This window comes from Streptosporangium nanhuense (genome assembly GCF_059358815.1).
In genome coordinates, this window is record NZ_JCADBG010000012.1 from 57,672 (window position 1) to 288,357 (window position 230,686).

A 230,686-nucleotide genomic window follows, 5' to 3' on the forward strand; every position below is an offset into this window, starting at 1 on the left:
TCGTCTCGCCCGAGGCCAGCTCGCGCATGCTCTTGAGCTCGTCGATGCGGCGGCTGATCTGGGTGAGCTCGGTCTGGCCCCGGGCGCCGAGGGCCTCCAGGAGGCCGCTGTCGGCCCTGGCGCCGTCGACGAGGGGGTTCACCCGCGCCACCGCCTGGTCGACGGACTCGTACTGCTTGCGCAGGTTCGCCTTGCTGCTGGCCTGCCGGCCCGCCGCCACGTACCGGGCCGACAGGTCTCGTTCGAGCTGCAGCTCGTTGACCAGGTCGCTGAGGCCCGCGGTGAGCTCGGCGGTGGTGCGCACGCGCTCGTACTCGGCGGCGCTGCTGATCGAGCCGGTGACCCGCAGACCTCCCAGCACGATCGCGGCGACGGTGGGGATGACGATGAGCGCGATCAGTCGCGATCTCACTCGCCAGTTCTTGAGCGCGAGCCTGGCGCCGTTCCTCGCGGACTTCTCGGAGTCGCGACCGTCGAGATCCTGACCCGGGCCGCTCTGCGGCTGTCCCCCCTGGCTGTCGAATCCCAGGGCAGGTGCCAGCCCGGATTCGCGTTCGCTGGGGATTGACGCTGTCCTCACTGGCCTCCGCTGCCTCTCCTCGGATCGTCTGCTTGGAGGGGATCGCGTCACGCAATGATGTGCGAGTGACGCCGACGCATCCATGGGGTAGGGGTTATTGGAGCACAGCCGGATGAGTTCGGCCAACAGCACATAACTCGCATTCTTCACTTAACAGGCACACAGCATCCGCAATCGGGCGATGACTCTCCGTCCTGTAACCGCAAACTTCCACAAAGTTGCGAAACAGATTTATTGACTTCTTTGACAACGCCCGCTACGCCCGCACATCTCGCCATTGATACGGGTGAGGCAACTGGGAGTCTCGTGACCGTTTTGTGGCTTAGGGGCGAAAGAGGCAATATTTGTAATTTGACTGATCTCCTCCGCTACTCTGATCCGCGGTCGGCATACCCCCCTTGACCAACATGCCTCCCGGGACCCCCTCCATGTCGCCCGAGTCACGCGAGTTCCGGCAGGGGCGGTCAAACGCAGCTAAGGAGACCCATGAGGTTCAAACTTGCGAGCCGGGCCGTCATCGCCGGAGTGGCGGCCGTCCTCGCCCTGAGCGCCTGCGGAAGCTCTGAGAAGCCCGGTGAGACCGCCGCCGCGAACGCGGGCGGCCTGGAGAAGGCCAGCCTCAAGATGGGAGCGCTGCCGATCCCCGACTCGGCGGCGCTCTACATCGCCAACAAGCGGGGCTTCTTCAAGGAGGAAGGGCTCACCGTCACGATCGAGCCGGTGGCCGGAGGCGCCCAGGCCCAGCAGGGTCTCGTCGGCGGCACCTTCGACGCCACGCAGACGAACTACGTCTCGACCTTCCTCGCCGTCTCCAAGGGCCAGAAGCTGAAGATCATCTCTGACCTCTACCAGGCCGCCCCGAACTCGTTCAACCTCATGGTGCCGAAGGACTCCGGGATCAAGACGCCCGCCGACCTCAAGGGCAAGAAGATCGCGGTCAACAGCAAGCAGAACATCGGCACCCTGGCGGTGACGACGGTGCTCAAGACGCACGGCCTCACCGAGAAGGACGTGGAGTTCGTCGAGTTCCCCTTCCCCCTGATGGGGGAGCAGCTGAAGAACAAGGTCGTCGACGCCGCCTGGATGACGGAGCCGGCCCTGACCGCGGCGCAGAAGCTGCTCGGCGCCCAGAAGCTCGCCGACACGATGGTCGACTCCACCGCGGACTTCCCCATCGCGGGCGTAGCCGTCACCGAGAAGTTCGCCGCCGAGAACCCCAAGACGGTCGCCGCCTTCCAGCGGGCGATCGCCAAGGCCCAGCAGATCGCCGCGACCGACCGCAAGGCCGTCGAGGAGATCCTGCCGGACTACACCAAGATCGACGCGGCGACCGCGGCCGTCATCACGCTCGGGTCCTTCCCCACCAGCCTTGACGAGACCCGCCTGCAGCGGGTCGCCGACCTCATGCTGGAGCAGGGTTACCTCACGAGCCCGATCCAGGCCAAGACCATCCTCCCCGGAAACCTCGGGTGACAAGGCGCAACCCGCTCGACAGCAGACTGCTCTGCGGCGCCCTCGGCGTCGCGGGGCTGTTCTGCGTCACGGAGGCCGCGGGCCGGACCGGGCTGATCGACCCGCTCTCGTTCCCGCTGGCCTCCACGGTGCTCGTCCGGGCGGCCGCTCTCGTGGCGGACGCGGCGTTCCTCTCCGACGTCGCCGCGACCCTCGGCGCGTGGGCGACCGGGCTGCTGATCACGGTGGCGATCGCGGTTCCCCTGGGCTTCCTGCTCGGCACCCTGCCCCGCGTGGAGAGCGCGCTGCGGCCGATCGTGGAGTTCCTGCGCCCGATCCCGTCGATCGCGCTGATCCCGCTCGCCCTCGCCGTGTTCTCCGACAGGTTCGACATGAAGGTCACCCTGGTCGTCTACGCGGCGACCTGGCCCATCCTGATCAACACGATGTACGGGCTCAAGGACGTCGACCCGCTCGCCAAGGAGACGCTCCGCAGCTTCGGGTTCGGCAAACCGGCCGTGCTGTGGCGGGTCTCCCTGCCCAGCACCGCGCCCTTCATCGCCACCGGCGTCCGGCTGGCGTCGGCGATCGCGCTCATCGTGGCGATCAGCACGGAGCTGATCGGCGGCGGCGCCGACGGCATCGGCAGCTACGTCCTGGAGAGCGCGGGCGGCGTGGACGCGACGGAGTACGTCATCGCCGCCGCCATCTGGGCCGGTGTCATAGGCATGGTCACCAACGGCCTGTTCGTGCTCGCGGAGCGGCGGCTCTTCCGCTGGCACACCGCCCGTACGGAGGTGGTGTGATGAGCGGCCCGATGCGCGTCGTCAACCGGCTGTGGCCGGTCGTGGCCGTCGTGGCGCTGTGGGAGCTGGTCACCCGCTACCTGGAGATACTGAGCTTCCCGCCCCCGTCGCAGATCGCGGTCAGCGCGTACACGATGTGGCTGACCGGCCCCGCGGAGCGGCTCTGGCTCACCGAGGCGGCGCTGGAGAACATCCCCTTGAGCATCGGCCGGCTGCTCGCCGGGTGGGTGCTGGCCGGGGTCGTCGGCATCGCCCTCGGGGTCGCGCTGGGACGCTCCCCCCTGCTCTTCCGCCTCGTCGACCCGCTGGTGCAGTTCGCCCGCGCCATTCCCCCGCCCATGTTGCTGGCGCTGTTCCTGGCGCTGTTCGCCATCGGCTCGCGGATGCAGATCAACTTCATCGCGTTCGGCATCGTCTGGCCGGTCCTGATCAACGCCTGCGAGGGGGCCAGGCACGTCGACCGCCAGCACCTGGACACCGCGAGCGTCTTCGGGCTGACGGGCCGCGAGCGGCTGTTCCGGATCATCCTGCCCTCCGCAATGCCGAAGATCTTCGCCGGGCTCCGGGTCAGCCTGTCGCTGGCGCTGATCCTCATGGTGCTCTCCGAGCTGATCGGCAGCACCGACGGGATCGGCTACCAGCTTCTGGAGGCCCAGAGGTCGTACGACTTCCCCGGCGTGTGGGCGACCATCGTGGTGCTCGGCGTCCTGGGGTACACGTTCAACTCGGCGTTCCTGGCGGCCGAGCGACGTGTCCTGTCCTGGCACCGATCCGCCAAGCAGACGACCTGAGGACCTGCTGTGCTCGAAATCACGAACCTGTCCCATACCTACGGCAGCGGGCCGACCGCGCACACCGCGCTGGGCGGCATCAACCTGAGGGTCGCCCAAGGCGAGCTGGTCTGCGTCGTCGGCCCCTCCGGGTGCGGCAAGTCCACCCTGCTGCGCTCCATCGCGGGGCTGATCCGGCCCAGCGGCGGCCAGGTCACGCTCAACGGCGCCCGCGTCGAGCAGACGCCCGACAACCTGGCCGTGGTGTTCCAGGACTACAGCCGTTCCCTGTTCCCCTGGATGTCGGTGGCCGACAACGTCTCGCTCCCGCTGCGCCGCAAGGGCCTGGACAAGCAGCGGCGCAGGCAGGTGGCGCTGGAGGCGCTGGAGGAGGTCGGGCTGCAGGGAGCCGCGGCCAAGTACCCGTGGCAGCTGTCCGGCGGCATGCAGCAGCGGGTGTCCATCGCCCGCGCGCTGGCCTACCGCCCGGCCCTGCTGCTGATGGACGAGCCGTTCGGCTCCGTCGACGCCCAGACCCGCGAGGACCTGGAGGACCTGACCCTGCGGGTCCGCGGCCTGCACAACATGACCATCGTGCTGATCACCCACGACATCGACGAGAGCGTCTACGTCGGTGACCGTGTCGTGGTCCTGTCCAAGGCCCCCGCCGGGATCGTGGGCGACCTGCGCGTGGACCTGCCCGGACCGCGCGACCAGATCACCACCCGCGAGCACCCCGACTTCGTGCACCTGCGCGCCGAGGTCGGCCGCCTGGTGCGCGGCATGCGGAGCCCGTCGGCCTCGGCCCCCTGAGCCCGGCCCTTCCCGGTTCCGGACCCACCGCCGGCCCCGCCACGGCCCCGCCACGGTCCCGGACCGCGGTGGACCCGGCGGCGGGCCACCGACGGGCCCGGCTCCCGGTGCCGTGAAGAACACCCGCCGGAGCCGGCGCGCCCCCGCCGGGCGCGCCGACGTTCCGGCGTGGACGCCCGACCCGGGCGTGCCGGTCCCCCTCACGGACCCGCACGCCGCACAGAGAGGATCTCCATGAGCAACTCACAGGCACCGGTCTGGGACGCGATCGGCGGCGTCTCCCGCTTCGCCGCCCTCGCGACGATGGCCGAGCTCGGCTGCGCCGACCACCTGAGCGACGGGCCCCTGGACGTCGACGAGCTCGCGCGGCGCTGCGACGCCGACGCGCCCGCGCTCGGCAGGGTGCTGCGCGAACTCGCCTCCATGGGCATCGTCGCGACGGTACGGCCCGGCGTGTACGAGCTGACCGAGGCCGGGGCCACCCTCCGCGACGACGTGCCGGGCTCGCTCCGCCCCGCGGTACGGATGATCTCCGAGGAGGGCTTCTGGTACGGCATGGGCAAGGTCCCGCAGACCGCCCGCACCGGCAGGTCGGGGTTCGCCGAGCGGCACGGCCCGCTGTACGGCTACCTCAAGGCCAACCCCGCGGCCGGGGCGCTGTTCAACGACTACATGGTGGTCCGGGCCAAGCCCTTCGCAGAGGCGGTGGCCGAGCGCTACGACTTCTCCGGCGTGCGCACGCTGGTGGACGTGGCCGGCGGCAAGGGCCACATCCTGGCCTCCGTTTTGAACAGGTATTCAAATGTCGCGGGCATTCTTTTCGACCAGGAGCAGGTGGTGGACGACGCCAAACGATTCTTCGCGGAGGCCGCTCTTGAAGACCGATGCAAATTCGTCTCCGGCGACTTCTTCGCCTCGGTGCCCGAGGGCGGAGACACCTATCTGTTGAGCAGCGTCATCCATAACTGGTCCGACGAGGACTCGGTGCAGATTCTGCGCAATGTCCGCAAGGCCATTTCCGATGACGGCCGGGTGCTACTGGTGGAGGCCGTCGTGCCCGAAGACGACCGGCCGCACATCAGCAAGGACATCGACATGCGCATGCTCGCCCTTTTCGGTGACGGCCAGGAGCGCAGCACCTCCGAATACGCCGCGCTGCTGGAGGCCTCCGACTTCCGGCTGAGCCGGCAGGTGGAACTGCCCCAGGGCGCCTCCATCGTGGAGGCCCTGCCTGTGTGACGGGCCTGTGTGACGGGCCTGTGTGACGACCGGCGGCCGGTGACGTGAACCCCACGTCACCGGCCGCCGCCGTTTCGCCCGCCTCGCGAACCGCGCCCTCGCCTCCGGGCCGGGAGCGCGTCCCGCTCCCGGCCGGTCCGGCGGCCATCCGTCACCGGACCCTCCTACGTGCCGGGATAGCGAACACTCCACGAGGAACGGGCGTTGAGGGCGCTCACGTCCATGTCGGTGATCCCCTGCTGGGCGGCGGCCATGTCCGTCAGTTCCCTCGCCGTGAGCACGTCGGCGATGTCGTCGAACCCGCCGGGTGCCCGCTCGGCGACCAGCGCGATGGTCTTCTCCATGGGCAGCTCGCGATGGGCGAGCACGAGCCCCGTGGTGACGGTCCTGCGCTCCTTCTCGTACGCGGCCAGTCCAGCGGCCGGATCGGACGCACCGGCCAGCTCCCTGGCCAGGACCCGGGCGTCGAGCACGGCCTGCGAGCCCCCGTTGGCGCCCACCGGGTACATCGGGTGCGCGGCGTCTCCCAGCAGGGTGACCCGGCCCGACCCCCACCAGGGGAGCGGGTCCCTGTCCACCATGGGGTACTCCAGGATCCGTTCCGAACCGGAGATGAGGGCGGGCACGTCCAGGTAGGGCAGTCTCCAGCCGTCGAAATGCGGGAGCACGTCCTCCAGGCGGCCGGGCCTGGACCAGTCGGCGGCCGGGACGGGGCCGGGTTCGGCCGTCACCACCTCGGCGACCCAGTTGATCAGCGCTCGTCCCCGGGCCCGCGCCCGCGAGATGGGGTAGACCACGAACTTGGCCGACAGGTTGGAACCCGCGACGATCATCGTGGTGCCGTCGAGGAAAGGCTCTCCCTCGGCCGTTCCCCGCCACATCCGGATCCCGTTCCACATCAGCGGCCCGTCGCCGGGATGCAGCCGGGCACGCACCGCGGAGTGGATGCCGTCCGCGCCCACGAGGACGTCGGCCGTCTCCCTCAGCCGCTCACCGGTCCGCACGTCGCGCAGCGACGCCGTGACGGGGGTGGCTCCGGCGGGTCCGGTCTCGTCCTGCTCGAAGTCCTCCAGCCGCAGCCCGGTCCTGACGGCACCGGCGCCGAGCCGTTCACGCACCGCGGAGAGAAGCAGCATCTGCAGCTCACCGCGGTGAACGGAGTACTGGGGCCAGTTGTATCCCGCGAACCTCCCGCGCGGCAGCGACAGGATCGTCCCGCCGAACCTGTCCGTGAAGTTCATGGAACTCGTCGGGACGCCGGTCCTCGCGAGCTCGTCCCCCAGGCCGAGCTCGGTCAGCTCCCGGACCGCGTGGGGTTGCAGGTTGATCCCCACCCCCAGCGGGCGCAACCGCACGGCCGACTCGGCGATCACGCAGTCGATACCCGCGGCGTGAAGGCTCAGCGCGGTGGTGAGCCCCCCGACGCCACCTCCGATGATCAGTACCCGCATGGCGTCCTCGCTGTCCGTCGGGGGTTCATGTCACGCTCCGCGCGTTCAGGTGCCACCTGAGCGCCCGCCTCTCCACCGCCACGAAGACGGCGTTGAGCAGGTATCCCAGCACGCCCAGGATCACGATCCCCGCCCACATCTGGGGCAGTTCGAAGCTGCGCTGGGCGCCGATGAGAAGCGAGCCGATGCCCACGGTGCTCCCGATGAGCTCGGACAGGACCATCAGGATCAGGGCGAGGCCCAGGCTGATCCGGAGCCCGGCCACGATCTTGGGAGCCGCGGCGGGGATGATGATCCACAGCAGCCTCCGCATCCCCCGCACCCCGAAGACCTCGGCACTGTCCAGGTGGAGCCGCTCCACCGTACGGACACCGTCGATGGTGTTGAGCAGCACCGGCCAGACGACTCCGGAGACGATGGTCGCCACCTGCATGGACGTCCCGAGCTGGAACGCCACCACGTAGAAGGAGATCAGGGTGGGCGGCGGAACCGCCCGTCCGAAGTGGACCATGGGCTCCACGTAGTCGGCCAGCGTGCGGGACAGGCCCAGCGCGAGGCCGGCGGCCACCCCGGCGAGACAGGCGAGCGCCCATCCTCCGAAGAGGTTGAACAGGCTGTGCCCGAAGTCCTCCAGCGCGTCCTCGGTGAGGAACAGCCGGCTCGCCGGGCCGGAGAACCACAGCTCGTACATCGTCGCGACGATCTCCGACGGCGGCGGGAAGTAGCTCTCCCCGATGATCCGGGTGGCCACCTCCCAGACCGCGACCAGCGCGGCCGCGAGCCAGAACCGGGACACCGCCCCGACGATGACGCCGCGCGCCGCCGTGACGGCCCGGCTCATCGTGTCGCCCCCTCGGTGCGCGCGAAGTGCCAGCGAAAGACCCTGCGCTCCATCCGGGCCAGCAGCGTGTTGACGGCGAGGCCGAGCGCTCCCGCCCAGACCGCGCCGGCCAGTATCACGTCGGTGTTGCCTCCGGAGCTGCCCGCGGTGATGAGGAAGACGCCGAGACCGCTCGCGCCGCCGCTCAGCAGTTCGGCGCTCACGACCACGACCAGCGCGATGCCCGCGGAGACACGCACCCCGGTCGCCACGAACGGCGCCGCGCTGGGGAGCGAGACCCGCCAGAGCACGGCCAGGGGGCCGAAACCGAAACTGCGCAGCGCGTCCTTCGCCACGGGGTCCACGTCCCGGAGCGCGTAGAGCATGTTGAGCAGGATGGGCCAGGAGGCCGCGTAGAGGATCAGCGAGACCTTCATCTCGGTCTCCGCCCCGAACAGCAGGATCGCCAGCGGGATCAACGCCACCGAGGGGATCGGGCGGAGGAACTCCACCACGACCCGGCTCGGCGTGCTCAGCCACGGGACCGATCCGAGCACCACACCCGCGGTGACCGCCACGACGACGGCCAGGGCCAGACCGGCCAGCCAGGCCAGGACCGTGTCCGCCACACCGGCGAGGAAGAGGGGGTCCCCCGCCAGCGTGACGGCTCTGAGCAGCACGACGGAGATCGGCGGGACGACCTCCGGGTCGGCGATCCCCAGCCGGACGACCGTCTCGGCCACGACCATCGCCGCGCAGGCCCCGATCACCCCCCGGATGACACGGGTCCCGTTCATGTGCCGGCGGCGATGAGGTCCCGCACGTCGAGCTTCTCGTCGAGGAGGCCGGACTCGCGCATGGTGTCGGTGACCCGCTGGAGCCTGGTGGCGTCCAGCGTGGTGGGGAAGCCTCCGATGGCGAGGTCGGCCGCCGCGTCCGCGGTGATCTTGGTGTACTTCGGCAGGATCGCGACCACGTTCGCCCGGTCGGCCGCGAGCGCCTTGGCCTCCGCCATCGCCTGCTGGAACGCCGCCACGGTCCTGGGGTTCGCCTTGGCGAACTCCGAGGTCACCGCGTAGCCGGCGATCGGGAAGTCGGCGGTCGGGCCCTGGGAGAGGTCCCAGAGGAGCCGGGCGCCGATGGACCGGCTTATGAAGGTGCCGAACGGCTCCACGACCACGACGGCGTCGGCCGTGCCGGCCCTCAGCACGCCCTCCATCTCCGGGAAGGGGAACTCCACGAAGCTCTTGTCCTCGTCGAACTCGATGTCGTGCGCCTTGGCGGCCACCTGGGCCAGCATCGTCGCGATGTTGCGCTTGGTGTTGACCGCGATGGTCCTGCCCTTGAGGTCGGCCACGCTCCGGATCGGGCTGTCCTTGGCGACCATGATCGTGTGCGTCCCGGGAGCGCTCTGGAAGCCGTCAGAGACGACCTTGAGGTCGATGGCACCCTTGGCGTGGGCGCCGAAGAAGGAGACGTAGTTGCCGAAGCTGACGTCCAGGCTGCCGCCCTTGAGCTTGGGAATGGCCTCCGCGCCGCCCGCGAGGGTGCTCAGCGTGACATCGAGCCCCTGCTTCTTGAACAGCCCCTTCTCCACCGCGATCTGCAGCGGGGCCGTGTCGAGGACCGGGATCGTGCCGACGTTGATCCTGACCTTCTCCGGGCCGGAGCCGCCGGCGTCCCCGCCGGGCTCCCCGGTGCCGCATCCGGTGACCGCGACAAGTGCCAGCGCCAGAATTCCGACAATGGACGAGCGTAATCTCATGGATCCCCCAGGGCCGCAGGCACGAAGAAACGATCTCCGGCAGGAGGATAACAGGATTCTAACGCACATACATATCTATAATATGAATTATACTATTCTGTCGCCATATTTCTGGTTTTGAATATATTTCACGACGAACGGCGGGGTGGTACAAACCGGACATGGCGTCACCGGGCGCCGCGGGCCGCGCCGAAGCCGCCGCCCCCGTGGCCGGTGACCGCCACCCGGGCGCCCGGAGCAGGGCTCCAGGCGCGGGACAAGGTGTCCGCGAGGACGCACGTCAAGCGCGACCTGCCCGAACACGGCGGCGCCAACGGTGCGATCGAGGCCGGCGCGAAGCCTTCACGGTCGCGTACAGGCATGGGCCGGACGCGGGCACAAATAATATATTCGCGCCCCATATTCAGATATAAGTGATGCGCCTATGCTCCTGGCCGTCCATCCGCCAGGCTGACGCACCGTCACGCCGCGCCGTTCCCGCGCGTCGGATCCCAGCGACGGGCAGGGCGCGATTCCCCCGATTAAGGAAACCTTATAGGGGGCGGATATTCTGTCCGCAATTCCCTCGCCGGCCTTGTCGCGTTCCAGCGCTCGCCTCACGCGGCGATTCCGGTAACCGAAACGAAGGCCGGGCCGGAGGGTCTCCGCCTTCCCCGGGAGTGAGGGTCTCCCCCAAAAAAAGGTGTGGGCCCCGTCCCTGCCGGGACGGGGCCCACACCGTGACGTCAGACCCTGAGCGTCAGGACGTGCTCGACCAAAGTGATCAAGGTCGACTTCACGGCGTCGCGGGACCGGGCGTCGGTCCGGACGACGGGGATGTGCGGGGAGATCGTCAGAGCCTCCCGCACCTCCTCCTCACCGTGGACGTGCGATCCGCCGAACCCGTTGAGGGCCACGACGAACGGCAGGCCGGCCTCTTCGAAGTAGTCGATCGCCGGGAAGCTGTCGGCCAGCCGCCGGGTGTCGACGAGCACGATCGCACCGATCGCGCCCTTCACGAGGTCGTCCCACATGAACCAGAACCGGTGCTGACCCGGCGTACCGAACAGGTACAGGATCAGGTCGCGGTCCAGCGAGACACGGCCGAAGTCCATGGCGACCGTGGTGGTCCGCTTTGTCGGAATGTGCGAGAGGTCGTCGACGTCCGCACTCGCCTCCGTCATCACCGCTTCCGTGGTCAGCGGCATGATCTCGGAGACCGCACCGACGAAGGTCGTCTTGCCGACACCGAACCCGCCGGCAACGACGATCTTCGTCGACGTCATTCCGGCGTCAGAGCCTGCGAAGCCCACTGAGCACCCTTTCAAGCAAATTGAGATCCGGCTTACCCGCATCCAGCGACGGCTGGTGGATCTGCACCAAGCCCTCGGCCGCCATGTCCGCGATCAACACCCGGGTCACGCCGAGAGGCATGCGCAACAGGGCGGAGAGCTCGGCAACCGAGCGCACCTGCCGGGACAGCGAGATGATCGCCTGATATTCCGTGGAGAGCGTGGATGGATCCACGCTCGCGAACGTCGCCGAGGAGACCAGCGCCTCAAGAGCGAGCTGCATCCGGGGAGCGGTCCTGCCCCCGGTCACAGCGTACGGACGGATCAAACGATCTCGCCCGCTCTTGGCCTGGGACGTGCCCAGAGATTCCTCCGGGCCACGCCAACCTGGTGCGTCCATATCACCCCCCTATCGCTGAACCGACTGCAGTTCGGCCCGGAGCGCAGGCGTAAGGGCCTGGCCGGCACGCTCTGCGAGCAACGTCATCTGGTAGGCCACGAGGCCCATGTCACAGTCCGGCGAGGCCAGTACGGCCAGCGCGGAACCGTCGCTGATCGACATGGTCAGCAGGAGGCCCCGCTGCATCTCGATCACCGTCTGCGCGACCGGACCGCCCTCGAAGACCCGCGAGGCGCCCTGGGTGAGGCTGATCAGACCGGCCGTGATCGCGGCGAGCTGGTCCGCCCTGTCCTTGGGGAAGCCCTGGGAGTAGGCCAGCGGGAGCCCGTCCGCGGAGACGATCACCGCGTGCGCCACTCCGGGCATCTCCTTGACGAACTCGGTGATCAGCCAGTTGAAGCCGCGAGCGGCCTGGCTGAGTTGGTTGTTCACTGCTGGTTCTCTCCCTCGACGGCGTTGGCGCGCTCGCTCATCTCAGCACGTCCCTGCCGTACGCCTTGCTGGAAACTGGACAGACGGCTGCGCACCCGTTCCGCCGATATCGGCGGCATCGGGGGGGCCGGGGCCGCCGGAGCCGCCGAGGCGGCACCGGGAACGAGGTTCGCCTTGGGCACCCGCTTGGGAAGGCCCGCGCCGGTAACGCCGCCCTCCACGGGCTTCTTGGCGACCTCGGCGGCCGCCCAGCCCTGGTCGGAGGGAGTGCTCCACGGCTGCCTCTCGGCCGCCGCGGGCTCGGCCGGCCTGGGCTGCTGCGTCGGCTGGGGCGTCCGCTGCGGCAACGGCTGCGCCTGCTGCTGGGGGCCCCGCTGCGGAAGCGGCTGGGGCGGCTGCTGCTGGGGCGGCGGCGAGGAATGTGTGATCTGCGGGATGTTCTGGGTCTCCAGCCCCTGCGGTCCCCTCCTGACCCGCTGCTCCAGCGGCCGCGGCCTGACCTCGGCCACGGGCTCGGGAACGACCTCGGGCTCGGGAGCGGCGGCCGCGCCGCTGCGGAACCAGTCGGACCCCACCGCCGCGAAGATCGGCAGGAACTCCTCGGGCTCCGGTTCCGTCGGCGCCACCTCGACCACGGGAAGGGCCTGGGTGTTCTCCATCGGTTCCAGCCGCTGGGGCGGCTGCGGCTTCCAGGGGTCGATCGCGGGCGGATCGGGCCAGGCCGAGGGGAACGACGGCGGCGCGGTCGACGCCATCGGGGACGACCACAGGTCCTCCACCGCGGAGGCGGGCACCACCGGACCGGACCACAGGTCCGCCGAGGTCGGCGCGGGCACCTGGGGAGGCGCCTGGGCGGGCGGCGCCCCGGGACCGGCCTGCGGACGGGTGCCGCGCCCGGCCCCCACCCCTGCGGTCCCGAACGGGTCGGGGTTCGGGGCGGAGCCGAACGGGTCGGGGTTCACCGAGCCGAACGGATCCTGGCCGGTCATGCTGGACATGCTGGACATCGAGCCGAACGAGCTCGACGGGCCCCCGAAGGAGCCGGACGGCATGCCCTGCGCCGACAGCGCCATCTCGGGCATCATCGTGGACTGGGCCACCACCTGCACCGGCAGGAGCACCACGGCGCTGAGGCCGCCGGTGTCCGGGCGCCTGAGCTGGACCCTGATGCCGTGGCGCATGGCCAGGCGGCCGACCACGAACAGGCCCATCCGGCGGGAGACCGACAGGTCCACCGCGGGAGGCTCGGCCAGGCGGCGGTTCGCCTCGGCCAGTTCCTCGTCGCTCATCCCGATGCCGGAGTCGGTGACCGCCAGGATGACGGCGCCCATCTCGTTGCCGTTGCTGGTCACCGTGATCTTGGTGTCCTGCGGCGAGAAGAAGATCGCGTTCTCGACGAGCTCGGCGACCAGGTGGACGATGTCGTTGACGGCCTGGCCGATGATCGAGATGCCCGACTCGACCCGGAGGTTGACCCTCTCGTAGTTCTCGACCTCCGACAGCGAGGCGCGGACGACGTCGCTGAGCGGGACCGGCTCGCTCCACCGGCGGCTCTGCTCCTGGCCCGCGAGGACCAGGAGGTTCTCGGAGTTGCGGCGCATGCGGGTGGCCAGGTGGTCCAGCTTGAAGAGGCTTCCCAGCCGGCCCTCGTCCTGCTCGCCCTGCTCCAGGTCGTCGATGAGGTCGATCTGGCGTTCCACCAGCGACTGGGTGCGGCGGGAGAGGTTGACGAACATCGCGTTGATGTTGCTTCGCAGGCGGGCCTCGTCACCGGCCAGCCGGATGGCCTCGCGGTGGACCTCGTCGAAGGCCCGGGCCACTTCCCCGATCTCGTCGCGGGAGGCCACTCCGATGGAGGGCACCTCGACGTTCGGGGCGTGGTCGCCGGACTCCCGCAGCACCCGGACGGTCTCGGGCAGCCGGGTGTCGGCCACTTCGAGCGCCTCGCTGCGCAGCCTGCGCAGCGGCCGGACGAGCGTGCCGGCCACCCAGGCGGTGATGAGCAGGATCAGGACCAGCAGGACCAGGATCGAGGCACCGGAGATCACCGCGCTGCGCTGCTCGGCGCTCTCCATCTCCTGGCTGCGGGCGACGACCGCGGACGCCAGGCGGCGCTCGACGGTCCGCATGCCCTCCACGGTCGAGGTGGAGGCGCTGTACCAGGTGTTGGCGCTCGCGGGCCAGGTGAGGCCGGCCATCCGCTCCAGCGGCTTGTTCTCGCGCATGAGGGACATGACGAGGGCGCGCACGGAGTCGGCCTGGTCGACCTTGGGGCCGGTGACCGCGTCACGGAAGCCCTTGATGTCGGCGGCGGAGGCGGTGGCCCGGAAGGCGTTCTCCTCGCTCTGCTGGCTCCGGTACGCGCCGAGGAGGTCGGCGGGGTCGTCGAAGTCGAACTTGCGGTCCAGGAAGCTGACCAGGAGGGTGCCCCGCTGCCTGGCGACCTGCTCCTTGGCACGGGTCAGCGCGCCCAGCGCGAGCGCGTCTCCGATGAGGCGCTCGTCGCCGCCGCTGCGGCCCAGGTCGTCGTGGAGGGTGATGAAGTCGGTGATCATACGCGTGTACATGCCGAGGGCCGCTCGGGGAAGCACGCTTCCGTCGGTCATCAGCCTGCGCAGGCCGGGAAGCCCGTTGAGCCAGCGGCGGACCTGGGCGGCCTCGGTGCGGACGCGGGCGGCCTGCGACGCGTCGAGGGCGTCGATGGCGGCCAGCGCCTGGTCGCTGCTCCGGTCGACCACCGCGCGCTGTTCCCTGACCTTGTTCAGGTTGGTGCGGGTACGGGCGGCGATGGACCAGGCGGTGAGGTCGCGCTCCTCGGCCATCTCCTGGGAGAGGGTGCCGAGCGACTCGACCAGCGAGGCGACCTCGCTCATCCGGCGGTACTCGTCGGCCGTGGACAGGGCCGTGGTGAGCTGGAGGCCGGTGAGGAGCACGGCCGCGGCGGTCGGGAGCAGGATCAGCGCGACCAGACGGGGACGCACGCGCCAGTTCGCCGGCAGGAGTCGACTGCCCACCCCTGACGCGCGGTGGCTCCGGCGGTCTTGTGTCATCACTGGCCTACGTAACCCCTCGCCGGATTTGGAAGCGGCGGAAGCAATTTGAGCACATCCTTTATGTCACTTCGAATGGAGTAAGTGCCGACATATCCCCTCAAAAGGGACATATGGCGTCAAAGTTTTCAGGCTGGCCGGAAGGAATCCCTCACCTCCGGAGCCTGGTGCTTGATCATCAGATGGCGGGTCACAGAGTATTCCTGAACCGCCTCCTGACTCATGTCCTTGCCGAAGCCGCTTCCCTTGACCCCGCCGTGAGGTGCCTCGGACGCGATGGGCAGATGGTCGTTCACCCAGGTCACGCCCACATCGAGCCGGTGCGAGACGCGCAGTGCCCGCGCCACGTCCCTGGACCAGACCGAGGAGGCCAGTCCGTAGGGGGTGTCGTTGGCCAGCCGTACCGCCTCGTCCTCGCCGTCGAAGGGCAGCGCGACGAGGACCGGGCCGAAAAGTTCACCCTGAACGATCTCACTGTCCTGCGCGGCGCCGGAAACCAGGGTGGGCGGATAGTAAAATCCGGGCCCCTCGAGCGGGACGCCGCCGTGGAGCACGGAGGCGCCCTCGGCGACGGAGCGCTCCACGAAGCCGTGCACGCGGTCGCGGTGCCCGGCGGAGATCAGCGGGCCGATGTCGGTGGCCGGGTCCCAGGGGTCGCCCACCGTGATCTGGGCCAGCGTCGCGTGCAGCGCCTCGACGGCCTCGTCGTACACGTCGCGGGAGATGTAGACGCGGGTCGCGGCCGTGCAGTCCTGGCCGGTGTTGTAGGTGGCGCCCATCGCGACGCCCCTCGCCATCTCGGACAGGTCCGCGTCGCCGAAGACCAGCGCCGGGGCCTTGCCGCCGAGCTCCAGGTGGACCCGCTTCAGGGAGCCGGTGGCGCCGCGCATGACGGCGCGGCCGGTCGCGGTGGAGCCCGTGACGCTCACCATGTCGACGCCCGGGTCGGCGACGAGCGCCTCCCCCACCTCGGCGTCGCCCAGGACGACCTGGAGCAGCCCGTCGGGCGCGCCGGCGCGGGCGAACAGCTGCGCCATCCGCAGCGTGGTTCCCGGCGTCTGCGGGGCGGGCTTGATGACCACCGCGTTCCCCGCGGCCAGCGCGGGGCCGATCTTCCACACCGCCATGACCAGGGGGAAGTTCCACGGGGCGATCGATCCCACGACCCCGACCGGACGGCGCACGAGCACCGAGGTGTAGCCGGAGCTGAGCACCCCCGCGCCGGTGCCGTCCAGCGAGCGGGCCGCGCCGGCGAAGAAGCGGAGGTTGTCGGCCGCGAACGGCAGCTCGCCGTCGCGGAAGACCGCCGCGGGCTTGCCGGTCTCGATGACCTCCAGCCGGGTGAGCTCCTCGGCGTCGGCCTCGACGAGGTCGGCGAAGCGCAGCAGCACCCTGGACCGCTCGGCCGGGGTCGCCGTGCTCCACTCCTCGAACGCGGCGCGGGCCCGCCGCACGGCGGCCGCCACCTCCTCGATCGGGGTGTCGGCCACCTCCCGCAGCAGGTCTCCGGTCGCCGGATTGATCAACTTGCCCATGGAACTTCCCTCGTCGTGGTGATGCGGAGCCGTCAGGCGCCCGCCCGCTCGATCAGGTCGGCCGCCCTGCGCAGGCCGTCCCGGCCGCGGATCTCCTCGCCCGCGGCGGCGAGGCGCTCGCGGAGCGCGGTGTCGCCCAGGAGCCGCTCCAGCGCGCCGGTCAGCTCCTCGTCGGAGAAGGTGTAGGTGGCCAGGCGCACGCCGTAGCCGAGCTCGTGGACGCGCTGCGCGTTGTCGTACTGGTCCCAGAACAGGGGCAGCAGGATCATCGGCTTGCCGAAGTGCAGCGCCTCGGTGGTGGTGTTGTTGCCGCCGTGCGTGATGACCAGGTCGACCAACGGAATGATCTTGGTCTGCGGGACGAACTCGGCGCCCCACATGTTGTCGGCCAGCTTGATCTCCTCGTGCAGCGGGCCCATGGAGACGACGAAGCGGTACGGGGTCGTGCCCAGCACGTCGATGACCCGCTGCATGAGGGCGACGTCCGCCGAGCCGAGCGAGCCCAGCGAGAAGTAGACCAGCGGCCCCTCCTGCGCGGCCAGCGACGCGGGAAGCTCGAAGCCGCCCTCCGTCTCGCGCACCGAGGAGTCCAGGCGGTGCCAGGAGTCGCCCAGCGGCCGGGCGTCGGTGTAGTCGGCGATCTCCGGGAAGACGTACAGGTTGAGGTCGCCCTCGTGGATGAAGTCCAGGTCCGGCAGCGGGCGGGCGCCCTGCTCGACGACCCACTCGTTGAAGGCGGTCCAGATCTCGCGGTGGGTGCGGTCGTACTCGGCCTCGAAGGCGCCCCACTCGGAGCGGTCGTCGGCGGGCAGCCCGGAGAAGACGGGGGCCACGCCCTCGCCGCGCACCTCCAGCGGGTTGCAGGAGACGATCCGCACGAACGGCTTGCCCGCCGTCAGCAGCGCCGGAAAGGTGATGACGTTGTCCTCGACGATGACGTCCGGCTGTACACGCTCGATAATCGCCTTCAGCTGAGGCTCGCAGTACTTGGCGCCGTCGATAAGCGCGTCCCAGATCGGCTTGGTGACCGTCTCCAGCTGCTCCAGGGTCGACTTGCGGTATTCGGGGGCGGTGTCCCTGATGAAGTCCTTCCAGAACTGCCCGGCGTCCTGCTCCTCCTCGGACGGCGGCGCGAGATCGACCAGGTCCTCCTCGAATCCGAGGGCCGTCAATTTCCCCTTCCAGGAGGCCTCAGCTGCGAAAACGACTCGATGTCCGCGCTTACGAAGAATGTCGCCGATACCGATGCAGTTGTTCGTCGGCCCGTAGGCACTCTCCGGCATGAACAGGATCGTGAGGGACATCACGCCTCCTTGCGTCTAGGGGGTTACGGCTTTTGAAGAATGGTTCAATTGATGGGTGGTAAAAACGCCGGGAAACGGCCACTATGGACCCCGGCACAGAGCGTGGTTTTCAACGAGCGGGGGAATATGACGCGCAAGGGTCGGGCGGACCGGCGCCTGGATCTCATCGCGGCCGCACACCGGGCGATCATCCGGCACGGCACCGAGGGGGTGCACCTCAACCACGTCGCCGAGGAGGCCGGTCTCACCTCCGGAGCGGTCCTGTACCACTACCCGCGCCTCAGCGAGCTGCTGGTCGACGCCCACCACGCCGGGATGGAGCGCTTCTACGAGCAGAGGCTCAAGCGGATCAGCGGCATGCGCGACCCCGCGGAGAAGCTCGTGGTGACCATCCGCTCGGGGCTGCCGCACGGCCCGGACGACCCGGACGTCCGGCTGCTCAACGAGCTCGGCGGCGCCGCGCCCCGCAACAGGATGTACGCCCTGCTGCTGACCACGCTCTACGACCGCCAGGTCTCGCTCTACCAGAGCATCCTCGACACCGGGGCCGCCCTGGAGACCTTCAGGCTGTCGGGCGACTCGCTGCCCATCGCCCGCAACCTGGTCGCGCTGGAGGACGCCTACGGCTACCGCATAACGGCCCGCCACCCGGTGATCGGCGCGCAGGAGGCGGCGGAGCTCATCCTCGACTACGCCAGGACCGCGACGAACAACCCGCTCAAGTCTTCTCATTGAGGGATCAGCACTCCGTCGGCGTCCGCCCAGCCGAGCGCGACGGGGGAACCCGCCCGCACCTGCGTGGCCCCGGGGGTGGCCACCAGCAGGGGCGTGGGACGGCCGCTCACCTGGACCGACACGTGCGAGACGCCGCCGAAGAAGCTCACGTCGACGACCTCGCCGCGCAGCACCCCATCGGTCCCGATCCTGAGCCGCTCGGGCCGCACGGCGAGCAGCGCGGGCGTGCCGTCGGGCAGGTTCGAGATCCCGGGAAGCACGCCGAGCCCGTCACTGGCCAGGCCGACCGAGCAGGCCCTGCCGGGGAAGATGTTGTTGGCCCCCACGAAGTCGGCGACGAACGGGGTGCGCGGGCGCTCGTACAGCTCCACCGGGGCGTCGACCTGCTCGACCGAGCCCGCGTTGAAGACGGCGATCCGGTCGGCGAGCGACATGGCCTCCTCCTGGTCGTGGGTGACCACGACGAAGGTGATGCCGACCTCGTTCTGCAGCCGCTTGAGCTCCAGCTGCATCTCCGCGCGCACCTTCTTGTCCAGCGCCGACAGCGGCTCGTCGAGCAGCAGCAGGCGCGGCCGCTTCACGATCGCGCGGGCCAGCGCGACCCGCTGCCGCTGGCCGCCGGACAGCTGCTGCGGCCTGCGCCCGGCCATGCTGTCCAGCCCGACCTTCTCCAGCACCTCGCCGACCCGGCGGCGCACCTCCGCCCTGCCCAGCCTCTCCCGCTCCAGGCCGTACGCGACGTTCTTGGCGACGGTCATGTGCGGGAACAGCGCGTACGACTGGAACATCAGGTTGACCGGGCGGCGGTGGGCCGCCTGGCCGAGCAGGTCGGCGCCGTCGAGCGTGACGGAGCCCTCGTCGGGTGACTCGAAGCCCGCCAGGATCCGCAGGAGCGTCGTCTTGCCGCAGCCGCTGGGGCCGAGCAGCGCGAAGAACTCGCCCTGCCGGATCTCCAGGGAGACGTCCGACAGCGCCGTGACGTCGCCGAACCGGCGGCTGACACCTGTGATCTTCAGCATTAGGACAGCGACTCCGTCAGTCGGGTCATCCGCTGGGTCACGATCACCGCGGTGAAGCTCACCAGCAGCAGCAGCGTGGCCAGCGCGTTGATCTCGGGGGTGACCCCGAAGCGGACCATTGAGTAGATGACGATGGGCAGGGTCGGCGTGGTGGGCGCGGCCGTGAAGTACGCGATGACGAACTCGTCGATCGACAGGGTGAACGCCAGCAGCGCGCCCGCCAGGATTCCCGGCGCCAGCTGCGGCAGCGTGACGCGCAGGAAGGTGGTGAACGGCGTCGCCCCCAGGTCCCTGGAGGCCTCCTCCAGGGAGGTGTCGGTGCCGGTGAGCCGGGTGCGGACCACCGCGGTCACGAACGCCATGCCGAACACGGTGTGGGCCAGCAGCACCGAGTGCAGGCCGAGGGTCGACTTGATCGTGGCGTAGAACACCAGCAGCCCGATGGCGAGCACCAGGTCGGGCAGGACCGCGGGCAGCACGCCCAGCGCGTCGAGCGCCCGCGACCTGGTGTGCCGGGCCAGGCCCACCGCGAGCAGGGTGCCGAGCACCGTGGCCAGCGCGGTGGAGCCCGCCGCCACGATCAGGGTGTTGACCAGTCCCTCGCGGATCTTGGCGTTCTGGGCGAGGACGCCGTACCAGTCGAGGCTGAAGCCCTCGTAGACGTAGGGGGACTCCCCGGCGTTGAACGACATCACGACGAGCACGACGATCGGCGTGTAGAGGAAGGCGTAGGCCACCCAGAAGGGGACGTACAGCAGGCGTGGTCTACGCACGTCGGGCACTCCAGGCCTGCAGGAGCAGCAGGACGATCAGCACGGCGATCAGCGCCAGCGCGAGGGTGGACCCGAACGGCCAGTCGCGCGCCTTGAGGAACTGGTCCCTGATCAGGTTGCCGACCATGATGGAACGGCCGCCGCCGAGCAGTTCGGGGATGATGAAGTTGCCGAAGCTCGGCACGAAGACGAACAGGCAGCCGGTGAACACGCCCGGCAGGGTGAGCGGCAGCGTCACCGACGCGAACGTGCGGGCCGGCGAGGCGCCCAGGTTGGCCGAGGCCTCGCGCAGCTGCGGGTCGAGCTTCTCGATCGCCGCGTACAGCGGCAGGACCATCAGCGGCAGGTACGAGTAGACCAGGCCGGTGACGATGGTGCCCTGGTTGTAGAGCAGTTCGAGCGGCTTGTCGATCAGCCCCAGGTCCATCAGGGTGGTGTTGACCAGGCCGGGGCCGCTCAGCAGGATGATCCAGGCGTAGATGCGGACCAGGAAGTTGGTCCAGAACGGCAGCACGATCGCCACCAGGGCGATCGTCTTCCACTTCCGCGGGAGCTGGGCGATCAGGTACGCCGTCGGGTAGCCGACCAGCAGGGCGATCAGCGTGGCGATCGTGGCCAGCTTCAGCGAGCCGAGCAGGACGTCCAGATAGAGCGGGTCGAGCAACCGGGCGAAGTTCTTGCCGGTGACCTCGTAGACCACCCCGCCGAACCGGCCCCTGCGGAAGATCGTGAAGCTGAGGAGCAGGGCGAGCGGTACCAGCAGGAGGACGAGCAGGTAGGTCAGACCGGGCCCGAGGAAGACGAGTCTTCCCAGGGCACGCGACCGGCGCGCCCGCGATCTCGCGGACGCGCCGGAAACGGTGGTGGAACGTGTCACTGCTTCGCCGAGACCTCGGTCGCGAGCTGGGTGAACTTGGCCGAGTCCTCGCCAAGGTCGATGATCGACTCACCCTTGAGCAGGTCGGACGGCGTCATCTGCAGCGGGGCGTTGGCAGCCTTGAGCTTGGCGTCCATCGCGTCCATCGCGGCCTTGTTCGGGACCTTGTAGAGGATGTTCTCCGCGGCCCAGCCGTGGACCTTCGGGTCCAGGATGTAGTTGATGAAGGCGTGGCCCGCCTCCTTGTTCTTGGAGGACTTCAGCACGACCATGGTGTCAACCCACAGGTCGCTGCCCTCCTTGGGGATCACGAACTTGATGTTCTTCTCCGTGGTCGGGCACCAGCCGTCCCACGCCTCGACCATCACGGCCTCGCCGGTCTTGAGCTTCTCGCCGAAGGTGGTGTCGTCGTAGCCGAGCAGCTTCGGCTTGGCCTCCAGGAGCTTCTCCTTGACCTTGGCGATCTCCTCGTCGCTCTTGGTGTTGACCGAGAAGCCGAGCGCCTTGATGGCGGGAAGCGCCAGCCAGCGCTCGGTGGTCATCATGGTGACCTTCTTGAGCGCCTCGGCCGGCGGGTTGAGAATATCGTTCCAACTCGTCGGCTCGGTCTTCACCAGGTCGGTCCGGTAGCAGATGCCCGTGGTCCCCCAGGTGTAGGGGACCGAGAAGACGTTGCCCTTGTCGTAGGACAGCTCCTTGGCCTCGGGGTAGAGGTTCGCGAGGTTGGGGATCAGCTCCGGGTGGAGCGGCTCCAGCAGCCCGGCCTCGTTGAGGGCCTGGGCGTACTGGCCGGAGACGAAGGCCACGTCGAGACCGGTGTCGGCGCCGCTGGTGAGCTTCGCCATGATGTCCTCGTTGGTGGCGTGCTCCGTCACCTTGAGGGTGGTCTTGAGGTTGTCCTTGACCCGCTGGGGCAGGTCGGTGGGCGTGTAGCCCGCCCAGACGGAGATGGTGACGCTCTGCTTGGAGAGGTCGGCGTTGGGGTTCAGCTGCGCCGCCGAGGCGCTGGCGGCGGGCGCGGCCGCGGTGTCCGCGGCCTCACCGCCACAGGCCGAGACTGCGAGCGCGAGACCGGCGACCAGGACGGCGGCCGGAAGACGACGGGTGTACCGAGTGCGGGACACGGCCGCTACTCCTTCAGAATTCAGTGTAATTGGGGTAGACCGGCCGTTGGGAGACACGGCAGACCAAAGCAGGAGTGTTGCAGTCAACATTAACTTGAGCAAGACTTCCCCCGACATCACCCCTGGAAAGTTTGGTCCGTTTGTTAAATCCTGCTTCAATCTGGGACCGGCTCGACACCGTGCCCCGGGCCGGCGACGGGCGGACCAGCGAGCTCGTCGAGGCTCTGACCTGCGATGTGCCACCTCCATTCGAGGTGCGCCGATTCCATCCGCTCCCCGCACCGATCACCACTCTTTTCTCAATCGACACTCAATTGTCATCGACCGGCCAGGACGTCCGGGGTGCCGAGCGAGGGATCGAGGTCGACCAGACCAACCACTCGGTGATCGTCGGTGAGCGGATCGTCGTGAAATGGCTCACCCCTCCCGCGCCGCTCCCCCAGCCCGCCCCCGACGTGTTCGCGCACCTGACGTCGGTCGGCTTCACCGCGACCGCCACGCCGTACGCGTCCGTCTCCCGGCGCGCCGCCGACGGCTCCGAGCTGCTGATCGCCCTCGTCACCGCGTACCTGCCAGGGGCCGTGGACGGCTGGGAGTGGTGCGTGGACGAGGCCGTCTCCGGCGGCACCTCCTTCGCCGCCGGCCTGGGCGTCCTCGCCGCCGACCTGCACACGGCGATGGCGACCCCGTCCGCGACCTTCCCCGATCCCGTGAGACAGGCGGATGCCGTACGGGCGGGCGAGGGCCCGTGGTCGCTCCGGGCGGGCGAGGCGCTCGCGGAGGCGCTGGCGCTCACCGGCGGCGAGGACGGCGAATGGCTCGCGGAACGCGCCGGTGAGCTCCGCGCCGAGCTGGCCCCCCTGGCCTCCGCCGGAGCCACCCCGCTGATCCGCATCCACGGGGACCTGCACGTCGGCCAGGTCCTCCGCTGGCGGGACGGCTACGCGGTGATCGACTTCGACGGCAACCCGACCGTCGCGGGCGCCGACCCCTTCCAGCCCGCGGCCCGCGACCTCGCCCAGCTCACCACGAGCCTCGAACACGTCGGCCAGGTCGCGATCAGGCGACGCGACGCCGACCCCGAGGTGATCGCCGGATGGTCCGCCACGGCCCGCGCCGCCCTGGAGTCGGCCTACCGTGACCGGCTGGACGAGCGGGGCCACGCCGCGCTCCTGGACCGTTCCCTGCTGCGCCCGTTCGAGATCGAGCAGGAGTGCCGCGAGCTCGTCTACGCGGCCAGGCACCTGCCCCGCTGGCGCTACGCCCCGATGGGCGTGCTGCGGTCCCGCTACCCCTGAACCCGACACTCCCCATCGAAGGAGAGAACGTGATTCCCGAGCTGTACCTCGCCGATCTGGAGGCCAAGCCCGCCGCGCTGGCCGCCCTGGCCGACGCCCTGGAGGCGGGCGACCCCTTCGCGGGGATCCCCTCGGGGATCCGGCGGGTGCTCCTGCTCGGCATGGGCAGCTCCCGCTACGCCGCCCGGGTGGCCGCGCTGCGCCTGCGGGCCGCGGGGGTGGACGCGGTGGCCGAGTACGCCTCCGCGGCCCTGTCCTACCCGCCGTCCCCGGACACCCTGGTGGTCGCCATCTCCGCCACCGGCGGCAGCCGGGAGACCCTGGACGCGGTCGCCCGCCACCGGGGCCGGTCCTTCGTCCTCGCGCTGACCAACAACCCGGACTCGGCCGTCACCGAGGGCGCCGACCTGGTGGTCCCGATGGTGGCGGGCGAGGAGCGCGGCGGCGTCTCCTGCAGGACCTTCCAGCACACCCTCGCCCTGCTTTTGGCACTCGGCGGCCATCTCACCGTCCCCGGCTGGGGCGGGCGTGTCCCCGCCGGGGACGAGCCCGGTGGTTTCGGCCGGGACGTGCCCGAGCTGCTCCGCCGTACGGCCGAGGCCACCGCCGACCTGCTCGACCGGCGCGGCGAGTGGCTGCGGGAGGCGGCGGCGCTGCTCGACGGCCCGCACGGCGTCTACACGATCGCCCCCGCCGAGCACCTGTCGTCGGCCGAGCAGTCGGCGCTGATGTTCCGGGAGGGCCCCCGCAGGGCGGCCGACGCGTGCGAGACCGGCGACTGGGCCCACGTGGACGTCTATCTCACCAAGACCCTCGACTACCGGGCCATACTCTTCCCCGGCTCCCGCTACGACGAGCAGGCCATGGACTGGATCGGGCAGCGCGGCTCCACGGTGCTGGCCGTCGGCGGCGACCTTCCCGGCGCCAGGGCGAGCGTCCGCTACCGCCACGACGACGACCCGGACGTGGCGCTCCTGACCGAGACCCTGGTGGCCGAGCTCGTCGCCGCCCACTGGTGGCTCGCGGGGAACTGACGGGTGCCCTGCGAGCCTCTCGTGCGAAACCGGCGCGTGGGGTGCCGCCACGAAGCGGTCGGTCGACCGCATCGCCCTCCGCTTCGGACGTTCCGACGATTCCCGACGCACCGGTACGTTCCGCGTGACGGACCCGGAGCATCAGTCGTGTGACCTGTCCACCAGGACGTCGCGCAGTTGCGCGCGTGAGGTGATGCCGAGCTTGGGGAAGGCTCGGTACAGGTGGGTGCTGACGGTGCGGTGCGATAGATAGAGCTGCTGGGCGATCTCGCGGTTGGAGAGACCGCCGGCGGCCAGCCGGGCGATGTGCAACTCCTGCGAGGTGAGGAGCTCGGCGGTCGGCGGGACGCGCAGGTCACTGGCCTCTCCCGCGGCCCGCAGCTCCTGGCGGGCCTTCTCCCCCCAGGCGAGCAACCCGAGCACGTCGAAGGCGTCGCGGGCGGCCCGCAGCGGCGCGCGTGCTTCCTGGATCCGCCGACGTCGGCGCAGCCACATGCCGTGGGCGAGCAGCAGGCGCGCCCGCGCGGTGGGCCAGCGCGACACATCGGCGCTCAGCGCGTCATGATAGAGCGCCTCGGCGTCGGCGTCGTCGGCCAGCAACGCACGCGCGTGCCGGAGCCCCAGGTGCAGAAGCGGAGACGGGGTCCGGGCGGCCACCTGCTCCAGCTCCACCACCGCCCGTCTGGCCGTCTCCCGCCGGCCGGTCGCCACCGCGGCCTCGGCCAGCTCGCCGATCACCCACTGCCGCCAGATCTGGTGATGGGCGGCGTCGCCCGGTTCGAACAGCCGCCACAGGTGTCCGAACGCGTCGTCGTACCGCCCGGCGCACAACGCGATCACGCCCCTGGCGTGCTGGAGCACCGCCGCGGTCGAGCTGATCGCGACGGTGCCGAGCACGCGCTCGCCCTCGGCGGCCAGTGCCAGGCCGCGTTCCTCCTCGCCGCGTAGCCCGGCAAGCAACGCCAGCATCCCCAGGGACGAGGCCTGACGGCGCACCTGCCCGGTCTCGCGGGCCAGGCGCTGGGCCTCCTCCGCGACCAGGAGCGCCCCGGCCCAGTCGCCGCAGAAGACGTGGCGCCACACCTGCGTGCTGAGCGCCCGCGTGAGCAGGCCCAGCCTGCCCTGGACCCGCAGATCGGCGATCGAGGCGTCCATGAAGTCACCGACCAGGTCGAAGGCGCCGACCGTGCTCGCCGCGATGCCCAGGAGCCGGGTCGCGGCCCCGTCCAGCCGGGCGTCGCGCAGCTTGGTCAGGCGCTCGATGACGTCCGCCCCGCGTTCCACCGCCCCCGCCGTGGCCAGGGTCACCAGCAGTTCCGGATCCTCGTCGCCGGCCGCCAGCCGCTCGGCCAGGGCGATGACGCGCCGGCGCTGCTCCCAGCCGGGATCGCTCCACCAGCAGCGGATGGCCGCCGCCCGGACGAAGCCGAGTGCGAGCTCGCGGTCACCCACCGCCTCCACCTCTTCGGCGGTCGTGACGAGCCGCCGGATCCGCGCGGGGCCCTCGTCGCGTCCTTCTCCCAGCATCTCGGTCAGCCAGACGACCCTGGCGCGTGGCAGCTCGTCCAGGGCCGACGGTTCGGCCAGCGCGAGCAGTTCGGCGACCTGCCGGCCGCGGCCGAGCTCGAAGGCCAGTTCGGCCGCGGCCAGCAGGCGACGGGCACCCACCGTGGGCTCCTCGCTGACCTCCGCCGCACGGCGCAGGGCGGTCACCGCCACCGGGATCGCGCCGCGCTGCCGTGCCCGCGTGGCCACCTCCTCCAGCTCGGCGGCGACGGACTCGTCCCGGTGGGCGATCGCCGCGGCGCGGTGCCAGGCCCTGCGGTCCGGGTCACGGCCGTGCACCCTGGCCAGCGCTGCGTGGGCGGCCAGGCGATCGACGCGGCCGGCCTTCTGGTAGATGGTCGAGCGCACCAGGGGATGCCGGAAGCGCAGGGCCCGCCCGTGGAGCTCCACCAGCCCCGCGTCCATGGCCGGGGCGAGCGCCTCGGCGGTCATCTCGGTGCCCGTCATCATTCCGCCGCCCGCGAGGATGCCGGCCAGATCGTGGCCGTCGTCGGCGGCGGCCACCAGCAGCAGTCCTCTGGTGTGGGGCGGGAGTTCGGCCAGCCGTACGGCGAAGGCCCGCTCCAGACGTGCCGTGAGCGGCAGCACCCCCGCATCGGCCGTGATCGTCCCGCTGTCCAGTGCGAGTGGCAGCTCGACCAGGGCGAGCGGGTTGCCGTCCGCCTCGCTCAGCACGCGCCGGCGCATACCGACGCTGAGCTCGGCGGCCTGGGCGTTCAGGAGTGCCTCCGCCGCGGCCGGATCCAGGCCGGCCAGCCTCAGCTCGGGCACGTCGCTGTCGTCCAGGCTGGTCGGGTAGCCGTCGCGAAGGGCCATCAGCAGCACGATCGGATCCGAGCGCACACGCCTGGCCACGAACCCCAACACCTCGATGGTGGGCCGGTCCAGCCACTGGAGGTCGTCCACGACGATCAGCAGCGGCCGAGCGGCCGCCACCTCCCCCAGCAGGTTGAGTACGGCCAGCGCCACCATGAAGGGCTCGGGGTCACCGACCTCGGCCATCCCGAAGGCGCCGAGCAGGGCCTCCCGCTGGCGGCCGGACAGCCGATCGGCGGTACCGAGCATCGGCCGCAGCAACTGGTGGAGCCCGGCGAACGGCAGATGCGTCTCGCTCTGCACCCCGGAGACGCCGGACACCATCACATCGCGTGCCTCGGCACGTGCGGTGGCGACCGCCAGCAGGGCGGACTTACCGATACCCGGCGCGCCGGATATGACCAGGGCGCCGCCGCCTTCGTGAACGAGATCTACGAGGCCCTCGATCTGGGCCATCTCGCGGTCGCGCCCGAAGAGCATGATCACGCGATACCTTCCCCGGAACCCGATGATCAAATTGTCGCACAAGTACGTCATGTGACGAATGGCTGCTGCCTTGACGTGGAGGCGCCGCAGTGGGTGCGGAAGGCCTCCCCCGCCGGCTCGTGCCGTCCGAGCGCCATCCGTCACGAACGCCGGTTTCCTCAACCTCGCGGACCTTGAGAGCACCGGCCTTCCGCGTAGGCTTTGTGTGATCTCCACCGGATCGCGGAGAAGGAGCGCTCGATCACCACTTCAGCCAGCTTCGCGGAGGTGCTGCGTCGCCATCGGCACGCGGCCCGCCTGACGCTGGAGCAGCTCGCCGAGGCCTCGGGAGTCAGCGCCCGGACGCTGTCGGACATGGAACGCGGACGCAGCAAGGGCCCCCAGCACCGTACCGTCACCGCGCTGGCCGACGCCCTTCGCCTGGCCGACGCCGACCGCGAACAGCTCGTCGAGCTGGCGCGCGAGGGCCGCCTGCGCGACCACTGGGCCCGCCCGACCGGACTGTGCGAGCTGCCGCGCTCCGTCGACGACTTCACCGGCCGAGCCGCGGAACTGGCCTGGACCGGCGAGCTGACGCACGCCGGGGACGCGCCGGGCGCCGCGGGCGTGCGGCTCATCACCGGCTCTGCCGGGCTGGGCAAGACCACGTTGACCGTCCGCGCCGCCCATGCCCTGCGGCCGGACTTTCCCGGCGGGGTGTTCTTCCTCGACCTGTTCGGTATGTCTCCGCAGCCGCTGCCCGTCGACGAGGCTCTGGGCACGCTGCTTCGCGCACTCGGCGTCGCGGATCAGCAGATCCCGGGCGACGTCGCCGGGCGTGCGTCCCTGTACCGCTCCCTGCTGCGTGAACGGCGCGCGCTGATCGTGCTCGACAACGCCGCCTCCGAGGAGCAGGTCCGGCCGCTGCTGCCCGGCGGGGGCGCGGGCAAGGCCCTGGTGACCAGTCGCCGCCTGCTGGCCGGCCTGGAGGGGGTGCGCAGACTCGGACTCGGGCCCCTGCCCGTGCTGGAGGCCACCGAGCTGCTGACCGGAATCCTGAAAGACCGCGGCGCCTCGGACGAGGGATCGGCCGTCTGGCGGCTCGCGCAGCTGTGCGGCGGTCTGCCCCTCGCGCTCCGGATCGCCGGGAATCGGCTGGTCAGCCGGCCCGGCTGGAACGCCGCCGACCTCGCCGCCCGGCTGACGAACGAGGAGCGCCGCCTGGACCAGCTCAGTGCCGGTGATCTCAAGATCGCCACCGCGTTCGGGCTGTCCTACGAGCAGCTGGGCCACGCGACGCGACGGCTCTTCCGCCGGCTCGCCCTGGTGCCGGGTCGCGGCTTCGACGCCGCTCTCGCCGCCGTGGTGGGCGGCACGTCGATCGAGGGGGCGTGGGACGCCCTCGACGAACTCGTCGATCTCGGCCTGCTGCAGGACAGCGTGTCGGGACGTTACCGCTTCCACGACCTGGTCCGGCTGTTCGCCCGCGACCGGCTTGGGGAGGAGGAACCCGCCGACGAGCGCGACACGCTCACCGTGACGATCACATCGTGGCTGCTGCGGACGGCCACCACCGCCGGACGGTGGTTCGAGCCCGTGTACGGCCCTTCCGACCGGCCTGCTCCCGGCCTCGCCGCCCTGTCCTCCCCGGAGGAGGCCGACCACTGGCTGCGCGTGAACGTGGACAACTGGCTGGGCGCGTTACGCCACATGGCGAGCACCGGCCGGTTCGCCGCCGTCCTCGACTGCGCCGAGTCGATGCACTGGTTCTCCGACCGGTGGATGCACGCGTCTCACTGGCACGAGGTCTTCACCCTCGGAGCCGAGGCCGCCGCCGCCCTGGGCGATCCGGCCCGGCAGGCCGAGCAGCTGAATCTGCTGGCCTGGGTCCATCTGGTGCCGCGAGAGGATCTGGAGACCACACTGCGCTACACGGCCCAGGCGATGGACCTGGCCACGCGCAGTGGCGCCACGGCGCAGATCGCCTTGGCCCACCACCAGGAGGGGGGCGCGCTTCGGCGGCTCGGACGGCTCGATGAGGCCATCGTGTCGGAAACCCGGGCGGCGAGGATCTTCAAGGCCAACGGCGACATCGATCGGTACTCCCAGTGCCTCGGCGCCCTCGGCACCTGCCTTCGCGACGCCGGACACCACACCGAGGCGCTGGAGCACTATCTCGACCTGTGGGCCCTGCTGGACGACGACCGGTCGGGGATGACGCCGGGCGTCGCGGCGTTCACCCGGCCGATCGTGCTTGCCCGGATCGGCGAATGTCTGGGACTGCTCGGCAACCGGGCCGAAGCGATCACCAAGCTCACCGAGGCGATCGGCCTGATGGAGCAGGCTCGGTTGCCCGTCCCGCAGGCACGCTCCCTGGAGACACTGGCGGCCTTGCTGTCCGACGAGGAACGAACCGGCGAGAGCCGCCATGCCTATGCGCGGGCGGCGGAGGTGTACGAGGCCATCGGCGACGCCGAGGCGAGCAGCCGCTGCCGCGACCTGGCGGACGCCGCTCCCTGACGGTTTCCGCGCTACTTCTGCGTCCTGTTCTGCGTGGCCGGGCCGTGTGCGCGCGCCTTGTATGGAGTGCACCGGGAAAGACGCCGGGCCTGTCAATCCAGCTGTGGGAGCGACCATGACCACCATCGGGAACGTCGTGCTCGTACACGGTGGCTTCGTGGGCGGATCCGGCTGGCAGGGCGTCTACGACGAGCTGACCAGGGACGGACTTCGCGTCCGCGTCGCGCAGAACCCGGCGCTGTCGCTGGAGGGTGACGCCGCGATGACCCGTCGGATCCTGGACGGCCTTGACGGCCCGGCCGTCCTGGTCGGCCACTCCTACGGCGGGGCCGTCATCAGCGAGGCCGGTACCCACCCCAATGTCGCGTCATTGGCATACATCGCCGCGTTCGTCCCCGACGAGCGCGAATCGGTCGACACCCTCATCGCCGCGTTCGCCCCCGACGAGCGCGAACCGGTCGGCACCCTCATCGCCGCGTTCGCCCCCGACGAGCGCGAACCGGCCGACACCCTCGTCGCCGCCCCGCCGCCCGGCGCGCCGGTGCCGCCCGTCCTCCCTCCCGTGGAGGGCTTCCTCTTTCTCGACCGCGACAGGTTCGCCGCCTCGTTCGCCGCCGACCTGCCCGCCCAGGTGGCCGCGTTCATGGCGGACTCCCAGGTCCCGTGGGGCGTGGACGCCCTCGCCGGAGCGGTCACCGAACCGGCCTGGCGGCACAGACCCAGCTGGTACCTCGTCGCGATCGAGGACCGGATGATCCCGCCGTCGGCCCAGCGCATGATGGCCGGGCGCGCCGGAGCGAAGGTCGTCGAGGTCGTCGGCAGCCACGCCGTCCACATATCCCAGCCCGCCGCGGTCGCCGACCTCATCCGCGAGGCCGCCGCCTGACGACGTCGGCCCTCACGGGGCCGGACAGTTCCATGAAGCGATAAGGCGCCGCTCACAAGGGTTCGGAGAGAGGACGAGAGTCCCCCCGCGACGGCGGGGAACCGGCCGCTCTTTCGCCGGCCCTGGTCATCGCCGTCGCGGGGGGACGCGCCGCGCGACGGGGACGGCGAGGGGCGGCGGGGACGACGGGGACAAGGTCTGCGCCGCCAGAACCGTGGCGGGCGTGCCCGTGACCGCGGTGCGCCACCCGGACGTCGTCCGCGAATCTCTCACGCTCAACGCCCCGTGCGGCACCCATGCCGCCCAGGCGGCGATCGATCGGGCCCGACGCTTTCCGGCGCGGGTGCTCGGCCCTGACAACAGGAGGCAGACATGACAGGTAGACCGGTGACCAAGGCCGCTGTCATCGGCACCGCGCTCGAGTTCTACGACCACGCCCTCTTCGGTCTCGGAGCGGCGATCGTCTTCGACGAACAGTTCTTCCCGGCCGACATGCCCCTCGCGGGCACCCTCGGCTCCTTCGCCGCGTTCGCGGTCGGGTTCCTGGCCCGCCCGATCGGTGGTGTCGTGTTCGCCCACTTCGGCGACCGCGTCGGGCGTAAGCCCATGCTGGTCGTGACGCTGCTGCTCATGGGACTGTCCACGGTCGGCATCGGGCTGCTGCCCACCTACGAGCAAGTAGGCCTGGCGGCGCCCGTTCTGCTCGTGCTGCTCCGGCTGGCGCAGGGTTTCGGCGCGGGAGCCGAGTACGCGGGCGCCCTGGTCCTGGTGGCCGAGACCAGTGCCCCCCGCCGGCGGGGTCTGTGGGCCTCGCTCCCCGGGGCGGGCATCCAGATCGGAATCCTGACCGCCACCCTGGTCTTCACCGCGGTCACGGCGCTGCCGTCGTTCGAGACGTGGGGGTGGCGGTTACCGTTCCTGCTCAGCCTGGTGGGCGTGGGCGTGGGGCTGTCCCTCAGGTTCCGGGTGCCGGAGTCGGAGCTCTTCGAGCGCGAGCGGGCGCGAGGCATGAGCCGTTTCCCGGCGCTGGAGGTCGTCAGAAGGCAGCCGCGGATCCTGCTGATCGCCTTCGCGGCCAACGCCCCCTTCGGTGCGATCGCCTACATCTTCAGTGTTTTCGTGTTGTCATACGTGACCAGGACGCTCGGTCTGCCGGCCACGGTGGGCCTGGTCGCCAAACTGCTCTCCGCCGCGGTGGCGATCGCGGTCACGCCGCTGTTCGGACTGCTCGCCGACCGCGTCGGCCGCCGTCCCGTCTTCCTCGGTACGGCGCTCCTGCTCGCCGTGTTCGCCTTCCCGATGTTCTGGTTGATCGACACCGGCCGCCCCGAGCTGGTGATCCTCGCGGTCGTGCTGGGGTACGGCGTCTGCGTCGCCGGGATGTTCGCCGTACTGGCCTCGCTGCTGACCGAGCTGTTCGACACCCGCCATCGCTACAGCGGCGTCGCGATCGCCCGCGAGTGGACGGCCGCGCTGACCAGCGGCCCCGCCCCGCTCGTGGCGGCGGGCCTGGTCGCGGGCGCCGGCGGCGTGTCCTGGCCCATCGCCCTGCTGGTGGTGGCCTGCTCGGTGCTCGCCTTCACCGCTGTCCTGTTCGCCCCGGAAACCCGCCATCGGAGCCTGACCGAAGCCATGGGCGAACCGGCGATCCGTACAAGTGCAGTCATCTGACGGATTGCCGCCGAGGGCCGCGGATCTAGCGTCGAGCCCGCCGACATCGATCAGAAAGGCCGCGAGATGCCCTACGTGAGCACCACCGACGGCACACAGATCTTCTACAAGGACTGGGGCGACGGTCAGCCCGTCGTCTTCAGTCACGGCTGGCCGCTGAACGCCGACGCCTGGGACAACCAGCTCCACCTGGCCGCCTCCCACGGCTTCCGCGCCATAGCGCACGACCGCCGCGGCCACGGCCGCTCCGGCCAGCCCTGGAACGGCAACGACATGGACACCTACGCCGACGACCTGTCCACCCTCATGGACACGCTCGACCTGCGCGACGCGATCCTGGTCGGTCACTCCACCGGGGGCGGGGAGGTGACCCGCTACATCGGCCGCCACGGCACCTCCCGGGTGAGCAAGGCCGTGTTGCTGGGTGCGGTTCCGCCTCTGATGCTCAAGACCGAGGCCAACCTCGCCGGGTTGCCGATCGAGGTGTTCGACACCATCCGGGGTGGCGTCGAGGCCGACCGCTCCCAGTTCTACAAGGAACTGGCGGTGCCCTTCTACGGCTACGACCGGCCCGGCGTCCAGGTGTCGCAGGGCGTCATCGACGCGTTCTGGCGGTGGAGCATGCAGGTCGGCCTCAAGGGTGCGCTCGACTGCATCAGAGCCTTCTCCGAGACCGACTTCACCGGGGACCTCAGGCGCTTCGACGTCCCCACCCTGATCGCTCACGGCGACGACGATCAGATCGTGCCCGTCGTCGCCTCGGCGCTGGAGAGCTCCAGGCTGGTCAAAGGCTCCGCACTGAAGATCTACGAGGGCGCCCCGCACGGCCTGGCCGGTGCCTTCGAGCGCGAATTCAACGCCGATCTGCTCACCTTTCTGAACGCCTGAAGGAGCACTCCCCATGACCTCTCCGCGCCGTCTGCTGGGCGTCCTCCTCGCGAGCTGTCTTCTCGCCCTCGGCCTGACCCCCGCGCCCGCCACCGCGACCAGCACCGCGACCAGCACCGTGAAGCCGACCGTGGTACTCGTTCACGGCGCGTTCGCCGACGCCTCCGGCTTCAACGACATGATCACCCTGCTGCAGCGGGCCGGATTCCCGGTGATCGCACCGGCCAACCCGCTGCGCGACAGCGCGGGCGACGCCGCCTACATCTCCAGCATCCTGGACACCGTCACCGGTCCGGTGATCCTCGTCGGACACTCCTACGGCGGCGCCGTCATCACCAACGCCGCCCGTGGCCACACCAACATCAAAGCGCTGGTCTATCTGGGAGCCTTCGCGCCCGACGAGGGCGAGAGCGCCCTGCAACTCGCCACCAGCGTGCCCGGCAGTCTGCTCGGCGAAGCGCTCATCCCCCGCGAGTGGACCCTGCCCGACGGATCGCACGGCACCGACGGCTACATCGACCCGGCCAAGTTCCGGCAGGTGTTCGCCGCCGACCTGCCCGAGCACAAGACCCGTCTGATGGCCGCCACCCAGCGTCCGGGCAGCGTCGCCGGACTCTCCGGGCCCAGCGGCGTCCCCGCGTGGAAGACCATCCCGTCCTGGTACCTGATCCCCACCCAGGACAAGGTCATCCCTCCGGCCGTCCAGCGCACCATGGCCAAGCGCGCCGGCAGCCACACCCGGGAGATCCGCTCCTCGCACGTCGTGATGACGTCCCACCCCGCCGCCGCCACCGCGGTGGTCCTGTCCGCCTACGCCGCCACCCGATAGCAGGGGGAACCGACATGAAACCCGACACGATCGTTTTGATCCACGGCTTCTGGGTCACCCCGCGTAGCTGGGAGCACTGGGTCGCCCGTTACGAGGCTCAGGGATTTCGAGTGCTGGCCCCGGCCTATCCGGGTTTCGAGGTGGAGGTGGAGGCGCTCAACGCCGACCCCACCCCGATCGAGAAGGTGACCGTCCCGCAGATCATCGAGAGCCTGGAAACCCTGGTCGGAGGCCTGGAGACGCCGCCCATCCTGATGGGCCACTCCGCGGGCGGCGTGTTCACCCAGATCCTGCTCGACCACGGCTACGGCGCCGCCGGGGTGGCGATCAACTCCGCGCCCACCGAGGGGGTGCAGGTGATCCCGCTTTCGCAGATCCGCGCCACCTTCCCGGTGTTGAAGAACCCCGCCAACCGGCACCGGGCGGTCGGGTTCACCTACGAGCAGTGGAGGTACGCCTTCACCAACACCTTCCCCGAGGACCAGGCGCGGGCGACCTACGAGCGTTACCACATACCCGCCTCCGGCCAGATCTTCTGGGGCAGCGCGCTGGCCAACATCCACCCCGGCAAGGACGACAACCACGTCGACTACCACAACGACGACCGCAGGCCGCTGCTGTTCGTCGCGGGCGAGAACGACCACCTGATGCCGCCCAAGGTCCAGCGCTCCAACGCCAGGCACTACAAGTCCGCCACCGTCACCGAGGTGGTCGAGTATCCCGGCCGCTCCCACCTGATGCCCGCCCAGGACGGCTGGGAGGAGATCGCCGACCACGCCCTCAACTGGGCCCTCGACCACTCCTGACGTCGCCCCCCGGGGGGGACTACCATCCGGCCGTCCCCCCTGGACACTCCGAAGGATCAGCGCATGACGGAAGTCAGGTTCACCCACATCGGCGGCCCCACCGTCCTCATCGAGTTCGAAGGCTGGCGACTGCTGACGGACCCGACCTTCGACCCCCCCGGCCGGACCTACGCGTTCGGCTGGGGAACCTCCTCTCGCAAACTCACCGGCCCCACCCTCCCGCCGGACGCGCTGCCGCCGCCGGACGCCGTCCTGCTCACCCACGACCACCACGGCGACAACCTCGACAACGCCGGGCGCGTTCTGCTGACCACCACCGGGACCACGATCACCACCTCCTCGGGCGCCCGCCGCCTGGGCGGGACCGCCCGCGGGCTCAAGCCCGGGCAGAGCACCCGGCTGGAGGCACCCGGCCGGCCGCCGATCGAGATCACCGCCACCCCCTGCCGGCACGGGCCGCCGCTCAGCCGTCCCGTCGTCGGCGACGTCATCGGCTTCGCCCTGACCTGGCCCGGCCAGACCCACGGCTCGCTCTGGATCACCGGCGACACGGTCTACCATCGTGCGCTCCGCCAGGCCGCCGCCCGGATACGGCCGGGTACGGTCCTGCTGCACCTGGGCGGCGTCGGCTTCCCCCTCACCGGCCCGCTGCGCTACACCATGACCGCGCGCCAGGCCGTACGGCTGTGCGAAGCCATCACCCCGCACACGATCCTGCCGGTCCACTACGAGGGATGGCAGCACTTCCGCCAGGGCCGCGACGGCATCGAACGTGACCTGCTGCGAGCGCCGGAGCGGGTCGGCAGCCGGTTCCACTGGCTGCCCATCGGATCGACGGAACACGTGCGTCTCTAGACACCGGCCTTGCCACCGGGGAAGGCGGCCTTTCCGGCTCCGGCGGCCCGTTGACCTCACCTCCGGGCTCGGGGAGCCGCGCCGCCTGCCAGGAGACCGGCCCCGGCCTGTTCCCCGCCCAGCCGGAGGTGCCGTCAACAAGCGCCCCCGGGTCGGCCGAGCCTAACCCCTGAGGTGGTTGAGGACGCGTTCGAGCAGGTCGGGCCCGGGGCCCGCCGCGGTGACCCGGGGGCGATGGATCCGCACCAGGCCCTCGGACTCCATGTCGGAGACCAGGACGCGGGTGACGCCGAGGGGGACGCTCAGGAGGGCGGATATCTCCGCGATCGAGCGGATGCTGCGGCACAGGTCGCTGATGAAGCGGTACTCCCGGATGTAGGACAGGCCGAGCGGCGTCGTGGTCGTGGTCGCGACCAGCGCCTCCATGGCGAGCTTCGAGCTCGGGACGACCCGCCCCCCGGTCACGGCGTACATCCGGATCAGCGAGCTCTCCTCCTCGGCCGGCTCGTCGTGCTCCGGCTCGTACCCCAGGCGCCCGTCCCGCCGGGCCGCGAGCCCGGGCGGCTCCTCCGGAGCGCCGTAGCCCGGCCGGCCGGCGCCGCGCGCGGGCAGAACCGGGGGTGGCACCGGGCGCCAGCCGTGTCCCGCGGTCCCGGCCGGGAGGCCGTAGCGGGGCGTGTCGTCCCCCTGTTCCTCCCCGGGGGAGGCGTGACCGTGGCCCCGGTTGCCTGCCCGCATCACCGCTCCCTGCCCGGAAGCTCGTTGCGCGCCTTGCGCACGCCCTCCTGGAAGCTCGCCATGCGGCTGCGCATCCGCTCGGGCGAGAGGGCGGGCCTGCCCGGCGCCGGGGACCGGGACGGCCCGGACGACTCAGACGGCCCGGACGACTCAGAAGACTCTGACGGCTCGGGCCGCGTGGGCGGGGTGACCGAGCCGGGGACCAGGTTGGCCCGGGGGGTGCGCCTGGGCAGGCCCGCCTCGGTCGTGCCGCCGAGCACGGGGGCGTTCGCCGCCTGCGCGGCCCGCCAGCCGAGGTCACCGGGCGAGGTCCAGGATTCGGGCTCGGCCCGGGACTCCTCGGGAGCGGAGTCGCCGGAGGCGGAGCTTTCGGAAACGGGACCCGCGTCCGCCTCGGGGCGGGCCGTGCGCGCACCGGGGTCGCGGGAGAGGGCGGCGGCCCGGAACCAGGCGGACTCGACCGCGGCGAAGATCGGCAGGAAGTCGTCCTCCCGCTCCCCCGGACTCCCCGCACCGGTCTCGTCCACCAGGGGGAGGCCGTCGAGGAAACCGGGCGAGCCGTCGAGCGGGCCCCAAGAGGGCTCGGGGGAGCCGGAAGGGGCGTCGAGCGGGCCGGCAAGGCGGTCGAACAGGCCGGGAGGCGGGCGGAGCCGCTCCGCGGGCGGGCTCCACACGCTCCGCTCGGTCGCGTCCGGCCTGACCCGCGAGGGCAGCGGCGCCCGCTCGGCCGTGGGCGCCGCGAGCAGGGGCGTCCTCGACGGGGCCGCGGCATCGGCTACCTGGGGGAACGCGACGTCCGGATCGTCCTCGCCGTCGTCGGGGGTGTGCGGGAACGGTGGGACGGGCGGACCGTCCGCGTCACCGGGGAGCGGGAAGGCGGCCACCCCCGCCGGCAGGCCCACCACGCCCGCGGGAAGGCCGGCCGCGGCCGCCGGCGTCCCGGAGAAGGCGGCCGCGGGCTGCGGGTAGCCGGCCGGCCGGCCCACGATGGGCGGCAGGACGAGAAGCGACTCGGGAATCATGACCATCGCGGTCAGGCCGGAGTCCTGGGGCCGGAGCTGGACGCGGATGCCGTGCTTGAGGGCGAGGCGGCCGATGACGAACAGGCCCATGTGGCGGGCGATCGAGGCGTCGGCGTCCTGCGGGCCGGCCAGGCGCCGGTTGACCTGGGAGAGCTCCTCGGCCGTCATGCCGATGCCCCTGTCGGTCACCGAGACCATCACGCCCCCGTCGTCGATCCGGCTGCTGGACACCGTGACCCTGGTGTCCGGCTTCGAGAACGAGACGGCGTTCTCGACCAGCTCGGCGAGCAGGTGGACCACGTCGCTCACCGCGGGGCCCGCGACGGCGACCTCCGACTGGACCCGGTTCGTCACCCGCTCGTAGTTCTCCACCTCCGACAGCGCGGCCCTGACCACGTCCATCAGCTCGACCGGCTGCCTCCAGCGCCGCGCCACCTCCTGCCCGGCGAGGACGAGCAGGTTCTCGCTGTTGCGGCGCATGCGGGTGGCGAGGTGGTCGAGCTTGAACAGGTCGGCCAGCCGCTGGTCGTCGCGCTCGCCGCGCTCCAGCCGCTCGACCAGGGTGAGCTGGCGTTCCACCAGGCTCTGGCTCCGCCGTGAGAGGTTGACGAACATCGCGTTCACGCTGGTGCGCAGCCTGGCCTCGTCGCCCGCCAGCCGCACGGCCTCCCGGTGGACCTCGTCGAACGCCCTGGCGACCTCGCCGATCTCGTCGCGCGACAGCACCCCGATCGTTGGCACGTCGGCGGCGATCTCTCCCCCGTGCGACTCGCGGACCCGCTGGACGTACGCGGGCAGCCGCTCCCCGGCGACCTCCAGCGCCTCCCTGCGCAGCCGTCTCAGCGGCCTGACCAGCGAGCGGACCACCCCGATGGTGATCACCAGCACGAACGCCAGCAGGGCGGCGACGGCCATGGCGACCATCAGGGCGTGGCCGTGCTCGACGTCGCCGAGCCGCTGGCTGCGCGTCACGATCTCCTGGGCGTGCCGCTCCTCGACCGCGCGCATGTGGCCGATGGTGACGGTGGCCGCGTCGTACCACTCCTTGGCGTCGTCCTCGCGCCTCAGGTCCAGGCCCCTCAGCGGGATGCCGGAGGAGGCGCGGAGCAGGACCAGCTCGCGGATGAGCTCGGCGCGTTCGGCGGCGGGACCGTTGACGGTCTCGTCGAAGAGGCGGCGCTCCCGGCCGCCGACCTCGGCGGCGAAGGTCCTGCGCTCGCCGCGCTCGGTGGAGAGCGCGCCGAGGAACCGCTCCATCTGTCCCTGCTCGAAGCGGCCCGCCACGAGCACCACCGTCAGCAGCGCCCGCTGGAAGGAGAGCGCCTCCTTGGCGCGGGCGAGCGCGTCCAGGGTGACCGCCTGGCCGAACAGGACGTCGTCGGCGCTGCCCTTGCCGAGCTCGTCGTACAGGGAGAGCAGGTCGGCGATGACCAGGGAGTAGGCGGCGATGGCCGCGTCGGGCAGCAGCGCCGAGCGCAGCGCCTGCTCGCGCAGCGGGTACAGGTCCTCCAGGCGGGTGATCGCGGTCTCGACCTCTTCCCTGGTGCGGCCGCTCACCTCCTCGCCGAGCAGCGAGCCGCTCTCGCGGACGCGCGCCGCGGAGCTGTCGACCAGGTCCATCTGGGCCCGCACGTCCTGCACGCCGTCCTTGGGCCGGCCGAGGGCGATGAACCAGGCGGTGTGGTCGCGCTCCTCGGCCAGCTCGTGGGTGAGCGTGCCGATGTGGGCGGAGAGCCGCGCGAGGTCGTTGACCCGCTGGTAGTCTCCCGCCGCGCGTATCGAGGCGAACACCTGGACACCGCCGAGCAGCACCGCGGCGATCGTGGGCACCAGAACGAGCGCGACGAGCCGCCGGCGTACCCGCCAGTTCCGCGGGCGCAGGCCGCTGCCCGCGTCGTGGATCTCGTGTGGACTCACCGGACGCTGCCCTCTCGCGGATGAACCTCTGGCCGAATTTCCCGTGGTTCCCGGCAATTCGAGCACATATCAACCTATGGGGCCAAGCGAACACAGCTCGATAAATGCGTATTCCTGGTGATACGGGGACTGGACCGGAAGCTCTGGATGCGCCCGGAACCCCACTTCCGGCTCTCTGAATACCCTTATTAGGCATTTATCAACCTGTATGACCGTTTGCACCGTTCCATCTCCGAGGGCCGCGAGCCCGCGACGGAAGTGTGGCGGCCCCCGGAGGATGACGACTTTGTGGTTCACGATATTTACGCCATATCTTGACTCCCTACGTCCGTAGCCCGCACCGCACCCCCGGCGTCCCCGGCCCGCCGAATCCGGGTGGCGATCCCTGGAGGAGACCGTGGCCACACCCGGCGACGCCGCGAGCCCGGTTCGCGGCTCCCGCCCGCCCGCCCGCGCCACCTCCCGGCTCCTGGCGTTCGGCGCGGCCGTCGCGCTGCTCCTGCCCCTGCCCGCGTGCACCCGCCAGGAGGAGGCCGCACCGGCTCCCCCGTCCCCCGGGACCGTGAGGATCGCCGTCAACGACTGGGTGGGCTACGAGGCGGGCGCCGCCGTCATCGGCCGCCTGCTGACCCAGGAGCTCGGCTACCGGGTGCAGACGGTGAGGCTCACCCCGCCGCAGTCCTGGGAGGGCCTCGAAAAGGGCACGGTGGACGTGATCGTGGAGAACTGGGGGCGGGAGTCGCTGAAGCGGACCTACATCGAGGAGAAGAAGGTCGCGGTCTCCGCGGGCCGGAGCGGCGCCAGGGGGGTCATCGGCTGGTACGTCCCCCAGTGGATGGCGGACAAGTATCCCGGGATCACCGACTGGCGGCGGCTCAACAGGTACGCCCACCTCTTCAGAACGAATAAGTCCGGCAATTCAGGCCAGCTTCTCGACGGGGACCCCTCCTACGTCACCAACGACGAGGCCCTCGTCCGCAATCTCGGCCTCGACTACCGGGTCGTCTACGCGGGCAGCGAGAAGGCGCTGATCGACGCCGCCAGGCGGGCGACCCGCGACCGGACCCCGCTGTTGATGTACTTCTACGAGCCGCAGTGGCTCTTCACCCAGATCAAGCTGGCGAAGGTCAACCTCCCGCCGTACGCGATCGGCTGCGACGCCGACCCCGCAGCGGTCAGGTGCGACTACCCGCCCTACCTGCTCGACAAGATCGTGAGCAGGCGGTTCGCCGACACCGGCGGCAGGGCCTACGAGCTGGTACGGAACTTCTCCTGGACGAACGAGCAGCAGAACGCGGTGGCGAGCGACATCGCCGGCAACGGCCTCGACCCCGGCCGGGCGGCCCAGAAGTGGATCGACGCCAACAGGATCACCTGGAAGGAGTGGATACCGCACTGACGCGCACCGACCCGCACCGAAACGCCACGCCCGCCGAGCGGTGCCCGCACCGCTTCCGGGGACGGGCCCGCGGAGCGCGGAGCCGTCCCCGGACGGAGGGCGAGGCTACACCGACGTGCCGTAGGCCGTGCGGACCCGCAGCACGTGCTCGACGAGGGTGATCAGCGTGCTCTTGACCGAGTCGCGGGAGCGGGCGTCGGTGCGCACCACGGGGATGTGCGGGGCCAGCGTCAGGGCCTCGCGCACCTCCTCCTCGTGGTGCGGGAACTCGCCGTTCCACCCGTTGACGCCGACCACGAAGGGGAGCTTGGCCTCCTCGAAGTAGTCGATCGCCGGGAAGCCGTCGGCCAGCCGCCGGGTGTCGATCAGGACCACCGCGCCGATCGCGCCGCGGACCAGGTCGTCCCACATGAACCAGAACCGGTGCTGACCCGGCGTACCGAACAGGTACAGGATCAGGTCGCGGTCCAGCGAGAGACGGCCGAAGTCCATCGCGACCGTGGTGGTGCTCTTGTGGGGGGTCAGCCCCAGGTCGTCGATCCCGGCGCTGGCGTCGGTCATCACCGCCTCCGTGGTCAGCGGCACGATCTCCGACACGGCCCCCACGAACGTGGTCTTGCCGACGCCGAACCCACCCGCGACAACGATCTTCGTTGACGTCAGGCCACCCTGGCTAGAGCCTGCGAAGTCCACTGAGAACCCTTTCGAGCATGTTGAGGTCCGGTTGTCCCTCGTTGAGATGCGGCTGATGGATGCGGACGAAGCCCTCGTCGACCATATCCGCCACCAGCACGCGGGCCACGCCGAGCGGCACCCTCAGCAGAGCCGAGATCTCGGCGACCGACCGGTACGAACGGCAGAGCCTGATGATCGCGTCCTGCTCGGGGGTGAGCAGGGCGAGATCCTCCTCCATGATGAAGGAGGAGGAGACCAGCGCCTCCATCGCCATGTGGAAACGGGGCTCCGACCTGCCGCCGGTGACGGCGTACGGACGGAACAGGGGCTCGTCGTCCCCGGTTCCGTCAACCCCGAGCACGAGCCTCTCCCGTGAGGACACCGGGCGTGAGCGCGGTCATCACCGGCCCCGGGAGGACTGCAGCTCGGCGCGGAGCGCCGGGGTGAGCACCTGCCCGGCCCTGTCGACGAGCATGGTCATCTGGTACGCCACCAGCCCCATGTCACAGTCGGGAGAGGCCAGCACGGCGAGCACGGAGCCGTCGCTGATCGCCATGACCAGCAGCAGGCCGCGCTCCATCTCGACCACCGTCTGGGTGACGGCGCCGCCCTCGAACACGCGGGAGGCGCCCACCGTCAGGCTGAGCAGGCCCGCCGAGACGGCGGCGAGCTGGTCGGCCCTGTCGGGGGGGAACCCCTCGGAACTGGCGATCCTCAGCCCGTCGGCCGAGACGCACACCGCGTGCGCGACACCCGGTGTGCCGCGGACGAACTCGGTGATCAACCAGTCGAACCTGCGTGCCTCATGACTCAGGGTCGTCATGAGCCCTCCTCCTCGTCAACCAGGCTTCTGGTGGTGGTATCGACTACTTCGGCACGGCCCCGCCGTACGCCTTGCTGGAAGCTCGACAGACGGTTTCGCACCCTGTCCGGCGACAGTGGGGGCATGGGGGTGGACGGCACGGCGGCGGCCGTGCCGGGTACGAGGTTCGCCTTGGGAGTGCGCTTGGGCAGGCCCGCGGCGGTCACCCCGCCGAGCGCGGGCTCGCTCGCCGCCTGGGCGGCCCGCCACCCGGCGTCGGCGGGGGTGTTCCAGCTGTCCGGCTCGGCCGCCGCCGGCTCTCTCGCCGGCGGCGGGTCGAGGGGCGTCTCGCGGGCCGGCATCCCGGTCGGGGGCGTCGGCTCCTCCCCCCAGGCCGGCTCGTAGGGCTCGTTCCCCGTTTCGGGAGAGGTGCTCCACCCCGGGGCCCCGCCCGCGGTCCCGCCCGCGGCCGGGCTCTCGCCCGGCTCCTCCGCCCGGCGGAACCAGGCGGACTCGATCGAGGCGAAGATCGGCAGGTACTCCTCCTGCTCGGTGTCGAGCGGGGAGACACCCACCGCGGGCATCGCCCCCACCGCCGTGTCCTCGTACGACGACTGGCCCCAGGCGGAGAACTCGGAGGCGGGAGGGCCGCCGTTGCCGTTGACCTGCCGCTTGGGCAGCGGCGGGCCGCTCGCGGCCGGGGCGCCCGAGGGACCCCCCACGACCGGAGGGGCGCCGAACGGCGGGGTGGAGCCGAAGGAGGGCGCGTCCACGGACGCCTGCCCGAACGTCTCCTGCCCGAACACCTCCTGGCCGAACGAGCTCTGCCCGTACGACGCCTGCCCGAAGGGGTTCGACCCGAACGGCGACTGTCCCTGCTCGAACGAGGGGTGGGTGTGCCCCAGCCCGGTCCGGGGCTGCCCGTACGCGGGCTGCTGGACGGGCGGGCCCGCGGCCGCCGGGGCGAAGTGGTTCTGCGAGGGAGGCTGCTCGGCCCCCCAGGAGGGCGTCTGCACCGGCTGGACCGCCTGGACGACGAGCTCCGGCGGGAACAGGACCATCGCGACGAGACCGCCGCCCTCCTGCGGGCGCAGCTGCACCCGGATGCCGTGGCGCAGCGCCAGGCGGCCGACCACGAACAGGCCCATGCGCCGCGACACCGAGACGTCGACGACGGGCGGGTCCGCCAGCCGGCGGTTCGTCTCGACGAGTTCCTCGTGGGTCATGCCGATGCCCGGGTCGCTGACCGCGAGCAGCGCGCCGCCGCCCTCGATCACGCTGCTGGAGACCACGACCTGGCTGGCCCTGGGCGAGAACTGGATGGCGTTCTCCACCAGCTCGGCGACCAGGTGGACGATGTCGTTGGCGGCGCTGCCCGCGACCGAGATGGTGCGGTGCACCTTGACCTGGACCCGCTCGTAGTCCTCGACCTCCGACAGGGAGGCGCGGACGACGTCGACGAGCTTGGCCGGCTGGCTTCGCCTGCGGGTCGGCTCGTGACCGGCGAGGACCAGGAGGTTCTCGGAGTTGCGGCGCATGCGGGTGGCCAGGTGGTCGAGCCTGAACAGGTCGGCCAGGCGGCCGCCGTCCTCCTCGCCCTTCTCCAGGCCGTCGATCAGCGAGATCTGCCGCTCGACCAGGGTCTGCGTGCGCCGCGACAGGTTGACGAACATCGCGCTGATGTTGGAGCGGAGCTCCGACTCCTCCGAGGCCAGGCGCACGGCCTGCCGGTGGACCTCGTCGAAGGCCTTGGCGACCTCACCGATCTCGTCGCTGGTGTCGACCGAGATGGGCTCGACGTCCGGTGCGCGGCTGTCGCCGGAGACCCGGAGGCGCCGCACGATCTCGGGGAGCCGGAAGCTCGCCACCTCCAGCGCCTCGACGCGCAGGCGGCGCAGCGGCGTCACCATCGAGCGGGCGATGAGGACCGTGAGGCCGAGCACCAGCAGGAGCAGGAGCAGGATCAGCCCGGCGGTGATGATCGCGTTGCGCTGCTCGGCGTCCTCCAGGTCCCTGGCCCGGGTGACCACGTCACCGGCGACCTGGGTCTCGACCTTCCGCATCCGGTCGAGGACCACGGTGTTGTCCGAGAACCACTGCTTGACGTCGTTGAAGCTGGACAGCAGCCGCCCGGTGCGCGCCGGGTCGCTGGCGAGCACGATCACCCTGGACTTGATCAGCTCGGCCCGGTGGACCCGCTCGTCGATCAGGGCGGTGACGAGGAGCTGGGCGTTGTCCGGGCTCGCCTCGACGCCGAAGTCCGCCTCGTACTCGTCCATGCGGGAGCGGGAGGCGATGAACTTCTCGACCTCCTGCGGGTTGATCAGCGAGGGCGCGTAGTAGCCGGCCAGCAGCCGGGCGCGCTGCTTGGAGACCTCCTCCTTGGCGTACGCCAGGGCGCTGAGCGCGCGGGTGTTGCCGATGATCTCCGGGTCGTCGCTCACCAGCGTGAGCTCCTCGTGGAGCGTCAGCAGCGGAGCGATCATGGAACTGTACCGTTCCACACGGGCGATGCCCGCCAGGCGGCGCAGCTCGGAAAGGCCGTCCAGCTGGTAGGAAACGTTCCTGGCCGCCTCGACGACCCGGGCTCCGTAGGAGTCGTCGATCGCCTGGACTTCCAGCAGCACCTTCTTGACCAGCGCGTCCACGGTCTTGCGCTGCGCGTCGGAACTCTCCTTCAAACCCTTGTTCGAAGGCTGGAACGACGACCACGCGCCCCGGTCACGTTCCAGGCCGAGTGCCTGGGCCAGGTCGCGGAGACCGCCCGAGTACTCCGCGGCGGCGGCGGTCCGCTGGTATCCGGCCACGCTGTCCACGGAGGCCACCACGCGCGTGCCGGCGAGCACGACGCCCACCGCCGTCGGCACCAGGATCAGGGCTGTCAGGCGCGAACGGACACGCCAGTTTTTCAAGCCGAACCGGGCGGCAGGCCGCTTGCCGCGGTCGGGTGCCGGAGCACCTCCGCTCTCGGATGTCGCCGTAGTCACCGCTCTCGATACCCCTCAATCGCGACACAAGTGGACAACATCAGACCACAAGGTCATGGGAAAGAATCGGCAAAACCGACATAGCGACTTTAATCGTTACGAAGGAGACGAGAGACCGCTACTGTTACCGGAGGGCAGCAAGTACTTGGTCGCGCACCTGCGCCCGCTGGACCTCGTCGGTCAACGGGCGGCCGGCTCTGTCGACCACGTAGAAGACGTCCACCGCCTCTGCGCCGAGAGTCTCCACACGCGCGGCTCGTACGTCAAGACCGCATTCACCAAATGCTCTACCAATCCGCCACAAAAGCCCCGGACGGTCATGGGCACGCACCTCGATGACGGTGGCGGTGTTGGACGCGTCGTCCACCAGGTTCACCCTCGGCGGCGCCACCGGCACCCGGGCCGGACGCATCGACCTGGTCCTCCTGGCCAGGCGTTGCTCGATGTCGAGGCGGCCGGCCAGGACCAGGCGCAGGTCGGCCTCCAGCGTCGCGGGGTCGGGCGGCGAGCCGTACTCGGGCACGACCGAGAACTCGATGACCGCGGTCGTGCCCGCCGAGGCGGCCGACGCGGCGCGGACCACCATCCGGTGCGCGGCCAGCACCCCGGCCGCGCGCCAGAGCAGCCCGGCGCGGTCGGGCGCGACCACGGTGACCGCTCCCCCGTTGACGCGCACGGCACCGCCGCCGTGGCGGGCCAGGGAGGCCTGCTCCACCGAGAGCGAGGGCGCCGGGCGCAGCGGGGTCCCCGAGAGCGCCGAACGGACCCGGCGTACCAGGTCGGCGACGAGCGAGGCCTTCCACGAGTTCCAGGCGGCGGGCCCGGTGGCGTGGCCGTCGGCCACGGCGAGGGCCGCCAGCAGTTCGAGGACCTCGCGCGAGCCGACGGCCTCGGCCACCCGGGAGATCGTCACCGGGTCGTCCAGGTCGCGGCGGGTGGCCGTCTCGGGCAGCAGCAGGTGGTGGCGGACCACGGTCTCCAGGATGTCGACGTCGGCCGGGGGCAGGCCCATCCGTGCCCCGATGTCGCGGGCGACGACGGCTCCGGTGGTGGAGTGGTCGCCGGGGTATCCCTTGCCGATGTCGTGCAGGAGCGCCGAGATGAGCAGCAGGTCGGGCCGGGAGACCTCGCGGGTGAACGAGGCGGCCCCGGCCGCGGCCTCGATCAGGTGCCGGTCGACGGTGTAGCGGTGCACCGGGTTGCGCTGCGGGCGGTGCCGCACCCGCTCCCAGTCGGGCAGCAGGCGGACCAGCACCCCCGCCTGGTCGAGCTCCTCCCAGACCGGCACGGCCGCGCGGCCGGCGCCCAGCAGCGCCACCAGGGCGTCACGCGCCTCGTCGGGCCAGGGCACGGGCAGCGGCGGCGACTGGGAGGCCAGCGCGGTGACCGTGGCGGGCGCCAACGGCAGGCCCGCCTCGGCCGCGGCGGCGGCGGCGCGCAGCACCAGCACCGGGTCCTTGCGCGGGTTGACCCCGCGGGCGAGCACGACCTCCCCGCCGTGCTCGACGACGCCGTCGGCGAGCGGGCGGCGGCCACGCGGGGTGGGACCGGTCAGCAACCGGTCGACGGTGCGCCAGGTGGCGTCGAAGGAGTGCCCGATCGTCCTGGCGGCCTCGGCGAGCCTGCGCATCAGCGCCTCGGCGTCGAGCAGGCCGAGCATCCCGGCGACGGCGTCCTGCTCCTGGAGCACCAGCCTGTCGGCGCCGCGGGCGGTCACCAGGTGCAGGCCGTGCCGGATGTCGAGCAGCAGCTCGTAGGCCTCACGCACCCGCGGGCCCGGCGCCGAGGCGACCCAGGCGGCCGCCACGGCCTGCATCGCCTGCACGTCGCGGATGCCGCCGCGGGAGTCCTTCAGGTCGGGTTCGAGCAGGAACGCCAGCTCCCCGCTGGCCTCCGCCCGCTTGTCGGCGGCGTCGCGCAACTCACCCAGGCGGCGCCGGGAGTCGGCGCGCCACTCGGCGAGCACGATCTCGCGCGCCGAGCGGGTCAGCTCCGGATCCCCCGCCACGTGCCGCGCCTGGATCAGGCCGAGGACCGCCTTGAGGTCCTCCCTGGCGACCTTGGCCGCCTCGTCCACCGTCCGCACCGAGTGGTCGAGCCCGACCCCGGAGTCCCAGATCGGGTACCAGATGCGGTCGGCGACGCGCGCCACGTCGTCCCGCCCGTCGTGGAGCAGGACCAGGTCGAGGTCGCTGCCCGGTGCGAGCTCGGAGCGTCCAAGGCTCCCGACCGCGACGAGCGCGACTCCGCTGAGGGCGCCGCGCTCGTCGTTTCTCGTCGTTCCCCCGTTGGGCCCGTACGGCGTGCCGACGGCGGTGCGGACCAGGTCCGTCAGCCAGCGGTCGATGTCCGCGGCCCGTTCCTTACGGGCCGCGGCGTACGAGCGAGTGTCGCCTCTCACCGGTTAGAGCGCCTCAGGTCCGCGTTCTCCGGTACGGACGCGAACGACCGTGTCCACCGGAACGGACCAGACCTTGCCGTCACCGATCTTGCCGGTCTGCGAGGCCTTGACGATGACGTCGATGACGTCGTCGGCGTCCTCCTCCTCGGCGAGCACTTCGAGGCGGACCTTGGGCACCAGGTCGACCTGGTACTCGGCGCCGCGGTAGACCTCGGTGTGACCGCGCTGGCGGCCGTAGCCGCTGGCCTCGCTGACCGTCATGCCCTTGACCCCGAACTGCTCCAGGGCCGCTTTCACGTCATCGAGCTTGAACGGCTTGATGATCGCGGTGATGAGTCTCATGCGTCCACCTTCTTAGACGCCGGGGTGGGGGCCGGACCGTTGACGGCGGCCACACCCGAGGAGTGGATGGTGCCGAGGTCGTAACCGGTCTCGGCGTGGGAGGTGATGTCGACGCCCGTGATCTCTTCCTCGGCGCCGATCCGGAAACCGACCGTCTTGTCGATGATCTTAGCGATGATCCAGGTGATGATGAAGGAGTAGGCGCCGACCGCGACCGGGCCGAGAATCTGCAGGCCCAGCTGCTTGACGCCGCCGCCGTAGAAGAGGCCGGTGCTCTGCTGGTCCAGGAACGGGTAGGCGGCGATGAAGCCCAGGGAGACCGCGCCGACCACACCGCCGACCAGGTGCACGCCGACCACGTCGAGGGAGTCGTCGTAGCCGAACTTGTACTTCAGGCCCACCGCGAAGGCGCAGGCGGCGCCGGCGACGAGGCCGAGGAGCAGGGCGGCCCAGGGGTCCACGAAACCACAGGCCGGGGTGATGGCGACCAGACCGGCGACGGCGCCGGAGGCGACACCGAGGCTGGTGGCGTGACCGTCGCGGATCTTCTCGACCACGAGCCAGGCGCCCGCCGCGGCGGCGGTGGCGATCTGGGTGTTCATGAACGCGAGGCCGGCGGTGCCGTCCACCGCGAGCTCGGAGCCCGCGTTGAAGCCGAACCAGCCGAACCACAGGAGACCGGCGCCGAGCAGGACCAGGGTCAGGTTGTGCGGCCGCATCGGCTCCTTGCGCCACCCGGCGCGCTTGCCGAGCACGAGCGCCAGTGCCAGCGCCGCGGCTCCGGCGTTGATGTGGACCACGGTGCCACCGGCGAAGTCCTCGATGCCGAGGTTGAACAGCCAGCCGTTGCCCCAGACCCAGTGGGCCACGGGGAAGTAGACGATCGTCGCCCAGACGACGGTGAACAGCACCCAGGCGCCGAACTTGGCGCGGTCGGCGATGGCACCGCTGATCAGCGCGACGGTGATGATCGCGAAAGTGAGCTGGAAGGCCGAGAACACCAGGCTCGGCATGCCCGTGCCATCGTCCTTGGTGGCGGTGTCGACCAGGCTCTGCAGCCCAAGGGCGTCGAAGCCGCCGATGAACTTGTTGACGAGCTCGCTGCCGTTGTCGGTGAAGGTCAGCGAGTGCCCGTAGAGCACCCATGTGATGGTGACGGTGATGATGCTGACGAACGACATCATCATCATGTTCAGGACACTCTTGGCCCTTGTCATTCCTCCGTAGAAGAACGCGAGGCCAGGAGTCATCAGCAGCACCAAGGCGGTAGCTGTGAGCATCCAGGCAGTGGTGCCGCTATCGATCTTCATTCGACGCGACCCTCCCTTACAAATGGCGTGTGGCCGGTTTCACAGTCGCAGTGATCGCTTCCTGGGCTCCATCGACCGGCCGCGCACTGACGTTGCGCCACAGCGTGTTCTTCCACCGTTTCAAGGTGCGACCTTGCGTGTTTCACATCTGTGAATCTCGGCCGCATGGTGTTTCAGACGTGTTTCGGACAAGGCGTGCCATGACTTGCAGATGACCTTAAAACGGGCCAGGTGGGCGGGGCTTGACGGTTCCCAGGGGGTTGGATGTCCCCGCCCGTGAGGGTCGCCACGCCCACCGCACCCTCTCAAGACGGACATATAGGTAGGGCCGTAACCCCTGGCCAAGGGCCCGTGCAGCCTTGATCGACTTCGTCGCCGTTCACGCTGCGGCGGGCGGGTGCTCCGGACGGCCGTCTCAGTGGCTGTCTCGTGGTTCAGGCCTCCGGCCTGCGCGGGCGCGACGGTTGCGGGCTTCTTTTAAGCCGTCCGGAACACCCGCCCACCTCCGCTGCACACTTTCTCGCCGTACGGCCGCGGACCGTAGTCGCTTTCTCTCCGGCCGCCCAGCGGACTCTGTGCGGCTGAAGCAATCCGTACGAGACCATTCGGGGCGAGCCGCCGTAACTGAAGCGTTACTTTCGAAAGGAGCGCACGGCGAGCGCCGTGAGAATCAAATGTTCGGCGGGGTCAGGTCAGAAGCCCGGTGGCGTACATGAGGGCCATTCCGGTGAGGATGCCGGCGATGCCGAGGGGGTGCAGCAGCCGTCCGGTGTGGTCACGTACCGACGGCGCGATCTGGAGTATCACCTGCACGATCGCGCCGACGCCCAGGCCCAGCAGCAGCGCGGCGATCGCGGGTTGCACCGTGGCGGCGCCGAGCCAGGCACCGATGATCGCCGGGCTGCCGGCGATGAGGCCCAGAAGTGCCAGTCGTGACGGTGAGGTGCGTTCCTCGCTGACCGGCGCGACGATGGCGAGGCCCTCGGTGGTGTTGTGGATCGTGAAGCCGACGACGAGCGTCGCGCCGAGGGCGAGCGCGCCGACGGCGTAGGCCGAGCCGATCGCGAGTCCCTCACCCAGGTTGTGCAGGCCGATGCCGACGGACACGAGCAGCGCCAGGCGGTGGCCGCCCGCCTGCCCCGGTCGCGCGGCCAGCCAGGCGTGCACGCCGGACAGCAGCAGGTACGCGACGACGGCGCCCATCGCCACGAGCCCGGCGCCGCCGAGCCCGCTCGCGCCGGCGTTGGCGACCTCCATGCCCTCCAGCGCCGCGTCGATCGCCAGCCAGGCGAGCAGGCCGATGGTCAGTGCCATCAGGGCGCGGATCCAGGCCGGGGGCACGCGCCGCAGCCACGGCAGCCAGAGCATCCCGATGGCCACGGGGATCACCCCGACGTACGTCCCCAGGATCGCCATCAGGCCGACGAATCCCGACGGGTCGGGGGTCGCGACGGCGACGGGGATCTCGTGGGCGACGACGCCCCCGGTGGAGGTGAGGAGCGTCACCTCGTAGGCCTCCGCGTCGACCCACGGGTAGGTGATCCGGATGTTGGCGGAGCCGAGGCGGCCGATCTCCGGTTCGCTCGTCCGGAAGTCGGTGAAGGCGTCGTTGACGGCGACCTGGACGACGGCGACCGGATCGGCGCCCTGGTTGCGCACGACCAGCTCGATGGAGCCCGCGCCGAGTATCGTCCGCTCCACCGTGAGCTCCTCGGCCGGAGGGCCGTTGCGCGCGGCCAGGCCGGGGCCGTCCAGGACGGCGAGACCCGCGACGGCCACGGCGATGACGCACAAAGGCAGGAGACCCAGCAGCCATGTCTTCAGGCGGGTGCCGCTCGGATGACGCGTCTGGTGGTCCTCCACGTCACCGGTTCCTCTCGCACTCGCTGGAAGCGGTGCCGCCGCAACCGGCCTCGAAGAAGCCCATCCAGCCGAGCTCGGCGAACTCCGACTGGTGCGCGTGGAACATGAAGCGCCCCTGGCGGGAGAACGTCATCTCGAGGATTCCCCGCTGGCCCTGGCACAGCATCACGGTGTCGGTGTGTTCCGCCGGGCGCGGCGAGGTGCCGGTCGGATACCAGTCGAAGAAGTTCCCGTGGACGTGGAAGGAGTTGACGAGGTCGTATTCGAGGATGTTGACGAGATAGATCCGCACCAGCTCGCCGACGGTCACCTTCACCGGCTCCCCCATGTACGCGAAGGGGATGGTGTTGACCGCGTACAGCTCGTTCGAGCGGTCGAAGTTGGTGTCGAACCCGTTCATGACCATCACCAGCTCGTCGGCCTCGGTGCGCGCCCCCTTCGGGTCGATGACGAAGGCTCCGTACAGGCCCTTGGCGATGTGGGCGGCGAGCGGCGTCACGTGGCAGTGGTACAGATGCACGCCGAACGGCTCCGCGTCGAACTCGTACACCGTCCGCCCGCCCGGCTGGATCAGGCCGAGGCCTATCCCCGTGACCCCGTCGACCTCCGCCGCGTGCAGGCCGTGAAAGTGAATCGTGTGCGCGTGCGCCGATTCGTTGACGAGGGTGATCCGCAGGCGGTCGCCCTCGTTCGCGCGAAGCGCGGGCCCGGGAATCCTGTCGTTATAGGTCCAGGCGGGGAACACGACTCCGGGAGCCACCTCGATCGGCCTCTCGCGAGCCACCAGCGTCCATTCTCGAAGCGTCCTCCCACCGGGCAGCGAAGACGCCTTTCCCCTGTCGAAATCCCGGAGGAGCGCCGTTGGGTGAAACCCGTTCTTGCCATTGTCCACCTGGGTGCCCGACCTGAAGCCGGCGTGCGCGGAGCCCATGGTGTGTGCCGGAACATGCTGGTGGTCGCCCGGTCCGGGTGCCGAAACCGCCGGCCCTCCGGCCAGACGCGCGGCGACAGCGGCTCCGACAGCGGGAGCCAATGCGGCAATTGCGCTACGTCGAGAGATGTCTGACATATGAAACACGGTAAATGGTCAAGGCTCGCGTTACAATACGCAAATTAAGCCCCCATTTGACCCAATATGCCAGAACAAAACATGCTTTGCTGGCGATGACGGTCAATGGCAATTCCCGCCGTACAACCAGGCCCATGACGACAATCCGGCCAGTCGACATACCATTAATAACCGATTTAACGGAATTGTCGTAATGAGTCTTTTCCAGTCTGATCTTGCGGATGAGGGCGGGTACGGCAGACCCGGACGTCGACGAGGGCGAGGCTCGGGATCGGCCATGCCGGCCGGCCCCGGTGATGAGTTGTCGCGCCCGCACCCGTCATACCTACGACGGAACATGACGAGACGGAAAGGATGACGTGATGAGTGCGGGCACAGGGCTGGAGGAGCTGGGCGTGAGCGGGCTGGACGAGGTCGACGAGCCGGCGTTCTCGGGGCTGGCGGAGCGGCACCGGCGGGAGCTGCACGTGCACTGCTACCGGATGCTCGGATCGTTCGAGGACGCCGAGGACACCGTGCAGGAGACGTTCCTCCGTGCCTGGCGGCGGCGGGAGACCTTCGAGGGGCGGTCGACGTTCCGGGCCTGGCTCTACCGGATCGCCACCAACGCCTGCCTGGACCTGCTCGCCAAGTGCCGCCCGGAGCCCGCGACCGGCGGCGAGGTGCTGTGGCTGCAGCCCTACCCGGACCGGCTGCTCGACGAGCTGCCCGCGGGCGACGCGGACGAGCCGGAGGCCGTCGCGGTCGCGCGGGAGACGATCGAGCTGGCGTACGTGGTCGCGGTCCAGCACCTCGCGCCGCGCCCGCGGGCCGTGCTGATCCTGCGGGACGTGCTCGGCTGGCCGGCGAAGGACGTCGCGGAGCTCCTCGGAGACTCCGTCAACTCCGTGAACAGCGCGCTGCAGCGGGCCCGCGCCGGCATGCGGGAGCACCTGCCCGCCGAGCGGCAGGACTGGACCGGCGGCGAGGAGGACGCCGGGACGCGCGAGCTGGTGCGCCGCTACACCGACGCCAGCGTGGCCACGGACGTCGACGGGCTCGCCGCGCTGCTGCGCGACGACGTCCGCTGCTCGATGCCGCCCACGCCGGGCCTGTACGTCGGCCGCGACACGGTGGTGAACGACTGGGTCGAGAACGGCTTCGAGAGCATGAAGGGCCTGCGCGCCGTCCCCACCTCCGCGAACCGGCAGCCCGCCGTCGCCTTCTACCTCTGGCAGGAGCGTGAGGGCGCGTACCTGCCGCTGACGATCGACGTCCTGCGCGTCACCGACGGGGCGATCGCCGAGATCGTCACGTTCCACGACGACCGGTTCCCGCGTCTCGGGCTGCCGGAGCGCCTGCCGGCGGACGGCACGGAGTAGTCCCGGCCGTCGCACGACGAGTCGCCCCCGGGGCCAGGACCGTCACATGCCGGTCAACCCACCCTTACACCGGTTACCGAATGATGAAGGATGACATGAACAGCACGAACGACACCGGGGTCGTCGCGGGCCCGGCACCGGGCCGCACCGGCCGCACCCACCGGCTCCTCGGGCTCGCCGGAACCGGTTTCGTCGCCACGCTCGCGGCGACGGCGGCCACCACCCTCGCCGCCGCGCTCGCCCAGGCCGCCGGCGTCGACTTCGAGATCCCCGACGGCGGCGAGACGATCCCGTTGCCCGGGTTCGCCGTGGTGACCGGCTTCTTCTCGGTCGTGGGCATCGTCATCGCCGTCGCTCTTCTTCGCTGGAGCGCCCGCCCCGCCGAACGATTCGTGTGGACGGCGGTGTCACTGACCGCGATCTCGCTGGTCCCGCCCTTCCTCTCCGGGGCGAACACCGCCACCGTCATCGCCCTCCTCGGGCTGCACCTCGTCCCCGCGGCGGTGATGATCCCCACCCTGGCGCGGAGCCTCCGCGCCCGGACCGATTGACGATCCCGCGACGGGACACGCGGCGTCCCGGCGGGGCGGAGCGCGCCGTTCGTGACGCGGGAGGGCGGTCACTGTTCAGGCCCGAGCTCACACCACCGTGACACGGTACGGCGCCCCGCCCTGCGCTCTTCTCCGAGGTGGAGCTTCAGCTACGGCGCCCCACGCCGAGCGCTCCCGTACGGATCGCTTCAGCCGCGCGGGGAACACCGGGCGGCCGGAGAGAAAGCCACTACGGTCCGCGCACCGTACGGCGAGAAGGTGTGCAGCGGAGGTGGGCGGGTGTTCCGGACGGCTTAAAAGAAGCCCGCAACCATCACGCCCGAGCAGGCCGGAGGCCTGAAGCACCAGACAGCAACTGAGACGGCCGTCCGGAGCACCCGCCCACCGCAGCGTGAACGACGCCGGAACCCACCGCCACAGCCCGAACAGACGGCCGAGCGCCAACGGCCATGAAGCCCTCCGCCAAAACCCGGTACGGCCCGAACAACCACGGACCCGCCGCAGCGACAAACCTCACCGCAGAAAACGATCCGGCACGGTCCAAACGAGACCGTGCCGGATCGTCAGGGACTAGGCGGCCGTGGCCATCTTCCGCAGCCGGGCCAGAGCGTCGCGCTCGATCCGGCGGGCGCGGTCGCGGCCGATGCCGTAGCGCTCGCCGACCTCGGTCAGCGTGTGCTCGCGGCCGTCCATCAGGCCGTAGCGCCAGCGGAGCATCTCGCGGGTCTGCCCCTCCAGCCCGGTCAGCCACACCTCCAAGCGCTCGCGCTCCAGGATGTCCATCGCCTGCTGCTCGGGATCGGCCCAGGTGTCGTCGGCGATCATGTCGCCGAGCTCGGTCTCGTCCTCGTCGCCCACTCCCAGCTGCAGGGAGACGGGGTCGGAGGCCCAGCGGCGGAGCTCACGCACCCGCTCGATGGGGAGTTCGAGCACCGTCGCCAGGTCGGCGTCGGTCGGCTCCTGGTCGAACTCGGCCAGCATGTCGCGGCGGACCCGCATCAGCCTGGTCATCTGCTCGCCCGCGTGGGTGGGCAGGCGCACCGGCCGGGCCTGCTCGTGGATGGCGCGCCCCACCGACTGCCTGATCCACCACGTGGCATATGTCGAGAACTTGTAACCGCGCCGGTAGTCGAACTTCTCGACCGCGCGGACCAGTCCCAGGTTCCCTTCCTGGACCAGATCGATCAGCGGCATTCCCCGCCCTGAATATTTGCGCGCGACGGCCACCACAAGACGTAGATTGGCCTGGATGAATTCATCTTTGGCCCTCCGCCCGGAAACGGCCAGTCGTTCAAGCTCCTCATCGGCCGCGTCCCCGATCCGCGGCTCCGTCAATCCGCCCAACCCACCGTCCAGCAACTGCTCGGCGAAGAGACCCGCCTCGATCCGCTTGGCGAGCTCTACCTCTTCCTCCGCGGTGAGCAGGGGCACCCGCCCGATCTCTGCCAGGTAGGTCCCGAGCAGGTCTCGATCAGAGACATGCTGATCCTGCGTCCGATTCCCCGTCGGCCTTGCCATCCGATGGCACCTCGCTCCGCCTGCTTATGACGTGTCCACCCGCTCGCTCGACGCCCCGTGCGCACAGACACATCGCTTGTCTTTTCAACGGACGTGCCAGGGCAAAGATTCCCTCAAAAAGTACGCCTGGAGAATGGTTTGGATTTCCTCCTCAAGGAGGAGGTTTCCTAGCGTGCCGCTAAGCGCGCAACTAACCCCCGCGAAGGCCCTCAAACCAGGCGTCGGCCCCGCTTCCAGACCTGCGTCACCAGCGGCACGCCCGGCCGGTAGGCCAGGTGGACGTACGAGGGTGTGTCGAGAATCACCAGATCCCCCCGGCTCCCCACCCGCAGCGTGCCGACGTCCCCGCGGCGCAGCGCCCTGGCCCCGCCGTGCGTGGCGGCCCTGATCGCCTCCAGCGGCGTCATCCGCATCTCGCGTACCGCCAGCGCCACGCAGAACGGCATGGAGGAGGTGAAGGAGGAGCCCGGGTTGCAGTCGGTGGCCAGCGCGACCGTCACCCCGGCGTCCAGCAGGCGGCGGGCGTCCGGGTAGGGCGAGCGGGTGGAGAACTCCGCGCCGGGCAGCAGGGTGGCCACCACCCCCGACGACGCCAGCGCCGAGACGTCGTCGTCGGTCAGGTGGGTGCAGTGGTCGGCGGAGGCCGCGCCGACCTCGGCGGCGATCCGCACCCCGGGCCCCTCGCCCAGCTGGTTGGCGTGGATCCGCGGCAGCAGTCCCGCCTTCACCCCGGCCAGGAGGATCTCCCTGCTCTGGTCGGCGTCGAAGGCCCCGCGCTCGCAGAACACGTCGACCCACCGGGCGTGCGGCGCGCAGGCCTCCAGCATCTCCCCGGTGACGGTGCGGACGTACTCGTCGGCCGAGGAGGCGTCGGGGGGTACGACGTGCGCGCCCAGGTAGGTGGTCTCCTCGGTGAACCCCCGCGCGATCTCCAGTGACCGGCGCTCGTCGCCGACCGTGAGGCCGTAACCGCTCTTGATCTCGACCGTGGTCGTCCCCTGCGCGAGCATCTCGGCGACCAGGGCCGCGGTGCGCGTCACGAGCTCGGCGTCGGAGGCGGCGCGGGTGGCCGACACCGTCGTACGGATGCCTCCCGCCGTGTACGGGCGGCCCGCCATCCGGGCGGCGAACTCGGCCGTGCGGTCGCCCGCGAAGACGAGGTGGGCGTGGCTGTCGACGAAGCCCGGGATCACGCAGCGCCCGGCCACGTCCACCCGCTCGTCGGCGCCCGGAGCCGCGCCGGCGGGCCCCACCCACACCACCTCGCCGCCCTCGACGACGAGCGCCGCGTCCTCGATCTCCTCCCGCGCGCGGTCGCCCGTGTAGAGCAGGCCGATGCGATCGAAAAGGGTGCTCGTCACCGGCCGGTCCTCGCTCGTCATACCGACTTCTCCTCTCGCGCCTCGGCGATCGCCTCGGCGAGCATGGTGCCCACGTCACCGAGGGCGTGTCTGCCGTCGACGACCACGTGGCGCCCCCCGGACACCACGGAGTACACGTCGGCGGCCGTGGCGGCGAAGACCACGGTCTCGGCCAGGTGCTCCGGGGCGGCCCCCGCCGTGCGGACCGAGTCGAGGCGCACCGACACCAGGTCCGCCCACGCGCCGGGGACGAGCATGCCCGCGCCGGCGAAGCCGAGCGAGTCGTGCCCGGCGGCGGTGGCGGCGTTCAGGAGCTCGGCGGCCGACCAGTGGCCGCGCCGCTCGGTGGCCAGCCGCTCGTCCAGCTCGACCGCGCGTGCCTCCTCGAACAGGTCGACGACCGCGTGGCTGTCCGAGCCGAGCGTGATGGGCGAGCCCGCCTCGAACAGCCTCCTGGCCGGTCCGATGCCGTCGGCGAGGTCGCGTTCGGTCGTCGGGCACATGCACACGCGCGTGCCGGAGGTGCCGAGCAGCGCGACGTCCACGTCCGACAGGTGCGTGGCGTGTACGGCGGTCGAGCGGGGGCCGAGCGCGCCGTGCGCCTCCAGCAGCTGGACCGGGGTCGCGGCGTAGGCCTCCACGCAGTCGGCGTTCTCCGCGCGCTGCTCGGAGACGTGGGCGTGCAGCGGGACCGCGTGGTGCCGGGAGAACTCGGCGACCACGGGGATGTGCTCGGCCCTGACCGCGCGGACCGAGTGCACGGCCACGCCGATCTCCACGTCCCGCTCGCCCCGGTATCCGGCCGCGAGCGCCTCCGCCCGCGCGGCCCACCCGTCGGGGTCCCGGTCGCCGAACCGCCGCTGCACGCCGCTCAGCGGGGTGCCGACGCCGCCGGTGAGGTAGCAGGCGTCCAGCAGCGCGATGCGCAGCCCCGCCTCCCGAGCGGCCTGGACGAGCGCGTGCCCCATGGCGTTCGGGTCGTCGTACGGCCTGCCGTCGGGCCCGTGGTGCAGGTAGTGGAACTCCCCCACGCAGGTGATCCCGGCCAGTGCCATCTCGGCGAACGCGGCCCTGGCGAGCCTGAGGTAGGAGTCGGGGTCGAGCGTGCCCGCCAGGCCGTACATCCGCTCGCGCCAGGTCCAGAAGCTGCCCCTCTCGCGCTGCGTCACCCCGCGCAGGGCGCGGTGGAAGGCGTGGGAGTGCGCGTTGGCCATCCCGGGGAGGGTGAGCCCGGCCAGCCGGACGGCTCCGCCCGGCGGGGTCGCCACGCCGGTGGCGATCTCGGCGATCAGGGTGTCCCTGACCTTGACGAGCACCCCCGCGACGACCTCGCCCGGCGGCAGCCAGGCCAGCTCGCACCAGTAGCTCAGCTCCCGCACAGATCCTCCACAACGGCGGCGAGGGCGGTGACCCCGGCGTGGCAGTCGGCCCGGTCCGCGTGTTCCTCCGGAGAATGAGAGATGCCCGTCGGATTGCGGACGAACACCATCGCGCTGGGGACACCCGCGGACGCCAGGATGCCCGCGTCGTGCCCGGCGCCGGTCGGCAGGACGGGCGCGCTACCGGCCCCTCCTCCGGCCGCGCCCCCGGCCGCGCCCCCGGCGGCGGCCGCGACCCGCTCCCGCAGGACCGCGTCGAAGTCGACGACCGGGGTCCACGACTCGACGGTCACCTCGGCGCCGGAGAAGTCGCTCAGCTCCTCGACCAGGTCCCTGAGCGCGTCCTCGTCGCCGCCCCTGGCGTCCAGCCAGGCGCTGACCAGGCCGGGGACGGCGTTGGCGTTGTTGGGCGACACCCGCGTCCTACCGAAGGTGGCGAGCACCCCGTTGCGCTCGGCGGCCTGGCGGGCGTGCAGGACGGTACGGGCGAAGGGCAGCATCGGGTCGTCGCGGTCGGCCAGCCGGGTGGTGCCCGCGTGGTTGGCCTGGCCGTGGAAGTCGAACCGCCAGCGGCCGTGCGGCCAGATGGCCGAGGCGACGCCGACCCGGGCGTCCCGATGGACCAGGTCCTGCCCCTGCTCGACGTGGAGTTCGACGAAGACACCGATGTGCCGCAGGGTCTCCTCGTCCCGGCCCAGCGCGCCGGGGTCGCGCCCGGCCCCGCGCAGCACCTCGGCCAGCGAGTCGCCCTCGTCGTCCTTGAGGGCGCGCGCCCTGTCGGGGTCGAGGATGCCGGTCAGCAGGCGGGAGCCGACGCACGGCACGCCGAACCTGGCGCCCTCCTCGTCGGTGAAGCAGGCGATCCCCAGGGGGCGTCCGGGCCGGAAGTCCCTGGCCCGCAGCAGGTCGAGGGCGGCGAAGGCCGACACGACACCGAGGGGGCCGTCGAAGGCGCCGCCCTGGCGCACCGAGTCGAGGTGGCTGCCGGTGACCACGCCGGGTCTGGCGGACGGGTCACCCCACCAGGCCCACAGGTTGCCGTTGCGGTCCTCCCTCAGGTCGAGGCCGCGCCTGGCGGCCTCCTGCCCGAACCACCGCCGGAGTTCCAGATCCGCGGGCGACCACGCGTCTCGCAGGTAGCCGCGGGTCCGGCCGTCACGTCCGAGGTGCTCTATGGCACCCCACATCTCGTCGAACACCCTCCCATTATGTGAATGAGTCCATTCATTGGCGAGCCCGCCGCACCCTCGGCTCCGCCACGCGTCCGATCACGCCGCACCTTCGGCTCCACCACGCGTCCGGTCACGCCGCACCCTCGCCTCCGTCACATGTCCGGTCGCGCCGCGCCTTCGGGGCTCTCGCGCGGGACGGCGCCATAGGGCCGGCCCCCACCGCGCCGCCCTCAGCTGGGGGGACCGGCGGCGGGGCGGACGGTGATCTCGGTGATGTGGGCGTCGGGGGACGCGGTCAGGGCCGCGACCGCCAGCCGGGCCACCGAGTCGGGGTCGAGGTGGTCCTCCGGCCGGTAGGGGCCGCCCTCCTGGGCCCGTACCTCGCGCTGCATGTCGGTGGCGACCCGCCCCGGGTAGATCGTGGTGACCTGGAGCTCGGGCTCCTCCAGGCGGAGCCCGTCGGCGAAGGCGCGCAGCGCGTGCTTGCTGGCCGCGTAGGAGACCCAGTTCGGGTTGGCCCGCTGCCCCGCCCCGGAGTTGATCAGAACCACGTGGCCGCGCGCCGCGCGGAGCGCGGGCAGCAGCAGCCGGGTCAGCTCGGCCACCGCGATCACGTTGATCTCCATCGTGCGCCGCCACACCTCGACCGGGGTCTCCTCGACCCGTCCCAGGGTCACCACGCCCGCGCTGTGCACCAGCACGTCGAGCCGGTCGATGCCGGCGACGTCGGCCTCCGTGACGGCGGTGAGCTCCACCGGCCAGGGCCGTGCCGCCGAGGCCGCCGAGGCCCCCGAGGCCCCCGAGGCGCCGGACAGGCCGGAGGCCACCTCGGCCAGCGCCTCGGTGTCGCGGCCGCCGAGCAGCAGGTCGTGCGTGGGGACCAGGGCGCGGGCGATCGCGGCGCCGATCCCCCGGGAGGCGCCGGTGACCAGCGCGATGGGGCGTGCGGGCATGACGATCACCCTACTCGGGGCGGAACGTCTCCGGCCCGGGACGCTCCAGCGTCAACGCCAGAACGTTCTCGCGCGGGTAGTCGAGATCGTCCGGCCGGACCCTGACCGCCTCGGCCGCCGCCTCCAGGATCACGCACCGGTACCACTTGCCGTCCTCCAGGAACCACCAGGGCCGCATCAGCACCTCCAGCCCGGACCGGTGGACCACCTCCAGCGCCTCCTCCTCGCCGGAGGGCTTCCCCATCGGGTAGCCGAACACGGTCAGGGGCTCCCAGCCCCCGCCCGCCGGGCGGACGAAGCCCATGAGGGCACCGTCGTCGTCACGTCTGATCTCTCGCATGTTTGACACCATACTCAAATTTGAATACAAATTTGAGTATGTCCTCCACCCGGATCCTGCTGCTCGGCGTGCTGCTCGACGGCCCGCTGCACGGCTACGAGGTACGGCGCCGCCTCGAACTGTGGGGCGCCGACAACTGGGCCAACGTGGCCTACGGCTCGATCTACCACGGTCTGGCCAAGATGGCGGAGGAGGGACTGCTGGAGATCATCGAGCAGGGCAGGGGCGGCAAGACGGTCTACGGCATCACCGAGACGGGCCGCGCCGAGTTCGGGCAGCAGCTGATGAACAGCTGGTGGTACGTGAAGCCGATCGTCGACCCCTTCCAGGTCGCGCTCACCTTCATGGACCGCCTTCCCCCGGCCGACCTGGTCAACGCCATGGAGGCGAGGGCCGAGCAGCTGCGGGCGTCCATCTCGATGATGCGGCGGGCGCTGGGTGGCAAGCAGGGCTACGGAGCCCCCCGGCACATCGACGAGTGCCTCCAGCTCAACATCCGCCAGTTCCAGGCGCAGCTCGACTGGATCGAGGCGTCCGTCGCCGACGTCAGGGCCGGGAAACTGCCCTGAGACCCGCCCGGGGCCGCGCACCGGGACACCGGCCGCCCCCCGGAACCCTCCGGGGGGCGGCCGGCCGGAGATCCGGTCGAGACTCCGCCGGTTCCCCGAACCTGTTCCCATCCCCCAACGGAGAGCCATGATCATCGAAGCGCACGACCTGCGCAAGACCTTCACCACCGGGCGCGGCAGGGACGGCTCCCGCGAGGTCGAGGCCGTCAAAGGCGTCGACCTGTCCGTCGCCGAGGGCGAGATCTTCGCCTTCCTCGGCCCGAACGGCGCGGGCAAGACCACCACGATCCGGATGCTCGCCACCCTGGTGACCCCCACCTCCGGCACCGCCCGGGTGGCGGGCCACGACGTGGCCACCGAGGCGGCCAGGGTCCGGGAGAAGATCGGCTACGTCGGCCAGGGCGGCGGCGTGGACGAGAACTCCTCCGGCCGCGAGGGCCTGATCCTCGCCGCCAGGATCGGCGGCATGTCCCGCGCGCGGGCGAAGGCGCGAACCGAGGAGCTCCTGGCCGCCTTCGACCTGGCCGAACTGGCCGGCCGTCCCGTCCGGACGCTGTCCGGCGGGCAGAGGCGCAGGTTCGCCCTCGCCGTCGGCCTGGTCAACCACCCGCCGCTGTTCTTCCTCGACGAGCCCACCACCGGCCTCGACCCGCAGAACCGCGCCAACCTGTGGGACGAGGTGCGCTCCCTGCGCGACCGGGGCACCAGCGTGCTGCTGACCACCCACTACCTGGAGGAGGCCGACGCGCTCTGCGACCGGCTGGTCATCGTCGACCACGGCCGCGTCGTCGCGGAGGGCACCCCCGCCGAGCTCAAGAAGGAGGTCGCGGGCGACGTCGTCACCCTGCGCCTCGACCGGGCCGCCGAGGCGCGGGCGCTCCTGGACGCCGAGCCGTACGTCAGGGAGGTCCGCGAGGAGGGGGACGTCCTGCGCGCCTACCTCGACGACGGGGAGCACAACCTGCCCGCCCTGCTTCGCGCCCTGGAGGCCGCGGGGCTGCCGATCCGGTCGATCTCCCTGAGCCGGGCCACGCTCGACGACGTGTTCCTGCGCCACACCGGCCGTTCCCTGCGCGACGCGACCTGAACGACGAGGACCTCCCCATGCTCCGACACACGATGTTGTTTTTGGGCTACGAGCTCAGGGCCACCCTGCGCAACCCCGTCTGGCCGCTGTTCGGTCTGATGCAGCCCCTCCTGTACCTGCTCCTCTTCGCGCCGCTGGTGGCCAACACCACCGCGGGCGGCACCATGGGCGACACGCTGCGGATGTTCACGCCCGGCGTGATGATGATGATCGCCCTGTTCGGCTCGCTCTTCGTGGGCTTCGGCATGATCGGCGAGATCCGCAACGGCTACCTGGAACGGCTCGCGGTCAGCGCCGTGTGGCGACCCGCGATCGTGCTGGGCCGCACCCTGCGCGACACGATCGTGCTGGTCGTCCAGGCCCTGCTGGTGATCGCGCTGGCCACGCTGATGGGCATGCGGGCCAGCCTGCCGGGGCTCGCGCTCATGCTGGTGCTGATGGCCGCCACCGGGCTGCTCGCCTCCGGCCTGTCGTACGGCATGGCGCTGGCGCTTCGCGACGAGAACGGCATGTCGCAGACCATGCAGTTCTTCGCGATGCCGCTGATCCTGCTCACCGGCATCATGCTGCCCATGTCGCTGGCCCCCGACTGGATGCGGGCGGTCGCGCAGTTCAACCCGCTCTACCACGCGGTCGAGGCCGGCCGGGCGCTGTTCGAGGGCGACTTCTCCGACGGCTCGATCCCGCTGGCCTTCGGCCTCGTCCTGACCCTGTCGGCGGTCAGCCTGCGCTGGTCGGTCGGCTCGATGAAACGGCTCGCCGGATAGGCCCTGCGGGGCCCTCGCGCCGTCAGTCGAGCTGCTCGGTGAAGACCCCGGCCTGGTCGGTCATCCGCTCGTACTCCTCCAGCCGGGCCTGTGTGCGCAGCGGCGCCGCGTCGGCCATGGCCTCCACCAGCACCATGGCCAGGGCCAGCGGCGCCGCGTGCGAGTCGAAGACCAGCCGCTCGCCGACGGGGGCGGCCAGCACCACGTCGGCCTCGAAGGGCGCGTCCCGCCGGTCGGTGATCACCGCCGTACGCAGGCCGAGGTCGCGGGCGCCGCGCAGGGCCTGCACGGCCTCCGCGGGGTAGCGGGGCAGGATCACCGCGACCAGCCAGCCCGCTCCCGCCCGGCGCGCGGCGTACAGGCCGTCGGCCAGCTCCGAGCCGCCGTGGGTCAGCAGGCGGACGTCGGGGTGGATGCGGCGCGCGAAGTAGGCGAACGTGGTGGCCAGCCCGCTCGACACCCGCAGGCCCAGCACCGGCAGCGGCTCGCACCCCGCCAGGCTGGCGCCCAGCTCCGAGAGGCCGGAGGGATCGCTCAGCGTGTCGCGCACGCTCCGCAGGTTCTCGATCTCCACGTCGATCGCCGTCTGCAGGTCGTTGGCCCGCGACGGTTTCCTGCCACCCACGACGAGGGGCCGCAGCGCCTGCCTGAGCTCGGGGTATCCGGCGAAACCGAGCACCACCGCGAACCTCGTCACCGACGGCTGGCTCACCCCGGCCCGGTCGGCCAGCTCCACGCTGGACAGGAAGACGGCCTCGGACAGGTGGTCGCCCAGATAGCGCGCGATCCGCCGCTGCACGGGCGACAGCCGCCGCCCCTCAAGAAGCCGATCGAGTCCGTCGCCCACGCCCCCTCCAACCGCTCGAAGCCCCACGAGCATTCCCCTCCCCGTCCCGCCCCGTTGTCGTTCCTACACCCGGACGGGAGGGAGTGAGCGGCGCCCGGAGGATTAGCGCCCCGGAATCGGGTGAGGTACGCGAATCGGCGCCCGGTCGAACCGGTCAAAAGCCGCGTGTCCCCAGTTATGACGCGCGCCGACCAGGACCCGCGGGCCCCGATCGGCGGCGGGCCGATCGGAACCCGCGCACCCCGGTCACGGAACGCGTCCCGCCAGGACCCGCGGATCTCCGGTCGACGGCGGACCAGGACCCGCGCACCCCGGTCACGGCGCGCGTCCCGTCAGGACTCGCGCATCGGGATGCGCACGCCTCGCTTCTCGGCCACGGTGACGGCCTCGTCGTACCCGGCGTCGACGTGGCGGATGACCCCCGTGCCCGGGTCGTTGGTGAGGACCCGGTTGAGCTTCTCGGCACTGAGCCTGGTGCCGTCGGCCACGGTGACCTGCCCGGCGTGGATGGAACGGCCGATGCCGACGCCGCCGCCGTGGTGGATGGAGACCCACGCGGCGCCGGAGGCGACGTTGAGCATGGCGTTCAGCAGCGGCCAGTCGGCGATCGCGTCGGAGCCGTCGGCCATGCCCTCGGTCTCCCGGTACGGGCTCGCGACGCTGCCGCAGTCGAGGTGGTCGCGGCCGATCACCAGCGGGGCCTCGATCTCCCCCGAGGCGACCATGTCGTTGAAGCGCTCCCCGGCCAGGTGGCGCTCGCCGTACCCGAGCCAGCAGATGCGGGCGGGCAGTCCCTGGAAGTGGACCTTCTCCCCGGCCAGCCGGATCCACCTGGCGAGCGGCTCGTTGTCGGGGAACAGCTCCAGGATCGCGCGGTCGGTCTTGGCGATGTCGGAGGCGGACCCGGACAGCGCGGCCCAGCGGAACGGGCCCTTGCCCTCGGAGAACAGCGGCCGGATGTAGGCGGGCACGAAACCGGGGAAGTCGAACGCGCGGGTGTAGCCCGCCAGCTGCGCCTCGCCCCGGATCGAGTTGCCGTAGTCGAAGACCTCGGCCCCGGCGTCCTGGAAACCGACCATCGCCTCCACGTGGGCGGCCATGGACTCGCGGGCCCTGCGGGTGAAGCCCGCCGGGTCCTTCTCGCGCTCGTCGGCCATGTCCTCGAAGGCCACGCCGACCGGCAGGTACATCAGCGGGTCGTGGGCGGAGGTCTGGTCGGTGACGACGTCGATCTCGGCGCCCCTGCGCAGCAGCTCGGGCACGACCTCGGCCGCGTTGCCCTCGACCCCGATGCTCAGCGGCCTGCGCTGGTCGCGGGCCTCGTACGCCAGGCGCAGCGCCTCGTCGAGGTCGGCGGCGCGGACGTCCAGGTAGCGGTGCTCGATCCGCCGGTCGATCGACCTGGGATCGCAGTCGACGCAGATCACCACGCCGCCGTTCATGGTCACGGCCAGCGGCTGGGCGCCGCCCATGCCGCCGAGCCCGGCGGTCAGCGTGATCGTCCCGGCCAGGCTCCCGCCGAACCGCTTGGCGGCCACGGCCCCGAAGGTCTCGTAGGTGCCCTGCAGGATGCCCTGGGTGCCGATGTAGATCCAGGAACCGGCCGTCATCTGCCCGTACATGGTCAGCCCGGCGGCCTCCAGGCGCCGGAACTCCTCCCAGTTGGCCCAGTCGGGCACCAGGTTGGAGTTGGCGATGAGCACCCGGGGGGCCCACTCGTGGGTGCGGAAGACCCCGACGGGGCGGCCCGACTGCACCAGCAGCGTCTCGTCGCCCTCCAGCGTGGTCAGGGTACGGGTGATCGCGTCGAAGGAGCGCCAGTCGCGGGCGGCCTTGCCCGAGCCGCCGTAGACGACGAGCTGTTCCGGGTGCTCGGCGACCTCGGGATCGAGATTGTTCTGGATCATGCGGAGCGCCGCCTCCTGCGGCCACCCCTTGGCGGTGAGCGTGGTACCGCGCGGCGCGCGCACGATCCGGCTGCCGGACATGCCCGACCTCCCCCTCAGGAATGAATGAATGTATTCATATTTGGTCACCCGGAGGCCACAGGTCAACCCGGGAAGGGGGGTGTCGCGAGCGGCGTGCCCGCGACACCCCCGGTGGTGGCCGTAACGATCCACACGCCCGGACCGCGTCCCGCACGGACGGGACCGGGTGATCGAATGCGGCGAGCGCCCGATGGGCGCCCCGATGCGAAGGAGAGGCTCCGCACAGGCGGGGATGCCCGATTCACCGGACGGCGAATCAGCCCCTCGGCCCAGTGTCCAAAATATTCCTTTATGGGCGATATGAATTTACACAACCGAGCCAGTGAGCGCAGGGCCGTGTGGGCAACGGGAACCGGGCCGCGGCTCCGGCGGGCGACGGGAACCGGGTGACGGCCCTAGGTGGGCAGCAGGAACTGGGTCGCGGCCAGCTCCCGGTAGAGGGCGTCGTCGGCGAGCAGTTCCTCGTGGGTGCCCACGGCCCGCACCCGGCCCGCCTCCATCACCACGATCCGGTCGGCCCCCGCCACGGTGGAGAGGCGGTGGGCGATCACCAGCACGGTCGTCTCCGCCGCCACCTCCGCGATCACCTCGCGGAGCCGCAGCTCGTTGACCGCGTCGAGCTGGGAGGTGGCCTCGTCGAGCAGCAGGAGCCGGGGGGTGCGCAGCAGGGCGCGGGCGATGGCGACCCGCTGGCGCTCGCCGCCGGAGAGCATGATCCCCCGATGGCCGACCCGGGTCTCCAGCCCCTCGGGAAGCCGGGAGACCAGGTCCTCCAGGCGGGTGCGGGCGAGCACCCGCCAGATGTCGGCCTCCTCCACGCCCGGCGCGGCGAAGACGAGGTTCTCCCTGAGCGTGCCGTCCAGCACCGGCGCGTCCTGCTCGACGTAGCCGAGGCAGGCGCGCAGCTCGGCGAGCGGCCAGTCCGCGATGTCGCGGCCGTCGATCGCGATCCTGCCCGCCCGCCGCTCGTAGAAGCGCTCCAGCAGGGCGAAGACCGTGGACTTGCCCGCCCCCGAGGGCCCCACCAGGGCGGTCAGCCCGCCCGCGGGCACCTCGAAGGAGACGTCGTCGTGGACGACCGGCCTGTCGTCGCCGTAGCGGAAGGCGACGCCCTCGAAGACGACCCCGGCCGGGGCCCTGCCGACCTCGTACGCCAAGCCGCCGGCCTCCTCCGCGGGCAGCTCCTCGATCTCGCGGATCCGCTTCACCGCGGCCAGGCCGTTCTGCACCTGCGTGAAGCCGTTGACCAGCTGGCCGATGGGGGCGACCAGGTAGAACAGGTACAGCAGGAAGGCGATCAGCGAGGAGACCTCCAGCGAGCCCGAGGAGACCCGCGCGCCGCCCACGCCGAGCACGGCCACGAAGGCCAGCTGCGCGGACACCCACGCCGAGACACCGGCGATCGAGGTCAGCCAGGCGACGGCGACCCCCCGGTCGCGCGCCTCGCGGGCCGCCTCGCCCACCGCGGCGATCTCCCGTTCCTCGGCACCGCTGGCCTTGACCGTGCGGAACGCCTGGAGCACCCGGTCGAGGACCGCGCCCATCTCGCCGACCGCGACCTGCGCCTGCATCGAGGCGCGCTGGATGCGGGGCATCAGCAGGCTGACGAACCCGCCGACCACGACCAGCACTCCCAGCGTGATGAGCAGCAGGAACCCGTCGATGACCGCCATCATCACCACGGCGCCCACGAGCATGAACAGCGAGCTGACCGTCTCGACCACGCCGCTGGTGAACACCGCCCGCAGCAGCGTGGTGTCGGAGGTGACCCGCGACATCAGGTCACCCGGCTTGAGCCGGTCGACCTCGGACACCCGCAGCCGCAGCATCCGGTCGACCAGGGTGCGGCGGGCGGAGAAGACGATGCCCTCGCCCATCCGCTCCAGCACGTAGCTGCCCAGCGCGCCGATGGCCGCGCCCAGGAGCACGGCGGCGGTCAGGCCGAGCACCGGGCCGACCAGGGAGCGCTGCTCGCCGAAGGCGTCGATGACGGTCTTGGCCAGGAGCGGCATCGCCAGCCCTGCCAGCGAGCCGACGAGGCTGAGCACCCCGCCCAGCAGCAGGGCACCGCGGTGGGGTCGTATGTACGCGGTCAGCAACCGCCAGGACGCGGTCTCGGGCTTCGTGTCTCCCAGCGGCGTCTTCCCCGGTCCTGTCTCCTCCGGCCCCGTTCGTTCCGGCCCCGTGTCGTCCGGGTTCCCCGGCACCGTGTCGTCCGGCAATGTGACCCCCGGCAATGTGTCCCCCTTCGGAAACGACGTGATCGGCCTGCGGCCGCTTTTCCTGTCTACCGCGCGCGAGTCCGTCTCGGGCGTCTCGCCCTGTTTTGAAGACGAAAGTCGATGACGTCAACATAAGTTGACGTCATCATTCGTGTCAACCCGGGTTGCCCCGAAGGGGTCACGCGGGGGCGGAGAGTCGAATCAGGCGAGCGCGCGGGGCACCGAAAACCGGCGGGCGGCGGGAGGCGGGCGGCGGGCGGGAAAGACGAGTGGGAGGACCGGAAACCGGCGGGAGGCCGGGCCGGAAAAGCACCGGGAAAGACGGCCGGAAAAACGGCGGGAAATCCCCTCCTCCGGCGCCAATCCGGGGAGGGCGCGGCGGCGAATGGGGAGCGAGGAACCCGGCCGGATCCCTCTCGCATCCCCGTACCCACGGCCGGTCACACCGTGACCGGCGGCCGAAAGGACCAACTGACATGGAGCTCCGGATCAACCGGCGCGCCCTGATCGGCATGGGCGTCATAGGGGCGCTGGCCGCTTCCTCGCTTTCCTCGTTCGCCCTGCTGAGAGCCGAGACCGGCAACGCCTCCTCGCACCGCGAGGCGCCGATGATCGCGGGCGACCCCCGCAACGACAACACCGACGTGTACGCGTTCGTCAGCCCCGACAAGCCCGGCACCGTCACGCTGCTGGCCAACTTCATCCCGTTCGAGGAGCCGAACGGCGGGCCGAACTTCTACCAGTTCGACACCGACTCCCGTTACAACATCAAGATCGACAGCAATGGCGACGCCGTGCCCGACGTCGTCTACCAGTGGACGTTCCGCAACGAGGACCGGCGCGGCAACGGCACCTTCCTGTACGACAACGGCCCCGTCACCTCGCTGAACGACAAGAACCTGCTGTTCAAGCAGCGCTACAAGCTCACCAGGAGCACCGCCCACGGCACGAAGACCCTGGTCGCGAACGGCGTGGTGGCGCCGAGCAACACCGGCCCGGCCTCCGTCCCCGACTACGGCAAACTGCGCGCGCAGGCCGTCAAGAAGCTGCCCGGCGGGGGCAGCGTCTTCGCCGGCCAGTCGGACGAGGCGTTCTTCGCCGACCTGCGGGTCTTCGACCTGCTGTACGGCGGCGACCTGTCCGAGGTCGGCCAGGATACGCTCAAGGGCTACAACGTGCACAGCCTGGCCCTGCAGCTGCCCAAGGACGAGATCGCGCTGCGCGGCGACCCGAAGCGCAACCCCGTCGTCGGCGTCTGGTCCACCGTCGACAAGTGGAGCCCGAAGGGCTTCGTCCAGGTCTCCCGCCTGGGCCAGCCGCTGGTCAACGAGGTCGTGGTCCCGGCCGGGCTGAAGGACGCCTTCAACGCCCTGCCGCCGGACCGGGACGCCGGGGTCCCCGCCGTCGTCAAGCGCGTCACCGAGCCGGAGGTGCCCAAGCTGCTCGAGGCCATCTACGGCCTCAAGGCGCCGAAGACTCCCCGCGACGACCTGGTCGAGATCTTCCTCACCGGCATCGCCAAGAAGAACGGCCCGATCAAGGCCGACCTCAACTCGCAGAGCCTCAACAAGGACGCCGGGAAGCTGCGCCCGTCGGAGATGCTGCGGCTGAACATGGCGATCCCGCCCGCGGCGACCCCGAACAGGCTCGGCGTGCTCGCCGGTGACCTCCAGGGCTTCCCGAACGGCCGCCGCCTCGGCGACGACGTCGTCGACATCGCCCTGCAGGCGATGGCGGGCGCCGCCCGGACGGGCAAGCTCGTCGACGCGCTGGCCGCGGGCGACAAGGTGGACGCCAACGACAAGCCGTTCGGCACCGTGTTCCCGTACATCCCGCTGCCGGGCAACACGTCGGTGAACGCGAGCTGACCGCGAGGGCGCGGGGCCCGGTTCTCCCGGGTTCCGCGCCCTCGGGCCCCCGCGCGTTCCCGCGCTCTCCCGCGCTCTCCCGCGCCGACCAGAGGGACGACGACCATGAAGACTTCCGCGAGAGCCCGTACGGCCGCGGCCGTGCTGGGCCTGGCCGCGGCGCTGACCCTCGGGGCGGCGCTGATCCCCGGCGACCGGCCCGCCCGCGCTCCCGTTCCCGTGCCCGCTGCCCCCCGGGTCGAGTTCGCCGGGACGTCCGTCTCCGCCGTCTCCCTCGACGGCGCGATCAGGGCGCTGACCGACCGGCTCCGGCGGCTGCCCGCCGACCACCACGCCTGGGCGCGGCTCGGCGCGGCCTACGTCCAGCAGGCGCGCGTCACCGCCGACCCGTCCTCCTACCCGCGCGCCGAGCGGGCGCTGGCCAGGGCCACCGCGCTGAGCCCCGGCGACCCGGAGGTGCTCACGGGCCTGGCCGCGCTCGCCGCCGGGCGCCACGAGTTCGCCGAGGCCGTACGGCTGGCCCGCTCCTCGGTCGCCGCCAACCCCTACGGCCTGGACGCCCACGCGGTGCTGGCCGACGCCTACACCCAGCTCGGCAGGTACGGGGAGGCCGGGCGGGCCGTCGGCAGGATGATGGAGCTGCGTCCCGGTGTCGCGGCCTTCACCCGCGCCTCCTACGACGCCGAGCTCAGGGGCGACCGCGCGACGGCCCGCCGCATGCTGGAACACGCGCTCTCCGACGCCTTCTCCCCCGCCGACGTCGCCTACTGCCGCCACTACCTGGGCGAGCTGGCCCTGCACTCCGGTGACCGGCGCGGCGCCGCCGAGCAGTACCGGCTCGCGCTGGAGGCCTCGCCCGGCTTCGTCCCCGCCCTCGCGGGAAGCGCCAGGGCCGCCGCGCTCGACGGGCGCACCGCCGAGGCGATCGACCGCTACGCCACCGTGGTCGCCCGGCTGCCCCTGGCCCAGTACGTGGTCGAGTACGCCGAGGTGCTGGCCGCCGCGGGCAGGGACCCCTCCGAGCAGTGGTCCCTGCTGCGGGCGCAACGCGACCTGATGCGGAAAGCCGGGGTGAGGGACGACCTGACCTGGGCCGAGTACGAGGCCGACCACGGCTCCCCCGCACTGGCCGTCACGCACGCGCGGGCCGAGTACGCCCGCAACCCGAACGTGGTCGCCGCCGACGCCCTGGCCTGGGCCCTGCACCGCGACGGCCGCAGCCGCGAGGCCCTGCCGTACGCGAGGAAGGCCACCGCCACCGGCTGGCGCAACGCCCTGCCGCTGCACCACCGCGCGGAGATCGAACGTGCCCTGGGCATGGCCGGAGAGGCGAGGCGCTCCGCCGCCCGCGCCCGCGCGGCCAACCCCTCCTTCTCTCCCGGCCTGCCCGCCCTCGCGAGGTTGTCATGAAGTTCCCAGAGATACAGAGACCGACGACAGCGCCGAACCTCGTGAGGACACCGAGGACACCGAGGTTGTCGTGGTCGCCATGGTTGTCTTGGTCGTCGTGGCTGATGAAGGCGTCGCGCGCGGTGCTCGGCGCGGCCCTCCCGGCGAGGGCGGTCGCGACGGTGACGGGCGCGGTGTCGGCGGGCACGGTGTCGGCAGGCGCGGTGGCGACGGGCGCGGTGGTGGCGGGCGCGGTGTGCGCGCTCACCGTCCTCGCGCCCGCGGCAGCCGCCGCCGCCACCGTCGCGACCGGCACAGCCACGGTGACCGCGACCGGCACGGCGACCGTGACCGCCGCCGCGCTCGGCGCCGCTACCGGTACCGCTCCCGCGCGCGGCGTGGCCACCGCGACCGGCGCGCGGGTCGCGCACCCGCTGGGCAACTTCACCGTCAACCACTACAACGGCCTGCGGATCGGCCGGAACCTGGTGGAGAACCTGGCGGTGGTGGACAGCGCCGAGCTGCCCACCCTCCAGGCTCGCCCCTCGGTGGACACCGACCGCTCGGGCACGGTCTCGGACTCCGAACGATCGGCGTACGGCACCGCCCGCTGCGCCGAGCTCGCCGCCGCGCAACGCCTGACGGTGAACGGGACCGCGACGCCCTGGCGCGTCGCCGAGAGCTCCTTTACCTACGAGCCCGGCCAGGGCGGCCTGGAGACCACCCGCCTGACCTGCCGTCTCTCCGCCGTCGCCGCCCCTCTCCAGGGGGCAGGGGCGATCTCGTTCGGCGACGGGCATCTCGCCGACCGGATCGGCTGGCGGGAGATCACGGCCGTGGCCGAGGGAGGGGTACGGCTGGCACGGTCGTCCGTGCCCGGCACGAGCGTCAGCGAGGAACTGCGGGCCTACCCGGACGGCCTGCTGTCCAGCCCGCTCGACCAGCGCGCCGCCGAGCTCGGCGTGGCCCCCGGGACCGGGTCGGTGGCGGTCACGCTCCCGCTCGTACCCGACGGGCCGGTCGCCGACGCGCTGGCCGCGCTCGACCGCACGTTCGTCGGCCTGGTCGGCACCGACTCGCCGACCCTGCCGCTGGGACTGCTCGCCGTCCTGCTGGCCACGGTCCTGGGCGCCGGGCACGCCCTCATCCCCGGCCACGGCAAGACCGTCATGGCCGCCTACCTCGCGGGCAGGAGGGGCCGTCCCCGTGACGCGCTGATCGTCGGCGCCACCGTGACCGCCACCCACACCCTGGGCGTCGTCGTGGTCGGCCTCCTGCTGAGCGCCTTCTCCGTCCTCACCGGAGAGGGGGTCCTCGCCTGGCTCGGCCTGGCCAGCGGCCTGCTGATCCTCGCCGTGGGCGTCCGCCTGCTGCTGTCCGCCTGGCGCGCCTACCGCACCGGCGACCCCCCGGCCTTCGGCCATGGGCACGGGCACTTTGGCCACGGACATGGACATGGGCACTTCGGACACGGGCACGGGCACGGCCGGCCTGCCGGGGAGGGCCGTACCGTGGCACTGCTGGAGCGGGAGGGGACCGACCTCGGCGAGGAGGCCCGGTCGCGTACCGGCGGGATGGAGGCGCGGGACGCCGGAGCGGCCCCTGCCGGTCCCCGGAAGGCGGCCCCCTCGAAGGGCGGGCTCGTGGGCATGGGGGTGGCCGGGGGGCTCGTGCCCAGCCCGTCGGCGCTCGTCGTCCTGCTCGGGGCGATCGCGCTCGGCCGCACCTGGTTCGGGATCGCACTGGTCCTGGCCTACGGCGTGGGGATGGCGGGGACGCTCACCGCCACCGGGCTGCTCCTGGTCAGGCTCACCGGGCGGCTCGACCGCCTGGCCGCGGCGGGCGGCGGCCTCGCGGCCCGCGTATCGGCCTTCGCGCCGGTCGGCACGGCGGCCCTCGTCGTCCTGCTCGGCCTTGGACTGGCCCTGCGGGGCCTCACGGGGTCACTCTGAGTGCCCGGCGATAAAGCGCCCCATCGAACTCGTTCCCGGGCATCCGTCGCGTGCCGGTGTCCCGCCCGAGGTCTCCTCGCGGATTCCGTCGGAGCGGGCCGTCGCGTGCCGGTGTCCCGCCGATCCGGAGTCGGCTCCCGAGGGAGCCCATCGGCGGGACACCGGCATTCGGTGCGGCAGGGTGGGAGTCAGCGGCGGCGGGCGCCGTACTCCTTGCGCATCTCCGCGACGGTGTCCAGGATCTCGTCCTGGGTCTTCAGAAGCTTCGCCTCGGCCTCCTCGGTCCTGGCCTCGGCCACCATCCGGCGGTTGCCCGTCCGGCTGGCCAGCTTCAGCTTGGCCTTGGCCTTCATTTCGCGCAGGTTGAGCTTCTCCATAAGACCCATGATCAGCACCCTTCAGCAGAGAGGACCGTCGACTGCCCGGCGGCCGGCCGAGTATGCGTCCTCCTGAGCCTTCAACAGTGCGAGTCCCTGCTCGACCGACCGATCGACGAAGCGCGAGAAGCCCCGGGGACCTGTTCGGGACTCCACCTCCTCGGCAACGGACCGACGCAGGGTGATCGACTTTTTGATCCTCGGATTCACAGGGTGCGGCATGGCCATGCGTCGACCCTGCCACTACCGGTGGCACGGCCGACGCCCTTCCCGGTTTCCCCGGCCGGAGCCGGAAACGTCCTTCCTCAGTCGGGGTCGGGGACGTCGTCGTAGTCGACGTCGCCCTCCTCGGCGCGGCGGAGGCCGATGTCCTCCACCCAGGCGCAGGCGAACCGGCGGATCTCCATGATCTGCTCGCCGTTCACGCCGTAGGCCTCGAAGTCCTCGTCGGCGATCAGGTCGACGAACTCCAGCCGCATCACCAGCTCGGCGAGCTCGAACTCCTCGTTGTGCAGGCGGGCGAGGTGTTCGAGCTCGCGGAAGCCGTACAGGTGGGAGACCGAGGCGATGTCGATGACGTCGCGGGCGAGGCTGCGCTCGTGCAGGGCCCGCATCTTCAGGCCGACCGCGTCGTCCAGGGAGACGACGGAGACGTCGCCGACGATCACGGGCTGCTGCTGGAACGCCTCCCTGAGCAGGTCGAACTCGCAGCTCTGCTCGGTCACCGGGTCGCTGACCACGAGGCGTCCCATCCGGGGCGTCACCTCCGTCAGGGTGACCTCCAGCCCGGCCTCCCTGAACGCCTCGGCCATCCCCTCCGCGACCTCGGGCAGCGGCGTCTCGGCGGCGGTCGCGAAGTCGAGGTCGTTGCTCGGGCGTTCGGTGAAGCCGTGGGCGTTCATCGCGTACCCGCCCGCCAGGACCAGCCCGAACCGGGTGCAGGCGGGCAGCGCGGCCTCCAGCATCCGCTGCTGGAAGGGAGGCAGGATCATCGCTCCCACCCCGGCGTCACGGCGCCCGCCCCGGTTCCGGAAGTCCACTCCGGCGTCACGGCGCCCGCCGTCCCTGCCTCACGACCCACCGCGGTGCCCGTCCCCGCGTCGGGGATCGCTCCGGTGCCCGGTCCGGCGTCGTGCCGCCAGCCCAGGGCGGCGATCTTGGTTTCCCAGGCCCTGCGGTAGCTCGGCCCGATGCCCCGGCGCAGGGTCGGCCAGTCGGCCACGAGGAGCTCGGCGTTCAAATACGACTCGGCGTCGGACCGGCCCCCGCCGGTGATGACCGTGCGGTAGAGGCTCATCCGCAGCAGCGGGTTCACCAGGTCGTACTCGGTGAGCCCGGACCAGCCGAGGTGCACGGGCAGGGCGACCTTCCCCGTCGCCGGGCCGCGCAGGTCGGCCAGCGATTCGGGGACGCGCTGCTCCACGCCGTCCCATCGGGACGGAAGCGTACTCACGCCTCCCAGTATGCCCGTCGTTCACCCGGGGTCCACGGGGCGCGCGGGCTCAGCGGCGGGAACGGCGGCGGGTGGAGGGGAGATCGTGGCGGCCGGAGAGGAACTCCTGGAAGGCGATCTTGCCGCGGATCACCGGGCGGCGCCAGCGCTCCTCGCGGCCCTCGGCCCTGGCCATCTTGCGGGGCTGCGGGCGCCGGGAGTCGGGCGCGAAGAACCAGTGGGCCCAGGGCGATCCCGGGCGGGCCAGGCGTATCGCGCCGGGCACCAGGAGGATCGGGACGAACAGTCCGGCGAGCCCCGTCCAGATCTTGCCCTTGAGCAGCGTGATCACGGCGAGCGCGAGGTTGGTCACGATGAAGCCGACCGTCAGCAACGTGCCCCGGGGCTCGCTGTCGTAGTCCTCCCAGCCCAGGGGGCGCAGGCCGAGCAGGAGCAGGGCGGTGACCACGACGGCGATGAACACGGCGTCGACCGACGCGCGGCCCTCCTCCTCCCAGTAGACGTCGTGCAGGTGCAGGATCAGCGCGAACTCGTCCAGGATCAGGGCGGCTCCGGCGCCGAAGACGGCCGCCGTCACCGCGTACCAGCCCTCGGAGACCCCCGAGACGATCAGGCCCGACACCCCGCCGAGCAGGGTCAGCACCACACCGAAGACCACGTGGTGGATGTGCATCTCGCCCACGTTGACGTCGCCGAACCAGCCGATCTTGGCGCGGATGAGCCGGACGTTGATCCTGGTGAGCAGGAAGACGGCGATCAGCGCGACGAAGAAACAGAACAGCGGCAGCCGTCCTGTGTCCATGATTCGCTCTCGGAACAAATCCCCCACCGTCCTCCCAGGCTATGCGAGGGAGGCCTCCGGCAGGCACGGGAGGCACGGCGGCACGGCGGTTTTTCGGGCCGGCCGTAAGAGGCGCGCGTCAGGTGAGGAATCCCCGCAGCAGCGCCGCGGTCCCCTCCAGGTGCTCGGCCACGGCGCGGCGCGCGGCCTCCGGGTCCCCGGCGAGGATCGCCGTCACGATCGCCTGGTGCTGGACGGCGGCGTGCTCGATGTTGCGCTGGAGCACCGGGATGGCGTTGAGCAGGTCGGTGACCCGGAGTCTGGCGTCGGCGCAGGCCCCGGCGAGCAGGGCGGAGCCGGTCAGCTCGGCGATGGCCAGGTGGAAGGCCGTGTCGAGGCGGCGGTAGTCGTCGGGCCCGGCCGAGTTGACCTCGCGCAGCCTCTCCCGCAGGGTCTCGCGCCGCTCGGGGGTCAGCGAGGTGGTGGCGAGCACCTGGGCCGCGCCGCACTCGACGGCCATCCTGAAGGTGAGGGCGTCGGACAGGTCGTCGGTGCCCATGTCGGCCACGGCCCTGCGCAGGTCGTCCCGGTGCGGGCGGGGCGGGGTGTAGGTGAGGAAGGCGCCGCCGTACCGGCCGCGGCGCACCTCCAGGTAGCCCGCGTCCTGCAGCTCGCGGATGGCCTCGCGCAGGGTGACCCTGCTGATGCCGAGCTGGGCGGCGAGCTCCCGCTCGGGCGGCAGTTTCTCGGCCACCAGCCCCAGTTTGATGACCTGGAGCAGGCGCTCCACGGTCTCCTCGAACGCGTTGCCCGCCCGCACCGGCCGCAGCACGGCGGTCAATCGCGACACCTCATCCAATTATCCCCTCCGGCCCTTGACAAGGCTCCCCCCGCTACACGTCAATGGTCTGACACTAGCCCAATAGGACCCCGACGAGGAGGGCATGTGGACGTCACCGAGCTCCACGACGAGGTGCGGGCGGGCCGGATAGACACCGTGCTGCTGGCGGTCGTCGACATGCAGGGCCGCCTCCAGGGGAAGCGCCTGTCGGGACGCTACTTCTTGGAGGAGGTGCTGCGACACGCCTCCGAGGGCTGCAACTACCTGCTCGCGGTCGACGTCGACATGAACACGGTCGACGGGTACGCCATGTCGTCGTGGGAGCGCGGATACGGCGACTTCGTCATGAAGCCCGACCTGTCCACCCTGCGCCGCGTGCCGTGGCAGGAGGGGACGGCCCTGGTGATGGCCGACCTGGTCTGGGAGGACGGCTCCGACGTGACCGCCTCACCCCGCCAGATCCTGCGCCGGCAGCTCGCCCGGCTGGACGAGCGCGGCTGGGGCGCCTTCGTCGGGACCGAGCTGGAGTTCGTCGTCTTCGACGACACCTACGAGGACGCCTGGCGCCGCGGCTACCGCGACCTGACCCCTTCCAACCTCTACAACGTCGACTACTCCCTCCTCGGCACCGCCAGGGTCGAGCCGTTGCTGCGCAGGATCAGGCTCGGCATGGAGGGCGCGGGCATGTACGTCGAGTCGGCCAAGGGCGAGTGCAACCTCGGCCAGCACGAGATCGCCTTCCGCTTCGGCGAGGCCCTGTCCAGCTGCGACAACCACTCGATCTACAAGAACGGCGCCAAGGAGATCGCCTCCCAGGAGGGCATGGCGATCACCTTCATGGCCAAGCCGAACCAGCGCGAGGGCAACTCCTGCCACATCCACATCTCGCTCAGGGACACCGGTGGCGATCCGGTGATGGCCGGTTCCGGGCCGCACGGCCTGTCGGCGACGGGAGAGCACTTCATCGCCGGGCAGATCGCGCTGATGCGCGAGCTGACCCTGCTGTACGCGCCGAACATCAACTCCTACAAGCGGTACGTACAGGGCAGCTTCGCCCCCACCGCGGTCAAGTGGGGCGTGGACAACAGGACGTGCGCGCTGCGCCTGGTCGGCCACGGCCCCTCGCTGCGGATCGAGAACCGGGTGCCCGGCGGCGACGTCAACCCCTACCTCGCGGTCTCGGCGCTGATCGCGGCCGGGCTGCACGGCATCGAGAACGAGCTGCCGCTTGAGGACGCTTTCACGGGGAACGCCTACTCGTCGGGCGCGGAGACCGTGCCGACCACGCTGCGGGACGCGCTGGCGCTCTGGGAGGGCTCCGCGTTCGCGACGGCCGCCTTCGGTGAGGACGTCGTGGCGCACTACGCGAACAACGCCCGGGTCGAGCTCGCCGCCTTCGACGCGGCGGTGACCGACTGGGAGCTTTTCCGGGGATTCGAACGGATGTGAATGTGAAGATCATCAACCCGGCGACGGAAGAGGTCGTCGCCGATGTCGAGATGGCGGACGCCGCCGAGACCGACCGGGCCGTGGAGCGTGCCAGGCGGGCCTTCGCGACGTGGCGGGACGTCGGCCCGGGAGACCGGGCCCGGCTGCTGCGCCGTTTCGCCTCGCTGGTGCGCGAGCACGCCGAGGAGCTGGCCCTGCTGGAGGTCGCCAACTCCGGGCACACGATCGGCAACGCCCGCTGGGAGGCGGGCAACGTCGCCGACGTGCTCGACTTCTACGCGGGGGCGCCCGAGCGCAACCACGGCCTGCAGATCCCGGTGCCCGGCGGGCTGGACGTCACCTTCAGGGAGCCGCTGGGCGTCGTCGGCGTGATCGTGCCGTGGAACTTCCCGATGGTCATCATGACCTGGGGCATGGCCCCGGCGCTGGCCGCGGGCAACACCGTGATCGTCAAGCCGGCCGAGTGGACGCCGCTCACCGCCCTGCGGGTGGCCGAGCTCGCCTTGGCCGCCGGCCTGCCCGAGGGGGTCTTCCAGGTCCTGCCGGGTGCCGGAGAGGTGGCGGGCGCCCGGCTGGTCGGGCACCCCGGCGTGGCGAAGATCGTGTTCACCGGTTCGACCGAGGTCGGCAAGGAGATCGCCGCCACCTGCGCCGGGCAGGTCAAGCGTCTCACCCTGGAGCTGGGCGGCAAGAGCGCCAACGTGGTCTTCGCCGACGCCGACCTGGGCAGGGCCGCGGCGACCGCGCCGTACGCGGTGTTCGACAACGCGGGCCAGGACTGCTGCGCGCGCTCCCGGATCCTGGTCGAGCGCTCGGTCCACGAGGAGTTCCTGGCGCGGTTCGGGGAGGCGGTGCTGGGCGTCAGGGTCGGCGACCCCCGCGACGAGGCCACCGAGATGGGCCCGCTGATCAGCGCCGAGCACCGCGAGCGGGTCGCCTCCTTCGTCACCGAGCCGCCCCACCTCCAGGGCGAGTGCCCGCCGGGTCCGGGGTTCTGGTTCCCGCCGACGGTCCTGACGCCCGGCTCGGCGGACGACCGGGCGTTCACCGAGGAGATCTTCGGACCGGTGGTGTCGGTGGTGCCGTTCGACGACGAGGCGGACGCCGTGCGCATCGCCAACGACACCCCGTACGGCCTGAGCGGGTCGATCTGGACCCGCGACGTCGGCCGGGCGCTGCGGGTGGCCAGGGCGGTCGAGGCGGGCAACCTCAGCGTCAACTCGCATTCGAGCGTCCGCTACTGGACCCCGTTCGGCGGTTTCAAGCAGTCGGGCCTGGGCCGCGAGCTGGGGCCCGACGCCCTGTCAGCGTTCACCGAGATCAAGAACGTCTTCATTTCCGAGGAGTAGTAGCGATGCTGCGTTTGCAGGACCGGGTCGCCGTCATCACCGGCGCCGGAAGCGGGATCGGCCTGGCCACCGCGCGCCGGTTCGCCGAGGAGGGCGCCCGCGTCGTGTGCGTGGACCTGGACGAGACGACCGGTCCGGCGGCCGCCGACGAGGTCGGCGGGCTGTTCGTGCGGGCCGACGTGACCAGCGAGGACGACGTCGCCCGCGCGTTCCGGGCCGCGTTCGACACCTACGGCAGCGTGGACATCGCGTTCAACAACGCGGGCATCTCGCCGCCGGACGACGACTCGATCCTGGAGACCGGCATCGACGCCTGGCGCCGGGTCCAGGAGGTCAACCTCACCTCGGTCTACCTGTGCTGCAAGCACGCCATCCCGTACATGCGGCGGCAGGGCAAGGGGTCGATCATCAACACCGCGTCGTTCGTGGCCGTGATGGGCTCGGCGACCAGCCAGATCTCCTACACCGCCTCCAAGGGCGGGGTGCTGGCCATGTCGCGCGAGCTGGGCGTGCAGTTCGCCCGCGAGGGCATCCGGGTGAACGCGCTGTGCCCGGGGCCGGTGAACACGCCGCTGCTGCAGGAGCTGTTCGCCAAGGACCCCGAGCGGGCGCAGCGCCGCCTGGTGCACATCCCGGTGGGCCGCTTCGCCGAGGCGTCCGAGATCGCCGCCGCGGTGGCGTTCCTCGCCTCCGACGACGCCAGCTTCATCACCGGCTCGGAGTTCCTGGTGGACGGCGGCATCTCCGGCGCCTACGTCACGCCGTTCTGAACGCGGGTGACGGGCGTCCGGGCACGGGCGCGGCGCACGTCGCACCGCTCCGGGCGTCCGTCACCGGTGGCCCGGCGCGCCCGTGCTGCCTCGCGGGGTGAGCCTGGCCGTCTCGGTCTGGACGCCGGTGACGTGCTCGCCGGCGATCAGCGCCAGCAGGCTCCGCGCGGCCTGCGCCCCGTAGTGGGGGATGTCCCGGCCCAGGGCGGTCAGTGCCGGTCGCACCACCTGGGAGAGGGGCGAGTCGTCCCAGGCCACGAGGGACAGGTCCGCGGGCACCTCCAGCCGCATCTCCTGCGCGACCGAGAGCCCGGCGACGGCCATGATGTCGTTGTCGTAGACGATCGCCGTCGGCCGGTTCGCGGCGCTGACCAGCCGCCGCGTGGCCCGCGCGCCCTCCTCGCCGGTGTAGTCCGTGTGCACGATGGAGTGACCGTCCAGGCCGAGCTCGTCGCACGCGGCGGTGAAGGCCCGGTCGCGCAGGACGGTGTGCACCAGCGCGGGCAGCCCGGCGACCCTGGCGATCCTGCGGTGGCCGAGCGCGGCGAGATACTCCACCGTCTCCCGCATGGCCGCGCCGTCGTCGGACCAGACGGGGGCGAGCGAACCGGTCTCCGACGGATGGCCGATCACCACGGCCGGCAGGTCCAGACCCTCGATCTCGGGGATGCGCGTGTCGTCGAAGTGCAGGTCGACCAGGATGACGCCGTCGACGCGGCCCTCACCCCACCACCTGCGGTAGACCTCCGCCTCCTGCCGGTGGTCGGCCACCACCTGAAGGAGCAGGGCGTAGGAGCGGGCCGACAGCTCGCTCTCGATGCCGCTGATCAGCTCCATGAAGAACGGCTCCATCCCCAGCACCCGCGCCGGGCGGCACACGGTCAGGCCGACGGCGCGGGCCCGCGCCCCGTTGAGCGCGCGCGCGGCGCTGTTGGGCTGCCAGCCGATCTCCCTGGCGATGGCCTTGATGGTGTTCCTTCTCGCCTCGGACACGCCGGGGCGGTCGTTCAGCGCGTAGGAGACCGCGACCTTGGACACCCCCGCGCGACGAGCGATGTCGGCGATCGTCGGTCGCTTCACGAGACCCCCACCTGAACCGGTTATCCGACGTGTTTCCGCTGCGTACTTTACTACGCACCGTCCCGATCCCCTGACGACCTTCCCCCTCGGCGCCGACCCGACGGCGTGAGCCGTGGGTGACGACCGCGCGCCGAAGAAGGGCCACATGGTCGACGTGCCGTTGACATCGTTGTCATAGCGGCCGTGTCTTCACCACGCTTAGCCGGTTAAGTCGATTCCGCCTCGACCTCCACAGCAGGAGGCCGCCGTGGACAGGCGCATGTCGGGCGCCGCCCTGATCCTGCTCAAGGGGGCCTGGACGCCCTGGGCCCCTTGAGGAGCACACCATGAGAGGGCGTCCTCGGACGGGTGCGAGGCAACGGTGTCCGCCCGTCCCCCGGCGGCGTGTCGGCTCACCGCGGCCGGTAACGTGCGGGAGAAGCACCGGGACGGGCACACCGCGCCAGGACATCGGTGGAAGCACGGCGAAACAGGAGATCATGTCCCGTCCCGTCATCGGCATCACCTGCTACGTCGAGCCCGCGCGCTTCACCGTCTGGGAGACGACCACCGCCCTCCTGCCCTACGACTACGTCGAGCACGTGGCCCGCGCGGGCGGGCAGCCGGTGATCCTGCCCCCGGCGGGTGACCCCGCGCCCCTGGTGGAGCGCCTGGACGGGCTGATCCTGGCCGGTGGTGGGGACGTCGGCCCGGAACGGTACGGCCAGGAGGCGCACGAGCGGACCGGCTACGTCCGGCCGTTCCGCGACGACGCGGAGCTGGGGCTGGTCCGGGCGGCGCTGGAGCGGGGCCTGCCCTTCCTGGGCGTCTGCCGGGGCATGCAGGTCCTGAACGTCGCGCTGGGCGGCACCCTCCACCAGCACCTGCCCGACGTGGTCGGCCACCCGGGACACGCCCCGGCCCCCGGCCGCTACGGCAGGATGCCGGTGTGGCTCGCCCCCGGCAGCCGGATCTCGAAGATCTTCGAGGCCGAGACCGTGGACGTGGCCCACTACCACCACCAGGCCCTCGACCGGCTCGCCGGGGGCCTGACCGTGACCGCCCACGCCGAGGACGGCGCGATCGAGGCCGTGGAGGTGGACGACCACCCCTTCGCCGTCGCCGTCCAGTGGCATCCCGAGACCGACGACGAGTCGGCCCTGTTCGAGGCGCTGGTCCGGCACGCCGCCCCCTGACTCCGCCCCCGCCGCCCCGGGGCACCCCGGGCCTCGTGGGCGGAGGACCCGCAGGCCGGGCACGACCTCCCCGATGAAGCGGGGGATTTCGCTCGGCCGGTGCGGGCGGTTAGGCTGGCCGGTGACACCGATGAATCCCGTGCGGGAGAGCGTCCTGACACCCAGGCCAGGACCCCTGAAGGAGCAAGCCCTCCCCGCGAACCTCTCAAGGCAAAGGACCGTGCGGGTAGGTGCCTCTGGAAAGCAGGTCCCACGACCTCGCCGAAGGTGAAAGTCCGGTAAAACCCGGATGAAACTCTCAGGCACCCACGACAGAGGGGGAGGATGCTCTCATCTGTCCCTTGTCTGAGGTGCGCACATGTCCCGACCTACGCCGCTGCGCGGCGTGCACGAGTCCCTCGGCGCGACGCTGACTGACTTCGCGGGCTGGCTGATGCCGCTCCGCTACGGCAGCGAGTCCGCCGAGCACAACGCGGTCCGCCAGGCGGCCGGCCTGTTCGACCTCTCCCACATGGGCGAGATCTTCGTGACCGGGCCGCAGGCGGCCGAGGCCCTCGACTACGCGCTGGTCGGGCACCTCTCCGCGCTGGAGCCCGGCCGCGCCCGCTACACGATGATCGTCGACGCCGAGGGCGGCGTGCTGGACGACCTGATCGTCTACCGCCTCGCCCCCGCCGAGTTCATGGTCGTCGCCAACGCCTCCAACTACCCGCGGGTGGCCGCCGAGCTGACCGGCCGCGCCAAGGGCTTCGACGCCGCGGTGGACGACCGCTCCGAGCAGTACGCGCTGGTCGCGATCCAGGGCCCGCGCTCCGCGGAGATCCTGGGCTCGCTCACCGACGCCGACCTCGACGGGCTCAAGTACTACGCCGGCCTGCCCGCCGTCGTCGCGGGCCGCGAGGCCCTCGTCGCCCGTACCGGATACACCGGCGAGGACGGCTTCGAGCTGTTCGTCGCGGCCGGGGACGCGGAGCCGGTCTGGGCCGCCCTCACCGAGGCGGGCGCGCCGCACGGCCTGATCCCCGCGGGCCTGTCCGCCCGCGACACCCTCCGGCTGGAGGCCGGGATGCCGCTGTACGGCAACGAGCTGTCGGCCGCCCTGACCCCGTTCGACGCCGGGCTGGGCCGTGTGGTGAGGTTTGACAAGCCGGGCGACTTCGTCGGCCGGGCCGCCCTCGAATCACGCGAGGACGTCCCGCCGTCCCGCCGCCTGGTCGGTCTGATCGCGACCGGCCGCAGGGTGCCCCGGCACGGGTATCCGGTGGTGGTCGCCGGTGACGGCACGGTCGTCGGCGAGGTCACCAGCGGAGCGCCCTCCCAGTCCCTGGGTAAGCCCATCGCCATGGCCTACGTGGACAACGGCCTGTCGTCAGGACTGGCCGTGGACATCAGGGGCAGCCACGAGCCGGTCGAGGTCGTCGCACTGCCTTTCTACAGGAGGAAAAAATGAGCAGCATTCCCGAGGACCTGCACTACACCAAGGAACACGAGTGGATCTCCGGCATCGATGACGGCCTGACCCTCACCGTCGGCATCACCGCCTACGCCGCCGAGGCGCTGGGCGACGTGGTCTTCGTGCAGATCCTCCCCGAGGTCGGTTCGACGATCACCGCCGGTGACGCGGTCGGCGAGGTCGAGTCGACCAAGTCGGTGAGCGACATCTTCGCGCCGGTCTCCGGTGAGATCGTCGAGGTCAACCAGGCCGTCGTGGACGACCCCTCGCTGGTCAACGGTGACTCCTACGGCGACGGCTGGCTGTTCCGCGTACGCCTTGAGGGCTCCGCCGACGACCTGCTGTCGCCGGAGGAGTACGCCGCGCTCACCTCGGGTGAGTCCTAAGCCTCTCCCCCCTCGCGTCACGGCCGCGCGCGTCCCCGGGCGCGCGTGGCCGTCCACGCTGGAAGGATTCAGATGACGATCAGCGTCTTCGATCTCTTCAAGATCGGAATCGGCCCGTCCAGCTCGCACACCGGCGGCCCGATGGCCGCCGCCCACAAGTTCGCCCGCGGCCTCCACCAGGACGGGCTGCTGGAGAAGACCGCCCGGGTGAGCGCCGTCCTGTACGGCTCGCTGGGCCTGACCGGCAAGGGCCACGGCAGCGACAAGGCCGTGCTGCTCGGCCTGTCGGGCGAGAAGCCCGAGCTGGTCGACGTCGACACGGTCGACGAGCGGCTCGCCGCCATGCGCGAGTCCGGCACCCTGTCCCTGTACGGCTCCCGCGAGATCCCCTTCGTCATCGGCGAGGACCTCGTCTTCGAACGCAAGATCTCGCTGCCCGGCCACCCCAACGGCATGCGCTTCACCGCGCTGTCCGAGTCCGGCGAGACGATCCGCGAGAAGGTCTACTACTCGGTGGGCGGCGGCTTCGTCGTCGACGAGAACGCCACGGGCGCCGACCGGATCAAGGCCGACGACACCGTCCTGCCCCACCCCTTCACCACGGCCGCGGAGCTGCTCGCCCAGTGCGAGGAGACCGGGCTGTCGATCTCCGGGCTGATGCTGGAGAACGAGCGGGCGTTCGGCCGCACCGAGGCCGAGATCCGCGAACAGCTGCTCGTGCTGTGGCGGGTCATGAGCGAGTGCGTGCGGCGCGGCATCGGCAAGGAGGGCGTGCTGCCCGGCGGCCTGAAGGTCCGCCGCCGCGCCCACCAGCTCCACCGGCAGCTGCGGAGCGAGTCGCCGGAGAAGGACTCGCTGCAGACGATGGACTGGGTCTCGCTGTTCGCCCTCGCGGTCAACGAGGAGAACGCCGCCGGAGGCCGCATCGTCACCGCGCCCACCAACGGCGCCGCGGGCATCATCCCGGCCGTGCTCACCTACTACGACCGCTTCACCAAGGACTCCGACGACGAGGGCGTGATCCGCTTCCTGCTGACCGCGGGGGCGATCGGCGTGCTGTTCAAGGAGAACGCCTCCATCTCCGGCGCCGAGGTCGGCTGCCAGGGCGAGGTCGGCTCGGCCTGCTCGATGGCCGCCGCCGGGCTCACCGAGGTGATGGGCGGCACCCCCGAGCAGGTCGAGAACGCCGCCGAGATCGGCATCGAGCACAACCTGGGGCTGACCTGCGACCCGATCGGCGGCCTGGTGCAGATCCCGTGCATCGAGCGCAACGCGGTCGCCTCGATCAAGGCCATCGCCGCCGCCAGGATCGCGATGCGCGGCGACGGCCGCCACTTCGTCTCGCTGGACAAGGCCATCAAGACGATGCGCGACACCGGCCGCGACATGCTCGACAAGTACAAGGAGACCAGCCGTGGAGGGCTCGCGGTGAACGTCATCGAGTGCTGAGCGAACCCTCGGCGACCGTGCCGGGGCCCGGGGGCCGGGCGGGGATTCCCGGCCGCCGGGAGTCCCGGGGTCTCTGGAGCGGCGAGCCGCAGGAGCCCCCGGCACGAGACGCCTGGACCTCTGGAGCGGCGAGCCGCAGGAGCTCCCGGCGCGCGGTGCCACAGACCTCGCGGGAGTCCACGCGCGAAAGGACCCCTGAGCGGGGCGGCGCGGGAGCGGAGCCGGAGGTTCCTGGGAACATACAACTCGATCCCTATCAAATTTCGCATCACGTGCAAGACCCTCTGATCCCACGCCTATGCTGGGTGGCCATGTGCGCGGGACTCGGGAGGTCGCGGTGGTAACGGGAACGCACCCGGCAAGCCGTTCCCGTCGCTCCCAGCGCCCCGTGAGACCCTCCCGCCCCCTGCGGGCGCTCCGCTTCGTCAGGTCGCACTGGCTCTTCATGACCGCCCTGCTGGCGGGCGGCGGCCTGCGGGTTCTCGCCATGCTCGGCTACCGGCCCGCCCTGTGGTTCTGGGCCGACTCCTTCGTCTACCTGAACGCGGGGCTCGCCCCCCGCCCCCTGGAGTCCCGTCCCGCGGGCTACGCGCTGTTCCTGTGGGTCCTCAAGCCGCTGGCCAGCATCCCCGCGGTGGTCGCGGTGCAGCACCTGCTCGGGCTGGTCGTGGCCGTCTGCGTCTACCTGCTGCTGCGCAGGCTGGGCGGGTTGCCGGGGTGGGGCGCGACGCTCGCCACGCTGCCGGTGCTGCTGGACGCCTACCAGCTCCAGCTCGAACACCTCGTCATGGCGGACCTGCTCTTCCAGTTCCTGGCGGTGCTGGCGGTCACGCTGCTGCTGTGGCGGCGACGCCCCGCGGCGTGGGTCGCGGCGCTGGCGGGAGCGCTGCTGGCCGCGGCGACCGTCACCCGCACGATCGGGCTGCCGCTGATCGCCGTGGCGCTGGTCTGCATGGTGATCCGCCGGGCCGGGTGGCGGGCGGTCGTCGCCGCGACGCTGGCCGCCGCCATCGGCCTGGGCTCGTACGCGGCCTGGTTCAGGGCCGAGCACGGCAACTTCGGGCTGACCAGGGGGAACGCCTTCCTCTGGGCGCGGACGATGACCTTCGCCGACTGCGACAGGATCCACCCGGCCGGACCCGAGGCGGCCCTGTGCCCCGTCGAGCCGCTCGGACAGCGGGCGGCGCCGCCTGTCTACATCTGGGACGGCAAGTCGCCGCTGAACAAGGTCAAGGGCAGCTGGGCGGAGCGCGACGCGCTCGCGGGCTCCTTCGCCACCCAGGCGATCATGGCCCAGCCGTTCGACTTCCTGCGGGCGGGCCTGGCGGACGCGGCCCACATCTTCGACTGGAACCGGCGCGTCTACCCGGCTCCCGGGCCGCAGAGCGCCTACGTCTTCCCCGACACCGTGCGCCCCTTCTCCTCGGGGGCCGCCTCGCAGGGCAAGACCGCCGAGCAGCTGACCGTGGCCTACCAGGGCTCGTCGGGGGCGCCGGTGATGGCCGAGCCGTACGCGGGCTGGCTGCGCGGCTACCAGGAGTACGTCTTCGTGCGGGGCCCCTACCTCGGGGTGATCCTGCTGGTCGGCCTGGTCGGCGTGCTGATGCGGCTGCGGCGGCTCGGCGGCGTGGCGCTGCTGCCCTGGGCCGCGGGGACGATGCTGCTGATCCTGCCGCCCTTCATCGCGGCCTTCGACCACCGCTACGTCATCCCCGCCCTCCCGCTGGCCTGCCTGGCCGCCGGACTGGCCTTCGGGGTCAGGAACGAGGAGAACGCCCCCGCGGCGGCGGCGGCCGGGGAACCGGACGAGGACCCGCCGGACGAGGGCCCCGGCGACGAGTTCCCGCCGTACGACACGACGGTCGAGCGGCCGGTGTACGCGAGCCCCGTCGGGGAGGCGGCGGGGTACGGGTCGTACGACGCGCAGGCGTACCGGAGCACCGCGTACGGGAACAGTACTTATGCGGACACGGCCGACCGGCCGGTGTACGGCGCGACGGGCGAGCGGTCCGTGTACGGCGCGACGGGTGAACGGCCCGCGTACGGCGGAACGGGTGAACGACCGGCGCAGGGCGCGACGGCCGAACGGCCGGTGCCCGGGGGGACGGGTGAGCGGCCCGTGTCCGGCGGAACGGGTGAGCGGCCCGTGTTCGGAAGGTCAGCGACGGCGGACGTGCAGGCGAACCAGCACGCCGAGTTCTACCTCCCCGAGCGCCCGTCGGACCTTCCCCACCGCGTCCCTGTTCAGCCGGGCGACGAGTTTGCCGACATCCGTCCCGGGCGCGCACCCCACCCCGATGCGCAGCCGCTCGTGCCGTACATGCCTGACGCGAACACGGGTGAGCCCTTCGACTTCTTTAAGAGCAACCCCGAGCATGGCGGTCCCCGTCCCGGTCCGCCCGCCCCACCGTCCCCATCCCAGGGCGTGTAGCAGCCACCGCACCGCCAGGAGTGCCAGCACCACCAGCAGCAGCGCCAGCAGCCAGCCCAGCCACGGATGCTCGGCCAGCCAGCCGGGGAACCCCCGGCGCACGAGCCTGGCTCCGGGCGACTGGCCGGGGATGTCACCGCGTCCCCGCAGGAAGGCGTAGAGCCCCGCGCACACCAGTACCGCCCCGGTGACGGCCAGACCGATCCGGTTGCCCAGGTAGGGTCTCATCGGGCCTTCTTCCTGCGCAGCCGTACGACGACGTCGCCCGCGCACATCGCGCCCAGTCCCGCCAGCCGGTCGCCCACCGCCGCGCCCACCCGGCGCAGCACGGGCCCGGTCCGCTCGGCGTCGGTGAACACGGTGACCTCGACGATCCGCGACGTGAGCCGGACCCGGGCCCCGTTCACCTCCTCCACCACCTCGGCGGCCTCCCGCAGCGTGCGGCGAAGCCCGGACCTGGTGATGCCGATCACCATGTGCGGGTCCCCCGACTCCAGCGGCACCAGCCGGGTCCGTCCCGGCAGCGCGGCGAGCGCGAGCATCACCAGGCCCACCGCCACGGCGAGCGTCGACGCGGCGAACGTGGCCGGATCCGACCAGTGCCACGCGCCGACGCCGTTGACGAGCCGTCGGTAGGGGATCCGCGCGACCGGCGACTGCGTGAGCAGGCCCACCGTCACCGAGGCCGAGACCACCAGCACGGCGGACACCACGAGGGCCGCGGGAAGACCGGCGGGGGTCCTGCCCGGCCGCAGCAGCCGCACCGACCTGCGCCGGACGTCCTGGAACTGCTCGGCCGCCGCCTTGCCTCCCGAGCCTCCGGTTGTCGCCCCCGAGCCGCCGGTGCCTCCCGAGCCCGCCAGGATGTCCTGGAGAGTAGTCGTCATCCGATCATGTGTACGCGTCCGGGCAGGACCGGGCCGGGGATCAACCACCCACTTACGCGATCTTGGAACCCTCCTGGTGGGAGCATTGACCACCCGCCCGGCAATATGAATACCTCTCATATTCGTTGGAGCGGGGTTATTCTGCGGATATGGACGACCGCCAGCGCTACGACCGGGCCACAGCGCACCTGGATCCCCCCTTCGCCGTCCTCGACCTGCCCGCCCTGCGCGCCAACGCCGAGGGAATGGCCCGCCGGGCCGGGGGCAAGCCGATCAGGGTCGCCAGCAAGTCCGTCAGGTCCCGGGCCGTGCTCGAACGCATCCTCGCCGTGGACGGCTTCACCGGCATCATGGCCTTCACCCTCCCCGAGGCCCTCTGGCTCGTCTCCACCGGGATGCGGGACGTGCTGGTCGCGTACCCCACCGTCGACCGCGCCGCGCTCGCCGGGCTGGCCGCCGACCCGGTCGCGGCACGGGAGATCACCATCATGGTGGACCACACCGAGCACCTGGACCTCGTCGAGGCCGCCGTCTCCGCGGTCCGCGACCGCCACGAGATCCGGCTCTGCCTGGACGTCGACGCGGGCTACCTCGCCTTCGGCGGCCGGTTCAGGGCGGGCGTCCGCCGCTCCCCCGTCCGCGAGATCGACCAGGCCGCCGACCTGGCCACCGCGATCGCGAAACGGCCCGGGTTCCGGCTCGTGGGCCTGATGGCGTACGAGGCGCAGATCGCCGGGGTCGGCGACGACGCTCCGGGCAACCCCGCCCTCACCCGGGCCGTACGCCTGATGCAGGCCCGGTCCCGGCGCGAGCTGATCACGCGCAGGGGCCGGATCGTCCAGGCCGTCCGCCAGATCGCCGACCTGGAGTTCGTCAACGGCGGCGGCACCGGCAGCATCGAGAAGACCACCCAGGAGAGGGCCGTCACCGAGATCGCCGCCGGATCCGGCTTCTTCCACCCTCGCCTGTTCGACTTCTACCGGGGGTTCACCGGCCGTCCGGCCGCCCTGTTCGCCCTGCCCGTCGTACGCCGCCCCGCCCCCGGCGTCGTCACCGTTCTCGGTGGCGGCTACCCCGCCTCCGGCGCCCCCGGCGACAACCGCCTGCCCCAGCCCTACCTGCCGTGCGGGCTGCGCTACGACGCCGACGAGGGAGCCGGGGAGGTCCAGACCCCCCTGATCGGGCAGGCCGCCGAGGACCTGCGCGCCGGCGACCGGGTCTGGTTCCGGCACGCCAAGGCGGGTGAGCTCTGCGAGCGCTTCGCGAGCCTGCACCTGATCGACGGGGACGAGGTCGTGGACGAGGTTCCCACCTACCGGGGCGAGGGCCGCACCTTCCTCTGAACCCTCTGAACGCACCTTCCTCTGACCGGTCCGTTCTCCGGCCCGCCCGTTCTCCGGCCGGCACGCGAAACGGGCACCCGCCGTTCCACCGGCGAGTGCCCGTTCCCGTCGTTCCACAGCCCCTTACCCGGGCACGGGGGCTCGGGGTGCTCCCGTGCCCGGGGGGCCGGACCTCCGAGAGACCTCAGAAGCCCAGGTCGAGCTCCTCCCACCTGCTGCAGCTGGAGGTCGACGAGCTGCGGTACTTGACCTGGCAGGTCTTGACCCGCACCTCGCTGACGTCGTGCGCGGTGACGCGGAAGCGCTTGGTGTCGTCGTAGCTGCACAGCCTGTCGCGCTTGACGACGTCCCAGTCCTCGTCGTCGGACGAGATGGCCTGGATCTCGACGTAGGCACAACGACCGCCCTGGCGGAGGGTGCGCCTGTCACCGTCGTACAGCGCACCCCGCAGCCTGAACGTGTTGTCCTCCTCCTCGTCGCCCCTGACCGAGTACTCGGCCTCCAGCGTGGCCCGGCCGTTCCTGGACTCCTGCTCGAAGCTGTCGTCGGTGTCACGTGCCGACGCGGACGCCGAGGACGCCGAGGACGCTGAGGACGTCGAGGAGGCTGACGTCGCGGCGAAGGCGGCCGGAGCCACCGTCAGCATGAGACCGGTGGTGGCGACCACCGCGATCGCAGCGCGAATGATGTTTTTCATGGATTTACCCCTCCCTTTCACCTACTGCGATGTTCCGCGCGCAGGAAAAAGGTCACATGAGTAAACCCCTACTCAATTCAGGACCGCCGATCGGCCGTCGGCGACGTTCGAAACCCCGGGTCAGCGACGACGGCGCCGCCACAGCACGACCACCGCGCCGAGCGCCAGCACCGCCCCCACCCCGATCAGGATGGGCGCCAGGTCCGGCCGGTCGTCCGCCCACAGGTCCTCGGGCTCGCCGGCGAGCCTGACCGGCTTCGGCCCCGCCGCGCCGCCCACCATGTCGCCGACCTGCGCGACGAGGTGTTCCGCGTTCGCCCTGACCTTCGCCACACCACGGGCCGCGACCCGCTTGGGGCTCACCCGGTCCGCGATGGCGTCCACCGTCTGGGCCAACTCCGCGCGCGTGCGCTCGATCCGCCGCTCCAACTCCGCGGGATCGGTGTCCGCCATGGCTCTCCTCCCCTACTCCTTGATTGATCAGTCTGTCAGGTCCGGCCCGCCCACGACACTTCGGGCAGGCCGGTAAGTTGACCGGGGAACCATTCCTCGGAGGAACACCATGAAACTCGAGCCGGGCGACGCCGCCCCGGACTTCACGCTTCCCGCCGCCGACGGCACCACCGTGTCGCTGGAGGCACACCGCGGCAAGCGCGTCATCCTCTACTTCTACCCCGCCGCGATGACCCCGGGCTGCACCAAGCAGGCCTGCGACTTCCGCGACAGCCTCGCCTCGCTGACCTCGGCCGGGTTCACCGTGCTCGGCGTCTCGAAGGACAGCCCGGCCAAGCTCGCCAAGTTCGCCGAGCACGACGCCCTGACCTTCCCGCTCCTGTCCGATCCCTCCCTTGAGGTCCACAAGGCCTACGACGTGTACGGGGAGAAGACGATGTACGGCAAGACGACCGTCGGGGTCATCCGCTCCACCTTCGTCATCAACGCCGACGGCAAGATCGAGAAGGCTCTCTACAACGTGAAGGCGACCGGCCACGTGGCCCGCCTCCGCCGCGAACTCGGCGTCGAATAACACCGTTTTTCGCCATTTGATATGACGTGCGCATGCCCCAAGAATTTTCAGTCCCATTGCCTAGGCTTGGGGCGTGCCCATCAAATATAAATACACCCCCGAAATGCCGGCGGAGGCCGCGGCCGACTCCTTCAGCATCGCCGACGTCCTCCGCCGTCTCGGCATCACCATCGCGGGCGGCAATTACAACCACATCAGCCGCCAGCTGAAGCGCTTCGGAATCGACACGTCGCACTTCCTCGGCCAAGCGCATCTGCGAGGACAGTCCTCACCGAGGCGACGCGGCCCGGAACAGGTCTTAGCCATACGACCAGAGGGTAGCTCTCGCCCGCATCCGAGGCAGCTCAGGCGCAGCATGATCGCAATCGGGGTGCCGTACCACTGCGCGGGATGTAGGATCGGGGACACCTGGCAGGGCCGGGCATTGATACTGCACGTTGACCACATCAATGGCAACTGGCTAGATAACCGAAAAGAAAATCTGCGTTTCCTCTGCCCGAATTGCCATTCACAGACAGAGAATTCGCAGGAAAATCAAGGGGCCGTAGTCCAAAGGCAGAGACGCACGGTTTAGGTCCGTGACAGTTCGGGTTCGAATCCCGACGGCCCTACAAAACAATTCAGGGTCACCCGGTCGACATAAAATCAATAGACACCAGCGTAACGATATCGCCCCAGGATTCATTCTTCATAGAATACTGCCGGAGCGAAAAACGCTTCGCTTCGAGATCCGCGGTCATACGCAGAGCCATTCAGTTACTGCGCGAATCCGTCCTCGAGGAGGATCGCGCCGCGTCGGGCGAAGGCGGAGGCGGGGATACGGGTTCGCGTGGTCTCGTCGTGGAGGGCGGCCCCGGCGCGTCTCCCGCGCGGGGCCCGGCCCAGGTCGGTCGCGGCGCCCGGGACGGCACGACGCTCACCACCGAATGAAGAATCCCGGGCAGTCCGGCGATCGGGTCAGGGCTCCGGAACATCCGGGCGAGCGGGGCCGCGGTTGTCCCGCGTGGCAGCCGTCCGGCCTGGCGCGATCCGGGTCGGCGGGGAAAGCTATCCGGGTCGGCGGGAGAAAACCGACAGGTCGCGCGGCCCATCCTCATGGCCGCGCGACCTGGCGTCGTTGTGATTGATCACCACAAACAATCTCCCTTTACTCACCCCATAGGGCGCTCCCGGAAACCATGGTGCCCCAGTGACCGTAAAGGCCGCGTAAGCCGTGCCCAACACCCGCCCGAGCCCGGCCCGACGCCCGATCCGATGTGCGGCCCGATGTGCGACCTGAGTGGTACACCGGATTCCACCTTTAGGGGGAAGGGCGCTGAGCTGCGCATACATATCGTGGTGATGTGTTCGGCAGACTACGCGCCTGGAGCGGGCGCCATCCCAGGATCACGGACGCCCTTTGGCTGACCCCGTTCCTGCTGGTCTCGCTGCTCAACGTCTGGACCGTCGGTGTGATCGACATGGTGGCCTGGGGGGCGGAGCGGCTCGGGCTGTGGGGGTTCGCGGGGCTGACGCTGCTGTTGTTCGTGCCGCTGCTCTGGCTGCGCGAGCGTCCCGTCGAGGTCTTCGCGATCGTCTCGCTGACCTCTTTCGTCCAGTGGCTTCTCGGGGTGCAGGTCCTGTTCTTCAACATCTCGGTGCTCGTCGCCATGTACGGCGTGGCGTCGCGGCGCTCGCTGCGCTGGGCGGTCGGGGCGGGCCTGGTGGTGGAGCTGGGGTTGTTCCTGGTGTTCGGGCGGGTGCCCAGGGGTCTCGATCCGAGCGCCTTCGCCACGGCCTCGGCGTTCGCGATCGCGATCTGGATGGCGGGGATCTACGCGAACACCCGCCGCCGTTACCTGGAGGGCCTGGAGGAGCGGGCCGAGCGGGCGGAACGGGAGCGCGACCAGCAGGCCAGGCTCGCCGCGGCGGCGGAGCGGGCCCGGATCGCCCGTGAGCTGCACGACGTGGTCGCGCACAACGTGAGTGTGATCATCGTGCAGGCCGACGGGGCGGCGTACGCGATCGACGGTGATCCCGAGCAGGCGCGCAGGGCGATGCAGGCGGTGTCGGCCACCGGGCGCAGGGCGCTGGCCGAGATGCGGCGGATGGTGGGCGTGTTGCGGGCCGACGGTGTGGAGGAGGAGTACGCTCCGCAACCGAGCCTGTCGCAGCTGGACGGTCTGCTGGCGCAGGTGCGGGAGTCGGGGTTGCCGGTGGAGCTGCGGGTGTCGGGCGTTCCCCGGGAGCTTCCCGAGGGGGAGCAGCTGACGGTCTACCGGATCGTGCAGGAGGCCCTCACCAACACCCTCAAGCATGGCGGCCCGGACAGCAGGGCCACGGTCGAGATGGAGTACGGCGTGCGGGAGCTGCTCTTGCGGGTGACCGACGACGGTCGTGGCACGGCGACGCCGGAGCGCGAGGGCGGGCACGGCCTGGTCGGCATGCGGGAGCGGGTCGCGCTGTTCGGCGGGAGCGTGGAGGCGCGGCCCGGTCCGGGCGGCGGGTTCCGGGTGGTGGCGCGGTTGCCGATCGGCGATACCGGGGCGGGTCGGGCGGCTTGACGGGGCACGTGGTGGACGACCAGGTGATCCGGGTGATGCTGGTCGACGATCAGGAGCTGCTGCGCACCGGGTTCCGGATGGTTCTCGGTGCCCATCCCGGGATCGAGGTCGTCGCGGAGGCGGGTAACGGGGCGGCGGCGGTGGAGACGCTGCGGACGGTCGCCGTCGACGTGGTGCTGATGGACGTGCGGATGCCGGTCATGGACGGGGTGGAGGCGACGCGGCTGATCCGTTCGGCGGCCGGCGGGCCCCGGGTGCTGATCCTGACCACGTTCGATCTGGACGAGTACGCGTTCGCGGCGTTGAAGGCGGGGGCGTCGGGGTTCCTGCTGAAGGACGTGCCGCCCGCCGATCTGGTGAGCGCGATCCAGTCGGTGCACAGCGGGGACGCGGTGGTGGCGCCGAGCACGACGCGGCGGTTGCTGGAGCGTTTCGCGGTGCACCTTCCCTCGGCGGGCGCGGCCGAGCCCGCGGTGCTGACCGGGTTGACCGCGCGGGAGCGGGAGGTGCTGGTCCTGGTGGCCAGGGGGTTGTCGAACATGGAGATCGCCGGTCGGCTGGAGCTGGCGGAGGCGACGGTCAAGACGCACCTGGGCCGGATACTGGCCAAACTGAGCCTGAGGGACCGAGCGCAGGTCGTCGTATATGCCTATGAATCAGGAATCGTAACTCCGCATTCCGCCGACTAGCATGACCTCATGACGCACCCTGAGGGTCAGCTCCGCGCGTCGCACGCCGACCGGGACGTGGTTATCGAGCAGCTCCGCGTGGCCGCCGGAGAGGGGCGGATCACACTTGAGGAGCTGGAGGAGCGGATCGAGCGGACGCAGGCCGCCAGGACGTACGACGACCTGAGGGCCCTCACCGCCGACCTGCCGCGTGACAGGTCCGCGCTCGTCGCGCCGGGGGGCGTGGGCGGGGTCCTGGAGCTGCGGACGAAGCACGGGCACGTGCAGCAGAAGGACTACTGGGTGGTGCCCGCGCACATCGTGGCGAGCTGCACCTCGGGCAGCGTGAAGATCGACTTCACCCAGGCGGTGTGCTCGCACCGTGAGGTGCTGCTGGAGGCGACCTGCGGGATGGGCAGCATCCTGGTGGTCGTGCCGCGGGGGTGGACCGTGTGGGTCGACTCGCTGACGACGAACATGGGCACGATCACCAACAAGGCCACCGACCCGGGCCGTCCGGACGCGCCGGTGCTGCGCGTCACCGGCAAGGTCGGCTTGGGAAACCTTAAGATCAAATACCCGCGGAAGTGACACCGGCTCGGCCGAATGGCCGAGGCGGCGCTACGACGGAGGTCGCGCCCGTCCCTCTCTGGGCTTCTCCACCGCCCCGCAATACCGGCTTAATGCCTGATGAATCCCCATTTCCTCGTCAATAACGTTTGGTCAGTCATAACGCCACACGTTGTTGAGGAGAGCTGCCGTGACCATCACCGGAGAGGTCGGCGCGTGGGACGCGCGGGGAAGCGCGGTGCCGGCCGTGACGGCCAGGGGTCTCACCAAGGTCTACGGCCGGGGGGACACCGCCGTACACGCGCTGCGAGGGGTGGACATCACCTTCTCTGCGGGCGCCTTCACCGCGATCATGGGCCCCTCGGGGTCGGGTAAGTCCACGCTGATGCACTGCCTGGCCGGGCTGGACACGGTGAGCGGCGGGCAGGTGCGCGTCGGGGACGTGGAGCTGACCGGGCTCGACGACAAGAAGCTCACCATGCTCCGCCGCGAGCGGATCGGCTTCGTCTTCCAGGCGTTCAACCTGCTGCCGACGCTGACGGCCGAGCAGAACATCCGGCTCCCGTTGGAGATCTCCGGCCGGCTGGCCGACCCCGCGCTGTTCGACCAGGTCGTGGAGACCATGGGTCTGCGCGACCGGCTGGGTCACCGGCCCACGGAGCTGTCGGGCGGCCAGCAGCAGCGCGTCGCGGTCGCCCGCGCCCTGGTCAGCAGGCCTCAGGTCATCTTCGCCGACGAGCCCACCGGCAACCTGGACTCGCGCAGCGGCGCCGAGGTGCTGTCCTTCCTGCGGATGTCGGTACGCGAGCTCGACCAGACGATCGTGATGGTCACCCACGACCCGGTGGCGGCCTCCTACGCCGACCGCGTGGTCTTCCTCCGCGACGGCCTGCTGGTCAGCGAGCTGACCGGGCCGACGCCGCAGTCGGTGCTGGACACGCTGATGAAGCTGGAGGCGTGAGGTGCGCAGGACGACGCTGGCCGGGTTGCGGGCGCACCGGCTGCGGCTGGTGCTGACGTCGCTGGCGATCGCACTGGGGGTGGGCTTCATCGCGGGGACGTTCGTGCTGACCGACACCATCGACGCGGGCTTCACCCAGAAGTTCTCGGCGGCGGCCGACAGGATCGACGTCGCCGTGATCCCCCGGGCCGGGGGCGACGGCGACGAGACTCCGGCCGTCTCCGAGGCGACCCTGGAGAAGGTGCGCGCCCTGGAGGGGGTGGCCGACGCCCAGGGGCTGGTGCGGGGCACGTCCGCCCTGCTCGGCAAGGACGGCAAGGCCGCCGGCGACTTTCCCACCGCGGGCATCTCCCTGCCCGAGGGTGAGCTGAACCGTACCTCGATCGTGAGCGGCGCGGCCCCGAGGAGCGCGACGCAGGCCGTGCTGGACGAGGGCACCGCCAGGACCAGGGGTTTCAGGCTCGGTGACGTCATCGCGGTACTCGACGCGAAGAACGTCCGGCACGAGTTCACGCTGGTGGGCCTGATCGACATCGGCCTGGACCAGGAGCTCGGATACTTCGGCGCGGTCGGCTACACCACGGACACGGCCAGGATGATGACCGGGCAGAAGGGGTACCGGGAGGTCGACGTCTCCGCCGCCGAGGGCGTCACCCAGGAGGCGCTGCGCGGCTCGGTCGCCGCGGCCGTGGGCGCGGGGCACGAGGTCAGGACCGGTGAACGCCACGCGGCGGACCTGGCCAGGTCAAACGGCGCCAACAGCGACTTCCTGATGCTGGGCCTGCTGCTGTTCGGCGTGGTGGCGATGTTCGTGGCCGCGCTGGTCATCTACAACACCTTCAACATCCTGGTGGCCCAGCGGACCCGCGAGATGGCGCTGCTGCGGTGCATCGGGGCGACGCGCGGGCAGGTCTTCGGGTCGATCGTGCTGGAGTCGGCCGTGGTCGGCCTGCTGTCGTCGGTGTTCGGCCTGCTGTTCGGCACCGGTCTGGGCGCGGGAGCGCTGGCCGTGCTGACGGCGTTCGACGCGCCACTGCCCTCGGACGTTCCCGTCGCCCTGACGCCGCGCACCATCGCCCTGGGCCTGGTCATCGGCCTGACGGTCACGGTCGTCGCGGCGCTGCTGCCCGCGCGGGCGGCGACGCGGGTGGCGCCGATCGCGGCGCTGCGCTCGCAGGCCGAGGAGCAGACCTTCAGGACCGGTCTGGTACGAATGATCTTCGCCGGGTTGTTCCTGGTCGTGGGCGTGGGCGTCACGGTGGCCGGGATGTCCATGAAGCCCGGTGAGACCGCCCTCGTGGTGGTCATGGCCGGTTGCTCGTTCGTCTTCCTCGCGGTGCTGACCCTCGGGCCGGTGATCGTCAAGCGGCTGTCCGCCTTCGCGGGGTGGGTGCCCGCCAGGATCTTCGGGGTGCCCGGCAGGCTGGCCGTGGACAACTCCCGGCGCAACCCGAAGCGGTCGGCGACCACCACCGTGGCGCTCACCGTGGGCGTGACGCTGATGACGGTCATCTCCGTCGTCACCGGCACCGTGCGGGCGACGTACACCCAGCAGCTCGACGAGCAGTTCCCCTTCGACTACATGGTGCAGACCCAGGAGCGCGACTCGGGCCTGCCCCGTGCGATCGCCGAGGGCCTGCGGACCAGGCCCGAGCCGGCCTCGGTCATCGCCTTCCGCGAGACCACCGCCAGGCTCGCGACCGGGACCACGAGGTACGACGTGGGGACGTTCACCCCGGCGCCGGGCTTCGACCCGCCGCTCGACGCGGGCTCGCTCGACCGGCTCGGGCCGGGGACCGTGCTCGTCGCCGAGCGCGTCGCCGAACGGCTCAAGCTGGGGGTCGGTGACCGGATCACCGTACGGACGGCGAAGGCGGGCGCGGTCGGCCTGACGGTCGCGGGCATCTCCGACGTCGACGCGACCCTCGCCACCTTGACGGTGCCCGAGCGGGACTTCGACCGCTACTTCGGCGAGGTCGGCGACAACCGGGTGATGATCAAGAACCGGGACGGCGTGGACCCGGACCGGGCGCTCGCGGCGGTCGAGGCGGCGACGGAGGCCTACCCGACGGCGAAGGTCCTCAGCTCGACGGCGATGCGGGGCGAGTTCGACGAGGCGCTCGACATGATGCTGATGATCATCACTGGGCTGCTCGGCCTGGCGGTGCTCATCTCCCTGCTGGGCATCGCCAACACGCTGTCCCTGTCGGTCCACGAGCGCACCCGCGAGTCCGCGCTGCTGCGGGCGCTCGGCCTGACCCGGCCCCAGCTGCGGCGGATGCTCTCGATCGAGGCGCTGGTGCTGGGCCTCATCGGCGCGCTGGTCGGGGTGGTGCTGGGCATCGCGTTCGGCTGGGCCGCCGCGCGGACGATGACCGACAACGTCATCTTCCAGCTGCCGGTGCCGCAGATCCTGTCGTTCGTGGCCCTGTCCGGCCTGGCCGGGGTGCTCGCCGCCGTCCTGCCCGCCCGGCGCGCGGCGCGGGCCTCGGTCGTGGGCGCGCTCGCGAGCGGCTGACCCCGGCCGGGCGGTACGCGGGACCGGGAGAAACCGCCAAGGCCGGGCAGCGGGCGGGACCGGGAGTGGCGAGCGGCTCGCGCCCCGGAGCGGAGGCGTCCCCAGCACGCCGGGACCCGCCGGGGCCCGGCCCGACCGCACGCGGGCCGGGCCCGGTGGCCGGGACGTCTCGCTATCGGGGGCGGCGTCCCGGCCACTGCTCGGCCACGGTCTCGGGGTTGAGCAGTGGCCGGATGACGATCTCTCCGGTGGCCCTGTCGATGACCACGCACCCGGAGCCGACGGTGTCGGGCAGCACGCTGGGATCGTCGGACTCGGGCTCGTTCGACCAGGCGACATAGCCCTCGTTGAAGGCGTAGATCCTGATCTCGACGGCGGAGCCGGGGCCGCGGACCCCGTTGAAGTACTCCTCCGCCACCGCCCTCGCCTGGTCCGGGTTCACGCCGTCCTCCTCGTCTCGCGGGAACCTGCCTTCAGGGGGAAGGGTGTCACAGCCGCCGCCCCGCCCTGTCGATCACGACGCAGAACACCCCGGTCACCGACTCGTACGGCGGCTCCACCGCCATGTGACCCCGCTGCGCGTCGATCCAGATCACCTCGCCGTCGAAGTTCACCGCGTTCCACGCGTGGCTTCCCCCGGCGGGCCAGCGGTTGACGATGACCGCCGAGGAGCCGTGCCCCCCGGCCAGCAGCGCCTGCGCGATCGGGAGGTAGGAGTGACGCCCCTGACCCACGTACTGGAACCGCTGCCCCAGCCACCGCTCCGCCCTGGCCACTCCCCCGGCCTCCCCGCTGAGCAGCGGCTTGCCCACCCGGTCGTACTCGGGCCTGCGGGGCGCGGCCACCGCCGGGGAGCCGTACCAGGTGGAGAGCACCGACAGGGCGCAGTCGATCGCGTTGGTCGCCCGGAACGGGTCGTCCGCCGGGCCGGTCCCGTTGATCAGCCTGATCCACATGCCGCGCGGGTCGGGAAAGCGGCGCGGGGTGCCCTGCTCGGTGAGGGGTACGGCCCGCAGCATGTCCTCCTCGGTCTGCGGATCGGGCCTGGCCAGCCCACCCGCCACCCCGTACGGCCGGCACTGGTCCAGCCGCGCCGGGCCCCAGCGCATCCGCTCCCGCTCGCGCTCGCGCGGCGCCGGTGCCACGACCGGCACCTGGACCTCCAGCTCGAAGTCCCGCCACCGCTGCCCGTCGGCCGTCACCACGGGGTTGTAGACCCCCGAGGCCAGATTCCACTCGTTCACGGCTCCCCCGTCGCCATCCCCTGGGAGCCAGATAGTAGGGCGGCCCCCTTCGCGACACCGAGGAGTTGACCATTTACAAGCCCGGCGCCCGCCCTGGGATGGGGCAGCGGAGAAGCCCTGCTGCGTCGCTCAGGACATGAGGTCGTCCAGTGTCGGGTGCTCCACGACCGGGTAGCTCCGCGAGCCGACCCCGACGTCCTTGAACCCGCTGGAGGTCGCCACGCAGACCACCGGCCCGTCGAAGTCGCGCCGCAGCTTCCGGTACGCCGCCAGCCCCGCGACCCCCGCCAGTTCCTGCCACAGCCCCTTGTGGGCGAGGTCGCGCTGCGCCGCCCGCAGCTCGTCGTCGGTCACCAGCACCGCCTCGCCGCCGCTGTCGCGCACGGCCACCACGCCCCGATGTCCGCCGACCGGCCCGGCGATGGAGTACGCGTCGCTGGACCCCGCCTCGACGATCGCGGCGGGCGCGCCGGTGGCCAGCGCCCGCGCGTGGGGCCCGCCGGCCACCGGCTCGCAGGAGAAGATCCGCGGGGTCCGTCCGGCCACACCGAGCAGCCGCAGCTCCACGAAGCCCTTCCACACCCCGTACAGCAGCTCGGCGTAGCCCGTCGGCGCGAACACCGCCGCCGGCACCTCGCCGAGCTGCAGGAACAGCTCGTACGCGATCGTCTTGTAGCCCTCGGGCCCGAACGGGTGGCCGGTGTGCGTCACGGTCTGGTTGCTGACCGGGTGGTAGCCGAGCCGGTCCACGATCTCCCGCAGCAGCGGCCAGCGCCTCTCGACCGGCACGGACACGACCGTGGCGCCGTACGCCCGGGTGAACGCCTGCACGGCCGGCGGCGAGTCGGCCGAGGTCAGCACGATGGCGCGCAGCCCGGCGCGGGCGGCGTACGCGGCGGCCGAGGCCCCGTGGTTGCCGGACGACGCCACGACCACGCCGGGCGCCCCGCAGGCGACGGCGGCGCTGACGGTGACGCGGTTGAGCCGGTCCTTGTGCGACCAGGTGGGGTTGCTCGACTCGTCCTTGACGTAGACGTCGCCGACCTTCACCAGCGGCGTCCCGCCCTCCCCGAGCGTGGGCGCGTCCAGCGGCGGCAGCAACGGCGACCACCGCGCGATGTCCGGCCCGGGCTCCTGGCCGAACAGGCTCCCGTCCACCCGCTCGTAGTCGTAGACGACCTCCAGCGGGTAGGCGATCTCGCTCGTGCTCGTCAGGGGACAGCCCCGGGTCAGCGGCGGGAACAGCGGGAACTCGACCGAGGCGTCACCGAGCGAACGCTGGCGAAGAGCAAGCGAAGGACCGTTCACATGAACGGATCCTACTGATCACTCCTCCGCGCACGCGGAAATGATCCCCCGTCCGGTGAAACGCCACACCGGCCTCGGTGTCGCCCTCGCACGGTCGGGGGTGATCCCGGCCGAGCATGACGCCACGATCCAGGCCGGCGCCCCTCCCGCGCGGGCAGGAGGGCGGTTCACCCACACCGGGCGCGGGCTGCGAGAGGTGCGGAGGTCAGGCGACCTCGACGGTGATGGTGTGCCAGCCGGTGGCGCCGTCCGGGGCGATGGGGGCGCGGTCGCCGGTCTGGGTGTAGCCGGTGGCGTCGGTGGCGCGGACCTCGATGGTGTGGCTGCCGGGGGTGGCGTCCCAGTCGTCGAGGACCCACTGGCGCCAGGTGTCGGCGGTGGGGGCCTCGGCGAGGCGGGCCTGGCGCCACTGCCCCTGGTCGACGCGGACCTCGACCGCGTCGACGCCCTTGTGCTGGGCCCAGGCGACACCCGCGACGACGGTCTTGCCCGCCGGGACGGTCGCGCCGTCCCTGGGCAGGTCGATGCGCGACTCGGTCTTGATCGGCCCCTTGGCGGACCAGCCCCTGGGGGTCCAGTAGCCCTCGTCCCGGTCGAAGCGGGTGACCTTGATGTCGGTGACCCACTTGGTGGCCGACACGTAGCCGTAGAGCCCGGGAACGACCTGGCGGACCGGGAAGCCGTGGTCGACGGGGAGCGGACGGCCGTTCATGCCGAAGGCGAGCAGGGAGTCGCGGCCGTCCATGACGACGTCGGCCGGGCTTCCGGCGGTCCAGCCGTCGGCGGAGGTGCTGAGCAGCATGTCCGCGTCCTTCTGGACGCCCGCGTCGCGCAGCACCCCGGCCAGGCTGACGCCCAGCCAGCGGGCGTTGCCGATGTAGGGGCCGCCGACCTCGTTGGAGACGCAGCAGAGCGTGACGTCGGCCTCGACCACGGCGCGTTTCATCAGGTCGGCGAAGGTGAGCTCCACGGGCCTGTCGACCATGCCGTGGATGGTGAGGGTCCAGTCGCGCGGGTCGACCTGGGGGACCATCAGGGCGGTGTCTACCCGGTAGAAGTCGAGGTTGGGGGTGACGAACGGCGACAGGCCCTTGATCCTGAGGTCGACCCCGGCGGGCAGCGCGGCGAGGGGTTTCGCGGGCCGGGGCAGCGTGACGGCGCCGCGCGCCGCGCTCACTTCGGCCTGCCCCGAGAACATCCGCCCGGCCGTTCCCGCGATCCCGGCGACGACCACGCCGCCGACCGCCCCGGTCAGCAGGCCCCTGCGGTCGAAGGCGCGCAGGTCGTTCCCCGCCCGCATGACGGACGGTGTCGACGGATCACGGCGCTCCCCCGCCTCCGGCAGGGGCTCGGGCGAGGTCTCCGGCGGCGGCGTCCCGATGCCGTGCGCGGGCCCCGCCGCGCCCACGGCGCCGGGCACGCCTCCGTACGAGACGGCCGGGTCATCGGCGGGTACGAGGGATCGGCGGACGAGCCATCGCAGGGCGAGCATGGCCGCGCCGACCCCGGCCAGCGTCGGGACGACGTCCATGGGCCCGGAGCCGGGGCGGGTCAGCACGGCGACGACGCCGACGAGGCCGAACACGGCCAGGCCCGCCAGCCCGTACCGGAGGTCGCGGACGGCGGCCCTTCCCAGCGCGGCGGCGATCGCGGCCAGGATCAGCAGGATCCCGGCGAGCAACACGGTCTTGTCGCTCTCGCCGAAGGTGCGGATCGCCCATTCCTTCAGCGGGGCCGGGGTGAGGTCGACAACGGCGTTGCCGACCGCGACGACCGGGAAAGCGGCGGGTTTCACCAGGCCCGCGACGAGCAGTGACACCCCCACCGCGATCGCGCCGGACACCAGGCCGATCAGCGCCGAGGCCCAGAAGGGCATGCGCCTGTTGCTCTGCATGACCCCGACGCTACGCCCATACGGGACCGCAGGTTCTTACGCCCCGATTACAGCCCGGCCGGACGCCCGCTCGCCTTCCCTGCGGGTGCTCGTGGCCACACGTCGCCGGAGAAAGCCGGACGATCACTTTCACCGGGCCGGGCCGAACCCACAGGCCGGACGACCGGCGCAGGCCGGACCCGAGCCGGTGAGGTCAGGCGACCACTTCGGCGATGATCGGGGCGAGCGCGCGGAAGGCGCGGCCGCGGTGGCTGATGGCGTCCTTCTCCGCCGCCGACAGCTCGGCGGTGGTCCGGGTCTCGCCCTCGGGGACGAGGATCGGGTCGTAGCCGAAACCGCCGGTGCCGCGCGGGGCGCTGATGATCACGCCGTGCAGGGCGCCCTCGGTCACCCGCTCCTCCCCCGACGGGAGGGCGAGCGCCGCCGCGCACGCGAAGTGCGCTCCCCGGTGCCCCTCGGGCACGTCGGAGACCTGCGCGAGCAGCAGGGCGAGGTTGGCCGGGTCGTCGCCGTGCCTTCCCGACCAGCGGGCGGAGAAGATGCCGGGCATGCCGTTCAGGGCGTCGACGCAGAGGCCGGAGTCGTCGGCGATCGCGGGCAGGCCGGACTGCTGGGCGACCGCGTGCGCCTTGAGCAGGGCGTTCTCCGCGAAGGTGAGGCCTGTCTCGGCGACGTCGCCGATCTCGGGGAACTCCTCGAGCCCGACGATCTCCACCGGGATCGAGGCGTCGGCCAGGATCCGGCGCAGCTCGGCGATCTTCCCGGCGTTCCGGGTGGCGAGGACGACGCGCGCCTTGGCCGTACCAGAGGTAGCCGTGTCGGACCCGCTCATGCCAGTGCCTCCCGCTGGAGGCGGGTGAGCTCGGCGCACCCGGCCGCGCCCAGGTCGAGCAGCTCGTCGAGGGCGGCGCGGTCGAACGGCTTGCCCTCGGCGGTGCCCTGGACCTCGACGAACTCGCCGGAGCCGGTCATCACCACGTTCATGTCCGTCTCGGCGGCGACGTCCTCGGTGTAGCAGAGGTCGAGCAGCGGCGTGGAGCCCACGACGCCGACGGAGACGGCCGCGACCGAGTCGACCAGCGGGTCCCCGCCGCACATCTTGCGCTTGCGCATCCACGCGACCGCGTCGACCAGTGCGACGTACGCCCCGGTGATCGCGGCGGTGCGGGTGCCGCCGTCGGCCTGGAGCACGTCGCAGTCGATGACGATCGAGTTCTCGCCCAGCGTCTTGTAGTCGACGCAGGCGCGCAGGGAGCGGCCGATCAGGCGGGAGATCTCGTGCGTACGGCCGCCGATCTTGCCGCGTACCGACTCGCGGTCGTTGCGGGTGTTCGTGGCGCGCGGCAGCATGGCGTACTCGGCAGTGATCCAGCCCTGACCGCTGCCCCGGCGCCAGCGCGGCACGCTGTCCTGGACGGAGGCGGCGCAGAGCACCTTGGTGCCGCCGAACTCGACGAGCACCGAACCCTCGGCGTGCGCGAGCCAGTCGCGGGTGATGGTGACGGGGCGGAGTTGATCGGGAGAACGTCCATCTGCACGAGCCATGGACCTCACCCTAGGTCATACCGGACCCCGCTCCGTGCGAGTTCCATGCGCCCGCCGAACCCGCCGCGGGAGGCGTCCTCCAGGACGCGGTCGCGGTCGTTCCAGGGCACCAGATGGGTGAGAACCAGGGTGTCCACGTCCGCCCTGGCCGCGTGCTCGGCCGCCTGGCGGCCGTTCAGGTGCAGATCGTCGGGCAGGCCGGGCCTGTCGAGGTGTGACGCCTCGCACAGGAGCACGTCGACCCCCGAGGCGAGCTTGACCAGCTCGGCGCTCTCGCCGGTGTCGCCGGAGTAGGCCACCGAGCGCCCGCCGTGGGAGACCCTGAACCCGTAGGTCTCCACCGGGTGGTTGACCAGCGCGGCCGTCACCTCGAACGGGCCGGCCTCGAACGTCCCCGGCGTCAGGCCCACGAAGTCGAAGGCCGTGTCGAGCGGCGGCTCGTCCGGCATCGCGTAGGCGGAGTTCAGCCGCCGGCGCGCGTCGGCGGGCGCGTACACCGGGACCCGGGGCAGCGGGCCCTGCGGGGAGTAGGTGCGGACCACGTGGTACGGGCACATGTCGAGGCAGTGGTCGGCGTGCAGGTGCGACAGGCATATCGCGTCCACGTCGTACAGGCCTATGTACTTCTGGAGGGCGCCGAGCGCGCCGTTCCCGAAGTCGAGCAGCATCCGGAACCCCTCCGCCTCCAGCAGATAGCAGGAGGAAGGGCTGTCAGGCCCGGGGAAACTCCCCGAGCATCCAATGATCGTCAATTTCACGGCGGCCTCCTACGGTTACTGTGCGGCGCCGCGTGTCACGGCGCGGGCGCCGGTGGCCGGTGTCCGTCCCCCTTCGTCCGCCGATCTCCGGCGCTCCCCCTACAGAGCGCCCGAGCACCGTCACACGCGATGCCCGTTGTTCGGGACATCCCCTACTACCGCCACTTCGACCGCCTGGATCTCCGGTCCGAGGAACCGTCGTCCGAGGTCGGCGAAGAGGCCCGCGTCGCCGGTGGCGCGGAAACGGTGTCTTGGCACGCCCCCTACGGCGGCCAGGCTCCGGTCGTGCAGGACGCGGTAGACGTCCTTGGCCGTCTCGTCGGCGCTGGACACCAGCGTGACGCCGTCTCCCACCACATAGGAGATCGGCCCGGCGAGGAGCGGGTAGTGCGTACATCCCAGGATCAGCGTGTCGCACCCGTCGGCGAGCACCGGCTCCAGGTACTCGCGGATGACGTCGATGAGCTCGTCGCTCATCGTCTCCCCCCGCTCGACGAACTCCACCAGGCGCGGCGCCGCCACCCCGGTCAGCCGGACGTCGGGGGCCGCGGCGAACGCGTCCTGGTAGGCCATCGACGCGATCGTGGCCCTGGTCCCGATCACCCCGACCCTGCCGTTGCGGGTGGCCCGCACGGCACGGCGCGTCGCGGGCTGGATCACCTCGACGACCGGGACGTCGTAACGCTCCCGCGCGTCGCGGAGCACGGCCGCGCTGGCGCTGTTGCACGCGATCACCAGCATCTTGACGTCGTGCTCGACGAGGTGGTCCATCACCTCCAGCGCGTAGGCGCGGACCTGCGCGATGCTCTTGGGGCCGTACGGCTGCCTCGCCGTGTCGGCCACATAGAAGATCGACTCGTTGGGCAACTGGTCGATGATCGCCCGGGCCACCGTGAGACCACCGACACCACTGTCAAAGATTCCAATACTCGCCTGCGACACAGTTCCCAAGGCTAGGCGACCTGGGACGACCGATCACGGTAAGAATCCTCACAACGCCGATTACCAGCTCAGCCATGTATTTTTCGTGACATCTCTGATCGCACGACGTGGTACGAAGCCGACGCGCGCTCGACGCGATACGAAGCCGACGGTCCGGGACGTCAGCCGCGCCCGACGCGGGCCAGCCGGCGGCCCGGAACGTCAGCCGCGCCCGACGCGGGCCAGCTGGCGGGACTGGGCGACGAGGCGGCCGGCGGAGTCCCAGACCTCGACCTCCTCGTCGAACCAGCCGTCGCTGATCAGACGACCGCTGCCGATGAGGGTGAGCCAGCCGGGGGCGGGCAGGGCGCGCAGGTGCCAGGTGAGGTCGACCGTGGGCGCCCAGCCGCGTTCCCCGGCGGAGAAGACCACCGGCGGGAGGGCGTCCACGGCCAGCGCCAGCACGTACGGGTCGGGGTCCTGCGGCTCGGCCAGCCGGAAGTAGGCGCGGGCCTCGGGCCTGCCGGTGGGCTTTCCGGCGAGCCAGCCGATGGTGGGAGGGTCGAAGACCAGCTCCATCTGGGCGTTGAGCGTCATGTTCGACTCGGCCTTGGGAGCGGGCAGCGAGACGCACTCCTCGATCGGCGGCATCGCCACCGAGGGCTCGTCCGTCCAGTCGGGGACGGCGTCGCCGAGGGTCGCGGTCGTGACGATTCCCTCGATGAAGGGCTTGCCGTCCTGGAGCAGGGTCGCCCGGGCCATCGTGGCGGTGCGGCCGGTCTTGACCTGCTCCACGCGCACCTGCGCGGGCCCCGGACGGGCCGCGCGCAGGAACTGGACGCTCGTGGTCACCGGGTGCTCGTGGGGGGAGGCGTCCACGACCGCGCGCAGCAGCACGGCCATCAGGTAGCCGCCGTTGAGGGGACCGCCGATCGAGTATCCGGTGTCGAGGCACACGTCGTAGGTGGTCTCGTCCACCCTGATGGCCGCTGTCGCCTCGTCGAACTTCGTCATCCACGCTCCCGAACCTTGTTCTAGAGAGGCCACTTTACCCATTCCGCGCGGCCTTCGCCTCCCCCACCCCCGAACGACCCGATCGGGCGGCCCGTCCGCAAAAGCCGAGCCAGCCTCGTATAACTCGTCGGCCAGAACCGGACCGGCCCCGAGCCCGACGAAATCGAAGTCGGCCGGGACGGCGAAGTCCGCACAAAGAAGCGGGGGGCGAAGGTGCGGAAGAAACGGCAGTGACCTGCGGGAATAGAGCGACAAAGCAGACAATGGTCCATAAAACCCCGTTGAGCAGGGGTTGATCCCAGTTAGATGCACCAATCACGTAGTTAGTTCAATGCAAGCGGGTTGCTAGCAAAGTGCACTAACTTCTCCCTATCCGCTAAGCCCACCTTGTGAGTGATCATGCCTGCCAACAATCCCCCCGACCAGTCGCCCACGCCGGGTCAGAACCCCGACAGGACGATCGCCTACCGATGGAACGAGGGCGCGCAGCAGAACGACCAGCCGCACACCCAGGCCTATCCGCAGAACGGCCAGCCCGGCTATCCCCAGCCTTCCGGCGGCTACCAGCAGGGGCAGCCCTACCCGCAGCAGGGCCAGCCCTACCCGCAGCAGAACACCCAGCAGAGCCACCAGCAGCCGTACGGCCAGCAGAACTACGGCCAGCAGGCGTACGGGCAGCAGCAGGCCGGTCAGCAATACGGCCAGCAGCAGCCCGGATACCAGCAGCAACAGCAGAACTACGGCCAGCAGGCGTACGGCCAGCAGGCCGGAAACTGGCAGCAGGGCCCCGACTTCCTGAGCGCCGGCCCCCCGGCCGGACCCCCCGCGCGCAAGGGCGGCGGTAAGGGCTGGCTGCTCGCGGCGATCGTCGCGCTGGTCGTGGCCCTCGTGGGCGGCGGCGGCTTCTTCGCGATCAACCTGCTCAGCGGCGGCGGCGCGCAGCCGCACGACGTGCTGCCCGGCAACGCCCTCGGCTACGTCCGCCTCGACCTCGACCCGGCCGCGAACCAGAAGGTGGCGCTGTTCAACATCGCCAGGAAGTTCACGACCACCAAGGACTCCTTCACCGGCGAGGACCCGCGCCAGGCGATCTTCGACCTGCTCAAGAAGGACACCGACAGCCTCGGCAAGATCGACTACGCCGCCGACATCGAGCCGTGGCTCGGCGTCCGCGCCGGCCTGGCCGCGCTGCCCCCGGCCAAGGCGGGCGCCGAGCCCGGCGTCGTGGTGGCCGTCCAGGTCACCGACCAGGACAAGGCCACGGCGGGCATCGCCAAGCTGATGGGCAAGGAGAAGTACGGCATCGCGTTCCGCGACGACTACGCGCTGCTCACCCAGACCCAGGCCGAGGCAGACAAGGCCGTCAACGCCGAGCCGCTGTCGGGCAACGCCAACTTCTCCGACGACCTGAGCGCCCTCGGCGAGACCGGTGTCCTCTCCTTCTGGGCGGACGCGGGCCAGCTCGCGAAGATGGCCCCCGAACTGGCGACCCAGGACCCCACCGCCCTCGCCCAGATCAAGAACGTCCGCGTGGCCGGCGCCCTTCGCTTCGACGGCGAGTACGTCGAGCTCGCGGGCATCAGCCGCGGCGCCGAGAGCCTGGACATGGGCACCCCCGAGGCCTCCAAGATCAGCACGCTCCCGGCCTCCACCGCCGGCGCGATCTCTATCTCCGGTCTCGGCGAGGTGATCGGCAAGCAGTGGGCCCAGGTCATGAAGTCGGCCGACCAGGCCGCGGGCGGCGGCGTCCAGCAGTTCGCCGACCAGGCCAAGCAGCAGTACGGCCTGTCGCTCCCCGACGACCTGGTGACGCTGCTCGGCAAGAACATCACCCTCGCCATCGACTCCAACGGCCTCGACGGCAACCAGCCGAAGATCGGCGCGAAGATCGTCACCGACCCGGCCAAGGCGCAGGAGGTCGTCGGCAAGATCGAGAAGTTCCTCGCGGCCTCCGGGACGGCCGTCCCGCCGCTCGCCAAGGTCCCCGGCGACGGCGTCTTCGTCCTGGCCAGCGCGCAGGACTACGCCGCCGAGCTCAACAAGGAGGGCGCCCTGGGCGACAGCGAGACCTTCCAGCTCGCGATCCCCAACGCCGGCGAGGCGACCTTCGCCCTCTACGCCGACCTGGACAAGGTGGAGAACCTCTACCTCAGCGGTCTCCAGGGCGAGGAGAAGGCCAACCTCCAGGTGCTCCGTGCCGTGGGCATGAGCGGCACCCAGTCGGGCAGCGAGGCGACCTTCTCGCTGAGGCTCCTGTTCAACTGACCGACCCGATCCACCTGACCACTTGATCCACCTGGTTCCCTGATCCTGTTCGATCAGGCCTCCCCAGATCCCCGGCCGGGCTCCGGCCCGCCGGGGACCGTCCCCACCCGGGGACGGCAGAGGGCGGGCGTCCCACCGGGACGCCCGCCCTCCGTCATTCACTCTGTCGTTCACTCGTCGCGTGCTCACCGCCCCGGGCCTCCCGGAACGGGCGGCACGGCCTTCAGCCCCAGAGGAGCCGGCCGTCAGGCCCAGAGCTGGCCTTCGAGCCGCTCCTCCGCCTCGTCCAGCGTCCCCTCGTAGGCACCGGTGGACAGGTACTTCCAGCCGCCGTCCGCGACCACGAACACGATGTCGGCCCGCTCGCCCGCCTTGACGGCCTTGGCCGCCATGCCGAGCGCGGCGTGCAGGGCGGCCCCGGTGGAGACGCCCGCGAAGATGCCCTCCCCGGCCAGCAGCTCCCGGGTGCGCCGGAGCGCGTCGGCCGAGGAGACCGAGAAACGCGTGGTCAGGACGTCGGCGTCGTACAGCTCGGGGATGAAGCCCTCGTCCACGTTGCGCAGTCCGTACACCAGCTCGCCGTAACGCGGCTCGGCGGCGACGATCTTCACGTCGGGGACGCGCTCGCGCAGGAACCTGCCGACGCCCATCAGGGTGCCCGTGGTGCCCAGCCCCGCCACGAAGTGGGTGACGGACGGCAGGTCCTCCAGGATCTCCGGCCCCGTCGACTCGTAGTGCGAGCGCCAGTTGGCCGGGTTGCCGTACTGGTAGAGCATCACCCAGTCGGGGTTCTCCTCCGCCAGGCCCTTGGCGACCCTGACCGCCTCGTTGGAGCCGCCCGCCGCGGGCGAGGAGATGATGCGCGCCCCCCACATGCGCAGCAGCTGGCGGCGCTCCTCGGAGGTGTTCTCCGGCATCACGCAGATCAGGTTGTAGCCCTTGAGCCTCGCGGACATCGCCAGCGAGATGCCGGTGTTGCCGCTCGTGGGTTCGAGGATCGTGCAGCCCGGCCGCAGGAGCCCCTCCTTCTCCGCCTGCTCGATCATCCACAGCGCCGGGCGGTCCTTGATCGAACCTGTCGGGTTGCGGTCTTCGAGCTTGGCCCAGATCCGCACGTCCTCCGACGGCGAGAGCCTGGGCAGGCCGACCAGCGGGGTCCGGCCGACCGATTCGATCAGTGAGTCAAAACGCATGGTGTACGGCTTCCGCCTCGGGTTGACCTTGTGCCTCGGGTGACCTTGTGCCTCGGGTTGACCTTGTGGTGACAGCCCTGGACCGTGGCGTGCGCCGCCCGTCCCGATCGTGCGGGACGGGCGGCGCCGCGCGGCTAGCGGGAGCCGCCGGCCACGGCGGGCAGGACGGTGACCGTGTCGCCGTCGGCGACCGGCGTCTCCAGCCCGCCCAGGAAGCGGACGTCCTCGTCGTTCAGGTAGACGTTCACGAAGCGGCGCAGCGCGCCCTTGTCGATCAGACGCTCCTTCAGCCCGGGGTGCCGGGCCTCCAGGTCGCCGATGAGCTCCTCGAGCGTGGCGCCCTTGGCGTCGACGGCCTTGGCACCGTCGGTGTAGGTGCGCAGGATGGTCGGAATGCGAACCTCGATGGCCATCGCGGGTCAATCTCCTTGTGTCGTCATGGGAGTAAAGCCCACCGGATCAGAACACCGGCGGGCACCGGGGGATTCCAGCGGAACCGGTCAGCGACAGTCGTAGACGACGACGGAGGGCGTGTGCGCGAACAGGAAGTTCTGTACGGGCGCGACACCCGCGTGCCGTGCCCGGGGGCCGGGACGCGAGAGCACGACGTCCTCCTGGCTCGGGGCGGCGGTCAGCATGCTCACCAGCTTACCCAAAGGGGCCATTCACCTCACGGCCGTACCGGACACCGGTGCCGCGCGAACCCCGGACACCCCGGACACCCTGGGCCGACGGACACCCGGAGCCGACGGTCACCCGGAGGTGATCGTCACCTCCTCCTCGCTCACGACGCCCTCGACGATCCGGTACGAGCGGAACTCGGCCTTCTCCCCCAGCTCCTCACGGGTGGACACCAGCACGTAGTGGGCGTTCGGCTCGGAGGCGTAGGAGATGTCGGTGCGGGAGGGGTAGGCCTCGGTGGCGGTGTGGGAGTGGTAGATGACGACCGGCTCCTCGTCGCGGTCGTCCATCTCCCGCCAGACGCGCAGCTGCTCCAGCGAGTCGAACCGGTAGAACGTCGGCGACCGCTCGGCGTTCTCCATCGCGACGAACCGTTCGGGGGAGTCGGAACCGACCGGCCCGGCGATCACACCGCAGGCCTCGTCGGGGTGGTCCGCCCGAGCGTGCGCGATGATCCTGTCGACCAGTTCCCGAGAGATCGTGAGCATGACTGGAAGTTACCAAAGGGCGCGGACCAGGGTGTCCTGGAGGTAGGTCAGCCAGTCGTAGATGACGTACGCCGGATAGCGGGGGTCGTTCTCCGACATGTCGGCGATCTCGTCGTGCACCTCCTCGGTCACCTCCAGCCGGGTGCCGAGCGCGAGCCGCACGTCGTTCAGCGCGCGCATCCACGCCTGCGCCTGCTCCCTGGTCAGCTCGACCCGGCCGGGCTCGGCGCTGTCGAGCATCGTCTGGGCGTCGGCCCGCTTGCCCTCGCGCAGCGTCGCCTCGGTGTATCTGCGGAACTCCGCGGCCGCCTCGCCGTCCTCGTACGCCGAGGGGAACAGCCGGGCCAGCACCGGGTCGTTGGACTGCTCGGAGGCGCCGATGCCGAGCGCCTTCTCCAGGGGGTCGTCACCGGTCTCCCCCGGCTCTATCAGGCCCAGGATCTGGGTGACCAGCGAGCGCAGGATCGACACCTCGGCGGCGTCGAAACCCGTGACCACGCCGCCCTCGCGCCCCGGCTTGAACCCCGAACTCATCTCTCGCCCACCATTCCTCGCGGACTCCGCCCGAGACCCGCCCGCCGACCGCCGCGTGGCGACGGGTGACGCCGGACCTCCCGCGCGCTCACGAATCCCGCTGGACGGTGGCCCACAGCCCGTACGAGTGCATGATCTGCGCGTCGCGCTCCATCTCCTCGCGGGTGCCGCTGGAAACCACGGCCTTACCCTTGTGGTGCACGTCGAGCATCAACTTCTCCGCCTTCTCCTTGGAATATCCGAAAACGGACTGGAAGACGTACGTCACATAGGACATCAGGTTGACCGGGTCGTTCCAGACGATCGTCAACCATGGCAGATCGGGCCTTACGTCGATTGACGGACGCTCGACCTCCGTTGGAGCGGTGCTACCCACATTCACCAGTCTGCCCTACCCCGGGCTTAGTCTTCGACTCGTGACAAAGAGCATGAGCACCGCGTTGCTTACCGATCACTATGAGCTGACGATGCTGGAGGCGGCGCTGAGAAGCGGAGCCGCCTCCAGGCGGGCGGTCTTCGAGGTGTTCGCGCGCCAGCTGCCGGGCGGCCGGCGCTACGGGGTCGTGGCGGGAACCGGCCGGGTGCTGGACGCGCTGGAGTCCTTCCGCTTCGACGAGGAGTCCCTGGCGTTCCTGCGGGACAACGAGGTGGTCGACGAGCCCACCCTGGAGTTCCTCGCCGGATACCGGTTCTCCGGGAAGGTGGACGGCTACGCCGAGGGCGAGTGCTACTTCCCCGGTTCCCCGATCATGACGGTGGAGGGCACGTTCGCCGAGGCCGTGCTGCTGGAGACCGTGATCCTGTCGATCCTCAACCACGACTGCGCGATCGCCACCGCCGCCACGCGCATGATCCGCGCGGCCGGGAACAGGCCCCTCATCGAGATGGGCTCGCGGCGCACCCACGAGGCGTCGGCCGTGGCCGCGGCACGGGCCGCCTACCTCTGCGGGTTCTCCTCCACCTCCAACCTCATGGCGGGCCACGAGTACGGCATACCGACCGCCGGGACCGCGGCCCACGCGTTCACCCTGCTCCACGACTCCGAGGAACAGGCCTTCCAGGCCCAGATCGCCTCCCTCGGCGCCACCACCACTCTGCTCGTGGACACCTACGACGTGCCCCAGGCCGTACGGACCGCGGTGGAGCTCGCCGGGCCCTCCCTGGGAGCGGTCCGCCTCGACTCCGGCGACCTCGGCCAGGTCGCCCACGAGGTCCGCGAGCAGCTCGACGCGCTCGGCGCCCACAAGACCCGGATCATCGTCACCAGCGACCTCGACGAGTACGCCATCGCCGCGCTGGCCTCGGCCCCCGTGGACGGCTACGGCGTCGGCACGTCACTGGTCACCGGCTCCGGCTCCCCCACCGCCGCCCTGGTCTACAAGCTCGTCGCCCGCGAGGACGCCGAAGGGATCATGCGACCGGTGGCCAAGAAGTCGGTGGGCAAGCCCAGCCGAGGCGGGCGCAAGGAGGCCTTCCGCGAGCTCGACGCCGACGGCACGGCGGTCGCCGAGCTGGTCACCGTCTCGGGCGAGACCCCCTCGGCCGCCCGCCCCCTGCAGGTTCCGCTGGTCAGGGAGGGAAAGATCGTCGGCCGCGAGAAGCTGGACGCGGCCCGCGTCCGGCACCGCGAGGCCGTCGCCGAGCTGCCCTCGAACGCCTACCAGCTGTCCCGGGGCTACGCCGCGATCCCCACCGTGTTTGACTGACCGCATGCCAACCGCACTCATCATCGTCGACGTCCAGAACGACTTCTGCGAGGGCGGCAGCCTTCCGGTCGGCGGCGGCGCCGAGGTGGCCGCCGCCATCTCCCTGCACGCCGCCTCGCACGGCTACGACCACGTCGTGGCCACCCGCGACTATCACGTCGACCCCGGCTCCCACTTCGCCGCCGAGCCCGACTACGTGAGCACCTGGCCCGCCCACTGCGTCGCCGGGACACCGGGCTCCGACTTCCATCCCGCCTTCGACACCGCCCGCGTCGAGGAGGTGTTCAGCAAGGGTGCCCACAGCGGCGCCTACAGCGGCTTCGAGGGCTTCAGCTCCGACGGTACGAGCCTGGCCGACTGGCTCGGCGAGCGCCAGGTGGACGCGGTGGACGTCGTCGGCATCGCCACCGACCACTGCGTGCGGGCCACCGCTCTGGACGCGGTCGCGCACGGCCTGTCCGTTCAGGTGCTGCTCGACCTAACCGCCGGTGTGGCCGCCCCCACCACCGAGGCCGCCCTCGCCGAACTCGGCTCCGCCGGGGCCCGCCTCACGGGCACTCCCGTGGTCCGCCCGGCCTGACGGCCCCTCACTCCTGCGGCACCCCCAGAAAAAGGATCATCCGGTCGAGCTTCCCGTCCATGGTCCGGTAGTTCTCCTTCAGCTCACCGACGTCCCGCTTGACCTCGGCGAGCTCCTCCTTCGTGGCACACTTCGCCACATCGAGACGAAGCCCGGCGACATCCTCCTTGACCTCGGCCATGTCCACCTTGAGCTCGGCGACATCCACCTTGACCTCAGCCATGTCCACCTTCAGCCCGGCGACATCCTCCTTGACCTCAGCCATGTCCACCTTGAGCTCGGCGACATCCTCCTTGACCTCGGCCATGTCCACCTTCAGCCCGGCCACGTCCTCCTTGAGCCCGGCCACGTCCTCCTTGACCTCGGCCATGTCCACCTTCAGCCCGGCGACATCCACCTTCAGCCCGGCGACATCCACCTTGAGCCCGGCCACGTCCTCCTTGAGCCCGGCCACGTCCTCCTTGACCTCGGCCATGTCCACCTTGAGCCCGGCCACGTCCTCCTTGACCTCTGTGACCTCCTGCTTGACCTCGGCGAGGTCTTCCTTGGTGGCGAGGGTGTCCATCTTCGCCATGATTTGCTCGAACATCGGAGCCACGTACTCCATGATCTCGGTACGGATCATCTCGGCCAACACTCGTCCTCTTTGGGGTTTTGCAGGGGGAACCCGGCGGAGGGCCCGGGGTGGTTACGGCGACACGTTACCAACGACGCCTACCCTGAGCATTCGAACGATTACCGGATCGGCATGGATGGGCAAACAGAAACATCACCGGTTGCGACAGGAGTATCACGGGGAGTTGAGACTTCTTACTACCGGTGGTGACTTCATATGTTCGTGCTCGGCGTCTCCTGGCTGATCCTGACCCCGCTGTGCCTGTGGAACCTGTTTCGCGGAGGGACGCTGGTGCGGCTGACGAGCGTGCTTTCGCTGGTAACGCTGGAGGCGGCCACGATCTGGGCCACCACCGCCGTTCACATCCCCGACCGGACTCCGGTCGCCGCCCCCCTGTCACCGGCGGCTCGCACCGAGCTCCCGCCCCGGTCGTGGGCGCCGCTCCCCGAAGCGGCCCAGCAGGGCGCGCGAGGGGCACTGGCGGGCCAGGGCGAGCGGCTCATCCTGGACGAGCCGGGTGGGCGAGGCGCGTCCGCCGCGCGGAACACCTCCTGTCGCGGCCGGATGCCGGCTCCCGAGCGGGTGCGGCTGGCCCGCCGCCAGGGCGCGCCGCGCGGTGTGACGCTCTTCTGGAAGGCCAGGGCGGACGAGTGCGACACCGCGACCGTGGTTCTGCACCACAGGAAGCGCACGATCAAGGTGTGGATGCGCGAGGGCGAGGCGGAGAGCCGTTCGTCCGGCGCCACCACGTGGCCCGTGAGCGTCGCCGGTGGCGTGGCCTCCCTGGAGGTGCCGCTCACGGCGCCGGTACGCGACACGGGGGCGTTCAGGGCGATCGACGGGCGGACCGGCAGGCCGATCGCCCTCATCCGGCCGGGACGCGTACCGGAGGAATCGTCCACGATCCGGTGACCTGGCCCGGCGAAACCGCCGGGGCCGCCGCTCGGGTGATCGGATCGGGAAGAGACCAGCCGGCCCGGCCACCGGAAGCGGGCGGGAGGCCGCCCGATCCGGTGAACCGGTCAGTGGGAGCGCTGGGTGGCCCAGTGGCGGATCTTGCCGATCCGCTCCTGGATCTGCTCGGCGGAGGCCTGCGCGATGGCGGGCCCGCCGCAGGCCCTGCGGAGCTCGGCGTGGATGACGCCGTGGGGCTGGCCGGTGCGGTGGTTCCAGGCGCCGACGAGGCCGTTGAGCTCCCTGCGGAGGTTGGCGATCAGCTCGTGCGGGGCGAGCTGCGGCTCCTTGGGCTCGGGCTTGTTGCGCTTGGCCTTCAGCTGGTCGGACTGGCGCTTGCTCAGCAGGGTGCGGACCTGGTCGGGCTCCAGCAGGCCCGGCAGTCCGAGGAAGTCCTCCTCCTCGGGGGAGCCGGTCTCCGCGGCGCTGCCGAACTCGCCACCGTCGAAGAGGACCCGGTCGAAGGTGGCGACCGCCTCCAGGGTCTCGAACGGCAGCTCGTCGCCCACGACGTCGGGATTGTCCTTCTTGCGCTGGGCGTCCTCCAGAAGGAAGTCGTCCAGCCCCTCCTCGGCGGGCTTGCGGTCGAGCACGTGGTCGCGCTCGGCCTCCATCTCCCCCGCCAGACCCATCAGGGTCGGCACGGAGGGCACGAAGACGGACGCGGTCTCGCCCCGCTTGCGGGCGCGGACGAAGCGGCCGACGGCCTGGGCGAAGAACAGCGGGGTCGAGATGCTCGTCGCGTAGACGCCGACGGCCAGGCGCGGGATGTCGACCCCTTCGGAGACCATCCGGACCGCGACCAGCCAGCGCTGCTCGGAGGCGGAGAACTCCTTGATCTTCTTGGAGGCCGTGGGGTCGTCGGAGAGCACGACCGTGGCGCCCTCCCCGGTGATGGTCCTGATGTGGCGGGCGTAGGCCCGGGCGGTCTCGTGGTCGGTCGCGATGACCAGGGCCCCGGCGTCGGGGACACCCCTGCGCACCTCGGTCAGGCGCCGGTCGGCCGCCCGGAGGACCTGGCGGATCCACTCGCCCTTCGGGTCGAGCGCGGCCCTCCAGGCCTGGCCGAGCTGGTCCTTGGTGAGCGGGGTGCCGAGGGTCGCGGCGATCTCGTCGCCCGCGCGGGTCCGCCAGCGCATCTCACCGGCGTAGGCGAGGAAGATGACCGGCCGGACGACGCCGTCGGCGAGTGCCGGGCCGTATCCGTAGGAGTAGTCGGAGACGCTGCGCCGGACACCGTCGCCGTCCTCGGCGTAGGTGACGAAGGGGATGGGGTTGACGTCGGACCTGAAGGGGGTTCCGGTCAGGGCGAGGCGTCTGGCGGCCGGCTCGAACGCCTCCCGCACGCCGTCGCCCCAGGACTTCGCGTCGCCCGCGTGGTGGATCTCGTCGAAGATCACGAGCGTCTTGCGGGCCTCGGTGCGGGCGCGGTGCAGCGCCGGGTGCATGGACACCTGGGCGTAGGTGATGGCCACCCCGATGTAGTCACGGGAGGTGGCGCCCTGGCTGTTCTTGAACTCGGGGTCGATCGCGATGCCGACCTTGCTCGCGGCGTCCGCCCACTGCTGCTTGAGGTGCTCCGTCGGTGTGACGATCGTCACAGCCCGGATGATCCCTCGTGACAGGAGGTCGCTGGCGATGCGGAGCGCGAAGGTCGTCTTGCCCGCACCCGGCGTGGCGACCGCCAGGAAGTCGCGCGGCTCGCGGCTGGAGTACAGGTCAAAGGCCTCCTGCTGCCACGCGCGAAGCTTCGGCGCGGTGCCCCAGGCGGCACGGTCCGGATATGAGGGCGAGAGGTGGGATGCGGCGAAAGTGCTCACAGTGTCCCCAGGGTAATCTGCGCCGCCGACAAGACGTGCCGATCCGCCGACATCCTCGCCAAGGTCGCCTCCCCGTGCTAGTGGTTCGCGAAGCCGGGAACCACGGACTCGCGGTGCCTGAAACCACGGACTCACAATGCCGGAACCGCGGGTTCGCGGTGCCGGAACCGCGGGCGCGGGCCCGCGGAACCGCCCTCCCGGCGCGGCCGCCGGCTCGCGCGGCCGGGCTCGCGCCGCGGCCGCCTCACCGCAGGCCCGCGATCACCGTGTCGATCTCGGCCCTCGACACGGGATCGTCCGGCTGGGTCATCGCGACCACGACCACCGGCCGCGTCCCGGCCCCCGTGAGGAAGACCACACGCAGGTACGCCGGCCGGTTCACCACGTCCAGGTACTCCGCGCGCAGGGCACGGGTGTGCCCGGTGCGCGTCCCCACCGCGATCTCCGTGTCGTCCACGACCTTCAGCTCGTCGCCGTGGAGCAGGAGCCGCGCGTACAGGTCGCTGAGCTCGGTGGTGGCGGCGCGCACGTCGGTGGCGGGCTCGGCGGGCATGACCATCACGGTCGTGTTGACGCCGTCGCCCGCGGCCGAGGTGAAGTCCGTGACCGGCGGCACCGTACCGGCGAGCCAGCGGTCGGGCAGCGGGTAGCTGACCCCCGCGACCGGGTCGGTCACCCGCCCCGGCTGCGGGGAGGGCAGCGCCCGCATGGCCAGCACGACCACCCCGGCGATGACGGCGCCCCCGGCGGCCAGGGCGAGCAGCACGAGCAGCACGCGGCGCAGGCGCCCCTGACCGCGCTCGGGAGGGGCGATGGGCGTGCCGTACCAGCGGGCCGAGGGCGGGAGGTCGTCGCCGGGCTCGGGGATGCGGGGAGGCCATGTCAGGTGGGAGCGGGAGTCGGGCGGCTCGTCCTCCGGCGGCGGCCAGGGACGGTACTCGTCGTCCTCGGGGGCGGGCCAGGGGCGGCGCTCGTCGTCGAGGTCCGGATCCGACGGCCACACCTCGTTCCTGGCGGCCCGCGCGGCCCTGCGGGACCGCCGGGACCGGCGCCCACCGCCACGGCCGGGCTCGTCGGGCGGGTCCGACCGGCGAGGTCGTTCGTGCACGGGACCTCCTCCCGGCGGCGACGGTCCTACCGTCCTACCACGCATCCCGCGGCGTGACCCGGCTATGGGTGATCGCTGTTACGGGAGTGGCCAATGAGTCAGGGTATTTCCCGCATGCGCCGGGCCACGATCGCCCCGAAGAGGCCGATGAGGGCCATCAGCACGACGATCGTGACGTAGCCGGTGGCGATGTCGTCGTGGCCGATCAGGTTGATCAGGCCCCCGCCGACGCCGATGGTGATCGCGCTGCCCAGGGTGTCGACGACCTGGAGCGCGGCGGAGTTGGCGCCCTGCTCGGCGTCGGGCGACTGGTGCATCGCGGTGACGTTGACGCTGGTCATGCCGAGCCCCATGCCGAACCCGGCGACGACCCAGGCGGGCACGGTGACCCAGCCGCCGACCCCGGGCACGAAGGCGAGCAGGGTCATCAGGATGCCCGTGGTGATCGCCACAACGCCGATCCGTACCAGCAGCGGCCTGTCGTACGAGCGGCGGGTCTGCAGGTAGGAGCCGGTGCTCCAGCCCAGGGCGCCGAGGGTGAGGGCGACCCCGGCCTCGACGACGGAGAAGTCGTGCACCTTGGTGAGGAACAGCGGGATGAAGGCGTTGACCCCGAAGAACGCCGAGGCGAACACACCGCGCATCATGATCGTGGTGGGCAGGCCGCGGCCGAACCTGAGAGCCCGGGGAGGCAGCAGCCTCGGCAGGCCCGCGGCGAGGCCGGCCAGTCCCGCGACGGTGGCGATCCCGCCCGCCACGGGGGTGTCGTGGAGGTGGCTCACCCCGTACAGCAGGATCCCCGCGCCGCACGCCGTGGCGGTGGCGGCCAGGGTCATCGCGAGCGGCCTGGAGCGGGGGCCCGTGGAGGGGGTGGGCGCCGGGGAGTGCCCGCCGACGCGCAGCGCGGGCAGGAGCATCACGAGGGCGGGGACGACCAGCGGCACGATGCCGTAGAAGACCCACCTCCATCCGACGGTCTCGGCGATGAGGCCGGTGAGGCCGGGCCCGATGACGGCGGGGAGCACCCAGGCCGCCGACAGCGCGGCGAACACCCGGGGCCGGGTCTCCGGGACGTAGACCCGCGCGATCATCACGTAGATCGCCACGATGACGGCGCCGCCGCCGAGGCCCTGCACGACCCGCGCGACGATGAACAGCTCCTTGGACCCCGCGGCCCCGGCCATGGCCATGCCGGCCGTGAACAGCCCCACGCCGAGCAGGAACGGCCAGGCGTGCCCCCGCCGGTCGGACCACAGCCCGGCGACGACGTTGGCGAGCAGGCAGGCGATGAGGAAGGCGGAGAGGCTCGCCCCGTACAGGTCGAGGGCGTCGAGGTCCTCGGAGACGGCGGGCATTACCGTGCTCACGGACATGCCCTCGAAGGCGATCAGTGTGACGACGAGCAGGATGCCCAGGGAGGCGGTCCGGTATTCGGGCCCGAAGATCCGGGGGGATTCGTATGGAGCGTCAACTGTCTTCGGTGCTGTCACCCGTCAAGGGTAGTGTCCGCTCCCCGGCCCCGGTAGACGGCCCACATCTCCTGCATCCTGACGGCCTGACCAGCGGTGAACCCGGACATGCAGCGGTCGTCTGAGTAGTCCATGAAATTGTGGATCGGGTCGGGCCCGCCGCCCCTGCAGGTGTCCTTGATCAGCGGGCAGCCCTCGGTGGGCTGGCCTTCGGGCTCGGTGTCGGCCACGCCGTCGCCCAGCGGCTCGCAGCCCTTCTCGAAGGTGTGCAGCAGCCCGAGCCAGTGCCCGATCTCGTGGACGCCGGTGTATCCCCGGTTGAAGCTGCGCATCGCCCCGCCGGGCAGGCTGCGCCAGTCGACGACCACGCCGTCGAGGCCGGGCTCCTTGACGTACCCGTGGGGGTAGGTGGAGTAGCCGAGCACCAGCTCGCCGAGCTGGGCGAGATAGAGGTTGAGGGTCTCAGGGCCGCCCTTGCGCATCCGCTTGATCGCCCGCTCGTGGGTGACGGGCTCGCGGAACCAGGCCGCGTTGACGGTACGGGTAACGCCGTCCAGCCTGAACCGGATCCCGGTGTCCACGCCGCCGAACTGCCCGGAGTAGGCCGCGTTGAGAGCGATGATCTGGGCGCGTACGGCGGCGTCGAGCGCGCCGAGGCGGCCGTCGGTGATGACGTGCACCCAGGTGGGCACGGTGATGGTGAGCACCTGCGGGATCGGGTTCGACCCGCGCCGCCCGCCGGGGTGCGCGGGTGAGGACACGAACGGCATGGACAGCGCGGCCGGCAGGGACCGCACGAACGGCGCGGACGCTGTCGTGGACGCGTGCTCGGCCGCCACCGAGCGGGCGGCCCGGGAGCCGTGCGCGCCGCGGGAACCATGGGCGCCGTAGGAACCGTGGGCGCCGTAGGAACCGTGGGCGCCGTAGGAACCGTGGGCGCCGTAGGAACCGTGGGCGCCGTGGGCGCACTCCAAAGGCCCGGACGCGGCGGCCGTCCCGCCGGGAACGGCCGGGACGGGAGGAGCGGCGCCCACCGTGAACAGGCATGCGGACACAACGGCGATCGCACGCCGAAACATGGACTCCCCCGACAGATCCCGGACACTGGTCGTTCGCCGCCCCCCGGCGGCATCCCGACCGTAGCCTCATCTGTGGCGATCACCCATGAGCAACACTCACTCGTTGTTGCTGTCTTCACCCTTCGGCAGCCCCGAGTAGATCTCCTTGCACTCCGGGCAGACCGGGAACTTCTGGGGGTCGCGGTTGGGCACCCAGACCTTCCCGCAGAGGGCGCGGACCGGGGTCCCGCTCAGCGCGCTCTCCATGATCTTGTTCTTCTCGACGTAGTGGGCGAAGCGCTCGTGGTCGCCGTCGCCGTGCGACAGGTCCGGCCGGACGTCGCTCTCAGGGAGAATCTTCGTACTCACCCTGGCGATTTTATGCCCGTACCACCGTGCCCTGGGAACCGGCGGCCGGTGGGTCGCGGAACACGTCCTCCGGCGCGGGCACGCCCCGGGGTCCCGGCCGGGATCGCGCCGGGTGGCCCACCGCCTGATCTGCCCGGACCGACACGGCCAGAGCCCGTCTGACCTGCCCGGACCAGCTCGGACCAGCTCGGACCAGCTCGGATCCCCCCGGCCAGAGCCCGTCTGACCCGCTCGGACTCGCCCGGCCCGAGTCCGCCCGAGCCTGCCCCGAGCCCGCCCGGCCACCCGTCGGCACGGTCGCCGGGGACGGTCGTCCGGCTAGTTCATCGACGGGTCGTCGGGGCAGGTGGCCACGTAGGCGAGCTCGCCCCGCTGCCTGCGGAGCACCGCCCGCCACAGCGACTCGGGCTCGTGGTGGAAGGTGTCACCGGGCTCGGCGTCCACGACGTACCAGGCGCCCTCGCCGATCTCGCTCTCCAGCTGCCCCGCCGACCACCCGGCGTACCCGGCGAAGATGCGCATCTGGGCGATCTCCCCGGCGAGGATCTCCGGCGGCGCGTCGAGGTCGACGGTGCCGAGCCTGGAGACGGCGGCGGTGCCCGCGTGCAGCCTCCGCCAGCCGAGAGGCTCCTGCCCGCTCGGGACGGCGGCCAGCGCGAGCGCGCTGTCCGTCTGGACGGGGCCGCCCTGGAACAGAACGGACGGGCCGGTGACCATGGTGTCCCAGGTGGGGAGCACCTGGGTCACCGAGATGTCGCTCGGTCTGTTGAGCACCACGCCCAGGGTGCCGCCGTCGAGGTCGTGTTCCAGCACCAGGACCACGCTGCGCCGGAAGTTGGGATCTTCCAGCTGCGGGGTCGCCACCAGAAGCCCACCGACGTAGATCGCCTCCGCCATACCTCCATCATGAGGGGTGAACCCCCTTTCGCGCTGCTCCACCCGCTCTTCCGATGGTTCGGGCCTTCCTCGGCGTCTCGTGACGCGTCGCGTGACGCGTCCGTGACGCCGTGAGGCGGGCGGGTGGAGCGGGTGACGGAGAGCCTCGGCCCCCGTCAGGCCCTTTTCACGCCTCGATCACGCCTCGATCACGCCTCGGTCATGCCCGTACGGGCCCGGCCACCGGCCGACTCGCGCACGGCCGCCGCGACGGCGCCCGACACGTCCGGGTGGAACACGCTGGGGACGATGTAGTTGGGGCCGAGTTCCTCGGCGGTCACCACGGCGGCCAGCGCCTTGGCCGCGGCCAGCAGCATCTCCTGGCTGACCACGGTGGCCTGGGCGTCGAGCAGGCCGCGGAAGACGCCGGGGAAGGCCAGCACGTTGTTGATCTGGTTCGGGTAGTCGGAGCGGCCGGTGGCGACCACGGCGGCGTACTCGCGGGCGTCGTCGGGCGAGACCTCGGGCTCGGGGTTGGCGAGCGCGAAGACCACGGCGTCCTTGGCCATCGTGGCGATGTCGTCGCCGTTGAGGATGCCGGGCGCGGACACGCCGATGAACACGTCGGCGCCCTTGACCGCGCCGCGCAGGTCGCCGGAGTAGCCCTCGGCGTTGGTGTGGTCGGCGATCCACTGCAGCGATTCGTCCAGGTCCTGGCGGCCTCGGTGCACGGCGCCCAGGTAGTCGCAGACGACCATGTTGCGGGCGCCCGCCGCGAGCAGCAGGCGCAGCACCGCCGTACCGGCCGCGCCCGCGCCGGCGAGGGCGATGCGGACCTCGCCCAGCTCCTTGCCGACCACGCGCAGCGCGTTGGTGAGCGCGGCCAGCACGCAGATCGCGGTGCCGTGCTGGTCGTCGTGGAAGACCGGGATGTCCAGCAGGTCGCGCAGCCGCCGCTCCACCTCGAAGCAGCGCGGCGCCGAGATGTCCTCCAGGTTGATGCCGCCGAAGCCGGGGGCGATGATCTGCACCGTGCGCACGATCTCGTCGACGTCCTGGGTGTCCAGGCAGATCGGCCAGGCGTCGATGTCGGCGAACCGCTTGAACAGCGCGGCCTTGCCCTCCATGACGGGGAGCGCGGCGGCCGGGCCGATGTTGCCCAGGCCGAGCACCGCCGAGCCGTCGGTGACGACGGCGACGGTGTTGCGCTTGATGGTCAGGCGGCGGGCGTCCTCGGGGTTGCGGGCGATGGCCATGGAGACCCGGGCCACGCCGGGGGTGTAGGCCATCGAGAGCTCGTCACGGTTGCGCAGCGGCACCTTCGACCGCATCTCGATCTTGCCGCCGAGATGCATGAGGAAGGTCCGGTCCGAGACCTTGTGGATGACGACGCCCTCGACGCCCTCCAGCTTGTCGACGATCGCCTGCGCGTGGTCGGTGTCACGCGCGGCGCAGGTGACGTCGATGCGCAGCTTCTCATGCCCGGCCGTGGTCACGTCGAGCGCGGTGACCACACCTCCGGCGGACTCTACGGCGTGGGTGAGCTGGCTGACGGCATTGCCGCCGGCGGGCACCTCCAGGCGCACGGTGATGGAGTACGACACACTCGGCACGGTGGCCACAGCCAATCCGCTCCTTTGCGACTGACTTTGGTTGGGATGCCTTCCATCGTGCCATCACATGACGGGTGTGCGCGCCCCGGTCAGCGGGCCTGGGCATATAGATGCGGTCACGACATACCTCACGCCACCCGGCCCGCGGTCGGAACCGTGAGCCGGGTGCCGGGGCCGCCGGCCGTCCCGGCGAACCGCCCGTGACGCCGCCCGAAAAGGGCGGAACAGGGCTGAACAGGGCTCAGAACAGGGCGCTGGCCAGGTTCCTGCGGGCCCTGCCGATGGACGGGTCGTCGCCGGGGAGCGTGTCGAACAGGCCGAGCAGGTGCACCCTGGCCGTGTCGCGGTCGGCGCCGGAGGTGCGGCGCACCACGTCGACGAGCCGGTCGAAGGCCTTGTCGACCTCGCCGGAGAGCATCTCGAAGTCGGCGGCCAGGAGCTGGGCCTCGACGTCGGCGGGGTCGGACAGGCGGCTCCGCAGGCCGGCCGGGTCGACGTCCTGGGTGCGGCGGATCAGGCCGAGCCCGGCCAGGCCGAGCTTGGCGTCCTGGTTGTTCGGCGAGCGGGCCAGCAGCCGCTCGTACGCGGCCACCGCGCCGTCGAGGTCACCGGCGTCGATGGCCTGCTCGGCGGCGAGCACGTCCGGGTCGACCGGGGGCTCCTGCGGCTGCTGCTCCTGCTCCCCCTCCGCGGCGGCCTCCTCACCGGGGGGCGGGAGGTACTGGGCGAGCGCCTCCATCAGCTGCGACAGCCAGTCGCGCAGCTGCGGCTCGGTGGCGATGCCCGGGACGACGGCCACCGGCTGCCCCTGGAAGATCGCGTACAGGGCGGGCACGTTCTGCACCCGCAGCGCCTGGGCGATCTGCGGGTTGAGCTCGACGTCGACCCTGGCCAGGGCCCACCGGCCGGTGTTCTCCGCGGCCAGTTTCTCCAGCAGCAGGCTGTACTGCTTGGCCTGCTCGGCACGGGTGACGGTGAGCTCCAGCAGCACGAGGCCGTTCATGGAGCGTTCGACGACCTCGGTCGCGAAGTTGGCGTCGTCGACGTCGATGACCGGCGCCGGAACACCGCCGGTTTCCTGCGCGGTGGTCTCCCGCCGCGCCTGTGCCTCGAGTGCCTGCTTGCGGGCGCCGAGATCGACGGCGCCGTAGAGCGATCCGGGTCGAGTGAAGTCCGCTGGGCTCATGACTCCAATCCTGCCGTATCCCGGCCGATGCCCCGACGCGTCATCGCTAGAAGCGCGCGGGTTCGGTGTAGACGCCCCATTCGTCGCGCAGCGCGTCGCAGATCTCACCCAGCGTCGCCTCGGCCCTGGCCGCGTCGAGCATGGCGGGGATCATGTTGCCCTCGCCCCTGGCGACCCGCACCATCGTGGCCAGGGCGGCGTCCACGGCCGCCTGGTCGCGGGCGGCGCGGCGCCCGGCCAGGACGCGGTTCTGCTCGCGCTCGACCTCGTGGCTGACCCGCAGGATCTCCAGCGGCTCGTCGATGGAGGCGGTGTGGCAGTTCACCCCCACGATCCTCTTCTCGCCCTTCTCCAGCTTGCGCTGGTAGTCGAAGGCCGCCTCGGCGATCTCGGACATGAACCAGCCGTCCTCGATGCCGCGCAGGATGCCCGAGGTCATCGTGCCGTCGGAGCCCATGTCCCTGATCCTCGTGAAGATCTCCTCGGCCTCGGCCTCCAGCCGGTCGGTCAGCGCCTCCACGTACCAGGACCCGCCGAGCGGGTCGGCGACGTTGACGATCTCGGTCTCCTCCATGAGCACCTGCTGGGTGCGCAGCGCGATCTCCGCGGCCTTCTCGGAGGGCAGCGCGAGGACCTCGTCGAGCGCGTTGGTGTGCAGCGAGTTGGTGCCGCCGAGCACCGCCGCGAGCGCCTCGACCGCGGTCCGCACCACGTTGTTGTACGGCTGCTGCGCGGTCAGCGAGACCCCGGCCGTCTGGGTGTGGAAGCGCAGCCACTGGGCCTTGTCGGTCTTCGCGCCGTAGACGTCGCGCAGCCAGCGCGCCCAGATCCGCCGGGCGGCCCTGAACTTGGCGATCTCCTCGAAGAAGTCGATGTGCGCGTCGAAGAAGAAGGACAGGCCAGGGGCGAAGACGTCGACGTCCAGGCCGCGCGACAGGCCCAGCTCCACGTAGCCGAACCCGTCGGCCAGGGTGAAGGCGAGCTCCTGGGCGGCCGTGGAACCGGCCTCGCGGATGTGGTAGCCGGACACGCTGAGCGGCTTGTACGCGGGGATCTCGGCGGCGCAGAACTCCATCAGGTCGCCGATCAGCCGCAGGTGCGGCTCGGGGGCGAACAGCCACTCCTTCTGGGCGATGTACTCCTTGAAGATGTCGGTCTGCAGGGTCCCGTTGAGCTTGCCGACGGGCACCCCCTGCCGCTCGGCGGCGACGACGTACATGCAGAAGATCGGGACGGCCGGGCCGCTGATCGTCATCGAGGTGGTGGTGTCGCCGAGCGGGATGCCGTCGAAGAGCAGGTCCATGTCCAGCGCGGAGTCGATCGCCACGCCGCAGTGGCCGACCTCGCCGAGCGAGCGCGGGTCGTCGGAGTCGCGGCCCATCAGCGTCGGCATGTCGAAGGCGACGCTCAGCCCGCCGCCGCCCGCGCCGAGGATCATCTTGTAGCGCTCGTTGGTCTGCCTGGCGTTGCCGAACCCGGCGAACTGCCGGATGGTCCACGCCTTGCCCCGGTAGCCGGTGGGGTGCAGCCCGCGCGTGAAGGGGTACTCACCCGGCCAGCCGATGCGCTCCATGCGCGGATCGGCGCCCTCGGGCCCGTAGACCGGCTCCACGTCGATCCCGGAGAGGGTGCGGAACTCCGCCTCGCGCTTGCGCGCCCCGTCGAACCGCGCCTGCCAGCGTGCCCGTCCCGCCTCGACCCGCTCAGCGTCCATGGCCAACCCCCTTGTACGGCATGTGGCTTCTTATCCGGCTTGTGGCCTCATGCAGATACTAGGACGTCCTACTAATTCTTGGCCAGGCATGACACCGCGCGGGAGAACCGGCCCCGGAGGCGCCGGCGTCAGAGGCGGAAGTCGCCGGCGGCCACGCGAAGGGTCCTGAACAGGTCGAACATCTGCTCCAGCTTCGCCTCGTCGTACATGGGCATGGCGAAGTCGGCCTCCATCAGGTCCTCGGTCGCCAGGCGGACGGTCTCGCGGCCCCGGTCGGTGATCTCGGCGAGCACGCCCCGGCCGTCGCGGGGGTTGGGCAGGCGCCGCACCAGACCGGCACGTTCCAGGCGGCTCACGGTGTTGGTCACGCTCGTGGGGTGCACCATCAGCCGCTCACCGATCTTGGAGAGCGGCAGCGACCCCGCCTTGCTGAAGGTCAGCAGCACCAGCGCCTCGTACCTGGCGAAGGTCAAGTCATGTGGTTTGAGCAGCGTGTCCAGTTGCGAGAGCAGGATCTGGTGCGCTCTCATGATCGATGTGACGGCGGCCATGGCCGAGGAGGGCCCGAAGTGAACGCGCCACGTCTCCGCGGCACGTTCGATGGGGTCAAACGGGAGATTCAGCTGACCTGTAGCCACAGGGCTACGGTAGCGCGGCCTCATCCCGATTCGCCCGTATACGTAGAGTCACCGGACTGACGGCTTCACCAAGAACCCGGACGCCAAACGTCACGCTCCGTTATGGTTCCCACATCGAATGGTGAGGCCGTGGCCAAGTGGCCGCGATGACTCAGTCCGGCCTGCGGGGGACGCGAGCCGGACCGGTGCCGAGGGGACCGGCATCCGCACATTCACGGCACGGGGGGTGCTTGATGAACGACAACTTTACGGCGTTCGGACGCCAGAGGGACTCCGGCTCCACCGACGCGGCGTGGGTTCCCACCACGCCGGCCGGTGCGTGAGCACAGGGGCGTTTCACGCGAGGAACTCCAGCAGAGCGGGCTGATGGCCGTCGCCATCCTGCTCGTGCTCGGGGTGGTCGCGGCGTGGAGCGTCCTGGTTCCCGGTGTCAGCGCGTGGGAGAACATCGTCGTCGCGGTGATCGGTTCGCTCCGGCTGACCGGCCCGGTGGCGGCCGCGTTCGCCGCCTGGGTGGCGGTGCGCAGGCGGCGCGGGACACGCGGGCGGTCGATGACCCCCTGGCAGGCGGTACGGGCGCCACTGGCGATCCTGGTGGTGACGGGAGGCGCGTTCATCGCCACCGTCGTGGTGCTGGCGGTCAGAACCGTGATCACCGAGCAGGCCGGGCGGCTGCTGCCCAGCGGCCTGGTGATGGGCGCGGCCGGTCTGGCGCTGTACGTCGTCATCGGCTGGGTGATCGGCTGGCTGCTGCCGTGGACGATCACGCCGGTCCTGGCCGGGCTCGGCTGCTACAGCCTGTTCACCTGGCTGTGCCAGGGGCCGGCCTGGGGCGACCGGCTCGCCCCCGCGACACGGGAGCCGTACGACCCCTTCCGGGGGTTGAACGCGGCGGCGTTCACCGACCAGACGCTCTGGCTGGTGGGGATCAGCTCGGCGCTGCTGCTCGGCTGGGCGGCGGTCGTGACGCGCCAGGCCCTGGTGCTTGCCGCCGCGCTGATCGCGGTGCTGGCCGCGGGGACCGGCATGGCCCGGCTGTTCACCGAGCAGCAGCCGGTCTCGGCGCGGCAGGTCGTCTACAGCTGCCAGGAATGGCCGATCATGGTCTGCGTGCACCCGGGGATGCGCGCCGGGCTGCCCGAGCTGAGCGCGGAGTTCGTCAAGATCGCGTCCCGGCTGGCGGGGACGCCCGGGGAGTTCTCCCGGGTGGAGCAGCACCCCCGGGGCGACACCACCCCGGTCGCCGCCGGTGTGATCGCGATCCACGTCGACGACCTGGCGGCCGGGTTCGCCGAGAAGGCGGCCGACGAGTTCGTCGACGGCCTGGCCGTCCGGTGCGACGCCACCCCCGCGGAGGGCTACCGCGACATCGTGGCCGCGTGGCTGCGCGGCGAGCCGCTGCCCGGCGGGCCGCTTCCCGAGCACCGCTACGCCGCGGCGTGGTTCTCCGGCCTCACCGACGTCCAGCGGCGCGACTGGCTCCGGCTCTACTACGCCGACTTCACCGGCTGCCGGCTACAAAGCACTCACTTCGGGGGGCAGGCCGGGCAGACCTCTCAGACAGGGCAGACCGGGCAGGGCGCCGGGGGCACCTCGACAGGCCCCGAACCCCGGCCCGGCGGCGCCCACCAGGCACCCGGCCTGTCCCCCTCCCCCGGAGCGGGCGTCCCGGACGGCCCCTGGCGCGCCCCCTTCGCCGAGGGCGGTACGCTCCCGTCGCCACGGGGGTAGGAAGATCGGCATAGGCTCCGCGTGAGAAGGTCACCGTCCGGGGAAGGAGAGCGCTGTGAAAGCCTCCCAAGAAGCTCCGCCCGCGGCGCCCCCGGCGGCACGCCGCGGACGCGGCTGGCGTTTTCTCGCCGGGTTGCTCGTCGTCGCGATCATTCTCGTCGTGGGCGTCCGCCTCACCTGGTCGTGGCTGAACCCGTTCGGCGAGGAGACGGTCGACCGCAGCCAGCCCGTGCTGCTGGAGTCCATCCACAACCTCAGCCGCTTCGAGGCCGCCACCGGCAACTTCCAGGTCGTGGTGGACCTGGAGAAGGACGCGGCCTTCCTGCCCGACGCGGTCAAGGGCAGCCGGACGCTCTTCGTCGGAGCCGGCGGCGTCGACGCCTACGTCGACTTCGGCGGCATCGCGGGCAACGCCCTGACGGTCTCCCCCGACCGCACCGAGGTCACGGTGAGGCTGCCCCGCGCCCAGCTGGAGAAGCCCAACCTCGACAACAAGCGCTCCTACGTCTACGCCCAGCAACGCGGTCTCTTCGACCGGGTCGAGGACCTGCTGTCCTCCTCCCCCGGTGACCAGCGGGAGCTCTACATGCTGGCCGAGAAGAAGATCGCCGAGGCCGCCCAGGCCAGCGACCTGCGCAACCGGGCCGACCAGAACACCAAGATCATGCTTGAGGGCCTGCTGAAGGGGCTCGGCTTCGAGAAGGTCACCGTCAAGTTCGCCGACGAGACCTGAGCCGGGGGCCGGTGCCGAGGTTCCGGTGTTCAAGCTCGGACACCGGAATCCCGGCACCACGAGACCCTCCGGCCCGGACGTCTCCGGCCCGGACATGAAAGACCCCGGCCCCGGACATCTCCGGCCCGGACATGAAAGACCCCGGCGCACGGACGCGGTGACCGCGTCCGTGCGCCGGGGGCTCGTGGGCCTCGCTCAGCCCGCGGCGGCCAGGAGTTCGTCCGCCGCGGTGTAGGGGTCGAGCCCCGCGTCCAGGACGCGGGTGGCGAGGGCGTCCAGGCGCCGGTCGCCGTGCAGGTGGGCGAAGCGGGAGCGCAGGGTCGTGAGGGCGATCGTCTCGATCTCGTCCCTGGCCCTGGCGTGGCGGCGCCGGACGAGCTCGCCCGACGCCTCCAGATAGGCCAGGTGGTCGCCAAGGGCGTCGGCCACCTCCTCGCCTCCCTCGCCCCGGTAGGCCACGGTCTGCACGATCGGCGGTCTCCAGGGCCGCTCGACCAGGGCGATCATGTTGCGGAGCTCGCGGACGGTGGCCTGGGTGCCCTCGCGGTCGGCCTTGTTCACCACGAACACGTCGGCGATCTCCAGGATGCCCGCCTTGGCCGCCTGGATGCCGTCGCCCATCCCGGGGGCGAGCAGCACGACGGTGGTGTCGGCCATCGAGGCGATGTCCACCTCCGCCTGGCCGACCCCGACGGTCTCGACGAGGATGACCTCGCAGCCGGCCGCCTCCAGGACGCGCAGCGCCTGGGGCGTGGCCCACGACAGCCCTCCCAGGTGCCCCCGGCTCGCCATCGACCTGATGAACACGTCCGGGTCGGTGGCGTGGTCCTGCATCCGGACCCGGTCACCCAGCAGCGCCCCGCCGGTGAACGGCGAGGACGGGTCGACGGCGAGCACGCCGACCCTCATGTCCCGCTTGCGGAACGCGTGGACCAGCATCCCGGTCGAGGTGGACTTGCCGACGCCGGGAGAGCCGGTGAGCCCGATGATCCGGGCCCGGTGCGGCCGGTCCGCGCAGAGCAGCCCGGTGATCTCCCGCAGTCGCGGGGAGCCGTTCTCGACCATGGAGATCAGCCGGGCCACGGCCCGCGGCCTTCCCTCCCTGGCCATCGCGACCAGGTCGGAGACCTCCGCGGTCATGCCGAGGGGACGCGGATGATCAGAGCGTCGCCCTGCCCGCCTCCGCCGCAGAGACCGGCCGCGCCGAGGCCGCCGCCCCTGCGCCTGAGCTCGTGGGCGAGGGTGAGCACGATGCGGGCGCCGGAGGCGCCGATCGGGTGGCCGACGGCGATGCCGCCGCCGTTGACGTTGATCTTCTCGAGGGGGACGCCGAGCTCCTTGGCCGACTGCAGGACGACCTGCGCGAAGGCCTCGTTGATCTCCAGCAGGTCGAGGTCGCCGGCCGAGAGGCCCTGCTTGCCGAGGGCGTGCTTGATCGCGTTGGCGGGCTGGGACTGGAGCGAGTTGTCGGGTCCCGCGACGTTGCCGTGGGCGCCGATCTCGGCCAGCCAGTCGAGGCCGAGCTCCTCGGCCTTGGCCTTCGACATCACGACCACCGCGCATGCGCCGTCGGAGATCTGCGAGGCCGACCCGGCGGTGATCGTGCCGTCCTTGGTGAACGCGGGCCGCAGCCGCGACAGGACCTCCGCGGTGGTGTCGCCGCGCACGCCCTCGTCGGTGGAGAAGACCACCGGCTCGCCCTTGCGCTGCGGGATGGCCACCGGCACGATCTCGTCGTCGAGCGTCCCGTTCTTGATCGCGGCGGCGGCGAGCGTGTGGGAGCGGGCGGAGTACTCGTCCTGCTCCTCGCGGGTCAGGCCGAGGCGCGCGTTGTGCCGCTCGGTGGACTCGCCCATGGCCACCTGGTCGTAGGCGTCGGTGAGGCCGTCGAAGGCCATCGAGTCGACGATGCCGGCGGAGCCGTACTTCACGCCCCTGCGCAGGCCGGGCAGCAGGTGGGGGGCGTTCGACATGGACTCCATGCCGCCCGCGACCACGATGTCGAACTCGCCGGCGCGGATGAGCTGGTCGGCCAGGGCGATGGCGTCCAGGCCCGAGAGGCAGACCTTGTTGATCGTCAGGGACGGCACGGTCATCGGGACGCCCGCCTTGACGGCGGCCTGGCGGGAGGGGATCTGACCGGCGCCCGCCTGGAGCACCTGCCCCATGATCACGTATTGCACGGCCTCGGGGGCGACGCCGGAACGCTCCAGCGCCGCCTTGATGGCGATGCCGCCGAGCTCGGCGGCCGACAGGCCGGACAGCGAGCCGAGCAGTCTTCCGATGGGCGTACGAGCTCCGGCGACGATGACGGAACCAGACATAGGTGGAGCCTCCCTGACGGGCTTGGGGCGACTTTGCCACCATACCCATGAGTACATCAGCGATCGCCATGGAGGATGTCCCTATGTTCACACGCATCGATCATGTGGGAATCGCCTGCCACGATCTCGAGGAGAAGATCGCTTTGTTCGAGCGGATCTTCGAGCTCACGGTGGTGGCCCGCGAGGTCAACACCGAGCAGGGAGTGAAGGAGGCGATGCTGCACATCGCCGACGGCGAGGGCGGTGGATCTTATATCCAGCTCCTCGAACCGCTCGGCCCCGACACGCCGGTGGGTAAATTTCTCGCGAAGCGCGGGGAAGGTGTTCACCATGTCGCCTTCGGCGTCCCGGACGTCGTGCAGGCCATGGACAAGATCGGCGACAGGGGCGTACGCCTCCTCGACGAGCGGCCGCGCCACGGTTCCCTGGGCTCCTCGATCGCTTTTCTTCATCCCAAAGACGCCGGGGGAATGCTCACCGAACTCGTACAGGCCGCGGAAAGGCAAGCCGAGGCCACGCCGAATGCAAGAAACGCTGATACGTAACAAGTCACGCATAAAGCCGGACGAGACCGCCAACTCGGCACCGGCGGAGTACGCTGGCGTACCACCGGACGTGGATCCCGCCCCGGCTCCCGCTTCGGATGCCTGAAACCCCCGTCCGGCCCGTGTAGCCGTCTCGACAACCCAGGATCGAGCCTCCATGCAGTCCGACATCGACGCCCAGCTCAACAACTTCTTTGAAGACGCCCCCGCTCGGGAATTCGACGTGGTGCTCCGTGGCTATGACCGGCACCAGGTCCACGACCACCTGAAGCAGCTCGACGGCGAGCTCCGGCAGTCCCGGGAGCAGGTCCAGGGCCTGCAGCGGGATCTGTCCGACTCCCAGCGCCAGCTTCAGGAGCAGGAGCGCCCGACCTACTCCGGGCTCGGCGCCCGCATCGAGCAACTGCTCCGCCTGGCGGAGGAGCAGGCGACCGAGCTGGTCCAGGCCGCCCGGTCGGAGGCGAACGAGATCAAGGCGGCGTCCAAGGTCGAGGCCGCCGACCTGCGCGCCGCCGCGGAGAACGAGGCGGCCGAGAAGCGCGCTCTCGCCACCCGCGAGGTCGACGAGATGCGCACCAGCGCGGAGCGCGAGGCCGAGGAGATCCGCTCGACCGCCCGCCGCGAGGCCGACGAGCTGACCGCCACCACCGAGCGCGAGGTCTCCAAGCTGCGGGCCACCGCCGACCACGAGGTGGCCGAGAAGCGCGCCGACTCCGAGCGCGAGATCGCCAAGCTGCGCACCACCACCGAGCGCGAGGTGGCCCAGCTGCGCGCCTCGACCAAGCGTGAGCGCGACGAGGTCCTCACCACCGCCAAGCGCCAGGCCGACGAGATGCGCGCCCAGGCCCAGCGGGTGCTCGAGGAGTCCGAGGCCAAGCGGGCCCAGGACGAGGCGGAGTTCGAGATCCAGCTCGCCGCCAGGCGCGAGGAGGCCGAGCGCCAGGAGGCCGAGCGCCACGCCAACGCGCAGGCCGCGGCCCAGCAGCTGACGGCCACCGCCGAGCAGCGGGCGGCCACCGCCGAGCAGCGGGCCACCAAGGCCACCCAGCAGGCCGAGCAGACCCGCCGCGAGGCCGACACGCACGCCAAGCAGTTGCTGGCCAACGCGCGCAAGAACGCCGACCAGGTCGTGTCCGAGGCCAAGGCGAGCGCCGAGTCCATCGTCTCCGAGGCCAAGGCCGAGTCCGAGCGCAGCCGCTCGGTCGCCCAGCGCCAGGTCGACGAGCTGACCCGCCAGCGCGACAGCATCACCAGCCACCTCGCGCAGCTGCGCCAGCTGCTCGGTGGCGCGCCGCTCCCGGCCGCCGAGCCGGAGCCCGCGATCGCCGCGGCACCGCCGAAGCCGGCCATCCCCGCCGCCGCCGCCAACGGCGCCGAGAAGCCGGTTCCCGCGCCCGCCAGGGCCGAGACCAAGGACGACGACGCGGAGTGGTGGCAGGAGTAGGCGGCCGCTGACTCGGGGCGTTGACGACGGCTACGGGAGAGCCTGGCGGCCTTCACGGTCGCCAGGCTCTCTTCCTGTCTCGTCTCTTTCCGCCGCCACCCGGACCGTGCGGGCCCGCCCGCAGACCATGACGATCGCGCCGCCCGTCCGCGAAACGACGCTCATCCGCTCCGCCGACGACGCCCCCGCCGAGCACCGCTCATCCGCGGGGCGGTGATCCCCCCGCGAGCTCGGCGACGAAGCCGGACACCGCCCGGTTGAACGCCTCGGGCTGCTCGACCGCGCTGAGGTGGCCGGCCTTCTCGATCACGGCGAGCCGCCCGTCGGGCACGGCCTCGACCATCGCGCCCGCCTCGGCGGGCGAGGCGATCTCGTCCTCCGCGCCCACGATCACCAGGACGGGCGTCTTGAGCGCCCGCAGCGTGTCGAAGGAGTCGGGGCGGTCCGCCATGGCCCGCTGCGCCCAGGCGACGGCCGTCGGCGGGGCCGACTGGACCAGCCCGCGCACCCGGCCGTACACCATCGCCCTGCGCCGCACGGTGGTCTCACCGACCAGCCCGGGGAGCACCTCCCGCAGCAGGACGGACGTGCCCTCCTCCAGCACCGCGGCGGCGATCCGCTCGCGGTTGGACCTGGCGGCCTCCGGGTCGGCCCCCGCCTTGGTGTCGGCGAGGATCACCCCCAGCAGCCGGTCGGGGTGGCGACGGCACAGGGCCATCGTCACGTAGCCGCCCATGGACAGCCCGCCGACGACCGCGCGGTCCACGCCCTCGCGGTCCAGCAGGCGTACGACGTCGTCGGCCATCACGTCGAGGGAGGGCTCGTCCTCGCCCAGCACCGAGCCGCCGAAGCCGCGCAGGTCGGGAGTGATGACCTTGCAGACCGCGGACAGGCCCTCCCGCTGGGCCAGCCACATGGCCGACGAGAGGGGGAACGCGTGAAGGAGGACGACCGGAAGCCCCTCTCCCGCCGACCGTGTGTACAGCTGCACGCCGTCCACCGTATTCCCGGGGTCTCCTCCTGGCACCCCCGCTTCCACAACCGTTGATGACGTTGTGGTAACTGCGCCGTCAACGAACGGGACCCGCCAGGCCATACGGTGACGAAGATCTCGTGAGGGGGTCGAACCGGGCAGCCTCCTAGGCGTCCGGAACCTCGGTGGGCAGGGGGTGGGCGGCCGGATTCACCCGCAGGACGATCTGGTCGAGGACGATGCGCACGTACGGCTCGCCGACCCACAGGTGCTTGGCGTCGTCCACCCCGATCACCTCGGCCTGGGGCACCCTGGCGAAGCGCTCGCGGGCCTGCTCCGGACGCAGGTAGTCGTCGAACTCCGGGACCATCGCGGTCAGCGGCCGCCCGAACCCCGCCCACGCGTCGAGGTCGGCGTCGGTGGCCCGGTGCAGCGGCGGGGAGAGCAGGATCGCGCCCTCCACCAGCGGGTCGCGGCCCCACTTGAGCGCCAGCTCGGTGCCGAAGGACCAGCCGAGCAGCCAGACCCGGGGCAGGTCGTGGAAGTCGGCGTACTCCAGGGCCGCGGCGACGTCCAGGCGCTCGTCCTCGCCTCCGCCGAAGGCGCCCTGGGAGGTGCCCCGCTCCGAGGTGGTGCCGCGCGTGTTGAACCGCAGCACGGCCAGGTCGGCGAGGGCGGGCAGCCGGTTGGCCGCCTTCTTGTAGACGTGGCTGTCCATCATGCCGCCGTGGGTGGGCAGCGGGTGCAGGCAGACCAGCGTGGCCACCGCGGGCCGGTCGGCGGGAAGGGCCAGCTCGCCGACGAGCGTCAGACCGTCGCCGGTGTGCAGCTCGATCGGCTCCCTGCGCGCGGGCAGCACCGTAGAGGCCCGAATCTCCATGTCTCTCCTCGAATCCGCTTCGGCCGGTCGGCGTCAGCGCCAGTCGTAGCCGGTCGCGGCCTGTCGTGGCCGGACCTGACAGTCGTAGCCGGTCGCGGTCGATCGCACCCGGACCCGGCAGTCGCGGCCGGTCGTGCCGGTCGCCGGCCGGTCAGTATCTGCTTCGGCCGGGACCGCGCCTGACCCGGTTGCGCCAGCACGCGGTGTGCCAGTGCCTGCGCTCGTCCTCCCCGCCCTGCCAGGCGGGCCAGCTGACCAGGTGCGGCAGGCCGGACCTGATCTCCTGGTCGCAGCCGGGGCAGCGGTAGACCTTGTCCGCCGCGCCGCCGGTGACCCTGCGCACCTGCCAGTCGCCGTCGGGCCACTCCTCGGTACGGTCGACGCCGGGCACCGAGCCGCCGACGGGACGGGCGTGACCCCGGTTGCCGCCACGGTCGAAGGGGTCGGCGCGGCGGGCCTTGCGGGGGCTCACGGCAGGTCTCGGATGCCCCGGACCCACGCCGCGCCGAGGCCTTCCGTCCCGGTCGTCCCGGTCGTCCCGGTCACCTCGGCCGCCTCAAAAGTGCTCGCCATCGCTCTCCCACCCTGCCCGCCAGGTCCACCCCACGTGGTGAACCGCCCTTTCCGGCATCGCAACAGTCTCCCAGAGAGGTACCGGCTACCCCAAAAGCCGGTCGGGTAGCTGAAGAGCGGACAGAAAGTACTTGAACGAGAGTTGAGTAGTAACTACTATTTGAAAATATGAGCAGAGGAGGAGACGTGAAGGACGAACTGACGCCGGAGGAGGCCCTGCGGCGGATCGCCGAGGTCGACCGGCGCGCCCGGAGGCCGGCACGTGTCGTCGGCCTGCTCTACGCGGTCGTCGGCCTGGGCACGATCGTCTACTGGCCTGTCATGTTCCTCGGCCCCGCCTGGTCGCGGGCCACGGCCGGGGTGGTGTGGATCGTGCTGACCGTCCTGTTCGTCGGATACCTCGGCGGCATGAGGGTCCAGGACCCGGAGGTCACCTGGGCCAACAAGTCGAACGGCCCCGTGACGATCTCGTACGTCGTCCTGGTCGTGGTCGTGTTCGTGTTCGGCGCGTTCCTCCTGCCCCGCGACCCGGGCGGCGGCTGGAGCGCGGCGCTGATCGCGCTCTCGCTCTGCGCGAGTGTCCCGCCCCTCTACGCGGCGTGGCGCGTGCTGCGGGCGGAACGGTGAGCACGACGCACGACGCGGACGGTGACCCAGGCGGCGACGTGAGCGGCACCCCGAACGGCGCGGAGAGGGCGGACCGGACGCGTCGTACGGGCGGCGGCGCGGGCCGGGCGGCGCGCGACACCAAAAGCACGGGGAGCACGGGGAGCACCGGGAGCACCGGGAGCGGCACGGGCTCGCACCCCCGGCACAACCTGGACGACGTCATCCACGCACCCGTCCGCTTGTCGATCATGGCCGCCCTGGCGGCCACCGACAAGGCCGAGTTCCGTTTCCTGCGCGACACGATCGAGATCAGCGACTCGCTGCTCTCCAAGCACGTCATCACCCTGGAGGAGGCCGGCTACGTGCGCGTGGAGAAGGCCTTCGTGGGCAAACGCCCACGCACCTGGCTGGCCATGACCAACGAGGGCCGCCGGGCGTTCCACGACTACGTCTCCGTGTTGAGGCGTCTCACCGAGGGATCCCCCCAATGATCGAGATAGACGACCTGCACAAACGGTACGGCGACAAGGTCGCCCTGGACGGCGTGACGTTCTCCGTGAGGCCCGGCGAGATGTTCGGCTTCGTCGGCGCGAACGGCGCGGGCAAGACCACCACCATGCGCATCCTGATGGGCGTGCTGACCGCCGACTCGGGCTCCGTGCGCCGCGACGGCAGGCCCCTGACGTTCGACGACCGGCGCCGGTTCGGCTACATGCCCGAGGAGCGCGGCCTCTACCAGAAGATGAGGGTCGCCGAGCAGGTCGAGTACTTCGGCAGGCTCAGCGGCCTGACCCCGGCCGGGGCGAGGAAGGCCACCGGCGACCTGCTCGAACGGCTCTCGCTCACCGAGCGCGCGAACGACGCGGTGGACGCGCTCTCCCTGGGCAACCAGCAGCGCGTGCAGCTCGCGGTGGCGCTGGTGCACGAACCCGAGGCGCTCGTCCTGGACGAGCCCTTCTCCGGGCTGGACCCGCTGGCCGTCGACTCGCTGGCCGCGGTGCTCGCCGAGCGGTGCGCCGCGGGCGTGCCGGTGCTCTTCTCCAGCCACCAGCTGGACCTCGTCGAGCGGCTCTGCGACTCGGTCGGCATCATCTCCGCCGGCCGCGTGGTGGCCAGCGGCACGGTCGAGGAACTGCGCGACCGGGAGGGACGCGGCCGCCTCAGGGTGGTCGTCAGGGACGCCTCCCCCGGATGGGCCGCCTCCCTGCCGGGAGAGGTCACCGAGAAGGGCGACGAGGTCCTCGTCGCGGGCGTCGACGGAGACGGCCAGGAGATCCTGCACCTCGCGGTCAAGGCCGGAAGGGTCGAGCACTTCGGCTGGCAGCGCCCCACGCTCACCGAGATCTTCAGGGAGGCCGTCGCGTGAACGGGTTGTGGCTGGTCGCGCGGCGGGAGATCGTCACGCGCGGCCGTACGAAGGCGTTCGTCATCGGGCTCGTGGTCAGCGCCGTCCTGGTCGCGGCGCTGGCGTTCCTGCCCAGGCTCTTCTCCGGGCCCGACTCCTACACCGTGGGACTCGCCGGAGCGCAGGCGCAGGCGCTGGAACCGGCCCTGACCGGTGCGGCGAAGGACGTGAAGCTCACCATCAGGAAGTTCTCCGACGAGGGCGACGCGGTCAGCGCGATCAGCCTCGACGAGGTGGACGCGGCCGTGGTGGACCGCAACAGGGTGCTCGCCGACGGCGAGGTGGACGACGAGCTCGGACTGCTGCTGGAGACCGCGAACCAGACCACCCAGACTCAGCGGCAGCTGTCCGAGGCGGGCCTCGATCCGGCCAAGGTGGCCGCCGCCATGCGGGTCGCCCCCCTGGAGCAGGTCTCCATCGGCGCCGACGCCCGCTACGCGGGCGTGCGGGTGGCCATCGCGTCCCTGCTGGTCATGGTGCTGTTCTTCCTGCTCATCTACTCCTCCATGTACGTCGCCATGGGCGTGGTCGAGGAGAAGGGCAGCCGGATCGTGGAGATCCTGCTCACCTCGGTCCGCCCCTGGCAGCTGCTCGGCGGCAAGATCGTGGGACTCGGCGCGCTCGCGCTGGCCAACATGGTCGTGATCATCGTGGCCGGTCTCGGCGCGGCGGCGGCGACCGGCCTCGCGGCCGACCTGCCCCCGGGCATGACGGGCATCGTGATCAGCGCGCTGTTCTGGTTCATCCTCGGGTACGCCTTCTTCGCCGCGATGGCGGCGGCGCTCGGGTCGCTGGTGTCCAGGCAGGAGGACGCGAACAGCGTCCTGACCCCGATGACGATGCTCATGATGATCACCTACCTGGTCGCCTACTTCGCGGCGGTCCAGCCGGGCAGCCCGGTGGCCAGGATCCTGTCGCTGGTCCCGCCGTTCTCCTCGATGGTCATGCCGGTCAGGATGGCCGGGGGCGAGGTGCACACCTGGGAGATCCTCGTGGCGGCGGTCCTGATGCTGCTGGCGACGGTGGGCACCCTGATGCTCGGCGCCCGCATCTACAGCCGCGCGGTCCTGCGCACCGGCGCCCGGGTCAAGCTCTCCGAGGCGATGCGCTGACCCTCCCGGCGTGACTCCCCGGCCCTGCGGCCGGGGAGTCCGTCTTTCCGGTCAAGGGCCACGAGACCACCGGGGCGCTGGGCCGCGGGACCACAGGGCCGCTGGAGCGTCTGGACGGATCGCGGGGATCCGGGCCCCGTCCGGCCGATAGGGTTCGGTCATGCGTCTGGTCATAGCGCGGTGCAGCGTGGATTACGTCGGGAAGCTCACCGCCCATCTCCCGATGGCGCCCCGGCTCATCCTCATCAAGGCCGACAGCAGCGTCTCCATCCACGCCGACGACCGGGCCTTCAAGCCGCTCAACTGGATGAACCCGCCGTGCAAGCTCCGCGAGGAGGAGGGCACCTGGACGGTGACCCACGGCAAGACCGGCGAGAAGCTCGTCCTCACCATGGAGGAGATCATCCACGACACCAGCCACGAGCTGGGCGTGGACCCGGGCCTGATCAAGGACGGGGTCGAGGCCCACCTGCAGGAGCTGCTCGCCGAGCACATCACCACCCTGGGCGCGGGCTGGACGCTCGTCCGCCGCGAGTACATGACGGCCATCGGCCCCGTCGACATCCTCTGCCGCGACCACACGGGCGCGTCCGTCGCCGTGGAGCTCAAGCGCCGCGCGGGCATCGACGCCGTGGAACAGCTCACCCGCTACCTGGAGCTGATGAACCGCGACCCCCTGCTCGCCCCGGTCGGTGGCATCCTCGCCGCCCAGAGCATCGCACCCCAGGCCAAGACCCTGGCCGAGGACCGCGGCATCCGCTGCGTCACCCTCGACTACGACGAGCTGCGCGGCATCGAGCGCAACGACACCCTCTTCTGACGACCACCGCACCTCGCCGGTTCCGCGCGCCCCGCGTTCGGGCTGTGCCCTCCAGGGCGCCGCGGCTGGGGCCGCCGATGGCCGGCCACCGGCGGCAAGGTCGTCAAGGTCGTCCGGTGCGTGATCGCGGGTGATCCCGGCCACGCGTCCGGTGGCGGCAGACCCGTTCCGGGGTCGCACGCCGAGGAATGACGGGGCTCCGTGTCCTCCGTTCGGTGGACACGGGGTTCCATCGAACGTTGGTGCCGCGCGGACCCCGTGAACGCGACGCTTGGGACATGGACACAGCGGTAAGAGTGAGAGGCCTGACCAAGCGTTACGGCGACGTCCAGGCCGTCGGGGGGATCGATCTCGACATCCACGCGGGCGAGGTGTTCGCGATCCTGGGCCCGAACGGGGCCGGGAAGTCCACCATGGTGGAGATCATGGAGGGGCACCGCACCAGGGACGCCGGGGAGGTCGGCGTCCTGGGTGTCGATCCCGGCAGGCCCACCCGCGCGTGGCGTTCGCGGATCGGCATCGTGCTGCAGACGGCCAACGACGTGGCCGAGGCGACCGTACGGGAGACGGTGCGGCACTTCGCGGGCTACTACCCGAACGCCAAGGACCCGGACGAGGTGATCGAGCAGGTCGGGCTGACGGAGAAGGCGGACCAGCGCATCCGGAAGCTCTCGGGCGGCCAGCGGCGCCGGGTGGACGTCGCGCTGGGGGTGATCGGCGACCCGGAGCTGCTGTTCCTGGACGAGCCGACCACCGGGTTCGACCCGGAGGCCCGCAGGCAGTTCTGGGAGCTGATCGCGGGCCTGGCCCGCGACGGCACCACGATCGTGCTGACCACCCACTACCTGGACGAGGCCGAGGCGCTGGCCGGCCGGGTGGCCGTGGTCGCCGGGGGGCGGATCGTGGCCGAGGGCGAGCCCAAGACCCTGGGCGGCAGGGCCGCCGCCAAGGCCCTGGTGAGCTGGTCCGAGGAGGGTGAGCGTCACTCCCTGGAGACGGACACGCCGACCAGGACGGTCCTGGAGCTGACCCGCCGCTTCGACGGCGAGGTCCCGGAGCTGGCCGTGACCCGTCCCACCCTGGAGGACGTCTACCTCCGCCTCATCGAGACCCCCGCCTGACCGTCTCCCGTACGAGCGTCGACCGATCCCCCCGAGGTGACCGATCAGATGAACCAGACCCTTGCCCGACCTTCCGCCCCGGCCGTCCGAGCCGGGCAACCTTCCGTGATACGACTGGGGCTGTCACGGACGGTCATCGAGAACAGGATGTTCTTCCGCGAGCGGGAGGCGGTGATCTTCACCTTCGCCTTCCCGATCGTCATGCTGGTGCTCTTCGGCTCGATCTTCGCCGGCGAGATGGAGGGGACCGGCCTGACCGTCTCCCAGCTCTACGTGGCCGGGCTGATCGGGACCGCCACGATGACGGGGTTCCAGAACCTCGGCATCAACGTCGCGATGGACCGCGACGACGGCACGCTCAAACGGCTGGCGGGCACCCCGCTGCCCCGCACCTCCTACTTCATCGGCAAGGCCCTCAACACCCTGTCCGTCTCCTTCCTGCAGGTCGCCATCCTGCTGGCGATCGGGGTCGCGCTGTTCGGCCTGGAGCTGCCGTCGGAGGCGTCCCGGTGGGTGACCTTCACCTGGGTGTTCGTGCTCGGCGTGATCGGCTCGTCCCTGCTCGGGGTGGCGATCAGCAGCCTGCCCAGGTCGGCCAAGAGCGCCAGCGCGGTGATCGCGATGCCGTTCGTGGTGCTGCAGTTCATCTCCGGGGTGTTCATCCCCATCGGGCAGCTGCCGGCCTGGCTGGTGAACATCGCCTCGATCTTCCCGCTCAAGTGGATGTGCCAGGGTTTCCGGTCGGTCTTCCTGGGTGACGCCGGCGCCACGCTTGAGGTCGCGAAATCGTATGAACTCGACCGGGTCGCCCTGGTTCTGGGAGCCTGGGCGATCGGAGGACTGGTGCTGTGCCTGATGACGTTCCGCTGGAAGAGCCGCCGCGACGGGTGAGCCCCGCCGGCCCCGCCTGCCACACCGAGCCCCCCGCCAGGGGGGCCGGTGCCCACGCGTGGGAGTCGCTGTGGGGCTGGGAGATGCTCCTGGTCCTCGGGCTCCTCCCGCCCGTCTGGGGCGTGCTCGCCGCCGATGTGCCCGTGTCGGAGAAGGTGGTCGTGGCGGGCTGCCTGACCGCGATCCTGCCGCTCTACGTCCTGCTGGGCCGCCCGGCGATCGTCAGCGGTGACCGGGTGCGGGGGGCGCTCTACATCATCCTGCTGATCGCGCTGTTCGTCCCCCCGGGGCTCACCGCGTCGTACGTCACGTTCGCCCTGTTCGGCCTGTGCCCGCAGTGCTTCATCGTCTTCCGCGTCAAGTGGGCGATCGCCGCCATGATCGCGTTGAACCTCTCCCCGATGATCCGCTACCTGTTCCTGGAGCCGAATCCGGAGCCGTTCAACTTCCTGGTGGTCGCCATGACCACCATCTTCTTCTCCTCCACGTTCGGCATCTGGATCGAGCGGATCACCACGCAGAGCGAGGAGCGGGCCGCGCTCATCGAGGAGCTGGAGAGCAGCCGGGCCGAGGTGGCCAGGCTCTCGGCCGAGCGCGGGGCCCAGGCCGAGCGCGAGCGGCTCGCCGGGGAGATCCACGACACCCTGGCGCAGGGCTTCACCAGCATCATCATGCTGATCCAGGCGGCCGAGGCGCAGCCGGACCCGTCCCGCCACCTGGGGCTGGCCATCCAGACGGCGCGGGAGAACCTGACCGAGGCCCGCCTGCTGGTCACCACGCTGAGCCCGGCGCCGCTGGACGGCTCGACCCTGGACGAGGCCCTGGGACGCCTGACGAACCGGCTCGGCGAGGAGGCCGGCCTGTCCACCGAGCTGGAGGTGCGCGGGGAGTCCCGGCCGCTGAGCGCCCCGGTCGAGGTGGTGCTCGTCCGCGCCACCCAGGAGGGCCTGGCCAACGTGCGCAAGCACGCGGCCGCGGCGTCCGTCACGGTCTCGATCTCCTACCGGGACGGCTCCGTGCGGCTGGAGGTACGCGACGACGGGCGCGGTCTCGGACCGCTCGACGGCGAGGGGTACGGCCTGCGGGGCATGCGCGCCCGCGTGGAGCAGGTCGGCGGGACCCTCACGGTGACGGGACTCCCCGGCGGGGGAACGGCCCTTGAGGTGGTCGTCCCCACCGACCTGCCCGCCCTTCCCGCAGGCGACCACCCGGATCCGACCGGCACCCCCGATGACCGGCCCGGCCGGCCTGACCCGGTCCCCCGGACCAACCCGACCACCCAGAAAGTGTGACGCATGCTTCGCGTGATGATCGTCGACGATCACCCGGTGGTCCGCGAGGGCCTTCGAGGCATGCTGGAGGCCGACCCGGGGATCACGGTGGTGGGCGAGGCGGCGTCCGGGGACGAGGCCGTCGTGCGGGCCGGGGAGCTCGCGCCGGACGTGATCCTGATGGACCTGCGCATGCCGGACGGGGACGGGGTGAGCGCCACCTCGCGCATCCTCGGCGGGCGGCCGGAGAGCCGGGTGGTCGTGCTGACCACCTACGAGACCGACGCCGACATCGTGCGGGCGGTCGAGGCCGGTGCGGCGGGCTACCTGCTGAAGGACACCTCCAGGGCCGACCTGCTGGCCGCGATCCGCTCGGCGGCGCGCGGGGAGACCGTGCTGTCGCCGTCGGTGGCCACCAGGCTGGTCACCCGGATGCGGGCCCCGGTGGCCGAGTCGCTGTCGCCACGCGAGACGGAGGTGCTCTCCCTGGTCGCCAGGGGGCTGACCAACGCGGAGATCGGCAGGACCCTGTTCATCAGCGAGACCACGGTGAAGACCCACCTGCTGCGCGTCTTCGGCAAGCTCGGCGTCTCCGACCGCACCGCCGCCGTGACCACGGCCCTGGACCGGGGCCTGCTCACCCGCTAGGCGCCCGGCCGGAGCCTGCCCGCCCGGGACGCGAGACGCCCGGCCCGAGACGCGAGGCGAGATGAGGCGAGGCGAGGCGAGACGCCCGACCGGAACGTGCCTTTCCGGACCGCCGCGAACCGGCGGGCTTTTCCCGTTTCACTCGCGAAACAAACCTCACTCCGTTCACACGAGTGAAAGGACCTTGACCGGCTACTCAGACTTGTCACCTTCTTGCACCCAAGATGTAAGCAATAATACAACGACCCTTCCGCAAAAAGGATCTTGCACCCATAATGGTTGATTCCGGGGGCCAGAACCATGAGGTGGAAGTGATAAAGCGAGTATCTGTCAACCTCGCGCTGACCTGCGGGAGCTTGACATGAACGGACGGTCCTACCGGGGAATGTCGGCGGAGGAGCGGCTGGCGGAACGCCGGGAGCGCCTGATCTCCGCGGCGTACGATCTTTACGCCGACCCCGGATTCCCGGAAACGACGATCGAGAGGTTGTGCGCCGCGGCACGCATCTCCAACCGCGCCTTCTACGAGTGTTTCTCGGGGCGCGACGAGCTGATGCAGACCGTGTACGACCGGTGCGTGCACGAGACGCTGGAGACGATGGGGAAAGCCATCGACCAGGCACCCGACACCCTGGCCTCCCGGGTCAAGACGGGGGTCACCAGCTACATCAGTTTCGTCACCGGCGACAGGCGCCGCGCGCGGATCATGCATCTGGAGGTGCGCCGGGCGGGCGACTGCCTCACCACCTCAAGACAGTCGGCCGTCGAGGCCCTCCTCAAGACGATCGAGTCGAACGTCGCCGATCTGCCCGAGGCCACGAAGGCGAACCAGCGTCTCCTCGCGCTGGGCATGATCGGAGCGGTCCAGGAACTGCTCATCGAGTGGGTCCTGGCCGACGACCCGCCTCCGGTCGGCAAGCTGATCGAGACCGCCACGCACATCTTCCACAGGTCCTTCGTGACCTGATGCCGGCGGGAGACGAGGACGGGCCCGCCGGGCCCGTCCTCCGATATGTTCCGGTGCCGCCGTCGCCCCGAATCCCGGCGGCCGTCCGGATCAGGCCACCGCGGCCACGGGGAGCTCGACGGTGAGGACCCGGTTGAGCCGGGTCACCGCCAGCACCCGCATCACCCTCGGCGGCACCCCCCTCAGAATGAGGCGGCGTTCCGCGCCCACAGCGCGGCGATGCGTGCCCACCAGCACCCCGAGACCGGTGGCATCGATCATTTCCAGCCTGGAAAGATCTACGATCAGGTCGCCGTGCCCGGAGTCGACTGCCTCGTGCAGCCGCGGGCGCACTCGGGCGACGGTTCCCACGTCGAGACGGTTCCCGACGCCGACCACCTGTGCCCGGGGGTTACCAGGGACGCGCATGCCTCCTCCTCACGCCCGGCCACCGAACGGAAGCGGCCCGGCACAACGGCGGTGCGTCGCCACGGCTACTCGATTACGCACCGCGTTCATACGATGTCACAGCGTACAAGAAGGTGCGAACCTCCCTCGCTCCCGAGAACACCCTGCAGACGAACATGTGGGTTCCTTGCCCGAATCAAGTGAGAAAACGCGGTTTAAAGCCAACCTTTTTGTTGGGCAGATCGAATCGCGGTGATCCGGTTGGTCGCGCCCAGTTTGGTGATGGCGCTGGACAGGTAGTTGCGTACGGTGCCCTGCGTGAGGTGGAGCGCGGCGGCGATCTCGGCGACCGAGGCTCCCTGGGCGGCCAGCTCCAGGGCGCCGCGCTCGCGCTCGGTGAGGGGGCTCTCCCCCGCCATCATCGCCGAGGCGGCCATCTCCGGGTCGAGGTAGCGCCCGCCCGCGTGGACCTTGCGGATCGCCGTCGCCAGCTCGTCGGCGGAGGCGTCCTTGGGGATGAAGCCGCGCACCCCGGCCGCGAGCGCCCGCCGCAGGTGTCCCGGCCGGCCGAAACTGGTCAGCATCAGCACCGCGTGGCCCGGCAGCGTCTCGGCGACGCTCAGCCCGTCCATCCCCGGCATCTCGATGTCCAGTACGACCACGTCGGGCCGGTGCTCCAGCACGGCCGCCGCCACCAGGTCCCCCCTGGCCACCTCGGCCACCACCTCGACGTCCGGCTCCAGGTCGAGCAGGGTGGCGATCGCCTTCCTGACCAGGTGCTCGTCGTCCGCCAGCAGTACCCGGATCACCGTGCCACCCCCACCGGACGGCCCACTCCGACCGGACCGCCCACCCCCGCCGGACCGTCCACCCCGACCGGACCGCTCGCCTCCGCCGGACGGCCCGGTGCCGCGGCCATCGCCTGGATCATCGTTCTCCCTCCAGCGGAACCGTCGCCCGCAGCCCGAACTCCCCGGGGCCGCCGGGGCCCGCCGTCACGGTTCCGCCGATGGCGGCGACCCGCTCCGACAGCCCGACGAGACCCGTACCGCCCCGGCCGTCCACCCCGCTCACCCCGTCGTTGGCCATCTCCAGCACGGCGTTCCCCTCCCGGAGGGTGATCGCGATACGGCACCAGGTGGCGGAGCTGTGCCGCAGCACGTTGGTGGTGCCCTCCCTGACCACCCAGGCCAGCAGGGTGGCCACCCCCTCCGGTACCTGGTCGCGCGGCGTCTCCAGGGTGCAGCGGATGCCGCCGGCCTCCAGCACCGCGGTCATCGCGCGCAGCTCGGCGGCGAGGTCGACCGTGCGGTAGCCGCGCACCGCGGCGCGGATCTCCTTGAGCGTCTGCCTCGCCAGGGCCCGTACCTCGTCCATCTCCCCGGCCGCCCGCTCGGCGTCCACTCCCGAGAGCTTGGCGGCCACCTCGCTCTTGACGGCGATCGCGGAGAGGCTGTGCCCGACCAGGTCGTGCAGGTCGCGGGAGAAGCGCAGCCGCTCCTCGGTGACGGCCAGCCTGGCCTGCGCCTCCTTGCCCTCCTCCGCGGTCCTCACCACCCGCCAGAACCACAGCTGGAACCGGTTCGCCCACGGCATCATCAGGGACACCCCGATGTATCCGCCGAGGACGGGCCAGACCCCCTCCGCCTGCGACGGCACGAACAGGTCGCCGAGCCCCGGACCGGTACCGGCGCCCGGTGGCGCGAGAAGCACGCTGACCACGATCGCCCCGACGATGGCGGCGACCGTGGCGGACCTGCTCAGCAGCAGCGCCGCACCCGACGCCCACGCCGGGCCGAGCAGTCCCCAGTTCCAGGGGTCGCCGTCCTGGGTCAGCAGGAGGATCACCGCGACCGCGGCGGAGGCGACGAGCTCACCTCTCGCGGAGGTCCCGGCCACGGCCGCTTCGAGGATCCTCAGGTAGATGACGCTGAAGACCACCAGGCCCGGCACCCCGACGGCCAGCATCAGGAGCCGGGACCGCTCGTCCATGTCCGCCAGCGCGCCGAGCGGGGCGAGCCAGGCCAGGACGAGGCCCATGACCAGGGAGAGGAAGGTCATCCGGCGCAGCCGCTGGACGGGTGACCGCTGTTTCCTCCGGGGAAGCGCGGAAGAGACGAGGCGCACGAGGCGCCTCATCCCTTTCTCGCCGATATTTACAGACATTTCGTTATGAACGTTAGCCGTGCCGCGGTTCCCAGCGAAACAGCCACCTGGCCAGCAGCCCCGCCACCGCGATCCAGGCCAGCAGGATCGCGAAGGACGGCAGCGCGGCCACCCACTGCCCGCCCATGCTCAGCGCCTCCCCGCCCCCGGAGACGTGATCCCCGCCCAGGAAGGCGGTGCGCGCGATCTCCACGACCGGGGTCGCGGGCAGCAGGGCGGCGACGTCGCCCAGCGGACCGGGCAGCGTGTCGGCGGGGAACGCGATCGGGGCGCCGACCAGGACGAGCAGGATCACCGGCAGCACCGTGACCTGGGCGAGCTCCGCGTTGGGCGTGAGGCCGGAGAAGGCGGCGGCGAGCAGGCAGAACAGCGTGACCCCCAGGACGGCGGCGGTCACGAGCATCGGCACGTTGGCCATCATGACCCCCTCGGACCGCCACATCCAGACGGCCAGGAGCGCCACCTGGGCGAGATAGAGCGCGAGCGCGCCGAGGGCGCTGCCGCCGAGGATCGCCGGGCCCGACGGCTGGCCCGCGCGCAGCCGCTTGAGCACCAGTTCCTCGCGCCGGGCGGTGAAGGAGTTCACCAGGTTGACGAAGACCGCGAACACCAGCAGCAGCCCGGGCAACCCGGCCAGCACGAACACTCTCCCGGCCACACCGTCGATCTTCTCGGTGCCGACGGCCTGGGTGTACACCCAGGCCATCAGGAGCGGCAGCAGGAGCACGTTGAACAGGACCGTGGTGTTCCTGCTCACCAGGGTCAGGTCGATCCTCGCGAGCCGCACCGCGTGCAGAACGTCGGTTCTCATGGTCATTCGCCCCTTCTCGCCGTTCCCGCCGCCACCGGCCCGCCGGATCCATCGGATCCGGCCCTCTCCCCCTCGGGCGACGCCTCCCCGGCCACGCGCATGAAGACGTCCTCCAGGGTCCCCCGGCGTACGGCGAGCCGTCCCAGGGTCTCCTCCCGCGCGTCGGCCCAGTCCAGGAGCCGCCGCACCGCCGCGTGAGCGCGGGCCTCGCCCCCCTCCCCGGCCAGGGTGTAGGTGATCCCCGTGTCACCCGTGTCGCCGCCGTAGGCCAGCACGGGGGCCACGCCGTCCAGCGAGGGAAGGTCTCCGAAGGCCCAGGAGGTGCCGGGAAGGCGGAAGGAGATCCGGTCGCCGGAACCGGCCACGACCTCCTCGACGCCGCCCTGGAGGTGGATCCTGCCCTCGTGCATGATGGCCAGCCGGTTGGCGAGGCGCTCGGCCTCCTCCAGGTAGTGGGTGGTGAGCAGCACCGTGGTGCCGTCCGCCCGCAGGTCCTCGATCACCTTCCAGGTGGCGCGGCGCGCCTCGGGGTCCATGCCCGTGGTCGGCTCGTCCAGGAAGAGCACCTCCGGCCGGGAGGTCACCGCCAGCGCGAGGTCGAGCCTGCGCCGCTGGCCGCCGGAGAGCTGCCGCACCTTGGTTTTGGCCTTCCTGCCGAGCCCCACCGCCTCCAGCGCGTCCACGGTCCGCGGATCCGTGCCTTTGCGCCGGCCGAGGAGGGAGAACGTCCCGGAGGGGCCGGCGGGCGCGGCGGGTCCTCCGAAGCGGCCCGCGTCCTGGCTCAGCCCCTCCCACAGGCCGACGGTCTCGGCGACCGTGAGGTCACCGAGGAAGCCGCCCTCCTGCAGCATGATCCCCACGCGGGGCCGCAGCCTCCGGCGCTGCCTGACCGGGTCGAGCCCGAGCACGCGGACGCTGCCGCCGGTGGGGGTCCGGAACCCCTCAAGGACCTCCACGGTGGTGGTCTTGCCGGCGCCGTTCGTGCCGAGCAGCGCGAACAGCTCGCCCCTCGGGACCGTGAAGGAGACGCCGCGCACCGCTTCGAAGTCGCCGTACGCCTGCCGCAGACCGCCGACCTCGATCACGTCGTCGAGGCCGGCGGTGGCGGTGCCCGGTGGGTCCGTCGCCTGTGGTGTTCTCATGGGGACAATCGTCGTCGTCCCGCGTTTCACCAGGTAGTCGCCGATATCACCGGAACGGCAGTGATTTCTGATGCGTTTCGGATGACAAATGTCAACTACGGGCGGGGCGGCAGCGCGGGACGGCGGCGGGACGGCCGGGTGGCGCGGTCGGGCGGGGTCGCCGCCGGGCGCTCCTCCAGCGCGGCCAGCACGAGCCGTACCGCCTCCTCGATCTGCGGGTCCCTGTCCTCGGCCCAGTCGCCGGGGGCGATGTCGACCTCGACGTCCGGGTCGACGCCGTAGTTCTCCACGCCCCAGCCCAGCTCCTCGAACCAGAAGGAGTACTTGGGCACGGTGATGCGCGAGCCGTCGACCAGGCGGTGGGCGTCCTCGATGCCGATGACGCCCCCCCAGGTACGGGTGCCCACCACGGGCCCGAGTTTGTGGATCTTGAAGGCCGCGGTGACGATGTCGCCGTCGGACCCGGCGTTCTGGTCGGTGATCGCGACCAGCGGGCCGCGCGGCGCGTCCTCGGGGTAGGTGATCGGCGTCATGCCCCTCGGCAGGTCCCAGGCGATGACCCGGCGGATCAGCTTCTCGATGACCAGCTCGGAGGTGTGGCCGCCACGGTTCCCCCGTACGTCCACCACCAGCCCCTCGAAGGTCATCTCCCTGCGCAGGTCGCGGTGGAACTGCGCCCAGCCCTCGGCCACCATGTCGGGGATGTGCAGGTAGCCGAGGCGCCCGCCGCCGAGCTCCCTGACCCGGGCCCGGCATCCGGCCACCCAGTTCTGGTAGCGCAGGCGCCGGTCGTCGCGCAGCGGCGTGACGACCACCCGCCGGCCGCCGTCCAGGGTGAGCTCGACCGGCTTGTCGGCGGCGCCGACCAGCAGCCGCGCGGGCCCCTCGGGCGGCACCGGGCGGCCGTCGACCGCGAGCAGCGCCTCGCCCGCCTGGACGCCCGGCCCCGGCCCGGCCAGCGGCGAGCGGGCGTGCACGTCGGAGGACTCGGCGAGCAGCACCCGGTCCACCCGCCAGCGGTCGTCGTCGCCCCTGGAGAGGTCGGCGCCGAGCAACCCGATCGGGTCGGAGGCCGCGTGGCCCCAGGGGGCGGCGTCGACGTAGGCGTGCGAGCTGCCCAGCTCTCCCATCACCTCCCACAGCAGGTCGGCGAAGTCGTCGGCGGTGGCGACCCGGTCCACCAGCGGCCGGTACTCCTCCAGCACCGCCTCCCACTCCACGTCGGCCATGTCCTCGACCCAGAAGTCGGCGCGCATCCGGCGGCCCAGCTGGGCGTAGGCGTGCCGCCGCAACGCCGCCGGGTCGGCGGTGATCCGGATCCTGGACAGGTCGACGGTCGTGTCGTCGCCGTTCTTGCCCCCCGGCTTGCCCAGGGCGGGACGGACCGTGAGCGTGCCCTTGTCGCTGACCACGAGCTGGGTGCCGTCACCGCTCACCCGGTACCAGTCGAGCTTGTCGACCACTTCCTCCCACTTGCGCTTGACCAGGTCGTAGCGGTCCAGCGCCGGGCGGGGCGCCTCGCCCCCCACCTCGTCCCTGTCCTCGCCGAGCTCCCCGGCCAGCGGCTCCCGCAGCCAGACGAAGCCGCCCTTGACCGCCCGCAGGTCCGAGTAGCGCCCCTCGGGCACCGGCACCTGCACGACCCTGGTGGCGATGCCCTCCAGGTCCACGGTGATCGCGCCGTCGTCCTTCTTGCCGTCGTCGTCGCCCGAGCCCGAGCCGGAGTCGGCGGCCCGCCCCGCGGAGCTGGGCGCGAACGGGGACGGCGTGGACGCCGACAGCGGCACCAGGTAGGGCCGGTAGCCGAAGGGGAAGGACATGTCGAAGGAGTGCGCGTCGTAGACCGGGTCGAAGCCGCGCCGCGACAGGAACGCCAGATAGTCCCCCGCGAACGCGGGCGAGATGTCCACGAACCGGCCGTCGGTGACGTCGGTCACGACCCGGTCCGCCACCCTGGCCAGCCTGATCCTGCGCAACTGCGGGCCGTCCGGGTGCGACCAGGCCAGCCAGGCCGAGTCGGGCGACCAGCCGAGGCCGTGGATCTCCCCGTCGGCCCGGGCCAGCTCCACGACCTCGCCGGAGGCCACGTCGGCCAGGAGCAGCCGCCCGTCCCTGGCGCTCACCGCGATCGTGTTCCCGTCGGGCGCGACGGCCAGGTCTCCCACCTCGCCCAGCGCGCCCGCGGCGATCCTGCGGCTCTCCCCGCCGCCCGCCGGGGCGATCTCCAGCCCCTGCGTCCGGCCGTCGTCGAAGACCCACACCACGCGGTCGTCGCCGAGGACGCGGGGCAGCCCCGCCGACAGGCCGTCGCTGAGCTGCCGCGCCGGGCCGTCCCGGTGGGTCACCCAGTGCACCGACCCCTGGACCTCCACCGCGCTGGCCCGCCCGGTCGCGTCCACGGCCAGGTCGTGCAGCCGCCTGCCCGCGTTGACCTGGTACGGCTGCCGCCCCCGAAGCGGGGAGCCCAGGGTGATGTCGAGCTTGCGGGCCTCGGCGTCGAGGCCGTCCAGGAGATAGACGTCCCCGGCGTTCTGGTAGACGATCCGGGTCCCGTCGGTGGTGGCGTGCCGGGCGTAGAAGACGTCGTGGTCGGTGTGGCGGCGCAGGCCGGAGCCGTCCGGCTCGCAGGAGTAGAGGTTGCCGACACCCTCGTGGTCGGAGACGAAGACGAGCCGCCCCCCGACGAGCATCGGGTTGGCGAGGTGGCCGTCCAGGTCGGCCAGGACCCGGCCGAAGTCACCCTCGCCCCGCCGCAGCCACAGGCGGCCCGCCGTGCCGCCCCGGTAGCGCTTCCAGGTCCCCGGGTCGCGGGCGAGCCCCCCGGTGAGCAGCGCCACCGCCTCCCCCGTGACCGACAGATCGTTCACCGGGCCGTACGGCAACCGCTCGGGACGCCCCTCACCGAGCACGTAGGCCCAGGTCCGCGAGACGAACGGCTGGCCGGTCGCGCTGATCGCGAGAATCCCGCCCTCCGGCGTCCAGCCGCGGGTACGGGTCCGCGCGTCTCCCCAGTAGGTCAGCCGCTCCGCCGAACCGGCCTCCAGATCCGCCAGGTAGACCTCGGGGGCACCGTCGCGAACGCTGGTCCAGGCGACCTTGGTACCGCCGGGGGAGAGACGGGGATGGGCCGCGGGGGCCCGGTCCGAGGACAGGCGCCACGCCCGGCCGCCGTCCGCCGGAGCCGCCCAGACGTCGTCGTCGGCGACGAAGGTCAGCGTCTCGTGGGAGATGTGGGGGAATCGCAGGTAGAAACCAGAAACCATCGACAAATCATATTGTCCACTATCGGGTTAATCAGGAGAGTTTTTCGGCCGATACGCTGAGCCACATGACGCGAGCTGACAGAGACAAGCCGGTGGTGCTCTCGAAGATCTACACCCGCACCGGGGACGACGGCACGACCGCGCTCGGCGACATGAGCCGCACCCGCAAGACCGACCCGCGCCTGGCCGCCTACGCGGACGTCGAGGAGGCCAACGCGGCGATCGGCGTGGCCCTGGCCGCGGGGACCCTGGAGGCGGACGTCACCGCCGTCCTCTCCCGGATCCAGAACGAGCTGTTCGACGTCGGGGCCGACCTGTGCGCCCCGCTCGTGGAGAACCCCGAGTTCCCGCCGCTGCGGGTCGAGCCCTCCTACATCGAGTGGCTGGAGGCCCGCTGCGACGAGTTCAACGAGCGCCTGGAGCCGCTGCGCAGCTTCATCCTGCCCGGCGGCACCCCGGCCGTGGCCGCGCTGCACGTCGCCAGGACCGTGGTCCGGCGGGCCGAGCGGACCGTCTGGTCGGCGCTGGAGGCCCACGACGACGTCAACCCGCTGACCGCGAGATACCTCAACCGGCTGAGCGACCTGATGTTCATCCTCTGCCGGGTGGCCTCGAACGGCGAGGAGATCCTCTGGAAGCCCGGCGGCACCCGCTGAGAAGCCGAGAGATCAGGCGACGTCGAGATAGGCGCTGGGCGGGGCCGACTCCAGCCAGGCGACGAAACCGGTGAGGGCCCGGTAGCCCATGGCGAGCTCGAAGGCGTCCTGCCCGTTGCGGCACTCGATCGCCGTCACGCCCTCGATGAACCCGAAGAACTCGCCGGACCCGACCTTGCGGCGCCCGGAAACGACAAGGCCGCGCCTCACGATGACGTGGCGCGGCCTTGGAAGCAGACCTATCAGCGGGATCCAGTTGAGGTGGCCGTCGGCGTAGCGGGCCACACCGACCCGCCAGCCTCGCTCCTTCGACAGGGAGCGCAGGCAACAGAGCACCGATCCCCGGGAGCGGGTCAGTATCAGAACCCGGAGTCCCAGGAGGGCGACGAGCAGCCCCAGCACGATGAGAACATCCACCACCATGTCTGCTCGCCCCCCAAAAGCGCGTACAGCCTAAGAAGCAGAATTTATCCGACTTCTTCCCCGGCCGCGCGCAGCCGGGCCCGGGCACGCTTGGCCTCGGCGGCCGCGTCCGCGTCTTCCTGGTCGGCCTCGACCGAGGCCTGAGCCCGCTCCAGCGCGTTCTTCGCACGGGCGACGTCGACCTCGGAACCCAGCTCTGCCAGCTCGGCGAGGATCGACACCTCGTCGTCGGCCACCGAGAGGAATCCTCCGTGGACGGCGGCGACGAGGTCGGACTCGCCGTCGCCCCGCTTGATCTTCAGCAGACCACCCTCGACGAGAACGCCGAGCACGGGTGCGTGCTTAGGCATGATACCGATCTCGCCGTCGACGGTCTTGGCAATCACCATGTCGGCCTCACCGGACCAGATCTCACGCTCCGGGGAGACGACGCCTACTCGCAGCTTCGCCACTTTCTCTCCAGTTCCTTATCGAACCAGGCGCCGGTACGGCCGCGTGACCGTACCGGCGCCGAAGGCGACTAGCGGGCGAGTTCCTTGGCCTTGGCCACGGCCTGGTCGATGCCGCCGACCATGAAGAACGCCTGCTCGGGCAGGTGGTCGTAGTCGCCGGCGCACAGGCCCTTGAACGAGGCGATGGTCTCGTCCAGCGGGACGTTCTCACCGGGCTGGCCGGTGAAGGCCTCCGCGGCGTACATCGGGTGCGACAGGAAGCGCTCGATGCGACGGGCCCGGTTGACGGTGACCTTGTCCTCTTCCGAGAGCTCGTCGATACCGAGGATCGCGATGATGTCCTGCAGCTCCTTGTACTTCTGCAGGATCCGCTTCGTCTCCTGGGCCACGCGGTAGTGCTCCTCGCCGACGATCAGCGGGTCGAGGATCCGCGAGGTGGAGTCGAGCGGGTCCACCGCGGGGTAGATGCCCTTCTCCGAGATCGGCCGCGAGAGAACGGTCTGCGCGTCGAGGTGCGCGAACGCGTTGTGCGGGGCCGGGTCGGTGATGTCGTCCGCGGGGACGTAGATCGCCTGCATGGAGGTGATCGAGTGACCGCGGGTCGAGGTGATGCGCTCCTGGAGGACACCCATCTCGTCGGCCAGGGTCGGCTGGTAACCCACCGCGGACGGCATACGGCCGAGCAGGGTGGACACCTCGGAACCGGCCTGGGTGAACCGGAAGATGTTGTCGATGAACAGCAGCACGTCCTGCTTCTGGACGTCACGGAAGTACTCCGCCATGGTCAGGGCGGAGAGCGCGACGCGCAGACGGGTGCCCGGGGGCTCGTCCATCTGGCCGAAGACGAGGGCGGTGTCCTTGAGGACGTTCGCCTCCTCCATCTCCAGCCAGAGGTCGTTGCCCTCACGGGTGCGCTCGCCGACGCCGGCGAACACCGAGGTGCCACCGAAGTTGCGGGCGACCCGGCGGATCATCTCCTGGATCAGGACGGTCTTGCCCACGCCCGCGCCGCCGAACAGGCCGATCTTGCCGCCCTGCACGTACGGGGTGAGCAGGTCGATGACCTTGATGCCGGTGGTCAGCATCTCGGTGCGCGACTCGAGGGTGTCGAAGGCGGGCGACGGGCGGTGGATGCCCCAGCGCTCGCTGATCTGGAGCGAGGAGGTCTCGACGTCCAGCGACTCGCCGAGGGTGCTCCACACGTGGCCCTTGACGACGTCGCCGACGGGGACCGAGATGGCCGCGCCGGTGTCGGTCACCGGGGCGCCACGGGTGAGGCCGTCGGTGGGCTGCATGGAGATCGCGCGGACGAGGTTGTCACCCAGGTGCTGGGCGACCTCCAGGGTGAGGACCTTGGCCTCGCCCTGCAGCTCGACGTCCACCTTGAGGGCGTTGTAGATCTCGGGCATCGCCTCGACGGGGAACTCCACGTCGACGACGGGACCGGTGACCCGCGCGACGCGGCCCACGCCGGTCTCAACAGTCTGTGCAGTCATTTCACTCTTTCCCCGCTGCGGAGTCAGCCAGCGCGTTCGCGCCGCCGACGATCTCGCTGATTTCCTGGGTGATCTCGGCCTGGCGGACCTGGTTCATCTGCTGGGTGAACACGCGGATGAGCTCGTTGGCGTTGTCGGTGGCCGACTTCATGGCCCGGCGGCGCGAGGCTTCCTCCGATGCCGCCGACTGGAGCAGCGCGGTGAAGATGCGCGACTCCACGTAACGCGGCAGCAGCGTGTCGAGGACCTCGCCCGCGGTGGGCTCGAACTCGAAGTACGGCAGCGGCGTGTCGGACGGGTCCTCGGCGGTCTCCTCGACCTCCAGCGGAAGGATCCGCTTGACCACGACCTCCTGCGTCAGCATCGAGACGAACTCGGTGGAGACGATGTGGATCTCGTCCACCCCGTCCTCGGCCGAGAAGGCCTCGATGAGGGCGCCCGCGACCTCCTTGGCGTCGGAGTAGGCGGGCTTACGGGAGAAGCCCGTCCACTGCCCGCCCATCTCACGGTTGCGGAAGGCATGCCAGGCGACGCCCTTGCGGCCCGTCACGTAGGGCACGGGCTCGACGCCCCTGTCCCGCAGCAGGTTGCCGAGCGCCTCCGCCTCGCGCAGGATGTTGGCGTTGAAGCCGCCGCAGAAACCGCTGTCGCTGGTGACGATCAGGACGGCGGCCCTGGCGGGCTGCTCCTTGGCCACCGTCAGCGGGTGGTCGGTGCTGGAGGTGTTGCTGACCACGCCCGTGACCGCGCGGGTGATCTCGCGCTCGTAGGGCACGGCGGCCTGCATCCGCTGCTGTGCCTTGACGATGCGGGACGAGGCGATGAGCTCCTGGGCGCGGGTGATCTTCGCCGTGGACTTGACCGACTTGATCCGCCGCCGCAGCAGTCTTAGCTGGGCACCCATCGGCTACTTCTTCTCTGCCGTGCGGACTCGCTTCGTGATCTTCTCCTGGCCGACCTCGCCCTCGCCGAGCGCGGCGACCGGCTCGTCGTTGACCAGATACTCACCGGAGGAGGTCTCGAAGCTCTTCTTGAACTCGGTGATCGCGTCCTTGAGGGCGGTCACCGCGTCGTCGGGCAGCTGCTTGGTCTCGCGGATGCCGTCGAAGATGCCCTTGTGCTCGCGGCCCAGGTAGTCGAGGAACTCCGTCTCGAAGCGGCGGATGTCCTCGACCGGGACCTCGTCGAGCTCGCCCGTGGTGCCGGCCCACACCGAGACGACCTGCTTCTCGACCGGGAACGGGCTGTACTGGGCCTGCTTGAGCAGCTCGACCAGGCGCTGGCCGCGCTCCAGCTGGGCGCGGGAGGCCGCGTCCAGGTCGGAGGCGAAGGAGGCGAAGGCCTCCAGGTCACGGAACTGCGACAGCGACAGGCGCAGCGTGCCGGCGACCTGCTTCATCGCCTTGATCTGCGCGGAGCCGCCGACTCGGGAGACGGAGACACCGACGTTGATGGCCGGACGCACACCCGCGTTGAACAGGTCGGTCTCGAGGAAGCACTGGCCGTCGGTGATGGAGATGACGTTGGTGGGGATGAACGCCGAGACGTCGTTGCCCTTCGTCTCGATGATCGGCAGACCGGTCATCGAGCCGGAACCCATGTCCTTGGACAGCTTCGCGCAGCGCTCCAGGAGGCGGGAGTGCAAGTAGAAGACGTCGCCGGGGAACGCCTCACGGCCCGGCGGGCGGCGCAGCAGCAGGGAGACGGCGCGGTAGGCGTCGGCCTGCTTGGTCAGGTCGTCGAAGACGATGAGGACGTGCTTGCCCTGGTACATCCAGTGCTGGCCGATGGCCGAACCGGTGTAGGGCGCGAGGTACTTGTAACCGGCCGGGTCGGACGCCGGAGCGGCGACGATGGTGGTGTACTCCATCGCGCCCGCCTCCTCGAGGCGGCCCTTGACCTGGGCGATCGTGGAGCCCTTCTGGCCGACCGCGACGTAGACGCAGAGAACCTGCTTGTCGGGGTCGCCGGAGAGCCAGTTCTCCCGCTGGTTGAGGATGGTGTCCACGGCCACGGCGGTCTTGCCCGTGCCACGGTCACCGATGATCAGCTGACGCTGGCCGCGGCCGATCGGCGTCATGGCGTCGACCGCCTTGAGACCGGTCTGCAGCGGCTCCTTCACCGGCTGGCGCTGGACCACCGAGGGGGCCTGGAGCTCGAGGGCGCGCAGGCTCTCGGACTCGATCGGGCCCTTGCCGTCCAGGGGGACGCCCAGCGGGTCGACCACCCGGCCGAGGAAGCCGTCGCCGACCGGCACGGACAGGACCTCGCCCGTCCGGCGGACCGACTGGCCCTCCTCGATCTTGCTGAAGTCGCCCAGAACAACGACACCGATCTCCCGGACGTCCAGGTTCAGTGCCAGGCCACGCGTGCCGTCCTCGAACTCAAGCAGCTCGTTCGCCATCGCCGAGGGAAGGCCGGAGACATGGGCGATACCGTCGCCGCAGTCGACGACGGTCCCGATCTCCTCGCGCGCGGCACCTTCCGGCTCGTACGCCTGGACGAAGCGCTCAAGTGCGTCCCGGATCTCGTCCGGCCGGATCGTAAGCTCCGCCATCTCTCTTCAGTCTCCCTATTCGCCTAGCCGGCCAACCGGCGGCGGACTTCTTCGATTCGTCCCGCGATGGTGGTGTCGATGAGGTCGTCCCCGATGTGGACCGAGAACCCTCCCAGCACCCGCGGATCCACCTCGACGTTCAGATGAACGTCGCGGCCGTACGAGGTGCGCAGCCACGTGGCGAGACGCTGCTTCTGCTCCTCTGAGAGCGCGACGGCGCTGCGCACCACCGCGACGAGGCGCTGCCGCTGGGCGGCGACCAGCCTGCCGAACTCCTCGAGCCCACCCTCCAGGCTACGTCCTCGCGGATGCAGCACGAGCTGGGTGACCAGCCGCAGGGTGGTGGGTGCCACCTTCCCCGCGAGCAGGGAGCCCAGGAGCTCCCGCTTGGCCCCCTCGGGGGCGGCCGGCGCCGTCAGGGTCCGGTGAAGCTCCAGGTTCGAGGCGGTGATGCGCCCGAACCGGAACAGCTCGTCCTCGACGTCGTCGAGCCTGCTCTGCGCCTCCGCCTCGGCCGAGGCCGCGACGACGCCGAGGCGCTCCAGGGAGTCGGCCAGGTCGCCCGAGCGCGCCCACCTCGCGGACACGGCCGCGACGACCGTCTCCAGCGCGGCGTCGCTGACCTTGCCCTCCAGCAGCACCCGCACGATCTGCGCCTTCTGGGCCGCGGGCCGGGCGGGGTCGGAGAGGTTGCGGCGGAGCCCGTGTTCGCGGTCGAACAGGGCGGCGACCGAGAAGAGCTCGTCGGCCAGCGTGCCGAGGTCCGCGCTTCCCGCGACCGCGTTGAAGCGCTCTTCGACCTCGGCCAGCGAGGACCTGCTCAGGCCCCTCATCAGCCGATCACCGACACTCGCGCGTCACGCCTGGTTCGCCGTGTCATCAGCGGACCGCCGCGTTGCTCGACTCGAGCTCCTCGAGGAACCTGTCGACGGTACGGCGCTGGCGCGCCTCGTCTTCCAGGGACTCGCCGACGATGCGGCCGGCCAGCTCGATCGACAGGCGGCCGAGCTCCGTGCGGAGCTGGGCGAACGCCTGCTGGCGGTCGGCCTCGATCTGCAGGTGCGCGGCCTCGACCAGGCGGCGGGCCTCGGCCTGAGCCTCCTCGCGGAGCTCGGCCTTGATCTGCGCGCCCTGCTCGCGGGCCTCCTCACGCAGCCGTGAGGCTTCGTGACGGGCTTCGGAGAGCTGGTCCTTGTACTGCTTGAGCAGCGCCTGGGCCTCGGCCTGAGCGTCCTCGGCTCGCTTGATGCCGCCTTCGATCGCATCGGTCCGCTCGACCAGGGTCTTCTGGATGCGCGGGGTGAGGATCTTGCCGACGACGAAGAGGACGACGAAGAAGGCGAAGCCGCCGACGACAAGCTCGTAGGTGTGCGGGATGAGGGGGTTAGCCCCCTCCTCCGCCGCCAGGAGCGAAGCTGCCTGAATCATTTGTGCAGCCTTCCGTCAGAGGTTTTCTGCGTCTTACTGACCGAACATGAACGGCGCGACAAGGCCGATGAGGGCCAGCGCCTCGGTGAGAACGAAGCCGAGCAGCATGTTCTGGCGGATCAGGCCGTAGGCCTCGGGCTGGCGGGCGATGGCCTGCACACCCTGACCGAAGATGATGCCGACGCCGATGCCGGGGCCGATGGCGGCGAGGCCGTAGCCGATGGAACCGAGGGAGCCGGTGACCTCAGCGAGGATTCCCATTGCCATGGTGTTGTGTTTCCTTTACAGGTCGGCCGGTGAAGGCTCACCGGTCTGGATATTCGAGGGAGGTCTGTGCGTCTAGTGGTCGGCGTGGAGCGAGTTGCCGATGTACATCGCGGCGAGCATCGCGAAGAGGAACGCCTGCAGGAACTGGATGAACATCTCGAAGCCCGTCATCGCGATCGTCATGATCACGCCGATCACGCCGAGCGGGGCGCCCAGCGGGGTGAGCTTCTCGAAGAGGAACCAGAAGCCGACGAGGCTGAAGAAGGCCAGGATGATGTGGCCGGCGAACATGTTGGCGAACAGTCGCACCGCGTGCGTGAAGGGCGCGATGATCATGTTGGACAGGAACTCGATCGGGGCCAGCAGCACGTAGATCGGCTTGGGCAACCCCGGAGGGAACATCATGTTCTTGAAGTAGCCGAGCGCGCCCTGGTGCTTGACACCCAGGTAGATCTTCAGGATGTAGACACTGAGGGCGAGCACGATCGGGAAGGCGATGTGCGAGGCGACCGGGAACTGCACGACGGGGATGACGCCCATCAGGTTCCAGACCCAGACCATGAAGAACATGCTGAGCAGCAGGCCCATCCACCGGTCGGCGTCCTTGCCGAGGAACGGCCGGGCGACCTGGTCGCGGACGAACATGTAGCCGATCTCACCGATGTTCTGCACGCCCCGCGGCACCAGCTTCGGGCTGCCGAAGGCCGACCAGCAGAAGCCGATGACGATGATCGTGCTCAGCAGGGCCAGCAGCACCGGCTTCGTGAACCAGGCGACGCCGGAGATGATCGGGGCGGCGTCGAAGAGTTCGAGTCCCGGAGGCGTGAACTCGTCCCCGGGAGCGAGGAGCGTCAGCGTGCTCACGCGGCGTTCCCTTCAGCGTGGTAGTTGATCGAAATTGCTTCGTCAGCGAAGCGACCGCCGCCGAAGGCTAGCGACCGTACTTCCGGTAGACCAGGTAGACGGATAGAGCGACCCCGAGAATCAATCCGATCGGGGTGAAGGCGACCACGCCAGTCCACTTGGACAGCAACCAGCCCGCACCGCCGTACAGGATCATCCCTGAGAGGAGATAGCTGGGGATCGACCAGGCGGCGCTGGCGAAGTCGCGGCCGTCGTCTTCGGGCCGGATTTTCTTTTCGCTCATCGCGGGCATGACGATAGCAGTCGCGGTGAGGACTAGTCATATCGGGCAGGGCCCAAGCCGCCAGCGAGATGATACGCCTCATCGCGGATCGCCCTGACCTGGAACCCGGGCATCGGGGTCGACGTAGAGCATTTTGAGCTTCATGAAGCCGCGCATCTCGCCGACCGTCCAGGCGATCGTGCACGCGATGGCCGCCCAGCCGAAGGCCTTGGGCTCGAACGCGGTGGCGTCCTCGAAGGCCTTGAGCAGAGCCATGATCACGAGAATCTTCACCGCGTAGCTCAGCACCGCGGCGGTCATCATCATCATGGGCGACACCCGGCTCGCGTACGAGACGGCCACGATGCCGAGGGTGAAGAAGACGGCGACGATCACGGTCCCGATCGCGGCACCGAGCGCGCCCTTGGCTCCGGCCAGCAACGCCGCGACGAGGATCACGACCAGCCCCACCAGCACCGTGGGTATCGCAGCCCCCTTGAGAAGGCGCACGTCGTTGGCGAGCATCGGCACTCCAAGTGACTGTTATCAAGCGAGCGATTGCTACCTTGCAGGTCTAGGCAGGTTCACCATCTGCTAGTGAAAGCTATCACAAGCTCAACGAAGAGCGCCTTTACCTGCCGTTTCAAGTGAACGATCAAGGAGGCGGGGAAAGCCGCTCAAAGCGGCGTCTCAGGGTTTGAGAAACCCTGACGGGGAGCGCTGAGTGACAGGTCGGGCCGCATCGGCCGGGTCGTCGTGTCGTCGCCGGCGGCGACCGGACGCTGCCCCGGCGCCTCGGCGGCGGGGTAAGGGTGGGGCCTGCCCCGGCCGGGCTGCTGCTCGCCGGGCCACGGGTGCCGCCCGGGCCCCTCCGCGGGACCCGTGGGGCCCGTGGGACCGGTGGGATCCACCGGGACGCGGCCGTCGCCGCCCCCGTCACCGCGTCCCTCGGCCCTGCCCAGGTCACGGCGGGCGCGCCAGCGGGGCAGCGCCATCATCACCAGCACGCCGACGGCGAGCAGCACGGTCAGCGGGAACAGGATGAGCGGGACGCCCTCGATGGACAGCGCCACGACCGCGAAGGCGAACAGGAAGGTCCACGCGTACATGATCATGACGCTGCGGCGGTGCGAGTGGCCGATGTCCAGCAGGCGGTGGTGCAGATGCCCCCGGTCGGGCGAGAACGGCGACAGGCCGTTGGACGTGCGCCGGATCACCGCCATGATCAGGTCCAGCAGCGGGAGCACCAGGATCGCGACCGGCACCAGGAGCGGGAGGATGACGGGGAAGCCGTTGATGCTGCCGGAGTCGAGCGGGGTGACCAGGATCATCGTGGAGGCGAGGACCAGGCCGATGAGCATCGCCCCCGTGTCGCCCATGAAGATCTTCGCCGGGTGGAAGTTGTGCGGCAGGAAGCCCAGGCAGATCCCGATGAGCACCGAGGCGATGACCGCCGTCGCGTTGATGCTGGTGTTGCCGAAGTCCTTCGACAGGGCCACCGAGTACGTCCACGTGGCCATGGCGGCGATGCCCACGATCCCCGCGGCCAGCCCGTCGAGCCCGTCGACGAAGTTGACCGCGTTGATCATGACGACCACGATCAGGATCGTTATCAGCGGGCTCAGCGTCGAGTCGAGGGTGGTCTGCCCGCCCAGCGCGGTGGGCAGCGGGAGCCACGGCAGGCTGACACCGAAGGCGACGAGCACCCCCGCGGCGCCGATCTGCCCGGCGAGCTTGACGAGGGCGTCCATCCCCAGCCAGTCGTCCAGGAAGCCGGTCAGCGTGATCAGGCCGCCCGCGGCGATCAGCGCGATCACGGTCTTGCCCTGGCCCTCGTCCGCCAGCTTGCCCCCGGCGTAGGGCAGCTCGGCGGCGATCAGCAGGCCGGCGACGAGGCCGCCGTACATCGCCAGGCCACCGAGCCGGGGCGTCGGCGTGGTGTGTACGTCACGATCGCGGACCTCGGGCATGGCGCCGATGCGGACGGCGAAAACGCGAATCAGCGGAACCAGCAGATACGTCACCGCGGCCGCGACGAGCGCCATGAGTAGATATTCGCGCACGGAACCAGTTTCGCGGATAGTCCGGCCACCTGTGACCGGAAAACGACACAGAACAGCTCATAGTTCGCTGGGATATATCTGGTGGGTCCTCGTCAGCACCGCGGCGCGCTCCCGTATCTCGCCCGTCGCGTCAGGGTTGCGGATGACCTGCGCCACCATCGAGGCCACCTCCTTCATCTCCTCCGGCCCCATTCCCTGGGTCGTGACGCAGGGGGTGCCGACCCTGATCCCGGACGTCACCGTCGGCGGCTCCGGGTCGTACGGGATCGCGTTGCGGTTCAGCGTGATCCCGGCCGCGTGGCACCGCTGCTCGGCCTCCGCGCCGGAGATCCCGACGTCACGCAGGTCGATCAGCGCCAGATGGCTGTCGGTGCCCCCGGAGACGGGCCGCATGCCCTCGGCGGCCAGCGCGTCGGCCAGCACCCGGGCGTTGTCCACCACCCGCCGGGCGTACCCGGCGAACTCCGGCCGCAGCGCCTCGCCGAACGCCACCGCCTTGGCCGCCACCGCGTGCATGAGCGGGCCGCCCTGCACGAACGGGAACACCGCCCGGTCGATCCTGGGGCCCAGCTCCCGCGTGCACATGATCCCGCCGCCCCTCGGACCGCGCAGCGCCTTGTGCGTCGTGAAGGTCACCACGTCCGCGTACGGCACGGCGGAGGGCAGCGCCCGCCCGGCCATCAGGCCGACGGTGTGCGCGACGTCGGCGAGCAGCCAGGCCCCCACCTCGTCCGCGATCCCCCGGAAGGCGGCGAAGTCGATCTCGCGAGGGTAGGCGGTGGCTCCACAGATGATCATCTTGGGCTGGTGCCGCAGCGCCAGCTCCCTGACCTCGTCGTAGTCGATCAGCTCGGTGTCCCTGCGCACGCCGTACGCCACGACGTCGAACCAGCGCCCCGAGAAGTTGACCTTGGAGCCGTGCGTGAGGTGGCCGCCGTGCGACAGCTCCATCGCCAGCATGGTGTCACCTGGCTGGAGCAGGGCCGCGTAGGCCGCCAGGTTCGCCGAGGCGCCGGAGTGGGGCTGCACGTTGACGTGCTCGGCGCCGAACAGCCTCTCGGCCCGGTCGATCGCGAGCCGCTCGGCCCGGTCGACGACCTCGCACCCCGCGTAGTAACGCCTGCCGGGGTAGCCCTCGGCGTACTTGTTGGTGAGCGTCGAGCCGAGCGCGGCGAGCACGGCGGGCGAGGTGAAGTTCTCGCTCGCGATCAGCTGGACGCCCCCGCGGAGCCGGTCGAGCTCGTCGAGCAGCACGCTCGCGATCTCCGGGTCCTCGCGCTGCAGGAGACCGAAATCCGGCCCGTAGTACGGTTCTGCGCCCATGGCTCACACCCCGAAGACGACGACTCACCCCCACTGTAAGCCCGCTCTCCCCCGTTATCCCACGTCAGGGACGTGCCACCCCCGGCGAGCGTGTCGCGGGGAAGGCCCCCTCACCGGGCTCCTCGCCACCCGGCGGCACCGCTTCCACCCCGGCGAGCCTCCCGCCGGGAGGCCGCCTCAGGAGAACGCGTGCGGGGCCCCGGCCCTGACCGGCACCCACCTCGGCGTGTCTGCCGCCTGATCGCTGATCGACGTCAGGATCGCCTGCCGGTACAGGCTCAGGCGGGTGCGCCACTCCGTCATGTCCTCGACGTAGCGGCCGGAGACGGGGGCGTCCCAGACGTCCCTGCTCCTGGCCAGCTGGTAGGCCTTGTCGAGGCTGGCGGTCAGCGTGTCGAGCTCGGGGAGGACCTGCCTCCACATCATGACCAGCCGCTGGTAGTCGGGATTGAACTCCCACGACGTGACGGCGTCCGGAGACGGCAGCCCGTTGTTGGCCGACGCCGGCGGGGTCTCCCCCGGCTGCAGCGGCTGCGGTGCGGGTGGATCCACGAACATCACAGGCTCCTCACCCTCGCTGACACGCTTCCTGCCTCCTGCTCACTGCCCGTGTTCCTGGCCGCCTCGCGCCCGCGTTCCGGCGATCATCGGCCGCCGCCCGGGGGCGGGATCGGCCGCAGCGGGTCTCCGGGGTCCACGTCGCCCGCCGGGCCGTCGGGCCCGATGTCCATGGGCGCCCAGGCGCCCTCGCCCCAGGTCTCCCCGTCGGGCACGCTCACGCCCGGCATCTCCAGCGGTTCGATCTCGCGGGCGTTGTCGGCGAGCGTCTTGAGCGCGTCGAGGTCGAGCGGTCTCGCCTCGGCGGTGACGACGTCGCTGCCGTCGTTCGCCCACCGGGCGGCTGAACCCTCGCCGCCCTCGCCCGGCTGCGCGGCCACCCCGCCGGGAGCCGCCCCCGCCGCCTGCCCGGACGCCCCGTCGGCATCCCGCGCCTCACCGGAGACCGCGTCGCCGATGGACGGCACCGGCTCCCCGGCGGGCCGTGTGGCCGCCTCGCCCGGTGTCGTGTCCGCCATCCGGATCGCGGGCTCACCGGAGGCCGTACCGGCGGGCCGGGGCGCGGCGTCACCCTGCGTCTCGACGGCGGGCCGGGGCGCGGCGGGCTCACCGGAGGTCGTGCCGGTGGACTGCGGGGTGGTGTCGCCACCGGTGCCCGGCGGCTGGACGGTCTGGTCCGTGGCCGGGCCCGCGGTGTCGAGGAGGGGGTATGCGGGCTTGGCCGAGTCGAGCGGGGCGTTCGGCTCGACCCAGCCGGGCTGCCCCGCGGTGACGGAGGCGCCGTCGATCGTGGGCATCTCCAGCGGCGGGATGTCCTCGATGTTCTTCAGCAGCTCGTCGACCTCGGCGGCCGTGGGCGCGTCGAGCGGGATCTGGAGCACCTTCACCCCGTCGACCACCACGACCTTCGCCTTGGAGTCGCCGGTCTGGTCGATGTCGTCGGGGTGGTCCTTCCGGGGAGTGTCGTGGACGGTGTCTCCGGAGGAGCCTCCCCCGTCCCTGGGCGAGCGCTCGTCGCCCTTGGAACCGGCGTCGCCCTTGGCGTCGGGATCGTCGGCGGGCGCGTTGCCCGTGGAATCCCCGCGCGGCGTCGTCTCGTCGCCCTTGGAGCCCGTGTCGCCCTTGGCGTCGGGCGCGGTCCCCGTGGAATCCCCGCGCGGCGTCGTCTCGTCGCCCTTGGAACCGGTGTCGCCCTTGGCGTCGGAGTCGTTCACGGGCACGTTGCCGGTCTGGTCCTGCCCGCGCGGCGTCGTGTCGTCCGCGTTGACGATCTCCGGCCGCGTGTCGTCAACCCTGGGCGGCTCCGGCGCGGGCGCGGATTCCCCCTGCGGCCTCTCGGGCACGAGGCCGGTGTCCGGGTTGGGAACCTCGGGCGTGCGCGGGGCCTCGGGTGTGCGCGGGGCCTCGGGCGCCTCGCGCGGCGCGGTGTCGACCGGCTGGCCCCCGCCCTGCGGATTCTCCCCCGGCCCGGGAACCGCGGGCTTCAGGTCCTCGACCCTCGGCGTCTGCGGCCGCGCGTCGTCGGCCCTCGGGGCGTCCGGCGCGGGCGCGGAATCCTGCCTGGGCGCCTCGGGAGCGGGCGCGCCCTCGGCGTTCGGCGTCCCCGGCGGGGGCGCGCCCTCGGCGTTCGGCACCTGCGGGACGCGATCCGGCGCGGGCGCCTCGGGCCGCGGCTCCTCTGCCCTCGGCGCGTCCGGCTGGGCCGGGGGATCCGGGGGGTAGGTCTCCGGCCGGGACGCGGAATCGTCCCTCGGGGCCTCCGGCACGGGATCCGGGGCGGGAGGCTCGGGGCGCGGCTCCTCGGCCCTCGGCGGCTCGGGCGTGGGGTCGGGCCTGGGAGGCTCCGGTCGCGGCTCCTCCGCCCTGGGCGGCTCCGGCTTGGGATCGGGCTTGGGAGGCTCGGGACGCGGCTCCTCCGCCCTGGGGGGCTCGGGCGTGGGGTCGGGTTTGGGAACCTCGCGCGGCGCGGTGTCGGTCGGCTTGCCGGTGTCCTTGCCCGTCTCCTTGCCGGTGTCCTTGCCGGTCTCCTTGGACGTCTCCCCCTCCCGCGGGGAGGTCTCGTCGGCCTTCGAACCCGTCTCCGGCTTGCGTTCGTCGCCTCCGGACGCCTCGGGTTTCGGCGTCTCCTTCCGATCGTCGCGATCGCCGCGATCGCCGCGCGGGGAGGTCTCGTCACCCTTCGAACCCGCCTCGGGCTTGGCCTCGCCGGCCTTCGGGGTGTCGGGCTTGGAGTCAGGCTTGGTCTCGGGTTTGGAGTCCTTGGGATCGTCGCGCCGCGTGCTCTCGTCCGACTGGTCGCCGACGCGGGGCTTGTCGTCCCCGCCGACGGCCGGTTTGAGGTCCTCCGCCTTCGGGCTCTCGGGCTTCGCGCCGTTCTGGGAGCCGGTCTCGGGCTTCGCGCCCTCGCCCTGGGAGCCCGTCTCGGGTTTCGGGTCCCCGGCCTTCGGCTCGGCGGTGGGCGCCGTCGTGTTCTGGCTGACCTTCTTCTCCAGCAGCGTCACCCGGGCGGAGACGTCGCGGACCATCACATCGCACGCGTCGGCGATCTGGACGGGTCTGTGGGTCGACTGCGAGGACAGGCCGGCCCCGCTCATCAGCTGGCTGACCTTGCCCTCGACGTTCCGCATCCGCTCGGCGGCCCGCTGCACCTCGGACAACAGGTCGCGGACCAGCTTGGGGTCCATTCCTTCGAACTTGCCCATGGACGTCTCCCAGGAAGTGTCGGCCCACTTCAAGGTACCGGGGAGACAGCCCGGCGTCACGGTGATAATCAGATGGCATGGATCACGGCATATGCCGTGGATGTGCTGGTCAGTCGTCGGCCTTCGGGTCCGTGTCCGTCGCGACGTAGCCGATCACACCGCGCAGCTTCTCCACGCTGATCGCCCCGCGCCGCAGCAGCCTGGGCACCGCGGTGGTCAGGTCGAGGATCGTCGAGGGGATGTCACTCTCGCACGGCCCCGCGTCGAGATAGACCGACACCGAGTCACCGAGCTGCTTCTCCGCGTCGGCGGCGGTGGTGGCGGCCGGGGCGCCGGAGCGGTTGGCGCTGGAGACGGCGAGCGGGCCGGTCTCCTTGAGCAGGTCGAGGGCGACCGCGTGCAGCGGCATCCGGACGGCGACGGTGCCCTTGGCGTCACCCAGGTCCCACGACAGCGACCGGTTCGCGCGGCAGATCAGCGTGAGCGGGCCCGGCCAGAAGGCGTCGACGAGATCCTGGCCGTACGGGCCGAGGTTCTCCACCAGGGCGTTGGCGGCCCGGACGGTCCCGACCAGCACGGGCACCGGCATGTCACGGCCGCGCCCCTTGGCCCCCAGCAGGGCGGTGACCGCGGCGGGCGTGAAGGCGTCGGCGCCGACACCGTAGACGGTGTCGGTCGGGAGCACCACGAGCTCCCCCCGCTGCAGGGCGGACGCGGCCTCGATCAGGCCCGTGGCTCGCTGCTCGGCATCCATACAGTCATAACGTCGGCTCACGGCGTGCATCCTATTCCTGGCCGAACCGGGCGGTGACGAAGCGGTCCCTGCGAGTCAGGTCCTGGCGGCTGCGCACGTCGCGCCAGCCGTTGTCCTCGGAGAAGATCAGATAGACCGGGGTGCCCTGCTGGTCGGCGTGTTCCACGGCGACGAAACCACCGGGGCGGAGCAGCCGCCTGGCGGTCCGCTCGACCGCCCTGACCTCGTCGAGGCCGTCGCTGCCCGATCCGTACAGCGCGCGGTGCGGGTCGTAGTCGCGCACCTCGGGGTCGCGCGGGATCGCGCCCGGCGGGATGTAGGGCGGGTTGGAGATCACCAGGTCGACCTGGCCGTCCAGCTCGGAGAGGGCGTCGGCCAGATCCTCCGGGTGCAGGTGGACGCGGCCCTGGCCGTGCTCGATGATGTTGCGCTTGGCCCAGGTGTAGGCGCCGGGGTCGACCTCGACCGCGTGCACGGTGGCCAGCGCGACCTCCTGGGCGATCGACAGCGCGATGGCGGCCGAGCCCGTGCCGAGATCCACGACCACCGGCGAGGCGACGTCCATCTCCCGCAGCCGGTCGATCGCCCAGCCCGCCACGACCTCGGTCTCGGGGCGCGGCACGAAGACGCCGGGCCCGACCTCCAGGGACAGGTAGCGGAAGTAGGCCCGCCCGGTGATGTGCTGGAGCGGCTCGCGGGACTCCCTGCGGGCGACGCCCTCCCAGAACAGGGCGTCGAAGTCGGCGTCCTTCACCATGTGCAGCTCGCTGCGGCGCACGCCGTGCACACACGCGGCGATCTCCTCGGCGTCGGTGCGCGGCGACGGCACACCTGCCTCGGCGAGCCGGGCGGTGGCGAGGGCGATCTCGTCCAGCAGAAAGGTCATGGGCGCGTTCTATGAATGGGCGGCGAGCTTCTCCGCCATCTCGGCGTCGAGCAGGGACTGGATGACGGCCGAGAGATCTCCGTCGAGCACCTGGTCGAGGTTGTAGGCCTTGAAACCGACACGGTGATCGGAGATGCGGTTCTCGGGGAAGTTGTAGGTGCGGATGCGCTCGGAGCGGTCGACCGTGCGGATCTGGGACTTGCGCTCGGCCATGGCGGCGGCGTTGGCCTCCTCCTCGGCGATCGCCTGCAGGCGGGCCCGCAGGATGCGCATGGCCGACTCCTTGTTCTGGAGCTGGCTCTTCTCGTTCTGGCAGGAGGCGACGACACCCGTCGGGACGTGCGTGATCCGCACGGCCGAGTCGGTGGTGTTGACGCTCTGACCGCCGGGGCCGCTGGAGCGGTAGACGTCGATGCGAAGGTCGTTCGGGTCGATCTGGACGTCGACATCCTCGGCCTCCGGGTAGACGAGCACCCCGGCGGCACTGGTGTGGATGCGCCCCTGGGACTCGGTGACCGGGACCCGCTGGACGCGGTGCACGCCGCCCTCGAACTTGAGCCTCGACCAGACACCCTCGTCGCCCCTGGCCTTCAGAGCGATCGTGACGTCCTTGTAACCGCCGAGGTCGGAGTGGGTGGCGTCGATCAGCTCGGTCTTCCAGCCGATCCGCTCGGCGTAGCGCAGGTACATCCGCAGGAGGTCTCCGGCGAACAGCGCGGACTCCTCGCCGCCCTCGCCCGCCTTGATCTCCATGATGATGTCCTTGTCATCGTTGGGATCACGCGGAACGAGCAGATGCCTGAGCTTCTCCTCCAGCTCGGGGATCCGGGCCTCCAGCTCCTTGGCCTCCTCGGCGAACCCCTCGTCCTCGGAGGCCAGCTCCCGTGCCGTGCCGAGGTCGGACTGGACGCCTTCGAGCTCGCGGTAGGCGACGATGATCGGCGTCAGCTCGGCGTAGCGCCTGCCGAAGGTGCGCGCCTGCTTCTGGTCGGCGTGCACGGAGGGGTCGGCGAGCTTGAGTTCCAGCTCGGCGTACTCACTGAGCAGCTCGTCGAGATTCACCGTGCGTCCTTCCTTGAAAGCCCTTGTCAGCCTGCCTCATCACCACGAACGCCGACCCGGGCCCCGCGAGGGGGTTCTCCGAGCCGGCGCCGGGATGAGAGCTACTGGCCCGCGGGCTTCTTGCCGAAGCGCTTCTCGAAGCGCGCCACCCGGCCGCCGGTGTCCAGGATCTTCTGCTTGCCCGTGTAGAAGGGGTGGCAGGCGGAGCACACGTCGGCGTGGATCACGCCGTTCTTGGCGGTGCTGCGGGTGGTGAAGGAGTTACCGCAGGTGCAGGTCACCTGGGTGTCGTTGTACTCCGGGTGAATATCGGGCTTCATGTCGCTTTTTCCTCTCCAAAACGCGGTCGCCGGGTCGCCACTGTCTCTCGCCTGTGGGGCTTGCGCGCTGAGCACACCGAGGTGCGCGCGGGCGGGAACCGGAACCGCTACGGTTCGGCTACCAGTGTGCCAGATCCTCCAACCATCCCAGGCCACAAGACATTCCCCGCCCCGGTGGCCGGGCGTCCCGGAAACGGCCACGGCGTGCTCAGGGCCCCCTGCCGGGCGCGATATCCGTGACGGAACCGGAACCCCGGACCCCCGCGGGGAAACCAGGGGCTCCAGGCCTTCACCTTCCCAGGTACGCGAGCACGGCGAGGACCCTGCGGTGATCGTCGGCGGCGGGCTCCAGCCCGAGCTTGCCGAAGATGCTGGAGATGTGCTTCTCCACGGCCCCCTCGGTGACGAGCATCCGCCCGGCGACCGCGGTGTTGGAGCGCCCCTCGGCCATCAGGGCCAGGACCTCGCTCTCCCTGGCGGTCAGGGACTCCAGGGGGTCACCCTTGCGCTGGCGGCTCAGGAGCTGCCCGATCACCTCGGGGTCGATGACCGTCCCCCCGGCCGCCACCCGGCGTACGGCGTCGAGGAACTCGGCCACGTCCGCTATCCGCTCCTTGAGCAGGTAGCCGACCGCCGCGGCGCCGCCGCCGATGAGCTCCGTGGCGTACTGCTCCTCGACGTACTGCGACAGGACGAGGATCGGCAGCCCCGGCCGCCGGGTCCTGGCCTCCAGGGCGGCGCGCAGCCCCTCGTCGGTGTGGGTCGGCGGCATCCGCACGTCGACGACGGCCAGGTCCGGATCGTGCTCGTCGACCATCGTCACCAGCCCGGGGCCGTCGCCGGCCACCCCGACGGTCTCGATGCCCCCGTCGGCCAGCAACCTGGCCAGCCCCTCGCGCAACAGCACCGAGTCCTCGGCGATCACCACCCGCATGGGTCCCACGCCCTCACCATTCGCAGGGCAGCTCCGCCCTGATCATCGTGGGACCGCCCAGCGGGCTGTCGACGGTCAGGGTGCCGTCGATGGTCGCCGCCCGGTCGGCCAGCCCGGCGAGGCCGCTGCCCGGCCGCGGCACGGCGGCGCCGACCCCGTTGTCGTAGACCTCGACGATCACCCGCTGCTCCTGGCGGCTGACCCGGATGAACGCCTCGGTGGCCTCGGAGTGCTTGGCCAGGTTGCTCAGGCACTCGGCCACTATGAAGTACGCGATGCTCTCCACCGCGGGCGGCGGCCGGTAGGAGACCTCCACCGACAGGTCCACCCGTACGGGCGCGCGGGCGGCGAGCGACGACAGGGCCGCGCTCAGCCCCCTGTCGGTGAGGATCGCCGGGTAGATGCCCCTGGCGAGGTCGCGCAACTCGGCGATGGCGGCCTTGGTGCCCCGGTGCGCCTGGGCGAGGAGCTCCCTGGCCTCGTCGGGGTCGGAGTCGAGCTTGGCCTGGGCCCGGCCCAGGTCCATGGCCACGGACAGCAGCCGCTGCTGGGCGCCGTCGTGCAGGTCCCGCTCGATCCGGCGCCGCTCGGCCTCGGCGGCGTCCACCCCACGGGCCCGGCTGGCCCGCAGGTGGGCGGCACGGGCGGCGAGCCGGTTCTTCTCGCTCGCCCCCAGCAGGGCGACGCCGAGCAGGCCGTGCAGCCAGGCCATCCCCCGGGTCGCGTAGAGGGCGGCGAGGAGGAAGCCGAACCCCACCAGCGTGCACAGCAGCGCCCTCGGCACGCTGTCGATCGGCAGCCCGTCGACGGGCGTGATCGGCTGCCCGGCCAGCAGCAAGGGCAGCGGCACCACCGCCAGGGCCAGCCCGAGGATCCACAGGACCACCGTGACGGTGAACTCCGCGACCCCGATCGGCAGCAGCAGCAGGAGGTAGAGCAGGTCCTTCCAGGTGGCGGGGTCGACGAACATGTCCTTCCAGCGCAGGAACAGGTTGTCGCCCTCCGAGGGCCGGTAGGGGCTGGGGATGTCGACGCCGAAGGCCAGCCGCAGGAACCGGCGCTCCAGCATCGCGGCGCCCCGCCAGGCCAGCATGGTCAGGGCGAGCAGCGGCAGCCCGACCCACACGAGCACCATCACCAGGGAGGCCGGGATCACCGAGGCGAGGAACGCGAAGCAGGCCAGGCCGTAGAACATGCTCACCAGCAGGTACGGGACGGCCCGCCAGGTCATCGGGTCGACGAGTATGCCCAGGGGGCCGTTCGGGCCGAGCGGCACGCGCCGCCTGAGCGGCGTCCTGACCATGGGCGTGCCTTCCAGCGTCTCAGCCGTCATGCGCCTCCCCCGTCTTCGGTGGCCCGTCGTCGCCGTGTCCCGGCCGTCCAGCGCGCCGTCCGCCCCTCGCGTACCGCCCTCCTCGCGGTGCCGTCCGCGCGCCGCGGTCACCGCGGGCGCGGACCCCGTGAGCCGCGCGGGCGAAAGGCGTCCTGAAGTAGGGATATCCCGAAGTACGGGGTCGCACAAGGGACTTCGGAAACGCGAACGCCCCGACCCTGGGGGCCGGGGCGCTCGACGTGGGGCGGATGATCAGTCGCGCTCGGAGCTGACCGTCGTCTTCTGCACCTGGAGCAGGAACTCCGCGTTGGACTTGGTCTCCCTCATCTTCTCCAGGAGAAGCTCGAGGGCCTGCTGCATGTCCAGGGCGTGCAGCACGCGGCGGAGCTTCCAGGTGATCTGGAGCTCGTCCTTGCCCATGAGGATCTCCTCCTTACGGGTGCCGGACGCGTCGACGTCCACCGCGGGGAAGATCCGCTTGTCGGCGAGCTGCCGGTTGAGCTTGAGCTCCAGGTTGCCCGTGCCCTTGAACTCCTCGAAGATGACCTCGTCCATCTTGGAGCCGGTCTCGACCAGCGCGGTGGCGAGGATCGTCAGCGAGCCGCCGTTCTCGATGTTGCGGGCGGCGCCGAAGAAACGCTTCGGCGGGTAGAGCGCGGTGGAGTCGACACCACCGGACAGGATGCGGCCGGAGGCCGGGGCCGCCAGGTTGTAGGCGCGGCCCAGACGGGTGATCGAGTCGAGCAGCACGACCACGTCGTGACCGAGCTCCACCAGGCGCTTGGCGCGCTCGATGGCGAGCTCGGCGACCGTGGTGTGGTCCTCGGCCGGACGGTCGAAGGTCGAGTGGATGACCTCGCCCTTCACCGACCGCTGCATGTCGGTGACCTCTTCCGGACGCTCGTCCACCAGGACGACCATCAGGTGGCACTCGGGGTTGTTGCGGGTGATCGCGTTGGCGATCGACTGGAGCACCATCGTCTTGCCCGCCTTGGGCGGGGAGACGATGAGACCGCGCTGGCCCTTGCCGATCGGCGCCACCATGTCGATGATCCTGGTGGTCAGGATGTTCGGCTCGGTCTCCAGGCGCAGGCGCTCCTGCGGGTACAGCGGGACGAGCTTGTTGAAGTCGGGCCGCTGCCGCGCCTGCTCGGGGTCCATGCCGTTGACCGTGTCGAGGCGGACGAGCGCGTTGAACTTCTCGCGGCGCTCGCCGTCGCGGGGCTGGCGGACGGCGCCGGTGACGACGTCGCCCTTGCGCAGGCCGTTGCGGCGGATCTGGGCCAGCGAGACGTAGACGTCGTTGGAACCCGGAAGGTAACCGCTGGTCCTGACGAACGCGTAGTTGTCGAGGATGTCGAGGATTCCGGCGATCGGGATCAGGACGTCGTCGTCGCCCACCACGGGCTCGTTGCTGTCGAAGCGCTCGCGGCCACGACGGTTGCGCTCGCGGAACCGGCCACGACGGCCACGGCGGTCGTCGTCGTCGCCCACGCCGTGCTGGTCGTTGCGGTCCTGCGGGCCCCGGTTCTGCGGGCCCCTGTCGCCACGGTCGCCACGGTCGCCACGGTCGCCGCGCTCGCCCCTGTCACCGCGCTCGCCGCGCTCGCCGCGGTCGTTGGTGCGGTCGCCACGGTCGTTGAGCCGCTCGCCGCGCTCGCCGCGCTCGTTGGACCGCTCGCCGCGGTCGTTGAGCCGCTCGCCGCGGTTCTGGCCGGCGTCGGCGGCGCGCTGGTCGGCGCGACCGTCGGAGCGGCTGTCGGCCCGACTGTCGGAGCGGTTGTCAGGGCGGTTGTCGCCGCGCTCACGGCGCTCGCCGCGCTCGCTGTTGCGGCCACGGCGCTCGCCGCGCTCGCGACGGCTCTCGCCGCGCTCGCCACGACCCTCGGCCGGGGCGGTGTCGATGGTCTGCTGCTCCGCGACGGGTTCGGGCGCGACGACGGCGGCGGCCACGGGCTCGGGGGCGGGGGGCGCCTGCTCCACGACGGGCTCGGCGGCCACGACGGGGCGGGAACGTTCCCTGCGGGTGCGCGCCGGACGCTCGGCGACCGGCTCGGCCACGGCGGCCGAGGCGGCCACGGCAGGAGTCTCCTTGACGGCGGCGGGAGCCTGGGCGCTCTCGGTGGAGACGCCCTGCTTCTCCTGGATGGCCGCGATCAGCTGGCTCTTGCGCATCCGCCCGGTCCCGCTGATGCCGAGGCCCGAGGCCATGGCCTGCAGCTCAGGCAGCACCATGGCGGAAAGGCCTGTGCCGGAGCGACGGCGCGGCTTGGCCGCGGGGCGGGTGGGGGTGTCGCCGGACGCCGGCGCCGTGCCGGTGACGTCGGAGAGGAGTTCGGTGGTGTCGCTCACTAATGGGTCCTTCCCAGGGGTCGGGCGTGGCCATGATCAGCCAATCGTCCCGGTGGTGCGATCGACCCGGTGGGACAGACCGGGTCGGGTTGCACGTCGCGATCCTCGGCGGCCCATGGAGAGCCGCCGCCACTGTCGGAGAAGGGCGGATCCAGGCCGTCACCATCGAGAATCGCCGACGGTGGGACTTGGAGGACACCCCCCCGGATTGCTACCGGCAACCAGATGTCGAGGTAGATCGAACGCGCATGTCCCCTAAAACGCCGCTTCTCGTTGCCCCAACCGAAATCTGGAGCATTCGGAGGCGACGGATTCGGGGAGGCCACTGCGGCGCTCATGTCTCACCAGGTGAGACATGATGCAGCGATGTGTGGCTGACAAGCACGCACCCAACGCGGGGCACCTGGTGCGGCTATCAGCCTAACATCACCAGCGCACACAGCTATTCCCTGAAGGTCGAAGAGTCGTCAGCGTGTCTCAAGAGAAACAACGCGGGCGCCCCTGGTTTCGACATCCAGTGGCTGGATGTGCCAGTCATTACCCACTTCCGGTGCGATCAAATCCTGCGTATTCATCGTTGACAACGCAAGAACCGTGGGCCCCGCTCCCGAGACGACCGCGGCCACCCCCGCCCTCCGCAGCCGCCGTACCAGCTCGGCGGTATGCGGCATCGCGGGGGCGCGATAGTCCTGGTGGAGGCGGTCCTCCGTGGCGGCCAGCAACAGCTCGGGCTCGGGCCTGGCGGTCAGCGCCGCGATCAGCAGCGCGGCCCGGCCGGCGTTCGCGGCGGCGTGGGCGTGCGGGACGTCCTTGGGCAGCAGCCCGCGGGCGGTCTCGGTCGACAGCCGGTGCGCGGGGACGAGGACCACGGGCCTGACGGCCTCGTGCGGGAGCAGCCGCACCAGGTGCGGCACGCCCCCGGGGTCCGTCCAGGCGACGGTGAGCCCGCCCGCCAGGCACGGCGCCACGTTGTCGGGGTGGCCCTCGATCTCGGTGGCCAGCGCGAAGGCGTCGTCGTCGGTCAGCTCGGGCGGGTGATCCCGGCCGGAACGGGCGTACGGGGTCGCGGCCAGCGCCCGGGCGGCGAGGATCCCGGCGCAGATCGCGGCGGAGGAGGACCCGAGACCGCGGGCGTGCGGGATCCGGTTGAGGCAGCGCAGCCGGATGCCGCGCGGCTGCGGGAGACCCATCCTGTCGAAGGTCGCGCGCATCGTGGTGACGATGAGGTGCCCCTCGCCCAGGTCGAGCTCGCCGGCCCCCTCGCCCTCGACCGCGATGTCGATGCCGGGGGAGTCGGAGATCTCGGCCTCGATCTCGTCGTGCAGGCCGAGGGCGAGCCCCAGCGTGTCGAATCCGGGACCGAGGTTGGCCGAGGTCGCGGGGACCTGGACGGTCGCCCTCGCCGTGCCGCCGGTCGTCGGGGTCCCGAAAAGGCCGTGGGTGCCGTTGGGGTCCACTAGGCGAGTTCGAGGGCGGTGGCCGCGGCGTGCGCGTCGATCGGGATCGTCACCGGGGTGGGCGCGCCCGAGATGGCCCAGTCGGGGTCCTTGAGACCGTTTCCGGTCACCGTGCACACGATGCGCTGCCCGGGCTCGACCAGCCCCTGCGCGTGGGCCTGGAGCAGGCCCGCCACGCTGGCGGCGGAGGCGAGCTCGACGAACACGCCCTCCTCCTGGGCGAGCAGCTTGTACGCGGCGGCGATCTGGCGGTCGGTGACGGCCTGGATGACGCCGCCGGACTCGTCGCGGGCGGTCTCGGCGAGCTGCCAGGAGGCCGGGTTGCCGATGCGGATCGCGGTGGCGATCGTGTGCGGGTGGGTCACCGGCGCGCCGCCGACGATCGGCGCGGCGCCGCTGGCCTGGAAGCCGAACATGCGCGGCGTCCTCGTCGCGACGCCGTCGCCCGCGTACTCGGTGTAACCCATCCAGTACGCCGAGATGTTGCCCGCGTTGCCGACCGGGATGCAGTGGATGTCGGGGGCGTCCCCGAGCGCGTCGACGATCTCGAAGGCGGCGGTCTTCTGGCCCTGGAGCCGGAACGGGTTCACCGAGTTGACCAGCGCGATCGGGTAGTTCTCCGACAGCTTCCTGGTCATCTCCAGGCAGTCGTCGAAGGAGCCCTCGACCTGGAGCAGCCTGGCCCCGTGGACCAGCGCCTGGGCCAGCTTGCCCATCGCGATCTTGCCCCGGGGCACCAGCACGGCGCAGGTCAGGCCCGCGCGGACCGCGTAGGCGGCGGCGGAGGCGCTGGTGTTGCCGGTCGAGGCGCAGATGACGGCCTTCGCCCCGTCCTCGACGGCCTTGCTGATGGCCATGGTCATGCCACGGTCCTTGAAGCTTCCGGTCGGGTTCAGGCCCTCGACCTTCAGGTAGACCTCGCAGCCGGTCAGCGCCGACACCCGGTTCGCCGGGACGAGCGGGGTGCCGCCCTCCAGGAGCGTGACGACGGGCGTCGCCGTGGTCACCGGAAGTCGGTCACGGTACTCCTCGATGAGGCCACGCCACGCCCTGGTCATGATTGCTCCTCACCGCGCGCGGCCGGTCCGAGCGCGTGCTACCTGCGGTATTGGAAAACGAGTCTACGGGTAACGCGCCCGGCTCCGGGATGCGTTGTCCACCAAATGGACAAGCCGGGCGTCCTGTCTCCAGGGAACTCTAAGGATCGGCCGGTATGGTCTGCGGGGCTTGACAGAGCTTGACAAAGGGGACCACGACAAGGGGTGTCACATCATGACGGGCGGCACGGCGGCGGACCTGCCACCGATCCGGCACAACGACTACTCGCCCCTGGACCCGCCCGCCCTCGGCGAGTGGGATCCGGAACTCCCGGTGAGTGTGATCATTCCGGCCCACGGCGGGCAGCACCGGCTCGATCTGACCCTCGCCGCGCTGGCCGCGCAGACCTACCCGGGGCACCTCATGGAGGTGATCGTGGTCGACGACGGCAGCGAGCCGCCGCTGCGGCTGCCGGAGATCGTCCCGGACGGCACCAGGATCGTGCCCACCGGCTCCTCCGGCTGGGGCATCGCGCACGCGGTGAACACCGGCGCCGCCCTCGCCGAGGGGCGGATCATCCAGCGCCTCGACGCCGACATGGTCGTCTGCCGCGAGCACATCGAGGCCCTGGCCCGATGGCACCACCTGGCCGGATACCTGGTCACGATCGGCGCGAAGAAGTTCGTCGAGGAGCCGGCGCTGACGGCCGCGCGGGTGCACGAGGGCGTGCGCGGGGGCTCGCTGGACTCCCTCTTCGACCTGTCGGGCGCCCTGCCCAGCTCCACCGAGCAGACGATCGCCCGCACCGACGGCCTGCGGGCCAGCCGCAACCCGTACCACGTGTGCACGGGGCCGACGGTGTCGATGCGGCGCGAGATCTTCCAGGCCGTGGGCGGGGTGGATCCCGGGGTGCTGCGGGGCGAGGACACCGAGTTCGCCTACCGGCTGGCCGCGCACGGCGTGGTCTTCGTCCCCGACATGGCCGCCCAGGCCGTCCATCTGGGACTTCCCGCCCAGCGCCGCGACCCGCGGCGGGCGGTGCGTGTCGTCGCCCCCTACCTGGCCCACCGGGTGCCGCTCCGCCGCGACCTGCGCAAGGACCGGGGACGCCACTGGCTGGTCCCGTACGTGGAGGTGGTGCTCCATGCCGACGGGCCCGAGGAGCGGGTACGCGAGGCGGTGGGCGCGGCGCTCGACGGGTCGCTCGGCGACGTGATCGTCACCCTGGTCGCCCCGTGGTCGGAACTGTCCGGGGACCGCCGGCCGGTGCTGGACGACCCCCTGTTCGACCTGCGGCTGCTGCGCGAGCACTTCGCCCACGACGAGCGGGTGCGGTTCGCCGACGAGGTCTCCGCCACCCCCGCCCCGATCCCGTTCCGCTACACGGGCCCGGTCTCGGTCCCGCTGGGACGCGACACGCTGGAGCGGATGATCCGCGCGATGCAGGACGACCGCTCGGGCATGGTCGTCGTCGGGCTCGGCGGCGACGGCGAGGCGACGCTGGAGCGGACCGAGGCGCTGGGCCGGGCGAGGCTGCTCGGCGCGGACGACGTCGCCGCCTCGATCGGGGCCACCCACGGCGTGCGGCGCGGCGAGCGGCCGGAGTTCTGGCCGGTCGAGCCCGCTCCCCCGGCTCCCCCGGCTCCCCAGCCGTCCCCCGCCCGGGTCCCGGCCTCGTCCGGGACCGCGGCCGGCGGGCGGGAGGCCGCGAGGCCCGCGGTGGAGCGGATCTCCGGCCAGGAACAGCGGCAGGAGGGACGCGGTTCGCTGCTGGGAAGGCTTCGCACCGCTCTCAAGAACTGAGCGGGGTTGCGCGCGAGGATTCGTGCCGCCCTCAAGAACTGAGCGGGGTTGCGCGCGAGGATTCGTGCCGCCCTCAAGAACTGAGCGGGGTTGCGCGAAGGACGCCCGGGGCGGGCGAGAGGCGGCTGTGGCGCGATCTCGCCGGTGTTGATAATGGCCTTTTTGATATTACAAGTGGCTATGATCTACGCAATTCTGGAAATGTCATTACCTGGGAGCGGCACATGGCCGACCAGATACCCAAGGGTGTCCAGACGCACATTCCCAACGTCGCCCGCATGTACGACTACTACCTCGGGGGCAAGGACAACTTTCCGGTTGACCGGCGGGCCGCGGAGAGGGCGTTGGAGATCGCCCCCGAGATTCGGCACGGCGCCCGCGCCAATCGCGCGTTCCTGAGGCGGGCGGTCGGTTTTCTCACCGCGTCGGGGATCGACCAGTTCCTCGACCTCGGCGCCGGGCTGCCCACCCAGAACAACGTGCACCAGATCGCCGCCGGCGCCCGAACCGTCTACGTCGACAACGACCCGACCGTTTTGGTTCACGGCAGGGCGATCCTCGGCAAGAACGAGAACGTGACCGTCGTCGACGGGGACGTCCGCCGGCCCGGGGAGATCCTGGAGCACCCGGACGTGCGCGCGGCGATCGACTTCGGACGGCCCGTCGGGATCCTCCTGCTGGCGATCATGCATTTCGTCCCCGACGCGCACGACCCCCCGGGCATCGTCGCCACCCTGCGCCGGGCCATGGCGCCCGGCAGCCACCTCGTCCTCTCCCACGCCGCGACCGACGCCCGCCCGGAGACCGCCGAGGGGGTGGGCGAGGTCTACGACCGTGCCTCCGCCCACCTGGTCGCCCGTACCGGCAAGGAGATCGTCCGCCTGTTCGACGGTTTCGACCTGGTCGAGCCCGGCGTCGTCAACCTGCCAGAATGGCGGCCGGCGCCCCGCACCGCCGTGCCCTACAGGGGTGTCGACCCCTATTTCCTGGGGGGCGTCGGCGTCGTCAGCGGCGGCGGGTGATGGCCCGTTTCACGGAGGTCAGCAGCCCGTACTGGACGACCTTCCTGGCGGCGGCCAGCTCCTTGCGCAGGGTGCCGACCTCGCGGCGCAGCTCGACCGTGCTCCTGCGCCAGCGACCGGCCTCCTCCCGCCACTTGGCCACCTGCTCGCGGAGCCGCTCCGCCTCCTTGGTGAGACGGGCCACCTCGGCCGCCGCCTCCGCCCTGGCCCGGTAGGCGCCGCGACGGCCGGTGAGGACACCGGCCTCGGGCGCGAACCCGTAGGTCTCGCCGTCCACCCAGATCACGCCGAAGGTGTCGTCCACGGCGGAGTCGAGGTCCTCCCCCTCCTCCAGCACGATCGCGGCGCGCGCGAACGCGGCGGCACGTTCCAGCCGCGCCCTGACGACGGTCCTTCCCGAGCCCGCCCCGGTGCTCCCCCCGGTCTCACCGGTCGCGCCGGTCGCGCCGGTCGCGCCGTCGTCCCCCTCGGACAGCAGCACCGAGACCAGGCCGTACCCCTCGTCCCTGGCCAGGTCGAGCAGGCGGGCCAGGGTGTCCTCGCCGGGCACCCATCCGGCGGGCAGCCGCAGGCGGTACGGGACCGCCGAGGCGGGGCCGGACGCGGCGGGGCCACCGGGCCGGTCGACGGGGAGGGCCGGGACGGCAGGGGCTGCGGGGGCTGCGGGGGCTGCGGAGACCTCGTCGGCGAAGCGGACCCTGGGCTCGTGGGCGTAGTGGCCTCGGATCAGCACCAGGTCCAGGTCGGGATCCTTCAGGGGGGCGCGCCCCTCGGCGCCGACGCGGTCCCACGGCCCCGTGAGGGTGACCGCGACGTCGGGCAGGGTGCCCGCGAGCACGGCGTCGACGGTGGCGCGGACCTCGTCGTAGGCGTAACCCTCGCGACCCTCGCGGCCCTCCCGCCCCCCTCCGGGCTCGACGACCACCTCCACGTACGGCACCTTCCACTGCCTGGCCGGGTGGGAGCGGAGCCAGCGGTAGGAGGGGATCCGGTCCGCGACGAAGGCGTGGCTGACCCGGTCGATCGGGGCCTTGTCGCGCATGCGCATGGTCGGGCCCAGGTGGAAGGCGCGCGACAGCGGCTCGGGGACGAAGACGGCGCCCGCCTGGGCGAGCCGGTAGCCCATCTCGGTGTCCTGGCCGAGGATCAGGTCGGTGTCCATCGGCCCCGCGGCGGCGAACAGCGCGGCGTTGACCGAGGTCGCGCCGCCGACGTGCAGGCTGAACGCGCGGTGCGGGTTGGCGGTGAGCCCGTCGGTGCGCTCGACGAGGTCGACCAGCCAGGCGTGCGGCTCGGCGGGCTCGAAGAGCTTGGCCAGGTCGTCGGCGGCGGCGACCACCTCGGGGGCCGGCAGCGCGGCCGGGGTGAAGCGCAGGTAGCCGGTCACCACGAGGTACGGGGCCGCGTGGTGCCAGCGCATGTGCGCCTCGACCGACCTGCGGTCCAGGACCACGTCGGAGTCGAGCCAATGGATCACGTCGCCGCCGGCGGCCGCCAGCCCGGCGTTGCGGGCGTGGGCGCGGCCGGGGACCGGGCAGACGAGCAGCCGGGTGTTCGCGGGGCACAGGGCCGGCAGGCGCAGCGGCGGGCTGCTGCCGTTGTCGACCACGACGACCTCGGTCAACGCCGCCGGATAGGTCTGCGCGGCCAGCCCGGCGAGCGTCAGGTCGAGCTTCTCCTGGTCGCCGTACGCGGGAACGACGACGCTGACCCGGAGCGAGGGGGTCCAGGAGCCCAGGGCGGGCGGCGTGAGGCTTCGGTAGTCGTTACCGGCGATCCGTGCTGTCATGGCGCTTCCAGGATCGGGCTCGGGCGGAGGCCGCGCCACCGGTTCGACGCCACGGGCGGGAAACCGGCCGGGGAGGGCCGCCGGGAGTGCCCGGCGCCGGGGGTTCCGCGAGCCCCGCGATCCCCGGGGGCGCCGGGGGCGCACGCCGTCGGCAACGGCCGTGGGAGGCTCGCCGGGGTGGCGGGAGAGGGCGGGGGGAGGGCGGTCGGCTGTGCGGGCACGAGCGAAGGATAGCGAGGTGGGAAGATCCCTTCTCGCCACACTTCCCACTTGACATCGACGATGACCCCGACGACTCACAGCTGTCACACAGGTCACAGGAACCTTCGAATTTCCTATTTATCGCCGTATTTGCACTTGGGGAGCCGATAGCCTCATTTACCACCCACAAGGACAAGTAACGACAGAGCGGCACGGAAGGTAAGCGCGGATGCCCACGCCCCGAAAATTGACGCTTCTGGCGGCGGCACTCGGCCCGGTGTTCCTGATCGCGCTGACGCTGCTCGCGACCACCGGGATCATCTCGGTCACGGCGACCGTCGTGCTCGGCGCGATCGCGACGGTGCTCGCCGTCCAGGTGCTGGCGGTCGCGACCGTACGCAGGGTCGACGGCAAGGCACAGCGGATCGACGCCCGGGTCAAGCGCTACGAGGCGGAGCTGGCCACGGTCAAGACGGCCACCCAGCGGCTGGACCGGCGGCTGGACGAGATCGTCGAGCTGCTGAAGGAGCACGAGCGCAAGCGGGACGAGGACCTGCAGGCGATCCTGGTCTCCCTGGGCGAGGACCGGCTGGCCTCCGTACCCCGGCGCCAGGAGATCGAGGAGATCGTCCACGACCTGCTGCCGCGCCTGGGCACGGTGGAGGCCGGGACCGAACGGACTACGGAGGAAAGAGCGGGGAGGGAAGCGTGACCGGGACCGGCTTCGCCACCTCCGGCGCCACCCCGCCCGGCCGCCCACGTGACGACCGGGGCGGCCGAACCGAGCGGGACGACCGGGGCGACCGGGGTGCTGTCCCGCGCGCCAGGGTCCGGCACAACGACTACGGGACGCTGCTCCCGCCCGACCTGGGCGAATGGGAGCCCCGGCTCAGGGTGAGCGTGGTGATCCCGGCGCACGACTGCCAGGAGGCCCTGGACCGCACGCTCGCCGGGCTGGCCGCGCAGACCTACCCCGCGCACCTCATGGAGGTGGTCGTCTCCGACGACGGCAGCGACCCGCCGCTGCGCGTCCCCGAGATCACCCCGGCCAACACCCGGCTCGTCCGGGTGCCAGAAGGCCGCTGGGGACGGGGCTGGGCCCGCCAGACCGGCGCCGCCGCGGCGGCGGGAGACGTCCTGCACTGGGTCGACTCCGACATGATCCTTGACAGGGAGCACGTCGAGGCGCACATGCGCTGGCACCATCTCGCCCCCTACGCCGTCGTGATGGGCGACGTCCGCTTCACCCCCGACGGGACCGCCCCTTCCGCCAGGGAGGTCTTCTCCGCGGTGGACGCGGGGGACGCGGAGAAGCTGTTCGACGAGTCCGCGCCGCACGAGTGGCGCGCCGGGGTGCTGGAGGAGACCCGGTGGCTGCGGGACGCGGGCGCCGGGGCCTACCGGCTCCACTCGGGTGCCACCACCTCGGTCCCCCTGGCGCTGCTGCGCTCGGTCGGCGGGGTGAACACCACGCTGAACATGGGTGAGGACACCGATCTCGGCTTCCGTCTCGCGCAGGCCGGCGCGATCTTCGTCCCCGACCCGCGGGCACGCGCCTGGCACCTCGGGCCGTCCACGGTCATGATCCGGGAGAAGGAGGTGCACCGGCACAACTGGTCGGTGCTGCCCGACCTCATCCCCGACCTGCGCTGGCTGCGCACCCACCCGCGCAGGGCCTGGCTGGTGCCGTACGTGCACGTCGTCGTCGACGCCCGCGGCGCCTCCTACGAGGACGTGCGGGCGAGCGTCGACTCCGCGCTGGCGGGGACCCTCGTCGACGTCGCCGTCACCGTGGTCGGGCCCTGGGCGGACCTGCCCGCCGGACGCCGCCCCTCCCTCGACGAGCCGCTGCTCGACCTGCGCCTGGTGCGCAACCTGTACGTCCACGAGCCGCGCGTCTCCTTCACCGAGGAGGCGCCCGCGGGCTCCGCGCCCGCGCCGTTCAGGCTCACCGTCCCCGCCGGGTGGGCGCTCGGCGCCGACAGCCTGGCCGAGCTGGTCAAGCTCGCGGAGAGTGAGGAGTACGGGCTGCTGAGCGCGGCGCTCGACGAGGGGGCCTGCGGGGTCAGGGCGGCCAGGTTCGAGCGCACCGCCGCCTTCGCCAGGGCGGCGCTGGTGAGCGAGGGACCCGACGGCGGGCTCGACGACGTCGTCCACGACATGTTCGGCTCGCTCTGGGTGGGCGCCGCCGAGGTCGGTGTGACGACCGCCGACGAGGCGGAGCCCGTCGCCGGGGACACCGCGAAATGGCGGGCCGACTCCGCCCGCTGGAAGCGCGAGGCGGAGAGCCTGAAGGACGAGGTGGAGAGCCTCCGCGCGGAGACGGAACGGCTGCGGGCGGAGACCGGGCGACTGGCGGGCGAGCGGCGGCGCGGACCGCTGGGAAAGATCACTTCTATGGCCAGGCGTCTGGGGAAGACCGGCTGATGTCCTTTCTGATCGAACTGGTCCGTGCCGCCCAGGAGCGGAACGGCAAGCGACGCGTCCTCGTCTACCGCGTGGGCTTCGAGACGCCCGGCGAGCTGGAGCCGTACGAGGTCATCGACCTCGACGGCGACCTCGACGGCATCCCGCGCGCCGAGGAGGGCGCCGGGGAGATCCTGGTACTCGCCCGCACGCCGACCGACGTCCGCAGGGCCGCGAGCCTGCAGTCGCTGCTGCCCATGGCCCCCCGGGTCGTCGTCGCCGTACGGGAGACGCCGCACTGGTACACCGCGCCGGTGCTCGCCCCCACCCCCGCCCACCGCTGGCGCGCGCTGGTGGAACTCCGCGTCCACCAGCCGAAACAGCACGCCTGGGTGGTCGAGGCGAGCTTCTCCAAGCCGGTACCCGCGGGGCGGACGCTCGCCGCGACCGCCAGGGCGTTCGGCGGGCACCGGATGGACGCCGTCGCCGGGCCCGTCGCCGGTCTGGCGGGACCGGGAGCGGCCCACTGGCGCCCCGGCGACCCGAACGCGGCCCCGGCCTCCCTGACGGGGCCCGTCCCCGACAGGTTCGGCGCCCGCGGCGCCGACCTGGTCGTGCGCGCGGTCGGCGAGGAGCCGCCGTCCTGGACCGGTGCCGAGGCCGCGGTGGACCGCCCGGTCGCCGAGCTGCTGACCTGGGAGAGGCTCGGCCGCCCCGGCGGCGGCAGGATCCTGGAGAACGGCCTGGGCGACCTGTCGGAGCCCTGGACCATCCCCCCGATCGACGCCCGCTCGGTCAATCCCATGAACTTCATCACCGTGCCGACCCTCGGCACGGCCGACCTCTCCTCCGAGTCCGGCCGCTGGACGATCACCTGCGAGGGCAGGACGCTCACCACCTTCGACGCCTCCGGCCTCGTCACGGACGTGGACGTCAACCGCGTCAGGCAGGTCAGGGGGGTGCGGGTGGACTGGCGGCGCAGCCACACCGGCCCGGCCGCCGCGCTGCGGGTCGTCACGGGGCTGGCGGCGGCCGGGGTGCCCCTGGTCTCCGAGGCCGTGCCGCGCTGGGCGGGCGCCCTCGGCCCCGAGCTGGCCAGGCTGATCACCTCGGTCGACGTGCCCGCGCTCAAGGACGACCTGGAGCGCGAGGAGCACAGCATCCGGCTGCGGCGCGAGGCGCTGCGCGTCCACGGGGTCCGCGCCCGCTGGGAGCAGCTGGGAGCCCCCGTGGCGCCCGTGCCGACGGTCTCGGTGCTGCTCGTCACCCGCCGCCCGGACATGGTGGGCTTCGCGCTGGAGCAGCTGGCCAGGCAGCGCGGCGCCGCGTTCGAGGTGATCCTCGCGCTGCACGGCGTCCCCGCGACGCACCCCGCCGTGGCCGGGGCCCTGGCCGCCTTCGAGCGGCCGGTCACCGTGGTCGAGGCCGACGGCGGGACCGTTTTCGGGAGCGTGCTGAACCAGGCCGCGGCCAGGGCCTCGGGGTCGTTCCTGCTGAAGATGGACGACGACGACTGGTACGGGCCCGACTTCATCTCCGACCTGCTGCTGGCCCACTCCTACTCGGGCGCCCAGGTCGTGGGCATGGTCCCCGAGTTCGTCTATCTCGCCTCGATCGGGGTGACCGTCCACCGCGAGCAGATCACCGAGCAGATCACCAACTTCATCGCCGGGGGGACCATCTTCTCCGAACGTTCCGCCTTCGAGGCCGTGGGCGGCTTCCGCCCGATGCCCGGCACGATCGACGCCCAGTTCCAGCACGCCGTGCAGGCCGCGGGCGGGCAGATCTACCGCACCCAGGGCCTGGGCTACATCCTGCGGCGCGGCAACGTCGCCAACCACACCTGGCGCGAGCCGATCGGCACGTTCCTGCGGCGCAACAAGCGCCAGTGGCGCGGTTTCCGGCCCAGCGCGCTCATGGAACTCCCCCCGGAGGCGCCGTGAGCACGCCGCGCGTCCCCCCTGGCACGCCGTACGCGCCGCGCGTCCCCGGCGCGCCGTACGCGGAACCCGAACCGGTCCCGGCCGCAGGAGGCGCCGTGAGCACGCCGCGGATCCCCGGCAACGACTACGGGGTGCTGGCCGCGCCCGCCCCGGGCACGTGGGAGCCGCACCTGGCGGTCAGCGTGGTGATCCCCGCCAGGGGGCGGCAGGACAGGCTCGACCTCACGCTGGCCGCGCTCGCCGCCCAGACCTACCCCTCCCACCTCCTTGAGGTGATCGTCGTGGACGACGGCAGCTCGCCCCCGCTCCGTCTCCCCGAGATCGCCCCGGAACACACCCGGATCGTCGGCAACGCCCCCGGCCGCCGGGGCATCGCCTGGGCCCTGGAGACCGGCACGGCCGTCGCGGACGGCCAGGTGATCCACCGGATGGACTCCGACATCGTCTCCTACCGGGAGCACGTCGAGGCGCACATGCGCTGGCACCACCTGGCCGGCTACCTGGTGGTGATGGGGACGCTGCGCTTCACCGCCATGACCGGCATCCCGCCCACCCCCGCCGAGGTCCAGATCGCCGTCGCCAAGGACAGGGCGAACCTCCTCTTCGAGGAGGACCCCGAGCACGGGCACGACTGGATCGGCGAGCTCGTCGCCGCCCACCGCGGCTTCCGCGACGCGCCCAGCTCCCTGCTGCACCGCGTCCACGTGGGCGCGACGGTCTCGCTGCCCGCCGCCCTGCTGAGGGAGACGGGAGGGCTGGACACCTCTCTGGCCCTCGGCGAGGACACCGAGCTGGGCTACCGGCTCACCCAGACGGGCGCGGTGTTCGTCCCCGACACCGAGGCGCTGAGCTGGCACCTGGGCACCACGACCGCCATGCGCAGGCCCGCGGACGTCAGGCGGCACAACGACCCGTTCATCGCCGACCGGATCCCGTACCGGCGCCACCTGCGCACCGACGCGGGCCGGCAGTGGCTGGTCCCCTACGTCGACGTCGTGGTGGACGCCGCGGGCGCCTCCTTCGAGGACGTCAGGGCGAGCGTCGACGGGGCGCTGGCCAGCACCCTGCCCGACGTGCGCGTCACCCTGACCGGGCCGTGGGCGTCCCTGGCCGGCGAGCGCCCGGCGCCGCTGGACGACCCGCTGCTCGACCTGCGGCTGCTGCGCGGCCAGTACGCCCACGACGGCCGCGTCTCCTTCGCCGAGCGGGTCCCCGCGACCTCGGCGCCCGCGCCGTTCCGCCTGGTCTGCCCGGCCGGGTGGGTGCCGGGCGCTGACTCGCTGGCCAGGCTGGTCGAGCAGGCGGAGCGGGACGACGAGGGACTGCTGCTCGTGGCGCTGGACGAGGACGAGTCGGGAGTCCTGGCCGCCCGCTTGGAGCGGACCTCCGCCGTGGCCAGGGCGACGCGCGTGGCCCGCGAGGGCGAGCGGCTCGACGACGTGATCGCCGACCTGCACGGGGCGACCTGGCTGGACGCGGAGTCCTGGAAGCTACGGCCCGCGGCGCGCGCGTACCCCTCCTGGGCCGTGAACCGCAACCGCGAGGCCGCGCACTGGAAGGCCGCGGCCGAGTCGCGCGCGAGGGAGACCGAACGGGCCCAGCGGCAGGTCGCCGCCCTCAAGGCCGAGCTGAAGGATCTGCGGGCCAAGGCCGCCAAGGGCAGCCGCGACACCGTGAGGTGGAAGGAGAAGGCCGAGCAGCGCCGCCTGGAGGCCGTCGCCCTGCGCCAGGCCCAGCAGCGCTCCCTGCTCAGCCGCGCCGCCCGCCGGCTCCGCAGGCTCACCGAGGGTTCCTGAGCGGGTTCCCGAGCGCGAGGGGGTACGTCCGTCACGGCGGGCGAACAAGAAAAACGGGAAAAGAGGAGCAATCACTCCTTTCCACTCTCAACGTATAGCGCACCGGGGGGCTTGCCACAAGACCCGGGTCATGCCTCAGAATCGTCGGCCGAGGCTGTAACCTGCGGAAACCGGGGGACGCGGAATGAGTGTGTTGTTGTCGGCGTACAAGCCGGGCGGGGGCGTCGGACCGCCGGTGGGGCTCGCGACGCGGTCGCGGGAACCGGAACTCGCGACGCGGTCGCGGGAACCCGGCGCGGAGGTGATGGGATGAACCCGCTGTCCACCAGCGTGTTCGACCTTCCCGGCCACCTCGCGCCCAAGGCCGACCCGGCGCTGATCGCAGGCGACGAGCGGCACTTCGCCGCCATCGCCGAGAGTCTCGATCGCTCGATCGCCGACCTGTCCGACCGTCTCGGCGCCGAGCGCAGGGCGCCCGGCGGCAAGGGCCGGCAGGTGCTGGACCGGGACCTGGAGATCCACCGGCTGACCTCCCGCCTGCGCGCGCTGCGTCGCTTCGGCCTGGACCTGTGCCTCGGGCGCATGGTCGGCGCGGACGACCCCAAGCCCGTGTACGTCGGGCGGCTCGGCCTCACCGACGGCGAGGGCCGCCGGCTGCTGGTCGACTGGCGCTCCCCGGCGGCCGAGCCGTTCTTCGGGGCCACCCACGCCAACCCGATGGGCCTGGCGAGCCGTCGCAGGTACCGCTGGAGCCGCGGCCGGATCAGCGACTACTGGGACGAGGTGTTCACCCCGGACGGGTTCGAGGGGCACGCCGCGCTCGACGACCAGTCCGCCTTCATCGCCAGCCTGGGCGGCGACCGGTCGCCCCGGATGCGGGACGTGCTCGGCACCATCCAGGCCGACCAGGACGCCATCATCCGCGCGGGATCGCGCGGCGCCCTCGTCGTCGACGGCGGTCCGGGCACGGGGAAGACCGTCGTCGCCCTGCACCGCTCCGCCTACCTCCTCTACTCCGACCCCCGTCTCGGCCACCGCCGGGGCGGCGTGCTGTTCGTCGGCCCGCACCAGCCCTACCTGGCCTACGTCGCCGACGTCCTCCCCAGCCTGGGAGAGGAGGGCGTGCGGACCTGCACCCTGCGGGACCTCGTCGCCGAGGGAGCCACGGCGACGGTCGAGGCCGACCCGGCGGTGGCCCTCCTGAAGTCGTCCGCGGACCTGGTGCGGGCGATCGAGCCGGCCGTCAGGTTCTACGAGAACCCGCCCGCCAAGGGGATGACGGTCACGACCCACTGGTCCGACGTCTGGCTGAGCGCCGAGGACTGGGCCGAGGCGTTCGAGGCGCCCGAACCCGGCACCCCGCACAACGAGGCGCGCGACCGGATCTGGGAGGAGCTGCTCACGATCCTGACGGACAAGCATGACGACGACGTCCCGGCCGACCTGCTCCGCAGGTCGCTGTCGCGGGACAGGGAGCTGCTCACGGCCCTCAACCGCGCCTGGCCGCTGATCGAGGCGGCCGACCTCGTCGGAGACCTGTGGTCGGTACCGGCCTACCTGCGGTTGTGCGCCCCCTGGCTCGGCCCCGACGACGTACGGAGGCTGCAGCGCCCGGACGCCCAGGCGTGGACGGTGTCCGACCTGCCGCTCCTGGACGCGGCACGGCAGCGGCTCGGCGACCCGGAGGCGTCACGGCGCAGGCGCCGGCACGAGGCCTCCGTCGCCGCCCGGCGCGAGGAGATGGCCAGGGTCGTCGACATCCTGCTGGAGGCCGACGACGACGGCGAGGGCGCGGTGACGATGCTGCACGGCCAGGACATCAGGGACGCCCTGGTCGACGAGACCGGCCTGCCCGGCGCCGACCCCGACCTGCTCGCCGGGCCGTTCGCGCACATCGTCGTGGACGAGGCCCAGGAACTGACCGACGCGGAGTGGCAGATGCTGCTGCTCCGCTGCCCGTCCCGGAGCTTCACCGTCGTCGGCGACCGCGCCCAGGCCAGGCACGGGTTCACCGAGTCGTGGCGGGAGCGGCTCGAACGGGTCGGGATCGACCGGATCGAGCTGGCCTCCCTGAGCGTCAACTACCGGACGCCCGAGGAGATCATGGCGGAGGCCGAGCCGGTCATCCGGGCCGTGCTCCCGGACGCCAACGTGCCGGCCTCCATCCGCGGCGGCGGCGTCCCCGTCGTCCACGGGTCCACCTCGGAGCTGGGCTCGGTCCTCGACACCTGGCTCGCAACGCACGCCGACGGGATCGCCTGCGTCATCGGCGATCCCACGTTCCGGGCGACGCCCCGCGTCCGGTCGCTGACCCCGGAGCTGTCGAAGGGGCTCGAATTCGACCTGGTCGTCCTCGTCGACCCGGAGGCGTTCGGCGAGGGCGTCGAGGGAGCGGTGGACCGCTACGTCGCGATGACCCGGGCGACCCAGCGGCTCGTCGTCCTCACGAGCCCCTGACTCCTCGTACGGGACGGCCCCGCGCCGTCCCGTACGAGGAGAACGTCACATGGGGCGGTAACGGGCACCGACGGCGCTCTGCAGGGTCCGCACGACCGTGCCGCGGGACTTGCGGCTCGCCAGCCAGTCGAGGAACTGGCCCAGGAGCTTGGGAGTCGTCGAGTAGAGGCCGCAGTCGTCGCAGACGCGGTGGAACACCAGCGGGACCAGCCCGCCCCCGCCCTTCTCGGCGTTGAGGACCTGCTGCTTCATGTGCCGGAGCAGGGTGTCCTCGCGGACGGAGCCCGGCGTGCGGATGTCGTAGCGGTCCTTGGGGCGGAGGGCCTCGCTCGCCGGGCAGGCGGGGCAGCCCCACTCCTTGAGCCCGCCGACCCCGCGGGCCGCGTCGTAGCCGCACCGCCGCGCCACCGTCTTGGCGTCGGAGTCGACCGCGCCGAACGGGTAGGCGAGGGTGGTCGGCCGGTACCCCCACGCCACCAGCGTCCTGCGGTCGTCGCAGATCTGGCCTTCCTGCTCGCTCTGGGTCAGCTCGGTGAGGCGGACGTGGGTCAGCGTGTGCCCGCCGATCTCGTGACCCTTCCCGGCGATCCCGGCGAGGCCGCGCCGGGTCAGCTTCTGCTCGTCGCCGACGGTCTCGGTGTTGATGTAGAACGTTCCACGCATCCCGCGTTTCTCCAGCATGCGGGCCACGGCGGGATGGGAGGAGTCCCCGTCGTCGAAGGTGAGGGCGACGACCGTTCCGGCCTTCCTCGCGGGCCGCTCGGCCGCCGCGTGGGCGGCCGGGCCCAGCGCCACCACGGCGGCCAGCGCCGTGGCGGACGCCACCGCCCGGCGAAAGACCTTCGCGGTGAGCTTTCTCTCGCGGAACGGCAAATAAAGCATGAAAGCACCTTATAAGCCGATAGACGCTACTAAATGATCCGTTATCAAATGCCCAGGAACTCGATGCCGAGCCGGCATGGCACGGCACGGGAACCGCGCGTGCCCCGCCGTCGCCGCCCCCGGCGGGGGTGGCGACGGCAGAGCACGCTCACGCCGAGTCGACACGGGCCCGCAGGCCGAGCGGCTCCGGACCGAGCAGGGCCCCGGACCGAGCAGGGCCCCGGACCGAGCAGGGCCCCGGACCGAGCAGGCCGGCCGCGGGCCGGCCCGGTGGGGTGTCGCTAGGAGGCGTCCTCGCCCTCAACGCGCATGACGCTCACCACGTCGCGGACGATGTCCAGCTCGCGCAGGCCCTCGATCGTGGCGGAGAGCGCGGCGTCGCTGGCCCGGTGGGTGACCAGCACCAGCTGGGCGTCCGCGCCGTGCCCCTCCTGCCTGACGGTCTGGATGGAGACGTCCTGCTTGGCGAACATGTCGGCGACCCTGGCGAGCACGCCGGGCTTGTCGGCGACGTCCAGGGAGACGTGGTAGCGCGTGACGGTCTCGCCCATCGGGTGCACGACCAGGTCGGCGTACGTGGACTCCTCCGAACCACGGGTGCCCGCCAGCACGTTGCGCGCCACGGCCACGATGTCGCCCAGCACGGCGCTCGCGGTCGGGGCGCCGCCCGCGCCCGCGCCGTAGAACATGAGCTGCCCGGCGGACCGCGCCTCGACGAACACCGCGTTGTAGGCCTCGCGGACCCCGGCCAGCGGGTGCGTCCGGGGAATCATCGCCGGGTGCACCCGTACGCCGAACGACCTGCCGTCGTCGGAGCGGGCGCAGATCGCCAGCAGCTTGATGACGTACCCCATGGCCTTGGCGCTGGCCACGTCCGTCGCGGTGATCTCGGTGATGCCCTCGCGGTGCACGTCGGCGGCCGTCACCCGGCTGTGGAAGGCGATCCCGGCGAGGATCGCGGCCTTGGCCGCGGCGTCGAAGCCCTCCACGTCGGCGGTCGGGTCGGCCTCGGCGTAGCCCAGCGCCTGCGCCTCCCCGAGCGCGTCGGAGAACGAGGCCCCGCTGGAGTCCATCTGGTCGAGGATGTAGTTGGTGGTGCCGTTGACGATGCCGAGCACGCGGTGCACGTGATCCCCGGCGAGCGACTCGCGCAGCGGCCGGACCAGCGGGATGGCGCCCGCGACGGCCGCCTCGAAGTAGAGGTCGGCGTCACCGGCCCTGGCCGCGGCGTGGATGGTCGCGCCGTCCTCGGCGAGCAGCGCCTTGTTGGCCGTGACGACCGACTTGCCGCTGTTCAGCGCGGCCAGGATGAGCGATCTGGCGGGCTCGATGCCGCCGATCACCTCGATGACGATGTCGATGTCGTCCCGGGTGACCAGGGCCTCGGCGTCCGTGGTGAGCAGGGCGGGGTCCACGTCGGCGTCCCGCCTGCGGCCCAGGCGCCGCACGGCGACCCCGGCGAGCTCCAGCGGCGCCCCGATGCGGGCGGCGAGGTCGTCGGCCTGCTCGTGCAGGAGCCTGACCACCTGGGAGCCGACGACGCCGCATCCCAGCAGTGCGACTTTCAGTGCCATGCGGTCACGCCCCCTCGTAACTCACACCATGGACGGGTTTGCTCGCCCCGCGGGTTTCCCCCGCCGCTCCGGGTCGTTTCACAGCTGTCCTCTCAGGAGGTCGTCCTCGGTCTCCCGGCGGACGATCACGCGGGACACCCCGTCCTTGACCGCGACCACGGCGGGCTTGGGGAGGTAGTTGTAATTGTTGGCGAGCGAGCGGCAGTAGGCGCCGGTGCCCGCGACGGCGACCAGGTCGCCGGTGGCCAGGTCGGCGGGGAGCCACAGGTCGCGCACGACCATGTCGCCGCTCTCGCAGTGCTTGCCGACCATGCGGGAGAGCATCGGCTTCGCGGCGCTCTCCCGGGAGGCCAGGCGCGCGGTGTAGTCGGCCCCGTACAGGGCGGTGCGGATGTTGTCGCTCATGCCGCCGTCGACGCTGACGTAGGTGCGCAGGCCCTCGACATCCTTGATCGTGCCGACCTCGTAGAGCGTCACCCCGGCGAGGCCGGCGATGGCCCTGCCCGGTTCGACGGTGAGCTTGGGCACCGGCAGGCCGGCGCCCCTGGCGACCTTGCTGACAATCTCGCGCAGGTTGTCGGCGATCTCCTTGACGTCGGGCGCGGTGTCGCCCTCGACGTACGGGATGCCGTAGCCACCGCCGAGGTCGAGCTCGGGGAGCACGACGCCGTGCTCGTCCTTGATCTTGACCAGGAGGGTGGCCAGGCGGGCCGCGGCCACCTCGAACCCGGCGGTGTCGGTGATCTGGGAGCCGATGTGGGAGTGCAGGCCGACGAGCTCCAGCTGGGGCAGGGCGAGGATCCGCCTGGCCGCCTCGGCCGCCGCGCCGCTGCTCAGCGAGAAGCCGAACTTCTGGTCGTCGTGGGCGGTCGCGATGAACTCGTGGGTGTGGGCCTCGACGCCCACGGTGACGCGGATCATCACCTTGGGACGCCTGCCGTGCCTGTCGGCGAGGAAGCCCAGGCGGGCGATCTCCTCGAAGGAGTCGGCCACGATGTGCCCGACGCCGACCTCGACGGCCCTCTCCAGCTCGGCGAGCGACTTGTTGTTGCCGTGCATGGTGATCCGCTCGGGCGGGAAGCCGACGCTGAGCGCGACGGCGAGCTCACCGGCGCTGCAGACGTCGAGGCCGAGGCCCTCCTGCATGATCCAGCGGGCGACCTCGCGGCACAGGAACGCCTTGCCCGCGTAGTGGACCTCGCCACCGGAGAAAGCGTCGGCGTAGTCGCGGCAGCGGGAGCGGAAGTCTTCCTCGTCCACCACGTAGAGCGGGGTGCCGTGCTCCGCGACCAGGTCCCTGACGTCCGCGCCGCCGATCGTGATCGAGCCGTCGGCGCGGCTCGACGTTCGCGGCCAGATGGTCGGGTCGAGCGTGTTCAGGTCTGCGGGTGCGTGCGGAGGGCGCTCCTCGGGCAGCACTTCTGCATGCCGGTCACCGGCGGGGTGGGCGAATCGACTCACCCGATCGAGGCTATCGGACCCGGTGATCCCCCTGAGACGATTGCCCACCCATCGAGACGCGATCCACCTCAAACGCGCGAACTTTTTACGTTATGTGCCACTTTGGCAATATATTTTAACGTCGCATCGCGGCTCGATCTTCGAGAGAACCCGTACCTGAGAAACAGGAGGGATCCGCGATACCGGGGCGAGACTAGGAGACCCGCTCGGCGGGAGCGGACCAGGTGTTGCAGGACCCCACGGTGCCGCCCTCCTGGCCGCGCCGCATCCAGGCGGCGCTGCTGGTCCCCGAGCCGTGCGACTGCCGGTAGCCAGCCTCCACGCCCTCGTCGGCGCCGGAACCGCGCCCGGCGAGATGGCGCAGGTTCTCCAGCCGCCTCGGCGCCGCACCGCGCAGCGTCACCGCGGCCAGGCAGTCCGCCTGCAGTTCGAGCCGCCGCGACCACGCCTCGTCGAAGGCCTCCGACCCCCTCTGCTCGGAGATCCCGCTCACCTCCTGGACGTGGTGGGCGTACTCGTGCGCGAGCGTGAACATGATCGGGAAGGCCCGCTCCCCCTCGATCAGCACGTTGACGACGCGAGGCTTGGGACAGTAGATCCCGGCCCAGTCGTAGTCGTCGATCCCGCACGCGGCCTCCTCGGGGGCGGCGACCAGCCGCACCTCCTCAGGAGGCTCGTAGTCGATGCCCGCCTGCCCCAGGGTGGTCGCCCACATCCGGTCCAGGCACCCGCTGAGGGCCCTCAGCGACGCCGTCACGTCGGCGTCGAGGTCCTTGGGAAGGGTGTCGCAGCGGCCGTCGACCGGCCCGGTCTCCTCGTAGAGGCGATGCGTCGCCGCCGCCGAGCGGGGCGAGCCGGGGGCGGTGCCGAGGAGTTCCCTGAGGTCTCCGCCGAGATAGGCGAGCCCGCCGAGGATGACGGCGAAGGCGAGCAGGGTCGGCAGCACCCTCCGGACCATCCCGGAGCGGCGCGGCTCACGCGCCTCCCAGTCCCGGGGCCCGACCATTCGCCTCTTCTCTGATCCTTTTCAACTCCTTTGGGAGGGTCTATCACAATCTTTGGGGCGCCGTCTCGCCAAGCGCCGCCAGCGCCTCGGCCAGTACGTCCCGCACGGCCCGCGCCAGGCGCACCCGGGCGGCGTGCAGCTCTGACGGCTCCTCGTCCCCCGAGGGGAGCGCGGCGGCCCCCTCGAACGCGTCGTGGTAGGCCAGCGCCAGCTGCTCGGCGTAGGCGGCCCATCCGGGATCCCGGCTCACCCGCCTGCCGTGCACCTCGGCCAGCAGCCTGAGCACCGCCCGGTCCCTGCGGCCGGCCAGCAGCTCGGGCCTGAAGTCCCCGCCGACGCCGAGTTCCGCCGCCCAGCGCTGTACGGCGACCGCCCGCGCGTGCGCGTATCCGACGACGAACCCGGGGTTGGCCCACGTCCTGGGCAGGTCCCGCCACGGGGCTTTGCCCGCGGCCTTTCCGGCGCCCTCGGCCGTGGCCCCGCCCGCGTCAGTGACCTCGCCCGAGCCGGTGCCCTCGCCCGTCCCCCGGGCCGCGCCTGTTCCCGTGACCGTGCCCTCGCCCATGGCCCCGGCCGCGCCTTCGCTCCCGCCCGTGGGAACGGCCGCGCCGATCTCCGTGACCAGTTCGCCGGGAACGGCCACCGCGATCTCCAGGAGACCGCCGGGCCGCACCCGGACGGCCGCGATCCCCGGCAGCGCGCGGAGCCGGTCGGCCGCCTCGCAGGGGTCCTCGCCCCGGCGCAGCGCGGCCGGGGAGACGTATGTCGCCTCCCCGGCCCACGTCCCCTTGGGGATCGGTGGCAGGCCGAGAACCTCGCCGAGCGCGCCGGGCGTCATCCCGGCAGCCTAACGATCCCGGAACAACCACGATCCGGTCAGGCCACCGATCCGATCAGGTCACCCGCCAGACCAGGTCACCGATCCGGTCAGGTCACCGGCGGCCGATCGGGCCACCGGTCAGACCAGGGCGTGCGGGTCGGCCGGGCCGTAGTCGACGAGCTGGGCCGAGCCGAGCAGCCAGCGGTCGCGGTCTCGCATGCAGACGTACCCGAAGCGGTCGGCGGAGAAGACCTTGATCCCGTCCTCGCGGCACTGCCGCATCAGCACGTCGGCCCAGTTGTCCGAGACGTCGGCGAAGCCGATGCCCCGCAGGACCGCGCGGCGGGCCAGCAGGGTCGCCCCGGCGACGTCTGGCAGGTAGGAGTACTCCGCCGAGGGCTGGCGCAGCACGGTCGCCGCGACGTCGCGCAGGTGGGCGTAGTAGGCCGCCTTGCCCACGATGTCGGCGCTGGCGAACAGGAAGGCCCGGCTGAGATCGGCCAGGTAGTGCTCGCCGTACCGGTCGCGGGCGTCCATGACCGCCACCAGGTCGCCCTGGCACAGGTCGAGGGCGCGGTTGAGCAGGCCGCCCGTGGTCAGCTCGGTGTCGGAGCGGCGCACCGCGACGTCCACCCCGTCGGGCATCGCCTTCCTGGCCCGCCCGACGGCGTCCGGGGCGTCCGACAGCAGCACCAGCTGGACGACGCCCTTCTGCGGCGCCACCTGGGCCAGCGTGTAATCGAGGTCGCCCCTGTCGATCATGATGACCGAGATGTTCAGGGTGGCCCTGCCGCTGGGCAGGCCGATCGCGTCCAGCAGGTCGTCGACCTTGTTGGTCATCGTGCCCGAGGCGTACGCCTGGCGGAGCGCCACGTGGGCGCGGCGCGCGTCGGGCTCGGTCCCGATGGGGGTGCCGCAGGCGGCCAGCTCGGCCATCCGCCAGGGTTCCGTGCCCGGCGGGCAGTCGACCGCGACGGGCCACCGGTAGGAGGTGAGCACGTCCGGGTACGACAGGTGGCCGGGAAGCAGCTCCTCCAGGGAGAGCACCCGCTCGAACCGGTCACCGGCCAGCGGCAGCGGGTTGTGCACGCGCGGCTGGACGGCGAAGGGCAGGATTCCCAGCGAGGGCGTCCGGCGGCCCTGCTCGGGCTCCTGGGCCGCCAGCGCGGTGCCCCACGCCCCCACGGACCTGGGCAGCGCGGTCACGACGTGCTCGAACAGCCTGGCCGCGGCGACGAACTCGCCGGGCTCGCCCCCGGTGTGCCAGAAGACGGTGCGGATGCCCCGCTCCGCGCACCAGGCCAGCAGGGCGCGCAGTCCCTGGTCGGGATTGCGCAGCTCCGCGGCCCACGGCCCCTCGGTCACCGACTCGACCAGCAGCAGGTGCGGGACCTCGGCGGCCAGCACCCGGGCGAAGTCCCTCGGCGTGAAGCCGGTGGTCTGGCGCCACTCGTAGCGCAGCAGCGCCTCGCCGTGCGGCGCGGCGATCACGGCCGCGGTCAGGTGGGGGCGGGTGTTCGGGCCGGTCGGCACGCGGTAGGGCTTGAGCTTCACCGACCTGCCGCCGACGGTCCTGACGGAGCTGGTGGCCTGGAAGGACGCGCCGGGGACCGGCGCCTTGTCGCCCGCCTTGCGCGGCACCGGCTGGCGCTTGGGAGCGGTCGGGCGCTTGGCGGGCTTGGCCGCCCCGCGCAGGCCGCGCGCCAGCCGCACCGGGTTGCTCTTGCCCGTCTTGATCGCGTCGCCCAGCCGCGACCAGCGGGCCACCTGCACCGAGGAGAGCTTCCACTTGGCGACCTCGGCCTGGTAGCGCTGCTCCGCCAGGTCCTTGCGGAGCTTCTCCTCGGCCGCGTTCGCGGCCTCCAGCCGCTCCTCGGTCTCGCTCAGGAGCTCCTTCACCCCGCGCAGCTCCTCGGCCGCACGCTCCGCATCGGCGATCTTGGCCTGTGCCGCTTCCAGCAGGCGGGCCAGCTCGGCGGCCCTCTCCGCGTGCGCCACCGCCTCCCGCAACGCCTGTCGTGTGCTTTCGAGTTGGTCGCCCGCCACGCCGTCCTCCGTTTCGTGAGCCGGGCGAAAGGATACCCTTTGGTCAATCGCGACACAGAGGAGTCAGCACGGTGCAGTGGCCGACGTTCAATGTGAGGCCGTACGTCTGCGGCGGCATCGGGCACCTCGACGAGGCCGTCCTGGAGACGCTTCGCGAGGCCGGGCCGCGGGTCAGACCCGCCGTCCAGGCCGGGAACGCGGCCCTGTTCAGCTCCTCCCCGCTGCCGCCCTACCGGCGGGACGAGCGCACCTGGGCCTTCGCCTGGGGGGAGCGCACGCCCGTCGGGGCGGCGCCGTGGATCACCGTGGCGGAGACCTACGAGACACCCGGCCTGATCGACGACGGCGAGCGGATCACGCTGCACGCCGGGGGTCTCGGCCTGGTGGACGTCTACTACCTGTCCCAGGGCGGGGCGGTCTACTTCTCCTCGCTGCTCGAACCGCTGCTCTCCCTGGTCCGCACGCCGTACGAGATCAACTGGGACGCCTGGGCCTCGATCATCCAGCTGACCTTCCCGCTGCGCGACGACACCCCGTACGCGCAGGTGAAACGGTTGTCGGGGGCGAGCGCGCTGGTCTTCGACCGGGAGACGGGCCGGGTCGGCGTCGAGCGGATGCTGCCCCGTTGGCTGCGCGAGGAGCCCTACGAGGCGGGCAGGACCGCCGGGGAGATCCTGGAGATCCTGCACGAGGTCTACAAGGAGTTCGACGGGCGCCCGCTGCTGGTGCCGGTCAGCGGCGGCTACGACTCGCGGCTGCTGTGCTCGGTGGCGGTGGCGCGCGGGGCCGACGTGGAGTCGTGGACGACCAGCCCCGACGACGGCACCGACACCGACATCGTCTTCGCCAAGGCGATCACCCGCGAGCTGGGCGTGCGCCACCGGGTGATCCCCCAGGACGCCGCCGCCTACCCCGACGACGCGCTGGCCGCGGCGCGGCGGCTGGAGTTCCTCACCCCGCACCACGCCTGGTACACCCCGTTCGCCCGCGAGGTCCACAAGGCGGGGCGGACGCTGGTCGACGGGCTGGCGGGCGGGCCGCTGCTGAAGAACTTCATGATCAGCGGGGCCGCGCTGGAGGCCTCCACGCAGGCGGAGCGCAAGGCCGCGCTGCTCGGCTCGCTGACGCTGGGCTCCCCGTCCACGCCGTTCCTGTCGGAGGAGGCCGAGGCCTGGGTCACCGACAGCGTCAGGAACGCCTTCACCCAGTCGACCACCATGCTCAACGGCCACCGGGCGGAGCTGTCGCTGTCGGTCCTGCACACCAGGACCGCGCGGGGCATCGCCCGCTCCCCGGTCAACCTGGTCGGCCCCGAGGTCTCGTTCGCGGCGCCGTTCATTCACCCCGACTTCTTCGACGCGGCGCTCTCGGTCGGCGTGCACCGCAAGGACCAGGGGCGCTTCTACCGCGAGATCCTGTACGCGGCCAACCCGCGCGTGGCCGCGCTGCCCTCCACCAACGTGGTCAAGCAGCCGCTCCAGCGGGTCCCGCTCCGCTCGGCCGCCGCGCCCGCCAGGGAGTACGGGCACCGGATGCTCACCCGGGTCGCCGACACCGTGCCCTCGCTGCTGTCCGAGCAGCTCCACGTGGTGGTCGCCGAGGGCCCGGACGCGCTGGCGCGCTTCAACGGCTGGAACGACCGCTTCTGGGTGCGGAGCCTGGTGCTGTTCGGCGCCTGGCTCGGTGAGTACCAGGAGAACCTCCCCGACCTCACCCCTCCCTGGGCCTGACCCACCCCTCCCGGGGCTGACGGACCCGTGCACCGCCCCGGCCTGCCCGCCGGACCCGCGCCCCCGGCCTGCCCGCCGGACCCCTGTGACAGGGGTCAGGCGGGCCTCCGCGACGCCCCGGGAACCGGGCTCGCGACCCCTCTCAGGAAGATCCGGCCCGCGCTCTCGCCGGGCCTCTCGTGCACGGGCCTGATCTGCGGACACGACGGAAAACGCCCTCCCCGGGCGTCCCGTGTTTCGTCCGGGAAAACGACGAGTGACGCGGCGATTACGCGGCAACGGCGCGATGCGCGCGGCGATTCCGTGGGACGGGGGCGACGTAGCACGCCAAGAGGGGTTCCACGGCGTCGGACGGCTGGTAGTGTTCGGCCCAGAAAGCGCCACAACGGACGGTCCTGAATCACAAATTCGGCCTGTCCAAGAGCACGGAGCTCGTGGGGATGACGGCTCCCGCCGGCGCGGTCACCAAACATCATCAGCCGGAGCATCCGGTGACTTCGTCCTGCCCTTTATCACCGTGAGCGAGAACACGATGAACCCATCCCCCCTGCCTTCCCCCTCCCAGGAGTCCGTGGCCGAGGACTTCGTCTCGGCGGACCCCCAGTGGTACAAGCGCGCGGTCTTCTACGAGGTCCTGGTCCGCGGCTTCAAGGACTCCAACGGCGACGGCACCGGCGACCTGCGCGGCCTCATCGAGAAGCTGGACTACGTCGAGTGGCTCGGCGTCGACTGCCTGTGGCTGCTCCCGCTGTACGAGTCTCCCCTGCGTGACGGCGGATACGACATCTCCGACTACATGAAGATCCTTCCGGACTTCGGCGACCTCGGGGACTTCGTGGAGCTGATCGAGTCGGCGCACAAGCGGGGCCTGCGCATCATCACCGACCTGGTGATGAACCACACCAGCGACAGGCACCCCTGGTTCCAGGCCTCCCGGCACGACCCCGAGGGGCCCTACGGCGACTTCTACGTCTGGTCCGACGACCCGGCCGGGTACCCCGACGCGCCGATCATCTTCGTCGGCGCCGAGGAGTCCAACTGGACCTACGACCCGGTCCGCAAGCAGTACTACTGGCACCGCTTCTTCCACCACCAGCCCGACCTGAACTACGAGAACCCGGCGGTCCAGGAGGCCATGCTGGAGGTCCTGCGGTTCTGGCTGGACCTGGGCATCGACGGCTTCAGGCTCGACGCGGTGCCCTACCTCTTCGAGCGCGAGGGCACCGACTGCTCCGGCCTGCCGGAGACCCACGCGTACCTGAAGAAGGTCCGCGCCGAGGTCGACCGCCTCTACCCCGACCGGGTGCTGCTGGCCGAGGCCAACGGCTGGCCCGAGGACGTGGTGGAGTACTTCGGCGACCCCTCGGCCGGCGGCGACGAGTGCCACATGGCCTTCCACTTCCCGCTCATGCCGCGCATCTTCATGGGGGTCCGGCAGGGCAGCCGCGAGCCGATCTCCGAGATCATGTCGCGGACGCCGAAGCTCCCCGAAAGCGGCCAGTGGGGCATCTTCCTGCGGAACCACGACGAGCTCACGCTCGAGACGGTCACCGAGGAGGAGCGCGACTACATGCACGCCGAGTACGCCAAGGACCCGCGCATGCGGGCCTACCTCGGCATCCGGCGCCGGCTCGCCCCGCTGCTGGAGAACGACCGCGACCAGATCGAGCTGTTCACCGCGCTGCTGCTGTCGCTGCCCGGCTCCCCGGTCATGTACTACGGCGACGAGATCGGCATGGGCGACAACATCTGGCTGGAGGACCGCGACGCGGTCCGCACCCCGATGCAGTGGAGCCCCGACCGCAACGCGGGCTTCTCCAAGGCCGACCCCGGACGGCTGTACCTGCCCGTCGTCATGGACCCGATCCACGGCTACCAGGCGGTCAACGTGGAGGCGCAGCAGAAGAACCCCGCGTCGCTGCTCCACTTCACCAGGAACATGCTGGCGATCCGCCGCGACCACCAGGTCTTCGGCACCGGTGTCTACAACGAGCTGTGGTCCAGCAACCAGGCGGTGCTCAGCTTCGTCCGCGAGGACGGCGACGACCTGATGCTGTGCGTCAACAACCTGTCGAAGTACCCGCAGCCGGTCGAGCTCGACCTGCGCCGCTTCGCGGGCATGATCCCGGTCGAGGCCAGGGGCGGTGTGCGGTTCCCCCCGGTGGGCACCCTGCCGTACCTGCTCACCCTGCCCGGCCACGGCTTCTACTGGTTCTCGCTCAAGAACTCCGACACCCCCGGCATCGACGTCTGAGCCCTTCTCGCTGAGACAACCCCGGGACGGTCACCGTCCCGGGGTCATCGCGCGGTGACCGGGACCTGGGCGCGGGCCGCGCGCCCGGCCGGGATCAGCGTCACCAGCAGGGCGGTCCCGACCGCGACGAGCACCGCGACGGCGAGCGTCAGTGCCGAGGGCGTGCGGCCGATGCCCGCCCCCACGCCACTGGTGTGCCCCTGCAGGTCGATCAGCCCGCCGACCAGCGTGGCCCCGGCCGCGGCGCCCGCGACCACGCCCAGCACGATCAGCAGGCCGGTCCCGGTGACGAGGGTGGCGGCCACCTGCCGGGGCGTGAGGCCCATGGCCTTGAGCACCGCGAGGTCGAAGGCGTGGTCGCGCAGCCCCAGGGCGCTCGCGGTCAGGAGGTTGGCCAGGCCGAGCAGGGCGAGCACGACGATCAGCGCCACGATCACCACGCGGATGATCGCGAGCCGTTCGGCCGGGTTGACCACCCGCTGCACCTCCAGGGCCTCGCCCGAGGCGATCAGCAGCCGCGCCCTGACCTCCGCCGGGTCGGCGCCCGGCCGCAGCACCAGGCTGTAGAACTGCGGCGGCACCGCGTCCTTGGCCGCGAGGCTGTCGATGCCGAAGGAGAGCACCTCGCCGTCCTGGTCGGGCTCCACCACCCGGCCCACGAGGTGCACGATCAGCGGGGTGCCTCCGACGGTGAGCCGCACCCGGTCCCCGATCTTCACGTCCAGCAGGTCGAGCAGCCCCTGCCCGGCGACGGCCTCGCCCCGGGCGGCGTACATGCGCCCCTCGACGACCGAGAAGGGGTACGGCTCGGCGGAGGTCCCGGCGGCGCGGGCCAGCACGCTCCTGGTCTGCTCGGGCTCCAGCGCGGGCACCTCGGTGCCGGGGTAGGCGGCGAGCACCGCCGGGTCGGCCCTGGCGATCCGCAGGGCGTCGTCGGCCTGGAGCTTGTCCGGGCGCACGACGAGCGCCGCCGCCTGGCCGACCCGCTCCGGGTGGCGCAGGAAGTCGTCCAGGGTGGCCCAGCAGCCGAGCCCGATGGTGATCATCATCATCGGGACCGCGACGCCGAAGATGCTCAGGAACGCCGGGACGCGCCGGGTGAAGGCGTCGCGGGTGCCCAGGACCAGGGCCGGGGGCAGCCGTACGAGCAGCGCCAGGCGCGCCAGGCGCGACAGGTGCCCCCTGGGCGGCGCCGCGGGGGCCGCGGGGAGGGGCGGGGTGCGGCTGCCCCGCCAGGCGGGCAGGGCCACCGCCACCAGGACCACGGCGGCGGTGCCTGCGGCGATGGCGAGCAGCGGGACCGGGGAGAGCGGCAGGATCGGCACCCCGTCCAGGACGAACGAGGCGGCGGCCTGCCCGCAGACCAGGCCGATGACGATGCCGAGCAGCCCGAGCGCGCCGTGCTCGGCCATGAGCACGCCGAAGACCTGGCCCCGGGTGTAGCCGAGGGACTTCAGGGTGGCGATGTCGCGGGTCTGGCTCAGCACCCGGCCGCCCACCGCGTTGGCGATGGCGAGCGCGGCGGCGACCAGCCCGGTGATCCCGAACAGCGCGAGCAGCATGCCGAGCAACCGGTTGTCCAGCTCCATCGAGGCGCGGACCTCGCGCCAGGTGGACATCCGCTGGATCTGCCCCTCCAGGAGGGTGACGGCGCCGTGCACGGCGGGCAGCGTGGCCTCCCCGTCGGCCAGGCGCAGCCCGGTGACCGACTCGCTGCGGCCCAGGGCGGGCTCGACCCTGGCCAGGACGGGCGCGAGGGTCCAGGCCAGGCCGGGCGTCCACTCGGGGTAGAAGCCCTGGTCGGCGGTGTCGGCCAGGCCGACCACGACGAGCGGGTGGGTGGCGCCGTTGAGCGCGGTCACCGGGAAGAGGCCGCCCACCCTCAAGGAGAGCGCCCTGGCGAAGGAGCGCTCGACGATCACGCCGTCGGTGTCGCCGTGGCGCAGCGGGCGCCCCTCGCGGATCAGGGGCGCGGCGACCCTCGGCGGCGTCGCGGACATCTCCCGCAGCGCCACCGGCGACTTCTTCCCGTCCAGCGTGAGGGTGACCGGAGCCGACCGGTAGGGGCCGGCGACCTGGACCACGCCCGGAAGCCTCGACAGCGCGGCCGGGTCGGGGGCGTCCTTGGTGTGGATCCACACATGCGCGCCCCTGGACTCGGCGAACAGCCCGCGCCACGGGTTGGTGCCGTCCTCCAGCAGGGTCGCGGAGGTGATCAGCGCGGTGACGATCCCGGCCACGGTCAGCACCGTCAGCAGCGCCTGGGCCCTGCGGGCCCTGAGGTCGGCCCGGATCCACCTGACGGAGGCGTTCACGGTGCTCACCGCGTGGAAGCCGGGGGTCGTGCGGCCCGTGAGGTTCGCGGGGGCCGGGGTGGCGGGGGGCGCACCGGTCAGCCTCTCAGTTCGACGACGTCGCCCGCGCCGCCCCGGGGGCGGCGGCGGGCCAGCCCGGCGCCGCCGTCGTCGACGATCTGGCCGTCAAGGAGGGAGACGACCCGGTCGGCCAGGCTGGCCACCCGGGCGTCGTGGGTGACCATGACGACGGCCTGGCCCTCGCGGTGGACCTCGCCGAGCAGGCGCAGGACGTCGCGGGTGTTGCGGCTGTCGAGGTTGCCGGTGGGCTCGTCCGCGAGCAGCAGGCTCGGCTCGTTGGCCAGCGCGCGGGCCAGCGCGACCCGCTGCTGCTCGCCGCCGGCGAGCTGGGAGGGGGCGGCGTCGGCGCGGGCGGTCAGGCCGAGCTCGCCGAGGAGGTGCTCGCGGCGCCGGCGGGCCTCGCGCGTGGAGGCCCCGGCCAGCAGCGCGGGCAGCTCGACGTTGTCGGCCACCGTCATGTTGGCGACGAGGTTGAAGAACTGGAAGACGAAGCCGATCCTCCGGCGGCGGAGCAGCGCCCAGGCGCTCTCGTTGAGCGTGTCGGCCCGCTGCCCGTCGAGCCAGATCTCGCCGCTGGTCCTGGCCTCAAGGCCGCCGATCATGTGGACCAGGGTGGACTTGCCGGAGCCGGACGGGCCCATGACGGCCACGAACTCCCCCTGGCCCACCCGCAGGTCGACCCCCCGCACCGCGGGCACCGGCACCCCGCCGTCCTGGTAGATCTTGACGAGATTGACGGTTTCGACCACGGGAACCGGTTCGGCCACGGGAACCACGGGAGACGTCAACTCAGCTCCTCCTGGCAGCGTTCGAGCCAGTCGAGGTCGGCCTGGACGTGCAGCATGGCCCCCTCGACCAGCAGGAGCGCGACGCGGTTCTCCGGGTCGGTGCGCTCGGCGAGGTCGTTGAGGTCACGCATGAGTCCGAGGTAGTGACGGCGCTGGCGGTTGATCATCGCCATCCTGTCGGCGATGCCGGTCATCGGGGCCAGCACGAGCTTCATGAAGAACTCGTCCCGGACCCTGGGGCCCTCGGTGGGCTCGTCCACCCACGTGTCGAGGGTCTCGCGGCCGGCGGCCGTCAGGTAGTAGACCTTCTTGTTCGGCCGGTTGGACTGCTCGACGTCCACGGCGCGCACCAGGCCGTCCTTCTCCAGACGGCCGAGCGTGACGTAGATCTGCCCGATGTTCGGCGAAGGGTAGGCGCTGCCGAAGATCTGTTCAAGTGCCTGTTTGAGCTCGTAGCCGTGGGCAGGTTCCTTCGCGAGGAGCGCCAGCAGCGTCAGCCGCACGCTCCACCTCCTCGGAGAGCTCGTTACGTGAGCGTTACGGGGTTATCCGTTGACGATGATGTTATCGCTATGCATAACATGCATGCATCTACCTAACACGTATGTAACCAACTGGAAATCGGGAGGTCATGGTGCGCCGACTCATCCCCGTCGCGCTCGCCCTGCTTCCCGTGCTCCTCGGGGTGGGGTGTTCGGCCGCCGGCGCGCAGGAGAGCGAACGGTTCGGCGGGACGGGTCCCTTCACCCTCGTGATCGGTCGCGACACGACCACGTACCTGCAACCGCTGCTCGACCGGTGGAACCAGACCCACCCCGGGGAGCGGGCGACCCTGCTGGAGCTCCCCGAGGCGGCCGACGAGCAGCGTGCCCAGATGGTCGCCAACCTGCAGGCCAAGAGTGACCGCTACGACGTGCTCGGGCTCGACGTCGTCTGGACGGCGGAGTTCGCCGAGGCCGGCTGGATCCTGCCGCTGGAGCGCGCGATGTTCCCGCTCGGCAGGTTCCTGCCCCCGGTCGTCGACACGGCGGTCTACCGGGGCAAGCTCTGGGCGGTCCCCTACACCAGCAACGCCGGACTGCTCTACTACCGCAAGGACCTGCTGGCCAAGGAGGGCTTCAAGCCGCCGAAGACGTGGGAGGAGCTGCGCGCCCAGGCGCGTGCCCTGCACGACAAGTACGGCATCGGCGGCTACGCGGGGCAGTTCCTGGCCTACGAGGGCCTGACCGTCAACTTCGCCGAGGCCGTGCAGTCGGCGGGCGGGCAGATCCTCAGCCCGGACGGCACCAAAGTGACCATGGACGTGACCAGGGCGAAGACCGGCCTGGACTTCCTGGTGGACGGGTTCCGGGAGGGGTGGATCCCGCCCGAGTCGCTCTCCTTCAAGGAGGAGGAGTCGCGGCTGGCCTTCCAGGAGGGCAGGCTGGCCTTCGCCCGCAACTGGCCGCACGCGTACGGGCCGGCCACCGGCTCGTCCGTCGCGGACAAGTTCGGGGTCACCCGCCTTCCCGGGCCGAACGGGCCGGGAACGGCCTCGCTCGGCGGCTACAACCTCGCGGTGAGCGCCTTCTCCAAACGGCAGAAGTCGGCCACCGAGTTCATCCGCTACTTCACCGGCCTGGAGAACCAGCGGCGGGTGCTCGCCGACGGCTCGTTCCCGCCCGTATGGGCCGAGCTGTACGACGACCCCGGTCTGATCAAGCGTTTCCCCTACCTGCCGGTCCTGAAGCAGAGCATCCTCTCCGCCCGGCCCAGGCCCGCCAGCGCCAACTACGAACAGGTGAGCCTGGCGATCGCCAGCGCGATCTCCAACGCCCTCACACCGCCCTTCACCGAGCACGACAGTGACGACGTCGTCTCCTCCCTGAAGGGCCAGCTCGAAGAGATCATCCGGGCTCGATGACGCCGGGGCGATCCCCGGCGGAAGCCGTCATCCCCATTTCGGCTGCTTGTTTGTCCCATATCCCCCATTTCTAGCCTCAACGTCTCAGGAGGTCTGTCCAGCATGCGCAGAACCATTGCCGCGGTGACGACGGCGGGACTCGCTCTGGCACTCGCCGCGTGCGGCGGCGGCGACTCGCCCGCCCCCGCACCCGCCGCGAGCGACGGCGCGTCCGCGTCCGCCCCGGCCGCCGCCAAGACCCTCGAAGGGGTGACCGTCGAGGTCGCCGCCAAGTGGACCGGCGCCGAGCAGGCCAACTTCGAGCAGGTGCTCAAGGCGTTCGAGGCGAAGACCGGCGCCAAGGTCACCTACGCCTCCACCGGCGAGGACACCGGCGCCTACCTCGGCCCGCGCATCGAGGGCGGCAACCCGCCGGACGTCGCGATCCTGCCCCAGCCCGGCCTGGTCCAGCAGTACGCGGACCAGAAGGCGCTCAAGCCGCTCACCGCCGAGGTCCAGAAGCAGATCGACGACAACTACACCCCGTACTGGAAGGAGCTCGGCTCCGCCGACGGCCAGCCCTACGGCGTGCTGGTGAAGGCGGCCCACAAGTCGCTCATCTGGTACCGCGACCAGGCCTTCCAGGACGCCGGCGCGACGCCCCCCGCCACCTGGGACGACCTGATCAAGACCGCCCAGACGGTCGCCGACTCCGGCACCCCGCCGTTCTCCCTGTGCGGCGCCTCCGGCTGGACGCTGACCGACCTGTTCGAGAACGTCTACCTGTCCACCGCGGGTCCGGAGAACTACACCAAGCTCTCCAAGCACGAGATCCCGTGGACCGACCCCAGCGTGACCACCGCGCTGGAGAAGATCGCTCAGCTCGTCGGCAAGAAGGAGTTCCTGCTCGGCGGCTCCGCCGGTGCCCTGCAGACCGACTTCCCGACCTGCGTCACCCAGGTCTACGGCCAGGACAAGTCGGCGATGGTCATCGAGGCCGACTTCGTGGCCGTCACGGCCGAGCAGTCGGGCGCGAAGCTCGGCGAGGAGGCCAAGTACTTCCCGTTCCCGAAGGCCGGTGAGACCGAGCCGGTCGTGCTGGGCGGCGACGTCGGGGTGGCGCTGAAGGACTCCAAGGGCGCGATGGCGCTGCTGGAGTTCCTCGCCTCCAAGGAGGGCGGCGAGGTCTGGGCGAAGCTTCCCGGCTACCTCTCCCCCAACCGCAACGTCTCGCCCGACAACTACCCGGACGAGCTGACCAAGAAGCTCGCCGAGACGATCATCGCCGCCGGTGACGCCGTCCGCTACGACATGTCCGACCTGGCGCCCAGCTCCTTCGGCGGCACCGACGGCAAGGCCGAGTGGAAGTTCCTGCAGGACTTCGTCCGCGACCCCTCGGACGTCAAGGGGATCCAGACCAAGCTCGAAGACGCCGCCAAGCAGGCCTGGAAGTAAGGGAGAGCGGCCGTGACCGATCGGTTAGACGGCCCGCGGGATTCGCGCGGCGGCGACGGTGACGACGTCGCCGCCCGCGCCCCCTCCTCCGGACCGGACGACACCCAACGGCCGGCGCGGGACGCCGGCCCCGGCGCCCCCACGCCCGGCGCCGAACCCCACGAAACCCGTACGACCGGCACCGGCGGCGCCACTGACAGGGCCACTGATGGGGCCACTGACGGCGGCACCGGCGGCGCCACTGACAGGGCCACTGACAGGGCCACTGACAGGGCCACTGACGGCGGCACCGGCGGCGGCACCCCTGCGGCCGGCACCGAGGTCTCCGCGGCCCCGGTCGGCGAGGAGCCCCCGACGCCCCCGAGGCCCTCCGAGGCGGCCCCTGAGACAGCCCCCGAGACGGCCCCCGAGGCGACCACCGGCGAGGGGGACGGCCATCCGGCCCTGGCCGACGTCAGGTCGGACGACCCCGCCGCGCCGGTCGCCGAACCGGTCGCCGAGCCGGAGCTCGCGACTGCCGGGGCCGCGGCCCCGGCGGCGGCACCGGCGGCACCGGCGGCGGGGCCCGCCAAGGCCTCCCGGCTGGGGCCGTCGCCGTCGCTGGCGCTGTGGTTCCTGCTGCCGGGCGCGCTCGTGCTCGGCGTGATGGTGATCTACCCGATCATCTACTCGATCTTCCGGAGCCTCTACGACGCCAGTGGCGGCACCTTCGTCGGGACGGACAACTACGCGGCGATCTTCAGTGACTCCTCCACCCTGACCACGATCAGGAACAACCTGATCTGGGTCGCGGTGGCTCCCGCCCTGGTCACCGTGATCGGCCTCATCTTCGCGGTGCTGACCGAGCGGATCCGCTGGGCGACCGCGTTCAAGCTGGTCGTGTTCATGCCGATGGCCGTCTCGCTGATGGCCTCCGGCGTCATCTTCCGCCTGGTCTACGAGCAGGCCCCCGACCGGGGCGTGGCCAACGCCGTCATCACCTCGGTGACCGGCCTGTTCGGCTCGGACCAGGGCTATCCGGACGCCCGTCCCCGGGAGAACGACCAGTCCCCGGTCGCCCCCGCGCAGGGCGGCGGGGTGGTGGCCAAGCGGCCCGCGCAGCCGGGGCAGGCGGTGCTCCTGCCGCTCGTGGGCGTGAAGCCCGCCACCCTCGCCTCGGCCTCGGCGGCGAAGGCGGCCCAACCGGCCCCCGGCCAGCTGACCGGGACCGTCTGGTTCGACTTCACCCAGGGCGGCGGCGGCGCGGCCAACCAGGTCGACGGCACCGAGAAGGCCCTGGCCGGGATGACGGTCGAGGCGGTGCAGAACGGCGCCGTCAAGGCCACCGCCACCAGCGGGGCCGACGGCACCTTCCGCTTCACCGGGCTCGCCCCGGGCGACTACCAGGTGCGATTGCCGCAGTCGAACTTCGACGCGGCCTTCGCCGGGATCCCCTGGCTGGGCCCGGCGCTGATCACCCCGGCGATCATCGGCGCGTTCATCTGGGTGTGGGCCGGGTTCGCCATGGTGCTGATCGCGGCCGGCCTCGCGGCCATCCCGCGCGACGCGCTGGAGGCGGCCCGCATCGACGGCGCCACCGAGTGGCAGGTGTTCCGGAAGATCACCGTTCCGCTGCTCTCCCCGGTGCTGCTCGTCGTGTTCGTCACGATGATCATCAACACCCTGAAGGTCTTCGACCTGGTCTTCGTCATCGCGCCGGGATCGGTGCAGCCGCAGGCCAACGTGATCGCGCTGGAGATGTGGCGGGTCTCGTTCGGCGGAGGCAGCAACCAGGGGCTGGGCAGCGCGCTCGCCATCTTCCTGCTGATCCTCGTCCTGCCCTTCATGATCATCAACATCCGCCGGTTCAGGAGGGACAACCAGTGACGACCTCCACCCTCGGCGCACCGCCCCGCGGCGCCCTCGGCAGGATCGCGGACCGGCTGGGCGGCGGCCTGGTCCAGGTGGTACTGGTGGTGGTCGGCCTGTTCTGGCTGGTTCCCACCCTGGGCCTGTTCGTGGTCTCCATCCGCGACGAGACGGCCAACAACTCCACCGGCTGGTGGACGATCCTCACCAAGCCGGCCGAGCTGACCTTCAAGAACTACTCCGACCTGCTGGCCACCGGGTTCACCGCGTCGTTCTGGAACACCGTGTTCATCACGGTGCCCTCGACCGTCCTGGTGATCGGCATCGCCGCCATGGCCGCGTACGCCTTCGCCTGGATGGAGTTCCCCGGCAGGGACGCGCTGTTCCTGGTGGTGGTCGGACTGCTGGTGGTGCCGACCCAGATCGCGCTCATCCCGATCGCGAAGCTGTACGGCTCCGCCGGGATCTTCGGCTCCATCGCGAGCGTGGTGCTCTTCCACGTCGCCTTCGGCCTTCCCTTCGCCATCTTCCTGCTGCGCAACTTCTTCGCGGGCATCTCGCGCTCGCTGCTGGAGGCGGCGCGGATGGACGGCGCGGGGGAATGGAAGATCTTCTCCACCGTGGTGTTCCCGCTGGCCAAACCGGCGGTCGCCTCGCTCGGGATCTTCCAGTTCCTCTGGGTCTGGAACGACCTGCTCGTCTCGCTGGTCTTCGCCAACACCGAGAACCAGCCGATGACCAAGGCCCTGCAGTCCCAGATGCGGCAGTTCGGGACCAACGTGGACATTCTTGCGCCGGGGGCCTTCCTGTCGCTGATCATCCCGTTGATCCTCTTTTTCGCCTTCCAGCGGTATTTCGTCCAGGGGATGATGGCTGGCTCGGTGAAGTGAGTCACAGGGGCAGGCCCGGTGCGACGCGCGCTGTTTTCCGGCACGCGCCGTACCGGGCCTAAAACCTCGATAGGGTCCTGCCCATGGCCGCACGCCCCTTGAACGAAGTCGTGGAAGCCGGGTGGGCCAAGGCCCTCGAACCCGCCGCAGAGAAGATCGCCGAGATGGGCGAGTTCCTCCGGAAGGAGGTGGCGGAAGGCCGGCAGTACCTCCCCTCCGGCGCCAACGTGCTCCGTGCCTTCCAGCAGCCCTTCGACCAGGTCAAAGTGCTGATCGTGGGCCAGGACCCGTACCCCACGCCGGGTCACCCGATCGGCCTGAGCTTCTCGGTCGCCGCGGACGTGCGCCCGATCCCGGGCAGCCTGCGCAACATCTACAAGGAGCTCACCGAGGACCTCGGGCTGCCGATGCCGGGCAACGGCGACCTGACCCCCTGGACCGAGCAGGGCGTGCTCCTGCTCAACAGGGTGCTCACCGTCATGCCGGGCAAGCCCGCCTCGCACCGGGGCAAGGGCTGGGAGGAGGTCACCGAGCAGGCCATCAAGGCCCTCGTCGCCCGCGACAGGCCGATGGTGGCGATCCTGTGGGGACGCGACGCCCGCAACCTGCGCCCGATGCTCGGTTCCGTCCCGGCCATCGAGTCGGCCCACCCCAGCCCCCTGTCGGCCCGCAGCGGCTTCTTCGGCTCCCGCCCGTTCAGCAGGACGAACGAGCTTCTCCAGCAGCAGGGCACGACCCCGGTGGAGTGGAAGCTCCCTTAGGCAGTTCCAACCCCACCCAGGCACTAGGATTTCCACCATGAGTGATGTATCGGGCACCGAACGCTATCTGCGTCTGACCGTTGAGCTGACCGTGGAGGTGCAGGACCTCGCCGCCCTGCAAACCGCCGCGCTGAAAGAGATCAACCACCCTGACGCCGACCTGGACGACGATGAGCGTAAGGAGCAGGCCGAGCTGGTCTCGGCCGACGACACCGGCGCCAGCGCGCTGCAGTGGCTGATCGAGCCGGACCACGTCCTGGGGCTGATCGAGCATGTCGACCAGATCGAGCCCCGTGAGGCCGTGCTGGGCGTCGAGCCCTCCGACGGTCCCTCGGACGAGGATGAGGACGACGACCACGCGGGCCACGACCACGCGGGCCACGACCACAGGCACTGAGACCACAGCACCGAGACCGCGCCGTTGAGACGCGGCACCGGGGTCACGGCACCGAGAACGCCGCGCTGAGACCACGGCACTGAGAACGATCACCGCCACCCCGGCGGTGGTGGGCCTTCCCGGCCAGGCGCCCCGCCGGGAAGGTTCACCGCCGCCGGGGCTTTCTCGTTCCGGGGCTCCCGCGCCGGGACCTCCACGGGGAAGGCCCACGCGAGGAAGGCCCGGGCGGGAAAAGCCCGGGCGAGGAAGGCCCGGGCGGGAAAGGGGCGGGGGGCGGGCCTCAGCCGGCGACGATGACCTCCTCGCGGCGGGCCACCAGGGCGTCACGCCGCCGGACCAGCTCCTCGACACGAAGGTCCAGGCCGCCGACCGTACGCCTCACCCATTCGGCGACGTCCGCGACGGCCGCGCCGGTGCCCGCGATCCGGTGGTGCTTGATCGCGTCGGTGATGATGTTGTCGAAGAACATGTCGGCGAACCAGCGGGTGTCCACCTCGGGAAGCTTCGGGGTGACGTTCACGCCGATGTCGACGAGCTCCCTGGAGAAGGTGTCCAGCAACTGCTGGGCGTGCCAGGCGGCCTCGTCGGCGTTGCGCAGGTGGCCGTGCTCCACCATGTCCGCGAAGCCGCCCCCGGCCAGCATGTCCCACGTGGAGGCGCCGCGCGCGCTGCCGAGGCAGCGCAGGACCTCGCCGACCCCGTGGAACGCGTCGACCCCGGCCCGGTGGGCCTCCCGGTGCTCCGTGAGGTCGGCGCGGGTGTCGGCGAGGTGGTGACCGATCTCGATCAGCTCGCGTCCCCCGGGGGTGCCGGACGCGACCAGCCGGCGCTCCTCGCGCTCCAGCAGCGCGTCGTACTCCTCCCGCGCCGCTCCCAGCCCGGCCAGCCCCTCGTCGACGGAAGCCCGGTCCGCCCTCAGCCATTCGAGGCGGTTGCGCTGGCCCTCCAGGCGTTGCCGTACGGCCAGCGCCTCGGCGCGCTCCCTGGCGAGTCGTTCCTCCCTGGACCCGCTGAGCCCTGCCAGGAGGGCCGCGAAGCCGCCGCCCTCCAGCCTGGAGACGTCCTGCTCCTCCTTGGCGAGCTGCTCCTCAAGGTCGCCCAGGAGTGCCTCGACCTCGTCGAGCTGCACGGCCACCGCCTCGCGCCGGCTGGTCAGTTGTTCGAGCCGTCGCACCCGTTCCCGGGCGGCGAGCAGGGCGTCGGCGGCGTTGGCGGCGGTGTCGTAGGGGGTCACACCTGTGCGACGTGTGAGGGGGGCGATTCGTTCCGCCCCCTGTCGTCTCCCCTGCCCGTCCGGGCTCACTCCATGGGCACCAGTGGCGGCGGGTAACCCGGGACGCCCGAGGGGAGCCTCCAGGGCTCGTGGACCCTCCGGGTGGGCACGGTGGCGAGCTCGGGGACGTGGCGGCGGACGTACTCGCCGTCCGGGTCGTACCGCTTGGCCTGCCGGATGTAGTTGATCGGCCGGTTGGGACGGGTGTCGTTGCCGGTCCCCGCGACCCACTGCCAGTTGCCGTAGTTGTTGGCGACGTCGCCGTCGAGCAGCAGCTCGAAGAAGTGGTCGGCGCCGACGCGCCAGTCGACGCCCAGCCGCCGGACGAAGAACATGCCCGTGATCAGGCGTGCCCGGTTGTGCATCCAGCCCTCGGTGAGCAGCTGCCGCATCCCGGCGTCCACGATCGGGACCCCGGTCATGCCCTCCTTCCACGCCTGCGCCCTGTGCTCGTCGTCGCGCCACTCGTTCCCGCGCGGCCGGTAGTCGTCCCGGTTGATGCGCGGGAAGGCCCGCGTCACCTGGTAGAAGAAGTCGCGCCAGCACAGCTGCCTGATGAACTCGTCGGCTCCCCCGCGGCTCTCGCCCTCCTCCTCCAGCTCCCCCACGTCCCTCGCGTCCCCGGCGTCCCCCACGTCCCTGGCGAGCGACTCCAGCTCCAGCGGCGAGACGCACCCGAAGCGCAGGTAGGGGCTGAGCCTGGAGGTGCGGTTGCCCGCCATGTCGTCGTGGCCCTCGGCGTAGTCCTCCACGCAGTGCCTCAGCCACTGCTCCATCCTCCGGCGCCCGACGGTCTCACCGCCCCTGAACAGCTCGTACGGCTCGCGCCCCGGCTCGGGGAGCCTTCCCGCGGCCAGGCCGGCGGGGACGTGCACCATGCCCGGGGCCTTGAGCACCTCCCTGCGCGGCTGCCGGGCCCAGGCCCGCAGGTAGGGCGTGAAGACCCGGTAGTGGTCGCCTCCGCCCGACGGCCTCAGGGCGTCGGGGGGCACGATCGTCAGCCCGGGGAACATCTCGAACGCCATCCTGAGGCGTTCGCACTCCTCGGCCAGGCGCCGCTGCCTGCGTCGCGCGAGGTTGCTGACGTCCAGGCTGGTGTAGACGGCCTGAGCCCCTGTCTCCTCCGCCAGGCGCATCGTCTCGGCGACCGGGTCGCCGTGGCGCACGAGCAGGTCACCACCTCGCTCGCGGAGCGTTCCACGCAGGTCGGCGAGGCACTCGGCCAGGAATCCCCCGCGGTTTCTCGAGGGTATGGCGGGATCCACGACGAAGAGCGGTATGACATGACGTGCGCGCTCGCACGCCGCCGCGAGCGCCGGGTGGTCGTGAACCCGTAGGTCGCGGCTGAACAAAACGATCACAGTATCGGTCATGTTTCTCCTTCGGCCGGTCGCGATCCCCCGGTTGCATCCGCGGGAGGCCGGAACTCGAAAGAACGTTCAGGGAGCGACCACTCCTGTCGCCTGTCACGCTGGTATCGCGAAGAGCAGGCCTGAAATGGGATGAGATGGACGAGCAGCGTCACGTGGCAGCCGACGAGGAACCGGGGTACGGCATCGGAGCCGTCGCCCGGCGCCTCGGGGTGCCCGCCCCTACGCTGCGGACCTGGAATCTACGTTACGGCGTGGGCCCGAGCCGCCGGAGCCCGGGAGGGCACCGCCGCTACGACGCCAACGACCTGCGGCGCCTGGAGGAGATGAAGCGGCTCATCAGGAGCGGGATCCCGGCCGCCGACGCGGCACGCAGGGTCCTGCGGATCGAGATCGCCCCTCCCGCGCCTCCGGCGGAGCAGGGGCAGGAACAGGAGCGGGGCCGGGACGCCCGGTGGCCGCCCTCGAACGGGATCCCGTCCCTCACGGCCGAGCGGCTGTCGGGTGTGCCGACGGTGGCGATGCTGGCGCGGGCGGCGATGATGCTCGACAGCGGGACCGTGCACGACTGGATCGGCGCGGCGCTGGCCAGGCACGGCGTGCTGTGGACCTGGGAGCACCTGGTGACGCCGGTCTTCGAGACGATCTGCAGGCGCCAGGCCGAGAGCGGGGCGAGCATCGAGGTCGAGCACCTGTTCTCCGACCGGCTGATGGCCGCGCTGATCGGGCTCACCGAACGTCCCGCCCACCCGGCGAGCCCTCGTCCCGTACTGCTCGCCTGCGCCGAGAACGATCTCCACAGCCTGCCGGTCTACGCGCTGGCCGCCGCGCTGACCAGCGAGCACCGGGTGGAGACCCGGGTGCTGGGCGCCCGGACCCCCTACCCGGCGCTGGCGGACGCGATGCGGCGGCTGGGCCCCTCGGTGGTCTTCGTCTGGTCCCAGCTGCACGAGACCGGGAACCCCGCCCCGCTCGCGTCGCTGCCCGTGCTCCGCCCGCCGAGCCTGGTCGTCGCCGGCGGCGGGGGCTGGTGGGACGACCTGCCCGCGTCCATCCCGCGCGTCGCGTCGTTCAACGACGCCCTCAGCCGCGTCGTCACCGCCGCCCTGGCCTGACGCCCCCTCGGTAAGCGTCGTTCCAGGACGCCCTCACCGCCGTCCTGGCCTGACCCCCTTCCGGTACGTGTCGTTCCAGGACGCCCTCACCGCCATCCCCGTCTGCCCCTTTTCGACAGGTCAGGTGAGTCACCGGCCCCTGCCCACCCGCGCCCGCCCGGGCCTCCGCGGCCCTCATGACCTTCGTGTCGCTCACCCGTCGCTTGCGATCACTGCCACAGAGCGAGTATGAATAAGTTTTGAGTAGCTTTTCTCGGTAAGAGGAGGCATCATGACAGACCCCCTGAACACCCGGTTCGCCGAGGGCGATGAGGCGGCGCTGGTCGAGTGCTTCCGGGCCCACGGGCCCCTCATCCGCTCCTACCTGCGACGATTCGTTCGGCCTCAGGACGTGGAGGACCTTCAGCAGATCGTGTTCGCGGAGGTCTGGCGTTCCCGGCACCGCTTCGACCCGGCGCGCAGCCTCCCCGCCTGGATGCTCGGCATCGCCCACAAGCGCGCGGTCGACCAGTTGCGGGTACGCACCCTGCAGACCGTGCCGCTGGACGTCATCGCGGATCCCGCCGGTGCCGACGGCCGGGCCGACGGCGACGGGCTGGCGGAGCGCGACCAGGTGCAGCGGGCGCTGGCCAAGCTGCCCGAGCCGCAGCGCCAGGCGATCGAGCTGGCCTACTACGGCGACCTGACCCAGCGGGAGATCGCCGAGAAGCTGAGCGTCCCGCTGGGAACGATCAAGGCACGTACGGCACGCGGCCTGCGCCGCCTGTCGGGCATCCTCGACACGGCCGCCACGGGCGGCTGGGATGCCGAGCCCCGCCGGGCCGGGGTGACCGTCGCGCGTGGCGCGAGTGGCACGCGGGCGATGGGCAGGGTGAGCACGATGAGCGAGACCAAGAGGACCGGCAGGACCGGCGGGACCGGCGAGGCGGGCGGGCAGGTCGTCAGGCCGAGGATCGCGGTGTCCAGCTGCCTGATGGGCGAGCCGGTCCGGTTCGACGGCGGGCACTGCCGCGACCGGTTCCTCAACGGCGAGCTCGACAAGCACGTCGAGTGGGTGCACATCTGCCCGGAGATGGAGATCGGCCTCGGCAGCCCGCGCGAGACCCTCCGCCTGGAGCGCTCACCAGACTCACCGGACGGGACGCGGCTGATCTCCAGGAAGAGCCGGGTGGACCTCACCGACCGGATGACCGCCCTCGCCGAGGAGCGGATCCCGGCCCTGCACGAGGTGGACGGCTATGTCTTCAAGTCCAGGAGCCCCAGCTGCGGGGTGAACGGCATCCCCGTCCACGCCGGGGGCACGACCGTGGACCGCAAGGGCACCGGGGTGTTCGCCTCCGCGGTCCTCGACGCCCACCCGCTGCTGCCCGTCGAGGACGAGGGCCGGCTCCACGACGCCCTGCTCCGCGAGACCTTCGTGGAACGGATCTTCGCCCGCGCCCGGCTCCGCGCGCTGCTGGAGAGCGACTGGCGCCCCCGTGACCTGGTCTCCTTCCACGCCCGGCACAAGATGCAGATGCTGGCCCACAATCCCGCGGCCTTCCGGGAGGCGGGGCGGGTGGTGGCCAGGGCGGGCTCCCGGCCCCGCGAGGAGCTGGCCACCGACTACGCCCACGTCTTCGGCACGGTCTTCGCCGCCAAGGCGAGCATCGGCCGGCACGTCAACGTCCTGCAGCACTGCGTGGGCATGGTGGGCGACGCGCTCGACCCGGTGCGCCGGGCCGACCTCGCGGAGGTCATCGCCTCCTACCAGGCCGGGCAGGTGGCGCTGAGCGTCCCGGCGACCCTGATCCGCCACCACGCCCAGGGCCTGGCCGCCGCCTACGTGCGGGACCAGACCTACTTCTCGCCGTACCCCGAGGATCTCCGGCTGCGCAACCACGTGCCCGTCTGACCATCGTGAGGGAGCGGCTCGTCATGAAGGGGCGGCTCGTCATGAAGGGGCGGCCCGTCGTGAGGGAGCGGCTCAGAGGGCCGGGTCCAGTCTCACCACCGCGAGGGAGCGAGGGGGCAGGAACAGCTCCTCCCCCTCCGTCGTCGCCGACGGGTCGGAGGCGAGCAGGATGTGGCCGGGCGCGAACCGGCCCGTCCCGAGCTTGACCGTGAGCGCGACCGGGCCGAGGTTGGCCGCCACCCTGAGCCCGCCCCGGTGCACGACCAGCCAGGACTCGCCGTGGTCGACCCGCACCCGCTCCAGCCTGGGGTCGGTCAGCTCGGGGTGGGCGCGGCGCAGCGTGATCAGGGCGCGGTACCAGTCGAGGTGCGCCCGGTGGGCGTCGTCGTCCAGCTCGCTCCAGTCGAGCTTGGAGCGCAGGAACGTCATCTCCTCGCCGGGGTCGGGCGCCTTCTCCGCCCAGTCGTCGTAGCCGAAGCCGACGAACTCCCGCCGCCGCCGGTCGCCCTCGCCCTCGCGCAGCTGCGGCTCGACGTGGTCGGTGAAGAACAGGAACGGCGCCCGCGTCCCCCACTCCTCCCCCATGAACAGCATGGGGGTGAACGGCGAGGTCAGCAGGAGGCCCGCGGCCAGCCGGAGCGCCTCGGGCTCCATCCGGTCACCCTCGGCCCGGTTGCCGATCTGGTCGTGGTTCTGCGCGCAGCACACGAAGCGGTAGCCGGGCACGTGGGTCGCCGGGCGGCCGTGGGAGCGGCCCCTGAAGGACGAGTAGGTCCCGTCGTGGTAGTAGGCGCGGGTCAGCACCTTGGGCAGGGCGCCGTAGAAGTCGTCGTAGTAGCCGTGCCGCTCGCCGGTCACCGCCACGTGCAGGGCGTGGTGGACGTCGTCGTTCCAGGCCGCCGCCAGCCCGAACCCGCCCGCCTCGCGCGAGGTCATCAGCCGGGGGTCGTTGAGGTCGGACTCGGCGATGAGCGTGAGCGGCCTGCCCACGGCCGCCGACAGCACCTCCGTCTCGGCGGCGATCTCCTCCAGCAGGTGCACGGCCCGGTCGTCGTGCAGGGCGTGCACGGCGTCCAGCCGCAGGCCGTCGACGTGGTAGTCGCGCAGCCACTGCAGCGCGTTGCCGACGAAGTAGGCGCGCACCTCGTCGGAGCCGGGACCGTCCAGGTTGACGGCCTGCCCCCAGAAGGAGGAGGCGCTGGAGTGGAAGTAGGGGCCGAAGGGGGCCAGGAAGTTCCCGGAGGGCCCGAGGTGGTTGTAGACGACGTCGAGGATCACGCCGAGCCCGCGCCGGTGGCAGGCGTCCACGAAGCGCTTGAACCCGTCGGGACCGCCGTAGGTCTCGGTGACGGCCCACAGGTCCACGCCGTCGTAGCCCCAGTTGCGCCCGCCGGGCACCGGCGGCACCGGCATGACCTCCACGAAGTCGACGCCGAGCTCCGCCAGGTGCTCCAGCTTGCCGATCGCCGCGTCGAAGGTGCCCTCGGGGGTGAAGGTGCCGATGTGCAGCTCGTAGATGACCGCGCCCGGCAGGTCACGCCCCTTCCACAGGGCGTCGCCCCACTCGAAGCGGCCGTGGTCGTAGACCCGGCTCGGCCCGAAGATGCCCTCGGGCTGCCAGCGGGTCCTGGGGTCGGGCAGCGCCTCGCCCCCGTCCAGCCGGAACCGGTAGTCGGTGCCGTGCCCGGCGCCGGACACCTCAGCCGTCCACCAGCCGCCCCCGGCGGACGACATCGGGTAGCGGACCTCGCCGATCTCCACGTCCACCGCCGTCGCCGCCGGCGCCCATACCTCGAACATCGGTCAGTCCCTTTCCAGAAGCGCGACAGGGTGGACGGACAGCAGGTGGGCCAGCGGGATGCGGCCGGTGTGCTCGGTGCCGGACAGCAGGTCCCGCCACGTGCCGCGCGGCAGGGTGAGCGTGGTGCTCCCCCAGCCGCCGCGGCGCTCCAGGCCGACGGGCAGCCGGGTGGCCACCGTCACGGCCCGCTCCCCCCTGGCGAAGGCGATCGCGTGCTCCCCGGCCTCGATCGGGACGTACGGCGCCTCGGGGTCCAGCCTCCGGCGCAGGTCCAAGGCCCGGGCGGTGACCGCCAGCTTGGCCTCGTCCCACGACAGGCTGCCGGTGGCGGCGGGGCTCGGATGCTCCTCGTCCGGGTGGGCCTGGCTCGCGTGGGCCTGGGCCGAGGACAGCATCCGCCGGCGCAGCGGGAAGTCGACCGGGCGCCGGTTGTCCGGGTCGACCAGGGAGAAGTCGGTGATCTCGTTGCCCCAGTACAGGTCGGGCACGCCGGGCAGCATGAGCTGGACGAGCTTCTGGCCCAGCGAGTTGGACCTGGCGTACGGCTCGATCCGCGCGGCGAACTCCGCGACCGAGGCGCCGCACTCCTCGACGGCCCGGCCGACGAAGTCGCGGATGCCGCGCTCGTAGGCCGGGTCGGGGGTGGCCCAGGAGATCGAGGTCTTGGCCTCGCGGGCCGCCTTGAACAGGTAGTCGAAGAACCTGTCGGGCCCGATCGGCCAGGAGGCCATCAGGTTCTGCCAGGCCAGGTAGTCGAGGGCCGGGTCGAAGGAGACCTTCGAGGACCACTCGCCGACCGCCGCCGCCCACTCCTCCGGCAGCTCGGACAGTACGGCCAGCCTGGCCCGTACGTCCTCGGAGCGCTTGGTGTCGTGCGTGGAGAGGGTCGTCATCGTGCCCGGCGACATCTCCCGGCAGAACGCGTGGAACTCCTCGACCGGCCCGCCGAACCGGTCGGGCTCGCCGCCCACCTCGTTGAGGCAGGACAGGGGGTACCAGCGGTAGAGGGCGGTGTCCTCGACGCCCTTGGCCATCACCGGACCGCAGGTCTGCTGGAAGCGGGTGACCGCCTCGGCGGGGCCGTTCAGGACCCGCTCGACGACCTCCGCCACCGGGGCGCCCTCGGGCAGCCGCCCGGCGGCGACCCGCCCGGCCTCCTCGACGATCCGCGCCGAGACCTCGGGCACCGGCTCGCCCGGCACCGCGTAGGCCCGGTAGACCGGCATCGCGGCGAGCAGCTCCACCAGCGTCCGCCGGTCGGAGCCGACGACGGCGTGCAGCCGGTCGATCTCCGCGCCGAAGAACAGGTTCAGGACCTCGGCCTTGGACTCGCGGACCACGGCGGCGTAGTCGTCGCGCACCCCGGTCTGCTGGGCGAACAGCTCGACCAGCGGCTCCTTGCCCGCCGGGTCGACGAACAGCCCGGTGATCCGGTTGAGCGTGTCGTAGCCGGTGGTGCCGTCGCACTCCCAGTCGGCGGGCAGCCGCTCGGAGCCGACCAGGATCTTCTCCGCCACGGTCCACACGCCCGAGCTCTCGCGCAGCCGCGCCAGGTAGCCGCGCGGCTCGGCGAGCCCGTCGGGGTGGTCCACCCGCAGCCCCTGGATCACCCCCTCCTTGACGAGCGAGAGGATGACGGCGTGCGTGGCGTCGAACACCTCGGGGTCCTCGACCCGCACCCCGATCAGCGAGGACACGTCGAAGAACCTGCGGTAGCCGGGCCCGCGACGCCAGTCGACGAGCCGGTAGTGCGTGTCGGGCAGCGGGAACTCGTGGTCGTGGTAGCGCAGCACGTCGCCGTCGGCCACCGCCTCGCCCGAGTCGCCGAGCACCGGCATGTTCACCCTGCCGCCGCCCCCCTCTTCGCCCTCGACGGACCAGTCGATGTCGAACCACGACGCGTACGGCGACTCCGGCCCGTCCTTGAGCACCGACCACAGCTGGGCGTTGCCCGACTCGGGCACCGGGATCGTCATGTGGTTGGGCACGATGTCGACGACGATGCCGATCCCGTGCTGGGCCAGCGTCGCCGACAGCTCCCGCAGCCCCTCGACGCCGCCGAACTCCTCGCGGACGCGCGAGTGGTCGGTCACGTCGTAGCCGTGCCGCGACTCCGGCACGGCCTGCAGGATCGGCGACAGGTAGACGTGGCTCACCCCCAGGTCCCGCAGGTACGGGGCGAGCTCGGCCGCCTTCTCGAACCCGAAGTCGGGGGTCAGCTGCAACCGGTAGGTCGACAGCGGCACCCCGTACGAGCCCGGCGGCGGCGGGGGCGCGGGCACCTCCTCGGCGAGCACCGCGAGCTCGGGGACGTCCCCGCCGGTCCCGGCCCCGAGTACGGGGTCGGGCACGAGCTCGTCATGGGCGACCTGCGGCGGGACGGCGGCGGGCGGGGTGTCGGGCAGCGGGTCCGGCGGCATGCCGGGGCCCGGGTCGGGAACCGGGTCCGGGGCGGGGCCCGGCAGAGGTCCGGGCTCGGGCACCGACTCCGGGGGGACGATCCCGGGCGCGGGCTCCAGCGGGGCGGGCTCGGGGACGGGCTGGGTCACGGGCTCAGACACGGCGCAACACCCTCACCGAACGGCCGACCACCGGCACGCTCTCTCCGGCCCGGCAGACCCGGGTGTCCACCGTGATCGGCATGGCCGTGTCGATCTCCGTCAGCCACATCTCGCCGTAGTCCTTCGGAAGCGTGAACTTGATGACGTCGTGGTGGGCGTTGAACAGCAGCAGGAACGAGTCGTCGACGATCTGGCGGCCCCGGCGGTCGGGCTCGGTGATGGCCTCGCCGTTCAGGAAGACGGCCAGCGATTTGGCGTACCCCACGTTCCAGTCGGCGTCGGTCATCTTCTCCCCTCTCGGAGTGAGCCAGGCGATGTCGCTGAGGTTCTCCTCCGAACCGCGTACCGGCCGCCCGTAGAAGAACCGGCGCCGCCGGAAGACCGGGTGGTCGGCGCGGAGCTTGGCCAGCCGCCGGGTGAACTCCAGCAGCAGCCAGTTCTCCCTGATGTCGGACCAGTCGACCCAGCTCAGCTCGTTGTCCTGGCAGTACACGTTGTTGTTGCCCCGCTGGGTGCGGCCCAACTCGTCGCCGTGGGAGATCATCGGGACGCCCTGGGACAGGAACAGCGTGGTCAGGAAGTTGCGTTTCTGCTGCTCGCGCAGGGACTCGATCGCCAGCGAGGCGGGCCCCTCCTCGCCGCAGTTCCAGGAGCGGTTGTCGTCGGCGCCGTCGCGGTTGTCCTCGCCGTTGGCCTCGTTGTGCTTGTTGTTGTACGAGACGAGGTCCTGCAGGCTGAAGCCGTCGTGGCAGGTGACGAAGTTGATGGAAGCGGCCGGGCGGCGGCTGTCGTCCTGGTAGAGGTCGCTGGAGCCGGTCAGCCGGGACGCGAACTCGGGCAGCGAGGCGGGCTCGCCCCGCCACAGGTCGCGGATCGTGTCGCGGTACATGCCGTTCCACTCGGTCCACCTGGCGGGGAAGTTTCCCACCTGGTAGCCGCCGGGGCCGACGTCCCACGGCTCGGCGATGAGCTTGACCTGCGACAGCACCGGGTCCTGCTGGACCAGGTCGAAGAAGGCGCTCAGCCGGTCGACCTCGTGCAGCTCGCGCGCCAGCGTCGAGGCCAGGTCGAACCTGAAGCCGTCGACGTGCATCTCGATGACCCAGTAGCGGAGCGAGTCCATGATCATCTGAAGCACGTGCGGGGAGCGCATGAACAGGCTGTTGCCGGTGCCCGTGGTGTCCATGTAGTACCGCTTGTCGCTGTCGACCAGGCGGTAGTAGTCGGCGTTGTCGATGCCGCGCATGCTCAGCGTCGGGCCCAGGTGGTTGCCCTCGGCCGTGTGGTTGTAGACCACGTCGAGGATGACCTCGATGTTCGCCTCGTGCAGGGCCTTGACCATGGCCTTGAACTCCAGCACCTGCCCGCCGCGCTGCCCCGTGCTGGAGTAGGCGTTGTGCGGCGCAAAGAACCCGATGCTGTTGTAGCCCCAGTAGTTCGTCAGCCCCCGCTCGGCGAGGACGTGGTCGGTGACGAACTGGTGCACCGGCATGAGCTCGATCGCCGTCACCCCGAGGGCGGTCAGGTGATCGATGATCTCCGGGTGGCCGATCGCGGCGTACGTGCCGCGGATCCGCTCGGGGATCTTCGGGTGGTTGATCGTCAGGCCCTTGACGTGCGCCTCGTAGATCACCGTGTTGTGGTACGGCGTGCTCGGCGGCCGGTCGTGCCCCCACCCGAAGAACGGGTTGATCACGATCGAGCGCGGCATGAACGGGGCCGAGTCGGCGTCGTTGCGGCTGTCGGGCTGGCCGAAGCGGTAGCCGTACACCGCCTCGTCCCAGTTCACGTCCCCCTCGACCGCCTTGGCGTACGGGTCGAGCAGGAGCTTGGCGGGATTGCACCGATGCCCTCTCGGCGGGTCGTACGGGCCGTGCACGCGGTAGCCGTACCGCTGCCCGGGGCCGACGCCCGGCAGGTATCCGTGCCAGACGAAGCCCTCACACTCGGTGAAGGTGACCCTGGTCTCCTTGTTCTCCTCGTCGAACAGGCACAGCTCGACGCGTTCCGCGGCCTCGGTGAAAAGCGCGAAGTTGGTTCCCGCGCCGTCGTAGGTGGCCCCGAGTGGGTAGGGGTCACCCGGCCAGATCTCGATCATCAGTCCCTCTTGAGCGTGGAGACCTCCGCCTTGAGGCGGAGGGGAGAACACGGCACGACGCCGTACTGCGGATTCCTCTCGGAAGTCTGAGCCAACTCGGCCGGTGGGAAGAGGAGGTCAACGCGCCGCCTTACGGCGGTGGAGAAATATGCCCCATGTTCGCCTGGCCATGCGCACATTCCCACTCCTGTGACGGTGATCTCAGATCCCGGCGACGACATGCGTCGACCGAGCGTAGATCAGACCGGGGTGGAGATGTCCACCACCAGGCCGTTGGGGTCGAGCAGCAGGCAGCTGCGCTGGCCGTAGAACTGGTCGCGCGGTGCCGCGACGACCGTCAGCCCGAGGGCTTCGGCCCGCTTGTGGACGGTGTCCACGTCGTCGACCACGACGGTCAGGATCGTGCCCGCCGGCCTCTGGCGGTACGTCTCGGGAATCAGCTCGTGGTCCCTGCGCCAGACCGCCACCTCCAGGGCCGGGTTGCCGGGTGCCGAGAGGTGCACGTACCAGTCCTCCTCGAAGTTGACCTGGAAGCCGAGCAGCTCGGTGAAGAAGTCCCTGGTCTCGGCCAGACGGTCGGACAGGATGTTGGTCACCACACGGTTGACGGCCACGCGTGCTCCTCACTCCTCCTGGCCCCCGGCCACGGATGTCCTCAGGCCTGTCCTCCTAACCCACTCGTCGCAGACGAAACGTGCCGGACGGCGCACGGGGCCACGGGGCGTCGCGGCCGATCACGCCCCCGGCGGGCGGAGCGTCTTGCCCAGCGCGCGGAGCGCGGGCTCGTGGACGCGCAGCCCCGCCCCGGCGGCGAACACCTCGGCGGCCCGCAGATGGCCCTCCGCCAGCCCCCTGTCGCCGCCGAGCAAGGCCAGCCTGGCCAGGCACAGGTCGGTCAGCGACCAGCCCAGCAACCGGCCCGCGTGCGGGGCGAGCCTGCCGTACAGGATCCTCCCCGCCTCCTCGTCGCCGAGCGCCGCGCAGATCTCGCTGACGGCGTCCGGGACGAACCGGTAGGCCAGCTCGGGACCTATCGCCGCGAAACCGTCGCGGGCGAGGTCGGCGAAGTCGTCACGCGCCTCGGCCGTCCTGCCCAGGTCGATCAGGGCCAGGCAGCGCAGGATCCGCCAGGGCTTCTGGCCGGGACGGCGGGCCAGCATCTCGTCGGCCAGCGCGAGCGCCTCGCCCGCCCTGCCCGGCTCGCCCGCCCTGTCCAGCGCGTGCCCCCCGCCCGATCCGTGAACCCCGCCCGGCCCATGAAGATCGTTCCGCAGGGAAAGGAAGCGGAACACCTCCCGCCGCAGCGACGCGTCGTCGCGGCCCAGCGCCCCCTCGGGATGGGCCGCGCCGGACACCTCGGCCGCGGCGAGCGCGTCGGCGAAGCGCCCGGACAGGTAGGCCCGGACCGCGGTCTGCCAGGCGGCCAGGCTCACCATCGAGGGAAGCCTGAGCCGCTCCGCGGTCTCCCGCAGCCAGGCCAGCAGCTCCCCGGCCCGCCCGGCGGCCCCCCGGGCGACCAGCTCGACGTACTCGTTCTCCCTGCCGATCCACTCGACGGCCAGGTCGCCGGTGCGGCGGCCGATCTCCACGATCTCGCCGACGACCGCCCCGTGGCGCTCGTGGTCGTGGCCGGACCGCAGCAGGATCTCCAGGGCGATCAGCGTCCTGGCCAGGGTCCGGTCGTCACCGGCGAGGCGGGCCAGCCGCACCGCCTCCCCCGCCATCTCCACGCTCCGCTCGACGGGCCGTACCGTGGAGCCGGTCAGCGCGGCGGCGGCGAGCAGCTGGGCCCGCCACGGCGAGTCTCCGGCCAGGTCCGAGGCGAGGACCCGGTCGATGCGCCCGGCCAGCCGGTCGATGCCGGTCATCTCCTCGTACATGGCCAGATAGATCGGGTCGGAGAACCCCAGCGCCGCCCTGGCCAGCCGGCTGTCGTCGCCGAGCCGTTCGGCGATCTCCGCGGTGGCCTCCAGCGAGGCGTGGGCCGCGGCGCTCATCCCCGCCGAGGCCTGCGCCTCGGCCAGGTCGAGCAGGAGGTCGCAGCGGAGCGCGTCGTCGGGCTCCGGCAGCCGGTCGGTCATCGCGATCGCCCGCTCCAGGTTCTCCACGGCGTCCTCGTGGGCGAACTGCGCGGTCGCCTGGGCCGCCGCGCGCCGGGTGTAGCCGATGGCCCTGCCCGCCGTCCGGGGGTCCAGCAGGCCCTCGCGGTAGTGGTGGGCGATCTCGGTCAGGCGCGTCCCGCTCCGCTCCTCCAGCACCTCGGCGATCCGCGCGTGCAGCCTCCTGCGGCGCAGCGGCGGCAGCGCCTCGCGCAGCACGTCGCGGACGATGTCGTGGACGAAGCGGCAGCTCGGCCCGTCCCCCTCGACCAGCAGCCGGGCCCCCACGGCGGCGTCGACGATGTCGAGGACCCGCTCCTCGGGCAGTCCCGCCACGCGCGTCAGGACGTCGGTCGCCGCCTCCCTGCCGAGCAGCGCCGCGACGGTCAGCACCTCCTCGGTGCCGGACGGCAGCCCGGCCATCCGG

The 230,686-nt window shown here is 71.4% G+C and carries 199 protein-coding genes, 1 tRNA gene, 1 pseudogene and 2 riboswitches (2 of these 203 only partly in view); of the genes and pseudogenes, 78 read left to right on the forward strand and 123 right to left on the reverse strand.

Annotated elements, in window-relative coordinates; all coding sequences use genetic code 11:
- Window positions 1-580, reverse strand: partial view of a sensor histidine kinase gene (locus AC5L38_RS22990; protein WP_495244891.1) — the start only. It extends 2,594 nt beyond the left edge of the window; only the first 580 of its 3,174 coding nucleotides appear in the window; it begins with the start codon at window positions 578-580; the stop codon falls past the left edge of the window.
- A gap of 486 nt (window positions 581-1,066) precedes the next feature.
- Here AC5L38_RS22990 and AC5L38_RS22995 point away from each other — a divergent pair, with 486 nt between their 5' ends.
- From AC5L38_RS22995 to AC5L38_RS23015, 5 genes are all read left to right on the forward strand, one after another.
- Window positions 1,067-2,053, forward strand: coding sequence for an ABC transporter substrate-binding protein (locus tag AC5L38_RS22995; protein WP_495244892.1), 987 nt, complete (start codon window positions 1,067-1,069; stop codon window positions 2,051-2,053).
- Window positions 2,050-2,838 carry an ABC transporter permease gene (locus AC5L38_RS23000; RefSeq protein WP_495244893.1) on the forward strand — a complete coding sequence of 263 codons (789 nt, stop codon included), beginning with the start codon at window positions 2,050-2,052 and terminating at the stop codon, window positions 2,836-2,838. The genes AC5L38_RS22995 and AC5L38_RS23000 overlap by 4 nt, the downstream gene beginning before the upstream one ends.
- Window positions 2,838-3,629 carry an ABC transporter permease gene (locus AC5L38_RS23005; protein WP_495244894.1) on the forward strand — a complete coding sequence of 264 codons (792 nt, stop codon included), beginning with the start codon at window positions 2,838-2,840 and terminating at the stop codon, window positions 3,627-3,629. Before AC5L38_RS23000 ends, AC5L38_RS23005 begins: the two co-directional genes overlap by 1 nt.
- Window positions 3,630-3,638: 9 nt before the next feature.
- Complete coding sequence (locus AC5L38_RS23010; RefSeq protein WP_495244895.1) at window positions 3,639-4,421, forward strand: ABC transporter ATP-binding protein; 783 nt, start codon at window positions 3,639-3,641, stop codon at window positions 4,419-4,421.
- 234 nt (window positions 4,422-4,655) lie between these two features.
- Entirely contained in the window at window positions 4,656-5,660 is a 1,005-nt protein-coding gene (locus tag AC5L38_RS23015) for a methyltransferase (protein ID WP_495244896.1), read from the forward strand.
- Window positions 5,661-5,824: 164 nt separating this feature from the next.
- On the opposite strand, the gene AC5L38_RS23020 is transcribed toward AC5L38_RS23015, so the two are convergent.
- From AC5L38_RS23020 to AC5L38_RS23065, 10 genes are all read right to left on the reverse strand, one after another.
- A complete protein-coding gene (locus AC5L38_RS23020; protein WP_495244897.1) occupies window positions 5,825-7,111 on the reverse strand; it encodes a flavin-dependent oxidoreductase in 1,287 nt (428 codons plus the stop codon).
- A gap of 25 nt (window positions 7,112-7,136) precedes the next feature.
- Window positions 7,137-7,952: an ABC transporter permease gene (locus AC5L38_RS23025; protein WP_495244898.1), complete on the reverse strand. Its 816-nt coding sequence runs from the start codon at window positions 7,950-7,952 to the stop codon at window positions 7,137-7,139.
- Window positions 7,949-8,728 (reverse strand): ABC transporter permease, encoded by a 780-nt coding sequence (locus AC5L38_RS23030; protein ID WP_495244899.1) that lies wholly within the window; start codon window positions 8,726-8,728, stop codon window positions 7,949-7,951. The genes AC5L38_RS23025 and AC5L38_RS23030 overlap by 4 nt, the downstream gene beginning before the upstream one ends.
- Window positions 8,725-9,696 (reverse strand): ABC transporter substrate-binding protein, encoded by a 972-nt coding sequence (locus AC5L38_RS23035; RefSeq protein ID WP_495244900.1) that lies wholly within the window; start codon window positions 9,694-9,696, stop codon window positions 8,725-8,727. The genes AC5L38_RS23030 and AC5L38_RS23035 overlap by 4 nt, the downstream gene beginning before the upstream one ends.
- Window positions 9,697-10,421: 725 nt before the next feature.
- Complete coding sequence (locus AC5L38_RS23040) at window positions 10,422-10,961, reverse strand: GTP-binding protein (protein ID WP_329091233.1); 540 nt, start codon at window positions 10,959-10,961, stop codon at window positions 10,422-10,424.
- A gap of 7 nt (window positions 10,962-10,968) precedes the next feature.
- Window positions 10,969-11,367 carry a DUF742 domain-containing protein gene (locus AC5L38_RS23045; protein WP_495244901.1) on the reverse strand — a complete coding sequence of 133 codons (399 nt, stop codon included), beginning with the start codon at window positions 11,365-11,367 and terminating at the stop codon, window positions 10,969-10,971.
- A gap of 9 nt (window positions 11,368-11,376) precedes the next feature.
- The gene (locus AC5L38_RS23050; protein WP_030906232.1) at window positions 11,377-11,799 is read right to left on the reverse strand and encodes a roadblock/LC7 domain-containing protein; all 423 of its coding nucleotides are present in this window, start codon (window positions 11,797-11,799) and stop codon (window positions 11,377-11,379) included.
- Window positions 11,796-14,780 (reverse strand): sensor histidine kinase, encoded by a 2,985-nt coding sequence (locus tag AC5L38_RS23055; protein ID WP_495244902.1) that lies wholly within the window; start codon window positions 14,778-14,780, stop codon window positions 11,796-11,798. Before AC5L38_RS23055 ends, AC5L38_RS23050 begins: the two co-directional genes overlap by 4 nt.
- Window positions 14,781-14,977: 197 nt before the next feature.
- Window positions 14,978-16,384: an aminobutyraldehyde dehydrogenase gene (locus AC5L38_RS23060; protein WP_495244903.1), complete on the reverse strand. Its 1,407-nt coding sequence runs from the start codon at window positions 16,382-16,384 to the stop codon at window positions 14,978-14,980.
- Between the two features lie 32 nt (window positions 16,385-16,416).
- Window positions 16,417-17,688 carry a glycosyltransferase gene (locus AC5L38_RS23065; RefSeq protein ID WP_495244904.1) on the reverse strand — a complete coding sequence of 424 codons (1,272 nt, stop codon included), beginning with the start codon at window positions 17,686-17,688 and terminating at the stop codon, window positions 16,417-16,419.
- A 126-nt stretch (window positions 17,689-17,814) separates the two neighbouring features.
- Here AC5L38_RS23065 and AC5L38_RS23070 point away from each other — a divergent pair, with 126 nt between their 5' ends.
- A complete protein-coding gene (locus tag AC5L38_RS23070; protein WP_389925260.1) occupies window positions 17,815-18,423 on the forward strand; it encodes a TetR/AcrR family transcriptional regulator in 609 nt (202 codons plus the stop codon).
- On the opposite strand, the gene AC5L38_RS23075 is transcribed toward AC5L38_RS23070, so the two are convergent.
- The 4 genes from AC5L38_RS23075 to AC5L38_RS23090 are packed head-to-tail and all read right to left on the reverse strand — an operon-like array spanning window position 18,417 to window position 22,216.
- A complete protein-coding gene (locus tag AC5L38_RS23075; RefSeq protein WP_495244905.1) occupies window positions 18,417-19,442 on the reverse strand; it encodes an ABC transporter ATP-binding protein in 1,026 nt (341 codons plus the stop codon). The genes AC5L38_RS23070 and AC5L38_RS23075 overlap by 7 nt on opposite strands.
- Window positions 19,442-20,215, reverse strand: coding sequence for an ABC transporter permease (locus tag AC5L38_RS23080; protein WP_495244906.1), 774 nt, complete (start codon window positions 20,213-20,215; stop codon window positions 19,442-19,444). Before AC5L38_RS23080 ends, AC5L38_RS23075 begins: the two co-directional genes overlap by 1 nt.
- Complete coding sequence (locus AC5L38_RS23085; protein WP_495244907.1) at window positions 20,208-21,092, reverse strand: ABC transporter permease; 885 nt, start codon at window positions 21,090-21,092, stop codon at window positions 20,208-20,210. The genes AC5L38_RS23080 and AC5L38_RS23085 overlap by 8 nt, the downstream gene beginning before the upstream one ends.
- Entirely contained in the window at window positions 21,089-22,216 is a 1,128-nt protein-coding gene (locus tag AC5L38_RS23090) for a polyamine ABC transporter substrate-binding protein (protein WP_495244908.1), read from the reverse strand. Before AC5L38_RS23090 ends, AC5L38_RS23085 begins: the two co-directional genes overlap by 4 nt.
- Window positions 22,217-22,530: 314 nt before the next feature.
- On the opposite strand from AC5L38_RS23090, the gene AC5L38_RS23095 reads away from it, so the two are divergent.
- Together AC5L38_RS23095 and AC5L38_RS23100 are read left to right on the forward strand one after the other, a co-directional pair.
- The gene (locus AC5L38_RS23095; RefSeq protein ID WP_495244909.1) at window positions 22,531-23,514 is read left to right on the forward strand and encodes a hypothetical protein; all 984 of its coding nucleotides are present in this window, start codon (window positions 22,531-22,533) and stop codon (window positions 23,512-23,514) included.
- Between the two features lie 29 nt (window positions 23,515-23,543).
- The gene (locus tag AC5L38_RS23100) at window positions 23,544-24,548 is read left to right on the forward strand and encodes an SIS domain-containing protein (RefSeq protein WP_495244910.1); all 1,005 of its coding nucleotides are present in this window, start codon (window positions 23,544-23,546) and stop codon (window positions 24,546-24,548) included.
- Window positions 24,549-24,689: 141 nt separating this feature from the next.
- On the opposite strand, the gene AC5L38_RS23105 is transcribed toward AC5L38_RS23100, so the two are convergent.
- Window positions 24,690-27,410 (reverse strand): ATP-binding protein, encoded by a 2,721-nt coding sequence (locus AC5L38_RS23105; protein ID WP_495245058.1) that lies wholly within the window; start codon window positions 27,408-27,410, stop codon window positions 24,690-24,692.
- Window positions 27,411-27,683: 273 nt separating this feature from the next.
- On the opposite strand from AC5L38_RS23105, the gene AC5L38_RS23110 reads away from it, so the two are divergent.
- The 7 genes from AC5L38_RS23110 to AC5L38_RS23140 all read left to right on the forward strand — a co-directional run bounded on the left by AC5L38_RS23110 (window position 27,684) and on the right by AC5L38_RS23140 (window position 35,850).
- On the forward strand, window positions 27,684-29,915 hold the full coding sequence (locus tag AC5L38_RS23110; RefSeq protein ID WP_495244911.1) for an ATP-binding protein: 2,232 nt from the start codon (window positions 27,684-27,686) through the stop codon (window positions 29,913-29,915).
- Between the two features lie 115 nt (window positions 29,916-30,030).
- Window positions 30,031-30,801 carry an alpha/beta fold hydrolase gene (locus AC5L38_RS23115; protein ID WP_495244912.1) on the forward strand — a complete coding sequence of 257 codons (771 nt, stop codon included), beginning with the start codon at window positions 30,031-30,033 and terminating at the stop codon, window positions 30,799-30,801.
- Between the two features lie 372 nt (window positions 30,802-31,173).
- The gene (locus tag AC5L38_RS23120) at window positions 31,174-32,472 is read left to right on the forward strand and encodes an MFS transporter (RefSeq protein WP_495244913.1); all 1,299 of its coding nucleotides are present in this window, start codon (window positions 31,174-31,176) and stop codon (window positions 32,470-32,472) included.
- 66 nt (window positions 32,473-32,538) lie between these two features.
- Window positions 32,539-33,360: an alpha/beta fold hydrolase gene (locus AC5L38_RS23125; protein ID WP_495244914.1), complete on the forward strand. Its 822-nt coding sequence runs from the start codon at window positions 32,539-32,541 to the stop codon at window positions 33,358-33,360.
- Between the two features lie 13 nt (window positions 33,361-33,373).
- The gene (locus AC5L38_RS23130; protein ID WP_495244915.1) at window positions 33,374-34,189 is read left to right on the forward strand and encodes an alpha/beta fold hydrolase; all 816 of its coding nucleotides are present in this window, start codon (window positions 33,374-33,376) and stop codon (window positions 34,187-34,189) included.
- A gap of 14 nt (window positions 34,190-34,203) precedes the next feature.
- A complete protein-coding gene (locus AC5L38_RS23135; RefSeq protein ID WP_495244916.1) occupies window positions 34,204-34,995 on the forward strand; it encodes an alpha/beta hydrolase in 792 nt (263 codons plus the stop codon).
- A gap of 63 nt (window positions 34,996-35,058) precedes the next feature.
- Window positions 35,059-35,850 carry an MBL fold metallo-hydrolase gene (locus AC5L38_RS23140; protein ID WP_495244917.1) on the forward strand — a complete coding sequence of 264 codons (792 nt, stop codon included), beginning with the start codon at window positions 35,059-35,061 and terminating at the stop codon, window positions 35,848-35,850.
- 162 nt (window positions 35,851-36,012) lie between these two features.
- On the opposite strand, the gene AC5L38_RS23145 is transcribed toward AC5L38_RS23140, so the two are convergent.
- Together AC5L38_RS23145 and AC5L38_RS23150 are read right to left on the reverse strand one after the other, a co-directional pair.
- Window positions 36,013-36,588 (reverse strand): DUF742 domain-containing protein, encoded by a 576-nt coding sequence (locus tag AC5L38_RS23145; protein ID WP_495244918.1) that lies wholly within the window; start codon window positions 36,586-36,588, stop codon window positions 36,013-36,015.
- The gene (locus AC5L38_RS23150; RefSeq protein ID WP_495244919.1) at window positions 36,588-39,527 is read right to left on the reverse strand and encodes a sensor histidine kinase; all 2,940 of its coding nucleotides are present in this window, start codon (window positions 39,525-39,527) and stop codon (window positions 36,588-36,590) included. Before AC5L38_RS23150 ends, AC5L38_RS23145 begins: the two co-directional genes overlap by 1 nt.
- Before the next feature lie 397 nt (window positions 39,528-39,924).
- Between AC5L38_RS23150 and AC5L38_RS23155 the strand changes: the two genes are divergently transcribed.
- Window positions 39,925-40,926: an ABC transporter substrate-binding protein gene (locus tag AC5L38_RS23155; protein WP_495244920.1), complete on the forward strand. Its 1,002-nt coding sequence runs from the start codon at window positions 39,925-39,927 to the stop codon at window positions 40,924-40,926.
- A 105-nt stretch (window positions 40,927-41,031) separates the two neighbouring features.
- Here the strand turns inward: AC5L38_RS23155 and AC5L38_RS23160 are convergent, their stop codons facing one another.
- The 9 genes from AC5L38_RS23160 to AC5L38_RS23200 form a co-directional block, all read right to left on the reverse strand.
- Window positions 41,032-41,619 (reverse strand): GTP-binding protein, encoded by a 588-nt coding sequence (locus tag AC5L38_RS23160; protein ID WP_495244921.1) that lies wholly within the window; start codon window positions 41,617-41,619, stop codon window positions 41,032-41,034.
- Window positions 41,600-41,962 (reverse strand): DUF742 domain-containing protein, encoded by a 363-nt coding sequence (locus AC5L38_RS23165; RefSeq protein ID WP_495244922.1) that lies wholly within the window; start codon window positions 41,960-41,962, stop codon window positions 41,600-41,602. The genes AC5L38_RS23160 and AC5L38_RS23165 overlap by 20 nt, the downstream gene beginning before the upstream one ends.
- A 39-nt stretch (window positions 41,963-42,001) precedes the next feature.
- Window positions 42,002-42,424, reverse strand: a complete 423-nt coding sequence (locus AC5L38_RS23170; protein ID WP_389925295.1) for a roadblock/LC7 domain-containing protein — start codon at window positions 42,422-42,424, stop codon at window positions 42,002-42,004.
- On the reverse strand, window positions 42,421-45,315 hold the full coding sequence (locus tag AC5L38_RS23175) for a sensor histidine kinase (RefSeq protein ID WP_495244923.1): 2,895 nt from the start codon (window positions 45,313-45,315) through the stop codon (window positions 42,421-42,423). The genes AC5L38_RS23170 and AC5L38_RS23175 overlap by 4 nt, the downstream gene beginning before the upstream one ends.
- A 199-nt stretch (window positions 45,316-45,514) precedes the next feature.
- Window positions 45,515-47,791 (reverse strand): [protein-PII] uridylyltransferase, encoded by a 2,277-nt coding sequence (locus AC5L38_RS23180; RefSeq protein ID WP_495244924.1) that lies wholly within the window; start codon window positions 47,789-47,791, stop codon window positions 45,515-45,517.
- A 3-nt stretch (window positions 47,792-47,794) separates the two neighbouring features.
- Window positions 47,795-48,133, reverse strand: coding sequence for a P-II family nitrogen regulator (locus AC5L38_RS23185; protein ID WP_495244925.1), 339 nt, complete (start codon window positions 48,131-48,133; stop codon window positions 47,795-47,797).
- Window positions 48,130-49,443, reverse strand: coding sequence for an ammonium transporter (locus AC5L38_RS23190; protein ID WP_495244926.1), 1,314 nt, complete (start codon window positions 49,441-49,443; stop codon window positions 48,130-48,132). The genes AC5L38_RS23185 and AC5L38_RS23190 overlap by 4 nt, the downstream gene beginning before the upstream one ends.
- Window positions 49,444-50,130: 687 nt before the next feature.
- Complete coding sequence (locus AC5L38_RS23195; protein ID WP_495244927.1) at window positions 50,131-51,306, reverse strand: ZIP family metal transporter; 1,176 nt, start codon at window positions 51,304-51,306, stop codon at window positions 50,131-50,133.
- A gap of 1 nt (window position 51,307) precedes the next feature.
- Window positions 51,308-52,090 (reverse strand): multicopper oxidase domain-containing protein, encoded by a 783-nt coding sequence (locus tag AC5L38_RS23200; protein WP_495244928.1) that lies wholly within the window; start codon window positions 52,088-52,090, stop codon window positions 51,308-51,310.
- Window positions 52,091-52,737: 647 nt separating this feature from the next.
- On the opposite strand from AC5L38_RS23200, the gene AC5L38_RS23205 reads away from it, so the two are divergent.
- On the forward strand, window positions 52,738-53,736 hold the full coding sequence (locus AC5L38_RS23205; protein WP_495244929.1) for an RNA polymerase subunit sigma-70: 999 nt from the start codon (window positions 52,738-52,740) through the stop codon (window positions 53,734-53,736).
- A 95-nt stretch (window positions 53,737-53,831) separates the two neighbouring features.
- Window positions 53,832-54,287, forward strand: coding sequence for a DUF6069 family protein (locus AC5L38_RS23210; RefSeq protein ID WP_495244930.1), 456 nt, complete (start codon window positions 53,832-53,834; stop codon window positions 54,285-54,287).
- A 570-nt stretch (window positions 54,288-54,857) separates the two neighbouring features.
- Here the strand turns inward: AC5L38_RS23210 and AC5L38_RS23215 are convergent.
- The 6 genes from AC5L38_RS23215 to AC5L38_RS23240 form a co-directional block, all read right to left on the reverse strand.
- On the reverse strand, window positions 54,858-55,805 hold the full coding sequence (locus tag AC5L38_RS23215; protein WP_362680216.1) for a sigma-70 family RNA polymerase sigma factor: 948 nt from the start codon (window positions 55,803-55,805) through the stop codon (window positions 54,858-54,860).
- Window positions 55,806-56,014: 209 nt separating this feature from the next.
- The gene (hutI, locus tag AC5L38_RS23220) at window positions 56,015-57,187 is read right to left on the reverse strand and encodes an imidazolonepropionase (RefSeq protein ID WP_495244931.1); all 1,173 of its coding nucleotides are present in this window, start codon (window positions 57,185-57,187) and stop codon (window positions 56,015-56,017) included.
- A complete protein-coding gene (locus AC5L38_RS23225; protein WP_495244932.1) occupies window positions 57,184-58,545 on the reverse strand; it encodes a formimidoylglutamate deiminase in 1,362 nt (453 codons plus the stop codon). Before AC5L38_RS23225 ends, hutI begins: the two co-directional genes overlap by 4 nt.
- Window positions 58,533-59,732, reverse strand: a complete 1,200-nt coding sequence (locus AC5L38_RS23230; protein WP_495245059.1) for an allantoate amidohydrolase — start codon at window positions 59,730-59,732, stop codon at window positions 58,533-58,535. Before AC5L38_RS23230 ends, AC5L38_RS23225 begins: the two co-directional genes overlap by 13 nt.
- Window positions 59,733-59,947: 215 nt before the next feature.
- Complete coding sequence (locus AC5L38_RS23235; RefSeq protein ID WP_495244933.1) at window positions 59,948-60,670, reverse strand: SDR family oxidoreductase; 723 nt, start codon at window positions 60,668-60,670, stop codon at window positions 59,948-59,950.
- A 10-nt stretch (window positions 60,671-60,680) separates the two neighbouring features.
- On the reverse strand, window positions 60,681-61,010 hold the full coding sequence (locus AC5L38_RS23240; protein ID WP_495244934.1) for a hypothetical protein: 330 nt from the start codon (window positions 61,008-61,010) through the stop codon (window positions 60,681-60,683).
- A 38-nt stretch (window positions 61,011-61,048) separates the two neighbouring features.
- On the opposite strand from AC5L38_RS23240, the gene AC5L38_RS23245 reads away from it, so the two are divergent.
- From AC5L38_RS23245 to AC5L38_RS23255, 3 genes are all read left to right on the forward strand, one after another.
- Window positions 61,049-61,579, forward strand: coding sequence for a PadR family transcriptional regulator (locus tag AC5L38_RS23245; protein WP_495244935.1), 531 nt, complete (start codon window positions 61,049-61,051; stop codon window positions 61,577-61,579).
- Between the two features lie 130 nt (window positions 61,580-61,709).
- Window positions 61,710-62,666, forward strand: coding sequence for an ATP-binding cassette domain-containing protein (locus AC5L38_RS23250; protein ID WP_495245060.1), 957 nt, complete (start codon window positions 61,710-61,712; stop codon window positions 62,664-62,666).
- 17 nt (window positions 62,667-62,683) lie between these two features.
- Window positions 62,684-63,433, forward strand: coding sequence for an ABC transporter permease (locus AC5L38_RS23255; protein ID WP_495244936.1), 750 nt, complete (start codon window positions 62,684-62,686; stop codon window positions 63,431-63,433).
- 22 nt (window positions 63,434-63,455) lie between these two features.
- Here AC5L38_RS23255 and AC5L38_RS23260 read toward each other — a convergent pair whose 3' ends face one another.
- From AC5L38_RS23260 to AC5L38_RS23270, 3 genes are all read right to left on the reverse strand, one after another.
- Window positions 63,456-64,280 (reverse strand): MurR/RpiR family transcriptional regulator, encoded by an 825-nt coding sequence (locus AC5L38_RS23260; protein WP_495244937.1) that lies wholly within the window; start codon window positions 64,278-64,280, stop codon window positions 63,456-63,458.
- 332 nt (window positions 64,281-64,612) lie between these two features.
- A complete protein-coding gene (gene hutU / locus AC5L38_RS23265) occupies window positions 64,613-66,268 on the reverse strand; it encodes a urocanate hydratase (RefSeq protein ID WP_495244938.1) in 1,656 nt (551 codons plus the stop codon).
- A 395-nt stretch (window positions 66,269-66,663) separates the two neighbouring features.
- Entirely contained in the window at window positions 66,664-68,403 is a 1,740-nt protein-coding gene (locus tag AC5L38_RS23270) for an ABC transporter ATP-binding protein (protein WP_495245061.1), read from the reverse strand.
- Between the two features lie 563 nt (window positions 68,404-68,966).
- On the opposite strand from AC5L38_RS23270, the gene AC5L38_RS23275 reads away from it, so the two are divergent.
- The 3 genes from AC5L38_RS23275 (at window position 68,967) to AC5L38_RS23285 (ending at window position 73,699) form a co-directional block, all read left to right on the forward strand.
- Window positions 68,967-70,358 carry a DUF4331 domain-containing protein gene (locus tag AC5L38_RS23275; RefSeq protein WP_495244939.1) on the forward strand — a complete coding sequence of 464 codons (1,392 nt, stop codon included), beginning with the start codon at window positions 68,967-68,969 and terminating at the stop codon, window positions 70,356-70,358.
- A 105-nt stretch (window positions 70,359-70,463) separates the two neighbouring features.
- Window positions 70,464-71,768 (forward strand): tetratricopeptide repeat protein, encoded by a 1,305-nt coding sequence (locus AC5L38_RS23280; protein ID WP_495244940.1) that lies wholly within the window; start codon window positions 70,464-70,466, stop codon window positions 71,766-71,768.
- Between the two features lie 104 nt (window positions 71,769-71,872).
- Window positions 71,873-73,699 carry a HoxN/HupN/NixA family nickel/cobalt transporter gene (locus AC5L38_RS23285; RefSeq protein WP_495244941.1) on the forward strand — a complete coding sequence of 609 codons (1,827 nt, stop codon included), beginning with the start codon at window positions 71,873-71,875 and terminating at the stop codon, window positions 73,697-73,699.
- 188 nt (window positions 73,700-73,887) lie between these two features.
- On the opposite strand, the gene AC5L38_RS23290 is transcribed toward AC5L38_RS23285, so the two are convergent.
- From AC5L38_RS23290 to AC5L38_RS23310, 5 genes are all read right to left on the reverse strand, one after another.
- Window positions 73,888-74,076: a hypothetical protein gene (locus tag AC5L38_RS23290; protein ID WP_472748060.1), complete on the reverse strand. Its 189-nt coding sequence runs from the start codon at window positions 74,074-74,076 to the stop codon at window positions 73,888-73,890.
- A 305-nt stretch (window positions 74,077-74,381) separates the two neighbouring features.
- The gene (locus AC5L38_RS23295; protein ID WP_389925355.1) at window positions 74,382-75,068 is read right to left on the reverse strand and encodes a nucleotidyl transferase AbiEii/AbiGii toxin family protein; all 687 of its coding nucleotides are present in this window, start codon (window positions 75,066-75,068) and stop codon (window positions 74,382-74,384) included.
- Window positions 75,065-75,529, reverse strand: a complete 465-nt coding sequence (locus AC5L38_RS23300; RefSeq protein WP_495244942.1) for a hypothetical protein — start codon at window positions 75,527-75,529, stop codon at window positions 75,065-75,067. The genes AC5L38_RS23295 and AC5L38_RS23300 overlap by 4 nt, the downstream gene beginning before the upstream one ends.
- Window positions 75,530-75,578: 49 nt before the next feature.
- Window positions 75,579-76,331, reverse strand: coding sequence for a hypothetical protein (locus AC5L38_RS23305; protein WP_495244943.1), 753 nt, complete (start codon window positions 76,329-76,331; stop codon window positions 75,579-75,581).
- Between the two features lie 118 nt (window positions 76,332-76,449).
- Complete coding sequence (locus AC5L38_RS23310) at window positions 76,450-77,169, reverse strand: FadR/GntR family transcriptional regulator (protein WP_495244944.1); 720 nt, start codon at window positions 77,167-77,169, stop codon at window positions 76,450-76,452.
- An 87-nt stretch (window positions 77,170-77,256) separates the two neighbouring features.
- Here AC5L38_RS23310 and AC5L38_RS23315 point away from each other — a divergent pair, with 87 nt between their 5' ends.
- Genes AC5L38_RS23315 through AC5L38_RS23325 form a run of 3 tightly spaced genes read left to right on the forward strand, consistent with a single transcriptional unit; the run spans window position 77,257 to window position 80,719 of the window.
- On the forward strand, window positions 77,257-78,600 hold the full coding sequence (locus AC5L38_RS23315; RefSeq protein ID WP_495244945.1) for a glutamine synthetase family protein: 1,344 nt from the start codon (window positions 77,257-77,259) through the stop codon (window positions 78,598-78,600).
- A 2-nt stretch (window positions 78,601-78,602) separates the two neighbouring features.
- A complete protein-coding gene (locus AC5L38_RS23320) occupies window positions 78,603-79,949 on the forward strand; it encodes an aldehyde dehydrogenase family protein (RefSeq protein ID WP_495244946.1) in 1,347 nt (448 codons plus the stop codon).
- 5 nt (window positions 79,950-79,954) lie between these two features.
- A complete protein-coding gene (locus AC5L38_RS23325) occupies window positions 79,955-80,719 on the forward strand; it encodes a 3-oxoacyl-ACP reductase (protein WP_495244947.1) in 765 nt (254 codons plus the stop codon).
- A 60-nt stretch (window positions 80,720-80,779) separates the two neighbouring features.
- On the opposite strand, the gene AC5L38_RS23330 is transcribed toward AC5L38_RS23325, so the two are convergent.
- Window positions 80,780-81,799, reverse strand: coding sequence for a LacI family DNA-binding transcriptional regulator (locus tag AC5L38_RS23330; protein WP_495244948.1), 1,020 nt, complete (start codon window positions 81,797-81,799; stop codon window positions 80,780-80,782).
- A gap of 479 nt (window positions 81,800-82,278) precedes the next feature.
- On the opposite strand from AC5L38_RS23330, the gene AC5L38_RS23335 reads away from it, so the two are divergent.
- The 5 genes from AC5L38_RS23335 to AC5L38_RS23355 all read left to right on the forward strand — a co-directional run bounded on the left by AC5L38_RS23335 (window position 82,279) and on the right by AC5L38_RS23355 (window position 88,693).
- Window positions 82,279-82,974 (forward strand): gamma-glutamyl-gamma-aminobutyrate hydrolase family protein, encoded by a 696-nt coding sequence (locus AC5L38_RS23335; RefSeq protein ID WP_495244949.1) that lies wholly within the window; start codon window positions 82,279-82,281, stop codon window positions 82,972-82,974.
- Window positions 82,975-83,106: 132 nt separating this feature from the next.
- Window positions 83,107-83,205: riboswitch (glycine riboswitch) on the forward strand.
- Between the two features lie 2 nt (window positions 83,206-83,207).
- Window positions 83,208-83,292: riboswitch (glycine riboswitch) on the forward strand.
- 40 nt (window positions 83,293-83,332) lie between these two features.
- The gene (gene gcvT, locus AC5L38_RS23340; RefSeq protein ID WP_495244950.1) at window positions 83,333-84,424 is read left to right on the forward strand and encodes a glycine cleavage system aminomethyltransferase GcvT; all 1,092 of its coding nucleotides are present in this window, start codon (window positions 83,333-83,335) and stop codon (window positions 84,422-84,424) included.
- Entirely contained in the window at window positions 84,421-84,813 is a 393-nt protein-coding gene (gcvH, locus tag AC5L38_RS23345) for a glycine cleavage system protein GcvH (RefSeq protein ID WP_495244951.1), read from the forward strand. Before gcvT ends, gcvH begins: the two co-directional genes overlap by 4 nt.
- Window positions 84,814-84,885: 72 nt before the next feature.
- Window positions 84,886-86,262, forward strand: coding sequence for an L-serine ammonia-lyase (locus AC5L38_RS23350; RefSeq protein WP_495244952.1), 1,377 nt, complete (start codon window positions 84,886-84,888; stop codon window positions 86,260-86,262).
- Window positions 86,263-86,650: 388 nt separating this feature from the next.
- Window positions 86,651-88,693: a hypothetical protein gene (locus tag AC5L38_RS23355; RefSeq protein WP_495244953.1), complete on the forward strand. Its 2,043-nt coding sequence runs from the start codon at window positions 86,651-86,653 to the stop codon at window positions 88,691-88,693.
- A 224-nt stretch (window positions 88,694-88,917) separates the two neighbouring features.
- Here AC5L38_RS23355 and AC5L38_RS23360 read toward each other — a convergent pair whose 3' ends face one another.
- On the reverse strand, window positions 88,918-89,580 hold the full coding sequence (locus AC5L38_RS23360; protein WP_495244954.1) for a DUF6286 domain-containing protein: 663 nt from the start codon (window positions 89,578-89,580) through the stop codon (window positions 88,918-88,920).
- Between the two features lie 149 nt (window positions 89,581-89,729).
- Here AC5L38_RS23360 and AC5L38_RS23365 point away from each other — a divergent pair, with 149 nt between their 5' ends.
- A complete protein-coding gene (locus AC5L38_RS23365) occupies window positions 89,730-90,923 on the forward strand; it encodes an amino acid deaminase/aldolase (protein ID WP_495244955.1) in 1,194 nt (397 codons plus the stop codon).
- 184 nt (window positions 90,924-91,107) lie between these two features.
- Here the strand turns inward: AC5L38_RS23365 and AC5L38_RS23370 are convergent, their stop codons facing one another.
- Both AC5L38_RS23370 and AC5L38_RS23375 read right to left on the reverse strand, forming a co-directional pair.
- Window positions 91,108-91,620, reverse strand: a complete 513-nt coding sequence (locus tag AC5L38_RS23370) for a hypothetical protein (protein ID WP_495244956.1) — start codon at window positions 91,618-91,620, stop codon at window positions 91,108-91,110.
- A 120-nt stretch (window positions 91,621-91,740) separates the two neighbouring features.
- Complete coding sequence (locus tag AC5L38_RS23375; protein WP_495244957.1) at window positions 91,741-92,073, reverse strand: DUF3618 domain-containing protein; 333 nt, start codon at window positions 92,071-92,073, stop codon at window positions 91,741-91,743.
- A 109-nt stretch (window positions 92,074-92,182) separates the two neighbouring features.
- Here AC5L38_RS23375 and bcp point away from each other — a divergent pair, with 109 nt between their 5' ends.
- The 8 genes from bcp (at window position 92,183) to AC5L38_RS23415 (ending at window position 99,907) form a co-directional block, all read left to right on the forward strand.
- Window positions 92,183-92,647: a thioredoxin-dependent thiol peroxidase gene (gene bcp, locus AC5L38_RS23380; RefSeq protein ID WP_495244958.1), complete on the forward strand. Its 465-nt coding sequence runs from the start codon at window positions 92,183-92,185 to the stop codon at window positions 92,645-92,647.
- Between the two features lie 73 nt (window positions 92,648-92,720).
- A complete protein-coding gene (locus AC5L38_RS23385; RefSeq protein ID WP_495244959.1) occupies window positions 92,721-93,221 on the forward strand; it encodes an HNH endonuclease signature motif containing protein in 501 nt (166 codons plus the stop codon).
- A tRNA-Leu gene (locus AC5L38_RS23390) sits at window positions 93,186-93,258 on the forward strand. The genes AC5L38_RS23385 and AC5L38_RS23390 overlap by 36 nt, the downstream gene beginning before the upstream one ends.
- A 732-nt stretch (window positions 93,259-93,990) precedes the next feature.
- Window positions 93,991-95,190: a sensor histidine kinase gene (locus AC5L38_RS23395; protein WP_495244960.1), complete on the forward strand. Its 1,200-nt coding sequence runs from the start codon at window positions 93,991-93,993 to the stop codon at window positions 95,188-95,190.
- 23 nt (window positions 95,191-95,213) lie between these two features.
- Window positions 95,214-95,879, forward strand: coding sequence for a response regulator (locus AC5L38_RS23400; RefSeq protein ID WP_495245062.1), 666 nt, complete (start codon window positions 95,214-95,216; stop codon window positions 95,877-95,879).
- A 9-nt stretch (window positions 95,880-95,888) separates the two neighbouring features.
- A complete protein-coding gene (locus tag AC5L38_RS23405; RefSeq protein ID WP_495244961.1) occupies window positions 95,889-96,449 on the forward strand; it encodes a DUF1707 domain-containing protein in 561 nt (186 codons plus the stop codon).
- A gap of 175 nt (window positions 96,450-96,624) precedes the next feature.
- Window positions 96,625-97,389 (forward strand): ABC transporter ATP-binding protein, encoded by a 765-nt coding sequence (locus AC5L38_RS23410; RefSeq protein ID WP_495245063.1) that lies wholly within the window; start codon window positions 96,625-96,627, stop codon window positions 97,387-97,389.
- 1 nt (window position 97,390) lies between these two features.
- Window positions 97,391-99,907, forward strand: coding sequence for an ABC transporter permease (locus AC5L38_RS23415; protein ID WP_495244962.1), 2,517 nt, complete (start codon window positions 97,391-97,393; stop codon window positions 99,905-99,907).
- Between the two features lie 172 nt (window positions 99,908-100,079).
- Here AC5L38_RS23415 and AC5L38_RS23420 read toward each other — a convergent pair whose 3' ends face one another.
- The 9 genes from AC5L38_RS23420 to AC5L38_RS23460 all read right to left on the reverse strand — a co-directional run bounded on the left by AC5L38_RS23420 (window position 100,080) and on the right by AC5L38_RS23460 (window position 108,591).
- A complete protein-coding gene (locus AC5L38_RS23420; protein WP_344919251.1) occupies window positions 100,080-100,349 on the reverse strand; it encodes an SUKH-4 family immunity protein in 270 nt (89 codons plus the stop codon).
- A gap of 46 nt (window positions 100,350-100,395) precedes the next feature.
- Window positions 100,396-101,151, reverse strand: coding sequence for a toxin glutamine deamidase domain-containing protein (locus AC5L38_RS23425; protein ID WP_495244963.1), 756 nt, complete (start codon window positions 101,149-101,151; stop codon window positions 100,396-100,398).
- A 129-nt stretch (window positions 101,152-101,280) separates the two neighbouring features.
- A complete protein-coding gene (locus AC5L38_RS23430) occupies window positions 101,281-102,459 on the reverse strand; it encodes a threonine synthase (protein ID WP_495244964.1) in 1,179 nt (392 codons plus the stop codon).
- A 205-nt stretch (window positions 102,460-102,664) separates the two neighbouring features.
- Complete coding sequence (locus AC5L38_RS23435) at window positions 102,665-104,353, reverse strand: molybdopterin-dependent oxidoreductase (protein ID WP_495244965.1); 1,689 nt, start codon at window positions 104,351-104,353, stop codon at window positions 102,665-102,667.
- A gap of 193 nt (window positions 104,354-104,546) precedes the next feature.
- Window positions 104,547-105,185, reverse strand: a complete 639-nt coding sequence (gene rdgB / locus AC5L38_RS23440) for an RdgB/HAM1 family non-canonical purine NTP pyrophosphatase (protein WP_495244966.1) — start codon at window positions 105,183-105,185, stop codon at window positions 104,547-104,549.
- Window positions 105,182-105,898 carry a ribonuclease PH gene (gene rph, locus AC5L38_RS23445; protein ID WP_389922691.1) on the reverse strand — a complete coding sequence of 239 codons (717 nt, stop codon included), beginning with the start codon at window positions 105,896-105,898 and terminating at the stop codon, window positions 105,182-105,184. Before rph ends, rdgB begins: the two co-directional genes overlap by 4 nt.
- Before the next feature lie 5 nt (window positions 105,899-105,903).
- Window positions 105,904-106,656, reverse strand: a complete 753-nt coding sequence (locus AC5L38_RS23450; protein WP_495244967.1) for an MBL fold metallo-hydrolase — start codon at window positions 106,654-106,656, stop codon at window positions 105,904-105,906.
- Window positions 106,657-106,776: 120 nt separating this feature from the next.
- Window positions 106,777-107,598, reverse strand: coding sequence for a glutamate racemase (gene murI / locus AC5L38_RS23455; RefSeq protein WP_495244968.1), 822 nt, complete (start codon window positions 107,596-107,598; stop codon window positions 106,777-106,779).
- Window positions 107,599-107,799: 201 nt separating this feature from the next.
- A complete protein-coding gene (locus AC5L38_RS23460) occupies window positions 107,800-108,591 on the reverse strand; it encodes a thioesterase family protein (RefSeq protein ID WP_495244969.1) in 792 nt (263 codons plus the stop codon).
- A 399-nt stretch (window positions 108,592-108,990) separates the two neighbouring features.
- Between AC5L38_RS23460 and AC5L38_RS23465 the strand changes: the two genes are divergently transcribed.
- Entirely contained in the window at window positions 108,991-110,856 is a 1,866-nt protein-coding gene (locus AC5L38_RS23465) for a DUF3352 domain-containing protein (protein WP_495244970.1), read from the forward strand.
- 245 nt (window positions 110,857-111,101) lie between these two features.
- Here the strand turns inward: AC5L38_RS23465 and AC5L38_RS23470 are convergent, their stop codons facing one another.
- The 6 genes from AC5L38_RS23470 to clpS form a co-directional block, all read right to left on the reverse strand.
- Window positions 111,102-112,049 (reverse strand): PLP-dependent cysteine synthase family protein, encoded by a 948-nt coding sequence (locus AC5L38_RS23470; protein WP_495244971.1) that lies wholly within the window; start codon window positions 112,047-112,049, stop codon window positions 111,102-111,104.
- Between the two features lie 134 nt (window positions 112,050-112,183).
- Window positions 112,184-112,462: a MoaD/ThiS family protein gene (locus AC5L38_RS23475; RefSeq protein WP_329091075.1), complete on the reverse strand. Its 279-nt coding sequence runs from the start codon at window positions 112,460-112,462 to the stop codon at window positions 112,184-112,186.
- 87 nt (window positions 112,463-112,549) lie between these two features.
- A complete protein-coding gene (locus AC5L38_RS23480) occupies window positions 112,550-112,687 on the reverse strand; it encodes a hypothetical protein (protein ID WP_329091073.1) in 138 nt (45 codons plus the stop codon).
- Between the two features lie 114 nt (window positions 112,688-112,801).
- Window positions 112,802-113,218 carry a M67 family metallopeptidase gene (locus tag AC5L38_RS23485; RefSeq protein WP_495244972.1) on the reverse strand — a complete coding sequence of 139 codons (417 nt, stop codon included), beginning with the start codon at window positions 113,216-113,218 and terminating at the stop codon, window positions 112,802-112,804.
- 9 nt (window positions 113,219-113,227) lie between these two features.
- Window positions 113,228-113,752 (reverse strand): DUF2017 domain-containing protein, encoded by a 525-nt coding sequence (locus AC5L38_RS23490; protein WP_350973577.1) that lies wholly within the window; start codon window positions 113,750-113,752, stop codon window positions 113,228-113,230.
- Window positions 113,753-113,840: 88 nt separating this feature from the next.
- Window positions 113,841-114,128, reverse strand: a complete 288-nt coding sequence (gene clpS / locus AC5L38_RS23495; protein WP_329091067.1) for an ATP-dependent Clp protease adapter ClpS — start codon at window positions 114,126-114,128, stop codon at window positions 113,841-113,843.
- A 52-nt stretch (window positions 114,129-114,180) separates the two neighbouring features.
- Here clpS and AC5L38_RS23500 point away from each other — a divergent pair, with 52 nt between their 5' ends.
- A complete protein-coding gene (locus AC5L38_RS23500; RefSeq protein WP_495245064.1) occupies window positions 114,181-115,458 on the forward strand; it encodes a nicotinate phosphoribosyltransferase in 1,278 nt (425 codons plus the stop codon).
- A 4-nt stretch (window positions 115,459-115,462) separates the two neighbouring features.
- Window positions 115,463-116,038, forward strand: a complete 576-nt coding sequence (locus tag AC5L38_RS23505; protein WP_495244973.1) for an isochorismatase family protein — start codon at window positions 115,463-115,465, stop codon at window positions 116,036-116,038.
- Window positions 116,039-116,045: 7 nt separating this feature from the next.
- Here the strand turns inward: AC5L38_RS23505 and AC5L38_RS23510 are convergent, their stop codons facing one another.
- Window positions 116,046-116,675 carry a hypothetical protein gene (locus AC5L38_RS23510; protein ID WP_495244974.1) on the reverse strand — a complete coding sequence of 210 codons (630 nt, stop codon included), beginning with the start codon at window positions 116,673-116,675 and terminating at the stop codon, window positions 116,046-116,048.
- Between the two features lie 195 nt (window positions 116,676-116,870).
- On the opposite strand from AC5L38_RS23510, the gene AC5L38_RS23515 reads away from it, so the two are divergent.
- Window positions 116,871-117,566, forward strand: a complete 696-nt coding sequence (locus AC5L38_RS23515; RefSeq protein WP_495244975.1) for a hypothetical protein — start codon at window positions 116,871-116,873, stop codon at window positions 117,564-117,566.
- Between the two features lie 110 nt (window positions 117,567-117,676).
- On the opposite strand, the gene AC5L38_RS23520 is transcribed toward AC5L38_RS23515, so the two are convergent.
- From AC5L38_RS23520 to AC5L38_RS23565, 10 genes are all read right to left on the reverse strand, one after another.
- On the reverse strand, window positions 117,677-119,428 hold the full coding sequence (locus AC5L38_RS23520; RefSeq protein ID WP_495244976.1) for a DEAD/DEAH box helicase: 1,752 nt from the start codon (window positions 119,426-119,428) through the stop codon (window positions 117,677-117,679).
- A gap of 244 nt (window positions 119,429-119,672) precedes the next feature.
- Window positions 119,673-120,536 (reverse strand): hypothetical protein, encoded by an 864-nt coding sequence (locus tag AC5L38_RS23525; protein WP_495244977.1) that lies wholly within the window; start codon window positions 120,534-120,536, stop codon window positions 119,673-119,675.
- A gap of 98 nt (window positions 120,537-120,634) precedes the next feature.
- Window positions 120,635-122,026, reverse strand: coding sequence for an MFS transporter (locus AC5L38_RS23530; protein WP_495244978.1), 1,392 nt, complete (start codon window positions 122,024-122,026; stop codon window positions 120,635-120,637).
- The gene (locus AC5L38_RS23535; protein ID WP_495244979.1) at window positions 122,023-123,060 is read right to left on the reverse strand and encodes a M43 family zinc metalloprotease; all 1,038 of its coding nucleotides are present in this window, start codon (window positions 123,058-123,060) and stop codon (window positions 122,023-122,025) included. Before AC5L38_RS23535 ends, AC5L38_RS23530 begins: the two co-directional genes overlap by 4 nt.
- A gap of 120 nt (window positions 123,061-123,180) precedes the next feature.
- On the reverse strand, window positions 123,181-123,432 hold the full coding sequence (locus AC5L38_RS23540; protein WP_329091055.1) for a DUF3039 domain-containing protein: 252 nt from the start codon (window positions 123,430-123,432) through the stop codon (window positions 123,181-123,183).
- A 318-nt stretch (window positions 123,433-123,750) separates the two neighbouring features.
- Window positions 123,751-124,329, reverse strand: coding sequence for a YqgE/AlgH family protein (locus AC5L38_RS23545; RefSeq protein WP_350973560.1), 579 nt, complete (start codon window positions 124,327-124,329; stop codon window positions 123,751-123,753).
- A 188-nt stretch (window positions 124,330-124,517) separates the two neighbouring features.
- Window positions 124,518-125,930: an NAD-dependent malic enzyme gene (locus AC5L38_RS23550; RefSeq protein ID WP_495244980.1), complete on the reverse strand. Its 1,413-nt coding sequence runs from the start codon at window positions 125,928-125,930 to the stop codon at window positions 124,518-124,520.
- 232 nt (window positions 125,931-126,162) lie between these two features.
- Window positions 126,163-127,107 (reverse strand): tetratricopeptide repeat protein, encoded by a 945-nt coding sequence (locus tag AC5L38_RS23555; RefSeq protein ID WP_495244981.1) that lies wholly within the window; start codon window positions 127,105-127,107, stop codon window positions 126,163-126,165.
- 46 nt (window positions 127,108-127,153) lie between these two features.
- The gene (icmA, locus tag AC5L38_RS23560; protein WP_495244982.1) at window positions 127,154-128,821 is read right to left on the reverse strand and encodes a coenzyme B12-dependent isobutyryl-CoA mutase large subunit; all 1,668 of its coding nucleotides are present in this window, start codon (window positions 128,819-128,821) and stop codon (window positions 127,154-127,156) included.
- 128 nt (window positions 128,822-128,949) lie between these two features.
- On the reverse strand, window positions 128,950-129,483 hold the full coding sequence (locus tag AC5L38_RS23565; protein WP_495244983.1) for a MarR family winged helix-turn-helix transcriptional regulator: 534 nt from the start codon (window positions 129,481-129,483) through the stop codon (window positions 128,950-128,952).
- A gap of 291 nt (window positions 129,484-129,774) precedes the next feature.
- Here AC5L38_RS23565 and AC5L38_RS23570 point away from each other — a divergent pair, with 291 nt between their 5' ends.
- Both AC5L38_RS23570 and AC5L38_RS23575 read left to right on the forward strand, forming a co-directional pair.
- Window positions 129,775-131,190: a hypothetical protein gene (locus AC5L38_RS23570; protein WP_495244984.1), complete on the forward strand. Its 1,416-nt coding sequence runs from the start codon at window positions 129,775-129,777 to the stop codon at window positions 131,188-131,190.
- Window positions 131,191-131,245: 55 nt separating this feature from the next.
- Window positions 131,246-131,923 (forward strand): DUF4230 domain-containing protein, encoded by a 678-nt coding sequence (locus AC5L38_RS23575; protein ID WP_495244985.1) that lies wholly within the window; start codon window positions 131,246-131,248, stop codon window positions 131,921-131,923.
- A gap of 195 nt (window positions 131,924-132,118) precedes the next feature.
- Here AC5L38_RS23575 and meaB read toward each other — a convergent pair whose 3' ends face one another.
- Together meaB and AC5L38_RS23585 are read right to left on the reverse strand one after the other, a co-directional pair.
- Entirely contained in the window at window positions 132,119-133,063 is a 945-nt protein-coding gene (meaB, locus tag AC5L38_RS23580) for a methylmalonyl Co-A mutase-associated GTPase MeaB (RefSeq protein WP_495244986.1), read from the reverse strand.
- The gene (locus tag AC5L38_RS23585; protein WP_495244987.1) at window positions 133,060-134,247 is read right to left on the reverse strand and encodes an acetyl-CoA C-acetyltransferase; all 1,188 of its coding nucleotides are present in this window, start codon (window positions 134,245-134,247) and stop codon (window positions 133,060-133,062) included. The genes meaB and AC5L38_RS23585 overlap by 4 nt, the downstream gene beginning before the upstream one ends.
- A gap of 83 nt (window positions 134,248-134,330) precedes the next feature.
- Here AC5L38_RS23585 and mce point away from each other — a divergent pair, with 83 nt between their 5' ends.
- Window positions 134,331-134,792: a methylmalonyl-CoA epimerase gene (gene mce / locus AC5L38_RS23590; RefSeq protein WP_495244988.1), complete on the forward strand. Its 462-nt coding sequence runs from the start codon at window positions 134,331-134,333 to the stop codon at window positions 134,790-134,792.
- A gap of 157 nt (window positions 134,793-134,949) precedes the next feature.
- Window positions 134,950-136,236 (forward strand): DivIVA domain-containing protein, encoded by a 1,287-nt coding sequence (locus tag AC5L38_RS23595; RefSeq protein ID WP_495244989.1) that lies wholly within the window; start codon window positions 134,950-134,952, stop codon window positions 136,234-136,236.
- A 199-nt stretch (window positions 136,237-136,435) separates the two neighbouring features.
- On the opposite strand, the gene AC5L38_RS23600 is transcribed toward AC5L38_RS23595, so the two are convergent.
- The 3 genes from AC5L38_RS23600 to AC5L38_RS23610 form a co-directional block, all read right to left on the reverse strand.
- Window positions 136,436-137,227 (reverse strand): alpha/beta fold hydrolase, encoded by a 792-nt coding sequence (locus AC5L38_RS23600; protein ID WP_495244990.1) that lies wholly within the window; start codon window positions 137,225-137,227, stop codon window positions 136,436-136,438.
- Between the two features lie 148 nt (window positions 137,228-137,375).
- A complete protein-coding gene (locus tag AC5L38_RS23605) occupies window positions 137,376-138,089 on the reverse strand; it encodes an alpha/beta hydrolase (RefSeq protein WP_495244991.1) in 714 nt (237 codons plus the stop codon).
- Between the two features lie 151 nt (window positions 138,090-138,240).
- Window positions 138,241-138,561 (reverse strand): Rv1322 family protein, encoded by a 321-nt coding sequence (locus tag AC5L38_RS23610; RefSeq protein ID WP_495244992.1) that lies wholly within the window; start codon window positions 138,559-138,561, stop codon window positions 138,241-138,243.
- Between the two features lie 287 nt (window positions 138,562-138,848).
- Here AC5L38_RS23610 and AC5L38_RS23615 point away from each other — a divergent pair, with 287 nt between their 5' ends.
- From AC5L38_RS23615 to AC5L38_RS23660, 10 genes are all read left to right on the forward strand, one after another.
- Window positions 138,849-139,289: a hypothetical protein gene (locus AC5L38_RS23615; protein ID WP_495244993.1), complete on the forward strand. Its 441-nt coding sequence runs from the start codon at window positions 138,849-138,851 to the stop codon at window positions 139,287-139,289.
- On the forward strand, window positions 139,286-139,762 hold the full coding sequence (locus AC5L38_RS23620) for a winged helix-turn-helix domain-containing protein (RefSeq protein WP_495244994.1): 477 nt from the start codon (window positions 139,286-139,288) through the stop codon (window positions 139,760-139,762). Before AC5L38_RS23615 ends, AC5L38_RS23620 begins: the two co-directional genes overlap by 4 nt.
- A complete protein-coding gene (locus AC5L38_RS23625) occupies window positions 139,759-140,637 on the forward strand; it encodes an ABC transporter ATP-binding protein (protein ID WP_495244995.1) in 879 nt (292 codons plus the stop codon). The genes AC5L38_RS23620 and AC5L38_RS23625 overlap by 4 nt, the downstream gene beginning before the upstream one ends.
- Window positions 140,634-141,788 carry an ABC transporter permease gene (locus AC5L38_RS23630; RefSeq protein ID WP_495244996.1) on the forward strand — a complete coding sequence of 385 codons (1,155 nt, stop codon included), beginning with the start codon at window positions 140,634-140,636 and terminating at the stop codon, window positions 141,786-141,788. Before AC5L38_RS23625 ends, AC5L38_RS23630 begins: the two co-directional genes overlap by 4 nt.
- A 160-nt stretch (window positions 141,789-141,948) precedes the next feature.
- The gene (nucS, locus tag AC5L38_RS23635) at window positions 141,949-142,608 is read left to right on the forward strand and encodes an endonuclease NucS (protein ID WP_362679973.1); all 660 of its coding nucleotides are present in this window, start codon (window positions 141,949-141,951) and stop codon (window positions 142,606-142,608) included.
- A 278-nt stretch (window positions 142,609-142,886) separates the two neighbouring features.
- Complete coding sequence (locus tag AC5L38_RS23640; RefSeq protein WP_495244997.1) at window positions 142,887-143,729, forward strand: ABC transporter ATP-binding protein; 843 nt, start codon at window positions 142,887-142,889, stop codon at window positions 143,727-143,729.
- Between the two features lie 105 nt (window positions 143,730-143,834).
- Complete coding sequence (locus AC5L38_RS23645; RefSeq protein WP_495244998.1) at window positions 143,835-144,620, forward strand: ABC transporter permease; 786 nt, start codon at window positions 143,835-143,837, stop codon at window positions 144,618-144,620.
- Window positions 144,578-145,912 carry a sensor histidine kinase gene (locus AC5L38_RS23650; RefSeq protein WP_495244999.1) on the forward strand — a complete coding sequence of 445 codons (1,335 nt, stop codon included), beginning with the start codon at window positions 144,578-144,580 and terminating at the stop codon, window positions 145,910-145,912. Before AC5L38_RS23645 ends, AC5L38_RS23650 begins: the two co-directional genes overlap by 43 nt.
- 3 nt (window positions 145,913-145,915) lie before the next feature.
- Entirely contained in the window at window positions 145,916-146,539 is a 624-nt protein-coding gene (locus AC5L38_RS23655; RefSeq protein WP_495245000.1) for a response regulator, read from the forward strand.
- 361 nt (window positions 146,540-146,900) lie between these two features.
- A complete protein-coding gene (locus AC5L38_RS23660) occupies window positions 146,901-147,506 on the forward strand; it encodes a TetR/AcrR family transcriptional regulator (protein WP_495245001.1) in 606 nt (201 codons plus the stop codon).
- A 90-nt stretch (window positions 147,507-147,596) separates the two neighbouring features.
- On the opposite strand, the gene AC5L38_RS23665 is transcribed toward AC5L38_RS23660, so the two are convergent.
- From AC5L38_RS23665 to AC5L38_RS23690, 6 genes are all read right to left on the reverse strand, one after another.
- On the reverse strand, window positions 147,597-147,914 hold the full coding sequence (locus tag AC5L38_RS23665; RefSeq protein WP_362679943.1) for an STAS domain-containing protein: 318 nt from the start codon (window positions 147,912-147,914) through the stop codon (window positions 147,597-147,599).
- 194 nt (window positions 147,915-148,108) lie between these two features.
- On the reverse strand, window positions 148,109-148,702 hold the full coding sequence (locus tag AC5L38_RS23670; RefSeq protein WP_495245002.1) for a response regulator: 594 nt from the start codon (window positions 148,700-148,702) through the stop codon (window positions 148,109-148,111).
- A 118-nt stretch (window positions 148,703-148,820) separates the two neighbouring features.
- Complete coding sequence (locus AC5L38_RS23675; protein WP_495245003.1) at window positions 148,821-150,020, reverse strand: sensor histidine kinase; 1,200 nt, start codon at window positions 150,018-150,020, stop codon at window positions 148,821-148,823.
- A 52-nt stretch (window positions 150,021-150,072) separates the two neighbouring features.
- Window positions 150,073-150,870, reverse strand: coding sequence for an ABC transporter permease (locus AC5L38_RS23680; RefSeq protein ID WP_495245004.1), 798 nt, complete (start codon window positions 150,868-150,870; stop codon window positions 150,073-150,075).
- Between the two features lie 2 nt (window positions 150,871-150,872).
- Window positions 150,873-152,012 carry an ABC transporter ATP-binding protein gene (locus tag AC5L38_RS23685; protein WP_495245005.1) on the reverse strand — a complete coding sequence of 380 codons (1,140 nt, stop codon included), beginning with the start codon at window positions 152,010-152,012 and terminating at the stop codon, window positions 150,873-150,875.
- Window positions 152,013-152,107: 95 nt separating this feature from the next.
- Window positions 152,108-155,275 carry a S41 family peptidase gene (locus AC5L38_RS23690; RefSeq protein WP_495245006.1) on the reverse strand — a complete coding sequence of 1,056 codons (3,168 nt, stop codon included), beginning with the start codon at window positions 155,273-155,275 and terminating at the stop codon, window positions 152,108-152,110.
- A 65-nt stretch (window positions 155,276-155,340) separates the two neighbouring features.
- Here AC5L38_RS23690 and AC5L38_RS23695 point away from each other — a divergent pair, with 65 nt between their 5' ends.
- Window positions 155,341-155,931, forward strand: a complete 591-nt coding sequence (locus AC5L38_RS23695) for a cob(I)yrinic acid a,c-diamide adenosyltransferase (RefSeq protein ID WP_495245007.1) — start codon at window positions 155,341-155,343, stop codon at window positions 155,929-155,931.
- Window positions 155,932-155,943: 12 nt separating this feature from the next.
- On the opposite strand, the gene AC5L38_RS23700 is transcribed toward AC5L38_RS23695, so the two are convergent.
- The 24 genes from AC5L38_RS23700 to thrC form a co-directional block, all read right to left on the reverse strand.
- Window positions 155,944-156,354, reverse strand: a complete 411-nt coding sequence (locus AC5L38_RS23700) for a DUF2550 domain-containing protein (RefSeq protein ID WP_329090987.1) — start codon at window positions 156,352-156,354, stop codon at window positions 155,944-155,946.
- A gap of 44 nt (window positions 156,355-156,398) precedes the next feature.
- Complete coding sequence (locus tag AC5L38_RS23705; RefSeq protein ID WP_389922547.1) at window positions 156,399-156,806, reverse strand: F0F1 ATP synthase subunit epsilon; 408 nt, start codon at window positions 156,804-156,806, stop codon at window positions 156,399-156,401.
- 68 nt (window positions 156,807-156,874) lie between these two features.
- Window positions 156,875-158,302 carry a F0F1 ATP synthase subunit beta gene (gene atpD / locus AC5L38_RS23710; RefSeq protein WP_386155494.1) on the reverse strand — a complete coding sequence of 476 codons (1,428 nt, stop codon included), beginning with the start codon at window positions 158,300-158,302 and terminating at the stop codon, window positions 156,875-156,877.
- 1 nt (window position 158,303) lies between these two features.
- On the reverse strand, window positions 158,304-159,206 hold the full coding sequence (locus AC5L38_RS23715; RefSeq protein WP_495245008.1) for a F0F1 ATP synthase subunit gamma: 903 nt from the start codon (window positions 159,204-159,206) through the stop codon (window positions 158,304-158,306).
- 3 nt (window positions 159,207-159,209) lie between these two features.
- Entirely contained in the window at window positions 159,210-160,859 is a 1,650-nt protein-coding gene (gene atpA, locus AC5L38_RS23720) for a F0F1 ATP synthase subunit alpha (protein ID WP_389922542.1), read from the reverse strand.
- A gap of 23 nt (window positions 160,860-160,882) precedes the next feature.
- A complete protein-coding gene (locus AC5L38_RS23725; RefSeq protein ID WP_495245009.1) occupies window positions 160,883-161,692 on the reverse strand; it encodes a F0F1 ATP synthase subunit delta in 810 nt (269 codons plus the stop codon).
- Between the two features lie 46 nt (window positions 161,693-161,738).
- Window positions 161,739-162,287, reverse strand: coding sequence for a F0F1 ATP synthase subunit B (locus AC5L38_RS23730; protein WP_350973495.1), 549 nt, complete (start codon window positions 162,285-162,287; stop codon window positions 161,739-161,741).
- Window positions 162,288-162,320: 33 nt separating this feature from the next.
- Complete coding sequence (atpE, locus tag AC5L38_RS23735) at window positions 162,321-162,548, reverse strand: ATP synthase F0 subunit C (RefSeq protein ID WP_030906562.1); 228 nt, start codon at window positions 162,546-162,548, stop codon at window positions 162,321-162,323.
- Between the two features lie 78 nt (window positions 162,549-162,626).
- Window positions 162,627-163,418, reverse strand: a complete 792-nt coding sequence (gene atpB, locus AC5L38_RS23740) for a F0F1 ATP synthase subunit A (protein WP_350973494.1) — start codon at window positions 163,416-163,418, stop codon at window positions 162,627-162,629.
- A 67-nt stretch (window positions 163,419-163,485) separates the two neighbouring features.
- A complete protein-coding gene (locus AC5L38_RS23745; protein WP_350973492.1) occupies window positions 163,486-163,701 on the reverse strand; it encodes an AtpZ/AtpI family protein in 216 nt (71 codons plus the stop codon).
- A 78-nt stretch (window positions 163,702-163,779) separates the two neighbouring features.
- Window positions 163,780-164,205, reverse strand: coding sequence for a Cg1360 family ATP-synthase-associated protein (locus AC5L38_RS23750; RefSeq protein ID WP_495245010.1), 426 nt, complete (start codon window positions 164,203-164,205; stop codon window positions 163,780-163,782).
- A gap of 152 nt (window positions 164,206-164,357) precedes the next feature.
- Window positions 164,358-165,743, reverse strand: coding sequence for a glycosyltransferase family 4 protein (locus tag AC5L38_RS23755; protein WP_495245011.1), 1,386 nt, complete (start codon window positions 165,741-165,743; stop codon window positions 164,358-164,360).
- Between the two features lie 57 nt (window positions 165,744-165,800).
- On the reverse strand, window positions 165,801-167,066 hold the full coding sequence (glyA, locus tag AC5L38_RS23760) for a serine hydroxymethyltransferase (protein ID WP_495245012.1): 1,266 nt from the start codon (window positions 167,064-167,066) through the stop codon (window positions 165,801-165,803).
- A gap of 177 nt (window positions 167,067-167,243) precedes the next feature.
- A complete protein-coding gene (locus AC5L38_RS23765; RefSeq protein WP_389922523.1) occupies window positions 167,244-167,624 on the reverse strand; it encodes a hypothetical protein in 381 nt (126 codons plus the stop codon).
- Window positions 167,625-167,710: 86 nt separating this feature from the next.
- Entirely contained in the window at window positions 167,711-170,326 is a 2,616-nt protein-coding gene (locus AC5L38_RS23770) for a hypothetical protein (RefSeq protein WP_495245013.1), read from the reverse strand.
- 109 nt (window positions 170,327-170,435) lie between these two features.
- Entirely contained in the window at window positions 170,436-171,101 is a 666-nt protein-coding gene (locus AC5L38_RS23775; protein WP_389922518.1) for an L-threonylcarbamoyladenylate synthase, read from the reverse strand.
- Between the two features lie 10 nt (window positions 171,102-171,111).
- Window positions 171,112-171,966, reverse strand: a complete 855-nt coding sequence (gene prmC, locus AC5L38_RS23780) for a peptide chain release factor N(5)-glutamine methyltransferase (protein ID WP_495245014.1) — start codon at window positions 171,964-171,966, stop codon at window positions 171,112-171,114.
- Window positions 171,967-171,975: 9 nt separating this feature from the next.
- The gene (gene prfA / locus AC5L38_RS23785) at window positions 171,976-173,028 is read right to left on the reverse strand and encodes a peptide chain release factor 1 (RefSeq protein ID WP_362844779.1); all 1,053 of its coding nucleotides are present in this window, start codon (window positions 173,026-173,028) and stop codon (window positions 171,976-171,978) included.
- 101 nt (window positions 173,029-173,129) lie between these two features.
- Window positions 173,130-173,348 (reverse strand): 50S ribosomal protein L31, encoded by a 219-nt coding sequence (rpmE, locus tag AC5L38_RS23790; protein WP_495245015.1) that lies wholly within the window; start codon window positions 173,346-173,348, stop codon window positions 173,130-173,132.
- Between the two features lie 289 nt (window positions 173,349-173,637).
- A complete protein-coding gene (locus AC5L38_RS23795; RefSeq protein WP_495245065.1) occupies window positions 173,638-174,282 on the reverse strand; it encodes a response regulator transcription factor in 645 nt (214 codons plus the stop codon).
- Window positions 174,283-174,295: 13 nt separating this feature from the next.
- Window positions 174,296-175,615: a sensor histidine kinase gene (locus AC5L38_RS23800; protein WP_495245016.1), complete on the reverse strand. Its 1,320-nt coding sequence runs from the start codon at window positions 175,613-175,615 to the stop codon at window positions 174,296-174,298.
- A gap of 252 nt (window positions 175,616-175,867) precedes the next feature.
- Window positions 175,868-177,967, reverse strand: a complete 2,100-nt coding sequence (gene rho / locus AC5L38_RS23805) for a transcription termination factor Rho (protein WP_495245017.1) — start codon at window positions 177,965-177,967, stop codon at window positions 175,868-175,870.
- Window positions 177,968-178,434: 467 nt separating this feature from the next.
- A complete protein-coding gene (gene thrB, locus AC5L38_RS23810) occupies window positions 178,435-179,424 on the reverse strand; it encodes a homoserine kinase (RefSeq protein WP_495245018.1) in 990 nt (329 codons plus the stop codon).
- Window positions 179,424-180,482 carry a threonine synthase gene (gene thrC, locus AC5L38_RS23815; protein WP_495245019.1) on the reverse strand — a complete coding sequence of 353 codons (1,059 nt, stop codon included), beginning with the start codon at window positions 180,480-180,482 and terminating at the stop codon, window positions 179,424-179,426. Before thrC ends, thrB begins: the two co-directional genes overlap by 1 nt.
- A 214-nt stretch (window positions 180,483-180,696) precedes the next feature.
- Here thrC and AC5L38_RS23820 point away from each other — a divergent pair, with 214 nt between their 5' ends.
- Together AC5L38_RS23820 and AC5L38_RS23825 are read left to right on the forward strand one after the other, a co-directional pair.
- Window positions 180,697-182,265 (forward strand): glycosyltransferase family 2 protein, encoded by a 1,569-nt coding sequence (locus AC5L38_RS23820; protein ID WP_495245020.1) that lies wholly within the window; start codon window positions 180,697-180,699, stop codon window positions 182,263-182,265.
- 224 nt (window positions 182,266-182,489) lie between these two features.
- Window positions 182,490-183,287 (forward strand): SAM-dependent methyltransferase, encoded by a 798-nt coding sequence (locus tag AC5L38_RS23825; RefSeq protein ID WP_495245021.1) that lies wholly within the window; start codon window positions 182,490-182,492, stop codon window positions 183,285-183,287.
- Here AC5L38_RS23825 and AC5L38_RS23830 read toward each other — a convergent pair.
- Window positions 183,271-185,076, reverse strand: a complete 1,806-nt coding sequence (locus AC5L38_RS23830; RefSeq protein WP_495245022.1) for a glycosyltransferase family 2 protein — start codon at window positions 185,074-185,076, stop codon at window positions 183,271-183,273. The genes AC5L38_RS23825 and AC5L38_RS23830 overlap by 17 nt on opposite strands.
- A 430-nt stretch (window positions 185,077-185,506) precedes the next feature.
- Here AC5L38_RS23830 and AC5L38_RS23835 point away from each other — a divergent pair, with 430 nt between their 5' ends.
- The 5 genes from AC5L38_RS23835 to helR all read left to right on the forward strand — a co-directional run bounded on the left by AC5L38_RS23835 (window position 185,507) and on the right by helR (window position 193,879).
- Window positions 185,507-185,989 (forward strand): hypothetical protein, encoded by a 483-nt coding sequence (locus AC5L38_RS23835; RefSeq protein ID WP_495245023.1) that lies wholly within the window; start codon window positions 185,507-185,509, stop codon window positions 185,987-185,989.
- Window positions 185,986-187,704, forward strand: coding sequence for a glycosyltransferase family 2 protein (locus AC5L38_RS23840; protein ID WP_495245024.1), 1,719 nt, complete (start codon window positions 185,986-185,988; stop codon window positions 187,702-187,704). Before AC5L38_RS23835 ends, AC5L38_RS23840 begins: the two co-directional genes overlap by 4 nt.
- Window positions 187,704-189,626: a glycosyltransferase family 2 protein gene (locus AC5L38_RS23845; RefSeq protein WP_495245025.1), complete on the forward strand. Its 1,923-nt coding sequence runs from the start codon at window positions 187,704-187,706 to the stop codon at window positions 189,624-189,626. The genes AC5L38_RS23840 and AC5L38_RS23845 overlap by 1 nt, the downstream gene beginning before the upstream one ends.
- A 95-nt stretch (window positions 189,627-189,721) precedes the next feature.
- Window positions 189,722-191,422: a glycosyltransferase family 2 protein gene (locus AC5L38_RS23850; protein WP_495245026.1), complete on the forward strand. Its 1,701-nt coding sequence runs from the start codon at window positions 189,722-189,724 to the stop codon at window positions 191,420-191,422.
- 309 nt (window positions 191,423-191,731) lie between these two features.
- Window positions 191,732-193,879 (forward strand): RNA polymerase recycling motor ATPase HelR, encoded by a 2,148-nt coding sequence (gene helR, locus AC5L38_RS23855; RefSeq protein ID WP_495245027.1) that lies wholly within the window; start codon window positions 191,732-191,734, stop codon window positions 193,877-193,879.
- A gap of 45 nt (window positions 193,880-193,924) precedes the next feature.
- Here the strand turns inward: helR and AC5L38_RS23860 are convergent, their stop codons facing one another.
- The 6 genes from AC5L38_RS23860 to AC5L38_RS23885 all read right to left on the reverse strand — a co-directional run bounded on the left by AC5L38_RS23860 (window position 193,925) and on the right by AC5L38_RS23885 (window position 201,668).
- The gene (locus AC5L38_RS23860; RefSeq protein WP_495245028.1) at window positions 193,925-194,761 is read right to left on the reverse strand and encodes a polysaccharide deacetylase family protein; all 837 of its coding nucleotides are present in this window, start codon (window positions 194,759-194,761) and stop codon (window positions 193,925-193,927) included.
- Between the two features lie 281 nt (window positions 194,762-195,042).
- The gene (locus AC5L38_RS23865; protein WP_495245029.1) at window positions 195,043-196,335 is read right to left on the reverse strand and encodes a homoserine dehydrogenase; all 1,293 of its coding nucleotides are present in this window, start codon (window positions 196,333-196,335) and stop codon (window positions 195,043-195,045) included.
- A gap of 78 nt (window positions 196,336-196,413) precedes the next feature.
- A complete protein-coding gene (gene lysA / locus AC5L38_RS23870; protein WP_495245030.1) occupies window positions 196,414-197,796 on the reverse strand; it encodes a diaminopimelate decarboxylase in 1,383 nt (460 codons plus the stop codon).
- A gap of 193 nt (window positions 197,797-197,989) precedes the next feature.
- Window positions 197,990-198,802: a neutral zinc metallopeptidase gene (locus AC5L38_RS23875; RefSeq protein ID WP_495245031.1), complete on the reverse strand. Its 813-nt coding sequence runs from the start codon at window positions 198,800-198,802 to the stop codon at window positions 197,990-197,992.
- Window positions 198,803-198,845: 43 nt separating this feature from the next.
- Complete coding sequence (locus tag AC5L38_RS23880) at window positions 198,846-199,640, reverse strand: DALR anticodon-binding domain-containing protein (RefSeq protein ID WP_495245032.1); 795 nt, start codon at window positions 199,638-199,640, stop codon at window positions 198,846-198,848.
- Window positions 199,641-199,760: 120 nt separating this feature from the next.
- Complete coding sequence (locus AC5L38_RS23885; RefSeq protein WP_495245033.1) at window positions 199,761-201,668, reverse strand: glycosyltransferase family 2 protein; 1,908 nt, start codon at window positions 201,666-201,668, stop codon at window positions 199,761-199,763.
- A gap of 71 nt (window positions 201,669-201,739) precedes the next feature.
- Here AC5L38_RS23885 and AC5L38_RS23890 point away from each other — a divergent pair, with 71 nt between their 5' ends.
- Window positions 201,740-203,398, forward strand: coding sequence for an asparagine synthetase B family protein (locus AC5L38_RS23890; protein ID WP_495245034.1), 1,659 nt, complete (start codon window positions 201,740-201,742; stop codon window positions 203,396-203,398).
- A 532-nt stretch (window positions 203,399-203,930) separates the two neighbouring features.
- Window positions 203,931-205,652 carry a maltose alpha-D-glucosyltransferase gene (treS, locus tag AC5L38_RS23895; protein WP_495245035.1) on the forward strand — a complete coding sequence of 574 codons (1,722 nt, stop codon included), beginning with the start codon at window positions 203,931-203,933 and terminating at the stop codon, window positions 205,650-205,652.
- Between the two features lie 44 nt (window positions 205,653-205,696).
- On the opposite strand, the gene AC5L38_RS23900 is transcribed toward treS, so the two are convergent.
- From AC5L38_RS23900 to AC5L38_RS23910, 3 genes are all read right to left on the reverse strand, one after another.
- On the reverse strand, window positions 205,697-207,967 hold the full coding sequence (locus AC5L38_RS23900) for an FtsX-like permease family protein (RefSeq protein WP_495245036.1): 2,271 nt from the start codon (window positions 207,965-207,967) through the stop codon (window positions 205,697-205,699).
- 77 nt (window positions 207,968-208,044) lie between these two features.
- Window positions 208,045-208,815, reverse strand: a complete 771-nt coding sequence (locus AC5L38_RS23905) for an ABC transporter ATP-binding protein (RefSeq protein ID WP_495245037.1) — start codon at window positions 208,813-208,815, stop codon at window positions 208,045-208,047.
- The gene (locus tag AC5L38_RS23910; protein WP_495245038.1) at window positions 208,812-209,318 is read right to left on the reverse strand and encodes a PadR family transcriptional regulator; all 507 of its coding nucleotides are present in this window, start codon (window positions 209,316-209,318) and stop codon (window positions 208,812-208,814) included. Before AC5L38_RS23910 ends, AC5L38_RS23905 begins: the two co-directional genes overlap by 4 nt.
- 128 nt (window positions 209,319-209,446) lie before the next feature.
- Between AC5L38_RS23910 and AC5L38_RS23915 the strand changes: the two genes are divergently transcribed.
- From AC5L38_RS23915 to AC5L38_RS23940, 6 genes are all read left to right on the forward strand, one after another.
- Window positions 209,447-210,718 (forward strand): ABC transporter substrate-binding protein, encoded by a 1,272-nt coding sequence (locus AC5L38_RS23915; protein ID WP_495245039.1) that lies wholly within the window; start codon window positions 209,447-209,449, stop codon window positions 210,716-210,718.
- A gap of 102 nt (window positions 210,719-210,820) precedes the next feature.
- The gene (locus AC5L38_RS23920) at window positions 210,821-212,152 is read left to right on the forward strand and encodes an ABC transporter substrate-binding protein (RefSeq protein WP_495245040.1); all 1,332 of its coding nucleotides are present in this window, start codon (window positions 210,821-210,823) and stop codon (window positions 212,150-212,152) included.
- Window positions 212,153-212,797: 645 nt separating this feature from the next.
- A complete protein-coding gene (locus AC5L38_RS23925; protein WP_495245066.1) occupies window positions 212,798-214,018 on the forward strand; it encodes an ABC transporter permease in 1,221 nt (406 codons plus the stop codon).
- The gene (locus tag AC5L38_RS23930) at window positions 214,015-214,890 is read left to right on the forward strand and encodes a carbohydrate ABC transporter permease (protein ID WP_495245041.1); all 876 of its coding nucleotides are present in this window, start codon (window positions 214,015-214,017) and stop codon (window positions 214,888-214,890) included. The genes AC5L38_RS23925 and AC5L38_RS23930 overlap by 4 nt, the downstream gene beginning before the upstream one ends.
- Window positions 214,891-214,973: 83 nt before the next feature.
- Complete coding sequence (locus AC5L38_RS23935; RefSeq protein ID WP_495245042.1) at window positions 214,974-215,651, forward strand: uracil-DNA glycosylase; 678 nt, start codon at window positions 214,974-214,976, stop codon at window positions 215,649-215,651.
- 37 nt (window positions 215,652-215,688) lie between these two features.
- A complete protein-coding gene (locus tag AC5L38_RS23940) occupies window positions 215,689-216,048 on the forward strand; it encodes a hypothetical protein (RefSeq protein ID WP_362863939.1) in 360 nt (119 codons plus the stop codon).
- A 280-nt stretch (window positions 216,049-216,328) separates the two neighbouring features.
- On the opposite strand, the gene AC5L38_RS23945 is transcribed toward AC5L38_RS23940, so the two are convergent.
- Window positions 216,329-217,282, reverse strand: a complete 954-nt coding sequence (locus tag AC5L38_RS23945) for a hypothetical protein (protein WP_495245043.1) — start codon at window positions 217,280-217,282, stop codon at window positions 216,329-216,331.
- A gap of 65 nt (window positions 217,283-217,347) precedes the next feature.
- Window positions 217,348-218,694, reverse strand: a complete 1,347-nt coding sequence (locus AC5L38_RS23950) for a cryptochrome/photolyase family protein (RefSeq protein ID WP_495245044.1) — start codon at window positions 218,692-218,694, stop codon at window positions 217,348-217,350.
- Window positions 218,695-218,828: 134 nt separating this feature from the next.
- Here AC5L38_RS23950 and AC5L38_RS23955 point away from each other — a divergent pair, with 134 nt between their 5' ends.
- From AC5L38_RS23955 to AC5L38_RS23965, 3 genes and pseudogenes are all read left to right on the forward strand, one after another.
- Window positions 218,829-219,806, forward strand: a complete 978-nt coding sequence (locus AC5L38_RS23955) for a MerR family transcriptional regulator (RefSeq protein WP_495245045.1) — start codon at window positions 218,829-218,831, stop codon at window positions 219,804-219,806.
- Window positions 219,807-220,077: 271 nt separating this feature from the next.
- Window positions 220,078-220,563, forward strand: a pseudogene (locus AC5L38_RS23960) (RNA polymerase sigma factor); the annotation flags it as partial.
- A 123-nt stretch (window positions 220,564-220,686) separates the two neighbouring features.
- On the forward strand, window positions 220,687-221,700 hold the full coding sequence (locus AC5L38_RS23965) for a YbgA family protein (RefSeq protein ID WP_495245067.1): 1,014 nt from the start codon (window positions 220,687-220,689) through the stop codon (window positions 221,698-221,700).
- A gap of 72 nt (window positions 221,701-221,772) precedes the next feature.
- Here AC5L38_RS23965 and treZ read toward each other — a convergent pair whose 3' ends face one another.
- The 5 genes from treZ to AC5L38_RS23990 form a co-directional block, all read right to left on the reverse strand.
- Window positions 221,773-223,500, reverse strand: a complete 1,728-nt coding sequence (treZ, locus tag AC5L38_RS23970; protein ID WP_495245046.1) for a malto-oligosyltrehalose trehalohydrolase — start codon at window positions 223,498-223,500, stop codon at window positions 221,773-221,775.
- Between the two features lie 3 nt (window positions 223,501-223,503).
- Entirely contained in the window at window positions 223,504-226,062 is a 2,559-nt protein-coding gene (gene treY, locus AC5L38_RS23975; protein ID WP_495245047.1) for a malto-oligosyltrehalose synthase, read from the reverse strand.
- A complete protein-coding gene (glgX, locus tag AC5L38_RS23980; protein ID WP_495245048.1) occupies window positions 226,055-228,160 on the reverse strand; it encodes a glycogen debranching protein GlgX in 2,106 nt (701 codons plus the stop codon). The genes treY and glgX overlap by 8 nt, the downstream gene beginning before the upstream one ends.
- A gap of 239 nt (window positions 228,161-228,399) precedes the next feature.
- Window positions 228,400-228,774: a VOC family protein gene (locus AC5L38_RS23985; protein ID WP_495245049.1), complete on the reverse strand. Its 375-nt coding sequence runs from the start codon at window positions 228,772-228,774 to the stop codon at window positions 228,400-228,402.
- Between the two features lie 120 nt (window positions 228,775-228,894).
- Window positions 228,895-230,686, reverse strand: the 3' portion of a protein-coding gene (locus AC5L38_RS23990; protein WP_495245050.1) for an ATP-binding protein. 1,526 nt of this gene lie beyond the right edge of the window; 1,792 of the gene's 3,318 nt are visible here — the last part of the coding sequence; its start codon lies beyond the right edge, outside the window; it ends in the stop codon at window positions 228,895-228,897.

Excerpts from the sequence above, each read along its gene's own strand:
- AC5L38_RS22995 (WP_495244892.1), top strand. The coding sequence starts at position 1,067 with ATGAGGTTCAAACTTGCGAGCCGGGCCGTCATCGCCGGAGTGGCGGCC.
- AC5L38_RS23005 (WP_495244894.1), top strand. The coding sequence starts at position 2,838 with ATGAGCGGCCCGATGCGCGTCGTCAACCGGCTGTGGCCGGTCGTGGCC.
- AC5L38_RS23015 (WP_495244896.1), top strand. The coding sequence starts at position 4,656 with ATGAGCAACTCACAGGCACCGGTCTGGGACGCGATCGGCGGCGTCTCC.
- AC5L38_RS23020 (WP_495244897.1), bottom strand. The coding sequence starts at position 7,111 with ATGCGGGTACTGATCATCGGAGGTGGCGTCGGGGGGCTCACCACCGCG.
- AC5L38_RS23025 (WP_495244898.1), bottom strand. The coding sequence starts at position 7,952 with ATGAGCCGGGCCGTCACGGCGGCGCGCGGCGTCATCGTCGGGGCGGTG.
- AC5L38_RS23030 (WP_495244899.1), bottom strand. The coding sequence starts at position 8,728 with ATGAACGGGACCCGTGTCATCCGGGGGGTGATCGGGGCCTGCGCGGCG.
- AC5L38_RS23035 (WP_495244900.1), bottom strand. The coding sequence starts at position 9,696 with ATGAGATTACGCTCGTCCATTGTCGGAATTCTGGCGCTGGCACTTGTC.
- AC5L38_RS23040 (WP_329091233.1), bottom strand. The coding sequence starts at position 10,961 with ATGACGTCGACGAAGATCGTCGTTGCCGGCGGGTTCGGTGTCGGCAAG.
- AC5L38_RS23045 (WP_495244901.1), bottom strand. The coding sequence starts at position 11,367 with ATGGACGCACCAGGTTGGCGTGGCCCGGAGGAATCTCTGGGCACGTCC.
- AC5L38_RS23060 (WP_495244903.1), bottom strand. The coding sequence starts at position 16,384 with ATGGGCAAGTTGATCAATCCGGCGACCGGAGACCTGCTGCGGGAGGTG.
- AC5L38_RS23065 (WP_495244904.1), bottom strand. The coding sequence starts at position 17,688 with ATGTCCCTCACGATCCTGTTCATGCCGGAGAGTGCCTACGGGCCGACG.
- AC5L38_RS23070 (WP_389925260.1), top strand. The coding sequence starts at position 17,815 with ATGACGCGCAAGGGTCGGGCGGACCGGCGCCTGGATCTCATCGCGGCC.
- AC5L38_RS23075 (WP_495244905.1), bottom strand. The coding sequence starts at position 19,442 with ATGCTGAAGATCACAGGTGTCAGCCGCCGGTTCGGCGACGTCACGGCG.
- AC5L38_RS23105 (WP_495245058.1), bottom strand. The coding sequence starts at position 27,410 with ATGCTCTTCGGGCGCGACCGCGAGATGGCCCAGATCGAGGGCCTCGTA.
- AC5L38_RS23115 (WP_495244912.1), top strand. The coding sequence starts at position 30,031 with ATGACCACCATCGGGAACGTCGTGCTCGTACACGGTGGCTTCGTGGGC.
- AC5L38_RS23120 (WP_495244913.1), top strand. The coding sequence starts at position 31,174 with ATGACAGGTAGACCGGTGACCAAGGCCGCTGTCATCGGCACCGCGCTC.
- AC5L38_RS23125 (WP_495244914.1), top strand. The coding sequence starts at position 32,539 with ATGCCCTACGTGAGCACCACCGACGGCACACAGATCTTCTACAAGGAC.
- AC5L38_RS23130 (WP_495244915.1), top strand. The coding sequence starts at position 33,374 with ATGACCTCTCCGCGCCGTCTGCTGGGCGTCCTCCTCGCGAGCTGTCTT.
- AC5L38_RS23135 (WP_495244916.1), top strand. The coding sequence starts at position 34,204 with ATGAAACCCGACACGATCGTTTTGATCCACGGCTTCTGGGTCACCCCG.
- AC5L38_RS23140 (WP_495244917.1), top strand. The coding sequence starts at position 35,059 with ATGACGGAAGTCAGGTTCACCCACATCGGCGGCCCCACCGTCCTCATC.
- AC5L38_RS23145 (WP_495244918.1), bottom strand. The coding sequence starts at position 36,588 with ATGCGGGCAGGCAACCGGGGCCACGGTCACGCCTCCCCCGGGGAGGAA.
- AC5L38_RS23170 (WP_389925295.1), bottom strand. The coding sequence starts at position 42,424 with ATGACGACCCTGAGTCATGAGGCACGCAGGTTCGACTGGTTGATCACC.
- AC5L38_RS23185 (WP_495244925.1), bottom strand. The coding sequence starts at position 48,133 with ATGAGACTCATCACCGCGATCATCAAGCCGTTCAAGCTCGATGACGTG.
- AC5L38_RS23190 (WP_495244926.1), bottom strand. The coding sequence starts at position 49,443 with ATGAAGATCGATAGCGGCACCACTGCCTGGATGCTCACAGCTACCGCC.
- AC5L38_RS23205 (WP_495244929.1), top strand. The coding sequence starts at position 52,738 with ATGAGTGCGGGCACAGGGCTGGAGGAGCTGGGCGTGAGCGGGCTGGAC.
- AC5L38_RS23210 (WP_495244930.1), top strand. The coding sequence starts at position 53,832 with ATGAACAGCACGAACGACACCGGGGTCGTCGCGGGCCCGGCACCGGGC.
- AC5L38_RS23215 (WP_362680216.1), bottom strand. The coding sequence starts at position 55,805 with ATGGCAAGGCCGACGGGGAATCGGACGCAGGATCAGCATGTCTCTGAT.
- hutI (WP_495244931.1), bottom strand. The coding sequence starts at position 57,187 with ATGACGAGCGAGGACCGGCCGGTGACGAGCACCCTTTTCGATCGCATC.
- AC5L38_RS23230 (WP_495245059.1), bottom strand. The coding sequence starts at position 59,732 with ATGTGGGGTGCCATAGAGCACCTCGGACGTGACGGCCGGACCCGCGGC.
- AC5L38_RS23235 (WP_495244933.1), bottom strand. The coding sequence starts at position 60,670 with ATGCCCGCACGCCCCATCGCGCTGGTCACCGGCGCCTCCCGGGGGATC.
- AC5L38_RS23240 (WP_495244934.1), bottom strand. The coding sequence starts at position 61,010 with ATGCGAGAGATCAGACGTGACGACGACGGTGCCCTCATGGGCTTCGTC.
- AC5L38_RS23245 (WP_495244935.1), top strand. The coding sequence starts at position 61,049 with ATGTCCTCCACCCGGATCCTGCTGCTCGGCGTGCTGCTCGACGGCCCG.
- AC5L38_RS23255 (WP_495244936.1), top strand. The coding sequence starts at position 62,684 with ATGCTCCGACACACGATGTTGTTTTTGGGCTACGAGCTCAGGGCCACC.
- hutU (WP_495244938.1), bottom strand. The coding sequence starts at position 66,268 with ATGTCCGGCAGCCGGATCGTGCGCGCGCCGCGCGGTACCACGCTCACC.
- AC5L38_RS23275 (WP_495244939.1), top strand. The coding sequence starts at position 68,967 with ATGGAGCTCCGGATCAACCGGCGCGCCCTGATCGGCATGGGCGTCATA.
- AC5L38_RS23280 (WP_495244940.1), top strand. The coding sequence starts at position 70,464 with ATGAAGACTTCCGCGAGAGCCCGTACGGCCGCGGCCGTGCTGGGCCTG.
- AC5L38_RS23285 (WP_495244941.1), top strand. The coding sequence starts at position 71,873 with ATGAAGGCGTCGCGCGCGGTGCTCGGCGCGGCCCTCCCGGCGAGGGCG.
- AC5L38_RS23290 (WP_472748060.1), bottom strand. The coding sequence starts at position 74,076 with ATGGAGAAGCTCAACCTGCGCGAAATGAAGGCCAAGGCCAAGCTGAAG.
- AC5L38_RS23295 (WP_389925355.1), bottom strand. The coding sequence starts at position 75,068 with ATGATCCTGCCTCCCTTCCAGCAGCGGATGCTGGAGGCCGCGCTGCCC.
- AC5L38_RS23305 (WP_495244943.1), bottom strand. The coding sequence starts at position 76,331 with ATGGACACAGGACGGCTGCCGCTGTTCTGTTTCTTCGTCGCGCTGATC.
- AC5L38_RS23325 (WP_495244947.1), top strand. The coding sequence starts at position 79,955 with ATGCTGCGTTTGCAGGACCGGGTCGCCGTCATCACCGGCGCCGGAAGC.
- AC5L38_RS23335 (WP_495244949.1), top strand. The coding sequence starts at position 82,279 with ATGTCCCGTCCCGTCATCGGCATCACCTGCTACGTCGAGCCCGCGCGC.
- gcvT (WP_495244950.1), top strand. The coding sequence starts at position 83,333 with ATGTCCCGACCTACGCCGCTGCGCGGCGTGCACGAGTCCCTCGGCGCG.
- gcvH (WP_495244951.1), top strand. The coding sequence starts at position 84,421 with ATGAGCAGCATTCCCGAGGACCTGCACTACACCAAGGAACACGAGTGG.
- AC5L38_RS23350 (WP_495244952.1), top strand. The coding sequence starts at position 84,886 with ATGACGATCAGCGTCTTCGATCTCTTCAAGATCGGAATCGGCCCGTCC.
- AC5L38_RS23360 (WP_495244954.1), bottom strand. The coding sequence starts at position 89,580 with ATGACGACTACTCTCCAGGACATCCTGGCGGGCTCGGGAGGCACCGGC.
- AC5L38_RS23365 (WP_495244955.1), top strand. The coding sequence starts at position 89,730 with ATGGACGACCGCCAGCGCTACGACCGGGCCACAGCGCACCTGGATCCC.
- AC5L38_RS23370 (WP_495244956.1), bottom strand. The coding sequence starts at position 91,620 with ATGAAAAACATCATTCGCGCTGCGATCGCGGTGGTCGCCACCACCGGT.
- AC5L38_RS23375 (WP_495244957.1), bottom strand. The coding sequence starts at position 92,073 with ATGGCGGACACCGATCCCGCGGAGTTGGAGCGGCGGATCGAGCGCACG.
- bcp (WP_495244958.1), top strand. The coding sequence starts at position 92,183 with ATGAAACTCGAGCCGGGCGACGCCGCCCCGGACTTCACGCTTCCCGCC.
- AC5L38_RS23405 (WP_495244961.1), top strand. The coding sequence starts at position 95,889 with ATGACGCACCCTGAGGGTCAGCTCCGCGCGTCGCACGCCGACCGGGAC.
- AC5L38_RS23435 (WP_495244965.1), bottom strand. The coding sequence starts at position 104,353 with ATGCAGAGCAACAGGCGCATGCCCTTCTGGGCCTCGGCGCTGATCGGC.
- rdgB (WP_495244966.1), bottom strand. The coding sequence starts at position 105,185 with ATGAGCGGGTCCGACACGGCTACCTCTGGTACGGCCAAGGCGCGCGTC.
- rph (WP_389922691.1), bottom strand. The coding sequence starts at position 105,898 with ATGGCTCGTGCAGATGGACGTTCTCCCGATCAACTCCGCCCCGTCACC.
- AC5L38_RS23460 (WP_495244969.1), bottom strand. The coding sequence starts at position 108,591 with ATGACGAAGTTCGACGAGGCGACAGCGGCCATCAGGGTGGACGAGACC.
- AC5L38_RS23465 (WP_495244970.1), top strand. The coding sequence starts at position 108,991 with ATGCCTGCCAACAATCCCCCCGACCAGTCGCCCACGCCGGGTCAGAAC.
- AC5L38_RS23470 (WP_495244971.1), bottom strand. The coding sequence starts at position 112,049 with ATGCGTTTTGACTCACTGATCGAATCGGTCGGCCGGACCCCGCTGGTC.
- AC5L38_RS23475 (WP_329091075.1), bottom strand. The coding sequence starts at position 112,462 with ATGGCCATCGAGGTTCGCATTCCGACCATCCTGCGCACCTACACCGAC.
- AC5L38_RS23480 (WP_329091073.1), bottom strand. The coding sequence starts at position 112,687 with ATGCTGACCGCCGCCCCGAGCCAGGAGGACGTCGTGCTCTCGCGTCCC.
- AC5L38_RS23485 (WP_495244972.1), bottom strand. The coding sequence starts at position 113,218 with ATGCTCACGATCTCTCGGGAACTGGTCGACAGGATCATCGCGCACGCT.
- AC5L38_RS23490 (WP_350973577.1), bottom strand. The coding sequence starts at position 113,752 with ATGAGTTCGGGGTTCAAGCCGGGGCGCGAGGGCGGCGTGGTCACGGGT.
- AC5L38_RS23500 (WP_495245064.1), top strand. The coding sequence starts at position 114,181 with ATGAGCACCGCGTTGCTTACCGATCACTATGAGCTGACGATGCTGGAG.
- AC5L38_RS23505 (WP_495244973.1), top strand. The coding sequence starts at position 115,463 with ATGCCAACCGCACTCATCATCGTCGACGTCCAGAACGACTTCTGCGAG.
- AC5L38_RS23515 (WP_495244975.1), top strand. The coding sequence starts at position 116,871 with ATGTTCGTGCTCGGCGTCTCCTGGCTGATCCTGACCCCGCTGTGCCTG.
- AC5L38_RS23545 (WP_350973560.1), bottom strand. The coding sequence starts at position 124,329 with ATGGCGGAGGCGATCTACGTCGGTGGGCTTCTGGTGGCGACCCCGCAG.
- AC5L38_RS23555 (WP_495244981.1), bottom strand. The coding sequence starts at position 127,107 with ATGAGCCCAGCGGACTTCACTCGACCCGGATCGCTCTACGGCGCCGTC.
- icmA (WP_495244982.1), bottom strand. The coding sequence starts at position 128,821 with ATGGACGCTGAGCGGGTCGAGGCGGGACGGGCACGCTGGCAGGCGCGG.
- AC5L38_RS23565 (WP_495244983.1), bottom strand. The coding sequence starts at position 129,483 with ATGAGGCCGCGCTACCGTAGCCCTGTGGCTACAGGTCAGCTGAATCTC.
- meaB (WP_495244986.1), bottom strand. The coding sequence starts at position 133,063 with ATGACCGCGGAGGTCTCCGACCTGGTCGCGATGGCCAGGGAGGGAAGG.
- AC5L38_RS23585 (WP_495244987.1), bottom strand. The coding sequence starts at position 134,247 with ATGTCTGGTTCCGTCATCGTCGCCGGAGCTCGTACGCCCATCGGAAGA.
- mce (WP_495244988.1), top strand. The coding sequence starts at position 134,331 with ATGTTCACACGCATCGATCATGTGGGAATCGCCTGCCACGATCTCGAG.
- AC5L38_RS23595 (WP_495244989.1), top strand. The coding sequence starts at position 134,950 with ATGCAGTCCGACATCGACGCCCAGCTCAACAACTTCTTTGAAGACGCC.
- AC5L38_RS23605 (WP_495244991.1), bottom strand. The coding sequence starts at position 138,089 with ATGGAGATTCGGGCCTCTACGGTGCTGCCCGCGCGCAGGGAGCCGATC.
- AC5L38_RS23625 (WP_495244995.1), top strand. The coding sequence starts at position 139,759 with ATGATCGAGATAGACGACCTGCACAAACGGTACGGCGACAAGGTCGCC.
- nucS (WP_362679973.1), top strand. The coding sequence starts at position 141,949 with ATGCGTCTGGTCATAGCGCGGTGCAGCGTGGATTACGTCGGGAAGCTC.
- AC5L38_RS23640 (WP_495244997.1), top strand. The coding sequence starts at position 142,887 with ATGGACACAGCGGTAAGAGTGAGAGGCCTGACCAAGCGTTACGGCGAC.
- AC5L38_RS23655 (WP_495245000.1), top strand. The coding sequence starts at position 145,916 with ATGCTTCGCGTGATGATCGTCGACGATCACCCGGTGGTCCGCGAGGGC.
- AC5L38_RS23660 (WP_495245001.1), top strand. The coding sequence starts at position 146,901 with ATGAACGGACGGTCCTACCGGGGAATGTCGGCGGAGGAGCGGCTGGCG.
- AC5L38_RS23665 (WP_362679943.1), bottom strand. The coding sequence starts at position 147,914 with ATGCGCGTCCCTGGTAACCCCCGGGCACAGGTGGTCGGCGTCGGGAAC.
- AC5L38_RS23680 (WP_495245004.1), bottom strand. The coding sequence starts at position 150,870 with ATGAGAACCGACGTTCTGCACGCGGTGCGGCTCGCGAGGATCGACCTG.
- AC5L38_RS23685 (WP_495245005.1), bottom strand. The coding sequence starts at position 152,012 with ATGAGAACACCACAGGCGACGGACCCACCGGGCACCGCCACCGCCGGC.
- AC5L38_RS23690 (WP_495245006.1), bottom strand. The coding sequence starts at position 155,275 with ATGGTTTCTGGTTTCTACCTGCGATTCCCCCACATCTCCCACGAGACG.
- AC5L38_RS23695 (WP_495245007.1), top strand. The coding sequence starts at position 155,341 with ATGACGCGAGCTGACAGAGACAAGCCGGTGGTGCTCTCGAAGATCTAC.
- AC5L38_RS23700 (WP_329090987.1), bottom strand. The coding sequence starts at position 156,354 with ATGGTGGTGGATGTTCTCATCGTGCTGGGGCTGCTCGTCGCCCTCCTG.
- atpD (WP_386155494.1), bottom strand. The coding sequence starts at position 158,302 with ATGACTGCACAGACTGTTGAGACCGGCGTGGGCCGCGTCGCGCGGGTC.
- AC5L38_RS23715 (WP_495245008.1), bottom strand. The coding sequence starts at position 159,206 with ATGGGTGCCCAGCTAAGACTGCTGCGGCGGCGGATCAAGTCGGTCAAG.
- atpA (WP_389922542.1), bottom strand. The coding sequence starts at position 160,859 with ATGGCGGAGCTTACGATCCGGCCGGACGAGATCCGGGACGCACTTGAG.
- AC5L38_RS23725 (WP_495245009.1), bottom strand. The coding sequence starts at position 161,692 with ATGAGGGGCCTGAGCAGGTCCTCGCTGGCCGAGGTCGAAGAGCGCTTC.
- AC5L38_RS23730 (WP_350973495.1), bottom strand. The coding sequence starts at position 162,287 with ATGATTCAGGCAGCTTCGCTCCTGGCGGCGGAGGAGGGGGCTAACCCC.
- atpE (WP_030906562.1), bottom strand. The coding sequence starts at position 162,548 with ATGGGAATCCTCGCTGAGGTCACCGGCTCCCTCGGTTCCATCGGCTAC.
- AC5L38_RS23745 (WP_350973492.1), bottom strand. The coding sequence starts at position 163,701 with ATGAGCGAAAAGAAAATCCGGCCCGAAGACGACGGCCGCGACTTCGCC.
- AC5L38_RS23750 (WP_495245010.1), bottom strand. The coding sequence starts at position 164,205 with ATGCTCGCCAACGACGTGCGCCTTCTCAAGGGGGCTGCGATACCCACG.
- glyA (WP_495245012.1), bottom strand. The coding sequence starts at position 167,066 with ATGGGCGCAGAACCGTACTACGGGCCGGATTTCGGTCTCCTGCAGCGC.
- AC5L38_RS23765 (WP_389922523.1), bottom strand. The coding sequence starts at position 167,624 with ATGTTCGTGGATCCACCCGCACCGCAGCCGCTGCAGCCGGGGGAGACC.
- AC5L38_RS23770 (WP_495245013.1), bottom strand. The coding sequence starts at position 170,326 with ATGGGCAAGTTCGAAGGAATGGACCCCAAGCTGGTCCGCGACCTGTTG.
- prmC (WP_495245014.1), bottom strand. The coding sequence starts at position 171,966 with ATGACCTTTCTGCTGGACGAGATCGCCCTCGCCACCGCCCGGCTCGCC.
- rpmE (WP_495245015.1), bottom strand. The coding sequence starts at position 173,348 with ATGAAGCCCGATATTCACCCGGAGTACAACGACACCCAGGTGACCTGC.
- AC5L38_RS23795 (WP_495245065.1), bottom strand. The coding sequence starts at position 174,282 with ATGCGGGTGGTGATCGCCGAGGACTCGGTGCTGTTGCGCGAGGGGCTG.
- AC5L38_RS23800 (WP_495245016.1), bottom strand. The coding sequence starts at position 175,615 with ATGACGGCTGAGACGCTGGAAGGCACGCCCATGGTCAGGACGCCGCTC.
- thrC (WP_495245019.1), bottom strand. The coding sequence starts at position 180,482 with ATGACCAGGGCGTGGCGTGGCCTCATCGAGGAGTACCGTGACCGACTT.
- AC5L38_RS23820 (WP_495245020.1), top strand. The coding sequence starts at position 180,697 with ATGACGGGCGGCACGGCGGCGGACCTGCCACCGATCCGGCACAACGAC.
- AC5L38_RS23825 (WP_495245021.1), top strand. The coding sequence starts at position 182,490 with ATGGCCGACCAGATACCCAAGGGTGTCCAGACGCACATTCCCAACGTC.
- AC5L38_RS23830 (WP_495245022.1), bottom strand. The coding sequence starts at position 185,076 with ATGACAGCACGGATCGCCGGTAACGACTACCGAAGCCTCACGCCGCCC.
- AC5L38_RS23835 (WP_495245023.1), top strand. The coding sequence starts at position 185,507 with ATGCCCACGCCCCGAAAATTGACGCTTCTGGCGGCGGCACTCGGCCCG.
- AC5L38_RS23845 (WP_495245025.1), top strand. The coding sequence starts at position 187,704 with ATGTCCTTTCTGATCGAACTGGTCCGTGCCGCCCAGGAGCGGAACGGC.
- helR (WP_495245027.1), top strand. The coding sequence starts at position 191,732 with ATGAACCCGCTGTCCACCAGCGTGTTCGACCTTCCCGGCCACCTCGCG.
- AC5L38_RS23860 (WP_495245028.1), bottom strand. The coding sequence starts at position 194,761 with ATGCTTTATTTGCCGTTCCGCGAGAGAAAGCTCACCGCGAAGGTCTTT.
- AC5L38_RS23865 (WP_495245029.1), bottom strand. The coding sequence starts at position 196,335 with ATGGCACTGAAAGTCGCACTGCTGGGATGCGGCGTCGTCGGCTCCCAG.
- AC5L38_RS23875 (WP_495245031.1), bottom strand. The coding sequence starts at position 198,802 with ATGGTCGGGCCCCGGGACTGGGAGGCGCGTGAGCCGCGCCGCTCCGGG.
- AC5L38_RS23880 (WP_495245032.1), bottom strand. The coding sequence starts at position 199,640 with ATGACGCCCGGCGCGCTCGGCGAGGTTCTCGGCCTGCCACCGATCCCC.
- treS (WP_495245035.1), top strand. The coding sequence starts at position 203,931 with ATGAACCCATCCCCCCTGCCTTCCCCCTCCCAGGAGTCCGTGGCCGAG.
- AC5L38_RS23915 (WP_495245039.1), top strand. The coding sequence starts at position 209,447 with ATGGTGCGCCGACTCATCCCCGTCGCGCTCGCCCTGCTTCCCGTGCTC.
- AC5L38_RS23920 (WP_495245040.1), top strand. The coding sequence starts at position 210,821 with ATGCGCAGAACCATTGCCGCGGTGACGACGGCGGGACTCGCTCTGGCA.
- AC5L38_RS23925 (WP_495245066.1), top strand. The coding sequence starts at position 212,798 with ATGGTGATCTACCCGATCATCTACTCGATCTTCCGGAGCCTCTACGAC.
- AC5L38_RS23935 (WP_495245042.1), top strand. The coding sequence starts at position 214,974 with ATGGCCGCACGCCCCTTGAACGAAGTCGTGGAAGCCGGGTGGGCCAAG.
- AC5L38_RS23940 (WP_362863939.1), top strand. The coding sequence starts at position 215,689 with ATGAGTGATGTATCGGGCACCGAACGCTATCTGCGTCTGACCGTTGAG.
- AC5L38_RS23950 (WP_495245044.1), bottom strand. The coding sequence starts at position 218,694 with ATGACCGATACTGTGATCGTTTTGTTCAGCCGCGACCTACGGGTTCAC.
- AC5L38_RS23955 (WP_495245045.1), top strand. The coding sequence starts at position 218,829 with ATGGACGAGCAGCGTCACGTGGCAGCCGACGAGGAACCGGGGTACGGC.
- AC5L38_RS23965 (WP_495245067.1), top strand. The coding sequence starts at position 220,687 with ATGAGCGAGACCAAGAGGACCGGCAGGACCGGCGGGACCGGCGAGGCG.
- treZ (WP_495245046.1), bottom strand. The coding sequence starts at position 223,500 with ATGTTCGAGGTATGGGCGCCGGCGGCGACGGCGGTGGACGTGGAGATC.
- glgX (WP_495245048.1), bottom strand. The coding sequence starts at position 228,160 with ATGATCGAGATCTGGCCGGGTGACCCCTACCCACTCGGGGCCACCTAC.